The sequence below is a fragment of the Agromyces sp. GXS1127 genome, from assembly GCF_050565425.1.
In the GTDB taxonomy this organism is placed as follows: domain Bacteria; phylum Actinomycetota; class Actinomycetes; order Actinomycetales; family Microbacteriaceae; genus Agromyces.
Window position 1 is genome coordinate 181,063 of the sequence record NZ_JBOCIG010000003.1, and the last position, 229,046, is coordinate 410,108.

A 229,046-nucleotide genomic window follows, 5' to 3' on the forward strand; every position below is an offset into this window, starting at 1 on the left:
GCGCTCGGGACTCCTCGGATCGTGACGGACTTCGCGACGGCGGAACTCGTGAAGACCGCGGCGAACGCGTTCCTTGCCACGAAGATCAGCTTCATCAACGCGATGGCCGAGATCGCCGAGGTCACCGGTGCCGATGTCACGACGCTCGCCGACGCCATCGGACACGACGCACGCATCGGCCGGCGGTTCCTCAACGCCGGGATCGGCTTCGGCGGGGGATGCCTCCCCAAGGACATCCGAGCGTTCACCGCGCGGGCCGAGGAGCTCGGTCGAGCGGAGTCCGTGGCGTTCCTCCGACAGGTCGACGCCATCAACCTGCGTCGGCGGGAGCGGGTGGTCGAACTGGCGGCCGACGTCCTCGGCGGCTCCGTGTTCGATCGGCGCGTCGCCGTGCTCGGGCTGACCTTCAAGCCCGACTCCGACGATATCCGCGATTCGCCCGCGCTCGACGTCGCGGCGCGACTCCACGGGCTGGGCGCCCGCGTGGTGGCGACGGATCCGCACGGCATCGAGAACGCTCGAGTCCGTCATCCGCAGCTCGACTACGTCGCCACAGCCGATGAGGCGCTTTCGGGCGCCGACCTCGCGGTGCTCGTGACGGAGTGGGGCGAGTACCGGGAACTGGACCCCGCGGCGTCGGCCGAGCGCATGCTCACGCCCCGGATCATCGACGGGCGCAACGTGCTCGACCCCGAAGCCTGGCGCAGCGCCGGATTCGACTTCCGCGGACTCGGTCGCTGAGCCCGCGACGTCCCCGGCCGGTGGTCGATCGGGGACTCCGGCTCAGCCCAGGCCGGCTGCGGCGCCGATCCGCGCGGTCAGGTACGGTGCCATCGACTTCATGAAGGTGCCCGTGATGTGGCCCGCTGCGTCGCGGTACACGATCACGTTGCCGATCACCGCCGGGCACCGCTCGCCCGCGCAGTAGAAGTCCGTCATGTCGACGACCGGGTAATCCGCGGCGATCGCCGCCTCCGTCATGCGATCGGGGACGGCGAAGGCCTCCGACGACGGGGTCGCGCAGTCCGCGAGATCCTGCCCGACGCGGTTCAGGCACTCCAGCGTCGACTCGGGCATGTCCGGTGCCGCAGCGACCACGACGACGTCGCTGCCCGCCGCTCGCACCTGGTCCCAGAGCCCGGTGAAGGAGGACTCCGACGCCTCGGAGGTGGCCCATCGCGCCGCGGTGGTCACCACGACGTCGTAGTCGCCGTCAACGAGTCGGTGCTGGTACTCCGCCATGGCGTCCGCGCAGTCGGAATCCGCAGGCTGCTCACGCCACTGGCATCCGAAGCCGACGAAGGTGTCGACGCTCCAGGCGAGCCGGTCCGCCTGCGCGAGGAATGCCGGGAGCAGTGCTGCGGCGTGGCTGTCGCCGACCAGCGCCACCCGGTACGCGGGTTCGGCGGCGCCGAACGTGCAGGTGCGGGCCTCCTGCCCCTGGCCGCGCCAACACGAGTACCCTCCCGCTGTGTCCTGAGGGAGGACGTCGAGCGACGGGCTGACCTCGGCCGCGGAGACGTCGTCGGCCGTCGAGCATTCGCCGTCCGCACCGGCAGCTGCCTCCGCCCCGAAGCAGTCGGCGGTGGCCGGCGTCGTCGGCTCAGCAGTCGGAGCAAGGACCCGAGCGCCGGCGGCCACTCCGCCGGCGAGGACGAGCGCGATGATGCCTGAGGCGACGGCGACGGTTCGCCACCGCGGCGCCCGTCGCGGGTCCGGCTCCTTCGGAAGGAGCCAGCGCGATCGTCGTACCGGCTGTTCCACCAGGCGGTATGAAGCGATCGAGAGCGCGGCCGTCAAGACGAGCGCGAGAGCGAAGTACCGCCCGGAACCCTGCGCGACGAGCGCAGGGAGGAGCACGATCACGGGGAAGTGCCAGAGGTACACCGAGTACGAGATCGCGCCGAGGTACCCGGCCGCCCGATTCGTGAGCGGCAGCATGGCGCGTTCGTAGCCGGGATCGGTCTCCCCGATCCCGGCCGCGATCACTGCGACCGCCGAGAGGACCGGCAGGAGGGCGGTCGGCGCGGGGAACGGCGAAGACGGGTCGATGATGAAGATGCTCACGACCAGCCCGGCGAGCCCGAGCCATCCGAGTGCACGCCGCAGGAGCGGGGGAAGTCGCCATGCGGTGGTGGAGACGGCGGCGAGCAGCGCTCCTGCGCCGAGTTCCCAGGCCCGCGAGAACGTCGAGAAGTACGCCACGGTCGGCGCGTCCGCGGTCTCGAACCACGCCCACGCGAACGAGGCGGCGACGACCGCGGCGAACACGACGATCACGGCCGGGCGGGTCGCACGCCGACCCCACCGAGCGAGGGCGACGGCGAACACCGCCATGGCCAGCAGCGGCCAGACGAAGTAGAACTGCTCCTCGACCGACAGCGACCAGTAGTGCAGGAGCGGAGACGGGAGCTGGCCGAGCTGGAAGTAGTCGGTTCCCACGAGCATCGAACGGAGGTTCGCGCCGAAGAACGTGGCCCAGACGCCGTCGACGGCGATCGACAGCGCTCGCCACCTCGGCAGCAGCAGTGCTGCGGCGATCACGGTCGCCGTGATGACGAGAACCGCGGCGGGAAGGATGCGGCGCGCCCGGCGGCGATAGAAGCCGGAAAGGGAGACCCGTCCGGTGCGGTCGAGCTCGCGCAGGATATGCGCCGTGATGAGGTACCCCGAGATCACGAAGAACACGTCGACCCCGACGAAGCCGCCGCTCGGCCAGTGGAAGAGGTGGTCGAGCACCACCACGCCGACGGCGAAGGCGCGCAGGCCCTGGATGTCGGCGCGAAGGTCGCCGCTCCGACGCGCGGGGCGCTGCGGAGTGCGCCGCGAGATCGGCGACGGGGCGTCGGGCGACGAGGACGGGGGCGTTGCGATCGGCGGGACCGCGCTCGCCTGGCTGAAGGTCACGGGTGGGCATCGTATCAAGCGAAGGCCGCGAAGCCGGCCCGGTGCGCGGCCGCATCGCGCCGACCGCCGATGCTCACGGTACGATCGGATCCCGTGCAGCGCACTCGAACCATCATGTTCTATCCCGACTGGTCGGCGGACAACCCCTACCTCAACCTGATGACCCTCGAGGTCCGTGCGCGTGGGCATCGCGTCGTCGGACTCGGGACGGGACAGGGCTCGTTCCGGCGCACGGACGAGCTCAGCCGGGGCGACGTGTTCCACCTGCACTGGACGTCGCCGATCATCCAGCGCTCCCCGGGCGAGGACGCGGCCCGACTGGCGTTCCAGGAGTTCCGCGCGCTGCTCGACGGGTTCGTCCGGCGTGGGGTCCGAATCGTCTGGACCATCCACAACCAGCTCCCGCACGAGCTCGTCTACCGCGCTCTCGAGATCGACGTGTACCGGCTCCTCGCCGAGCATGCCGATCTCATCCACGTCATGGCGCCGCAGACGGCGGACATGCTCCGCGGCATCGCCGAGCTTCCCGCGGATCGTGTCCGCATGATCCCCCATCCGAGCTTCGCCGGCGTGTACGGCGGACCGTGGCCGGCCGCGGAGGCTCGGTCCCGACTGGGGATCGGACCGGACGAGCGGACGGTGCTCTTCCTCGGCCAGATGCGGCCGTACAAGGGTCTGAACACCCTGCTCGACGCGATGGGCCGGCTCGCCTCCGGGCCCGGCGAGGCGCCGACGCTCCTGCTCGCCGGCTCCGCGGACGAGGACACCAGGACCGAGCTCGCTGCCCGGATGCCGCGCGGCCTGCGCGTGGTCTCGGATCTGAACTGGGTGGCCGACGCGGACGTGCCGATGTGGTTCGGTGCGGCCGACGTCGCGGTGTTCCCGTACCGCGCGATCCTGAACTCCGGCAGCCTCCACCTCGCGGCCGGATTCCGAGTTCCGGCGATCGTCCCCGCCGAGCCGCACCTGCTCGAGACATATGGCGGCGAGCGCTGGGTCCGCTTCATGGATCTCGACGATCCGGTCGGATCCCTGGCCGTCGAGATCTCGGCGGCCCTCGACGAACCGCGGCCTCCGCGCGAGGCCTTCGATGCCTTCAACGAGTCGCGTACGCCCTGGTCGATCGCTGCCGCCTACGCGGATGCGATCGAGGAGGTCATGTCCGACGCCTGACGAGCCTGATCGCCGCCCGCGTCGCCTGTCTCGCGGCTCGAACGAGCGCCTGGTCGCGGCGAACGATCTCGAGTGTCGACCTCGTCGGGAACGCGAGCACCGGATCGACGCGACCATAGGGCGGATGCGGCGCGCGCAAGCGCACGGTGACGACGTCGCCATCGGCGGTCGCCGCGGCGATCGCGAACCGACGATGGCGCGGCATGCGGGCGGTCGCCAGGGTCCACGCTGCGGTCGCGCGCCGGCGGGTGAACACGCCGCGCAGGGCGGCGCCGGTCACGGCATCCACCAGGACGGGCTCGAGGGGTGCGGATCCGATGACGTCGACCTCGACCGCCGGGCCGGAACGGAAGGCCACGATGGCGGCGTCGGTCGCCCGGGACTGCTCGAGCCTCGCTGTGAGTTCGGCAGCGCTCGGCTCGCTGCCGTGGAACTCCGGCACCGCGCGCAGCGGCAGCTCGGGGTTCGAGCGCACGAGCGCCTGTTGCTCGATGAGCGCCTCGGCGATCGCACTGGTCGGAGCGCCGTCGAGGACGGCGGTCGCGACCGCATCGCGGATACGGTCGCGGAGCCAGTCCTCCGTTGCGACGAGACGCTGCATGCCGGGCTCGCGAAGCAGTCCGATGACGCAGTCCAGCTGCTCTGCCGGCGTGGGCGCCGGGCCGCTCATCAGCCGAGCGATGGCCGAGGCCGCCGTCGCCCGTCCGTCCATGAAGAGATCGAACACGACCGACTTGTGACGCTCTGCCGGCCGGAAGCCGGCGTCACGCACCAGGTCGAGGAGGGTCGCCCACGCGGCCCGCACCGCATCGTCGTCCTCCGGCGGGCGGTCTGCGCGCCTGAGGTACTTCGCAAGGTGCACCCATCCGTCCCGCTCGAGGATGAGCGAGGCGTACCGCCAGGTCAGGGCGTGCACGCCGCGAGCGATGACCGCCCGGCCGCACTCCGTCTCCTGCGAGAGGTAGCTCAGCATCGAGGCGGCCGATTCGGCATTGGCGGTCATCGACGAATTGCCGGGACGTTCCCGGTAGAGGTACACGTTCTCGGTGACGACGTCGACACGATCTGCGGCGAGGTAGGCGGTCGTCATCGGGACGATGTCGTTGGAGCGGGGAACGTCGGGAAACCGGATCGCCGCGGTGTTCCAGAAGCTCATGCGGAACGCCTTGTTCCAGCACGCGCGGCCGAGGATGAGCGATGCGTGATCGTCCAGGCGGAGGCGGCTCGCCTCCTTCTGGTAGTCCGGCCAGTTCGCAGTCGGCTTCCACGTCGAGGTGGGGGAGAACTTGAGGAAGTTGCCGAACGCGATGTCGGAACCGGACGCCTCGAGCGACTCCACGAGCGCACGATACGAGCCCGTCGGCACGAGATCGTCTCCGTCGCAGAAGATGAGGTAGCGACCACGGCTGGCCTCGATCCCGGCGTTCCGCGCGCTGCCGCCGCCCCGCGCACGTGCGCGGACCAGGCGGACGCGCGGGTCCCGTTCGGCGAGTCGCTCGACGTAGAGATCGGTCCCGTCGCTCGAGTGGTCGTCCACCACCACGACCTCGAGCGGGACGTCCTGCGCGAGGACGGACTCGAGCGTCTCCGCGATCCAATCCCGCACGTCGTGAGTGGGCATGACGACCGACACGAGCGGCGTTGCGTCGACGTGGGCTCTGGTTGCGTCGCCGGAGGGATCGGGGACCGGTGGGTGCTCGCTGGTCACTCCGACGAGTCTACGATGTTGGGCGGCATGGTCATGACGAGAGGTACCAGGTGAGGCACGGGTTGCGGCGGCTGTCGGGCTACGCGCGCGAGGCGGCTTCCACCGTCCTCCGGCCCGCGCGCGAGATATCGGGCCGTCGGCGTGCCCGGCGCGGTGGCCTCGGGGATCGGGGCCTGGTCAGCCTCGTCATGCCGGCGCACGACGTCGAGGGCTACGTCGGACCGGCCCTCCGTTCCATCCTCGCGCAGGGATACTGGCGCGTCGAGGTGATCGTGATCGACGACGCATCCTCCGACCGGACGGGTGCCATCGTCGCGCGGATCGCTGCTCGGGACCCGCGCGTGCGACTGATCCGCGTCGGCTTCGGCGATCCGAATCGAGCCCGTAACCACGGGATCGAGCGTGCGCGCGGCGAGTTCCTCGGCTTCCTCGACGGCGATGACATCCTCCGGGCGGGCGCGCTCCGCGACCTCGTCGCCGCACTCGAGGCCTCCGGCTCGGACTTCGCCGTCGGATCGTACGATCGGCTGATCGGCCGCAGGCGCACGCCGCCTGCGTTCTGGATCTCTGAGGCGCACGCGGAAGACCGGCGGGGTGTGGACGTCGAGTCGGCGCCCGAGGTCATGGTCAACGCGGTCCAGTGGACGAAGCTCTATCGGCGGGACTTCTGGAACGCGGCCGGACTGTCCTTCCCGGAGACGGGCGGCCACTTCCAGGACCAGCTCGTGAGCGCCAGGGCATACGCGACCGCCCGCCGATTCGACGTGCTGCGGCGGGAGGTGGTCTCATGGCGCGTGCGATCGGACGGCAGCTCCATGACCCAGCAGACGGTCCGCCCTCGTCAGATCGCCGACCGCTTCTCGACCGCCGCGGGCGCGCTGGAGCTCCTCGCTCGCCGCTCACCGGAGGTAGCGCGGCAGCGGCTCGTGCAGTACCTCTCCAACGATGCGGCGATCGCCTCCGGTGACATCCCCCGAATGTCGGCTGACGCATGGGCGGCACTGCGTGACGGTCTGGGCTCGATCGCGCCGCCCTTCGGTGTGCACGAGGTCTGGAACGAGGTTCCGGCGGAGTTCAAGGTCCTCTACCACTTCGTCCTCGCCGACGACCGTGCGGCCGCGCAGCGCTACATCGATCAGGGTGGATTCCGGGTGCTCGACCACGCGCTCATCCGGGTCGGCGGCGTCCCGCACATCAAGCTGCCGTACTGGGCAGACGACGCCGCTGCAGTGCCGGTCCATCTCTTCCGGGCCGCACCGAGAGAACTGCGTGCCTTCGCCGCGAGGGAGCGCGATCAGTCCGCTTCGAACCCGGGAAGTACCAGTCCAGGCCACCGTTCGTAGGAGCCGTCCAGCAGTTCCGCGTCGGTCCGTTGCCAGGTGTGGCCACCCGCGCTGCGGACGTAGACGTACCCCAGGTCGTGGGTCCGGTAGACCGTCCCGCCGGCCTCCGCCACCGCGTCGAGGACCGTGCGGTCGGTCAGCGCAGGCGTCGGTCGCCATCCACCGAGCTCGTCCAGCGCGCCGCGTGCGAGGAGCATCGTCCCGCCGGCGACCTGGTCGTGGTAGAGCTCCGAGCCGAAGCGACGGTGCGCTGTGATGTCCGAGCCCTCCAGGTGCACGAACGCCGCCGGCTTGCCGACCAGCTCCGCCCTCGAGTAGAGCCAGGCGAGTACGAGGTCCCGGACGTGTTCGCCCCCGTAGTGGTCGTCGTCGTCGGCTTTCGTGACGAGGTCTCCACTGGATCGTCGAACGCCCTCGGCGAGGGCTTCGCCGAACGTGGCGTGCGGTGGCGCATCGACGATCAGGTAGTCCAGTCCGCCGATCTCATCTCGAACGTCGTCGAGATCCGGCCGCTGGACGCCGTGCATCACCACCACCACCTCGAGCCGCTCGTACGTCTGAGCGGCGAGGTGTCGAAGGATGCGCGGGACCAGGTGCGGACGACGACTCGACACGATCACGCTCACGGCCGGCAGGATGGGGTGCCCGAGGCCTTCCGCGGCCCGGGCGAGTCGGAACGCCCCTGCATGAGCGAGCAGCGCCGTCCTCCGCTGTGACACCGAGCGGACCTCCCGCTCCAGGCCGAGGGTCGGGGCGTACGGAAGCCGCATCATCGATACCAGGTCGGGATCGAGCATGTCCTCGAAGGACGCCGTCGCCGGCAGGTCGTAGAGGATGACGCCGCATGCGGCCAGCTCAGCGAGCCGAGCCGCCATCATCCGATCCGGCGCTCGATCGATCGCCGCGACGGAGAGGGATTCTGAGCTCCGCAGGGCCGAGACCTGGTCCCTCGTGATCGGGCGATCGAGCGGAAGGACGGCGTCCACGACGGTGCGGTCGCCCTCGAGTCGCTCGATCGCGATCCGGCCGTCGACTCGGGCGAGCCGTCGGCCGGGGGTGCCCTCGCTGAACGAGGCCATGCGCCCGATCGGGTTGTGCGTCATCAGGTCGATGACCACGCGGTGACCGGCGACCACGGCGCGGGTCTCCGTCGGTGCCGTTCCGGAGACCCAGGGTGGCGCAGAGAGGGTGCCGTGCGCGCCGAGCACGAGTTCTGCGGAGCGCGCCAGACCCTCGTCTCCCGCAGCGGTCGTGCTCGGGGGCGCGGCGAGGCTCGGCAGCAGGGCGAGCGCGGTCTCGTCGGCATCGTCGCGGAGCGCGATCCGCGGGGCGCCCGAACCCGTTCGGCGCCGGTCGGGGACGAGCGCAGGGAGGACGGCTCGGGCGATGTCCGAGAGGCGGGTGTCGGTTCCGAGTCGGACCTCGATCTCCGCCCGTCGTGCCTCGATGTCGAACGCGAGGGACAGCGAGACCAGGTCTCGGAGCGGACGGACCGCACCGCGCCAGCCTCGAGCCGGCGGCTCCCAACCGTCGACCCTGATCCGGATGCGACGGACCAGGATGCCGTCCGAGCCGGGCAAGGTCAGTCGCCGCAGCCCGTCGACGCCGGCGAGCGAGAGCGGTTCCCCCCGGTCGGGCGCTTCGTCCGAGGCGGACGTCGGATCCGCCGGTCGGGCGTCGGCCGCTCGGGTCGCGTCCGTTCGACCCGCCGGTCGGGTGAGTATGCGTCGCAGTCGCTGCACGGGTGTCCTTTCCGCAATGCCGAGATACCGACGGGGCGTTCGGCCCGAGTGGACTCCGTGGCCGGACGGTCCTACGACTGTATAATCCAGCGGTGGCGACGAGCTCGTGGAGACCGACGGTGGTCAAGAACAGGTGGCGCGAGCGATTCGACGGGTCGCTGCCCCCCGACTGGACGCCGACCCGTTCGGTGTCGATCGTGATCCCGGTGCACGACACGCCGACGTTGCCGCTCACCCTCGCCTCGATCGCCGCTCAGGACTACCCGGAGCAGTTGATCGAGGTCATCGTGGTCGACGACGGCAGCCGTGAACCGCTCGACCTGGGACCCGTCGTGCCCCCGAACCTCCGGGTGGTGCGGGTCGAGGGTGCCGAGTGGGGACGCTCGCACGCCGCGCATGTCGGCGCGCTCGCCGCGACGGGGGACATCCTCTACTGGGTGGACGCGGACATGGTGCTGTTCCGCGACAACGTACGCGAGCACGCCAAGTGGTCCCATTTCATCCCTGAAGCCGCCACGATCGGAAGCAAGGGATTCGTGGCGGATTGGTCCTACACCCCGGAGGATGTGCACCGGCGGGTGCGTGACGGCTCGATCTCCGACGCGCATCGCGACGCGGGTGAGCACTGGATCGAGGAGGTATTCCGCCGGACCGACGACCTCAACGCCTCCGACGGGCGCAATTACTCCACCTTCACCGGGGCATCGGCGTCGGTTCCACGCGACCTGTACGAGCGAGCCGGAGGACTGGACCCCGCGCTCAAGCTCGGCGAGGACACGGAACTCGCGTACCGCCTGTGGCAGGCGGGCGCCGTGTTCATCCCCGCGCGGGACGCGCGATCCTGGCATCTCGGCGCGTCCACGATGCAGAAGGCCGGCGAGCTCGTCAAGCACGTCAACGACGTCTCCTTCGCGCAGCGCATGCCCATTCCGCGTTACCGGCGACGCGGAGCCGATCACGTGTGGCAGGTCCCGTTCCTCCACGTCGTCATCGAAGCCGACGAGGCGAACGCCGATTACGCCCGGACCTGCGCGGATCGCGTCCTCGCCTCGACGCTTCGCGACGTGCACATCTCCATGGTCGGTCCGTGGGCGTCCCTGGGTGATGGGCGTCGCCGGATCCTCGAGGACCCGCAGCTCGAACTGCGGCTCACCGAGGAGTGGTTCCGATCCGACCCGCGTGTCCGGTTGGTCGAGGAGGTTCCGCCTTCGGTCTTTCCCGCCCCCTACCGCCTCGACCTTCCGGCCAGGATGGGTCTCGCCGTCGATTCACTGGATCGCCTGCTTCGACGCATCGACGAGTCGCGGGTCGCATCGATCGAGGTGCACGCGCCGAGCGGAGGACATCGGGCCGTTCTGCGCGACTCCGCTGCGGTCGCGCGCGCTCGCGGTGCGGAGGCGTCCTGGCTCGAGTGGCTCGCCGAGCACTGGGGTGCGGAGATCGTGACCGCCGACGATGTCGGCGTCGACCTGCTCACCGCGGACGACTTGGACGCCAGTATCGACCGGACGTCGCCCCGACTGGCCGAACTCCAGGCGAAGGTCGGTTGGCTGCGCGATCGCGCCGAGCGCGCCGAAGCAGCGCTCGCCGCGGTCGGCGCGGCTCGACCGCGCAGCCTCCGAGAGCGGGTCGCTGGGCGACTCAGACGAATGCGGCCTGTCCGGTGACGGCGCGGCCGACGATGAGCGTATTCATCTCCCGCGTGCCCTCGTAGGAGTAGAGCGCCTCGGCGTCGGCGAAGAAGCGTGCGACGTCGTAGTCGAGCACGATGCCGTTGCCGCCGCACACCTCGCGCGCCCAGGCGACGGTCTCGCGCATCGCGGTGGTCGCGAACGCCTTGGCGAGCGCGGAGTGCTCGTCGCGCTGCTCGCCGGCGTCGAGCATCTGCGAGACCCGCACGACCATTCCCAGCGAGGCGGTGATGTTGCCGAGGCACTTCACGAGGAGGTCCTGGATCAGCTGGTGGGCCGCGATCGGCCTGCCGAACTGCTCGCGTTCGGTGGCGTACCGGACCGCGGCCTCGTAGGCGCCGATCGCGGTGCCGACCGCCGCCCACGCGACCTCGGCACGGGTCTGGCGGAGCACCGCGGCGGCGGCGCGGAACGAGTCGGCCCGCTGCAGGCGCAGTGACTCGGGCACGCGGACGTCGGTGAGCGTGATGTCGGCGTTCTGCACCATCCGCAGGCTCACCTTGCCCTCGATCTTGGTCGCCGCGTAGCCGGACGTCGAGGTCGGCACGATGAAGCCCTTGACCTGGCCGTCGGCCTCGTCCTTCGCCCAGATGATCGTGATGTCCGAGAAGGTGGCGTTGCCGATCCACCGCTTCTCGCCGTTCAGCACCCATTCGTCGCCCTCACGGCGGGCGGTGGTGCGAAGGCCGCGTGCCGAGTCCGAGCCGGAGAGCGGCTCGGTGAGGCCGAACGCTCCGATGACCTCGCCCGAGGCGAGGCGCGGGATCCACTCGCGGCGCTGCTCATCGGAGCCGGCGATGGCGATCGAGCCGGTTGCGAGGCCGTTCTGCACACCCACGAACGTGCCGACCGACGCGTCGACCCGGGCGAGCTCGAGCGCGACGAAGCCGCGGAACACCGCCGAGTTCTCGAACGGGGCGGTCTCATCCCAGGCGAACGAGAACACGTCGAGGTCGGCGAGCGGCATGACCACCTCCATGGGGAATTCTGCGCGCTCCCAGTGCCCGTTCACGATCGGGCGGACGTCCCGCTCGAGCCGAGAGCGGAGGGCCGCCAACGACTCGCGCTCTCGATGGGTCAGCAGGGACGCGTACGAGTAGAAGTCGCTCGCGAGCGGTTCGAAGGACATGATTGCTCCAGGAAGGTCGGATGGCTGCCGCACGAGCCTAGGCGGGGACCGTCCGCTCCCTGACCCGTTGGTGCTCTGCCGCCAAACCGCGAATGCGTATCGCGCGGCAGGTTTGTCGACGTCGGCAATACTCCGGCGACGCTGCGTGGGGACCCACGGTCTCCACCGGTCGACGCGCTCCACTCCGACGCGTGGAGTACCCTATCTGCGGCGCGAGGATCACCCCGTCAGCCATTCGAGCATGAGGAGCATCCGCACCGTGAAGGTCTTCGTCCAGATCCCCTGCCTCAATGAGGAGGAGACCCTTCCCGCCGTCCTCGCCGGCATCCCCGAGCGGATCGACGGTGCAGACGAAGTGCACATCCTCGTGATCGACGACGGGTCGTCCGACCGGACGGTGGAGGTCGCACGAGAGCTCGGGGTGGTCCACTTCGTCCGCCACACCCGGAACATGGGCCTCGCCCGTGCCTTCGCCGATGGCGTGGACTACGCGCTCGCGCACGGAGCGGACGTCGTGGTGAACACCGACGGCGACAACCAGTACCCGTCCGAGCGCATCGGCGACCTCGTGGCACCGGTCATCGACGGACGGGCCGACATCGTCATCGGCGATCGTCAGACCTCGACGATCGAGCATTTCTCCCCACTCAAGCGCATGCTCCAGCGGCTGGGCAGCTGGACCGTCAACAAGGCGGCGGGAACCGACATCCCCGACGCCGCGAGCGGTTTCCGCGCCTACTCGCGCGAGGCGCTGATGCGGCTGAACGTCGTGACCAGCTTCAGCTACTGCATGGAGACGATCATCCAGGCTGGGCACAAGCGCATGCGTCTCGCCAGCATCCCCATCACCACGAATGCGAAGACGCGGGAATCGCGTCTGTTCCGGTCGATGTGGCAGCACGTCGCCGAATCCTCGCGAGCCATCATCCGGAGCTACCTCATGTTCCGTCCGCTCGCATTCCTGCTCCCGCTCGGGATCCTGCTCACCGTGCTCTCGCTGATCCCGTTCGTGCGCTACCTCGTGCTCTGGCTCTCCGGGACCTCCGGTGACCACATCCAGTCGCTGATCCTGGGCGCGGCGCTGCTCGTGGGCGGGCTGCTCAGCTTCGCACTCGGGCTTCTGGCCGACCTCATGCGCATCAATCGGATCCTGCTCGAGGATTCGCTCGAGCGCACGCGCAGGCTCCAGTACCCGGGTGCCGTCGACGCCGCGGTGCACCGGTTGGACGCCGGGTCGACCAACGTCGGCTGAGCTTCGCACGCAGCGCAGGCGTCCGGGCTTGGTGTCGTCGCCGGACTGGAGCGCCGGTGCCCTTCGGCCGGGGGATGCCGCTCGCTCAGCCTTGCGAGCGAACGAGGTCCGCGATGAGATCGGCCTGCGCGAGCGAGACACGCTTGACGTCGGGCAGATGCTGCTCGAGGCGCGTTCGGACGTCATCCTCCGCGGACACGAGATCGGTGAATCGCTCCCAGACGTAGTCGTCGGTCGCCTTCTCGCGGCCGAACGCCCACTCCTGGAGTTCGAACATGGCGAGCACTTCCTCGTACTTGTGGCTCCATCCGATCACGAGGGTGGGGACGCCCATCGACAGGCTCGAGATCATGGCATGGAAACGGCTGGTCACGAAGAACGCGCACCGGCCGATCAGGTAGCGCAGTTCCTGGGAGCTGAGCTCCATGTCCGGAAAGTGCACGCGCCCATCGCCGAGCTGCCCGGCGATCCGACGGCAGAGCGGAAGATCGTTGTTGTGCGTCTTCTCGGTCCCGGCTCGTGCGCTGTGCGGCAGGAGCAGCACGTCGTAGCCGGCCTCGAGGAGGCGGCGGGCGAAAGCGACCATCAGTTCCACGTAGTCCCCACCGGCGGCGGCGAACTTCTTCTCCATCACGACGCTCGGCGAAATGCCGACGAGCCGACGCTCGGACTCGAGCGCATCGAGTCCCATGCGGCCGGCCAGTCGTTCGCGTTCGTCGCCCGCGAGTTCGAGCGAGAACGCGTAGTCGGCACCGGCGAACGTGTTCGCCAGACCGAGGTCATCGGCGTACCGCTGCGTGATCGCGCCGCGCGTCACGATGGTGCGGACTTTGGGGAGAAAGGTGCGAGCCGCCCATCTGTTGATCGGATTGCGGAACGGGCCGATCGCCTGCGCGCACTTGAACACCGGAGTCTTGAGATTCAACGCCGGGAGGATCGACGCGACGTTGTAGAGCAGGAACTTCTCACGTCCGTCGGTGAACGTGATGCCGCCCTGGTCGAGCAGCACGTCGGCTTCGGCGATCGCGGCGACCGCGCGGGATCGTCGCCGGATGGTCCGGCGCAGGGGCGGTACCAGCCGATGGAGCAACGCCAGCGAGTTGATTCCGACGCCCAGTCTGACCGGGTCGGCGGCCACGATCTCGAGGTTCGGATACGTGTTCAGCGCGGCGTCGCGCTCGGGATACATGCTGAGCAGGGTGAACTGCACGTCAGGGAGGCGCTCGTCGAGCGTCTCGATGGCGCTCTCCAGCATGGCGCTGGCTCCCTTGTTTCCCGAGATGGCGGAACCGATGATTGCGATCGACGTCATCAGGAGGCCGAACCTTTCGTGCGTTCGATGAGGCGGATGAGGGCGTAGATGCCCGCCACGAGGAGATCCGCGGCGGTGGCGAAGAGGCGACTGAGCAGGGCGAGAACGACGGCCTCGGCCGTGCTCATGTACTGGGCGGCGATGAGGACGATGACGGCCTCCCGTACTCCGAGTCCGGATGGGACGAACACCGCGAGGATGCCGATCGCCCCGGCGAGCACATACGCGGCGGCGAGCGGCAGCCAAGCCGACGGATCGAGGGTCATGACCGAGAATGCCGTGAAGAGGAAGCCGATGCCGTTCAGCACGCGCGGCAGCACGAACTCCACCTGGAGCAGGATTCCCTGACGCGAGCTCAGGAAGTACTCGGGCGGCACCTCGCGCTTGAGTGCCCGTCGTCCGAGCTGGGAGGCGAGCCAGTGGAACCATCGAGGGTTGGCGATCACCGCGAGCGGGAGCAGCGCCAGAACCGGCAGCAGCAGTGACGCCGCATTGTCGAGGAACACCTCGGGTCGGAGCGACGCGAGCAGGATGGCGGTCGCGGGCACGATCGACGCGACGAGCAGGAAGGCATTCTCGTAGACGAAGGTGATCGCCACGAGCGACTTCTCGACTCCGCGCCGGTTCGCCCACAGCAACTTGTTGGCGACCGAGCCGACCTGCCCGGGTACGTACTTCAGCACCCACGACAAGCACTGCACGGCGATGGCATCCAGCAGGTCGACGCGGGTGGGCGTGAGCATGCGGAGCATCTGCCACCACAGGACGCCGGTCACCGGGACCGCGACGGCGAAGATGCCGACCGCGGCGAAGCTCCATCCGTTCAACGAGATCTGCAGGTCGACGACCTGCTCCCAGTTCGCGGCGAGCGTCCTGGCGAAGAGGACGCCCACCACGCCGATGACCCCGGCCGACGCGATCCAGCCGAGCACCTTCCGGGTCCGAGGCGACCACCTCCGCATCACGAGGCGGCGTTGTACGAGCGGAAGGTGTCGAGTTCCTTCTTCTGCGAGTAAGCCACCACGCCGTCAGGGTCGGCGTAGCCCACCGCGATGAGCATGACGACGCGGTCGGGCAGGCCGAGCCCGAGCGCCTTCTGCATCTTCGCCTCGAGCGGCTCGAAGTCGGGCCAGTTGATGACGCTCGAGCTGAGCCCGAGCGTCTCGAGGGCGAACATGAACGACATGGCCGAGAGCGACGCGTCGACGTAGATCGCGTGCCGGTCTCGCGGGCTGAAGTACGCCTCGAGCTTGCCGACGACCACGATGATCATGGGGATGTTCTCGTGGTATCCGGCGGCACCGAACGGGATCGCGGCGATGCGGCGGACCATCTCGGGGTCGTCGAAGATCCGGTACTCGTAGGGCATCCGGTTGCACGCGGTCGGCGCCTGCCGTGCGACCATGAGCGCCTGGTCCACGAGTCCCCGGGGCACCTCGCGTTGCTCGAACCAGCGCACGGACCGGCGGCGGTGGGCGAGGGTGAGCAGCTGGTCGTATGAGATGTCGGTCTCGGGACTCTCACGACGGACGAACGGCCGCCGATCGCCGGTCCCCGCCACGGCGAGCGACCCGAACGACGTGCGGGCGGCATCGACGGCCGGGTGCGGCTCCTGGATGGCGGAGAAGTACGCCGAGAGTACGTCGCGGGCCCAGGCGATCTCACCCGGGTCCATGCTCTCGGGGTCGACGAGGCACTGCGCATGCGCCCGCTGGTAGAACTCGATCGTCTCGCCGATGTAATCCGTGGCGAATACCGCCCGGCGTGGGCGCATGAGCAGCGCCTTCTCGAGCCGGTGCACATTCCGCCGGAGCTCGACGCGGGTCATCCGCTCGCCGCGGCGCTTGTTGCGGTAGTAGTCCCGCCTGCCCCGAAGCACCGCCGCCTGTTCGCGGTTGAACGTGAGGAACGCGAGGAAGTAGAGGACGTGCGTGAGGATGCGACTCGAGCCGAACGTCTCGAGCACGGCCGTGTTCGCCGCTTCGTAGGTGCGGCGGATCCACGGCACTGCGAGCAGGGCGTAGACGATTCGCTTGATGCGGTTCAGCATGCGGTGCTTTCGAGCTGAGGGGGTGGTGGCAGGACGTCGTACAGCCTAACGTCCGGTCGCGAGGCTCCGTCGCTGTCTCATTCCGCGAGGGTGATGACGTCGAAATACTCATGACGTTCGACGTCGAACCGCTCGTCTCCGTCGAGCGTGTCGGAAATACGCTCGCCCCGGTCTCGGAGTCCGTCGCTCGGGGGCCACGACTTGGCACTGTTCCGGAGGTCGAAGTCCAGGACGACCACCTTCGTCACGGTCCCGTCCTCGAGCACGCTCGCGGTCAGGTCTCGAAGCTCCGAGCCTTCCGGCTGCCGGGCGATGAGGCGGTCGATCCGCGTCGGCCATGCTGCACGCGCATGCCGCAGGGCCTTGTCGTTGCCGATGTTCCAGGAGCGAACGTCGAGTATCGGGGCGAGGTAGACGGAGAGGTAGTCGTTCGCTCGCTCCGTTCCGCTGACGAACACGATGCGGTCGTCGGGTGAGAACGCCTGGGACATCGGTGTCACTACGTCGGCGTTGAACGCCCGAACCTCAGCGGCGCGGTCGAGATTCGTCTGCAGCGTGCTCACCGGGTTGAAGGACACTTCTACGATGGCCGCGACGGCCAGCCCAATCGCGAGCCAACGCCGACGACGACGGACCAGGGCTTCGACGCCGATCGCCGCCAGCACGATGACGGCCAGGCGGAAGAGCAGGATCCATCGATAGGTCGCCCGCATGTACTCGATGCCCGGGACATTCCCGTACACCCACTCGAGCGGCAGTTCGAGGAGTGCGATCCCCGGTGGCATGCTGGTTCGGGACTCGCTGAGTGACGGGTCGTACACCTCGGCGATCTTGAGGTCTGGTCCCAGCGAGAGAACGAGGCCGGCAATGCCGATCAGTGCGAACGCGACGACGATCCGACGGCGGCCCCGAGGGTGTGCAACCAGCCCGATCCCGGCGAGGATGAGCATGAGCACGCCGATGTAGTTGTAGGCGTTATTGGATCCGTCGCCCCACAACGTGCCGGGGTCGACGCCGACGCCGAGCAGATCCGCCCACCACACCTCATCGGTCGGTACCACGAGGGTGCTCAGGTCCAGCCCGAATGCCCGGAACTTGTCGATTCCGTCCGAACCCCACGCCCCGGCGTTCGGTACGACCAGCCGGTACAGCGCGTACGCGAGCCCGGTCATGATGGCGAGGGCGGCTGCACCGACCCACGTCTCGGCTTGCCGCCATCGGCCCCACATCCAGGTCGCCACCAGCGCCCCCGACATCGCGCTGCCCAGGACGAAGGTATAGCCGTCGGAGAACAGCATGGCCACGGTGAGGGCGGCCCATCCGGTTCCCCAGAGCAGCGCAGGGCGCGTTCGCCGGCGTCGAAGCGCGCGAAGCGTGGACAGGCAGAGGAACGCCAGCGTCGGCAGCAGCACTGCTCCGAAGAGCATGCCGCCGAACCCGAGGATGCCGATCACGCTCAGCGACCCGGTCCATGCGATGGCACCCCATTGTGCGACCCAGAACCTCAGCGCGCACAGTCGGAGCAGCCGATAGGTCCCGAAGACGCCGGCGAAGAGGACCAGCCACGAGATGACGGCGTAGCTCCACTCCGGCGGCATGCCGGTCGAGCGCGACAACAGGGTCGACGACTGGATGACGGGCAGATTGGTGGCGAACAGTCCTCCGAGCGGACCGCCCACCAAGTCGCAGGTCGAACGGATCGCCTGGCTGAGGGAGTCCGTGCCGCAGTCGATGCGACCCACGGCGATGTAGAAGATGACGGACGCCCGGACAGCGAACGGGGTGAGCCCGTAGAGGATCCACAAGGCGGTGGCGACCAGGCCGGCGATACCGAGGCTCAGCGCACGTCGATGACGGCCACGGCGTGCGGGGGGCGAGGTGGTCGTCGCCTGGGGCGCAAGGGACTGCGTCACGTCGATCTCTCCAGGGCCAGTGCGGTTCCGAACGGGTGAAGCGGCGACCGCGCACGTCGATGGGTCGACCCGCGGAGCCCAGTCGGCCGGCGCGGCGAGGTCAATTCTCGAGCCGGCGGATCACGCGCGCGGGTACGCCGCCGACCAGCGTATCGGCCGGCACATCCGCGGTGACGACCGCACCTGCGGCGACCACGGCGCCCGGGCCGATGGTCACGCCGCCCACGACGATGGCCCCGGCCCCGATCCAGGCACCGTCACCGATCCTTATCGGGTCCTTTCGCCCTGCACCGGCGCGACGGCTGCGGGGTCCGATGTCGTGCGTATCGGTGATCAGCCTGACGTACGGACCGAGGTTGACCCGGTCGCCGATCGTCGTGTGGGGACGGATGTACGAACCAGTGTTGATGAACACGTCGGATCCGATCTCCACCGGACCGAGGATCTCGCCATGGCGATAGATCTTCGTACCGGGACCGACGATGACATCCGATCCGATGATCCGCACACTCGGATCGATCTGCGTGGGTCGGGGTTCTGTGGCCATCCCCCAATACTCGCAGAACCCGGCCGGGGTCGATCACGGGGTTCGCGCTCAGCAGCTATCCTTTCCTCCGGAGATCGTCCTCCGCTCACCCTCGAATCCTCGGTCGCCCTTGTAGCGACGGGAGCCTGCCCGAACCTGTGGAGTGCCATGCCAGTCGCCGCCCGTGCGGAAACGAATGCCGTCACGTCGACCTCGGCGACGGCGGCCGCGCGAGGAGTCGCTTCCGGGTTCCGGCGGGACATCGAGGGGCTCCGCGCCGTCACCGCGCTCCTCGTCGCGGGGTTCCACATCTGGGGGAACAAAGTCTCCGGCGGTGTCGACGTGTTCTTCGTGATCTCCGGTTATTTCATCACCCTCACCTTGCTCGGGCACCTGGGTCGGTACGGCCGGATCCGACCGGGACGCTATCTTGCACGACTGGGACAGCGGCTTGCGCCCATGGCCTTGCTGGTCGCGAGTGCGACCATCGCCCTGGTGTGGGTCGTCCTGCCGAGCGGACGGCGAGACGGCGAGCTCCAGCAGGTGATCGCCTCGCTGACCTCGACCGAGAACCTCTACCTCGCGTTCCAGTCCGTGGACTACCTCGCCCAGGATCAACCGAGATCCGCAGCCCAGCAGTTCTGGGCCATGTCGGTGCAGGGGCAGTTCTACGTCACCTGGATGCTGCTTGCGCTCCTCGCGGCATGGGTCGCGGGACGCACCGGCCGCTCGGCCGCGCGTTGGCTCGGCATCACGATCGTCGCCGTGATCGGCGTCTCGTTCGCGTGGTCCGTCCACCAGACGTCGACGGATCAGACGTTCGCGTACTTCAGCCCGCTCACCCGGGTCTGGGAGTTCGGAATCGGGGCGATCATCGCTCTCTCGATCGGCCGAATGCGGATCCCGTCGGCGGTCCGTGTCGCGATGGTGTGGGTGGGACTGGCCGGCATCCTCGCGTGCGCCGCCTTCCTGCCGGTGGAGTCGGCGTTCCCGGGTGCAGCAGCACTGTGGCCCACGCTTGCCGCCGCGCTCGTGCTGGTCTCGGGGCAGAAGGGCGACGGGCTCGCCCGGAACGCGTTGCTCACCCATCCCCTGCTCGTGAGGATGGGCGGGTTCGCCTTCGCCATCTACCTCTGGCACTGGCCATTGCTCATCGCGGCCCGGTCCCTCCTCGGCACCGAGCAGGTCGGGTGGCGTGCGGGGATGCTCGTCCTCGTTGCGGCGGTGGCGCTCGCGTGGGCCTCATCTCGCTGGATCGAGCGGCCGACGATCGATGCTGCCCGCAGCACGGATCCCACCCGACGTCGGCGGACCAATGTGCTCCTGGTCGTCTCATGGGTCGCAGTGACGTCGACGGCGGCGACACTGCTCCTGTCCGTCCGCGTGGCCGACGCTGAGGACCGCTCGGCGACGGTGGCCCTGTTGGCCGGCGAACCGGGTTCGTGCGTCGGCGCCATGGCGGTCCTCGCAGGCGAACCGGATTGCGTCCACCCGGAATTGGAGGGGCGTGTCTTCCCGGCGGGCACGGTGGGCAAGGACCTGTCCCGTCCCGACGTCGAATGTGCTGTGAAGAAGTGGCATGCCGAAGCGCGGATGTGCGAGTACGGCGAGGTCGGATCGGAGCGTCGCATCGCCCTGATCGGGAACTCGCATGCGATGGCCTGGTTCCCTGCACTCGAACAGATCGCGACGGACGCCGGCTGGGAGCTGCGTGTCTGGTACAAGACGGGCTGCTCGTTCGCGATGCCCCAGCGCGACGGAACGAATGAGAGGCTCGCCGAGGAGTGCGACGAGTGGGTCTCGAACGTCCAGGCGGACATCGTCGACGGTCCGCCGATCGCTTGGGCCGTGACGTCCACTCACCGGTCGAGTCGTTGGGACGAGCCCGATGCCGCGTTCTCGGCGGCATGGCAGCCCCTGATCGAGCGTGGCACCGACATCGTCGTGCTCCGCGACTATCCGGCATCGTCCGACGCCAGTCTTGCGTGCGTGGATCGCGCTGGGGCCGGGGGCGTCGATGAATGCTCGAAGCCGCGGTCCGAGGTGGCAGACGGCAGGGACGAGATGTGGCGCGCGGCGAGCGGCCGCATTCCCGGAGCGCATGCCCTCGACCTGACCGACGCGTTCTGCGACGCCGAAAGGTGCTTCACGGTCGCTGGCCACGTCAAGGTCTATCGCGACCATTCGCATCTCTCGAGCACGTACGCGACGACGCTCGCGGCACCACTCGAACGCATGCTGGACGAAGCGCGCCTGGTCGCCGACGTCGTCGCGGCGGACTGACGGGCGAGGGAACGGGGCTGATCCGGCGCCGGGGCGGGTTCGCCAACTCGACGCCACCGCCGCGACGGCCCGAGCGCCAGTCGGCCGGCCGTCGGTGCAGGAGAGGCCGGACGGAACCGGTCGGCTGCGCGTGACCTGCCTCAGCGGCGCGATGGCAGGGTGCGGCGGATCGCCTCCGCAGCCCGACTGACGAGGTTTCGCGACTGCCGGCGCTCGAGGAGGGCCTCAACGCCCGCCAGACGCGCTTCTGCGGCTCGCGCACGATCGCGCTGCACCACGAGCTTGGCAGCGAGCTCGTCGATCCGCGGGTCGTGCGCCTCGACTTTCGCTTCGAGATCCGTGCCTCGCAGATCGACAAGACGGGCGTCGTCCGCCTCGGCTAGTTCGGTCCCCCATGCGTCCTCGAGGCACTGATCGAAAGCGTATCCATCGCTCGCATATCGCCTTGCCCGGGACACGGCGGCATTGTTCCACAGGACCAGTTCGGCACCTTCGCCGACACCGGGAACTCGATATCGGACTGAACCGAGTCGATTCGCGTCGATGTGGCGATACATCCGCTGGAGGCTGTCGGGTGAGAGCCCGACGGTCACCGGCACGTCGAGCCGGAACGGGCTAGGGAACACGGTGTCAGGCGCCTCTTCGCGGAACCGCACTCGGGAATCTGCACGGAACCACTCGCGGACCAGCCGAAGCTCGACCAGCGGATCTGCGAGGACTCTGCGGCGTCCTTCGTCCAGCATCGACCAAGGGCCGACGAGGTCGACCTGGATGTCCGGGAGCGTTTGGTTCAGCAATCGATCGACGCACTGCCGCGCGAACGTAGCCGACTCCGGGCGGACTTCGACCACCGCGCGGACCAGAGGCACCTCCCAGATCCGATTCATGGAACGGCGCGGATAACGGGGGATCGGCATCCGTTCGGCGAAGTGGACGTTGTTGACCCGAGCGACACTCGCTGCGTGATCCTGGATGGTCGCTCGGCCGAGGTGCCAACTCCTCGCCTCGTGCACCGGGATGAACACCGCACCGGCCTGCCAGAGCTGGTACGCGATCTCCGTATCCTCGCCGAGTCTCAGGCGGGTGTCCTGGCCGTTGGTCGCGTCATAGACCGCGCGTGTGGCCGTTGCGCAGGCGCCCATGTGCGTGGAGTAGTTCCGGCCGTCAGAGTCGTTGAGGTCATCGGTTTCCCGGAAGACCCGCAACGACCAGTGTTCATGCAGGGCGGCAGGATCGTAGCGATGCTCGATGCGGCCATCCGCGACCTCCTCGTACACCTCCTCGGGCGAGAAGGTCCATGCCTCGACGAATCCCTTGTGGCCGATCGTTGCTGCCTCGGGGATGAAATGCGCCCACTTGGCGTGCTGTCGGACGTTGTCTCGGAACAGCACCATGTCCGAGTCGACCCAGTAGATGATGTCCCCGGTCGAAGCGCCGATGCCGATGGCCATGGCGTTCGATCGGCCCCAGCCGCCTTCCGGCGGTACTCGGATGAGGCGGACATGCTCGGGCACGACTGCGCCGAGCTGGACGGGAGGGTCGCTCCCGTCGTCGACGACGATGACCTCGAGGAGGTGCGATGGGTAGTCCTGCGCGGCGAGTGAAGCGAGCGTCAAGGGCAGCGTCGAGCTGTTGTAGGCAGCGATGACGACCGAGACGGAGAGCGTCGGCTCCCAGCCGTCCGGGACGGTGCCGTCGAACACGTCCCGCCATCGATTCCGCTTGACGAGACGACTCCGATCGAACGTCGGATTGCGGCTGGCTGGCTGTGGCACGCGATCGATCCTATTGGCCGCGCAAACGGCCGTGGCGACGCTCCCGTCCGCATCAACGCGGCGCCGGGGTCGGCTCGGTGTGCGGAAACAGCTGGGCCATGCGCCCGGTGCACGGCCGTTGCGCAGGCGCGTCGACCGACGAGGACGTTCGCGCCGCCCGGTGATCGTGCTCGAGCAGCGGCCGGAACCCGCGCGCAGCGCTTGGTAGTTTGGGGCCACACCGTGAAAGGACCCTGCTCCCCATGTTTGTCGCGATCCGCAACACCCCCCGAGACTATGCGTGGGGTTCCCACACGGCGATCGCGGAGTTCCTCGGAGCCGAGCCGAGTGGAGGCCCGGAAGCCGAGCTCTGGCTGGGCGCGCACGCCGGGTCGCCCTCCGAGATGGTGGAGCCGGAGGCCGCGGGTGCGGCCGACCTCGCCGAGCTCGTCGGCGCCAACCCGACCCTCGCCCTCGGCCACGAGCACGCGCGGGCCGGCGCCCGGCTGCCGTTCCTGCTCAAGGTGCTCGCCGCGGCGCGCCCGCTGTCGCTCCAGGCGCACCCGACGCCCGACCAGGCACGGACGGGCTTCGGCCGCGAGGAGGCGGAGGGCGTGCCGATCGACGCGTTCGACCGCAACTACAAGGACCCGTACGCCAAGCCCGAGCTCATCGTCGCGGTGAGTGAGACGTTCGACGCGCTCTCGGGATTCCGGCCGGACGACGAGGTGCGCGGAATCCTCGAGGTGCTGCGCGAAGCGGATGCCGCCTCCGCCGACCCCCAGCCCGGCGCCCTCGACCTACTGGCCACCCGTCTCGAGGGGCCGGACGCGCTCCGCGAGACCGTGGCCTGGCTGCTGGTCGACGGCCGAGGCGGCGACAGCGGCGAGGCGGCCTGGGTCGTCGAGCGCGTGGTCGCGCTCGCCGCGGGCGATGCGGCACTCGTCTCGCCCTACGAGGCGTCCTTCCGGACCGTGCTCGACCTCGCCGAGGAGTACCCCGGCGATCCGGGCATCGTGATCTCGCTGCTGCTCAATCGGGTGACCCTCCGTCGCGGCGAGGCGCTCTTCCTCGACGCCGGCAACATCCACGCCTACCTGTCGGGCCTCGGCATCGAGCTCATGGCGGCGAGCGACAACGTGCTCCGCGGCGGGCTCACGCCGAAGCACATCGACGTCCCCGAGCTGCTCGAAGTGCTCGACTTCAGCCCGATCGAGCCGCCACTGCTCGCGCCGATCGAGGCGGGTCCCGGCATCCTCGAGTACCGGCCGAGCGTTCCCGACTTCACGCTCTTCCGCGTCGAGGGGGCGGATGCCGCGGCGCGCGTCGCCCTCGGGGGCCCCGCGATCGTGCTCGCCGAGGGCGACGCCGTCGAGCTCTCCGGCGCGCACGGATCGATCTCGATCGCCCGCGGCGCGGCCGCGTTCGTCACGCCGGACGAGGGAGCGCTCGGCTTCGGCGGTGCGGGCGTCGCCTGGGTGGCGACGACGCCCGCGGCCGCCGCCTGAGTCGAGATCGCCCCGCCGACGAGCGGATGCCGCGGCATCCGCTCGTCGTCAGCCCACCTGTCGCGGCCCGAACACCCGGCGGTACTGCGTGGGCGTCGTCTGCAGCACCTTGACGAAGTGGTGGCGCATGACCGCCGCCGCGCCGAAGCCCGTCTCGCGCGCGATCTCCTCGAGCGTGAGGTCGGTCTCCTCGAGCAGCTGCTGCGCGCGGAGTAGGCGCTGGCGGTTGAGCCAGGCGTTCGGGGTCGTGCCGGTCTCGGCGCGGAACTTCCGGGCGAAGGTGCGCGGCGACATGAGCGCCTTCCGGGCGAGCCGGTCGACGGTGAGGTCCTCGTCGAGGTGCTCGAGCATCCACTCGGTGACGAGCGCGAACGAGTCGGTCCTCGCCTCGACCACGGGCGTCTGGATGAACTGCGACTGGCCGCCGTCGCGCTGCGGGGGGACGACCATGCGGCGGGCGACGATGTTCGCGGCGCTCGCGCCGAGCTCGGTGCGGACGATGTGCAGCGCGGCGTCGATGCCGGCGGCGGTGCCGGCGCCCGTGACGACCTTGCCGTCCTGCACGAAGAGCACGTCGGGGTCGACCTCGGTCTCGGGGAACATCTCGGCCATGCGGTCGGTGTACATCCAGTGCGTCGTCGCCCGACGACCGTCGAGCACGCCGGCACGGCCGAGCGTGAACGCGCCCGAGCAGACGCTCAGCACCCACGCGCCGCGATCGACGGCCTCGCGGATGACGCGGAGCACCTCGGGGTGCGCGGGCTCGTCGATGAGCGAGGCGGGGACCGCGACGAGGTCGGCGGTCTCGGCCGCGGCGAGCCCCTCGTGCACGACGACGTCGAAGCCGAGCTTCGTGGAGATCGGCCCGGGTTCGGCCGCCACGACGTGGAAATCGAACGTCGGGCCGCCCTGCTCGGACCGGTCGATGCCGAACACCTCGCAGATCACGCCGAACTCGAACGGCGCCATCTGCGGGACGGCGATGCAGGCGATGGAGCGGAGCACGGATCCTCCTCGGGGCGGCCGGCCCGACGCGCGACACGGCGGCAGGCTGGCAGGAATGTGTCGATCACTGGCGAGTCTGCCACTGTCGGCAGGATCTTGCAAGGCGCAGAATTCCTGCCATGGACATCATCGTGCTGCTGATCTTCGCCGGCCTCGCCGTGTGGGGCGTCGTGGCGACGCTGCTCCGCCTCGACTCGGACGGCTACGGTCGCCCCGAGATCCGCGACCGCGTGCGCCACGTCGACCGGGCTCCGCTCCGTCGCGCCTGACCGGCCCGCTAGCATCGTCACGACGCCGGAGGCTCCGGCGGCGGAAGGCGGGACATGAGCTGGCTGGTCACCGGGGGAGCGGGCTACATCGGGGCGCACGTGGTGCGGGCCTTCCTGGCCCAGGGCATCGACACGGTCGTCGTGGACGACCTCTCGTCCGGGCGGCGCACGTTCGTCCCCCAGGGCTCGCACTTCGTGCAGGGCTCGATCCTCGACGGCGCGCTCCTGGAGGACACGATGCAGGCGCACGACGTGCGCGGCGTCGTCCACCTCGCCGGGTTCAAGTACGCCGGCGTCTCGGTCCAGCGTCCGCTGCACACGTACGAGCAGAACGTGACCGGCACCGCACGGCTCCTGGGGGCCATGCAGGCGAGCGGCGTCGACCGCATCGTCTTCTCGTCGAGCGCGGCGGTCTACGGCACGCCCGACGTCGACCTCGTCACCGAGGGCACCGGCAAGCACCCCGAGTCGCCCTACGGCGAGTCGAAGCTCATCGGCGAATGGCTGCTCGCCGACCAGGCCCGCGCGAACGGCCTGCGGCACACCTCGCTCCGCTACTTCAACGTCGTCGGCTCCGGCACCGACGAGGTGTTCGACCCGAGCCCCCACAACCTCTTCCCGCTCGTGTTCGACGCGCTCCTCGACGGCCGCACGCCGCGCATCAACGGCGACGACTACGCGACGCCCGACGGAACCTGCGTGCGCGACTACATCCACGTCGCCGACCTCGCGGACGCGCACGTGGCCGCCGCGCGCCGACTCGACGCCGGCGACCCGATCGAGCCCGTCTACAACCTCGGCTCGGGCGACGGCGTGTCGGTCGGCGAGATCATGCGCGAGGTCGCCCGCGTGACCGGCATCGACTTCGCGCCCGAGATCGCGCCGCGCCGCCCCGGCGATCCCGCGCGCATCGTCGCGTCGGGCGAGCTCGCCGCCCGGGACCTCGACTGGCGCATGCGCCACAGCCTCGGCGACATGGTCGCCAGCGCGTGGTCCGCGCGCCGCGCGGCATCCGTCTCCTGACCGCGATCACGACTCGGACACGCACCCAGCGTGTCGAGGGCGCCGCGAAGCCTCGAGGAGGTATTGAGGGTTCTCCGCTCGCGACTTGACTCCACCGAATTACACCGATGTAATTGGTGAGACACACCCCTCGGGGATGTCGGTACAACTGGGTGGGAGACGATATGGGCAAGCCTGAATATCGTTCTGGGGTACCTGAGGATTGGTTCGTCGACCCTGTGCGGCTCGGCGTTCCGGGGGTTCGCGGGGTCGCAGACGACGACAACCAACTGGCGTGGCAGACCGATGCGCTCTGCGCGCAGACCGATCCGGAGGCGTTCTTCCCGGAGAAGGGCGGTTCCACGCGCGACGCGAAGCGCATCTGCACGGGCTGCGAGGTCCGGTCGGAGTGCCTGGAGTACGCGCTGTCGAACGACGAGCGGTTCGGCATCTGGGGCGGGCTGTCCGAGCGCGAGCGGCGCAAGCTCCGTCGCCAGGCCGGCTGATCCGTCGCTCGAGGCCGCCGCGGGCGCGCTCGCTCACGGCACGCCCGTTGCGATGACGGATGCCGCAGGGGCGGCCGCCTAGGCTGTCCCCGATGTTCCCCAGAGTCACCGCCGTCCTCGTCGTGCAGCACGGCGGCGACCGGCTCCGCACCACACTCGACGCGCTGCGCTCGCAGACGCGTCGGCCCGACGACCTCGCGGTCGTGCTCATGGAGTCCGACGACGACGCCCGACGCCAGGTCGAGGCGCTGCACCCGGCGCACGTCGTCGCGCTCGCCGCGCCGCTGCCCTTCGGCGAGGCGATCGCCACCGTGGAACGGACGCTCCCCGAACCGGCGGACGAGCGCGACTCCCTCTGGCTCCTGAGCGAGGACGCCGCGCCGGAACCGACCGCGCTGGAGTCGCTCGTCGCCGCCCTCGAGAACGCGCGCACCGCGGCGATCGCCGCCCCGAAGCTCGTCGAATGGGACGACCCCCGGCGGATCGTGCGGTTCGGCCGCTCGGTGACGCGAGGCGGGCGCAGCCTCCCGATCGTGGACGGCGAACTCGACCAGGGCCAGCACGACGACCTCTCCGACGTGCTCGGCGCGGATCCAGCCGGCATGCTCGTGCGCCACGCCGTCTGGCGCCGGCTCGGCGGGTTCGACCCGGCACTGCCGGTCGTCGACGACGGACTCGACCTCGGCATGCGCGCGCGGCTCGCCGGCCATCGCGTGATCGCGGTGCCCGCGGCGGTGGTGCGGTTCGCCGACGTGGGCGTCGCCGGGCCCGGGTCGGAGCCGGGCGGTCGCGCCGCGCGCCGTCGCGCCCGGTATGCGCGGAGCGCGTGGCTGCACCGACGGCTCGTCGACGCGCCGGCGGCGGTCGTGCCGCTGCACTGGCTTGCGCTGCTGCCCCTCGCGGTGCTGCGATCGTTCCGGCACCTCCTGGTGAAGACGCCGGGCGCCATCCCCGGCGAGTTCGCGGCCGCGATCGAGGTCATGGCCACGCCGCAGCGCGTCATCCGATCGCGACGGGCGATCGCCCGCGTGAAGACCGCGAAGTGGTCCGCGCTGGCCCCGCTGCGGATCCGGCCCGACGAGGTGCGCGTGCGACGGCAGCAGGCGGCCGAGGCGCGGCGACAGCGCGCGCGCGGTCGCGCCGACGACCTGCAGTTCCTGCAGACCGGCGGCGGGTGGGTGCTGCTCGCGACCTCCGCGCTCGCGGTCGTCGTGTTCGCGCCGCTGATCGCGTCGGGTGGCATCTCCGGTGGCGGCCTCCTCCCGCTCTCGGCGGACGTCGCGACGCTCTGGCGCAACGCGGCCGTCGGGTGGCGCGAGGTCGGCGGCGGGTTCCTGGGCGCGGCCGACCCGTTCGCGGGCGTCCTGGCCGTGCTCGGCAGCGCGGCGTTCTGGAACCCCTCCGCCGCGATCCTCGGGCTCTGGCTCCTCGCCATCCCGGCGTCCGGACTCGGCGGCTGGTTCGCGGCATCCCGGCTCACCGACCGCGCCTCCCTCCGCGTCCTGGGCGGGCTCGCCTGGGCGGTCGCACCGCCGCTCCTCGACGCGCTGGCCGCCGGCCGGCCGGCCGCCGTCCTCGTGCACGTGTTGCTGCCTTGGCTCGCCGTCCTCATGTTCGCGGCGGGGACCTCGTGGGCGGCCGCGGCGGCCGCATCGCTCGTGTTCGCCGCGATCGTCGCGTGCGCGCCCGTGCTCGCTCCCGCGCTCGTGCTGGCGTGGCTGGTCGCGCTGCCGCTCAGCGGGCGCGCCGCGGTGCGCCTGGCCGGCATCCCGCTGCCCGCACTGGCCCTCGCGCTCCCGCTCATCGTGCAGCAGGTGGACCGGGGAGCGCCGCTCTCGCTCCTCGCCGATCCGGGCGTACCCCGACCGGGCGCGGAGCCCCTCGCGCTGCAGGTCGCCCTCGGACAGGCGTCGGGGACGTGGGGTCGCTGGGAGGAGGCGCTCGGCGGGCTCGTCGCGGAGTTCGTCCCGCCGCCCGTCGTGCTCGCGGTGCTGCTCGCGCCGCTCGCGCTCGCGGCGATCGCGGTCGTCGCGTCGCGCCGTCTCCGCGGGGGACTGCTCGCGCTCGCCCTCGCCGCCGTCGGATTCGCGACCGCCGTCGGGGCGACGCTCGTCCACGTGGCCTTCGTCGGCGAGCGCACGGTGCCGGTATGGGCGGGTGCGGGCATCAGCCTCATGTGGCTCGGGCTCCTCGCCGCCGCGGTCCTCGCCCTCAGCACCGTGCGGCGCGGCGCCGCGGCCGCCGCCGCGGTCGTGTCGATCTTCGCGCTGGCCGCGGTGGGGCCCACCGTGGTCGCGCTCGCGCTCGGCCGGACCGCCGTCGGGCCGGCACCCGAGCGCACCCTCCCGGCGTTCGTCGAGGCCGAGGCTGCGGCCGACCCGCGCGTCGGCACGCTCCGGATGCGGCCGACCTCCGACGGCGGCCTCCGCGCCACCGTCGAGCGCGGGACGGGCGCCACGCTCGACGAGCAGTCGACCCTCGCGTCGACCCAGCGCGAGCTCACCGGGACGACCGAGTCGATCGCCACGCTCGCCGGCAACCTCGCGGCGCGGAGCGGCTACGACGCGACCGCGTCGATCGAGGAGTTCGGGCTCTCGTTCGTGCTGCTCGGCCCGGCCGACCCCGCCGACACCGCCGCCGTCGCGGTCGAGCAGCGCGCCCGCGCCGCGCTCGACGGGAACCCGCAGGTGGCGCCGATCGGCGAGACGGACTTCGGCGCGCTCTGGCGCTTCATCGACGCCGACGCGGATGTCGCCGGGGCCGGGGTCCCCGACTTGGGCCCGGCCGCCGGATGGATCGTGGCCGGGCAGCTCACGGTGATCGGCGCGGCCCTCCTCCTCTCGATCCCGACGGGCGGCGGGCGGGAGCCCGACCGCAGGCCGCCCTCGGTGCGCCGTCGGCGGCGGTTCGCGCGCGGGCGCGGGCGGCGCGGGGGAGCCGGGACGGAGGACCGCGACCCGACGACGGCACCCGCCTCGCCCGAGCACGCGGAGACCGCGACGCCGTCGCCCGCCGCGCCGTCGGACGACCGTCGCCCGACCGAGGCCCCGGCGAGCGACGTGCATCACCATGACGAACCGGCGCCCGCACGGGTCGCGGCGCCCGGTCAGCCCGACGACGAGGACGGAGGCGACCGACGTGCCGAGGACGCGTGAGGTGATCCGGGCGGCCGCCCGTGGAGCGGCCGTCCTGGCGGTGGGCGGCCTCGCCGTCGGCGCAGTGCTCGCGGCATCCGCCCTGCCGCTGCCCGACCTCGCCGCCGAACCGCCCTCGACGGTCGTGCAGCCGGCCGAGAGCCGTCAGCTCCAGGTGTGCCCCGGCCCCCTGCTGTCGCTCGCCGACGATTCGGCGTCGGCGAACGTCGCGCGCTCCGTCGGCCCGGTGGACCTCGCGATCACCTCGGATCCCGCGGACGCCGCGATCGAGCGGGTGGCGCTCGAGGCGGTCGACGACGGTGCGGCCGGCACGAACGGCGGCCCGACGGCGATCTCGGCGGAGCCGGGCACCGTGCTCGCCGGCATGCTGGCCGGCGCGCAGGCGCAGGAGGTCGGCGCCGAGTCGCTCCGCGGGCTGGCCGCGGCGGCGTGCGTGGAGCCGTCGGCCGATTCGTGGCTGGTCGCCGGCGCGACCGACGTCGGTCGTTCGGGCCTCGTCCTGCTCTCGAACCCCGGCGAGGTCGCCTCCACGGTCGACGTGCGCGTGGCCGGCGAGACCGGCGCGGTCGAGGCGCCGTCAGGCCTGGGCATCGTGGTGCCACCGGGAAGCCAGCGGATCGTCTCGCTCGCCGGACTCGCCCCGAACGTGCGGACGCCCGTCGTGCACGTCACGAGCACGGGCGCCCCGGTCGCCGCCGCCCTGCAGCACTCGGTCGTGCTCGGGCTCGACCCGGCGGGCGTCGAGCTGTCGACCCCCACCGCGCCGCCCGCGACCCGGCAGGTCGTTCCGGGCGTGGTCGTCTCGGGCGACCGCGGCGTCGCCCCAGACGACGACCACGCCGAGGGCGACGACTTCCCGGCCCTGCGCCTCTACGCACCGGATGCCGCGGAGGCGACCGCCGTCGTCGAGATCCGCGACGACGGCGGTGCGCTCGTCTCGGACGTGGAGGTCGCCCTGGCTCCCGGACAGGTCACCGACCTCCCGCTCGGCACACTCGACCCCGGGGTGTACACGCTCGTGATCGACGCGGACGCGGCGATCGTCGCGTCGGCCCGGTCGACGGTGCTCGCCGACGGCGACGACCCGATCCTCGCCGACCTGGCCTGGGCCGTCGCGACCGGGGCCCTGCTGGAGCGTGCCGCCGTCGCGATCCCGGACGGCCCGGGCGCGACCCTGCGACTGGCCAATCCCGACGAGGAGGACGTGGCCGCGACCGTGACGGTCGACGGGTCGGAGCGCTCCGTCACCGTGCCCTCGGGCGGAACGGCATCCGTGGCGGTGCAGGCCGGCGATCGCGTGGTCCTCGACGGCGTCGAGGGACTGCACGGCGCCGTGACCTTCGGCGACGACGAGCAGCTCGCGGCGATGCCGGTCGCGCCGCCGGGGCCGCTGGCGAGCCCGGTCCGGGTCTTCCCGCAGTAGGCGGCCGCACCGGTGCGCGGCGTGCCGTCGGGATCAGAGGTGGCGGTAGCGCCCCGGTGCGAGCTCCCACGGGTCGCGGCCGAGGAAGTCGGCCACGGCGCGAAACACGCAGCTCTCGACGAGCAGCTTCTCGTCCTTCTCCTCGCCCTCCTGCGTGCGCAGGAACCGCACGATCGGCAGGCGGAAGAACACGATCCGGCGCTCGTCGTGGTACACGCGCCACCGGTCGACGTGGTCGTCGTGGATCGCCTCGGCCGGCGCATCGGCCACCTGGAACGAGACCCCCTCGAGCTCCGGCCAGAGGCCGCGCAGGTAGGCCGCCGTCGAGGCGAGCGTCACGTCGAACTCGTCGATCCGGGTGCGCAGCGGCGGCAGGTGCGGGCCGGTGACGGCGGAGCGCATGCCGCGGCCGTGACGGTCGCGCGGGAGGCGCCTCGGCGAAGCCGGCGTCGCGGCGACACGACGGGAACGTGGCATGACCTCCATCGTAGCGGCCGCCCGGATCGCTACGCTGGGGTCGCCATGAGACGTTGTTCGCGCACCGCATGCACCGCAGAGGCGGTCGCGACCCTGACGTACGACTACGCCGACTCGCTGGCGGTGCTCGGGCCGCTCTCGTTCACGCGCGAGCCGCACTCGTACGACCTCTGCGCTCGGCATGCCGACCGCACCTCCGCTCCGCGCGGGTGGCAGATCATCCGGCACGTCACCCTCGGTGAGGTAGGGTTCACGGCATGAATCCCCCCGCGAACACGGGCGCTCGCGCGCGCCTCGAAACCATCGTGAAGGCCTACGACGTCCGCGGCATCGTGGGCGACGTGCTGACCGACGAGGTGGTCGAGGCGCTCGGCGCCGCGTTCGTCGACGAAGTCGGGGCGGCGGGCGGTCGCGTCGTCGTCGGCCACGACATGCGCGACTCGTCGCCGGGCTTCGCCGAGGCGTTCGCCGGCGGCGCCGCAGCCCGCGGCGCCGACGTCGTCGCCATCGGGCTCTGCTCCACCGACGAGAGCTACTTCGCGTCGGGGTCGCTCGACGCGCCCGCGGCGATGTTCACCGCGAGCCACAACCCGGCCGCGTACAACGGCATCAAGTTCTCCCGCGCCGGGGCGCAGGGCATCTCGCTCGACACCGGCCTCGCCGCCATCCGCGACCGCGCCGCGACGTACCTCGAGACCGGCGTCGCGGCGGTGCCGCAGCCCGGCCGGATCGAGCACGCCGACGTCCTCACCGACTACGCGCGGCACCTCCGCACGCTCGTCGACCTCGGCGGCATCCGTCCCCTGAAGGTCGTCGTCGACGCCGGCAACGGCATGGGCGGGCTCACCGTCCCCGCCGTCCTCGGCGACGCGGCCGGCCTGCCCGCGCTGCCGCTCGAGATCGTGCCGCTCTACTTCGAGCTCGACGGCACGTTCCCGAACCACGAGGCGAACCCGCTCGACCCGGCGAACCTCGTCGACCTGCAGGCGGCCGTCCGCGAGCACGGCGCCGACCTCGGCCTGGCCTTCGACGGCGACGCCGACCGCTGCTTCGTCGTCGACGAGCGCGGCGAGGCCGTCGACCCGTCCGCGGTCGCGGCGATCGTCGCGCTGCGCGAGATCACGCGGGTGCGCGCGCTCGGCGAGGCCGAGCCCACGGTGATCCACAACCTCATCACCTCGCGGTTCGTGCCCGAGACGATCGAGGCCGTCGGCGCCGTGCCGGTGCGCACCCGCGTCGGCCACTCGCTCATCAAGGACCGCATGAAGGAGACCGGGGCGGTCTTCGGCGGCGAGCACTCCGCGCACTACTACTTCCGCGACTTCTGGGGCGCCGACAACGGCATGCTCGCGGCCATGCACCTTCTGGCCGAGTTCGGTTCGCAGTCGGCGCCGCTCTCGGAGCTCTCGGCGCGCTTCACGCCCTACGCGCTGTCGGGCGAGATCAACTCGACCGTCGCCGACGTGCCGGCGGCGTACACGCGCATCGTCGAGGCGTTCACCGGCCGGGTCGAGTTCGACGAACTCGACGGGCTGACCGCGACCGGGATCACGTCGGAGGACGAATCGTTCTGGTGGTTCAACGTGCGTCCCTCGAACACCGAGCCCCTGCTGCGGCTCAACGTCGAGGGCGAGGACGTCGCGACGATGACCGCCATCCGCGACGAGGTGCTCGCGCTCATCCGCGCCTGAGCCGGGCGCCCGTCTGCGGGAAGCGGGCGAGCGGATGCCTCGGGCCCACGCGGCTGCGAGAATGGACGCCATGACCCTCGTCACGCCCACCGCGACATCCGCCCTGCCCTTCAAGGTCGCCGACCTCTCGCTCGCCGAGGCGGGCCGGCACCAGCTCCGCCTCGCGGAGAACGAGATGCCGGGCCTCATGGCGCTCCGCGCGGAGTACGGCGAATCGAAGCCGCTGGCGGGGGCCCGGATCGCCGGCAGCCTGCACATGACCGTGCAGACCGCGGTGCTCATCGAGACGCTCACGGCGCTCGGCGCAGAGGTGCGCTGGGCGAGCTGCAACATCTTCTCCACGCAGGACGAGGCGGCGGCCGCGGTCGTGGTCGGCCCCGACGGCACGGTCGACGAGCCGGCGGGCGTGCCGGTCTTCGCTTGGAAGGGCGAGACGCTCGAGGAGTACTGGTGGTGCACCGACCGCATCTTCGACTGGTCGGCGGAGGCCGAGGCCGCCGGCGCCGACTGGATCGGCCCGAACATGATCCTCGACGACGGCGGCGACGCCACGCTCCTCGTGCACCGCGGGCGCGAGTTCGAGGCGGCGGGGTCGGTGCCGGCGACGGCCGATGACGCGAGCGCCGAGTACCGCGTCGTGCTCGACACGCTCCGCCGCTCCATCCAGGCGAGCCCCGACCGCTGGACCCGCATCGCCGCCGAGCTGCAGGGCGTGACCGAGGAGACCACCACGGGCGTGCACCGCCTCTACGAGCTGCACGCCGCGGGCGAGCTGCTCTTCCCGGCGATCAACGTCAACGACTCGGTCACGAAGTCGAAGTTCGACAACAAGTACGGCATCCGCCACTCGCTGCCCGACGGCCTGAACCGCGCCACCGACGTGCTGATGGGCGGCAAGGTCGCGTTCGTCGCGGGCTACGGCGACGTCGGCAAGGGCGCGGCCGAGGCGCTGCGCGGCCAGGGCGCGCGCGTGATCGTCTCCGAGATCGACCCCATCAACGCGCTGCAGGCCGCCATGGACGGCTACCAGGTCGCCCGGCTCGAATCGGTCGCCGACCGGGTCGACATCCTCGTCACGGGCACCGGCAACAAGGACGTGGTGCGTCTCGAGCACCTGCTCGCCCTGAAGCACCTCGCGGTCGTCGCGAACGTCGGCCACTTCGACAACGAGATCGACATGGCCGCGCTCGAGTCGCTCGAGGGCGCCGAGAAGGTCGAGATCAAGCCGCAGGTGCACGAGTGGCGCCTGCCGACCGGACGCAGCATCCTCGTGCTCTCCGAGGGTCGCCTGATGAACCTCGGCAACGCGACCGGACACCCGTCGTTCGTCATGTCGAACTCGTTCGCCAACCAGGTGCTCGCGCAGATCGAGCTCTGGACGCGGCCCGACGCGTACCCGGTGGGCGTGTACGTGCTGCCGAAGCACCTCGACGAGAAGGTCGCGCGGCTCCACCTCGACGCGCTCGGGGTCGAGCTCACCGTGCTCACGCCCGAGCAGGCGGCCTACATCGGCGTGCCCGTCGAGGGGCCGTACAAGGTCGACCACTACCGGTACTGAGCTCGCTGCAGCGGATGCCGCGGGCGCACGTCGCGCCCGCGGCATCCGTCGCCGGTGGATGAGGCCGGCGGCGCCGCCTCAGCGCTCGGGGAAGCCGTTCGGCCGCGACTCGAGCACGGGCTCGAGCGCGTGCATGCGCTCGTCGACGAGGGCCAGGGCGGCGAGGTCGCGCTCGCGCCGCAGCGCCGCGACCGCCGCGAGGAACAGCTCGGCGTCGACCGCGGGCACCGGCGAGACGTACGGCGCCACCTCGCCGGCGAGCGACGCGCCGACGCGCGCTCGGCTCTGCGGCGCGAGCTGCGGAGCGTTCCGGAGGAAGGCCGCCACCCGCCTCGCGAGCGGGTCGGGCAGACGGCCGACGTCGGCGACGGCGGCCCACGCCGTCAGCGGCTCGGGCACGCCGAAGGCCGAGGGCACGTAGGCGCGCACGCGCTCGACCTGGCCGTGCGTCCCGGCGAGGAGGTCGCCGAGGCGCTTCGAGTCGGGATTCAGGAAGCCGACGAGCACCGCGAGGCCGCCGAAGGTCAGCCAGATCTCGAGCACGCCCGTGAGCGCGCGGATGAGCGCGTGCCGGAAGCCGATCGACCCGCCGTCGTCCCGCACGACGCGGATGCCCATCACGAGCTTGCCGAGCGAGCGCCCGCGCGACGCCGTCTCGACCGTCGTCGGAAGCACCACGAGCAGCGACACGAGCAGCGCGATGCCGACCGCCCGGAACGCCGCCTCGTCGAGCTCGAGGCCCGAGACCGCGAGGAGGACGAGGAGGCCGACCACGATCGTCAGGATCACGTCGATCGCGGCGCCGCCGGCGCGCATGACGGCGCTCGCCGGGCGGAGGTCGAGGGCCACGGCCTCGCCGGTGAGCACGGCCTCGTCGTCGACGGTCGTCGCGGTCCGCGCGGGGGCGGCTTCGGCGGGCATGGCTAGTATTCAAGCAGATGGACCTCGACGCCCTCGCGACCGCCCGCCACGACGACTGGGAGCGACTCGACGCGCTCTCGCGCAGGTCGCGACCGACCGGAGCCGAGGCCGACGAGCTCATCGAGCGGTACCAGTCGGCCGCCGCCGACCTCTCGCTCGTGCAGGCCACCGCCGGTTCCACCGCGTTGGGGGAGCGGCTCTCGCTGACGCTCGCCCGCGCGCGGCTGCGGTTCACGGGCGTCGCCGAGAACCCCCTGCGGCAGTTCTCGCGCTTCGCGCTCGTCGGGCTGCCCGCGGCGCTGTACCGCGTGCGCTGGCTGACGCTCGCCGTGGCGATCGCGACGTTCGTCGTCGCGGCGCTGTACGCGACGTGGGTCCTCGCCGACCCGCGGGTGCTGGCGAACCTCGGCACCGAGGAGGAACTGCAGCAGATCGCCGAGGAGGGCTTCGTCGCCTACTACTCCGAGAACCCGGCGGCGTCGTTCGCAGGGTCCGTCTGGACGAACAACGCCTGGATCGCCGCGCAGTGCGTCGCCTTCGGCATCACGGGCGTCTGGGTGCCGTGGGTCATCCTGCAGAACGCGCAGAACCTCGGCCTGACCGCGGCGATCATGTTCGCGTACGACGAAGCCGACACGTTCTTCCTCTACATCGCCCCGCACGGCCTGCTCGAGCTCACGTGCGTGTTCGTCGCGGCCGCCGCCGGTCTCCGGATCTTCTGGGCATGGGTGGCGCCCGGCGCCCGCACGCGGGGCGCGGCCGTGGCGGAGGACGCGCGGGCGCTCTTCTCCGTGGCGATCGGGCTCGTGTTCTTCCTCTTCGTCGCCGGGGTCATCGAGGGGTTCGTCACGCCCGCGCCCTGGCCGTGGCCGGTGAAGATCGGCATCGGCGCGCTCGCCCTCGCACTCCTGCTCTTCGCGATGCTCGTGCTCGGCCGGCGCGCCGCGCGTGCGGGCGAGTCCGGCGACCTCGCCGAGTTCGACGCCGGGGCGAGGCGGGCGACGGCCGGCTGAGGTCTCGGGCGACCCGTCGCCGCCGCGGCATCCGCTCAGAGCTGCCCGGCCGCCTTGAGCTCGAGGTATCGATCCGCGAGGGCGGGCGGCAGTTCGGCGGGGCCCGCGGTCACCGTGGTCGCGCCCAGGCGGCGCACGGCGGCCGCGATGCGATCGGCGTCGAGTCGGGTGCGTTCCGCGGCCGCGGCTGCGTACACGTCGGCGAGCTCGTCGCGTCGCGACGCGGCGGCCTCGAGCGTCGGGTCGGTGACGGAGGCCACGACGACCCGGTGCCGCGCGGTCAGTTGTGGGAGCACCGAGAGCAGTCCGCGGGCGCTGCCCGGGGAGTCCGCCGCGGTGAGCAGCACGACGAGGGCGCGGCGGCTCGTGACGCCGCGCACCTGCGCCGGCACACCCGCCCAGTCCGCCTCGATGAGCTCGGCGTCGACGTTCGCCATCGTGTCCACCATCCGGGCGAGCAGGTCGGCGCCGCTCGCACCGTGCACGCGGCCCCGCAGTCGGCGGTCCCACAGCAGCAGGTCGACGCGGTCGCCCGCCTGCGACGCGAGCGCGGCGAGGAGCAGCGCGGCCTCGTAGGCGGTGTCGAGGCGGGGTTCGTCGCCGATGCGGGCGGCCGCCGTGCGCGACGTGTCGACGACGACGACGATGCGCCGGTCTCGCTCGGGACGCCAGGTCCGGACCATGAGCTTGGCCGCGCCGGGCGACTCGGGGTCGGAGCGGCGCGCGGTGGCGCGCCAGTCGATGGAGCGCACGTCGTCGCCGCGCACGTACTCGCGGAGCGAGTCGAACTCCGTGCCCTGACCGCGGACGAGGATCGGCGTCCGCCCGTCGAGTTCCCGTAGTCGGGTGAGGCGGGACGGCAGGTGCGCCCGTGAGCGGAACGGCGGCAGGACGCGCAGCCGGCCGGGCGCGGCCAGCGTCGCCTGGCGCGCCCAGAGGCCGAGGGGTCCGTGCGAGCGGACGGTGACCGCCGCCGTCACCCGGTCGCCGCGTCGGGTGGGCGTGAGCGCCTGGGACACCCGTCGGCCCTCGCCGGCGGGCACCCGGATGCGGGATCGGTTCCGCCCGTGGACCCCGGCCGACGGCGGCCATCCGTCGCGGACTTCCGCACGCAGCATCCGTCGCCCCAGGTTGCGCAGCACCAGCTCGGATCGCGCGGTCTCGCCGAGGCGCAGGCGCGGCGGCAGCTCGCGCTCCACGGCGACCTGCCGCGGCGACGCCGCGAACGCGAGGTCGACCGAGCCCAGCGCGATCGCGACGAGGAGCCAGCCGAGGAGGACCGCCCACGCCGCGCTCGCGTCGGCGCCGAGCAGCACCAGGGGCACGACGCCGACGGCGAGGAGCAGGCTGAATCGTCCGGTGGGGGCCATCGTCAGAGCGGCACCTGGACCTGCTGCACGATCGACCGCAGCACCTGGTCGACCGAGACGCCCTCGAGCTCGGCCTCGGGCCGGAGCTGCACGCGATGCCGCCAGGCGGGCAGGAGCATGGCCTGGACGTGATCGGGGGTGACCTTCTCCACGCCGGTCAGCCAGGCCCACGCCTTGGCGGCGGCGAGGAGGCCGGCGACGGCGCGGGGGCTCACGCCGAGCCGCATGGACGGGCTGCGGCGCGTCGCCCGGGCGAGGTCGACGACGTACGCGAGCACGTCGTCCTCGACGCCCACGCGGCGGACGGCGGCGCGGGCCGCGACGAGGTCGGCCGCGCCGAGCACCGGCTCGACGCCGGCGGCGGCGAGGTCGTGCGGATCGAAGCCGTCGGCGTGACGCCGGAGCATCGCGACCTCGGCGTCCCGCTCGGGCACGTCGAGCACGAGCTTCAGCAGGAACCGGTCGAGCTGCGCCTCGGGCAGCGCGTACGTGCCCTCGTACTCGATCGGGTTCTGCGTCGCGGCGACGAGGAACGGCACGGGCAGCGGGCGGGTGACGCCGTCGGCCGAGACCTGGCGCTCCTCCATGGCCTCGAGCAGCGCCGACTGCGTCTTCGGCGGCGTCCGGTTGATCTCGTCGGCGAGCAGCAGGTTCGTGAACACCGGCCCCTCCCGGAAGGCGAACTCGCCCGACCGCGGGTCGTAGGCGAGCGAGCCCGTCACGTCGCCCGGCATGAGGTCGGGGGTGAACTGCACGCGCCGCGTCTCGAGCCGCAGCGTGCGGCTGAGGGTGCGCACGAGCAGGGTCTTGGCGACGCCGGGAACGCCCTCGAGGAGGACGTGCCCGTCGGCGAGCAGCGCGATGATCAGGCCGGTCACGGCGCCGTCCTGGCCGACGACGGCCTTGCCGACCTCGGTGCGGACGCGGTCGAGCGCGCCGCGCAGCTGTGCGTCGTCGGGGATCGGATCGGTCATGGTCGCCTTCCTGTCGGGTCGGTTCCGGCCGGGCCGGGTGCGTTCGTCCCGGACCCGGGGCCGTTCGTCACGGCTCCGGTCGGGTCGGGTGCGTCGGATGCCGCGGCGGGCCGGATCGCGGCGTGCACGGCGTGCTCGAGCTCGGCGAGGTCCCGCGCGAGGGCGACGAGCTCGCGGTCGCCTCGAGGCTCGTCGTCGACGAGCAGCGCGCGAACGGATGCGGCGGAGCGCCCCGTGACGCCGGCGACCGCCGCGACGACCGCGTCGACCTCGCTCGACCGCGGCAGGCGCAGCAGCGCCGCGAGCCGTCGGACGGCGCCGATGCGCAGTTGGTCGACGGAGTGCACGCGCGCGGAGCCGCGCGCGTACAGCCGGGCGCGGCCCTCGCCCGTCTCGGCCGCCCGCACGTGGACGGGGAGGTCCTCGACGACGAGCGGGCCGAATCGCCTGCCCCGGTGCAGGCCGGCGGCGATCGTGACCACGACCAGGAGCACGAGCACCGGGCTCACCCAGCCCGGGGTGAGTTCGGCGAGGGTCGGCGCGTCGGCGGCATCCGCGTCGGCGGGGCCCGGCAGGTACCAGGCGACCTCGTCGCGGGCGCCCAGCAGCCCGACCGCGAGCGCCGCGTTGCCGGCCTCGTCGATCGTCTCGTTGGCGAACGGCGTGGCCGCGCCCACGAGCACGAACTCGGCGCCGTCGGGGGAGACGCCCGACACCACGGCGAATCCGTCGCCGGAGGGGAAGCAGCCCGTGACGCCGGATCGGGCGGCCTCGTCGTCGATCGTCAGCAGCGCCTGGCCCTCGGAGAGCCGGCCGGCGCGCTCCGCCGCACCCAGCCCGCAGGACGCCGGCCCCGGGGCGCCGTCGGCGGCGCCGGCGAACCGCACGCCCGGCGCGAGGACCTCGAGGGTCCCGAAGTCGGGGCGGGCGACGACGAGGTGCTCGGCGGTGGCCGCGAGTTCCGTGAGGCGCTCGCGATCGAGCACGCCGAGCTCGTCGTGCAGGAACACCGTCGCTCCGCCGCGGGCGGCGTGCAGGGCGGCGTCGAGGCTCCGCACCTGCTGCACCTCGACGCCGCGGTCGGCGAGCACCCGGGCCAGCGCCTGTGCGCCGACCGGCGCGGGGTTGTCGGCCGCCAGCGGCGAACCCGGCGCCCGGACGGCGCCCTGCAGCACGATGAGGACGAGCGCGCCGGCGAGGAGCGCGACGGCGATCACGATCCAGGTCCGGCCTCGGCGGAGCGCACCTCGGACGCCGGGCGTGATCGCGCGGGCGGCCGTGCCGGCGGGGACGACGGGCGACGCCTCGGACGTCGGCCTCGGCGTCCGCGTCGACGGCGCGGCGTCGGGCGCGGCGCTCATGCGCCCGTCCGCGCGGCGGCCGCCGCGTCGGCGGGAGGCCGCGCCGCCTCGAGTTCGGCGTCCAGGGCGGCGACCGCGGCATACGTGCCCGCATCGCCGGTGCGCCCGAGGTAGCGGACGCCGTCGAAGGCGTCGGCCGCGTGCTCGAGTGCGACGGCGGACGCGGGGAAGGCGTCGGATGCCGCGCGCGCCATGCCGTGGGCGGTCGTCCCGGGGTGCACCCGCACGAGCTCGCGCTCGACGAGCGCCCGCACGAGCGCGCGGAACCGCTCCTCCACCGCGAGCGTCCAGTCGCCGGATGCCGCCGCACGCTCCGCGGCCCGGCGGAGGGTGGCGGCGTCACGGAGGTCGCCGTCGTCGAACAGCGGGACCGCCGCGGGAGCTCGGCGCCGGAGACGCGGGAGGCCGAACACCAGGAGGCCGAGGGCGACCAGTCCCGCCACGACGAGCACGGCGATGAGGGCGAGGGTCGGCATCGGCAGCCCGCTCGCGCCGCTGAAGAGGCTCGCGATCCAGTCGCGCACGGCCTGCGCCGCGAGGTCGAAGAGCGTGGGCTCGGCCGCGCGGTACTCCGGTTTCGCGAGCTCGTCGACGACCCACCGGCGCGCCTCGGGCGCGTCGGGATCGAGCGGCGGCGCGAACCGCGCCAGCGCCGTCGCCGTCACGTCAGGACCACGTCGGGGCCGCGCCGCCCGTCGGGGCCGCGGGACCGGCCGGCGCCGGCCCGAACGGATCGGTCACCGGCACGCCGGCCTCCCGTGCCTCGACGTGCCGCTCGAGCTCGAGGTCGAGTCCCTCCGAACGCATGCGCAGGTCGATGTAGATGACCGCGATGAGCGCGGCCTGCACGACGGCCACGATCGCCCCGATGAGGATGGACAGCACCGTGCCGACGACCGTCGTGCCGATGGTGACGGCCTCGTAGGTCGCCCCCGCGGTCGGGTCGAGGATGAACGCCAGGATCGTGCCGCCGAGCATGGGCACCTGCACGACCGTCTGCGCGATCGTCGAGACGATGAGCCCGACGAGCAGGATGAGCCCGAACGTGCGCCAGAAGTACCCGGTCGTCAACTGCCAGGACCGGCGGACCGACCCGGCGATGCCGGCGCGTTCGAGCACGATGACGCTCGGCACGAGCGCCAGCTTCGTGCCGAGCCAGGCCCCGAGCACCGCGATCCCGGCCAGCAGCAGGAGCACGACGATCACGACGCCGAGCACGGCGAACGCGTCGGGCGAGATGAGCGCGGTGACCACGACGATGCCGACGATGAGCGCGACGACGCCGAGCACCACGACGCCGACGAGCAGGGTCCAGCCGATGAGCGGGCCGATCCGCCCGGCCGCGCGGCGCCAGAGCGCCCCGAACCCGAGTTTCTCGCCGAGCGTGCCGCTCGCGACCTCGACGACCATGACGCCCTGCAGGAAGGCCCCGGCGACCACGCCGACGGCGATGGGCACGAGGGTCAGGAGGATGAGCCATCCGATCGTGCCGGACATGACCGCGTCGAGGTCCTCGGCGCTCGCGGACTCGATCCGCCCGATCGCGAGGACGAGGAAGGGCACGAACACCGCGGCGGTCGCGACGGCGGAGGCCAGCTGCACGACGAGGCCCGTGCCGAAGACCGGCGCGGGGTTGCGGCGGAGGGTGCGGAAGGGCGCCCAGAGCAGGGTGCCGAAGCCCATCGGCCGGAGCGGCAGCAGTCCCGGCTTCGGCGGCGGCGTCCAGCCCCCGGGCCCGGGGGCGCCGTACCCCGCTCCGGGCGGCGGAGCCGGCGGCACCGGCGGCGGGGGCGGCACCGCGGCTCCCGGGGGGAGCGGAGGCGGGCCGTATCCGGCGCTCGCCGGCGGTGCGGGGGGATGCCACTGCTGGTCCGACACGTGCGTCGTGCTCCTTCCGCGGGGATGCCCCCATGCTGCCACAGGCCGCCCACGGCCGACTCGCGCCGGTGAACGGCTACGCTGGTGCCACTGGACTGCCGCCCGGTGCGCCCGCCGGAACCCACGGAGAACGAACGCATGACGCCTCGCGTACTCGTCGTCGACGACGACACCGCCCTCGCCGAGATGATCGGGATCGTGCTGCGCACCGAGGGGTTCGACCCGGTGTTCTGCGCGGACGGCGGCGGCGCGCTGGCGGCGTTCCGCGACGCCCGGCCCGACCTCGTCCTCCTCGACCTCATGCTTCCCGGCATGGACGGCATCGAGGTCTGCGGCCGCATCCGCGCCGAGAGCGGCACCCCGATCATCATGCTGACCGCGAAGAGCGACACCGCCGACGTCGTGAAGGGCCTCGAGTCGGGCGCCGACGACTACATGGTGAAGCCCTTCAACCCGAAGGAACTCGTCGCCCGCATCCGGACCCGGCTCCGCCCGGCGCCCGAGTCGGCGGTCGACACCATCTCGGTCGGCGACCTCGAGATCGATGCGGCCGGGCACGAGGTCCGCCGGGGCGACCAGCGCATCAACCTGACCCCGCTCGAGTTCGACCTCCTCCTGACGCTCGCCTCCAAGCCGCAGCAGGTCTTCACGCGCGAGATGCTGCTCGAACAGGTGTGGGGCTATCACTACAAGGCCGACACCCGGCTCGTGAACGTCCACGTGCAGCGCCTCCGCGCGAAGGTCGAGCACGACCCCGACAACCCGCGGATCGTGATGACCGTCCGCGGCGTCGGCTACCGCGCCGGCGCCACGACCTAGGGCGGGCCGCGCCATGTCCACCGCGGGGGGTCCGGCGCAGCGAGCCGCCGGCTGGTTCCGCGGTCGGGCGCGGCGCTTCGGCACGCTGTGGCGACGGTCGCTCCAGTTCCGCACCGTGCTCATCACGGTCGGACTGTCGAGCGTCGCCATCCTCGTCATCGGGTTCACGATCTCGTTCACAGTCGCCTCGAACCTCTTCCAGGCCCAGGTCGAGCGCGTCCTCGGCTCGTCGTCGACGGCCGCCGCGGCCGCGCAGGGCATCCTCGACGCCTCGGACGCCGTCGACCGTGCCACCGTGCAGGCCGTCACGTACTCGGCGATCGAGACGGTGATCGGCGTCTCCGGCAGCGACGACATCGCCCTCTTCCGGGCGCCCGGGACGACACCCGTGGCGATCGCACCGTCCGACTTCCTCAGCCCGGACCTGGGCGGGAAGATCTCGCCCGAGCTGCGTGAACTCGTGCAGGAGAACCCGGAGACGCAGTACTGGCAGTCGGTCGAGCTCGCCGACCGGGACGGCGAGCCCGTCCCGGGCATCGTGGTGGGCACCGACCTCCTGATGCCGGGGGGAGCCGGACGGTACGAGCTCTACGTCGGCTACGAGCTCGCCGACGCGGCGCAGACCCTCGCCTTCGTGCAGCTCACGGGCGCGATCGGCGCGGTCGCGCTGATCGCCCTGCTCAGCGCGATCACGCTCGTCGTGGTGCGCTGGGTGATCGAACCCATCCAGGCGGCCTCCGCGACGAGCCGCAGGCTCGCGGCGGGCGACCTCGGGGTACGACTGCCCGCGAAGGGCGAGGACGAACTCGCGGCGCTCGCCGAGTCCTTCAACGGCATGGCCGACACGCTCCAGGCCCGGATCCGGGAGCTGGCAGAACTCTCCGTGATGCAGCAGCGGTTCGTCAGCGACGTCTCGCACGAGCTGCGCACGCCGCTCACGACCATCCGGCTCGCGGGCGAGGTGCTCTACGCGCAACGCGACGAGTTCCCGCCCGCGACCGCGCGGACCGCCGAGCTGCTGAAGACCCAGACGGAGCGATTCGAGACGCTGCTCGCGGACCTCCTCGAGATCAGCCGGTACGACGCCGGGTCGGTCGAGCTCGAGACCGAGCCGACGAACCTCGTGAACCTCGCCGGGGAGTCCATCGAGTCGATGCACTCCCTCGCGCTCGAGCGCGGCAGCGAGCTCCGGCTCGAGGCGCCGGGAGGCCACCTCGACGCGGAGGTGGACCCCCGTCGCATCCGTCGCATCGTGCGCAACCTCATCGGGAACGCGATCGAGCACGGCGAAGGGCGGCCCATCGTCGTCTCGGTCGACTCGAACGCCACCGCGGTCGCGCTCTCGGTCCGCGACTACGGTCTCGGGATGCCGGACGAGGCGGCCCAGCGCGTGTTCGACCGGTTCTGGCGCGCCGACCCCAGCCGTCGCCGGACGATCGGCGGCACGGGCCTCGGCCTCGCGATCTCCCTCGAGGACGCGGTGGCGCACGGCGGCACGCTCGACGTGTGGTCGCGCGAGGGCCGCGGCACGGTGTTCCGGCTCGTGCTGCCCCGCGTCCGCAGCGGATCGGTCGAGGTCGTCCCGCCGCTGCCGCTCGAACCGGCCGATCCCGATGCGACCGGACCGGACCCGACCGGTCCCGACCTCGCGATCGCCGCGCAGGCGGGCACGGACCCCGCTCGCCCCGACTCCGCCGCCCCGCGCTCCGGCGCGGGATCCCTCATCCAGGAGGCCAGCGATGCCACGCCGTAGCGCCCGCACTCGCCTCGCGCGACTCGCGCTCGCCGCCGCGACGATCGCGGCCGCGCTCGCCGGGTGCGCGTCCATCCCGACGAGCGGGGCCGTGAACCAGGGCGACCCGGAGGCGACCGAGCAGGCGGTCGACGTCGACATCCTCCCTCGCGGTCCGCGCGAGGACGCCACGCAGCAGCAGATCCTCGAGGGCTTCATCGACGCCGCCGCGAGCCCGAGCGGCAACTACGAGATCGCCCGCCAGTTCCTGACGCCGACGTTCGCCGACGAGTGGGAATCGGACTCCGCGGTGTCGATCGACGTCCTCGCTGACCGGTCGTTCACGCAGCTCGGCGACGACCTGATCCGCATGCGCGTCGTGCCGCAGGCGAGCCTCGCCGAGAACGGCCACCTCATCGCCGCCGGATCCACCGAGCCCGTGCAGCTCGAGTACCGCTTCGAGCAGATCGGCGGCCAGTGGCGCATCGCGCTCGCCCCGCCCGGCGTGCTCATCGACGAGACCAGTTTCGGCCTGGTCTACCGCGACTACACCCTCGCCTTCTTCGATCCCCGGCTCCGATACGTCGTGCCCGACGTGCGCTGGTTCGCGGGGCGCGATTCGCTCCAGACCAGCATCGTGCGCGCCCTGCTCGCCGGCCCGGTCGAGTGGCTCGGTCCCGGCGTGACCTCGGCGTTCCCGGAGGACGTCGAGCTCGCGCAGTCCACGGTGCCCGTGACGGGCGGGACGGCGACCGTGGACCTCGCGGGTGCGGCGTTCGAGAACGTGCGGACCATCCAGCTGATGCAGTACCAGCTCGAGCAGAGCCTGGCCGGCGTCCGGAACGTCGACGACGTCTCGCTCACGCTGAACGGCGTCCCGCTCAGCGCACCGGAGACCACCGACCTGCCCGAGCGCACGCTCCGGGTCGACCCGCGCCCCGTCGTCTACGACGGGGAGGGCTTCGGCTACCTCTCCTCCACGGGGGAGCAGGTGACGCCCATCGACGGCGTCTCCGAGCAGGTCGTCGCCCTCGGGCCGCTCGGCGCCGCGCTCGGGTCGGGAGCGACCTCGGCCGCCGTGCTGGCCGAGGACGGCGTGCACCTCGTGCAGGAGGGCGCCGACCCCGTGCTGCTCGACCCGCGCGACGGGCTCATCACGCCCGCGCTCGACATCGACGGCGTGGTCTGGACCGTGCCGGCGGATGCGCCGGACGAACTCGCCTGGTCGACGGCGGACGTCAGCGGGCAGATCCCGGTGCCGTGGAATGCGGACCGGATCGTCTCGCTCCAGCTCAGCCGCGACGGCACGCGCATGGCGGCCCTGCTCGTCGACGGCACGCGGACGCGCCTCGTGGCGGCGTCGGTCGTCCGCGCCGACGACGGCACGCCGATCGAGCTCGGACCGGTGACCCTCGAGCTCGCCGCATCCGGCGGCACGCCGCTGGACGTCGCGTGGCTCGATTCCCGCACGGTCGGCACGCTGACGCAGACCGCGCCGGGGGAGACGAGGCTCACCGTGCAGGAGCTCGGCACGCCCGCCGAGTCCCGCGACGGACCCGAGGCGGGCATCCAGGTCGACGGCGCGAACAGCCTGCGCGACCTCCGCATCCTCACGTCGGAGGGCGACCTCGCCACGGGTGCGGGCGTCGGATGGCAGGTGCAGGCGCGCGACCTCCGCTTCCTCGCCACGCAGCAGACGGACTGACGTCGCCTCGTCCCGTCCTCCACGGACGGGCGTCGGCCGGTCGCCGCCGCATCGCCGGGCAGGCGACGGGAGGGCCGGGTCGTCCGGCGGCATCCTGCGGTGGTGACGTACCCGGCATCACCGTCCGGCGGGGTCCGCGCGGCCGTGCTCGACGCCCTCGCGCTGCTGCTCCCGGTCGACTGCGCCGGCTGCGGTCGGCCCGACCGGGGACTCTGCGACGGATGCCGCGCCGAGCTCGAGGTGCGTCCGGTCCGGGTCGATCGACCCGGGGCCGGCATCGCCGCGTGGGCGGCGCTGGAGTACGCGGGAACGGCGGCCCGCGTCATCCGGGCCTTCAAGGACGAGGGGCGCACGGATGTCGCACGCGTCCTCGGGCCGGCCCTGCGGCTCGCCCTCGCTCGCGCCGCGGCGGGCCTCGTCGGGCCGGAACCGCGCGAGGTGGCCGTCGTGCCGTCGACCGCGGCGGCGCACCGGGCGCGTGGATACCGACCGGTCGGCCTGCTCGTGCGGCGGGCCGGATTCGCGACCGCCGAGGTGCTCCGCGCGCATGCCCGCACCGACCAGGCCGCCCTCGGGCGCGAAGCGCGCCGCGTCAACTCCAGGGGGTCGTTCTCGGCTCGGGATCGCCTCGACGGCCGCCGCTTCGTGCTCGTCGACGACGTCGTGACGACGGGGTCGACGCTCGCCGACGCGGTCCGCGCCATCCGCGATGCCGGGGGCTCGGTGGATGCGATCGCGGTGCTCGCCCACACCCGCCTGCGAATCGGCCGAGCAGATCCGGACGCATGACGATCGACCCGTGACATCCGTCACCTCGGGGGCTACGGTGTCAGGACAGGCGTGGTCGAACCACCCCTTCAGAACCGGGTGACACGCCGGTGGATGGAGGTTGACATGGAACTGAACATCGTCGGACGAAACCTGGAAGTGACCGATCGATTCCGCGCCTACGTGGCCGAGAAGGCCGAGAAGGTCGCGAACCTGTCCGACCGAGCCATTTCGCTCGACATCAAGGTCAGCCGTCACAACGAGAAGAACGGGAACAACTCCGGCCTCGACCGGGTCGAGCTCACCCTCGTCGGCAAGGGCCCGGTGGTCCGCGCCGAGGCCGACGGGGCCGACAAGTACGCGGCGTTCGACGTCGCGCTCGGGCGGCTCCTCGAGCGCATCCGCCGCGCCAAGGACCGACGCAAGGTGCACCGGGGCAGTCGCCGACCCACCTCGCTCCGCGAGGCGACCGACGTGGGCTTCGCCGGCACGGGCGTGCAGGCCGCTGACGTCGAGATCCTCGAGAAGGTCCGCACCGGCAACATCCCGATCGTGGGCGAGGAGCCCGCGGCCGAGGAGGACGAGGACTACTCGCCCGTGGTGATCCGCCGCAAGGTCTTCGCGGCGACGCCCATGACCGTCGACGACGCGCTGTACCACATGGAGCTCGTCGGCCACGACTTCTACCTCTTCATCGACTCCGAGACGCACCGGCCGAGCGTCGTCTACTGCCGCAAGGGCTGGGACTACGGCGTGATCTCGCTCGACGAGCACGCGCAGGCCGACCAGGCCGAGGCCGCGGAGGCGCTCGGACTGGCGCGCACCAGCGCCTGAGCGCCATCCGCTCCTGCTCCGACGGCCCCGGCCGGCGCACGCCGCGTCCGGCCGGGGCGGTCGCCCAGTCCGCTGCCCAGTAGCATGGCTATGATGACCGTCTGCAAGGCGGATCCTCCGGCGTGCGCGGGTGCCCCACCCCGACGTCGCACGCCTGAACGACAACACTGGAGAGCAGTTCGTGGCTTCGATTCTGGAAAAGGTCCTCCGCGTCGGCGAGGGTCGCACGCTCAAGCGGCTCGAGAACTACGCCGCCGCGATCAACGCCCTCGAAGACGACTTCCGGGCCCTCAGCGACGAGGAGCTCAAGCACGAGACCGTGGAGCTGCGCGAGCGCTACGGCAACGGCGAGTCGCTCGACGACCTGCTGCCCGAGGCGTTCGCCGCGGTCCGCGAGGCGAGCCGTCGCACCCTCGGCCTGCGGCACTTCGACGTGCAGCTCATGGGCGGCGCCGCCCTGCACCTCGGCAACATCGCCGAGATGAAGACCGGTGAGGGCAAGACGCTCGTCGCCACGACGGCCGCCTACCTCAACGCCCTCACGAGCCGCGGCGTCCACATCGTCACGGTCAACGACTTCCTCGCGAGCTACCAGTCCGAGCTGATGGGTCGCGTCTTCCGCGCCCTCGGCATGACGACCGGATGCATCGTGGCCGGCCAGACGCCGGCCGTGCGGCGCGAGCAGTACGCGGCCGACATCACCTACGGCACGAACAACGAGTTCGGCTTCGACTACCTGCGCGACAACATGGCGTGGCAGGCGGCCGACATGGTCCAGCGCGGCCACTACTTCGCGATCGTCGACGAGGTCGACTCGATCCTCATCGACGAGGCGCGCACCCCGCTCATCATCTCCGGCCCCTCGTCGGGCGAGGCGAACCGCTGGTTCACCGAGTTCGCGAACCTCGCCAAGCGACTCGTCCCCGGCGACGACTACGAGGTCGACGAGAAGAAGCGCACGGTCGGCGTGCTCGAGCCGGGCATCGAGAAGGTCGAGGACTACCTCGGCATCGACAACCTCTACGAGTCGGCGAACACGCCGCTCATCTCCTTCCTGAACAACTCGATCAAGGCGAAGGCGCTGTTCAAGAAGGACAAGGACTACGTCGTGATGAACGGCGAGGTGCTCATCGTCGACGAGCACACCGGCCGCATCCTGGTCGGCCGCCGCTACAACGAGGGCATCCACCAGGCGATCGAGGCGAAGGAGGGCGTGCAGGTCAAGGCCGAGAACCAGACCCTCGCGACCGTCACGCTGCAGAACTACTTCCGCCTCTACGACAAGCTGTCGGGCATGACCGGTACCGCCGAGACCGAGGCGGCCGAGTTCATGTCGACCTACAAGCTCGGGGTCGTTCCCATCCCGACGAACAAGCCGATGGTCCGCATCGACCAGCCCGACCTCGTCTACAAGAACGAGGAGTCGAAGTTCGCCCAGGTCGTGGAGGACATCGTCGAGCGGCACAAGAAGGGCCAGCCGGTCCTCGTCGGCACGACGAGCGTCGAGAAGAGCGAGTACCTGTCGCGGCTGCTCGCCAAGAAGGGCGTGCGGCACGAGGTCCTGAACGCGAAGAACCACGCCCGCGAGGCCGCGATCGTGGCCCAGGCCGGGCGGTACGGCGCCGTGACCGTCGCGACCAACATGGCCGGCCGCGGAACCGACATCATGCTGGGCGGCAACGCCGAGTTCCTCGCCGTACAGCGGATGCACGAGCGGGGTCTCAGCCCCGTCGACACCCCCGACGAGTACGAGGCGGCGTGGGACGCCGTCTTCGACCAGACCAAGGCCGAGACCGCCAAGGAAGGCGAGAAGGTGCTCGCCGCGGGCGGCCTCTACGTGCTCGGCACCGAGCGGCACGAGTCGCGGCGCATCGACAACCAGCTGCGCGGGCGCTCCGGCCGTCAGGGCGATCCCGGCGAGAGCCGCTTCTACCTCTCGCTCACCGACGACCTCATGCGCCTCTTCAACGCCGGCGCGGCCGAGAGCCTGATGTCGCGCGGCGTGCCCGACGACGTCGCGATCGAGTCGAAGGTCGTCACGCGTGCCATCCGCTCGGCGCAGTCGCAGGTCGAGGCCCGGAACGCCGAGATCCGCAAGAACGTCCTGAAGTACGACGACGTCCTGAACCGTCAGCGTGAGGCGATCTACTCCGACCGCCGGCACATCCTCGAGGGCGACGACCTCCACGATCGCGTGCAGGTGTTCCTCGAGCAGGTGATCGACGAGGTGCTCGACGAGCACACGGCGGCGGGCAGCCCGGACGAGTGGGACTTCGACGCCCTCTGGACCGAGCTCAAGACGCTCTACCCGATCGGGATCACGATCGACGAGGTCGTCGCCGAGGCCGGCGAGAAGGGCCGCGTGAACCGCGACTTCGTCCGGCGCGAGATCCTCTCCGACGCCAAGCTCGCCTACGAGCGACGCGAGCAGCAGCTCGGCAGCCCCGCGATGCGCGAACTCGAGCGGCGCGTGGTGCTCTCGGTCATCGACCGCCGCTGGCGCGACCACCTGTACGAGATGGACTACCTGAAGGACGGCATCGGCCTGCGGGCGATGGCGCAGCGCGACCCGCTGGTCGAGTACCAGCGCGAGGGCTACGCGATGTTCCAGCAGATGATGGGCTCCATCCGCGAGGAGACCGTGGGCTTCCTGTTCAACCTCGAGGTCGAGGTCGCCCCGCAGGAGGGCGTCGCCGGTCCGCGCATCGAGGCCAAGGGGCTCCAGCGGCCGACCGCGCCCGCCGAGAAGCTCAGCTACACCGCGCCGAGCGACTCGGGCGGCGTCGAGGTCCGCAACCAGCGCGGGCAGCTGCAGCAGGCGGCGACCCAGCGGGCACGGCGGGCGGTGGCCCAGCAGCAGTCGGGCGGGCAGCAGCCGCAGGCGCCGGCCGCACGCGGTGCGTTCGGCCAGCGGCAGGAGGGCGACGCCGGCCCCATGAACCGACAGGAGCGTCGCGCCCAGGAGCGCCGCGGGCGCTGACGCCCCACGATGCACGAACGGCCCGGGACCTCCCGGGCCGTTCGCCGTTCCGCTCAGGCGTTCGCGAGCCGCGCCTCGAGGAAGGACGTGTGCACCCCACCGAGCCCCTTGAGCTCCACGATGCCGCGCTCGGTGACCGCGAACGCATCGCCGAGACCGGCCACGACCCGATCGGTGACCTGCACGGCGCCGACCGGTGCGCTGGACTGCATGCGGCTCGCCGTGTTGACGGTGGCCCCGTAGACGTCCCACAGGAACCGCGAGTCGCCGATCACCCCGGCGACCACCGGTCCGACGTCGATGCCGATGCGCAGGCGGATGCCGCTCCGCCCGCCGATCGCGTGCGCCGCCGCGATCCCGCGAAGCCCCAGGGCGAGGTCGGCGAGGGCCGCCAGGTCGACCGCGCCGGAGGGACCGCCGCTGATCGCGAGGTAGGCGTCGCCGATCGTCTTGACCTTGGTCACGCCGAGCCGGGCGGCGAGCGCATCGAACTCGCGCAGCAGCCCGTTGAGGTCGTGGACGAGGTCGTCGGCCGTCACCGACTCGGACAGGCTCGTGAACTCCACGATGTCGGCGAACAGGACGCCGACGCGGTCGTACCGGTCGGCGATGGGGCGCTCGCCGGCGGCGAGCCGGTCGGCGATGGCGTCGGGCAGCACGTTGCGGAGGAGCCGATCGCTCCGGTCGCGCTCCTCGGCCAGTGCCGCGGCGAGACGGTCCCGCGAGCGCACGTAGGAGGCCATGGCGACGTACATGATGGTCGAGATCGAGGCGATGTTCACGGCGAAGAAGACCGTGACGACGGCGGGATCGAGCGCGGGGACCGCCGCCTGCAGGATCGGTTCGAGCGGGACCATGGCGGCGACCGCGACCGTGAACACGGCGAAGACGACCCACGGCCGGCCGACCCGCGTGAAGGAGAGGGCTCCGACGGGCGCGGCGAGCGAGAACAGGATGACGGCGCTGGACTGCACGAACCCGCCGAGCGCGATGTGCGCGAGCGGCGGCAGCACGAGGAACATCGTCAGCTGCGAGCTCCGCAGCCACCGGTCGGACCGAGTCCGCCGAAGGATCAGCAGCCCGATCACGGTGAACGCCACGTAGACGGTCGGGATCGCCGCCGCGACCGGACGCCCGAGGGCGTAGTAGAACACCGCCCACGGGGTGACGACCATCGCGGTGAACAGGGCGGTGAAGGTCAGGACGGACTTCTCCATGCGACGGTCGTCGTCGTCCTCGATGGCGAAGCCGACGGACGCCACCGCGGCGAGGAGCCGCGATGCGGTTTCGGCGCCGGGCGGGGTGCGCTCCATCGCACGAGCCTATTGGATGGCCCGGCCGAGCCGGGAGGGCGACCGCGATCCGGAGGGCGTGTCCACCCTGCGGGATCAGGGGAGCGGGGAGACGCGTGCCCGAGCAGGCCCGCCGGGCTCACAGCACGCTGATCACGCTCGCCCGCCAGCGCTGGTCGAGTCCCTCGAGGCGGATGGCGACCGCGCGCGACCGTGCGCGCTGGTGCACCATGACGACGGCCTCGACGATGCCGTCGGCGGGCTCGCTGAGGTGGACGCGGCCGACGGAGAACGCGGGCCGTTGCGGGACGAGGCCCTTCACCCGTCGGGCCCGGGCGGCGAGCACGACGCGCTTGGACAGGTTCCGGTACACGTCGTCGGTGACCCACCGGGCGAGCTGCTCGAGGTCGCGCGCGCCGGCGAGGACCTCGATCACGCAGTGCGTGAGGTGGCGCAGCACGGGCTCGGGATCCGGGAGCTCGTCCCGGCCGGCCCGCTGCCGGGCGAAGTACTCGTCGAGGTCGAGTCGGCGGGCACTCGTCCCGTGGATCGCGGCGCTGCGAGGCGCGCCGGTCTGGCGTGCGGTCATGACGGCTCCAGTAGGGCGGGGCGATCGGCGGGGGTCCGACGCGACGTGCCCCCTCTTCGGGGGTGCTCGGGTGGTCTAGATCGAACGCTAGGGGCGCGGCGTCGCGGGTGTCAAGGAAAATCGCGACCTGTGGAGAACCCGGTCGCCGCGTGCCCGTCGAGGCTAACGTCGCCGCATGCGGTGGGAGCGACTCTTCGACGACCTCGAGACGCAGCTCGACCACGACCGTCGCGAGGAGGAGCGGGCGATCGCGGTCGAGTCGGAGCGCGCGCGCGTCGGTCGGCTGCAGCTGCGCGACCGGATCGCCGCGATGGCGGCGGCCGAGGGCGGAACCGTGCGCGTGGAGCTCGTCGACGGCTCGTCACTGCAGCTGCGTCCGACGGCGTTCGGGCGCGATTGGATCGGAGGCGTCCCGTCGACGCCGTCCAACGCCCAGTGCGTCGTCCCGATCGCGGCGATCGCCGCGGTCGCCGCGAGTCGTGGGCAACTCGAGGCGAGCCTCGCTCCGCGGCCCGCGCCGGCCGGTCTCGTCGAGCGGATCGGCCTCGCCTTCGCCCTGCGCGACCTCGGCCGCCGGCGGACGGCCGTCGAGCTGCGAACGCTCGACGGTCGGTGCCACGGCACCATCGACCGGGTCGCCGCGGATCACCTCGACCTCGCCCTGCACGAGTCGGGCGCGCCGCGCCGCGAACGCGAGGTGCGAGGCTACCGCCTGGTGCCGCTCGACCGCATCGTGCTCGTCACCACGGCCTGATCGGCTCAGTCGACGGGGCGCAGCCCGCCGGCGCGTGCGCCGGAGAACTCGATGACGTTGGCGAACTCGCCCTCGTTGAAGGCCACCTCGCGCCGCGTCGACTCGTAGCGCACGTCGATGAACACCTCGAGCTGGGCGCGTTCGACCCGCCACGGGCCGCGGTCGCCGACCCGGATCGCCGGCAGCTCGCCGGACATCACCAGCTCGTGCACGGTCTCGACGTCGACCGCGAGCACCTCCGCCGCATCGGCGATGGTGAGGAAGCGGCCGAGCGGTTCTCCGGCAGCGTGGTGGACCATGCCTCAAGTATCGGCGCGCGGCGCACGGACCGGGTCCCGTGTGGATAACTTCACGGCGTCCTCTCGGACTCGGGCGACGATGGATGCCGGTCGCCCGCCCGGTGCGGCCGGGAAGGATGACCGATGCCGGAACGTCCGACGCGACCCGGCCGCGAGCGGCGGCGGATGGACCCCCGACTGCTGCTGGGGCTCGTCCTCGTCGGCGCCTCGACGATCGGGGTCTGGGCCGTCGTGGAGGCGCTCGACGACACCACCGAGGTCCTCGTCGCACCGGCGACCGTCACGGTCGGCTCCCGACTGACGCTCGCCGACCTCAGGGTCGAGTCGGTGCGACTCGGGGCGCTCGCCGACGGCTACCTCGCGCCCGGCGACGTGCCCGAGGGCGGCGTGGTCGTCACGCGGACGGTCCGTGGCGGCGAGCTCGTTCCCGCGGCCTCCGTGGGCGACGCCGGCGCTGCCGAGGTCGCCACCGTGGTCGTCCCCAGCCGCGGCCCGCTCGCACGGGGCATCGCACCCGGAGCGATCGTGGACGTCTGGGCCGCGGGCGAACTCGAGCGAGGCCGGTACGAGCCGCCGGCGGTGCTCGTGTCCGGCGCCGAGGTCGCGGCGGTCCTGGAGTCCGAGGGCATGGTCGCCGACGGCCCCAGCGTCGAACTGCTCGTCCCTCGCGCGAAGACCGCCGCCGTGCTCGAGGCGCTCGCCTCGGGCGATGCGATCGACCTCGTCCCCGCCTCCGGCGCGGGCGCCGGCTGATGGCGCGCCTCGCCCTCGCGCTGGAGCCGTCCGTCGAGGACCGCATCCTCGCGGACCTCGTGGAGGCGGGCCACGTCATCGTCGCCCGGGTGGTCGGGCGGCGCGACGTCATCGACTGCCTCGACGTGCTCGGCCCCGAGGTCGTCGTGGTCGGCGCCGGCCCGGCCACGTTCGACGCCGAACTGCTCGCCGCCTGCGACCGGCGTGGCATCCGGATCATCGCATTGGCCGCCTCGGACCGCGAGCGGGCCGAGGCCAACCGCATCGGCCTGCACGAGGTCCTCGACGCCGAGGCCGATCCGGCCGAGCTCGAGGCCCTCCTCGTCGGCGGGCCGGCCGTGCCGTCCCGCCTCGGCGACGAGGGCGAGGCGGCCGCCGCGCCGCGCCGGGGCCAGCCGGGTCCGGGGCTGGTGACGGTGTGGGGCCCGGCCGGCGCGCCCGGCCGGACGACGACGGCCGTCGGCCTGGCCGCCGAGCTCGCCGCGGCCGGCCACCTGGTCGCGCTCGTCGACGCCGACCCCTACGGCGGGGCGATCGCCCCCGCGCTCGGGCTGCTCGACGAGGCTCCCGGGTTCGCGTCGGCCTGCCGGCTCGCCGGGTCGGGGGCGCTCGACCGGGTCGAGCTCGAGCGCATCGCGCAGCGGTACTCGTCGCCCAGGGCGTCCTTCGACGTCTTCACCGGCCTCGTGGGGCCGAGCCGCTGGCCCGAGCTCTCGCACGAGCGCGTCGCCGAGGCCCTGCGCGTCATGCGCGCGCGGTACGAGTTCGTCGTCGTCGACGCCGGCTTCAGCCTCGAACGCGACGACGAGCTCACGAGCGATCCCTTCGCGCCGCGACGCAACGCGGCGACGTTCACGGCGCTCGCGGCCGCGGACCGGGTCGTCGCGGTCGGCCTCGCCGATCCCGTCGGACTGTCCCGGCTGCTGCGGGGCCACGCCGAGCTCGTCGAGCACGTCGACCCCGATCGCATCGACGTCGTCGTGAACCGCGTCCGCACGAGCGCGTTGGGCATCGACGCCCACGCGCAGGTGCGGCAGACGCTGCGCCGATTCGCCGGTCTCGCCGACGCGGTGCTGCTCCCGCACGACGGCCGGTCGACGGATGCCGCGATCCTCACGGCCCGCACGCTGCGCGACGCCGCACCGCGCTCGCCTCTCCGGGCGGCGCTGCGCTCGTACGTCGACGACCGATTGATCCCGCCGGCGACCGAGTCGCGTCGCCGGCGCGGCGCGTTCGCGGCGCTCCGCCGCAGCTCGGCCGCGGCCTGAGCGGTCCGTCCGGGTGGGTACGCTTGACCCGTGTCGACCCTCAGTGACCTCGTCCTCGCCCAGGGGCGCAGCAGCCAGGCCGACGTCGACTGGCTGCACATGCTCGTCGGCGACCTGCAACTGCTCGCCGACCTCGCCTTCGCCGACATCGTGCTGTGGGTGCCCTCGGGCGACGACGGGTTCGTCGCGGTCGCCCACTCGCGACCGTCGAGTGCGGCGACCCTGTTCTACCGCGACTTCGTCGGGCAGGGCATCCGGACCGAGTGGCGCGACCTCGTCTCGCAGGCGTACGGGTCGCGCGAGATCCAGGAGTCCTCGGCGCCCGACTGGTACGAGGAGATGCCGACGCGCGTGCGCGCCGTCCCGGTCATGCGCCGCCTCTCGGTGACCGGCACCGCGCTCGCGCCCGAGCCCGTCGCCGTGATCACCCGGCACACCAACCTGGGCTCGACACGCACCCCGAGTCGCCAGGAGCTCACCTTCAACGACTGCGCCGGCGAGCTGTTCCAGATGATCGCATCCGGCGACTTCCCCGACCTCGGCGCGCCGACCGGCCCGCGCCGCGGGGCGCCGCGCGCCTCCGACGGGCTGATCCGCCTCGACGTCGACGGGGTGACGACGTTCGCGAGCCCCAACGCGCTCTCGGCATTCAACCGCATGGGCTTCGACGACGAGCTCGAGGGGCAGTCGCTCGCCGACGTCGCGACGAGGCTCCTCAGCGGCAAGCTCGACGTCGACGAGTCGCTCCCGCTCGTGGTGACCGGCCGTGCGCCCTGGCGCACCGACGTGGAGTCGCGCGGCGTGACGGTGTCGCTCCGCGCCATCCCGATCCGGCGTCGCGGCGAGCGCACCGGCGCGATCGTCCTGACCCGCGACGTGACCGAGCTGCGCCACCAGGAGCAGGAGCTCATCACCAAGGACGCGACGATCCGCGAGATCCACCACCGGGTGAAGAACAACCTGCAGACCGTGGCCTCGCTGCTGCGCATCCAGGCGCGCCGCACCCACTCCGACGAAGCCCGCGACGCCCTCACCCAGGCGATGCGTCGCGTCGGCGCGATCGCCGTGGTGCACGACACCCTCTCCGAGGGGCTCACGCAGAACGTGGACTTCGACGAGGTCTTCGACCGGGCGCTGCTGCTCGTCGCCGAGGTGGCCGCGGCCCACAACACGACCGCGCATCCGAAGAAGTCGGGCACGTTCGGCGTGCTGCCCAGCGAGTACGCGACACCGCTCGCGCTCGCCCTCACCGAGCTCGTCACCAACGCCGTCGAGCACGGTCTCGCCGGTCAGGAGGGCGACGTCGAGGTCATCGCGGACCGGTCCGAGACGATGCTCACGGTCCAGGTGCGCGACAGCGGCTCGGGCCTGCCCGAGGGCAAGGTCGGTGAGGGCCTCGGCACGCAGATCGTCCGCACCCTGATCCAGGGCGAGCTCGGCGGCACCATCGACTGGCACACGGTCGTCGGCAGCGGCACCGAGGTGACGATCGAGGTTCCGCTGCGCTGGATCACGAAGGCCTGACGCCGAAACGACGACCTGACGCCGGCACAAGGCCCGACGCCGTCACGACGGCCGGCCGCCGGCGGACATGCGGACGGCACCCGCTCGATCGCGGGTGCCGTCCGGTCCGGGTGCTGCGGGGAGGTCGCGCGCCCGTGCGGGGCTCGGTTCCGTCCGATGGAACGGGGGGCGACGGAACCGGGGACGCGCGGATCGCGCGCCGGTCAGCCGGCGCGACGTGCGCGAGCGGCGCGGCGCTTCAGGGCGCGGCGCTCATCTTCGCTGAGACCGCCCCACACGCCCGAGTCCTGACCGGTCTCGAGGGCGTACTGGAGGCAGATCTCGGTGACGGTGCATCGGGCGCAGACCGCCTTGGCCTTCTCGATCTGGTCGACGGCCGGACCGGTGTTGCCGACGGGGAAGAAGAGTTCCGGGTCAGCGGTGAGGCAGGCGGCTTTGTCGCGCCAATCCATGGAGATGCTCCTTGTTTCATCGGTTCGCAGCGGACGCACGCGTGCGCAGCCGGAAACCGGCGGTGCTGCAGGGGGAAAGCCGAATCTCGGGAAGTAGGATCGTGGGAAGCGATCGGCTCACGTCCCTGTGAGCATCAATTCGGCCTTGTAAATGGTCGCATAGCGAGAGAAGCGAATCAAGAGTGGTCTTCGGGAGATGCCTGTGAATCCGGGCGGCGTTCGGGCCGCGTTCGTGACCGTCGTCGCCCTGCTGTTCGCGGAGGCCGGAGCGCTCGTCGCGGTGCTCGTGTGGCTCGTCGTCGACCTGCTCGTACTGCAGCCGTCGTCGTTCGCGACGGCCGTGGCGCTCGTCGTCGTGGTGGCGATCGCGGCCGCCTGGATCACGGCGTCGGCGGTGGCATCCGCGCGTCGTGCCCCCTGGTCGCGTGCGGCCGCCATCGTCTGGCAGGTGCTGCAGGTCTCGATCGCCGTCGGGGCGTTCCAGGGCCTGTTCGCGCGACCCGACGTCGGCTGGCTGCTCCTCGTCCCGGCGATCACGGTGATCGGCCTGCTGCTGTGGCCGCCGGTCCGGGAGCTCTACGCACGGCCGGAGGACGCGCCGGCCGGCTGATCGACGGAGACGGCGACGGGCGGCCGCCGCATGACGACGACCGCCCGACCCGAGCGGATGACGGGACGGCTCAGCCGTCGATCCCGAGTTCCCGGCGGATCCGGGCGACGTGCCCGGTCGCCTTGACGTTGTACATGGGCTTCTCGATGCGACCCTCCTCGTCGATGACGAAGGTCGAGCGGATGGAGCCCGTCACGGTCTTGCCGTAGAGCTGCTTCTCGCCCCAGGCGCCGTAGGCCTGCTGCACCGCGAGGTCGGTGTCGGAGAGCAGCGGGAAGTTCAGGCCGTCGCGATCGGCGAACTCCTTGAGCTTTGACACCTCGTCCTTCGAGACCCCTACGACGCGCACGCCGGCGCCCGCGAACGAGTTCAGGTGGTCGCGGAAGTCGCACGCCTCGGTCGTGCAGCCGGGCGTCATCGCGGCGGGGTAGAAGTAGAGCACGACCTTCCGCCCGCGCAACGAGGAGAGCGTGACGGGCGAGCCGTCCTGGTCGGGGAGCGTGAAGTCGGGCGCGAGGTCGCCGGCGGCGAGTCGAACGTCGGTCATGCCTCAATCGTAGGCAGGGCGACGGATGCCGCGTGCGCGTCGTCGTCGTCGCTAGGCGAACGTCGCGAGGAGCCGCTGGAGCGAGTCCAGCCGAGTGCGCCCGGATTCGCCGAGCTCGCCCGCCTCGACGGCCTCGATGATCGCGCAGTCGGGGGAGTCGGGCAGGTGCGTGCACCCGCGCGGGCAGTCCTCCGCGATGCGGGCGAGGTCGGCGAACGCGCCGAGGATGTTCGCGGGGTCGACGTGGCCCAGCCCGAACGAGCGCACGCCGGGGGTGTCGATGACCCAGCCCGTGCGTCCGTCGTGCTCGAGGCGCAGCGAGACCGTCGAGGACGACGTATGGCGCCCGCGCCCGGTGACCACGTTGACGTGCCCGGTCGCGCGGTTGGCGTCGGGGACCAGGGCGTTCACGAGCGTGGACTTGCCGACGCCGGAGTGGCCGACGAACACCGTACGGTGCGCGACGAGCTGCTCGGAGATCTCGTCGAGCGGCATGGCGTCGGTCCGGCTGAGGAAGACCGGCAGGTCGAGGCCGGCGAAGTTGGCCAGGAACGGCGCGGGGTCCGCGAGGTCGGTCTTCGTGACGCAGACGAGCGGGGCGATGCCCGCGTCGTATGCGGCGACGAGGTACCGGTCGACGAGCCGGACGCGCGGCTCGGGGTTGGCGGCGGCGATGACGATGAGCATCTGGTCGGCGTTGGCGACGATCACGCGCTCGACGGCGTCGGTGTCGTCCGCGCTCCGCCGGAGGAGGGTCGAACGCTCGCGGATGCGCACGATGCGCGCGAGCGTGCCCTCGTCGCCCGACGTGTCGCCCACGAGGTCGACGCGGTCGCCCGTCACGACCGACTTGCGGCGCAGCTCGCTCGCCCGCGCCGCCGTGATCTCGCGCTCGTCCTCGGCGCCCTCGTCGACGAGGACCGCGTACCGGCCGCGGTCGACGCCCAGCACGAACCCCGTGTCGGCGTCGGCGTGCTCGGGCCGCACCTTGGTGCGCGGCCGGCTGCCCTTGCGGTTCGGGCGGACCCGGACGTCGGCCTCGTCGTACTCCCCGTACTCCTCGTCCTCGTCGTCCGTGTCCCACCAGCTCATCCGAGCATCCGCTCCCAGAGCTCGGTGAACTGCGGCAGCGTCTTCGAGGTCGACCCGATGTCGTCGACGACGACGCCGTCGACCGCGAGCCCGACGATCGCGCCCGTCGTCGCCATGCGGTGGTCCTCGTACGCCCTCCACTCGCCGCCGTGGAGCGGCGCCGGCTCGATGCGCAGTCCGTCGTCGAGCTCGGTGACTCGACCGCCGAGGCCGTTCAGCTCGGCCGCGAGCGCCGCGAGGCGGTCGGTCTCGTGGTGGCGGATGTGCCCGATGCCCGTGATCGTGCTCGGCTCGTCGGCGAACGCCGCGAGTGCGACGAGGTTCGGGACGAGCTCGCCGGCCTCCGACAGGTCGAGATCGACCCCGCGGATGCCGCGGCTCCCGTCACGCGCCGGCGTCGGCGCGTGCACGGTGAGCCGGTCGCCCTCGCGCTCGACCCGCGCCCCGAACCGGGGGAGCAGGTGATCGAGCTGCGCGCCGACCTGCGTGGTCTCGTCGGGCCATCCGGAGATCGTGACCGACCCGCCCGCGACGAGCGCGGCGACGAGGAACGGCGCGGCGTTCGACAGGTCGGGCTCGATGTCGACGTCGCGCGCGGCGATCGGGCCGGGCGCGACGCGCCAGCGACCGACCGAGGGCTGCTCGACCTCGACGCCGCGACGCGCGAGGGTGTCGATCGTCATCTCGATGTGCGGCAGGCTCGGGAGCCGCTCGCCCGCGTGCGTCAGGTCGAGCCCGCGCTCGAACCGCGGCGCCGACAGCAGGAGCCCGGAGACGAACTGGCTCGACGCCGAGGCGTCGATCGTGAGCTCGCCGCCCTCGACGCGCCCGGTGCCGTGCACCGTGAACGGCAGCGCCCAACGGCCGTCGTCGTCGAGGTCGACGCCGATGCCGCGCAGGCCCTCGATGACCCCGCGCATCGGTCGGCGGTACGCGGAGGCGTCGCCGTCGAACGTCGTCGGCCCGAGCGCGAGCGCCGCGACGGCCGGAAGGAACCGCATGACCGTGCCCGCGAGCCCGCAGTCGATCGTCGTCGACCCGAACAGCTCGTCGGCGGGCGTCACGCGGAGGTCGTCGCCGAACCCGCCGGTTCCCGGCATCCGCTCGAACCCGACCCCGAGCGCGCGGAGCCCCTCGACCATGAGCTCGCTGTCGCGCGACCAGAGCGGCGCGCGCAGCGTCGACGGTCCGTCGGCGAGGGCGGCCAGGATCAGTTCGCGATTCGTGAGCGACTTCGAGCCCGGCAGCGACAGCGAGGCCGAGAGCGGGGCGGATGCCACGGGCGCGCGCCATCCGTCATCCGTCTCGGTCTGGCGGTTGTCGCCGTACGGATCGAACTCCGGCGCGGAATACCTCGAGATCTGCATCGGTTACCAACAGTAGCGTCCGGTGAGCAGGAAGGAGTCGGTGCGTGTCACTCGCGGTACTCGATCGCCCGGTCCGCTCGGAGGCCGACGATCTAGGATGGCCCCTGATGAGCGACGACTCCGCCACCCCGGCCGGCGAGACCCGGCCCGACGAGGCGACCCCCGACGACGACCAGCGCGACCTCGGCGCCCTGTTCGAGGAACAGGCGCTGCCGTTCATCGACCAGCTCTACGCGGCCGCGCTGCGCATGACGAAGAACCCCGCCGATGCGCAGGACCTCGTGCAGGAGACCTTCGTGAAGGCCTACGCGGCGTTCGCGTCGTTCAAGCAGGGCACGAACCTCAAGGCATGGCTGTACCGGATCCTCACCAACACCTTCATCAACAGCTACCGCAAGAAGCAGCGCGAGCCCTACCAGGGCACGATCGACGAGCTCGAGGACTGGCAGCTCGGCGGCGCCGAGTCGACCACGGCGTCCTCGAGCCGGTCGGCCGAGGCCGAGGCGATCGACCACCTGCCCGACTCGGCCGTGAAGGACGCGCTGCAGGCGCTGCCCGAGGACTTCCGGCTCGCCGTCTACTTCGCCGACGTCGAGGGATTCTCCTACCAGGAGATCGCCGACATGATGAACACCCCGATCGGGACCGTGATGAGTCGCCTGCACCGCGGCAGGCGGATGCTCCGCGAGTCCCTCGCCGACTACGCCAGCGAGCGCGGATTCGCCGCGACGCAGCCGGCGGCCCGATCCTCCAGGAGCACGAGATGACCGACTGCGGCTGCGACAAGGCGAAGGCCGAACTCGAGGAGTACCTGCACAACGAACTGCGCAGCGAGGATGCCGCGGACATCCGCGAGCACGTCGCGAACTGCGCCGACTGCCGGAACGAACTGCGCGTGGGCGTCGCGATCACCGAGGTGGTCCAGCGGGCGTGCCGCGAGAGCGCGCCCGAGGAGCTCCGCGCGGTCGTGCTGACCCGCATCCGGGCGGTCCAGTCCGGGCACGACGTCCTCGCCGACTGACCTCCTCCGCGTGAGCGGATCCGCCCGCCGGGTTCCGAACTTTCGATGGACGCGCGCCGACGTGCCCGGCACGTAGCGTCGAGCACGATGAACGAGCATGTGTCCGCGAAACGCCCCCGGGGTCGCGTCCCCGCCTGGCTGCGCATCCTGATCCCGACCGTCCTGATCCTCGTCTGGTTCGCGCTGTTCGGCGCCGGGGGTGCCGCATTCGGCGGGCTCTCCGACGTGCAGCAGAACGATCAGGCGTCCTTCCTGCCCGCCTCGGCGGAGGCGACGGAGGTGAACGAGCTCCAGGACGGCTTCCGCGACTCCGAGAACGTGCCGGCGATCGTGATCGTCGCCTCCGACGACGGTTCGGACCTGACCGATGCGCAGCTCGCCGACCTCGACGACCTCCGCGAGGACGTGCTCGACCTCGACGGCGTGGTGGCGGACGAGACCTCGCCCGTGATCCCGTCGGAGGACGGCGAGGCGGCCCAGTTCGTGGCCTCGATCGCGCCGGGCGAAGGCGAGGAGGGCTCCGGAGCGACCGTCGAGGCACTCCGCGGACTGCTCGAGGAGACGCCCGTCGAGGGCACGACCGCCGCCGTCACCGGTCCCGCGGGCTTCACCGCGGACCTCTCGGCGGCGTTCTCGGGCATCGACGGACTGCTCCTCGCCGTCGCGCTCCTCGCGGTGCTGGTGATCCTCGTGATCGTCTACCGATCGCCGCTCCTGCCGCTCATCGTGCTGTTCACGAGCGTGACCGCGCTCACCGCCTCCGTGTTCACGGTCGTGCAGCTCGCGAAGGCCGACCTGCTGCTGCTCTCCGGCCAGACCCAGGGGATCCTGTTCATCCTCGTCATCGGCGCCGCCACCGACTACGCCCTGCTCTACATCGCCCGCTACCGCGAGGCGCTGTCGCAGCACGAGACGAAGTGGGATGCCACGTGGGCGGCGCTCAAGGGCTCGTGGGAGCCGATCGCCGCCTCGGCGGGCACCGTCATCGTGGGCCTCCTGATCCTGCTCGCATCCGAGCTGAACTCCAACAAGATCCTCGGTCCCGTCGCGGCGATCGGCATCGTCTTCGCCCTGTTCGCGGCGCTGACCCTGCTGCCGGCACTGCTGCTCTGGGCGGGGCGGGTGGCGTTCTGGCCGCGCCGCATCATCCGCGTCGAGGAGTCCGCCGCAGATGGCGACCGCGGCCGCCATGCGGCGCCGGGCGAGGGCGACGACGCCGCACCCCGTGGGCTGTGGGCGGGGGTCGGGCGGCTCGTCTCGGGTCGCCCCCGGACGGTGTGGATCCTCTCGACGCTGCTCCTCGGCGTGATGGCGCTGGGGCTCGTCCGGCTCGACGCCGACGGCGTGCCGTCGAGCGAGTTCGTGCTCGGCGAGTCGCAGGCGCGCGACGGCCAGGAACTCGTCAGCGAGCACTTCCCGGGCGGCTCCGGCACCCCGGCCGTGATCATCGGACCGGAGGACGAGCTGCAGGAGATCGCCGACCTCGCGCTCGGCACGCCCGGCGTGGCATCCGTCGCCGTGCTCTCGGCCGACTCGCCGGCCGGATCGGCGCCCGTGACGGAGGACGGCGTCGAGGCGTTCGGCCCGCCCGGTACGCCGGCGCCGGAGCCGACCGTCGTCGACGGCGACGTGCTCCTGCAGGCCACGCTCGAGGACCCCGCCGACTCGGCCGAGGCCGAGGCGACCGTGGTCGACCTCCGCGAACGGCTCGACGAGGTCGGGGAGGGCGTGCTCGTCGGCGGCCCGACCGCGGTCGCGCTCGACACCAACGAGGCGGCGATCGCCGACCAGCGGCTCATCATCCCGCTCGTGCTGCTCGCGATCCTCGTGATCCTGATGCTGCTGCTCCGCGCCGTCGTCGCCCCGCTCATCCTGATCGCGAGCGTCGTGCTCTCGTTCGCGGCGGCGCTCGGGGTCTCGGCGTTGGTGTTCGAGTTCGTGTTCGGGTTTCCGGGCGCCGATCCGTCGGTGCCGCTGTTCGGGTTCGTGTTCCTCGTGGCGCTCGGCGTCGACTACAACATCTTCCTCATGACGCGCGTGCGCGAGGAGGCCTCGCGGCACGGCACGCGCGAGGGCATCCTCCGCGGGCTCCGGCTCACGGGAGGGGTGATCACGTCGGCCGGGCTCGTGCTCGCCGCGACCTTCGCGGCCCTCGGCGTGCTGCCCATCCTCTTCCTGGCGCAGATCTCGTTCATCGTCGCGTTCGGCGTGCTGCTCGACACGTTCCTCGTGCGGACACTCCTCGTGCCCGCGGTCTCGTACGACATCGGTCGGGCCATCTGGTGGCCGAGCCGCCTGTCGCGGGAGGAGCGCCGGCACGGCGTCCACGCGGCGCCGGCGGATTCCGCGGGGCCCGCGCCCCGGTCCGAGGGGCCGGGCGCAGCGGACCCGGGCGGGGCGGCGTCCGACCGCGTCGCCGTCGAGACGCGCTGACGCGCTGACGCGCTGACCCCACGGTCGGCCGACCGTCGGGTCGCGCCGAGACGACACGAGCGGATGCCTCCGGGAGGAGGCATCCGCTCGAGTGTCGTGCGGGCGCTGCGGTCGCCTAGTAGAGCGCGCGCTTGATGAGGTCGGCCTGCTCGGCGGCGTGCCGCTTCGCGGAGCCGGTCGCGGGCGAGGCCGCTGCGGAGCGGGCGACGAGGCGCACCTCGCGCGGGCCGAGCTTGTTCGTCTCGATGATGAAGAACGGCCAGGCACCCTGGTTCTCGGGCTCGTCCTGCGCCCAGACGAGCTCGGCGTTCGGGTACGAGTCCGTGATCTGCTTCAGCGCGGCGCCGGGCAGCGGGTAGTACTGCTCGAGACGCACGAGCGCGACCTCGGGGTTCGGGTTCTTCTCGAGCTCGGCGAGCAGGTCGTAGTACAGCTTGCCGGCCATGATGACGACGCGCTTGACCGCGTCGCGGTCGGTGATGCGCGCGTCGTCGAGCACGGGCTCGAAGCGGCCCTGCGTGAAGTCCTCGACCTCGCTCGTCGCTCCGCGCAGGCGCAGCATCGCCTTCGGCGTGAACACCACGAGCGGACGGCGCGGGCGCTGGTACGCCTGGCGACGGAGCAGGTGGAAGTACGAGGCGGGCGTCGACGGGCGTGCGACCGTCATGTTGTCTTCCGCGCACATCTGCAGGTACCGCTCGATGCGGGCGCTCGAGTGATCGGGTCCCTGGCCCTCGTAGCCATGGGGGAGCAGCAGCACGACGCTCGAGCGCTGGCCCCACTTCTGCTCGGCCGACGAGATGAACTCGTCGATGATCGTCTGGGCGCCGTTGGCGAAGTCGCCGAACTGGGCCTCCCACATGACCAGCGCGTCGGCGCGCTCGACGGAGTAGCCGTACTCGAAGCCCATCGCCGCGTACTCGCTCAGCAGCGAGTCGTAGATCCAGAACCGGGCCTGCTGGTCGCCGAGGTACTGCAGCGGCAGCCACTCCTGGCCGTTCACGCGGTCGTGCAGCACCGCGTGGCGCTGCACGAAGGTGCCGCGTCGCGCATCCTGGCCGACGAGGCGCACCGGGGTGCCCTCGAGCAGCAGCGAGCCGAGTGCGAGCAGCTCGCCGAAGCCCCAGTCGACCTTGCCGTTGCGGCTCATGTCGTGGCGCTTGGCGAGGAGCTGCTGGATCTTCGGGTGGACCGTGAAGCCCTCGGGCTTGTTGTTGAAGGCGTCGCCGATGGCGTGCACGACCTCGGTCGAGACGCCGGTCGTCTCGAGCTCGCCGGAGACGGGCTCGGCGCCGCGGGCGTCGCCGCCGACGATCGGGATCGATCCGGTCTGCGCGGCGTGGGTCTCGGCGAAGGCGCGTTCGAGGCGGTCCTGGAAGTCGCGGTGCGCGTTCTCGTACTCCTCCTCGGTGATGTCGCCGCGGCCGACGAGCGCCTCGGTGTAGAGCTTGCGGACCGAGCGCTTGGCCTCGATGAGGTTGTACATGAGCGGCTGGGTCATCGAGGGGTCGTCGCCCTCGTTGTGGCCGCGGCGCCGGTAGCAGACGAGGTCGATGACGACGTCGCGCTTGAACTCCTGGCGGTAGCGGAACGCGAGCTCCGCGACGCGCACCACGGCCTCGGGGTCGTCGCCGTTCACGTGGAAGACGGGCGCCTGCACCGCCTTGGCGACATCCGTCGAGTAGATCGACGAGCGGGCGTCGCCCGGGACGGTGGTGAAGCCGACCTGGTTGTTCACCACGAGGTGGATGGTGCCGCCCGTGCGGTAGGCCCGGAGCTGCGACATCTGCATGGTCTCGACCACGACACCCTGGCCGGCCATCGCGGCGTCGCCGTGGACGAGGATCGGGAGCACCGAGTACGTGCCGACCGGCTTGCGGTCCTGCTTGGCGCGGACGATGCCCTCGAGCACGCCGTCGACCGCCTCGAGGTGCGACGGATTCGCGGCGAGCGAGACCGGGACCTGCTGCCCGTCGTCGGCCGTGAACGTGCCCTCGGTGCCGAGGTGGTACTTCACGTCGCCCGAGCCGGAGAACGACTTCGGGTCCTGCGTGCCCTCGAACTCGCGGAACACCTGGCCGTACGTCTTGCCGGCGATGTTCGTGAGCACGTTCAGGCGGCCGCGGTGCGCCATGCCGATGGCGACCTCGTCGAGGCCCTCCTTCGCGGCGCCCTGCAGCACCTCGTCGAGGAGCGCGATCATCGACTCGCCGCCCTCGAGGCTGAAGCGCTTCTGGCCGACGTACTTCGTCTGCAGGAAGGTCTCGAACGCCTCGGCCTCGTTGAGCTTGCCGAGGATGCGCATCTGCTCGTCGTGCGTCGGCTTCTCGTACTTGCGCTCGACCTGCTGCTGGATCCACTTGCGCTGCACCGGGTCCTGGATGTGCATGTACTCGATGCCGATGGTGCGGCAGTACGAGTCGCGGAGGACGCCGAGGATGTCGCGGAGGAGCGCGGTGCGCTTGTCGCCGAACCCGCCGGTGACGAACTCGCGGTCGAGGTCCCAGAAGGTCAGGCCGTGGCTCTCGATGTCGAGGTCGGGGTGCGAGCGCTGGACGTACTCGAGCGGGTCGATGTCAGCCATCATGTGGCCGCGCACGCGGAAGGAGTTGATGAGCTCCTGCACGCGGGCGGTCTTGTCGATCGCGCTCGCGATGTCGACCGAGATGTCGGCGTTCCACTTGATGGGCTCGTACGGCAGGCGGAGCGCCGCGAAGATGTCCTGGTAGAAGTTGCGCTCGCCGATGAGCAGCTCGTGCACCTTCTTCAGGAACTCGCCCGACCCGGCGCCCTGGATGACGCGGTGGTCGTAGGTCGAGGTGAGCGTGATCGTCTTGCCGATCGCGAGGTTGGCGAGCGTCTTCTCGCTCGCGCCCTGGAACTCGGCCGGGTACTCGAGGGCGCCGGCGCCGATGATGCAGCCCTGGCCCTTCATGAGCCGCGGCACGGAATGGACGGTGCCGATGCCGCCGGGGTTCGTCAGCGAGATCGTCGCACCCTTGAAGTCGTCGGCCGTGAGCTTGTTCTTGCGCGCGCGCGACACCAGGTCCTCGTAGGCGGCGAGGTACTCGTTGAAGGTCATCGTCTCGGCGCGCTTGATCGCGGGCACGAGGAGGGCGCGGGTGCCGTCGGGCTTCGGGATGTCGATCGCGATGCCGAGGCCGATGTGCGCGGGCTTCACGAGCGCCGGCTTCCCGTCGGCCTCGGAGTAGTAGACGTTCTGGCTCGGGAACTCCTTCAGCGCCTGGATGAGCGCCCAGCCGATGAGGTGGGTGAACGACACCTTGCCGCCGCGGGTGCGTCGGAGGTGGTTGTTGATCACGATGCGGTTGTCGATCATGAGCTTCGCCGGGACGGTGCGAACGCTCGTGGCGGTCGGGACCGCGAGCGAGGCGTCCATGTTGGCCGCGAGGGTCTTCGGCAGGCCCTTCAGCGGGACGACCTCGTCCTGGCGCTCGCCGGCCTCGACCTGCTGCTGCGGGCTCGTCACGGGCACGTCGGCCGGGACCGGCGTCGTGCGGGGCGCGACCGACGTGGTCCGGGCGGCGGGCGCCTGGCCGATGACGGCGTTCGGCGCGGTCGCCGGGGCGTGGGCGGATGCCACCGGCTGGTCTGCGGGCGCGGCCTGCGTCTGCGTCGGGGCGGCATCGGTGGGCGCGGCGGCCTCGGACCGCGGCTCGTCGGCCGCCGGTGCCTCGGCGGCTGCCGGTGCCCCGGCCGCTGCCTCGGCGGCAGGGGCCGACGGCGTCGAGGACGCGGCCTCCGCCTGCTCGCTCGCCGCGGAGTGCAGCGCGGCCTCGTCGGGCATCGTGCCCGTGGCCGCGGGCGTCGCGGCGGTCTCGCCGGTGCGCACCTGGCGGTAGTGCTCGAGCACCTCGCGCCACGTCTCGTCGACCGAATCGGGGTCGGCGAGGAACCGCTCGTACATCTCGTCCACGAGCCACTCGTTGGCTCCGAACATCGCCGACGTCGTCTCGTCGGATCCCGACCCGGTCAATTGGCTCGACACAGCCTTTCGCCCACTCTCTCCATTGATGGATGCTCACCTGCGGCGCGTCGCGCGCAGCACGACGCGGAACGCCCAGACAAGCCTAAACCCCTTCCGGCGGCGCTCGGCACCGGGTTGCGGCGGCCGTGCGAGCGTGCAGGAAGCTCCCAGCGGGACGGGCCGGACGACCCGCATCCGAGCCGCGCCGACGGCCGTCGCGGCATAGCCTGAGGGCATGGAGTTCTATCGCACGACGCCCCGGCACGACCTGACCTACTCCGACGTCTTCCTGGTGCCGAGCCGGTCGGGCGTGACGAGCCGGCTCGACGTCTCGCTCGCACCCGACGACGGGTCGGGTGCGAGCATCCCGATCGTCTCGGCGAACATGAACTCCGTGACCGGCCCCCGCCTCGCGGCCACGCTCGCGCGCCGGGGCGGCATCGGCGTGCTGCCGCAGGACCTGCCGCTCCAGGAGCTCGACGAGGCGATCCGGTGGGTGAAGTCCCGACCGGCGCGCTTCGACGTGCCGCACGCGTTCCCGGCCGACCGGACCGTCGCCGACGCCCTCGAGGTGCTGCCGGCCGTCGAGGGGCACGGCATCGTGCTGCACGACGACGACGGCGCGTACGCCGGCACGATCCCCGCGATGCGCCTCGCGACGGCCCTCCCGGACGCGCGGCTCGGCGACCTCGTCCACGGCGCGATCCCGTCGCTCGACGCCGACGACGTCGACACCCCGCGGCGCGCGTTCGACCTCATGGTCGACGCCGGCATCGACTTCGCGCCCATCCTCGAGCACGGCCGGGTCGTCGGCACCCTGAGCCGGCGCAGCGCCCTGCGCGGCACCGTCTCCGAGCCCAACACGGATGCCTCCGGCCGCCTCCGGGTCGCGGCGGCGATCGGGATCAACGGCGACGTGGAGGCCAAGGCGCGCGCGCTCGCCGCGGCGGGCGTCGACATGCTCGTCGTCGACACCGCGCACGGGCACCAGGAGGGCATGATCCGAGCGGTGCGCGCCGTGAAGGCCGCGGGGCTCGGCATCCCGATCGTGGCCGGCAACATCGTCACCGCGGACGCGGTCGCCGACCTCGTCGAGGCGGGCGCCGACGTGCTGAAGGTCGGCGTCGGGCCGGGCGCCATGTGCACGACGCGCATGATGACCGCCGTCGGCCGTCCGCAGTTCTCCGCCGTGCTCGAGACCTCCGAGGCCGCCAGGGAGCACGGCGCGGCCGTGTGGGCCGACGGCGGCGTGCGGTACCCGCGCGACGTCGCCCTCGCGCTCGCCGCGGGCGCGGCATCCGTCATGATCGGCTCGTGGTTCGCCGGCACCATCGAGGCGCCGGGGACGCTGCGCCGCGACGCGGACGGGCGCGTGTACAAGGAGAGCTGGGGCATGGCGTCCACCAAGGCCGTCAAGGAGCGCTTCGGCCGGCTGTCGGCGTACGAGCTCGCCCGCAAGGAGCTCTTCGCCGAGGGCATCTCGTCGTCGGCGATCTACCTCGACCCGCTCCGCCCGTCGCTCGAGGACCTGCTCGACATGATCACCTCGGGCGTGCGCAGCTCGTTCACCTACGCCGGCGCGCGCAGCGTGCCGGAGTTCCGCGAGCGCGCGCTCGTCGGCATCCAGTCGGCCGCCGGGTACGAGGAGGGCAAGGCGCTGCCGGTCAGCTGGTAGGGGAGCGGGCAGCGATGGCGGCGTCACGGCTCGGGGGCCTCGCGGCATCCGTCGATATACTGGGTCGACCATGGACGACCCTCCCTCTGCGACCTCGCCCTGCCATAGACCCTCGCCCGTGACCGCGCGGGGAGGTGCGGATGTCTGAGTGGGTCCTCCTCGGCATCGGATTCCTCCTCACGATCGGCACGGGCCTCTTCGTTGCGAGCGAGTTCGCGCTCGTGAACCTCGATCGCGCCGACCTCGAGGCCCGGCGCGCCCGGGCCGAGTCCCGGCTCGGGCTCACCATCGAGGGCCTCAAGATCACCTCGACGCACCTCTCGAGCGCGCAGCTCGGCATCACGCTGACGACGCTCCTCACGGGCTACACGATGGAGCCCGCGATCTCGTCGCTGCTCGCGGGGCCGCTGGCCTCGGTCGGCCTGCCCCAGGCGCTCGTGCGCCCGGTCGGGGCCGTGACGGCGGTCGTCGTCGCGACGCTGCTGTCGATGATCATCGGCGAGCTGGTGCCGAAGAACTTCGCGCTCGCGCTGCCGAGGCAGACGGCCAAGGTCGTCATGCCGTTCCAGACGGCCTTCACCTGGGTCTTCCGGCCGGCGATCGCGCTGCTGAACGGCAGCGCGAACCGACTGCTGCGCCTCGTCGGCATCGAGCCGAAGGAGGAGCTCTCGGGCGCCCGCTCGGCCGAGGAGCTGTCCAGCCTCGTGCGGCGGTCGGCCAGCGCGGGCCTCCTCGAGGAGGACACCGCGACCCTCCTCGGGCGAACCCTGCGCTTCTCCGAGCACGACGCGTCCGACGTGATGACCCCGCGGCCGCGCGTCGCGGCGGTGCAGCGCACGGAGCCGACCGAGGCCGTGCTCGAGCTCGCACGCCAGACCGGCTTCAGCCGGTTCCCCGTGTACGACGAGGACCTCGACGACATCGTCGGCATCGTGCACGTCAAGCAGGCCGTGGCCGTGCCGCGCGAGAAGCGCGACGTCGTGCCGGCGTCGGCGCTCCAGTCCGACGCGCTCAGGGTCCCGGAGACGATCAAGCTCGATGCGCTGCTCGGCGAGCTCCGCGGGCGCGGCTACCAGATGGCCGTGGTCGTCGACGAGTACGGCGGCACGGCGGGCGTCGCGACGCTGGAGGACCTGGTCGAGGAGCTCGTCGGCGAGGTGTCCGACGAGCACGACCGCACCCGTGCGGGCGTGGTCCGGCGTGGGGAGTTCGTGAGCTTCCCCGGCATCCTGCGGCCCGACGAGCTGCTCGACCGGACCGGCATCCGGGTGCCGGAGGACGGCGCGTACGAGACCGTCGCGGGCTACGTCATGGCGAGCCTCGGTCGGCTGCCGGCGGTCGGCGACGAGGTCGAGGTGGAGGGCGGCACGTTCCGCGTGCAGCGCCTCGACGGACGGCGCATCGATCGCGTGCAGTTCTCGCCCGCGACCGTGCCGACGCAGGCGGACGCCGTCGATGCCGACGCCCCGATGGCCGCAGCACGGAAGGAGCTCGACCGATGAGCGACTGGGCCGGACTCGCCTGGCTGTTCGTGCTGCTGCTCGGCAACGCGTTCTTCGTGGGCGCCGAGTTCGCGGTCATCTCCGCGCGACGCTCGCAGATCGAGCCGCTCGCCGAGCAGGGCAGCCGCAGCGCGAAGACCGCCCTCTGGGCGATGGAGCACGCGACGCTCATGCTCGCCATGAGCCAGCTCGGCATCACGATCTGCTCGCTGCTGATCCTGACGGTCTCGGAGCCCGCCATCCACCACCTGCTCGAGGTCCCGCTCGAGCTGACGGGCTGGTCGCCCGAGGTCGTGTCGACCGTCGCGTTCGTGATCGCGCTGCTCGTGGTGTCGTACCTGCACGTGGTGCTCGGCGAGATGGTGCCGAAGAACCTGTCCTTCTCGCTGCCCGATCGGGCGGTGCTGCTGCTGGCTCCCCCGCTCGTCTTCACGGCGCGGATCTTCCGGCCGGTGATCGTCGCGCTCAACGCGACCGCGAACGGGGTGCTGCGGCTCTTCGGCGTGGAGCCGAAGAACGAGGCGACCTCGACCTTCACGCTTGAGGAGGTGCAGACGATCGTCGTCCAGTCGCGGCGCGAGGGCGTGCTCGAGGACGCGAGCGGAACGCTCACCGCCGCGTTCGAGTTCACGACGAAGAAGGTGCGCGACGTCGCCGTGCCGATGGCAGAGCTCGTCTGCCTGCCGGCGGATGCCACGCCGGGCGACGTCGAGCGCGCGGTCGCGCGGCGCGGCTTCTCGCGCTACGTGCTCGCGGGCGGCGACGGCGAGCCGGTCGGGTACGTGCACCTGAAGGACGTCATCGACCTCGACGACGACGAGTTCGACGATCCGATCCCCGCCAAGCGCGTCCGCAGGGTCGTGTCGATCTTCGACGGCACCGACCTCGAGGACGCGCTCGCGACCATGCGGCGACTCGGCACGCACCTCGCCAGGGCGTTCGACGAGCAGGGCCGCACGACGGGCGTCGTGTTCCTCGAGGACATCATCGAGGAGCTCGTCGGCGAGGTGCAGGATGCCACCCGGAGGGGGTGAGGCGGCCGCATCGGGGTCGGCGTAGACTTCCCGCGTCTCCGAGAGATGAGGTGGTCTCATGTTCGAGAACTCGATGGCGACGGCCGTGCTCGCCGCATCCGACCTGGACCGCGCGCAGCGCTTCTGGCACGACACCTTCGGCCTGGATCCGGTCTCGACCGAGATGGGCGGTGCGACGTACGTCGTCGGCGGCGTCATCGTGCTCGTCTACGAGTCCCAGTTCGCCGGCACCAACCGGGCCACGGCGTTCGGCATCATGACCGACGACCTCGACCGCGACATGGCCGAGCTGCGGTCGAAGGGCGTCGTGTTCCACGACTACGACCTGCCCGAGCTCACGACCGAGGACGGCGTGGTCGACATGGACGGCGAGCGCGGGGCGTGGTTCGACGACAGCGAGGGCAACATCATCGCGCTCTCGCAGCCGAAGTCGGTCACGCTGGACCAGGCGCGCGAGATGCTCGCGGCCGCCTCCCGCTGATCCGGGCGGGCCGGCCGCGGCGCGTCCGCCCTGCCTCGGGGCCGGGCGGACGCGCGAGCCTCAGAACTCGCCGTCGTTGGCCTCCGGCCGCGCCCGCAGGTACTGCGGCGGCCAGGGTGCCGCGTCGGCGTGCAGGGCGTTCGCCGCGCGGAGCGCGAGGTGCGGGTCGCGCATCATGGCCTTGCCGAACATGACCGCGTCGGCCGCGCCGGACGCCACGAGTCGCTCGGCCTGCTCGGGCGTCGTGATCCGCCCCACGGCGGACACCGAGACGCCCGCGCGGCCGCGCACGAACTCCGCGTGCGCGGCCTGGTAGGCCGGCCCCACGGGGATGCGCACGTCGCGGACGAGTCCGCCCGTGGAGATGTCGAAGAAGTCGGCGCCGGCTTCGGCGGCCCAGCCCGCCACCGTCGAGGTCTGCTCCTCGTCCCAGCCGCCGGGCGCCCAGTCCGTCGCCGAGAACCGCACGAACAGCGGCATCCGCTCGCCGATCTCGGCGCGCACCGCGCGCACGACCTCGAGCAGGAGGCGAGCCCGCCCCTCGAGGTCGCCGCCCCACCGGTCGTCCCGCAGGTTCGACAGCGGCGACAGGAACTGGTGCACGAGGTAGCCGTGCGCGGCGTGCACCTCGACGACGTCGAAGCCCGCGTCGACCGCCCTCCGCGCGGCGGCGCGGAAGTCCTCGATCACCGCCAGGATCCCGGACTCGTCGAGCGCCACCGGCGCCCGCAGCCCGTCGAACGCGATCGCCGACGGCGCGACCGTGGACCAGCCGCCCTCCTCGAGCGGCTGCGAGCCGCGCCGGTCGACGGTCTCGGGCCACACCGAGGCCTTCCGCCCGGCGTGCGCGAGCTGGATGCCCGAGGCCGCGCCCTGCGAGCGGATGAACCGCGTGATGCGCGCCCAGGCCTCGGCCTGCTCGTCGTTCCAGATCCCGGTGTCGTAGTCGGAGATGCGCCCCTCGGGGTTCACGGCGGTCGCCTCGGCGATGACGAGACCCGCGCCGCCGGCCGCCATCGACCCGAGGTGCACCAGGTGCCAGTCGTGCGGGACGCCGTCGCGCTCGGTGACCGAGTACTGGCAGAGCGGCGGCACCCAGACGCGATTGCGGATCTCGAGGTCGCGGATCCGGATGGATCGGAAGAGCGCCGGACCGCCTGCGGTCGCGTCCGCGGCGGGCGACGCGGTCGGCTCGGCCACGCGCAGGTCGTCGGGGGTCATGCGGCCATCTCCCGCAGCCACGACTCGAGCCCCGCGGCATCCGTGAACACGTGCCCGGCGCCGCCCACGGCGACGGCGCCATCGACGTTGACCGACGTGTTGTCGACGAAGAGGAGCTGCTCGGGCGTGATCCCGAGCTCGCGCATCACGTGCGCGAAGATCTCGGCCTCGGGCTTGACCATCTCGAGCTCGCCGCTGACGAACACGGCCTCGAAGAGCGGGGCGAACGAGCCGTGGCGGAGCCATCCGGCGAAGTCGGGGCCGGCGTTGGAGAGCAGGGCGAGCCGGGTCTCGCCCGCGCGCAGGGCGTGCAGGACGGCGAGCGTGGCGGGGTCGACGCTGAGCCAGCTGCGGTGGTCGATGGCCCAGAGCTCGTGGACGTCGACCTCGGACCAGGCGAGCCCGAGGTCCTCGGCCACGCGCGACCAGTAGTCGGCGATCGGCAGCGTGCCGCGGTCGAGTTCGTCGCGGTGCGCCCAGTAGGCGCTCCAGAAGGCCTCGGCCCCGTCGGGCGAGATGCCCGCACGCTCGAGGAGTGCGGCGCGGTCGTCGTCGGACGGCGAGCGCGAGATGACCTCGCCGTAGTCGAACACCACCACCCGTGGCGACAGGGCGATCGGCGCGTGGTTGGTCGCAGGCATGCCCATCAACCTATCGTTGGTTCCATGGGAACCGGGACGTGGCGCGAATGGACCGCCGACGACGCATCCGAGTGGCTGAGCGCGCCGGGCGCGGGAGACGACAAGTACCGCCGCGGGGTGCTCGGGGTGATCACCGGCTCGTCCGACTACCCGGGCGCCGCGGTCCTCGGCGTCGAGGCCGCCCACCGCACGGGCGTCGGGATGGTGCGGTTCACGGGGCCCCGAGCCGTCCGGCAGGCGGTGCTCGCCGCCCGGCCCGAGACCGTCGCGGTCGCCGGTCGCGTCCAGGCGTGGCTGCTCGGATCGGGCATGGACTCGGCGAACCGGTCCTTCATGCTCGCGGGCGAGCTGCAGCACGCCCTCGCCTCCGGCGTCCCGGCCGTGCTCGACGCGGGCGGACTCGACCTCGTCGGCACGCACGTGGGGCCCACCGTCATCACGCCGCACGCCCGCGAGCTCGCGAAGCTGCTGCACGACCGCGACACGGCGTGCACGGTCGAGGAGATCGACGCCGACCCGGGCGGGTGGGCCGAACGGACCGCGCACCAGCTCCAGGTCGCCGTGCTGCTGAAGGGCGCGGTCACGCACGTGTGCGACCCCGAGGGCACGCTGCTCACCGTGACCGCCTCGACCCACTGGCTCGCCAGCGCGGGGACGGGCGACGTCCTCGGCGGGATCGTCGCCGCGCTCGCCGCCACGCACCACGAGCGGCTGGCGGAGGATGCCGCGGCGATCACGCACCTCGCCGCGACGGCCGCGTTCATCCACTCCGAGGCCGCGCGGCGCGCGAGCGACGCCTGGGACGGCGGCCCGGTGACGGCGCTCGACGTCGCCCGCGCAGTGCCGGCCGTCGTCGGCGGGCTCCTGCGGCGCTGAACCCGGACCGGACCCCGCGGTCGGGCGCGAAGGCATGGCGGAGTCCCGCACGGCGGTCGGGGAGTCTCGCGACGCCCCCCGTCCGCGGCGCCCGCGCCTCGGCGGGCGGGCCGCCGCGTGGGTCGCGTTCGTGCTCGTGCACCTGGCCCTCGTGCTGCTCAACCTCTTCGCACCGGGTTGGCCGCTCGGCGACGTGACCGCCGTGTACCGCGTCTGGGCGGAGACGGCGCAGCTCGGGGTCGTCCGGATGGGCATCGACACGCCGTGGGTCTACCCGATCCTCGCGTTCGCGCCGATGACCGCCGCCCTCGCGTTCGGGTCTGCCTGGTACGGGCAGGCCTGGCTGGTGATGGTCTCGCTGCTCGACGCCGTCGCGTTCTCGCTGCTGCTCGGCCGCGGCACCCTCTCCCGGCGGCGCCGCGCGGCCGCCTGGTGGTGGCTCGCGTTCCTCGCCCTCCTCGGCCCGATCGCGCTCGGACGCATCGACGCGGTCACCGTTCCCATCGCGATGGCCGGGCTGCTCTGGGCGGCCGGGCGACCTCGCGTGGCGGCCGTGCTCCTCACGGTCGCGACGTGGGTCAAGGTGTGGCCGGCCGCGCTCGTGGCCGCCCTGCTGGTCGCGTCGCGTCGCCGCTTCGAGGTGGTGACCGTCGCCGCGTCGCTGTCGCTCGCCATCGTCGGCGTGAGCCTCCTCGCGGGCTCGGGGCTCAACGCGTTCGGCTTCGTGGCCGAGCAGGCCGGGCGCGGGCTCCAGGTCGAGGCCCCGCTCGCCGTGCCCTGGCTGTGGTGGATCGTCGCGGGCACCGACGAGGCCACGATCGCCTACGACCGCGGCATCCTCACGTTCCAGGTCGAGGGCCCGGGGGCGGATGTCGCGGCCGCGCTCACCACGCCGCTCATGCTGCTGGGCGTCGCGGCGGTGTTCCTCGTCGGCGTGCGCGCCGCACGACGCGGCGCTGCGGTCGTCGCGCTCCTGCCGCCGCTCGCGCTCGCCTTCACGACCGTGCTCATGCTCGCCAACAAGGTGGGCTCGCCGCAGTTCGTCACCTGGCTCGCGGCTCCCGTCGTGCTCGGCATCGTGCTGGGGGGCTCGCGCTTCCTCACGCCGGCGGCGCTCGCCGCGGCGATCGCGGTCATCACGCACGTCATCTACCCGTACTGGTACGCCTGGCTGCTCATCGCGGATCCGGGGTTCGTGCTGCTGCTCACCCTGAAGGTGGTGCTGCTGGGTGTCCTGCTCGCCTGGTCGCTCCGCGCGGTGTGGCAGGCTGGGAGCGACCGGCGCCGCCGAACGGCGTCGTGAGTTCCGGCGCGTCGCGCGCCGACGACCCCGGGGAGGGACTCGCATGCTGGTGGCGTTCTCGGTCGCACCGAGCGGAACGGGACGGAGCGACGGGTCGGTGCACGACGCGGTCGCCGCGGCGGTGCGCATCGTCCGCGAATCGGGACTGCCGAACCGGACGACCTCGATGTTCACCGAGCTCGAGGGGGAGTGGGACGAGGTCATGGCCGTCGTGAAGGATGCATGCGATGCGGTGGCCGACTACGGCTCCCGCGTCTCGCTCGTCCTGAAGGCCGACATCCGGCCCGGCTGGACCGGTGAGCTCGACGCGAAGGTCGACCGACTCGAGGCGGCCATCGAGAACGACGGCTGAGGGCCGCGCGGCGCGCCGCCGACCGGTGCCGGTGCCGCCCGACGTCGGCGTGCGTCGGAGAACGCCGTCGGACGTCGACGAGCATCGTCGCCGGGTTGTCGAATCGATTCGATCCGTGCGATGATCGATCGGTGACCCCCGAGAACCACGGGCCGACGACGCTGTCGCCGGCCCGCATCCGTTTCGCCCTCCTCGCGCTCGCGATGGGGGGCTTCGGCATCGGCGCGACCGAGTTCGTCGCGATGGGGCTCCTGCCCGACATGGCGGCCGACCTGCTGCCGGGGCTCTCGGCCGAGTCGACGGACGCCGCGAACGCCGCAGCGGGCTGGATCATCTCCGCCTACGCCCTCGGCGTCGTGGTCGGCGCCCCGACGATCGCCGCGGCCGCCGCCCGCTGGCCGCGCAAACGGCTGCTCCTCGCGCTGCTCGCCGCGTTCAGCCTCGGCACGATCGCCTCGGCGCTGCTGCCCACGTTCGAGCTCGTCGTGGCCGCGCGCTTCCTCGCCGCCCTGCCGCACGGCGCGTACTTCGGCATCGCGTCCCTCGTCGCGGCGAGCCTCATGGGGCCGGGCAAGCGCGCCCGCGGCGTCGCGCTCGTGCTCTCCGGGCTCACCATCGCCAACGTCGTCGGCGTGCCGCTCATCACCTGGCTCGGGCAGCAGGCCGGATGGCGGATCGCGTACCTCGCCGTCGCCGGCATCTTCGTCGCCACCTTCCTCGCCGTCGCGATCGCCGTTCCCTGGCAGCCCGGCGACGCCGGTGCGACCATGACGCGCGAGCTGCGGATCTTCACGCGCACGCAGGCGTGGTTCGCGCTGGCCATCGGTGCCATCGGGTTCGGCGGCCTCTTCGCCGTCTACAGCTACGTCGCGCCGCTCGCGACCGAGGTCACCGGCCTGCCCGCGGGCGCCGTGCCGATCGTGCTCGTGGTCTTCGGGCTCGGCATGACCGCCGGCAACCTCGTGGGCGGACGACTCGCGGACTGGAGCGTCCGGCGGTCGATGTACCTGTTCTTCGGCGTCCTCGCCGGCGGGCTCGTCCTGCTCGGTCTCACGGCGCAGCATCCGCCGGGTCTCGGGGTCGGCGTCTTCCTCGTCGGTGCCGCCGCCGCCGCGCTCTCGCCGACGATCCAGGCCCGCCTCATGGACGTCGCGCGCGACAGCCAGTCGATCGCCGCCGCCCTGAACCACTCGGCGTTGAACATCGGCAACAGCCTCGGCGCGATCCTCGGCGGGATCGTCATCGCCGAGGGCCTCGGCTACGTCGCGCCCGTGTGGGTGGGCCTGCTCCTCACCATCGCGGGGATCGTGCTCGCCGCGTGCACGTTCGCGCTCGACCGGTCGCGGCAGCGCCGCGGCATCCCGCTGCCCTCGGTGACCGGCGCGTTCCGCGCGGTCGGGGAGTGATGCCGCCGGGCTACTCGGACTGCAGGAGGATGCCGTCGGCGATCGCGCGCTTGCGGAGCGCCACCTTCGTCCCGACGTCGTAGCCCGCCAACCGGTACTTCTCGCGGATGCGCTTCAGGTAGCTCTTGGCCGTCTCCTCGGAGATGCCGAGCTGGAAGGCGACCGCCTTGACCGGCTGGCCGGCGCCGTAGAGCGCCATCACGCGTCGCTCCTGGGCGCTGAGGCGCGGCGCGGCGCCGTCGGCCTCCAGGGCGTCCTCGAGCTCCTGCGAGAGGTACTGCTCGCCGTTGCGTGCAGCCCGGATCGCCTCGACGATCGTCTCGACCGGCTCGGACTTCACGAGGTAGCCGAGGGCGCCGGCGCCGAGCGCCTCGCGCACGACGGCCGGCTCGGAGTACGTGCTCATCAGCATCGTGCGCACGCCCGCCGACTTCAGCGTCGAGAGCTTGATCGAGATCGGGATGTTGTCGCGCAGGTCGAGGTCGAGGAGGACCACGTCGACCGGGAACTCGGGGTGCGCGAGCAGCTCCGACCAGGACGGCACGGCGGCGAGGAGGTCGACGTCGTCGGTGGCGCCGCGGAGCCACTCGGTCAGGGCGCCGAGCAGCATCCGGTGGTCGTCGACGACGGCCAGCCGGATGGGCGGCATCGTGGTTTCGGGCACGTCAGGCTCCCCTCGGGTTGACGGCGCTGGGCGGCGCCGGATTCCGGACCGTGGGGTCGATCCGGCAGTCGATCCGCACGCGGAACCCCTCGGGGCCCGGTGCGATCTCGTGTACACCGACATTATCGAGTGCATCCCACGTCGCCGCATCGGCACGGCGCGCCGTGAGACCCGAGACGTCGAGATCGATCGCGACGGCCATCCCCTCGGCGGAGCGGAACCGGTCGTCGGCCGGGTCGCCCGCCGGGTCGCGCGCCTCGCATTCCCGGCAGTGCACGCGGACCTCGAGCGGCGGTTCGCTCGGCTTGCGGCGCCGCTGGCCGGCGATGAGCCAGAGCGCGAGCAGCAGCCCCTCGCGCTGCGACGGCGAGAGCAGGCCTGCGAGGCCCTGCGGATCGTCGATGCTCACCCGGCGGCTGAGGTACGCGGACTCGGTGACCGCGTGTCGCAGCCACGTGTCGGTCCGGCCCTCGATGAGCCGGATGCGGAGGCGCGCGGCCAGTCGGCCCGCCTGTTCGGCGGCCTCCGGTGGCAGCGGGATGGCGACGCGGCCGGACCCCACGTCCTCGAGCAGCGCCTCGGCGTCGTAGTCGAGCTCCGCGAGCTCCTCCGATGCGCGCATCCCGACGGCGGAGCGCGGGGTCGCGACCGTGGACTGCACGAGCGAGAGGTCGAGCTCGCGGCCGACCAGTCGGCGGAAGCCGCGCACGCCGACCGCGACGAGCGCGACCGGCACGACGGCGGTCGCCGCGACCGCGAGCCCGGCGACCGTCCACGACTCGGCCGTCGCGGCCTGGAGGAGGGCGGCGACGGCGAGCACGCCGGCGATGACGGCGGATGCCGCGACCGGCGTGCGGGTCTCGCGCAGGGCCGCCACGGGGAGCAGGAGCGCCGCGGCGGCCGGAGCGGCCGTCGGCGTCACGCCGAGGTGGAGGAGGTTCGCCGTCGCGGCGAGGTCCAGCACGATCGGCACGGACAGTGCGACGAGGATCAGCACGTTGGTCCAGTCGGCCACGCGCGTGAGGCCGCGCGTGGCGACGACCGTGGCCGCCGCCACCACGGCGAACGCGATCCACGCGGGCGCCGAACCGCCGCCGGGCGGGAAGACGCCGATGAGCCCCACGGCATGCGCGAGATGGCCGAGGACGATGACGCCCGCCGCGGTCGTCACGCCGACGGCGAGCCGACGCCCACCGTGGGCGCTGCGGATGTCCTCGGCGGCGCGGGCCGAACGGGTGGGGCGATCGAACTGGATCTCGTGCGTCGTGTCGGGTGACGCCTCGTCGGAGGCACGGCGGAACGGGCTCACGGCTTGGGCACCTCCAGCATCACCGTCGTCCCGGATCCGGGCGAACTGAAGACGCGCGCGCGCCCGCCGACCGCGTGCAACCGGCCGACGACCGACTCGGCGAACCCGAGGCGCGCCGGGTCCACGGCCGCGGGCTCGAACCCCGCGCCCTGGTCGGTGACCATCGCCCGCACGGTGCGCTCGTCGTCCGTGACGGTGACGTCGGCGACGGCCACGCCGGCATGCCTGCGGACGTTCTCGAGGCACTCGCCGAGCGCGCCGAGCAGCGCGTCGAGCGCGTCGCGCGGAAGCACGAGGTGGTTCGCGCCGTGCCAGTTCACCTCGAGCCCCATGCGGGCGAAGCGCTGGCGCACGGACTCGAACGTCGCGCCGAGCCCGTCGTCGGACGACTCCGGGGAGAAGATGGCGCTCGACCCGTTGTCGAGCGGCGCGCCGAGGCGCAGCTGCTTGAGCAACCGGGCGTCGTCGCCGGCCTGCTGCCGGAGCGAGCCCGCGCCGACGCCGACGCCGGAGTGGGCGAGCAGGCTGAGGGTGGCGAGCACCGTGTCGTGCAGCACGCGGGCGTCCTGGCGGTGCTGCGCCTCGGATTCGCTCGCGAGGCGCTCCGCCTCGTGCGCGCGGCCCACCTCGTCGATCCGCTCGGCCGCCCGCGCGATGGCGCGAGCGAGCCAGGTCCCGACGATCACGCACGCCGCCCACCCGGCGATCGTGGCCACGAGGACCAGCCGCATGTCGGCACCGGATGCCGCGGAGGCGCCGAGCGCGATGAGGATCGCCGCCGCTGAGCCGAGGATCAACGCCGGCCCGGAGGGGCGCACCACGAGGGGGATGGCGAGCGCGGCCGTGGTCAGGGCGCCGGTCGCGGCCATCGCGGTCGCTCCGGCGGGATCGATCCGCGCGTCGAGCCCGATCACGAGCAGCAGCACCGTCGCCGCGGCCATCGCGCCGAGCGTCGCGGACAGCGCACCGCGGGTGGTCGCCAGCCCGACGAGGACGGCGATGCCCACGACGAGCGCCGCGGCGAGGGCGAACCGGGCCGGGGGCAGGGCGCCGGGGACCACGATGCACACCAGCGAGACGGCGGCGCCAGTGAGGCCGCCTCCGCGAGCGAGTCGGCGCAGGAGCCGGTCGCGTTCCTTGTCGATGCGCCGCATGCCACCCCCTGCCTCGCTGCGTCCGGGCGCGCCTCGTGGCCGCGCTCCCTTGAAGATACCTCGGAACGTCCCCCGGATGCGGGACAGCGTGCCCGAACCGGGGCGTGCCGTCCGGTGAGTGCGACGCGGCGCGCGCCCCGGGCCACGCGCCGCGAGGCCCGCGCCCCGCGTCAGGCGGCGAGCAGCCTCGCGAGTTCGGCGCCCACCGCGTCGTCCTCGATCAGGAACGCGTCATGTCCGTACTCGGAGGCGAGGACGACGGGCTCGTCGCCGTGGATCGTCGTCCGCACGCCGGCGGCGATCTCGCGCTGGCCGTCGAGCGGGAAGTACCGGTCGCTGTCGATGCCCACGACCAGCGTCGTCGACTCGATGCGGTCGAGCGCCGCCGCGACGCCGCCGCGGCCCCGGCCGACGTCGTGCGAGTTCATCGCCTCGGTGAGGACGAGGTAGCTGTTCGCGTCGAAGCGGCGCGTGAACTTGTTCCCGTGGAAGTCGAGGTAGGACTCGACGGCGAACCGGCCGCCGCCGCCGAGCGGGTCGAGGCCGGACTGCCAGCTGCGCTCGAACCGCTGGTTGAGTTCGACGGGCGTGCGGTAGTTCAGCATCGCCATGCGGCGCGCGAGCGCGAGCCCCCGGGTCGGGCCCTCGCCGTCGGGCGCGTCGTAGTAGGCGCCGCCGCGGAACGCCGGGTCGCTGCGCACGGCCTCGAGCTGGACGGAGTTGAGCGCGATCTGGTCGGCGGTCGTCGCGGCGGGCGCGGCGAGCACGGCGATCCGCTCGACCGCGTCGGGCGCCATGAGCGCCCACTCGAGCACGTGCATGGCCCCCATCGAGCCGCCGAGGACCGCGGCGAAGCGCTCGATGCCCAGCTCGCGGGCGAACGCCACCTGCGCGGCGACCTGGTCGCGGACCGTCACGAACGGGAACCTCGCACCCCACTCGATGCCGTCGGGCGCGACCGAGGCGGGACCGGTCGAGCCCTGGCATCCGCCGAGCACGTTCGGGGCGACCACGAACCACCGGTCGGTGTCGATCGCACGACGCGGCCCGACGACCCCCGGCCACCAGCCGGCGCTCGCGTGCGCCGGGCCGGCGGCGCCGAGCACGTGGCTGTCGCCCGTGAGCGCGTGCAGCACGAGGATCGCGTTGTCGCGTGCCGGGGAGAGCGTGCCCCAGGACTCGTAGGCGATGCGGACGTCGGGCAGCACCTGCCCGGACTCGAGCCCGAGCGCGCCGATCCTGGCGAAGCGCCGCTCGCCGACCGGGTCGCCCTCGCGCCAGGCGCCGGTCGCGGGCGCACGCCCGGCGAGCTGGTGGGCGGCGCGCGCCTCGGGCACGACGCTCGCGGGCACCGTCTCCGAGGTGGTCTGCCAGTCCATGCTCCGATTCTCCCCGACCTGGTCGCGCGCCGCGGCACTGTTACGACGGCCGGGGAACGACGGATGCCGCGTCCCGTGCGGGACGCGGCATCCGTGTCGTGCGCTGCCGGAGGTGCTAGACCCGGGCGGCCTCGGTCGCGCGGCGCGCCGCCGCGAGACCGGCCTCGAGGTCGGCCTTGAGGTCGTCGATGTTCTCGATGCCCACCGACAGGCGGACGAGGCCCGGCGTCACGCCGCTCGTGAGCTGCTGCTCGGGCGTCAGCTGCGAGTGCGTGGTCGAGGCCGGGTGGATGACGAGCGAGCGCACGTCGCCGATGTTCGCGAGGTGGCTGAACAGCGTCAGGTTGTCGACGAGGGCGCGGCCGGCGTCGACGCCGCCCTTGAGCTCGAACGAGAGCACCGCGCCGACGCCCTTCGGCGCGTACCGGTTGGCCGCGGCGTACCACGGGCTCGAGGGCAGGCCCGAGTAGTTCACGTGCGCCACGTCCGGGTGGGAGTCCAGCCACTCGGCGATCTCCTGCGCGTTCTGCACGTGGCGCTCGACGCGCAGCGAGAGCGTCTCGATGCCCTGGATGAGCTGCCACGCGCTCGCCGGCGCGATCGAGGAGCCGAGGTCGCGCAGCAGCTGCACGCGCGCCTTGATGACGTACGCGAGTGCGTCGCCGACCGCGGCCGTGTAGCTCGCGCCGTGGTACGACGGGTCGGGCTCGGTGAGCCCGGGGAACTTCTCCACGTGCTTCGACCACTCGAACCGGCCGCCGTCGACGATGACGCCGCCGATGACCGTGCCGTGCCCGCCGAGGAACTTCGTCGCCGAGTGGATGACGATGTCGGCGCCGTGCTCGAACGGTCGGATCAGGTAGGGGGTCGCGATCGTGTTGTCGACGATGAGCGGGATGCCGGCGTCATGGGCGATGCCCGAGACGAGTCCGATGTCGAGCACGTTGATCTTCGGGTTGCCGATCGTCTCGGCGAAGAACAGCTTCGTGTTCGGGCGGACCGCGCGGCGCCACTCGTCGGCGTCGTCCTGGTTCTCCACGAACGTCGTCTCGATCCCGAGCTTGGCGAGCGTGTACTTGAACAGGTTGTAGGTGCCGCCGTAGATCGACGACGACGAGACGATGTGGTCGCCGGCCTGGGCGATGTTCAGCACCGCGAAGGTCTCGGCCGCCTGGCCCGAGGCGACGAGGAGCGCGCCGGAGCCGCCCTCGAGCGCCGCGAGGCGCTCCTCGACGACCGCCTGGGTCGGGTTCATGATGCGCGTGTAGATGTTGCCGAACTCGGCGAGCGCGAAGAGGTTCTGGGCGTGCTCCGCCGAGTCGAAGACGTAGGACGTGGTCTGGTAGATCGGCGTCGCGCGGGCCTTCGTCACCGGGTCGGGTGCGGCGCCCGAGTGCACCTGCTTGGTCTCGAAACGCCAGTCGGCGGTGTGGTCGGCCATGGGGACTCCTTCGGGGTGTCGGCGCGGCCCCCGGCCGCGCCCGTCGCCCACGGTACGTGCGGCCCGTCAGCTCCTCAACGGATGCCGCAACACGGCGTCATCCGCGGGCGTCGGGCGTCGCGTCCGATGGACCGCCGGCGTCGCGGCCGCGCCCGGCGTCCGGCTCCGCGTCCGGCTCGGCGTCCGGCCGCGGCGCGTCGATGCGCGCCGAACCGGGCGGGTCGGACGGCAGCGGCGGCAGCGCCTCGGCCGGGAGCACGAGCGTGCCCGTGGCCGTCGTCGGCTCCGGGCGGAACAGCCAGCGCGCCCGCGGCTCGACGAGCGGCCGGAAGATCCGCCGCACGGGCTTCAGCGAGAGCACCACCGAGACCCCGACGCAGAACACGATCATCGCCGGCAGCACCCACCACGGCTGCCGGCCCTCCAGGATCGGCGTCTCGCGCAGGGGGAACAGCACGAACGAGTGCAGCAGGTAGATGTACATGGTGGCGCTCCCGAACGCCGTGAACGGGGTCGTCCGACGCGGCATCAGGATGAGGAACGCGACGGCGAGCAGCATCGCGAGCAGCAGCAGGAAGAGGCGGATGGCGCCCGACCACGGCTCGTCGTAGCCGATGGCCTCGTACGACTCGTCGTAGAGCATGAACCGCCGGAGGCGGAGGTCGCGCCACGTCTCGATCGCCGCCGGCAGCGCGACGAGCAGCACCGCGAACAGGGCGAACGCCCCGGCGCGCCAGCGCCAGGTCGCCGCCGTCGAGAGGTCGAGCCACCGGTCGGTGATCCGCCACTGCCGCAGCTTCCAGCCGAACACGAAGAACGGGAACATGCCGAAGGTGCGGGTGAGCGCGAGCGTCGAGTCGATCTCGACGGCGTAGCCCGCGCCGATCGAGACGGCGATCGCGATGAGCAGGGGGTAACGCAGGAGCACGAGGTACGGCAGCGCGATGCGCCAGATCGCGAGCGCGATGAGGAACCACAGGGTCCACGACGCGGTCGTGTAGTCGAGGACGAAATCGCCGCCGAGGGCGAACCGGACGACGGTCCAGATCGTCTCGAAGATGAAGTACGGGAAGACGATGTCGGTGAGCACCTGTCGCATCGCCCGTGCGTTCGGCGGCCCGGACTTCGCGAAGTACCCGGACACGGTGACGAACACGGCGACGTGGAACGAGTAGATGAACAGGTACACGCTGTAGGCCGCGTCGTCCTCGGCGATGAGCGGCAGGATGCCGTGGCCGATGACGACGAGGGTGATCGCGATCCATCTCGCGTTGTCCCACAGCGGCACGCGGCGCTTCCGGTGCGTCCGATGGCCATGGGGCTGCGTGGTCGGCTCCATCCGCCCATTCTTCCCCACGGAGCGACGGCCGCGCCGCGACGGCCCGCTCGGGCAGAATGTCGGCATGGACCAGTTGCGCGCAGTCGTCACGGGAGCGAGTTCGGGGATCGGGGCCGCCACGGTGCGCGCCCTCGTCGCCGCCGGATGGGACGTCGTCGCGGTCGCCCGCCGAGCCGACCGGCTCGCGGCGCTCGCCGAGGAGACCGGCGCCGAGCCGTTCACCGCCGACGTGACGAGCGATGCCGAGGTCGCGGCGCTCGCCGCCCACCTCGCCGCCACGGGCGGCGTCCACGCGCTCGTGAACAACGCCGGCGGCGCGAAGGGGCTCGCCTCGGTCGAGGAGTCCGACCTCGACGACTGGTCGTGGATGTTCGAGGTGAACGTGCTCGGCCTGAAGCGCGTCACGAGCGCGCTCCTGCCGCTGCTGCGGCGCGGGGCGACCGAGCGGGGCGTGGCCGACATCGTCAACGTCACGTCGATCGCCGGGCACGTCGCCTACGTCGGCGGCGGCGGGTACAACGCCGCCAAGTTCGCGGCGCACGCGATCACCGAGGTGCTGCGCCTGGAGCTGAACGGCGAGCCGATCCGGGTGGTGGAGGTCGCGCCGGGCATGGTGCGCACCGACGAGTTCGCGCTCGTCCGGTTCGGCGGCGATCGGGCCAGGGCCGATGCCGTCTACGACGACGTGCCCGAACCGCTCGTCGCCGAGGACGTCGCCGGCGTGATCGTCGACGCGATGACGAAGCCGCGCCACGTCGACCTCGACCTCATCGTGGTCAAGCCCGTCGCGCAGGCGGCGCCGCACCGGCTCGCCAAGGGCGAGCTCGCGGTCAAGGGGGAGCCGGGCGCATGAGCATCGGCCGCGTCGAGCGTCGCCACCGCTGGGTGGATCACACCGCGGCCGCCCTCGCGATCCTCGGGTTCCTCTTCGTCGCGGCGTACACGGTCTCGGTCCTCTGGCCGGAGTTCGCACGCGACTGGCGGCCCCTGTTCAACGGGATCTTCATCGTCACCTGGGTCGCCTTCCTCGCCGACTTCGTCGTCCGGCTCGTGCTCACGCCCGCAGGCGAGCGGTGGCGCTACACGTGGCAGCACCCGATCGAGTTCCTCTCGGTGCTGATCCCCGTGTTCCGGGCGCTCCGGGCCGTGACGCTGCTGCGCAACATCCCGGCCCTGCAGCGCCGGACCCCCGACACGGTGCGCGCGAACTTCGTCATCTCGGCGGTGCTCTACGCCGCGATGTACGTCTTCTTCATCGCGCTCGCCACGCTGCAGGCCGAGCGGGAGGCACCCGGCGCGACCATCACGAACTTCGGCGATGCCCTCTGGTGGGCCGTCGTGACGCTCACGACCGTCGGCTACGGCGACACGTACCCCGTGACGACCCTCGGCCGCATCTGGGCCGTGTTCCTGATGATCGGCGGCATCGCGATCGTCGGCGTCGCGTCGGCCACGATCATCTCCGTGCTGAACGAGCGCCTCAATGCGCTGCGCCACGGCCACGGACCCGACGGGTCGGCGCTCGCCGAGCGCGAGGGACTGATGGCGGACGACCTCGACGTGCCCGAGCGGGGGCCGGCCCCCGGCGGGGGACCGGCCGACCGGTAGCCTGACGGGATGACGTTCGACGCGAATGACGCCGCCGCCGATGCCGACGGCATCCGCCGCGAGATCCTCAGCTGGGACGACTTCGCGGAGGCGGCGAGGACGCTCGCGTCCGACGTCCTCGGCTCGGGGTTCCGCCCCGACGTGGTGATCGCCATCGCGCGCGGCGGGCTGCTGCTCGCGGGCGCGATCGCCTATGCGCTCGGCACGAAGTCGTGCGGTTCGATCAACGTGGAGTTCTACACGGGCGTCGACGAGCGCCTGCCCGAGCCCGTGCTGCACCCGCCCATGCTCGACGCACCCGCCCTCGCAGGCCGTCGCGTGCTGCTCGTCGACGACGTCTCCGACTCGGGCCGCACGCTCCGCAAGGTCGTGGACCTGCTCTCCGAGGCGGGTGCCGAGGTGCGGAGCGCGACGCTGTACACCAAGTCGCACACCGTGCTCGCACCGGACTACGACTACCGGCGCACCGACGACTGGATCGTCTTCCCGTGGTCGGCGCTGCCGCCCGTCACCGTCGAGGAGGGCGTCGCGTGAGCATCCACCTGATCGGGGGCGGCGCGACGGACCGCTCGGATGCCGCGCTGTACGCGCCGTTCGTCGACGAGGCCGCGCGGCGCGCGCGGGCCGCGGGTCGCGACCGGCCCCGCATCGCCGTGATCTCGCTCCACCCGGAGGCCGCGGAGAAGGCGGCGGCGCTCGGCGACCTGCTCGTCGCGGCCGCCGACGGCGCGGGGATCGACGTGCACGCGACCGCCGGGCGTCCCGCCGAGCCGGTCGCACTCACCGCGATCGCCGACGTCGATGGCATCGCGGTGGGCGGGGGCGTCGTGGAGGACGTGCGCGCCGGACTCGAGCCGGTGTTCGGCGAGCTGCGCCGACAGGTCGCGGCCGGCGTGCCGTACCTCGGCGTCTCGGCGGGGGCGATGATCGCGGCCGAGGGTTCGCTCGGGGGCGGGTCGCGCATCGGCGGCGTGCGCGTCGCCCCGGAGGATCCGGACGAGCCGGGCGTCGAGCTGGAGATCGAGGCCGGCATCGGACTCGTCGACGTGGCCATCGAGGTGCACGTCGCCGAGCGCGGCATGCTCTCCCGGCTGGTCGCCGCGGTCGAGTCCGGGCTCGTCGCCGGCGGGCTCGGCATCGACGAGCGCACGGCGCTGATCGTCGGCGACGGCGGCCTCCGCGTGGAGGGGGCGGGCAGCGTCTGGCGCGTCCTGCCCGCCGAGCAGGGCGTGCTCGTCTCCACGATCGGATCCTGACGTGGCGATGTCGCTCGACGGGCTGGCCGCGGCCGGGCTCATCGACCCGGGCTGGGCCGCCGCGCTCGAACCGGTCGGCCCGAGGATCGCCGAGCTCGGCGACTTCCTCCGCGCCGAGTCGGCGGCGGGGCGCGGCTACCTCCCGGCCGGCGATCGCGTGCTCCGCGCGTTCGGTGCGCCGATGGAGGACGTGCGCGTGCTCATCGTCGGGCAGGACCCCTACCCGACCCCGGGGCATCCGATCGGCCTCTCGTTCGCGGTCGACCCGGACGTGCGCCCGGTGCCGCGGAGCCTCGCGAACATCTACCGCGAGCTGCGCGACGACCTCGGCATCCCGACGCCGGACCACGGCGACCTCACCTCGTGGAGCACCAGCGGCGTGATGCTGCTCAACCGCGTGCTCACGGTGCGCCCGGGCGCGCCCGCCTCGCACCGCGGCAAGGGATGGGAGGAGGTGACCGACCACGCCATCCGTACGCTCGTCGCGCGCGGCACGCCGCTCGTCGCCATCCTGTGGGGACGCGATGCGCAGAACCTCAAGCCCCTGCTCGGTGCGACGCCCGTCGTCGAGTCCCCGCACCCCAGCCCGCTCTCGGCGAGCCGCGGATTCTTCGGGTCGCGGCCGTTCAGCCGGGCCGACGCGCTGCTCGAGGCGCAGGGCGGCCGGCCCGTCGACTGGCGGCTGCCGGCGACGCCCGCGCCGCGTCATCCGGTCGTCATCTCCGCGGAGTAGTCTGGCGCGATGCTGGAGGAGGAGTACCAGGCCCGCCGGACGCTGCCGCGCCACCTGCGCAGGCCCGAGGCGCCCGAGGCGCCGTTCGCCTTCGAGATCCGTCCCGCGCGCCAGGCCGACCTCCCCGCGGTGCGCGAGATCTACAACTACTACGTCGCCAACTCCACGGTGACCTTCGACGAGGACGCCATGAGCCTCCGCGAGTGGAAGCAGAAGTTCTCCTACCTGAGCCGCCTCGGCATGCCCTTCCTCGTCGCCGAGTCGCCGAGCGGCCAGCTGCTCGGCTACGCGCTCGCGTCGCCGTGGAAGCAGAAGCGCGCGTATCGGTACACGGTCGAGAACTCGATCTACCTCGGCCCCGCGGCATCCGGCAAAGGGCTCGGCACCGCACTGCTCGGCGCGCTCATCGACGCCGCGAAGGAGGCGGGCCTGAAGGAGATGATCGCGGTCATCGCCGACCAGGGCGCGGAGGCGTCGATCCGGCTGCACGAGCGGTTCGGCTTCCACGAGATCGGCCGCATGGGCCGCGTCGGCTTCAAGTTCGACCGCTGGCTCGGCACGGTGCTGCTGCAGAAGACCCTGAAGTGAGCGGATGCCGCGGGCTCGCGTCGGCGGCGCCTGCGTAGGCTCGTGGGGTGGCCGACCTGCATGATGCCCTGCACGAGTTCACCGCGCTGGAGCTGCACCAGCTGCTCCAGCGCGGCGAGGTGAGCCCGGTCGAGGCGGCCGAGCACTTCCTCGGCCGGATCGAGCGTCTCGATCCGGAGGTCGGGGCCTTCGCGCACGTGACGCCCGAGGCGGCGCTCGAACGGGCGCGGGCCGTGGAACGCGACGTCCCGCACGCGGCGCCGCTCTGGGGCATGCCGCTCGCGGACAAGGACCTGCACCCGCGCGCGGGCGTCGCGACGGGGTTCGGGTCGCGCGTGTTCGCGGACCACGTCGCGGAGGAGTCGGACGACACGGTCGAGGCCGTGGATGCCGCGGGGGCGGTCAGCCTCGGCAAGACGGCGACGCCCGAGTTCGGGCTGCCGTCGTACACCGAGCCCCTCGCCGGGCGGCCGGCCCGCAACCCGTGGGACCTCGCGCTCGGCGCCGGCGGCTCGAGCGGGGGAGCGGCCGCGGCGGTCGCCTCCGGGATGCTGCCGTTCGCGCCCGGCAGCGACGGCGGCGGGTCGATCCGGATCCCGGCGGCCTCGTGCGGGCTCGTCGGCGTCAAGCCGTCGCGGGGTCGCGTGCCCTCGGGGTCGGGGATCGACCGGCTCGGCGGGCTCGGCGTGGTCGGCCCGATCGCGCGGACGGTCGCCGACGCGGCGCTGCTGCTCGACGGCCTGATCGCGCCGCGCGGCTATCCGGCGCGACATCCGTTCGCCCTGCGCGCGCCGGGGGAGGACGGCCCGTACCTCGGCGCCGCGATCCGCGGCGAGGGGCGCTTCCAGGTGGGCGTGATGCTCGACACGCCGTGGGACGACTTCGCCGACATCCGCCTCGACCCGGCCGCCCGCGACGCGCTGGACCGGGCGATCGCCCTGCTCGACCGGATGGGCCACGGCGTCGCGGAACTGCCCGCCTCGCCCGAGCCCGGCTACCCGGCGGCGTTCCGCACGATCTGGCAGGCCGGCGCCGCGGGCATCGCCGTCGACGAGGGGGCCGGCGATCGCCTGGAGCCGCTGACGCGCTGGCTCGTCGCTCGCGGCCGGGAACGCACGGCCGGCGAGCTCGCCGAGGCGCTGGGCTGGCTGACGGGCTTCGAGCGCCGCACGATCCAGCGGTTCTCGGCCGTCGACGTGGTCCTCACCCCGGCGCTCGCGCTGACGCCCCGGCCCGTCGGCTGGTACGACGCGGAGGACGCGGAGGAGAACTTCGCCCAGCAGGTGCGCTTCACGCCGTACACGTCGTTCGTCAACGTCGCCGGGCTGCCGGCCGTGACGCTGCCCGTGCACGACACCGAGGGCGGACTGCCGATGGGCGTCCAGCTCATCGGCCGGCCCGGCGGCGAGGCGACGCTGTTCTCGCTCGCGGCGCAGCTCGAGCGGACCGCGCGGCGCGGCCGCCGGCGGCCGCCCGTGTGGTGACGGATGCCGCGGCGGCACCCGTCGCGGGTCGCCGGCCCATCGCGTCGGCCCGGGGTGTCATCCGCCCCGCACCGTGTGCAAGACTTAGGTAATGCTTACCTCACTCGCCGAAGTCGCCGCGCCCGCTCGTCCGCGTCCCGCGTATCGCGGCTTCCGCGCGAGCGTGTCGCGCGTGCATCGCCTGACCCCCCACTTCACCCGGGTCACCTTCTCCGGCGACGAGCTCGCCGAGTTCGGCACCGCCGGCCTCGACCAGCGCGTGAAGGTCGTCCTCCCGCTCGAGGGCTCGGGCTTCGCGCACTTCCCGGACGGCGAGGACTGGTACTCGGCCTGGCGCGAGCTGCCCGCCGAGCACCGCAACCCCTTCCGCACGTACACGATCCGGGCGGTGCGCCCGGAGCTCCGCGAGGTCGACGTCGACTTCGTGGCGCACGGCGACACCGGTCCCGGTTCCGCGTGGGCGACGCGGGCGGCCGTCGGCGACGACATCGTGCTCGTCGGCCCCGACGAGCTGAGCGAGGGCCGCACGATCGGCATCGACTGGCGGCCCGGCACGGTCGACACGGTGCTGCTCGCCGGCGACGAGACCGCCGCCCCCGCGATCTGCGCGATCCTCGGATCGCTGCCCGCCGACGCCGAGGGCGCCGCGATCATCGAGGTCCCGAGCGCCGACGACGTGCTCGAAGTCGCCGCACCCGCGGGCGTCGAGGTGCGCTGGCTGCCGCGCACCGAGGCGCAGTCGCACGGTGAGCGCCTCGTTCCCGCCGTCCGCGATTGGGTGGCCCGCACCTGCTGGCTCCGCGACTGCGCCGACCCCGCGTCGGCCGCAGCCGAGTCGGCCCGGCGCACGCTGGTCGAGCTCGAGGCCGCGGCCGACGCCGACGGCATCCTGTGGGACGTCCCGGAGGGCACGAGCCTCGACGGCGACTGCTACGCCTGGCTCGCCGGCGAGGCATCCGTCATCACCGCACTCCGCCGCTTCCTCGTGCGCGAGGCCGGTCTCGACCGCCGCCAGGTCGCCTTCATGGGCTACTGGCGCCGGGGCCGCGCCGAACTGGCGTGAGCGGGGCGCCGCAGCTCGTGCCGACCTCGGCGGCGACCGCGGCGGACCGAGCGGATGCCGCGCCCGGCGGGCATCGGGGACCCCGCGCCGGCCGCCGGGTGCTCGTGGTCGGCGGCGCCCTCGCCGCGCTCCTCGTCGTCGTCGCCGCGAGCCTCGCGCTCGGCGTCAGGACGATCGATCCCGCCGAGGTCTGGCAGGCGCTCGTCGCCCCCGACCTCGCGGACGCCGACCAGGCGGTCGTCGTCCAACTGCGAATCCCGCGCACGGTGATCGGCCTGGCGGCCGGCCTCGCGCTGGGGCTCGCCGGCACGCTCATCCAGGGCGTGACGCGCAACCCGATCGCCGACCCCGGCCTCCTCGGCATCAACTCGGGCGCGTCGCTCGCGGTCGTGCTCTGCATCTCGCTGCTCGGCATCACCGAACCGCTCGGCTTCATCTGGTTCGCGTTCGCCGGCGCGACGATCGCGGCCGCCGTCGTGTTCGCGATCGGCGGGGCGCAGCCGGTCCGGCTCGCGCTCGTCGGCGCCGCGCTCACCGCGCTGCTCACCCCGCTCATCGCCCTCGTCCTCATCCGCGACACCGAGGCGTTCAACCAGTACCGGTTCTGGGCGGTCGGCTCGCTCACCGGGCGCGACCTCGCCACGGTCGGCTCGCTCTGGCCGTTCCTCGTCGTCGGCGTCGTGCTCGCCGCAGCGCTCGCGCACCGGCTCAACCTCCTCGCGCTCGGCGACGACGTGGCCTCCGCGCTCGGGCAGCGCGTCGGCGTCACGCGTGCGGTGTCCGGTCTCGCGCTGGTGCTGCTCTGCGGCACCGCGGTCGCGCTGGCGGGGCCGATCGCGCTGGTCGGGCTCGTCGTCCCGCACGCCGCGCGCCGACTCGTCGGCAGCGACTACCGCTGGATCACCGCGCTCGCGATGCTGCTCGGCCCGATCATGCTGCTCTCCGCCGACGTCATCGGCCGGCTCGTCGTGCCGAACGCCGAACTCGAGGCGGGGGTGGTGGCCGCGTTCCTCGGCGCACCCGTGCTCGTCGCGATCGCCCGCAGTCGACGGGTGGCGGGGCTCTGATGCGCGCCGCAGCGATCGTCGACGCACGCACCCCGGTCGACCCGGGTTCGGCTGCGGTGCCCGACGCGACCGGGATCGGGTCGGTCCGCCGCGCCCACCGGCGCCGCAACGCGGCCGTCGTGGCGACGGCGGTCGTCGTGGTCGCCGCGATCGCGCTCGCGGCGCTGTCGTTCGGTGCGGCCGGCGTCACCCCCGACCGCGTGCTCGCGGTGCTCCTGGGCGGCGGCGAGCGCATCGAGCGGTTCGTCGTGTTCGACCTGCGGCTGCCGCGGATCCTCGCCGCGCTGCTCGTGGGAGCCGCCTTCGCCCTGGCGGGCGCGGTCTTCCAGTCGACGCTGCGCAATCCGCTCGCGAGCCCCGACATCCTCGGGATCTCCGCGGGAGCGAGCCTCGGCGCCGTGTGGGCGATCCTGGGCCTCGGCGCGAGCGGCGTCCTGGTCGCGGGCTTCGCGTTCGGCGGCGGCCTCGCCGTCGCCCTCGTCATCTGGCTCGCCGCGTGGCGGCAGGGGCTGCACGGCGTGCGGTTCGTCCTGGTCGGGGTCGGCATGGCCTACCTCTGCGGTTCGACGGTCACCTGGCTGCTCGCGCGAGCGGAGGTGCGTCAGGCCCAGACCGCGCTGCACTGGACGGTCGGCAGCGTCGCCGACGTGCGCGGCGAGCCCCTCGTGGCGCTCGCGGGCGGGCTCGCGGCGTGCGCGCTCGCCCTGGCCGTGCTGACCCGCGCGCTGCGTCCGCTCGCCCTCGGCGACGACCACGCACGTGCGCTCGGGGTGCGGGCGGACGCGGCGCGCATGGGCCTCCTCGTCATCGCCGTCGCGCTCGTGGCCCTCGCCACCTCGGTGGCCGGCCCCATCGCGTTCGTCGCGCTGATCGCCCCGGCGGTCGCCCGCCGGCTCGTCGGCGGGGGAGTGGCGGCCGTGACCGCCGCCGCCGTGCTGGGCGCCGCCCTCACCCTGGGCGCCGACGTCATCGGCCAGTTCGCGTTCCCCGGTTTCACGGCGCCGCTCGGCATCGTCACCGGGATCATCGGCGCGCCGTACCTGCTGTGGCTGCTCGCCCGCACCGAGAGGACCCGCGCATGAGCTCGCTTCCCGTCTCCGCCGCCGAGGCGGCCCCCGCGGCCGGCGCCGGACTCGTCGCCGAGGGTGTGAGCCTCGGCTACGACGGCCGTCGCGTCATCGACGGCCTCGACCTCGCGATCCCGCCCGGGCGGATCACCGCCGTCGTCGGTCCGAACGCGTGCGGCAAGTCGACGCTCCTTCGCGGCCTCGCGCGCCTGCAGCCGCTCGAGGCGGGCCGGCTGCTCCTGGACGGGCGAGACGCATCGCGGATGCCGCGGCGCGACCTCGCGCGTCGCGTGGGCGTCCTCCCGCAGTCCTCGATCGCTCCCGACGGCGTGCGCGTCGCCGACCTCGTGGCACGGGGCCGCTTCCCGCACCAGGGCTGGTTCGGACGCCACTCGAGCGACGACGACCGCGTCGTCGCGGAGGCGCTCGCCGCGACCGGCGTGGCCGACCTCGCCGACCGCCCCGTGGAGGAGCTCTCCGGCGGACAGCGCCAACGCGTCTGGATCGCGATGGTGCTCGCGCAGCAGACCGACATCGTGCTGCTCGACGAGCCGACGACCTTCCTCGACGTGACCCACCAGCTCGAGCTGCTCGACCTCCTGACCACGTTCAACCGCGAACGCGGCACCACCGTCGTCATGGTGCTCCACGAGCTCAACCTGGCGGCGCGCTACGCCGACCATCTCGTCGTGATGTCCGCGGGTCGCATCGTCGCCGAGGGCGAGCCGGGGGCGGTGCTCACCGCGGACTCGGTCCGCGATGCGTTCGGCCTCGAGGCGAGCGTGATCCCGGATCCCGTCTCGGGCACGCCGCTCGTCGTGCCGATCGGCCGATACCACGCCCGGGGCGCCGAGGCGCCCGGCGGATCGCTCGCCGTGTGACCGCGGATGACAGGAGGGTGCGCCATCTGCGGAGTTAGGTTAGGCTAGCCTTATCAACCTCCCCTTCATCCAAGGAGCATCCGTGCGTCTTCGACGTTCCCTGATCGCCGCGGCCGGCGCCGCCGTCACCGCGCTCGCCCTGTCCGCCTGCTCGGGCACCCCCGCCGAGTCCACCGAGGAGGGTTCGGCACCCGCGGCGGAGGGCTTCCCCATCGCGCTCGAGCACGCGTTCGGCGAGACCGTCGTCGAGGAGGCGCCCGAGCGCGTGGCCACCTGGGGCTGGGGCTCGACGGAGGCCGCGATCTCCGTCGGCGTCTACCCGGTCGCGATCGCCGAGCAGGCGTGGACCGTCGGCGAGGGCAACTACCTCCCGTGGGTCGAGGCCGCGTACGAGGAGGCCGGCGAGGAGCTGCCCGCCCTCATCCCCGACCCCGAGGGCGGCGCCACCATCCCCTACGAGGAGTTCATCGAGGCCGAGCCCGACCTGATCCTGGCGCCGTACTCGGGCATCACGCAGGAGCAGTACGACACGCTCTCCGAGATCGCCCCGGTCGTCGCCTATCCCGAGGCCCCCTGGACCACGCCGTGGGACCAGACCATCGAGATCACGGCCGAGGCCCTCGGCCGTGCCGACCAGGGCGACGCGGTCCTCGCGGACATCGCGGACGGCCTCGCCGAGCAGGCCGCCGAGCACCCCGACTTCGCCGGCACGACCTTCGCGGGCGTGTGGGACGGCGACGGCTTCGTGTACGTCTACACCGCGGCCGACTCGCGCATCGAGGTGCTCACCGAGCTCGGTCTCGAGGTCGCCCCGAGCGTCTCGGAGCTCGACACGAGCGACGGCGGCTTCTTCTACGAGCTGAGCTACGAGCAGCTCGACCAGCTCGAGGCCGACGTCATCGTCAGCTACCACAACACGAAGGAGGAGGCCGACGCCTTCCTCGTCAAGCCCGAGCTCCAGGCCATCCCCGCGGTCGCCGCGGGCCAGGTCGCACAGGTCTACGACCCGGTGACGGTGTCGTCGGTCTCGCCGCCCACCGCCCTGAGCTTCGACTGGGAGGCCGGCCTGCCCGCTCTCGTCGAGGCGATCGCGGGCGTCGTCGAGCAGTGACGAACGGCTGAAGCCGCACCGGCGGGCCGGGCTCCCCACGGGGCCCGGCCCGCCGTCGACTCAGCCCGCGGCGTCTCCGCCTGCGCCGGTGCCGCCTGCGCCGCGTCCGCCTGCGCCGGTGCGCCGACCGCGCCGGGCCGGCAGGTAGCCGCCCGCCTCCAGCCCGGCCTCGATCTCGAAGCGGTTCCGGAGCGGGTCGCGGCCCGACAGCCAGTACAGGATCGGGAAGAGCAGTCCGTACGTCCGCCACTGCTCGCGGTGGACGACCTCATGGCCCAGCACGGTGTCGGAGTCGTTCCGGTCGGTCAGGTAGCAGCCCCCGACGCACGAGCCGCCGCGACCGAAGGTCCACCGCGGCATGCCGCGGAAGACGACGAGCCCCTGCCGCACCTCGACCCGCCCTCGACTCCAGAGGAACCCCCAGGCGAAGCCGACCGCCGTCGCCCACCAGTACCCCGCCGCGCTGATCGGCGAGTCGGTGAGGCGCACCCGCAGCGTCCGGCTCATGCGCCGGCCTCCGGCCGGCCGTCGGCCTCGAGCAGTCGCAGCCACACCTCGCTCATGGTCGGGAACGCCGGCACCGCATGCCAGAGCCGGGCGACCGGCACCTCGCCCACGATCGCGATGGTGGCCTGGTGGATCAGCTCGGCGACGTCCTGGCCCACGAAGGTCGCGCCGACCACGACGTCGCGAGCGTCGTCGATGACCAGCCGGGCGCGTCCCTCGTATCCCTCCGCGACGATGCCCGCCCCGGTCACGCTCGAGAACGCGACCTCGGGGGTGCGCACCGCGAGACCGCGGTCGGCGGCCTTCCGCGTCGTGAGCCCGACCGCGGCGACCTCGGGATCGGAGAACACCACGCTCGGCACGGCGACCCCGTCGGCGGTCGCCGCATGCACGCCGAACCGTCCGGCGTCGACGCGGCGGCCGAGCGCGCGTGCGGCGATGACGTCGCCCGCCGCGCGCGCCTGGTACTTGCCCTGGTGCGTGAACAGGGCGCGCCCGGTCACGTCGCCGACCGCGTAGAGCCAGGGGGCGTCGCCCCCGGATGCCGCGCCGGCGCCGGTCGCGACGAGCGTGTCGTCGACCTCGATCGACGCGCCCGGCTCCAGGCCCACCGTCTCGACCCCGATGCCGGTCGTGCGCGGTCGGCGGCCGGTCGCGACGAGGACCTCGTCGGCCGTGACCGTCGAGCCGTCGTCGAGCTCGATGACGACGGCATCCGCCTCGTCCCGGACGACCCGCACCGGGCTCACGCCCGTGCGCAGGTCGACGCCCAGCGCCCGCAGGCCGGTCGCGACCGCGTCGCCGGCGAACGGCTCCATGCCGCCGAGCAGCCCGTGGCGCACGAGCATCGTGGTCTCGGTGCCGAAGCCCGCGTAGATCGTCGCCATCTCGGTCGCCACGACCCCGCCGCCGATGATCGCGAGCCGGCCGGGAACGGTGTGGGCGCCCGTGGCGTCGCGGCTGATCCACGGCCGGGCGTCGGCGAGCCCCGGCACGCCCGGGACGACCGGCTCGGATCCGGTGCACACCGCGACGGCGTGCCGTGCCACGAGCACCTCCTCGTCGCCCCCGCCCGGCGGGGAGACGACGACGCGACGCTCGCCGTCGAGCCGGCCGTGACCGCGCACGAGCACGGCGCCAACGCCCTCGAGCCAGCCCACGGCGCCGTGGTCGTCCCAGTCCGACACCCAGTAGTCGCGGCGGGCGAGCGTCGCCGCGACGTCGACGTCGCCGGTCACCGCGTCGGCCGCACCGGGAACGCGTCGCGCGGCGCGCAGCACCGACCCGCTGCGCAGCAGCGTCTTGGAGGGCACGCACGCCCAGTACGAGCACTCGCCGCCGACGAGTTCGTGCTCGACGACGGCGACCTCGAGGCCCGCGGCGCGGGCGCGATCCACGACGTTCTCGCCGACCGGTCCGGCCCCCAGGACGATGACGTCGAACTCCCTGGCCATGCGCGCTCCCTCCTCGGCCGGGGGACGCGCCGACCGGCCACCGCCAGCCTAGGCAGCAGGCGGCCTCGCTGGCCACGGTTGCGCGAGCGTGGCGGACTCGGTGGTCCGGTCTCCGGCCGTCCGCCGCCGTCTCGGCGGACGCCTCAGGACGCGCCGGAGGCGAGCGCGCCGATGAGCCGCAGGATCGTGGGCAGGTCGTCGAGGGCGGCGTCGGGGGAGGCGGGCGCGAAGCCCGCGATCGACGCGCCGGCGAGCGGCAGGCGACCGACCACGGCGCGCACCAGCGCGACGACGTCATCCGGATCGGCGCCGAAGGGGAGCGGGTACGAGAGGCCGGCGATCGCGGACGGGTCGAGCACGTCGAGGTCGATGTGCACGTACACACGGGTCGCGCCGGTCGCGACGACGGCGTCGACGACGGCCTGCGCGTCGCCGAACCGGTCGACGCCGACCATGGCGACGCCGTGCTCGTCGATGAACGACTGCTCGCCGTCGTCGACGGCACGAACGCCGCCGAGCACGAGGCGGGACGGGGCGATGCGCTCGCCGTCGGCGAGGGCGAGCCCGTCGGCCCCCTCGCCGAGGATGGACCGGAGCACCATGCCGTTGAACGCGCCCGACGGGCTCGACTCGGGCGTGTTGAGGTCGGGGTGGGCGTCGAGCCAGAGCACGGCCAGCGAGTCGGCGTCGCCCGCCGCGGCGTTCGCCACCGAGGCCGACGCGATGCCGCAGTCCCCGCCGACCGCGATCGGCGTCCGCCCGAGACCCCGCATCGCCTCGCGCATGCGCTCGTTCACGCGGCGCAGCGCGCTGTACCGCTGGACCCCGGTGCCCAGCGCGTCGCCGGCCTCGACGGGCACGTCGACGACGACGGTGGCGGCGGAGGGGAGGTCACCGCTGATGGCGTGCGCGCCGTCCGCGTGGCTCATGGCGCGGGCGGAGACGGAGCCCTGCCACTCGGGGACGACGACGAAGGCGGCCGGCATGGTTCCCAGTATGTTCCTCGCGGCATCCGCGCGCGACCGGCGCGGGCGTCAGGGCTGGTCGGGGAAGTGCACGAGCCCGGCCTGGACGGCGAGACCGACCGACGCGATCGCCGTCAGCCCGAGGCCGACGAGCGATGCGACGGTCGTCGAGACGATCACCGCGATGCCGCTGAGCCCGAGGAGCACGAGGGTCGCCCACCAGGCCCAGCGACGGCGGGTGAGCCCGGTCGCCAGGGCCGCGGCGACGAGGAGCGCGAGACGCCCCCAGAGATCGAACGCGCTGAAGACGGGCTCGGTGGAGGTCGACAGCAGCGCGCCGAGGAGCAGCAGGGCGGTCCAGGTCGCGATGAGCCTCGGGCTGCGCCGCGGCGCGGTCCTGGCGCGCACCGGTCCGCCCGTCGCGTGCTCGACCACGATCGGCCCGTCGGCCCAGCCGCCCCGCGCCGCCGCCCGACCGTCGGAGAGGAGGTGGTAGGCGCGGGTGACCTCGATGAAGCGTGCGCTCGCGGCGCGCACGTCGGCCTCGGGCATCCCGGCGAAGCGGTCCGGGTGGAGCTCCCTCGCCAGCCGCCGGTAGGCGCGATCCAGGACGGACTGCTCGGCATCGAGGTCGACGCCGAGCAGGTGCGCGGCCTCGTCGGGAGTCATGCGCGACACCTCGTTCGCCATCGGCCGGTCGGCGTGCCGGCGGGACGGGGCGGATGCCGCGGGGCGAGCCCGCGGCATCCGCCCGGTTCAGGACCCGGCGATCTGCCCCTGGGCGCCACCGGACTTCAGCGCGGCGAGCCGCGCTTCGACCTCGGTGAGCTCGCCGAGGTCGTCGAGCTCGTTGAACTGCGCGTCGATGCTCGAGGCGGCGAGCTCGGCCTGGCCGCGCGCCTTGGCCTCCTCGCGGCGGACCTTGTCCTCGAACCGGCCGAGCTCGCTCGTCGGGTCGAGGATGTCGATCGACTTGACCGCCTCGTGCACCTGCTGCTGCGCGGCGGCGGTCTTCGAGCGCGCGATGAGCTCGCTGCGCTTGTTCTTCAGCTCGACGAGCTTCTGCTTCATGCCGTTGAGGCCCGACTTCAGCTTCTCCACGACCTCGGTCTGCGCCTCGATCTGGGGCTCCGCTGCACGAGCCTCGTTCTCGGAGGAGATCTGGCGGCTCAGCGCGACCTTGGCGAGGTTGTCGAACTTGTCGGCGCCCGCGGTGTCGCCCGTGGTGCGCAGCTCGTCGGCCTTGCGGCTCGCGGCGAGGGCCTTGTCGCCCCACTCGCGCGCGGCGTTCACGTCCTCGCGGTGGTCGTCCTCGAGCAGGCGCAGGTTGCCGATGGTCTCGGCGATGGCCGCCTCGGCGTCGGCGATGGAGTTCGTGAAGTCGCGCACCATCTGGTCGAGCATGACCTCCGGGTCCTCGGCCTGGTCGATGAGCGCGTTGACGTTGGCTCGCAGGAGCTGCGAGATGCGTCCGAAGATGGACTGCTTGGTCATCGTGGATTCCTTCCGGTGTGGGTGATCGAACGTGGTCGTGCGAGTCGATGGGGTGGGGCCGGGCCCGGCGGTGGTCCGGTGGGTCAGAAGCGGCCCCCGCTTCCGCGCCTCGAGCGCGTGGCCGACCCGCCGAAGCTGCCGGGGGCGCGGCGGCCGCCTCCGCCGAAGCCGCCGCCGAAGCCGCCCGAGGACCGGCCGCCGCCGAACCCGCCGCCGGTCGTGCCGCCGCCTCGCCCGCCGCCGAGCATCGAGTCGATGAGGATGCCGCCGAGCACGGCGCCGAACAGGTCGCCCCCGCTCGACCCCCGGCCCGAGGGAACGCCGAAGCCGCCGGGCGCCGCCCCGCCGCCGAAGCCGTCGCCGAATCCGCCGACATCCTGACGGGCGAGCGACATCGCCTGCTCGGCGAGTCCGTCGGCGCGCTGCGCGGCCGCGAGGGCGCGCGCGGGATCGGCCGCGGCGAGCGACTGCGCCTCGACGACGAGGCGGCCGGCCTCGGCGAGCCGGGTCCGCGCCTCGGCGCCGATCGCGCCCCGGCGTGCGACCATGTAGTCCTCCGCGGCCTGCACGCGCGAGCGCGCGGCGAGCAGCGTGCGGTCGAGGTCGGCGCGCGTGCGCTGCGCCTGCACGGCGGCGTCCCGCGCGCCCTGGATCGCGGCGTCGATCTCGCGGTTGACGCCGTCGAGCCGGGCCGAGAGGGCGAGCGGCGAGCGCCCCGTGGCGGCGAGGTCGGCCCGGAGGGCGGCGGCTTCGGCCTCGACGCGGTCGGCGAGCTGCCCGAGGCCGGCGTCGGACATCGTCCGGGCGGTCCGCACGTCGGTCTCGAGGTCGTCGACCCCGGCGGCGACGGCACGATCGGCCGCCGCGAGGTCGGCGGCGAGGCGCTCGACCGCGTCGGCGAGCAGTCGCGCCTGGTCGGCGGCCTCCTCGGCGGCGCGGATGTCGACCGCGGCCGCACTCGTCTCGCCCCGCGCGATCGCGGCGGACGCCTCGGCCGCCGAGTCGCGGCCGAAGGCGACGCGCGCCCGGGCCTGCTCGGTGTTGTCGGCGACGGATGCCAGCGCCTCCGGCGCGTAGTGCGATGACAGGGCGTTCAGGCGCGCGGCGGCCGGCCCGATCGCCGCCTCCGCCGCGCGGATCGCCTCCTCGACCCGGGCGAGCGCCTGCGGCGCGTTCTGCTCGAGTGCGCGCAGGGCGTCGAACCGCTCTGCGTGGGCGTCGAGCAGATCCTCGGCCTCGCCGGTGACGCGCAGGATCTCCGCGTACCACTCGCGCTGCTGCGCCTCGGTGTCGGGCTCGTGGTCGTCGAGCCGCTGCTGCAGGCCGAAGGCCTCGCGCACCTGCTCCTTCGCGGTGCCGAGCGCGGCGCGGAAGCCGGCGGTCGCCTCCTCGCCGTAGGACGCGACCGCGAAGCCCAGTTCCTCTTCACTGGTCTTCAGCGCGTCGTCGGCGGCGATCAGCGCGCCGCCGACCCGGCGTCGGAGCTCTTCGAGCGGCACCGCGGGCGGCCCGGCGGGCTCCTCGACGGCGGCGCGGTCGCGGGAGCGCCGCCGCGCGAGCACGATCGCCACCACGATGGCGACGGCCACGCCGACCAGCAGGAGGAGCCAGAGCCATCCGAGCCCTCCGCCGGACGAGCCGCCGCCGATGGCCTCCGCGCCCGCGATCGCGGCCGCGGCCCAGTCGCCGTCCCTGAGGTGGGGCTCGATCTCGCGGACCGCGATCCGATCGACGTCGGCGGCGGACAGCGATGCGTCCTCCGCGGCGGAGAGGTGGTAGGCGCGACCGTCGATCGCGACCGCGAGCAGGTAGTCCTCGCTGCCCATGTTGTTGTCGTTGGCGGTCTGCGTCGCCCAGGTCCCGGCATCGGCCGGGTCCTCGAACTCGCTCACGAAGGCGACGAACAACTGGCGGCCGCTGCGGCCCGCGGCCTCGTCGATCGCCGCCTCGACCTCGGCCGTCTCGGCGGCGGTGAGCGCCCCGACGGTGTCGACGATCGGGCCCGCGCCGAACTCGACGGGCTCCTCGGCGGAGGCTCCGACGGGCGACAGGGCCAGCCCGAGTCCCACGAGCACCGCGAACGCGATCGAACCTCCGCGAACCGACCGCATGCGCCAGTGCCCTTCCCCTCGGAGTCCGATGAGTGGAGTCTATTGGCGCCCTCCGACGGGCGTCCACGACTTCCAAGGCGACGCTCAGGGGGCGGCCCCCCCGCCGCGACGAGGCCGCCGACGCGACCGCCGCCCGCCCGGATACGGAACGAGCCCGGACCCTCAGCTGGCTGAGTGGACCGGGCTCTTCACGACGTGCCCCCGGAGGGATTCGAACCCCCGACCTACGGTACCGGAAACCGGCGCTCTATCCCCTGAGCTACGGAGGCGCACAGCAGGAAACACTACCACCTGCACCGGTTCCCGGCGGACGCCCGCTCGCGCCGGCATCCGGTCGCCGGGGCTCAGCCGGCGACGTTCGCGATGACGTCGGCGACGAGCGACTGGGCGTCGCCGGGCTCGAAGAGCGCCGGCGACTCGATCACGATCCAGTACCCGTCCGTGAACACCTGCGCCTGGCCGCTCCCGCCGGACTGGCGGAAGAAGCCCTCGACCTCCGGCGGGGTGCCGTACGTCGGCACGGCGTTCGACCGCATAGCCGCGTCGCCCACCTGGAGCTCGTACGCGTGCTCGGGGAGCGTGGCGACGCCCACCTCGAGGAGGTCGCCGCTCGTCTGGTTGGTCCATCCGCATGCGGTGCCCGCGGCGTCGACCACGTCGGCGATCGTGGCGGCGGAGGGCGAGTAGTCGGGGCCCGTGCCGAAGTTCGGGTTGTACGCGTACACCTGGTCGGCGGTGAGGACCTCGTCGCACGCGAGCTCGAACGGGATGGGCTCCTCGGTGGGCTCGGGCTCGGCCGACGGATCGGCGGGGGCCGTGGCCGGTGCGGAGCCGGTCGCCCCGGGCGGCGCGGTCGTCTCGGACGGCCCGGCCGACGGGTCGGTGCATCCGGCGAGGAGGAGCGCCGCGGCGGCCGCACCCGCGAGCGCGAGCGCGGCCGGGCGGAGGCGGGGGAGCGGGGCGTTCGGGCGGGGCATGCGGGAAACGATAGCAACGCCGACGGGTAGGATCTTCGAGTGACTCCCGCCGACCTCTCGCGTGCCCTGTACGACCTCGTCATCGCCTCGGTCGATCGACGACGCGAGGCGGGGTCCGAGGTCGAGCTGGAGCTCGCTCCCGACGCCGTGACGCTCGAGCGCCCCAAGCTCCGCGAGCACGGAGACTGGGCCTCCAGCATCGCGCTGCGCATCGCGAAGCCCCTCGGCGCGAACCCGCGCGAGATCGCGGCCGAGCTCGCCTCCGGGCTCGCCGGGGTCGACGGCGTCGCGAGCGCCGAGGTCGCCGGTCCCGGCTTCATCAACATCCGGCTGGAGGCGGCCGCCGCGGGCGCGCTCGCCAAGACGATCGTCGAGGCCGGAGCGGCCTACGGTCGGGGCGACTCGCTCGCGGGCCGGGTGATCAACCTCGAGTTCGTGTCCGCGAACCCGACCGGTCCCCTGCACATCGGCCACACCCGCTGGGCGGCGCTCGGCGACTCGATCGGCCGCGTGCTGCGCGCGGCCGGGGCGAGCGTCGCGAACGAGTACTACATCAACGACGCCGGCAACCAGATGGACAACTTCGGCGCTTCGGTCATCGCGGCCGCCAAGGGCGAGCCGACGCCCGAGAACGGCTACCCCGGGCAGTACATCGCCGACCTCGCGGCGCGCGTGCTCGAGCGCGAGCCGCACCTGCTCGAGCTCGACGACGACGTCGCGCTGCACACCGCGCGCGAGATCGCCTACGAGCTCCAGCTGGCCGAGATCCGGGCGTCGCTCGAGCGCTTCAACGTGCACTTCGACGTGTGGACGAGCGAGCGCGCGCTGCACGCGAAGGACGACGACGGCGTGTCCGCCATCGACGCCGCGGTCGAGCGCCTGCGCGCCCAGGGCCACGTCTTCGACGAGGGCGGCGCAGTGTGGGTGCGCACGACCGACTTCGGCGACGACAAGGACCGCGTGATCCGGCGCGCGAACGGGGTCTACACCTACTTCGCCGCAGATGCCGCGTACTACCTCGACAAGGGCGACCGCGGGTTCGAGCACAAGGTCTACCTCCTCGGCGCCGACCACCACGGCTACGTGCACCGCCTCAAGGCGCTCGCAGGAGCGGCGGGCGACGACCCCGAGCGGGACATCGAGGTGCTCATCGGCCAGCTCGTGTCGATCAACGGCGCGAAGCTCTCCAAGCGCGCGGGCAACATCATCGAGCTCGACGACCTGCAGGCCTGGCTCGGCACCGACGCGCTGCGCTACACGCTCGCGCGCTATCCCGCCGACTCGCCGCTCGCGATCGATCCCGAGGTGCTCCAGCGTCGCGGCAACGACAACCCCGTCTTCTACGTCCAGTACGTGCACGCGCGCACGACGCAGCTCGCGCGCAACGTCGCCGAGGCGGGCGTCGACCGCTCGGCGTTCGCGCCGGAGCTGCTCGAGCACGAGACCGAGTCGGCGCTGCTCGGCGCGCTGCAGGAGTTCCCGCGGATCGTCGCCCAGGCCGCCGAGCTCCGCGAGCCGCACCGCGTCGCCCGCTACCTCGAGGAGCTCGCCGGCCTCTTCCACCGCTGGTACGACAACTGCCGCGTGCTGCCCCTCGGCGACGAGCCGGTCACCGATCTGCACCGCACGCGGCTCTGGTTGAACGACGCGACCGGCCAGGTGATCCGCAACGGGCTCGACCTCCTCGGCGTCTCGGCGCCCGAGCGCATGTAGCGTTCCTGCATGACCCCACGCGCTGCCGAGACCGTGCCCGTCGACCCGGTGGGGCGGTCGGATGGCGCGCGGCGGCGCCGCGAGGACGGGAACGCCGCGGTCGTGGTGCTCGTCATCCTCGTGGTGTTCGCCGCGCTGCTCGTGCTCGTCGAGACCGTGGGCCGCGGCATCGCGGAGCGCAACGTCGCCGACTCGATCGAGCAGTCGCTGCCGGAGGGCGTCGAGGGCGACGTCGATGTCGAGATCCGCGGCGTCTCCGCGCTCTGGCAGGCGTTGACCGGCAGCATGGACGAGATGGTCGCGACGGCGCCCGACCTCGACGTGCAGGGCGTCCCGGTCGACGTGGTCATCACGGCCTACGACGTGCCGCTCGCGGAGGGCGGGACGCTCGGCCGCGGCGTGGCCGAGGCATCCGTCGACGGCGCCGCGGTCGACGAGATCGCGGCCGCGCAGGGCCTCGAGGGCGGACTCGAGCTCGGGGACGGCACCGTCGCGTACGCGGACGAGATCACGTTCCTCGGCATCCCCATCGGGTTCTCCGTGACCGCCGAGCCCGAGGCCGCGGGCGATCGGGTGCTCCTGCGCCCCGTGGCCGCCGAGATCGACGCCGTCGGCGGCAGCCTCGACGCGTCGGGTCTCGTCGACCGCATCCTCGGCGGCGACCCGTTCCCGATCTGCGTCGCCGACCGGCTGCCCGAGGGCGTCGAGGTGTCGGGCATCGACGTCGAGCCCGACCTGGTGACCGTCCGGCTCGAGGCGAGCGGGCTCCCGCTGGCCGAGGAGACCCTGGCGACGACGGGCGCCTGCGACTGAGCCGGCGGGCCCGCACCCGCCTCGGCGGTCCGGGTCGCCCGGTGTCGTCGCCGATTCGGCCACCGCGCCGGGCGTCGGTAGACTCGCCGGTACGCCGCCCCACAAGGGCGGTCCGCACCGAGGCTTCAGGAACCGATCCGGGTTCGCTCGCCGTCCGAGCGATCCGTCGTTCCATCGTCCGTGAGGGTTCCCCGTGTCTTCCAGCGCATCCGTCCCCGCGCTGCGCAGCGCGCCCGCGGACCCGAACGCGCTCGATCCGAAGGTCTGGCCCGAGGGCGCGCATCGCGACGACGCCGGGCGGATCGTCGTCGGCGGCCTCGACGTCGACGCGCTGGCCGCACGCTTCGGCACCCCGCTCTACGTCGTCGACGAGCAGGTGGCGCGCTCCCGCGCCGCGCGCACGCGCGCCGCGTTCGAACGGGCCGCGGCATCCGTCGGCACCTCGGCCACCGTCTACTACGCGGGCAAGGCGTTCCTCTCGGGGGCGGTCGTCCGCTGGATGACCGACGAGGGGCTCGCGATCGACGTCGCGACCGGCGGCGAGCTCGCCGTCGCCCTCGCGGCCGGCGCCGACCCGGGCCGCATCGGCTTCCACGGCAACAACAAGTCGGTGCGCGAGATCGAGCGCGCCGTGGCCGCCGGCGTCGGCACGATCATCATCGACAGCGAGGTCGAGGTGCGTCGGGTGGCGGATGCCGCGGCTCGCGCCGGGCGCGTGCAGCGGGTCCGGCTTCGCGTGAACTCCGGCGTCCACGCGTCGACGCACGAGTTCCTGGCGACGGCGCACGAGGACCAGAAGTTCGGCATCGCGTTGGGCGACGCGGTACGCGTGGTCGGGGACATCCGCTCGCACGACTCGCTCGACTTCGTCGGCCTGCACTGCCACATCGGGTCGCAGATCTTCGACGCCGCCGGCTTCGCCGAGTCCGCCGAACGCCTGCTCGCGGTCCACGCCGAGCTGTCGGCGGTCGCAGCCGTTCCCGAGCTGAACCTCGGCGGCGGGTTCGGCATCGCCTACACGGAGGCCGACGAGCCCGCCCCGATCGAGGAGATCGCCGACGGCATCGCGCGCGCGGTCGCCGAGGCGTGCGCGCGGCTCGACGTGCCCGTGCCGCGCCTCGCGTTCGAACCCGGCCGGTCGATCATCGGCCCGGCGGGCGTCACGCTCTACACGGTCGGCACCGTCAAGCCCGTGCCGACCGACGAGGGCTGGCGGCACTACGTCTCGGTCGACGGCGGCATGAGCGACAACATCCGCACCGCCATGTACGGCGCCTCGTACACGGCCCGCCTCGCATCGCGGACCTCCGTCGAGCCGGCCGCGCTCGTCCGAGTGGTCGGCAAGCACTGCGAGTCGGGCGACATCGTCGTCGACCACGACTGGGTGCCGCACGACGTCGCCCCGGGCGACCTCCTCGCGGTCGCCGCGACAGGCGCCTACTGCTGGTCGCTGGCATCGAACTACAACCACGTGCCCCGACCGCCGGTCGTGGCCGTCTCCGGCGGCGCCGCGCGCGTGATCGTGCACGGCGAGACCGAGGAGGACCTCCTCGCTCGCGACGCCGGCCTCTCCGACCACGACGATGACGCACACGGAGTCACCGCATGATCGAATACCGTTCCATCCGCGTGGCGCTGCTCGGCGCCGGCTCGGTCGGCTCCCAGGTCGCCCGGCTGCTGCTCGAGCAGGGCGACGAGCTCGCCAACCGCATCGGCGCGAGGATCGAGCTCGTGGGCATCGCCGTCCGCGACGTCGAGGCCCCGCGCGACGCGGCGCTGCCGCGCGAGCTCCTCACGACCGACGCCGAGTCGCTGATCCTCGGCGCCGACATCGTGATCGAGCTCATGGGCGGCCTCGAGCCGGCCCGCACGCTGATCCTCAAGGCGATCTCGTCCGGTGCCGACGTCGTCTCGGGCAACAAGGCGCTGCTCGCGACGCACGGACCCGAGCTCTTCGCAGCGGCCCAGCAGGTCGGCGCGCAGCTGTCCTACGAGGCCGCCGTCGGCGGCGCCATCCCGATCATCCGACCGCTGCGCGACAGCCTCGCCGGCGACCGCATCGACCGGATCCTCGGGATCGTGAACGGCACGACGAACTTCATCCTCGACCGCATGGACACGACGGGCGCCTCGCTCGAGGACGCGCTCGCGACCGCGACCGAGCTCGGCTACGCCGAGGCCGACCCGACGGCCGACATCGGCGGCTACGACGCCGCGCAGAAGGCCGCGATCCTCGCGAGCCTCGCGTTCCACACGAGCGTGCCCGTCGACCTGGTGCATCGCGAGGGCATCACGGGCGTCACCGCCGCGCAGGTCGAGTCGGCCAAGCGCGCCGGCTACGTCGTGAAGCTCCTCGCGATCTGCGAGCGCCTCGCCGACCCCGAGACGGGGGAGGAGGGCGTGTCCGCCCGGGTCTACCCGGCCATGGTGCACCGGAGCCATCCGCTCGCCGCCGTGCACGGCGCCAACAACGCGGTCTTCGTCGAGGCCGCCGCAGCCGGCCCGCTCATGTTCTACGGTGCGGGCGCCGGCGGCGTGCAGACCGCCTCGGCCGTGCTCGGCGACCTCGTCGCGATCGCACGGCGTCACGTGCTCGGCGGCCCGGGCACGGCGGAGTCGACGCACGCCGAGCTGCCCGTGCTCGAGATCGGGCGCATCACGACCCGCTACGCCATCACGCTCGAGGCCGCCGACCAGCCGGGCGTGCTCGCGACGATCGCCCACGTGTTCGCCGACCACGGCGTCTCGGTCGGCGAGCTCGAGCAGACCATCAACGACGAGAACGGCCGGGCTACGCTGGTCATCGGCACCCACGAGGCGCGTGAGTCCGCGCTCGCAGAGACGGTGCGCGCGCTCGCCGACAGCCCCGTCGTGACCTCGGTCGCATCCGTCATCCGAGTCGAAGGAGCAGAGTGAACCACCAGGCAACGAAGGCGCCGTCGCGCCAGTGGCGCGGCGTCATCCGGGAGTACGCCGACCGCCTCGACGTGACCGACGCCACCCCGATCGTGACCCTCGGCGAGGGCGGCACGCCGCTCCTGCCGGCGCCCGCGCTCTCGCGCCGCACCGGCGCCGACGTATGGGTCAAGTTCGAGGGCATGAACCCGACCGGATCGTTCAAGGACCGCGGCATGACGATGGCCGTGACGAAGGCCGTCGAGCGCGGTGCCGAGGTCGTGATCTGCGCCTCGACCGGCAACACGTCGGCATCGGCCGCGGCCTACGCGACGCACGCGGGCATCAAGGCCGCGGTGCTCGTGCCCGAGGGCAAGATCGCGATGGGAAAGCTCAGCCAGGCGATCGCGCACGACGCGCAGCTCATCCAGATCCAGGGCAACTTCGACGACTGCCTCGACATCGCGCGCGACCTCGCCGAGAACTACCCGGTCCACCTCGTCAACTCGGTCAACAACGACCGCATCGAGGGCCAGAAGACGGCCGCGTTCGAGGTCGTCGAGGTACTCGGCGATGCGCCCGACCTGCACTTCATCCCGGTCGGCAACGCGGGCAACTACACCGCGTACACGCGCGGCTACCGCGAGGACATCGAGGCGGGCAACGCCACGAAGCTGCCGCGGATGCTCGGGTTCCAGGCGGCCGGGTCGGCGCCGCTCGTGCTCGGCGAGCCGGTGCGCAACCCCGAGACCATCGCGAGTGCGATCCGCATCGGCAACCCCGCGTCGTGGCACCTCGCGCTCGAGGCGCGCGACCTGACCGACGGCTACTTCGGCGCGATCGAGGACGACAAGATCCTCGAGGCCCAGCGCATCCTCTCCGCCGAGGTCGGCGTCTTCGTCGAGCCGGCCTCCGCGATCAGCGTCGCGGGCCTGCTCGAGCGGGCCGAGGCGGGCCAGGTCCCGGCCGGGGCGAAGGTCGTCCTGACCGTCACCGGCCACGGGCTCAAGGACCCGCAGTGGGCGCTCCGCCGTCCGGACGGTTCCGAGGTCGCGCCGACCGTCGTGCCGGCCGACGTGGCGCACGTCGCAGAGGTGCTGGGGCTCGGCGCATGAGCGCGCCCGCCGCGGCGGAGGCGACGCCCGCGACGGCGGGCGCCGGTGCGCTCCTCGGCCGCAGGGTCACGGTCAAGGTCCCCGCGACCTCGGCGAACCTCGGGCCCGGGTTCGACACGCTCGGACTCGCGCTGGCGCAGTACGACGAGCTCGAGATCGAGGTCGTCGCGGCCGGGCTCGACATCGAGGTGCACGGCGTGGGCGAGGGCGAGGTGCCCCTCGATGCGTCGCACCTCGTCGTCCGGGCGATGGCGCACGCGTTCGCCCGGTTCGGTCGCGACCTGCCGCCGCTGCGGCTCGTCGCGCACAACTCGATCCCGCACGGACGCGGCCTCGGCTCCTCCGGCGCGGCCATCGTGGCCGGCGTGATGGCTGCGAAGGGGCTGCTCGCCCCGGAGGTCGAGATCTCGCCCGACGAACTGCTCGAACTCGCCACCGAGCTCGAGGGGCACCCCGACAACGTCGCCCCGGCGCTCTTCGGCGGCCTCACGATCGCGTGGGTCACACCCGAGGGCCCGCGGCACAAGAAGCTCATGGTGCACCGCGGCGTCTCGCCCCTCGTCCTCGTCCCCGAGCAGGAGATGTCGACCGCCCTCGCCCGGAGCCTCCAGCCGCAGTCGGTGCCGCACGAGGACGCCGTCTTCAACGTCTCGCGCTCGGCGCTGCTCGTCGCCGCGCTCATCCAGAGCCCCGAGCTGCTGCTCGCGGCGACGGAGGACAAGCTGCACCAGAACTACCGCGCCGAGGCGATGCCGGAGACCGACCGGTTGATCCGCCGACTGCGCGAGGCGGGCCACCCCGCCGTCGTGTCGGGCGCGGGGCCCTCGATCCTGGTCCTCGCGAGCGACCCGGCCGAACGTGCGGACGCCGCGCGGCTGGTCGAGGACACGGCGGACACCGTCTGGCAGGCCCTGCCGCTCGCGGTCGACTTCCTCGGCGCGACCGTGGCGCCCGTCGTCGACTGACGACGCCGCTCCGAAGGCCGGGAACCCGACGGTCGGGACGAGCCGCCGACGGCGTGGCGCGTGGTCCGACGGCGCACCGCCGAGTGCTAGACTGGAGCCCGCACCCGGTAGTCGCTGCACCACTCGCGACCTCGCCGTTCGGTGCGATTCCCGGCATCTCATGCTTTCGCCATCGCGCAGATCTGCGCCTCGTGCGCACGTCTGCGACGTGCCGCGATCAGCTCTCCTCGGCCAACCCCCAACGCCTGGCCAGGGGAAAGGAAAATCCCAGTGACCAACGGAACCGACCACGCAGAGCGCGTGGACGCCGCCCGCCTGTCGACCATGAAGGTCGCCGAGCTCCAGGAGCTGGCCTCCTCGCTCGGCATCGCGGGCGCGTCCAAGCGCCGAAAAGGAGAACTCGTGGAGTTGATCTCCGCCCACACCGACGGCGCCGCGACCGCCGAGGCCGACGACGTCGTCGCCCCGGCCGCCCCGCAGGCCGCCGAGTCCGAGGAGGCGGCGGCTTCCGCCGCCGAGCCGGCCGAGGCATCCGCTCCGGTCGTCGACGAGACGACGGTCGAGGCGCCGATCGCCGAGACGACCCCGCCCCAGGCGACCGCGGCCGAGCCGACCGCGACCGAGGCGCCGGCGGCCGAGCCCGTCCGTCGTGGCCGCCAGCCGCGTCGCGCGACGAGCGCCACCGCGGCCGCCGCCCACGCGAACGCCGGAGCTTCCGGCGTCGAGCTCGTGCCCGCCGACGCGAAGGCGGGAACGGCGACGACCGCCGAAGGCCCGTCCGCCGGCTCGTCGGACGACGAGGCCCGCGAGGCCGCGCGTGCCGCCGTCCGCGAGCAGCTCGCAGCCGCGACCGCGGGCGGCCGCCAGGCCGAGTCGGCCGAGGGCGGCCAGGCGGAGCCCGAGGGCAAGGCGGAGCAGCCCGCCCAGGAGCAGCGCCAGGGTCGCAGCCGGAACCGCGGTCGACGCGGCGGTGCCGAGCGGGGCGACGCGCAGAAGTCCGAGCAGCAGGGCGGCCGCAAGGCCGACGAGCAGCCAGAGGGCGACTCCGGTCGCCAGGCGGAGTCCGACAAGGGCCGCCAGGGCGCCGACGCCGACAAGGGCAAGGACCAGCAGGGCGGCCGCGGCCAGCAGGGTCGCGGCGAGCAGCGCGGCGACCAGCAGCAGGCCGACGGCGAGGGCGGCGGCCGCCGCAACCGCTACCGCGACCGCAAGCGCCGCGGCCAGAGCCAGGGCGACGAGGTCGAGCCCGAGATCCTCGACGACGACGTGCTCATCCCGATCGCGGGCATCCTCGACGTCCTCGACAACTACGCCTTCGTGCGCACGACCGGCTACCTCCCCGGCCCGAGCGACGTCTACGTCTCGCTCGGCCAGGTGAAGAAGTACCACCTGCGCAAGGGCGACGCCGTCGTCGGCTCGATCAAGCAGCCGCGCGAGGGCGAGGGCAGCAGCCGCCAGAAGTACAACGCGCTCGTCAAGATCGACTCGATCAACGGCCAGACCGCCGACGAGGCTGCCGCGCGCGTGGACTTCCAGAAGCTCACGCCGCTCTACCCGCAGGACCGCCTGCGGCTCGAGACCGAGCCGACCAAGCTCACGCAGCGCATCATCGACCTCGTCGCGCCGATCGGCAAGGGCCAGCGCGGCCTCATCGTCGCGCCGCCGAAGGCCGGCAAGACGATCGTGCTGCAGCAGATCGCGAACGCGATCGCGATCAACAACCCCGAGGTGCACCTCATGGTCGTGCTCGTCGACGAGCGCCCCGAAGAGGTCACCGACATGCAGCGCACGGTCAAGGGCGAGGTCATCGCCTCGACCTTCGACCGTCCGGCGGAGGACCACACCACGGTCGCCGAGCTCGCGATCGAGCGTGCCAAGCGACTCGTCGAGCTCGGTCACGACGTCGTCGTGCTGCTCGACTCGATCACCCGCCTCGGCCGCGCCTACAACCTCGCGGCGCCGGCCTCCGGCCGCGTGCTCTCGGGCGGTGTCGACGCGTCGGCGCTGTACCCGCCGAAGCGCTTCTTCGGCGCGGCGCGCAACATCGAGAACGGCGGCTCGCTGACGATCCTCGCCACGGCGCTCGTCGAGACCGGTTCGAAGATGGACGAGGTGATCTTCGAGGAGTTCAAGGGCACCGGCAACAGCGAGCTGCGCCTCAGCCGCCAGCTCGCCGACAAGCGCATCTTCCCCGCCGTCGACGTCAACGCCTCCTCGACGCGTCGCGAGGAGATGCTGCTCTCGGCCGACGAGGTCAAGATCACGTGGAAGCTCCGCCGCGCCCTCGCCGGCCTCGAGCCCCAGCAGGCCCTCGAGGCCGTGCTCGGGCGCCTGCGCGAGACGCAGTCGAACACCGAGTTCCTGCTCCTCATGCAGAAGTCGGCACCGGTGGGCGGCAACGGGAACGGACACGGGCACGGCCACGAGTCCGACCACCGCTGATCGATGTTCGAGTCGGTCCAGGCACTGATCGCCGAGCACGCCTCGCTCCAGGAGGAGCTGGCCGACCCGGCGCTCCACGCCGACGCCGCGCGCGCGAAGAAGGTCAACCGGCGCTACGCCGAGCTCAGCCGGATCGTCGCCGCGAACGACGCCTGGCGGCAGGCGCAGGAGGACCTCGAGGCGGCGCGTGAGCTCGCCAAGGAGGATGCCGCGTTCGCCGAGGAGGTCCCCGGCCTGGAGGAGCACCTCGCCGAGTCGCAGGAGCGGCTGCGGCGGCTCCTCATCCCGCGCGACCCCGACGACGGCCGTGACGTGATCATGGAGATCAAGGGCGGCGAAGGAGGCGCGGAGAGCGCCCTCTTCGCGGCCGACCTGCTGCGCATGTACATCCAGTACGCCCAGTCGAAGGGGTGGAAGACCGAGCTCCTCGAGCGGGACGAATCCGACCTGGGCGGCTACAAGAACGTCCAGGTCGCGATCAAGTCGAACGCGACCGACCCCTCGCAGGGCGTCTGGGCGCACCTGAAGTACGAGGGCGGCGTGCATCGCGTGCAGCGCGTGCCCGTCACCGAGACGCAGGGTCGCATCCACACGTCGACGACCGGCGTGCTCGTCTTCCCCGAGGTCGACGAGCCCGAAGAGGTCGAGATCAACCAGAACGACCTCAAGATCGACGTGTACCGCTCGAGCGGCCCCGGCGGCCAGTCGGTCAACACGACCGACTCGGCGGTGCGCATCACGCACGTGCCGACCGGCATCGTGGTGGCGATGCAGAACGAGAAGTCGCAGCTGCAGAACCGCGAGGCCGCGATGCGAGTCCTGCGTGCGCGGCTCCTCGCGCGCCAGCAGGAGGAGCTCGCCGCCGCGGCATCCGATGCCCGGAAGTCGCAGATCCGATCGATGGACCGCTCGGAGCGCATCCGCACGTACAACTTCCCCGAGAACCGCATCGCGGACCACCGCACGGGCTACAAGGCGTACAACCTCGACCAGGTCATGAACGGCGCGCTCGACCCCATCATCGAGTCGGCGATCCACGCCGACGAGGAGGCCCGGCTCGAGGGCCTCGGCGACCAGTAGCCGAACCGAGGGGGGGCGGATGCCGCGGCATCCGTCGCACGCGACCGGCACCGAGTGCGCCTCGGCCGACGGTTAGATGTGGAAGTCGATGTGCCAGTCGTGCATGCCGCGCGCCGCATCCGCCGTCGCGGGCGAGAGCGGCTTCGCGACCGCGGGGATGCCGACGAGCAGCGAGTGCGGGGGAGCGCCCCTGGTGACCACGGCGTTCGCGCCGATCGCGCTGCCCGCCCCGATCTCGATGTCGCCGAGCACCTTCGCTCCCGCGCCGACGGTGACGCCGTCGCCGAGGGTGGGATGGCGCTTCGCGCCGCGTGGCGCGCCGCGCGGCGCCTTCCCGCCGAGGGTGACGCCGTGGTACAGCATCACGTCGTCGCCGACCACCGCGGTCTCGCCGATCACGACGCCCATGCCGTGGTCGATGAAGAACCGGCGGCCGATCGTCGCGCCCGGGTGGATCTCGATGCCCGTGAGGAACCGCGTGAGCTGGGACACGACGCGCGCCGGCAGCCGCAGTGCGCGCACCCGCCACATGCGGTGCGCGATCCGGTACGACCAGATGGCGTGCAGCCCGGAGTAGGCGAGGACGATCTCGAGGCGGTTGCGCGCCGCGGGGTCGTGGGAACGGGCGGTCGCGACGTCTTCCCTGAGCCTGCCGAGGATTCCCACCGACCCAGTCAACCAGATGGCGTCGGCGCTCAGTCGAGCAGGCCCTCGTAGAGCACGGTCGAGAGGTACCGCTCGCCGTAGCTGGCGAGGATCACGACGATGGTCTTGCCGGCGTTCTCGGGCCGCTGGGCGAGCTGGGTGGCGGCGTACACGGTCGCGCCCGACGAGATGCCGCCGAGGATGCCCTCCTCGACGCCGAGGCGGCGAGCGACCGCGACGGCCTGGTCGATGTTCACGTCGATGATCTCGTCGTAGACGTCGCGGTCGAGGATCGCGGGCACGAAGTTGGCGCCGATGCCCTGGATCTTGTGCGGGCCGGGCTGGCCGCCATTGAGGATCGGCGACTCGAGCGGCTCGACGCCGACGACCTGCACCTCGGGCTTGCGCTCCTTGAGCACCTGCCCGACGCCCGAGAGGGTGCCGCCCGTGCCGATGCCGGAGACGAAGATGTCGACGCCGCCGTCGGTGTCGTCCCAGACCTCCTCGGCGGTGGTGCGTCGGTGGATGTCGACGTTCGCCTGGTTCTCGAACTGCCGCGCCAGCACCGCGCCCGGGGCCTCGGCGGCGATCTGCTCGGCACGCGCGACGGCGCCCTTCATGCCCTCGGAACCCGGCGTGAGCACGAGCTCGGCTCCGTACGCGCGCAGCAGCGCGCGACGCTCCTTCGACATGGTCTCGGGCATCGCGATGACGACCCGGTAGCCCCGTGCGGCACCGATCATCGCGAGCGCGATCCCGGTGTTGCCGCTCGTGCCCTCGACGATCGTTCCGCCGGGCTTCAGCGAGCCGTCCGCCTCGGCGGCGTCGACGATGCCGATGCCGAGCCGGTCCTTGACGCTGGCCGAGGGGTTGTAGAACTCGAGCTTGGCCAGCACGGTCGCGCCCGCGCCATCCGTCACGCGGTTGAGCTTGACGAGCGGGGTGCGCCCGAAGACGTCGGTGATGTTCTCGTAGACCTTGGCCATGATCTTCCCTCTCGTGACGGCGGCGTCGTGCCGCGCACCAGCATACGGAGCGCGGATGGGCGCCGGGAGTGGGTTACATTCCATTGCGTGAATGCGATCCCCGACGAGCCCGCCGAACGCCCGCTGCGCGAGGTGCGCGACGAGACCGTCCGCACGCTGCTGGCGGCGGGCATCGGCGACGCCGAGGTCGACGCCGACCTCCTGCTCGGCCACGTCCTCGGGCTCTCCCGGGGCGGCGTGCACGCGCGCCTCGTGATCGGCGATCGGCTGTCGGCGACGGATGCCGCGGAGCTCGACCGGCTGGTCGCGCGACGGGCTCGCCGGGAGCCGCTGCAGCACCTGACGGGGCGCGCCGCGTTCCGCTCGCTCGAGCTCGCGGTCGGGCCCGGCGTGTTCGTGCCCCGACCGGAGACCGAACTGATCGCGCAACTCGCGATCGACGCCCTGCGCGCCGCCGCCGAGCCCGAGCCGATCGGCCTCGACCTCGGCTCGGGCAGCGGCGCGATCGCGCTCTCGATGGCGACCGAGGTGCCGCATGCGCGTGTCTGGGCGGTCGAGAACTCGCCCGAGGCGTTCCCCTGGACGCGGCGCAACGTCGACGAGGTCGCAGCGCCCAACCTCGAGCTCGTCTTCGGCGACCTCGCGGAAACGCTGCCCGAACTCGAGGGCCGCGTCGCGGTCGTGGCCTCCAACCCGCCCTACATCCCGGACGACGCCATCCCGCGCGACCCCGAGGTGCGCCTGCACGACCCTGAGCGCGCGCTCTACGGCGGACCCGACGGGCTCGACGTCGTGCGCGTGCTCTCGCGGCGCGCCCTCGCGCTGCTGCACGCGGGCGGCGCCCTCCTGATCGAGCACGGCGAGACGCAGTCGGCCGAGATCGCGGCGATACTGGAGGGCGACGGATGGCACGCCGTCGCGCACCACCGCGACCTCACCGGCCGCGACCGCGTGACGACCGCGCGGCGCTGACGCCGCGGCATCCGCCCTCGCGACCTGGCGGGGCCCTGGTGCCCGGGGATCCGGTCCGTCAGTTCGTGGCGTGCCGGGCGCGCGCCTCGCGGAGGGCCTGACGCTCGAGCTTGCGCGCGTCGCGGAGGCGCTTCTCGGCCTCGCGCACCGCCCGGCGAGCCTCCCGGACGCGCTTGTCGGCGGCGACCTCCGGCGTCTCGCGCGAGGGGGACGGGGGAGCGGGCCGGTCGCCGTTCGCGCGTCGCGCGATGTGATCGGCGATGCCGTCGAGCACGCGCTCGAGGCCGAAGCCGAACGGATCGTCGTCGACGCTCGCGAACACGCCCGCATCCACGGCCCGGCGCAGCGCCGGGAATTCCTCCGCGGTGACGAACGCGTCGAGGATCGCCGAACGGGTGTCGTCGATCGCCTGCGGCTCGACCCCGGCCTCGCGTGAGGCGACGTCGTAGGAGTGCTCGATGGTGCTCTGCCAGCGGACCTGGCCGGTCACGAGCAGGATGGCGGCGACCCGCTCGTGCTCGTCGAGCGGCGTGGCGGCGAGGGCGTCGAGCATCGCGTCCATCCAGGCGAGGTTGTTCGGGGTCACGGGCGTGCCCTGGATCGCCACGTCGAGCAGCCACGGATGGCGCCGGTGCACCTCGACCTCGGCGAGCGCGATCGCCCGGAGGCGTCCGCGCCAGTCGGAGTGGTCGAGGTCGCGATCGGGCTCGGGCGGCAGGCCCGTGCCCTGCTCCTGCATGAGCACGAGCAGGTCGTCCTTCGCCGTGACGTACCGGTAGAGCGACATGGTCGTGTAGCCGAGGGCCTGGGCGACGCGACTCATCGACACCGCCGCGAGCCCGTCGGCATCGGCGATCTCGACCGCCGCGTCGACGATGCGCTCGATGCTCATCTCGCGCTTCGGTCCGCGCTGCGGGTTGGCGGCGACGCCCCAGGCGAGGGCGACGCCGCGCGGCAGTTCCGGCTCGGCGGCGTTCTCGGGAGCCATCCGTCTCCAATCGACGCGAGGTGCTTGCGACCAGCATAGAACTGTGTATTACTTAAACGAATGTCGATGATGTACACAGTTTACTTCGTACACAGGAAGGCGCAGCCATGACCATCGCGATCGAGACGCACGGGATCGCCAAGCGGTTCCGCGGCGTGGAGGTCCTGCAGGGGCTCGACCTCGCGGTCGACGCGGGCAGCGTGTTCGGCCTCCTCGGGCCGAACGGCGCCGGCAAGACCACCACGATCGACATCCTCACGACGCTCGTCCGACCAGACGCCGGCACGGCGGTCGTCGCCGGCGCCGACGTGCGGCTCGACCCCGACGGTGTCCGCTCGCGGATCAGCCTCACCGGCCAGTCCTCCGCCGTCGACGACGTCCTCACCGGGCGCGAGAACCTCGTCATGCTCGCGCGGCTCTCCGGGCTCGGGCGTCGCGCGGCCCGCGCGCGGGCCGAGGAGCTCCTCGAGCGGTTCGACCTGGCCGACGCGGCGGCACGGCGGGTCGCCGCCTACTCCGGCGGGATGCGGCGCCGGCTCGACCTCGCGCTGAGTCTCGTCGTCCCGGCGCACGTCATCTTCCTCGACGAGCCGACGACCGGGCTCGACACCCGGAGCCGCCAGCAGCTCTGGCACGTCATCCGCGAGGTCGCCGACGCCGGGGCGACCGTCTTCCTCACGACGCAGTACCTCGAGGAGGCCGACCGGCTCGCCGACCGCATCGCCGTGCTCGACCGCGGCCGGATCGCCGCCGAGGGCACCGCATCGGAGCTCAAGGCGCGCGTCGGCGGCGAGGTCGTCGAGCTCCTCGGGGCCGACGACGAGGTGCTCGCCGAGCTCCCGACCGACGGCACCGTCCACGGGCTGCGCGCCGCGGTGGACGAGCTCGACCGGATCGCGGCCTCCTCCGCGGAGGGCGCGCGCGTCGCCATCCGCCGGCCCAGCCTCGACGACGTCTTCCTCGCCATCACCTCCCGCCCGGGCGCGCCCGCGCACCGGGCGGACCTCATCGGAACCAAGGGCTGAACATGACCGCGCTCATCGACACCGCGTCTGGCGCGGCCGAAGCGCCCGTGCCGCCGGCCCTGCGGACCCGACCCCGCGGCCTCACCGCCGAGGCGGTCTTCATCGGCCGCAGCGTCACGCACTCCCTCCGCGACGCGGAGGCGCTGCTCATGGCCGTGCTGCTGCCGACCCTGCTCATGGTGCTGTTCACCTTCGTGTTCGGCGGTGCGCTCGACCCCTCCGGCGGCTACGTCGACTACGTCGTCCCCGGCATCATCCTGCTCTGCGCGGGGTTCGGCGCGAGCTCGACCGCGCTCTATGTCGCCCGCGACATGAACACGGGGATCATCGACCGCTTCCGCACCATGCCGCTGCGCGCGAGTGCGGTGCTGACGGGCCACGTCGTCGCGAGCGTGCTGCGGAACCTCGTCGCCACGGGCGTCGTGGTCGCCGTCGCGCTCCTCGTGGGATTCCGCCCGACCGCGACGCCGGCCGGATGGCTCGCCGCGGTCGCGCTCATCGCGCTCTACATCCTCGCGATCACCTCGCTGTTCGCGGCGATCGGCCTCGCCGCATCGAGTCCCGACGCGGCCAACGCCTACGGCTTCATCCTGCTGTTCCTGCCGTACCTCTCGAGCGCGTTCGTGCCGGTCGACACGCTGCCGGACTGGCTCGCGTGGTTCGCCGAGCACCAGCCCATCACGCCGATCATCGAGGCGATCCGGAGCCTGCTCACGGGCACGCCGATGGGCGACGCGGCCTGGTGGGCGATCGGCTGGTGCGTCCTGTTCATCGTCGTCGCGGCCATGTGGGGCGCCTGGCTGTTCCGACGACGGGCGGGCCGGCGCTGAGGGCCGGTCGGTCATGAGCGGATGCCGCGGGCCCGGCCCGGCGCGCGGCATCCGGCTCGCCCAGACTCGAGGGGCTCGTCACGTCTAGAATCGAGCGGTCATGACACTCATCCACGACTGCTCGATCGAGTCCGAGCTCCTCGCCGGCATGCGCCTGGCCCGTCGCGCCATCGGCAGCGGCGAGCTCGTCGTCATCCCCACCGACACCGTCTACGGCGTCGCAGCCGATGCGTTCAGCGCGGCCGCCGTCCAGCGCCTGCTCGATGCGAAGGGCCGCGAGCGCACCTCGCCGCCGCCCGTGCTCGTCCCGGGCATCCCGACGCTCGACGCCCTCGCGGCCGAGGTGCCCGACGCCGTTCGCGCGCTCGTCACCGAGTTCTGGCCGGGCGGCCTCACGGTCATCCTGCGCGCGCAGCCCTCGCTGCAGTGGGACCTGGGGGAGACCCGGGGCACCGTGGCGCTCCGCATGCCCGACCACCGCATCGCCCTGGAGCTGCTCTCCGAGACCGGGCCCCTCGCGGTGTCGTCCGCGAACCTCTCGGGCATGCCGTCGGCGACGACCGCCGCGGAGGCGGCCGACATGCTGGGCGACCGCGTCGCGGTCTACCTCGACGGCGGTGCAGCGGGCGTCGCCTACGACGCGATCGGCGAGCGTCCCGGCGACACCTCGTCGACGATCGTGGACGCCACCGGCCTCGCCGCCGACGGCACGGGCGTGCTCCGGATCGTGCGCGCCGGCGTGATCTCGCGCGAGCGGATCGCCGAGGTCGTGGGGGAGGAACTGCTCGCCGGGTCCGACGGTGCCGCCGCGGCCGCGCCCGCGCCCGCCGACGCCGCGCCCGCCGCGGCCGCGCCCGCCGACGCCGCGCGCGCCGACGACGTCGAGCCCGCCGCCGACGAGCCCGCCGCCGACGACGGCGCCGCGCCCGCGACATCCGTCGCCTCGTCGACCGACGCCCCGGACGAGCGGGCGGACCCCGCCGCGTCATGACCCTGTTCGTCCTGCTCGCGCTCGTCACGGCGATCGTCACGTTCGCCGGATCGGTCGTGGTCTGGAAGCTCAGCCTGCGGTACCGGCTCTACCCGAAGATCCGCGAGCGGGACGTGCACACCCGCCCGACGCCCCGGCTCGGCGGCGTCGCGATGTTCCTCGGGATCCTCGTCGGCTTCGCGGTGGCGGCCTGGATCTCCTCGCTCGGCATCGCGCGCTTCGCGAACCTGCAGATCGTCTTCCAGGACCCGTTCCAGGTCCTCGCGATCCTCCTCGCGGCCGGGCTCATCGTGGCGATCGGCGTGGCCGACGACATCTGGGACCTCGACTGGCTCACCAAGCTCGCCGGCCAGTTCATCGCGGCCGGGGTGATCGCCTGGCAGGGCGTGTCGATCGTCTCGCTGCCCATCGGCGCGCCCGACGGCGGCATCACGGTGGGCTCGTCGTGGATGAGCGCGACCGTGACGGTCTTCACGATCGTGCTCGTCATGAACGCGATCAACTTCATCGACGGGCTCGACGGGCTCGTGGCGGGCGTCGCGCTCATCTCGAGCGGCGTCTTCTTCCTGTACTCCTACCTCCTCGTGCAGCAGACCTCGCCCACGAACTACTTCAACCTCGCGTCGCTCCTCGCCGTCGTGGTGGTGGGCGCCTGCGCGGGCTTCCTGCCGCTCAACTGGCACCGCGCGAAGCTCTTCATGGGCGACGCCGGAGCACTCCTCGTCGGGCTCCTCATGGCGACCTCGGCGATCGCGGTGACCGGCCAGGTCGACCCGTCGCAGCTCGGCACCGACGAACTGTTCCCGGCGTTCATCCCGATCATCATCCCGTTCGCGGTGCTGCTGATCCCGCTGCTCGACTTCGGACTCGCGGTCGTGCGCCGCCTGCGCGCGGGCAAGTCGCCGTTCGCGGCCGACCGCAAGCACCTGCACCACCGCCTGCTCGACATGGGCCACTCGCACCTGCACGCGGTCCTGATCTTCTACGGCTGGACCGCCGTGGCCTCGTTCGGGTGCCTGCTGGCCTTCGTCCTGCCCGTCTACTTCGGCCTCGACTCCGGGTGGGCGTTCCTCTTCATCGGGGTCGGGTTCGTCATCCTCGCGGGGCTCACCCTCGCGCCCCTCGGCCGGCGCAAGCGCCAGACCGTGGCGGCCGAGGCGGATGCCGCGGGCGCGCCGGCCACGGCCGGCCTCGACGAGCTCGCAGCCCCGGCACCCGCCGTCCCCACCACCGTCCCCGACCGCCCGCAACCGGGCGAGCACCACTCAGGAGCCCGATGAGCACCGCACCTCGCGACCCAGCCGACCGCACGCCGACCTCGAACCCGGTGCTCCGGCGCGCGCTCCTCTGGGGTGCCGCCATCGCCGGCGGGATCGCCGTCGTGGGCGGCATCCTCGGGTTCGTCTTCGCGGGCACCGAGGGCCTCGTGAGCGCGCTGCTCGGCACGCTCCTCGCCGTCGTGTTCATGGGGATCACCGGCGCGAGCATCCTGCTCGCCAACCGATTCGCCGGCTCCGACCTCTTCGTCGGCGCGTTCTTCGGCATCGTGCTCGGCGGATGGCTGCTGAAGTTCATCGTCTTCATCGTGCTCGTCGTGCTGCTGCGCGGCGTCGAGTGGCTCGATCCGGTCGTGCTCTTCCTCTCGATCGTGGCCGGCGTGATCGGCTCCCTCGTCGTCGACGTCCTCGTCGTGGCCCGGTCCAGGCTCCCGTACGCGAGCGACGCGCAGCTGCCGCCGCCGCCCTCCGACGACTGACCCGACGCCGCCCTGCAGGGCGGCGTCGGCGCCTCCGGGGACATGGCATGCGCCGATCGGCATGCTCCCCGGTCGGCGGCGACTTCTACGACGTGTGGCGATTCGGCGGAGCGCCGAAGTCTTGCTACAGTAGGGGCGATCCCCCACGGTTCCGCCCTGCTCCGGCATGGGCACGGACCGTTTCCATGTTCGTCGACGCGAGAGCCCCGCTCCACGCCCCGAAACAGGAGATAGCGCTGCTAGCTAACGCTGTGAACCTGCTGGTTCCGACTGCAACCGATGATGGTGAGTTCCACGGGCCGTCGATCGAGGAGTTCTTCCCCGGCGCCCTCCTGTTCGAGGGCACGCCGTTCGAGATCAACCGCATCATGCTGGTGCGCTTCGTGGCGGTCGCCGCGCTGCTGCTGGTGTTCTGGCTCGGCACGCGCAGCATGCGCATCGTCCCGGGCCGGTTCCAGAGCATCGTGGAGATGGGCCTCGACTTCATCCGCGTGAACGTCGCCGACGACCTGCTCGGCAAGAAGGACGGCAAGCGGTTCCTGCCGATCCTCACGTCGATCTTCTTCATGGTGCTGTTCATGAACATCACCGGCATCATCCCGGGCCTGAACATCGCCGGAACGTCGGTGATCGGCGTCCCGCTCGTGCTCGCGATCGTGTCGTACGTCACGTTCATCTACGCCGGCATCAAGCAGAGCCCCAAGAACTTCTTCAAGAACTCGCTCTTCCCCTCGGGCGTGCCGTGGCCGGTGTACATCATCGTCACGCCGATCGAGCTCATCTCGACCTTCGTCATCCGCCCCGTCACGCTGACGCTGCGACTCATGATGAACATGATCGTCGGCCACCTGCTGCTCGTGCTCTTCTTCGCGGCGACGCAGTTCTTCATCTTCAACCTCGGCGGCTGGTACACCCTGCTCGGCGTCGGAACGCTGGCCTTCGGCTTCGTGTTCACGCTGTTCGAGATCCTCGTCGCCGTCCTGCAGGCCTACGTCTTCACGCTCCTCACCGCGGTCTACATCCAGCTCGCGGTGGCGGAGGAGCACTGAGCCAGGGCGCCCGCCCGAAGAAACCCCAAGAAAGGAAACCCCAACGTGGATGCAACCACCGTTCTCGCTGAGATCAACGGCAACATCGCAACGGTCGGCTACGGCCTCGCCGCCATCGGCCCGGCCATCGGCGTGGGCATCGTCGTCGGCAAGACGATCGAGGGCGTGGCTCGCCAGCCCGAGCTCGCCGGCCGCCTCCAGGTCCTGATGTGGATCGGCATCGCCTTCACCGAGGCGCTCGCCTTCATCGGTATCGCGACCTACTTCATCTTCGTCTGATCGTCCCGTCCCAACTGAGGAGGCCAACGTGCTTCACGCAGTGCTGAGAGCTGCAACCGAGGGCGAGACGCACAACCCGGTCCTTCCGGCGACGTACGACATCGTCTGGTCGGCGGTCTGCTTCGCCGTCATCCTCGTCTTCTTCTGGCTGTACGCGCTGCCGCGCATGCAGAAGCTGCTCGACGAGCGTGCCGAGGCGATCGAGGGCAACATCGCGAAGGCCGACGAGGCCCAGCGCAAGGCCGAGGCCGCCCTCGAGGAGTACACCGCCCAGCTCGCCGACGCGCGCGCCGAGGCGGGTCGGATCCGCGAGACCGCTCGCGAGGACGGCAAGAAGATCGTCGCCGAGGCGAAGGACCAGGCGTCGACCGAGGCCGCCCGCATCAACGCGAGCGCCCAGGCGCAGATCGAGGCGGAGCGCCAGTCGGCGCTCGTGTCGCTCCGGTCGGAGGTCGGCACCATCGCCATCGACCTCGCCTCGGGTGTCGTCGGCGAGACCCTCTCCGACGACGCCAGGGCCAAGGCCGTGGTCGACCGCTTCCTCGCCGACCTCGAGGCGTCCGAGCAGGCCGCCGCAGGGGGGAAGAAGTAACCCATGGGCAGCGCTACGAGAGAGGCCCTGGCCGGCACGCGAGCCGAGTTCGCGGCGCTCGGCCGGGCCGAGCTCCCGGTGGCCGGCGACCTCCTCGCCGCGACCCGGGTGATCGCCGTCACGCCCCAGCTGCGGACCGCCCTCACCGACAACGAGGCCGACCGCGCCCAGAAGGCCGAGCTCGTCGAGCGGGTCTTCGGCGGCAAGGTGAACCCGACGGCGGCATCACTCCTCGTGAGCGCCGCCGCACAGCGGTGGTCCTCGGCGCCCGACTTCCTCGACGGGCTCGAGGAGCTCGGCCTCCGGGTGGCGGCTGATGCCGCGGGCGACGGCGAGGTCGACGGCGAGCTGTACGCGTTCCAGCGCACCGTCGCCTCCGACGCCGAGCTCGAGCTGGCCCTCGGGTCCAAGCTCGGCTCGACCGAGGCCAAGGTCGCGCTGGTCGAGCGCCTGCTGGGCGCGAAGGCCGCCCCCGCGACGACGCTCATCGTGCGGCACCTCGTGCAGTCGCCTCGTGGTCGCCGCATCGGCGAGATGCTGCGCGACGCGGCATCCGTCGTCGCCGACCAGCGCGGGTTCGACGTCGCCACGGTGACGTCGGCCGTTCCCCTGACCGACGAGCAGGTCGCCCGCCTCGAGCGCACGCTCGGAGCCCAGGCCGGCCGCCGTATCCGCTTCGACGCCGTCGTGGACCCCGCGGTCCTCGGCGGACTGCGGGTGCAGATCGGCGACGACGTCATCGACGGCAGCGTCGCCAGCCGCCTCAGCGACCTGAGGCTGAAGCTTGCCGGCTGACGCCGGACGACACCGACCGGCGTCCCGCGCCGCGACACACCAGTAACTGCACCAGGAGTGCAGAACAGGGCCCGGCCCTTCAGAAAAGGAAATGGCAATGGCAGAACTCTCCATCAGCCCCGACGAGATCCGTTCGGCTCTCTCGGAGTTCGCCCGCGACTACGAGCCGGGCGCGGCGCAGAAGACCGAGGTCGGCTACGTGACCGACGCGGCCGACGGCATCGCCCACGTCGAGGGCCTGCCCTCGGTCATGGCGAACGAGCTCGTCAAGTTCGCGGACGGCACGCTCGGCCTCGCCCTCAACCTCGACGAGGACGAGATCGGTGTCGTCGTGCTCGGCGAGTTCACCGGCATCGAGGAGGGCATGGAGGTGACCCGCACGGGCGAGGTCCTCTCCGTCCCCGTCGGTGAGGGCTACCTCGGCCGTGTCGTCGACCCGCTCGGCGCCCCGATCGACGGGCTGGGCGAGATCGCGACCGAGGGTCGTCGCGCACTCGAGCTCCAGGCCCCCGGCGTCATGCAGCGCAAGTCGGTCCACGAGCCGCTCCAGACCGGCATCAAGGCGATCGACGCCATGATCCCCGTCGGCCGCGGCCAGCGTCAGCTCATCATCGGCGACCGCCAGACGGGCAAGACCGCGATCGCGATCGACACGATCATCAACCAGAAGGCGAACTGGGAGTCGGGCGACCCGACCAAGCAGGTCCGCTGCATCTACGTCGCGATCGGCCAGAAGGGCTCGACCATCGCGTCCGTCAAGGGCGCGCTGGAGGACGCGGGTGCGATGGAGTACACCACCATCGTCGCGGCCCCGGCCTCCGACCCGGCGGGCTTCAAGTACCTCGCGCCCTACACCGGCTCGGCCATCGGCCAGCACTGGATGTACGACGGCAAGCACGTCCTGATCATCTTCGACGACCTGTCGAAGCAGGCCGAGGCCTACCGCGCCGTGTCGCTGCTCCTCCGCCGCCCGCCGGGCCGCGAGGCGTACCCCGGTGACGTCTTCTACCTGCACTCGCGCCTCCTCGAGCGTTGCGCGAAGCTGTCCGACGAGCTCGGCGCCGGTTCGATGACGGGCCTGCCCATCATCGAGACCAAGGCGAACGACGTCTCGGCGTACATCCCGACGAACGTGATCTCGATCACCGACGGCCAGATCTTCCTCCAGTCCGACCTGTTCAACTCGAACCAGCGTCCGGCGGTCGACGTCGGCATCTCGGTCTCGCGAGTCGGCGGCGACGCGCAGGTCAAGTCGATCAAGAAGGTCTCGGGCACGCTGAAGCTGGAGCTCGCGCAGTACCGTTCGCTCGAGGCGTTCGCGATGTTCGCCTCCGACCTCGACGCGGCCAGCCGTCGTCAGCTCGAGCGCGGCGCGCGCCTGACCGAGCTGCTCAAGCAGCCGCAGTACTCGCCGTACCCCGTGGAGGAGCAGGTCGTCTCGATCTGGGCCGGCACCAACGGCAAGCTCGACGAGGTCCCCGTCGAGGACATCCTGCGCTTCGAGCGCGAGTTCCTCGACTACCTCGGACGGAACACCTCGGTGCTCTCGGACCTCCGTGAGACCAACGTGCTCTCGGACGAGACCCTCGCCACCCTCGAGTCCGAGGTCGACACGTTCAAGCTCGAGTTCCAGACCGGCGAGGGCAAGCCGCTCGCCTCGGTCGGCAGCGAGAAGTTCGAGGCGATCGACGAGGAAGAGGTCGGCCAGGAGAAGATCGTCAAGGGTCGTCGCTAGTCGATTCCACCGTCCCTGAGGCTCTCGGGGGCGTGGCCGCACCGGCCGAACCGAGAGCCTCAGGAACAGGAAGCCAGGACACAGGAGAAACATGGGAGCGCAGCTTCGGGTCTACCGCCAGAAGATCAAGTCGGCGCAGACGACCAAGAAGATCACGCGAGCGATGGAGCTCATCTCCGCCTCGCGGATCCAGAAGGCGCAGGCGCGCGTCGCCGCGTCGACGCCGTACTCCGACGCGATCACGCGCGCGGTCTCGGCGGTGGCGAGCTACTCGAACGTCTCGCACGTGCTCACGACCGAGCCGGAGCGGGTCGACCGTGCGGCCATCGTGATCTTCACGTCCGACCGCGGCCTCGCGGGCGCGTTCAACTCGCAGGTCCTGCGTGAGTCGGAGGAGCTCGCCGAGCTGCTTCGCAGCCAGGGCAAGGAGGTCGTGTACTTCCTGATCGGCCGCAAGTCGGTCGGGTACTTCTCGTTCCGACGCCGCGACTACGAGCGCAGCTGGATCGGCGGCACCGACAACCCCGAGTTCGACACCGCCAAGGAGATCGCGGACGCCGTCCTCGAGGCGTTCCTCCGGGACAGCGCCGACGGCGGGGTCGACGAGATCCACATCGTCTACAACCGGTTCGTCAGCCGCATAACGCAGGTGCCGGTCGTCACGCGATTGCTGCCGCTCGAGGTCGTCGACGCCGAGGAGGAGGAGGCCGCGCCGTCGGGCAGGGCCGAGGTCTTCCCGCTCTACGAGTTCGAGCCCGACGCCGAGACGGTCCTCGACGGACTGCTCCCGGTGTACATCGAGAGCCGCATCTTCAACGCCATGCTGCAGTCGGCCGCCGCGAAGCACGCGGCCACGCAGAAGGCGATGAAGTCGGCCACCGACAATGCCGACAAGCTGATCACGGACTACACGCGACTGGCCAACGAGGCGCGGCAGTCCGAGATCACGCAGCAGATCGCAGAAATCGTGGGTGGAGCGGACGCGCTCTCCTCCTCCAAGTAGCCAAGATTCATCCAGAAGGAAGAGAACATGACTGACACCGCAACCGCGCCAGTCCAGGACACCACGGGTGCCGTCGGCCGCATCGCGCGCGTCACCGGCCCCGTCGTCGACATCGAGTTCCCGCACGACTCGATCCCCGAGATCTACAACGCGCTGAAGACCACGATCACCATCGGCGAGGACACGTCGGAGCTGACGCTCGAGGTCGCCCAGCACCTCGGTGATGACCTCGTCCGGGCGATCGCGCTCAAGCCGACCGACGGACTCGTCCGCGGCCAGGAGGTCTCCGACACCGGCGCACCGATCTCGGTGCCGGTCGGCGACGTCACCAAGGGCAAGGTCTTCAACGTCATCGGCGAGGTGCTGAACGGCGAGCCCGGCGAGACGATCGAGATCACCGAGCGCTGGCCGATCCACCGCAAGCCGCCGAGCTTCGACCAGCTCGAGTCCAAGACCCAGCTGTTCGAGACCGGCATCAAGGTCATCGACCTGCTCACGCCGTACGTGCAGGGCGGCAAGATCGGCCTCTTCGGCGGTGCGGGCGTCGGCAAGACCGTCCTCATCCAGGAGATGATCCAGCGCGTGGCGCAGGACCACGGTGGTGTGTCCGTGTTCGCCGGTGTCGGCGAGCGCACGCGTGAGGGCAACGACCTGATCCACGAGATGGAGGAGGCGGGCGTCTTCGACAAGACCGCCCTCGTCTTCGGCCAGATGGACGAGCCCCCGGGGACGCGTCTTCGCGTCGCGCTCTCGGCGCTCACCATGGCGGAGTACTTCCGCGACGTGCAGAAGCAGGACGTGCTGCTCTTCATCGACAACATCTTCCGCTTCACCCAGGCGGGCTCCGAGGTCTCGACGCTGCTCGGCCGCATGCCCTCCGCGGTGGGGTACCAGCCCAACCTCGCCGACGAGATGGGAATCCTGCAGGAGCGCATCACCTCGACGCGCGGTCACTCGATCACCTCGCTGCAGGCGATCTACGTCCCCGCCGACGACTACACCGACCCGGCGCCGGCGACGACGTTCGCGCACCTCGATGCCACGACGGAGCTCTCGCGTGAGATCGCCTCGAAGGGCCTCTACCCGGCCGTCGACCCGCTGACCTCGACGTCGCGCATCCTCGACCCCCGGTACCTGGGCGAGGACCACTACCGCGTCGCGACCACGGTCAAGCAGATCCTCCAGAAGAACAAGGAGCTGCAGGAGATCATCGCGATCCTCGGTGTCGACGAGCTCTCCGAGGAGGACAAGATCACGGTGTCGCGTGCGCGCCGGATCCAGCAGTTCCTCTCGCAGAACACCTACATGGCGAAGAAGTTCACGGGCGTCGAGGGCTCGACGGTCCCGCTGAAGGACACCATCGAGTCGTTCGACGCGATCGCCCGCGGTGACTTCGACCACGTCGCCGAGCAGGCCTTCTTCAACGTCGGCCCGATCTCCGACGTCGAGGAGAAGTGGGCGCAGATCCAGAAGGAGAACGGCTGAGCATGGCCGCCCTCAACGTGAGCGTCGTCTCGGCCGACCAGGAAGTCTGGTCGGGCGAGGCGGCCATGGTGGTGGCGCGCACCGTCGAAGGCGAGATCGGCATCCTGCCGGGTCATGAGCCGATGCTCGCGATCCTCGCCGGCGGCGAGGTTCGCGTCACCCTGCCCGGTGGTGAGAAGATCACCGCGAACGCGGAGGACGGGTTCCTCTCGGTGCAGTCCGACGCGGTGCAGGTCGTCGCGTCGCGCGCCGCGCTCTCCTGAGGACGCGGATGCAGGGGGAGCAGCCGTTCGACCGTCAGTTCGGTGACCTGAGCGTCACCCAGCTCATCGTCATGGCCGGGTTGCCGGGCGCGGGCAAGTCGACGATCGGTGAGATCGTCGGAGCCCGTCTCGGCGCCACGGTCGTGTCGGTCGATCCCATCGAGTCCGCCATCCTGCGGGCCGGGATCGACGCCGACCAGCCGACGGGTCTGGCCGCCTACCTCGTGGCCGAGCAGATCGCCGAGAAGGAGCTCGCCTCCGGTCGCACCGTGATCGTCGATGCCGTGAACGCGGCGGAGTCGGCCCGGCTGCAGTGGCGCGACCTCGCGGACCGCACCGATGTGCGCCTCCGGGTCATCGAGGTCGTGTGCTCGGACGCGTCGCTCCACAAGGAGCGGCTGGAGAAGCGCGAGCGCAACCTCCCGCACCTCGACGAGACCACGTGGCGAGCGGTGGAGCAGAGCCTCGACGGCTACGCGCCGTGGACCGGTCCCTCCTCCGCCCTGCCGCGCGTGACGATCGACAGCGTCGAACCGCTCGGCGTGAACGTCGAGGCCGCCCTGGCCTTCATCGCCGCGTAGTGCTCGTCCTGCTCCCGCCCTCCGAGACCAAGCGCGACGGAGGAGGGCCGACGCCGTTCGCGCACGATGCGCTCTCGTTCCCGTCCCTGCGCGACACCCGCACCGAGGCGATTCGCGCGACGATCGACCTGGCCGCCGACGCCGACGCGATGATGCGCGCGTTGAAGCTCGGCCCGCGGCAGGCGGCGGAGATCGAGCGCAATCGGAACCTCGCCACCTCGCCGACCATGGCCGCCATCGACCGATATACGGGCGTCCTGTACGACGCGCTCGATGCGCCGTCGCTGGATGCGGCCGCCCGACGCTACGCCGCCGAGCACGTCGCCGTGCACTCGGCGCTCCTCGGCCTCGTCGGTGCGGGCGACCCGATTCCCGCGTATCGCCTCTCGCATGATTCCCGTCTGCCCGGACTGCGCCTGAAGGCGCACTGGCGTGATGCGGTCGCAGCCGTCCTGGCGAGTCGCGACGGGGTGATCATCGACCTCCGCTCGGAGGGGTACGTCGGACTCGGTCCCGCTCCCGCGCGCGCGGATTCGGTCTTCCTCCGCGTGGTCTCCGTCGACGCGGACGGTCGCCGTCGCGCACTCAACCACTTCAACAAGCGCGCGAAGGGGCTCTTCACCCGTGCGCTGCTCGAGTCGCGCCCCGTGCTCGAGGGGCGCGACGACCTGATCGCCTGGGCCGAGGGGGCGGGATTCCGCCTCGACCTCGGGGTCGAGCGGGCGACCCTCCCGGCCGAACTCGAACTCGTCGCCTGATCCTCGCGCGCCTCGGGACGCGGGCACCGGGCTCGAGGCTCCTCGCTCGGAGCCACGCGTCGTCGTGAGCGCGGCTGCCCACCGATGAACGCGGCGTACGTGCGGTGCGGTCGAATCAGGCACGCGCCTCGACGGGAGCGGACGCGACCGCCCCGGAACGCGGGACGTCGGCCGAGCGGGCGCGGTGGCAACCCGCCAGGTGATCGTCGACCATGCCCATGGCCTGCATGAGCGCGTACATCGTCGTCGGACCCACGAAGCGGAACCCGAGGGCCCGGAGGCGCCGGCTGAGGGCGGAGGACTCGGCGGTCGTGGCCGGGACCTCGGTGAAGCTCACGAGCGGGGCGGGGCGTGGCGCGGGCGCGAAGCTCCAGAGCAGCTCGTCGAGGGACTCGTCGAGCGCCAGGACGGCTCGGGCGTTGGAGATCGTGGCCTCGATCTTGCCGCGGTGGCGGATGATGCGCGCATCGCCGAGGAGCCGCTCGACGTCGGCCTCGGTCATCTCGGCCACGCGGACCGGGTCGAACGAGTGGAACACGTCACGGAACGCCGGCCGCCGACGCAGGATGGTGATCCACGAGAGTCCGGCCTGGAACCCCTCGAGGCAGAGCTTCTCGAACAGGATGCGCGAGTCGTGCTGCGGCGTGCCCCACTCCTCGTCGTGGTACCGACGGTACTCGGGGTCGGCGGCGCCCCAGGCGCAGCGTGCCAGGCCGTCGTCGCCGACGACCACGTCGGGACGGGTCGGCGCGGTCACGCCGCGAACCCGATCTGCTCGTGCCCGAGGAGCCAGAGCTTGGTCGAGACGCCCTGCCCGCCGGAGTATCCCGTGATCCGGCCGTCGGAGGCCAGTACGCGGTGGCACCCGACGATGATCGGCATCGGGTTCGCCCCGACGGCGCCGCCGATGGCGCGTGCCGAACCGGGACGGCCGACGGCCGCCGCGAGCGCGCCGTACGAGGTGGCCTCGCCCCAGCCCAGCCGCTGCAGCTCGGCCCACACCGCTTGCTGGAACGGCGTGCCGTGGAGCCGGACGGGCAGGTCGAAATCGGTGCGACGGCCGGCGAAGTACTCCTCGAGCTGCGCACGTGCGGCGGCGAGCAGGGGCGAGGGGTGCTCGGGCAGGTCGTCGTGCGGAAGTGCGCCGTCGCGCTCGATCGTGAGGGTCGTGAGGGCCGTGTCGTCGGCCTGCAGTTCGATCCGCCCGATCGGGCTCGTGAAGCGGATGAGGTACGGGGAGGTCATGGTTCGAGAATAGGCGCGGCATCCGTCATCGACTCGCGGGAATCGGACACCGCAGGGGCGCGGGAGCCGCTCGCCCGATGTGGAGGACGAGTCGGTCCGCGCGCCGCACCCCTCCTCCACATGGCGGGGACTCCGGCGACGAGTCGCCGGTGCGGACGGTGGACGTCCTCGGCGGCCGGGACACGGCACGCTGCCCGCATGACCACCATCATCCGCGCCGGTGCCGCGCACGACTTCCTGGCCCTCGTCCCCGTCCTCGCCGGCTACGCCCCGGTGCGATCGCTCGTGTGCGTCGCCTTCGAGGACAACCGCACCGCGGCCGTGCTCCGCATCGACCTTCCGGATGCCGCCCACGAGGATGCCGCGGCGACGGCGCTGCTCGGGACGCTCTGCAGGATCCCGAGGGTCGACGCGGTCGTCCCGATCGCGTACGGCGATCGGCCGTTCCGCGACGGAGCGGTGCCGCACCGCGGCGTGCTCGACGCGGTCGTGCGCCGGGCGGAGGATGCGGGCTTCCGCATCCGCGACGCGCTCGCAGTGGGGTCGAACGGCTGGGGCTCGCTGTTCGACGAGGACCTGCCGGCCGAGGGGCGATCGCTCCGGCTCATCGAGCGGAGCGCGGCGCTCCGGACCGCTCCGGCGGAGGTCGCCGCGCGCGCCGCGGAGCTCCCGGACTCCGCCGCCCACCTCGTGCGCATCCCGGAACCCGCAGAGGAGCTCGCCGGCCGCATCCGCGAACTCCGCGCCGAGCTCGACGGCGAGTCGTGCGCCTCGGACGAGCCGGTCGGCGCGTCGCGCGAGATCGCGCTCGACCGGCTCGAGCACGCGCTCGGCGATGCGGTCGATCCGCTGATGCTCGTCGAGCGGCTCGCGGCGGGTCGCGGCGACGGCAGCGCGGAGCAACTGGCCTGGCTGCTCGAACTCGCGGAGCAGCCGTCGATCCGCGACGCGATGATGCTCCAGGCCGCCTTCGGTCCGCTGGTGGGCGAGCTCGCGCTCGACGCGGCGGAGGACGCGCTCGCCCGGCGTCGCGCGCATCCCGCGGACGCGCCGTCGGGCGACGGGTCGACCGTGCGGCTGCCGGGACCGGATGAGGAGGAGACCGTCGACGCCTTCCTCTCACGTCTCATCCTCGGCCGGTCGACGATCCGACCGGACGTCGATCGGGTGCAGGCGGTGCTCGCCGCGATCGCCCCGGCGATCGGCAACGCCGCCATCGGGTCGCGCACCGGTTCGCTCTGCATCGCGGCGTGGCTCGCGTGGGCGCTCGGCAGTGCGTCCGCCGCCGGCGCGCTCATCGATCTCGCCCGATCCGAGACGCCCGAGCACACGATGGCCGGCCTGCTCCACCGCTTCTTGGGGCTCGGCGAGCTCCCCGAGTGGGCGTTCTCGGCACCTCCGGGCACGGGCCGGGCGATCCCGGGGGACGACGCCGCCTGATGCGGCTGAGCGACGACCGGGCGCCCGGGTCGCGCGGACCCGGGCGCCATGCCGGCCGGAGCCGGGCGAGGCCGCCTAGAGCCGGTTCGCCGCCTCGGTGAGAACGCCGCGGAGGATCTGCTCGATCTCGCGGAACTCGGCCGGTCCGATCGTCAGCGGCGGCGCGAGCTGGATGACGGGGTCGCCGCGGTCGTCGGCGCGGCAGTAGAGGCCCGCATCGAACAGCGCCTTCGAGAGGAACCCGCGGAGCAGGCGCTCCGACTCGTCGTCGTCGAAGGTCTCGCGCGTGGCCTTGTCCTTGACGAGCTCGATGCCGAAGAAGTAGCCGTCGCCGCGGACGTCGCCGACGATCGGGATGTCGAGCAGCTTCTCGAGCTCCGCCCGGAACAGCGGCGAGTTCTCTCGCACGCGCTCGTTCAGGCGCTCCTCCTCGAAGATGTCGAGGTTCTCCAGCGCCACAGCGGCCGACACCGGGTGACCGCCGAACGTGTACCCGTGGTAGAAGCTCGTCGTGCCGGTCTTGAACGGCTCGTAGATCTTCTCCGACACGATCGTCGCGCCGATGGGGGAGTAGCCCGAGGTCATCGCCTTGGCGCACGTGATCATGTCGGGGACATAGCCGTACGCGTCGCACGCGAACATGTGGCCGATGCGCCCGAACGCCGCGATGACCTCGTCGGAGACCATGAGCACGTCGTACTTGTCGCAGATCTCGCGCACGCGCTGGAAGTAGCCGGGGGGCGGCGGGAAGCAGCCGCCCGAGTTCTGGATCGGCTCGAGGAACACCGCGGCGACGGTCTCCGGCCCCTCGAAGAGGATCATCTCCTCGATGCGGTCGGCCGCCCACAGTCCGAAGGCCTCGATGTCGTCGGTCGGGCCGCCCATCTCGGCGGCGCGGTAGAAGTTGGTGTTCGGCACGCGGAACCCGCCCGGGGTGATCGGCTCGAACATCTGCTTCATCGCGGGGATGCCGGTGATCGCGAGCGCACCCTGCGGCGTGCCGTGGTACGCCACCGACCGCGAGATGACCTTGTGCTTGGTCGGGATGCCGCGAAGCTTCCAGTAGTACTTGGCGAGCTTGAAGGCCGTCTCGACGGCCTCGCCGCCGCCCGTGGAGAAGAAGACCCGGTTGAGGTCGCCGGGTGCGTAGTCGGCGAGCCGGTCGGCGAGCTCGATCGCCGCAGGGTGCGCGTAGCTCCAGATCGGGAAGAAGGCGAGCTCTTCCGCCTGCTTCGCCGCGACCTCGGCGAGGCGACGGCGACCGTGCCCGGCGTTCACGACGAAGAGGCCCGAGAGCCCGTCGAAGTACTTGCGCCCCTGTGCGTCGAAGACGTGGTGCCCCTCGCCGCGCGTGATGATCGGGACGCCGTGCTCCTCCATCGTCGACTGCCGCGCGAAGTGCATCCAGAGGTGGTCCTTCGCCTTCTGCTGCAGCGCCGCGTCGTCGAAACCGGCGGTGCCGAGGCGCGCAGCCGCGTCGAGGGTGGTCATCGGGAACTCCTTCCGGGCGGGCCCGCGATCAGCGGGTGCCCCAGTTGTAGAACTGCTTCTGCAGCTTGAGGTAGACGAACGTCTCCGTGGCCTGGACCCCGTCGAGGTTGCGGATCCGCGAGTTCAGCAGCGTGATGAGCTGATCGTCGTCCTCGCAGACCACCTCGGCCATCAGGTCGAAGCTGCCCGCCGTGAGGACCACGTAGTCGATCTCCGCGATCGCGGCGAGCTCCTCCGCGAGCCGCCGCGTGTCGCCGGTGGCGCGGATGCCGATCATCGCCTGGCGGGTGAAGCCGAGCTGCATCGGATCGGTCACCGCGACGATCTGCATCACGCCGGCCTCGGTGAGCCGCTGGACGCGCTGCCGGACGGCGGCCTCGCTGAGGCCGACCGCCTTGCCGATGTCCGCATAGGAACGCCGGCCGTCGGCCTGGAGCTGCTCGATGATCGCCTTCGAGACGTCGTCGAGCTGCACCGGCCGCTGGCTGGTCGGACGGTTCCCGTTCGTCATGCGTCCGATCATGACAGTGCCGGTGCCGAATCACAAGCGATTCCGTCGATTCTGAACGCGTTCACTTCGGATTCCATCGTCGCCGGCCTTCCGTTCGATGCGATCGTGTGCCAGCATGGTCGGCACCCGCGCTCCGGTCTGCCGCGCCCGCGCTCGCGAGCCCGATCGAGCGACCAGACCCCGACGACGGAGGAACCGTGTCCGAACTCCTGCGCAACTTCATCGGCGGCGCATACGTCGACGCCCGCGGCGAGGAGGCACTCGACCTCGTCGACCCCGCGACCGAGGAGGTCTACGCACAGGCCCCGATCTCATCCGGCGCGGACATCGACGCCGCGTACTCCGCCGCAGCGGAGGCGTTCGAGTCATGGAGCGAGACGACGCCGGCCGAGCGCCAGCTGGCGCTCTTCCGGATCGCGGACGCCATGGAGCAGCGCGCCGAGGAGTTCGCCGACCTGGAATCGCAGGACACGGGGAAGCCCCGTGCGAGCCTCGTCGCCGACGAGATCCTCCAGTCGGTGGACCAGTTCCGGTTCTTCGCCGGCGCGGCCCGCAACCTCGAAGGCCGTGCGGCCGGCGAGTACCTCGCCGACCACACCTCCTTCGTGCGCCGCGAGCCGATCGGCGTCATCGGCCAGGTCGCCCCGTGGAACTACCCGCTCAACATGGCCGTCTGGAAGGTGGCGCCGGCGATCGCCGCGGGCAACACCGTCGTCCTGAAGCCCTCCGACACGACCCCGCTCGCGACGCTGAAGCTCGCCGAGGTCGCCGCCGAGTTCCTTCCCGACGGCGTGCTCAACGTCCTCACGGGCGACCGCGGCACCGGCGCCGCCCTCCTGCAGCACCCCACTCCCGAGATGGTGGCCATCACCGGCTCGGTGCGCGCGGGCATGGAGGTCGCGCGAGCCGCGGCATCCGACCTCAAGCGGGTCCACCTCGAGCTCGGCGGCAAGGCGCCCGCGATCGTCTTCGACGACGTCGACCTCGAGGCCGCGGCCGACGGCATCGTCTCGGCCGCGTACTTCAACGCCGGACAGGACTGCACCGCGGCGACGCGCGTGCTCGTGCACGAATCGGTGCACGACGAGCTCGTCGCCATCCTGGTGGATCGGGCGCGCACGAACGCGCGCACCGGCGGACCGCGCGAGGACGGCGTCTTCTACGGCCCGCTGAACAACCCGACGCAGCTCGCCAACGTCTCCGGGTTCATCGACCGGCTCCCCGATCACGCCGAGCTCGCCACCGGCGGCCGCCGTCAGGGCGACCGCGGCTACTTCTGGGAGGCGACCGTCGTCACCGGCCTCCGCCAGGACGACGAGGCCGTGCAGCGCGAGATCTTCGGCCCGGTGCTCACGGTGCAGTCCTTCCGCGAGGAGCGCGAGGCGCTCGCCATGGCGAACGGCGTGGACTACGCGCTCGCCGCCTCGGTCTGGACCAGGGACCACGGCCGCGCGATGCGCTTCGCCAAGCACCTCGACTTCGGCTGCGTCTGGATCAACACCCACATCCCGTTCGTCTCGGACATGCCGCACGGCGGATTCAAGCACTCCGGCTACGGCAAGGACCTCTCGCAGTACGGCTTCGAGGACTACACGCGCCTGAAGCACGTGATGAGCCACCTCGGCTGATCACGGCGGGCAGTGCCAGACTGGACCGCATGGTCGATGGTGCGGTGCGTCGCAGGGACGAGCCCGGCGTCCCCGAGTGGGACGTCGTGGTGGGCGCCCGCTTCATCGCGGCGGTCCTCGCACCCGCTCCCGACCGGGTGCTGACCGAGCTCGCCGAGTCAGCGGGACGGGCCGACCTCGAGCTCGAGCGCCTCGTGGCGGGGATCCCGATGGGGCCCGGCGGCGTCGAGCACTTCGCGCTCGTGTGGTGGCCGCCGTCCGGCGACCCGATCACCGCCGTGGTCCGGGGCGACGCCGTGATCGACCTCGCCTCGCCGGGCGGCGCCCGGCGGTTGGACTCCCGCGGCATCACGCCCTGGCACCTCGCGGAGTTCACGGCCGTGACGCGGCTGCGCATCGCCGGAGCGGCCTCGGGACTCGACGAGGTGCGCCAGGCCGGCCTCCGCGGAGCGCCCGTCGACGCGGGGCGGGCCGCCTTCCGCGCCGCCGCCGTCGAGTGGTCGTGGCGCGACCTGCCGGTGCAGCCGGATTCGAGGGCCGGTGACCCCGACCTGGACACGAGGCTCGCCCGCCCGTCGCGCGCGGCCCGCGACCGGCGATCGCCGACCTCGGGGCTGCCGACGGCGCCGATGGCGGTCGTCGACGACCGCACCATCCGCTATGCGCGGGGGGACGCGGCCGATGCCGACACCGTGCTGACGAGCGCGGCACGGGCGCAGGTCGCCGCCGCCCGCGAGCCCGACGAGCGACCGGATGCCGCGGCATCCGTCTCGACCGACGGAGCGGGTCACGGCGCGTCGGGCGCGCCGCGCGCATCGGCGTCGACCCCGCGCTACCGCATCGTCGGCGGCGAGGCCGGCGACGTGTCGGTCCCGGTGCTGATCGGGCGGAGCCCCAGCCCGCCGCGCGTGGCGTCCGGCCGCGTCGCGCTCGTCCGCGTGCACTCGCCCGCCGGGGTCGTCTCCGCCACGCACCTCGAGCTGCGCATGGAGGGCGGGCGCCTCATCGCGGCCGACCTCCGATCGACGAACGGCACCGTCGTCCGGACCGCCGCGGGCCGGCGCCGGCTCCGCTCCGGCGAGTCGCTCGTCGTGACGCCCGGCACCAGCCTCCAGCTCGGAGGGGATACCATCGTCGAGATCCTCCCCGCACTCGGGAGCGTCGACGCATGACCTCGATCGGACTGTGGGGGACCGGGTGACGCAGATCGGCAACGGCAACAGCCGCCATACGGTCGGGCTGCCCGACGGCACCGAGGTCACCCTCGCCTGGGCGGCCGCGACCGACACCGGCCTGCGGCGCGCCGTGAACGAGGACAGCTTCGTGGCGCAGGCGCCGCTCTTCGCCGTCGCCGACGGGATGGGCGGCCACGCGGCGGGCGACTTCGCCAGCGCCGCGGTCGTGACGCGGCTCGCCGAGCACGGCGGCAGGCCCGCGGTCGGCACCGCCGACATCGACGGCGCGCTGAAGCTCGCCGTGCGCGACATGGGTCGCGGGGCGGGCGTCACGGACGAGGGCAGCGGCACGACCGTGACGGGCGTGGCGCTCGGCGTGATCGGGGACGAGCCCGCATGGATCGTCTTCAACATCGGCGACTCGCGCGTCTACCGGCTCGTCGGCGGGGTGCTCGAGCAGCTCACGGTGGACCACTCCATCGTGCAGGAGCTCGTCGACGCCGGGCAGATCACGCGCGATGAGGCGGACACGCACCCGCACTCGAACGTGATCACGCGAGCCGTCGGGTTCCACGAGGCCCCGATCCCGGACTACCGGGCGATCCCGCTCGAGGAGGGGATGCGGATCCTCGTCTGCTCCGACGGCCTGACGAAGGAGCTCACGTCCTACGGCATCCGGCACTTCCTCATCTCCGGCCGGTCGCCGGAGCAGGCGGTCCGGCAACTCGTCGAGGCGGCGGTGGGCAACGGCGGCCGCGACAACGTCACGGTCGTCGTCGTGGACGTGCTGCGCGTCGTGCGGCCGTCCACATCCGCCGACGAGGGCTGATCGCGGCTCCGGCGTCGACCCTAGAATCGGGGTGATGGCCTGGCGCCGCCGGCGGACGGGCTCCATCGCACCCGGAACGCTGGGAGGATCGTGTCGAGGCGACTGCCGTCAACTCCGCCCACGCTGCCCGGGTTCTCGTTCATCCGCGTGCTCGGCTCGGGCGGCTTCGCCGACGTGTTCCTGTACGAGCAGAACATGCCGCGGCGGCTCGTCGCCGTGAAGGTCCTCCTCGCCGAGGTCGTCAACGACGAGGTGCGGCAGATGTTCCAGGCCGAGGCGAACCTGATGGCGCAGCTGTCGAGCCATCCGTCGATCCTCACCGTGTACCAGGCGAGCGTCGCCGCCGACGGCCGGCCCTACCTGGTGATGGAGTACTGCTCGGCCACGCTCGGCCAGCGCTACCGGGCCGTGCAGCTGCCGCTGGCCGAGGTGCTCTCGATCGGGGTGCGCATCGCCAGCGCCGTCGAGACCGCGCACCGCCAGGGCGTGCTCCACCGCGACATCAAGCCGTCGAACATCCTGACCACCGCCTACGGGCACCCAGTGCTCGCCGACTTCGGCATCGCGGCGACGCTCGGCCAGGCCGAGGCGAGCGACGCGGTGGGGTTGTCGGTGCCCTGGTCGGCCCCCGAGGTGCTGCTCGAGGAGGTCGCCGGCAGCGTGGCGAGCGAGGTCTGGTCGCTCGGCGCGACCGTCTACTCCCTGCTCGCGGGTCGCAGCCCGTTCGAGGTCCCCGGCGGCGACAACGGCACCGTGGCGCTCGTCGGTCGCATCGAGCGGGCCAAGGTCCCGCCCACGGGCCGTCCCGACGTGCCGCGAAGCCTCGAGGCGGTCCTCGCCCGGGCGATGTCCAAGCGGCCGACCGATCGGCAGGCGAGCGCGCTGGAGTTCATCCGCGACCTGCAGGCCGTCGAGGAGGAGCTCGCCCTCCCGCAGACCCCGCTCGAGGTCGCCATGGACGACTGGGCGCTCGCGACGGCGGTCGACCTCGACGAGCGGACCCGCATCGGCGCCGGCACGAGCGTCGGCGCGGCGTCGGGTCGTTCGCGTCGGCGCCGTGCCGCGGCATCCGTCGGGCCGGCGTCGCGGACCGTGGACTCGCGCTCGCAGGGGTCGCTGTCGGGGCGCACGCGCACCGCCCCGCCGCCCACCGGCCGGCTCATCCTCGGCGTGGCGATCGCGGCCGCCGTCTTCATCGGCCTCGTCGTGGCCGGCCTGCTGACCGTCGCGGGCACGGCCGCGGGGATCCCGGTCGTCGCCGATGTCCGGGCGCGGACCGACGGCGGCGCCGTCGAGTTCTCCTGGGACGACCCGGGCCTTCGCCAGGGCGACGCCTACATCGTCACGGTCGGCGGCGAGACGTCGGCGCCGCAGCGTGCGGCGCAGTACTCGCTGAGCGTGGACGAACCGGGCACGGTCTGCGCGAGCGTGTCCGTCTGGCGCGACGGGCAGGTCGGCGAACCGAGCGCCGAGCGATGCGCCGAGATCGACGAGGTGCCGCGGTGAACCTGCGGGACGTGTGGACGCGGCGCCGCTCGGCGCTGGTGACCGGCGCGTCCGTCGTGGCGGTCGCCGCCCTGGTGGCCGGCGTCGCCGTGGCATCCGGGGGCTACACCGCCCAGCGGGTCGACCTCGGCGACGCGTCGGTGTGGGTCGCCAACGACGAGCTCCAGACCGTCGGCCGCGCGAACACCGCGGTCCACGAGCTGAACGCGATGGTCGACACCGGAGGGACCAGATCGGAGGTCGTGCAGCGAGGCGCCACGGTCCTCGTGCTCGACCGCGATCGCGCCAGCGTCGCGTTCGTCGACCCGACCACCTCCTCGGTGACCGACACCGTCGCGGTGCCGGGGGACGCGTCGCTCGCGCTCGCGGGCGACCTCGTGGTGGTCTCCGCGAACGGCGACCTGTGGGTGACGCCCCTGGAGCAGTTCGGCTCGTTCGTCGCGGACGCCGACCCGGCGCTGTCCTTCGGTGCGGGCGCGGCGATCTCGGTCGACGAGGCCGGCCGGATCCTCGCGTTCACGCCGAGCACCGGGGTGGTGTCGCGGGTGTCCGCCGAGGACCCGGATCGGACCGAGGCGACCTGGCAGCTGGAGCCGCTCGAGGAGGGTGCCGCCGCGCAGGTCACGTCGGTCGGCGGGCGATGGGCCGTCCTCGACGAGTCGGGCGGCGTCGTGCGCCTCGAGGGCGGCGAGACCGCGGCCGTCGCCGGAGTCGACGCCGGCGACGACCCGGTGCTGCAGCGTCCGGCGCTCGACGGCGACGCCGTGCTCGTCGCGAGCCGGTCGGGACTCTCCGAGGTGCCGTTCGACGGCTCGGGAGCCCGGCGTCTCGTGGCGGACGCGGGCGGGCGGCCGGCGGCTCCCGTGGTCCACGACGGATGCCGTCACGCCGCCTGGGGCGACGGCACCGCGTGGCGGGCGTGCGGCGCCGGTCCGGGCTCGGAGCGCAGGTTCGCCGACGCGACCGGCGCGCTCGCGCTGGACTTCCGGGACAACGGCCACGCCCTCGTCCTGAACGACCGGCGCAGCGGTGCGAGCTGGGCGGCGTCCGGCGACTACGGCCTGATCGACAACTGGGACGACCTCCTCGCCGTCGAACGCGACGACGAGACGGTCGAGCAGAACGACCCCGACGCGCACCCGACCATCGAGAAGGTGCAGGTCCCGCCGGTCGCCGGCGACGACGAGTTCGGGGCGCGGCCCGGGCGGGCGACGCTCCTGCCCGTCCTGCTCGACGACTACGACGCGAACGGCGACGTGCTGGTCGTCTCCTCCGTCGACGGGGAACTCCCGGAGGGCGCCCGCCTCGACCTCGTCGCGAACCGGCAGCAGGTGCAGCTGACCCTCGACGAGGCCGCGGCCGGCTCGTTCGAGTTCGGCTACACGATCGACGACGGGCGCGGCGGCAGCGCCCGCGCGATCGTGACGATCACGGTCCGGCCGCCGGAGGAGAACGAGGCGCCGCGCCAGGTCCGCGAGACGAGCGCCGTCGTCGAGGAGGGCGGGCGCGTCACCACCGCCGTGCTCGGCGAGTGGGTCGATCCCGACGGCGACCCGGTGTTCCTCCGCCGCGCCGACGTGGCGGAGCCCGACGACGTGTCGTCCACGGCGGACGGGGTGGTGGTGTTCGACGAGCGCGCGGAGGGCCCGACGCGCGCCGTGTCGCTCGTGGTCTCCGACGGCCGCGACGAGGGGATCGGGTCGATGCGTGTCGAAGTGCGGCCGCCGGGCGACGCCGAGCTCGTCGCCGAGTCCTTCGTCGCCCTCGCCACCGCGGGCGAGGAGATCGAGCTCGAACCGCTGAGGAACGTGCGCGGCGGCACGGGGACGCCCCGGCTGACCGCCGTGCCCTCCAAGCCGGCGGCGGTGATCACGCCCGACTTCGACGCCGGGACCTTCCGCTTCCGGTCCGACGACGTGCGCACCCACTACCTCGAGTACACGGTGACCGACGAGGGGCAGACCGCCACGGGGCTCGTCCGCGTCGAGGTCTCGGCGCCGCCGGAGCGCGACACGACGCCGGTCACCGTGCCCCACACAGCCTTCCTCCGGCTCGACCAGCCGATGGAGGTGGACGTCCTCGCGACCGACATCGATCCCACGGGCGGCATCCTCATCATCACCGGACTCGGCGAGGAGCCCGCGGACGGCGGCGTTCGCATCGAGGTGATCGAGCATCGGGTCCTGCGCGTCACGCTCACGCAGCCGCTCGCGACCGGATCGACCACCTTCGGCTACCGCGTGAGCAACGGCCTGGCCGACGCGGAGGGAACCGTCACGCTCGTCGAGGTCCCGGCCCCCGATCGCTTCCAGCCGCCGGTGGCGGTGGCCGACACGGCGTCGGCCCGCACGGGCGACGTCATCGACATCCCCGTGCTCGACAACGACGAGCACCCGGACGGCGATCGCCTCACCCTCGCCGCGGACCTCGTGGAGCGGCCCGAGGAGGGCCTGCTCTTCACGTCCGGCCAGCGCCTGCGGTACTACGCGCCGGATCGCTCGGGCGAGTACGAGGCCGTCTACCGCGTCGAGGGACCGGACGGCCAGTTCGGCACCGCGTCGGTGCGCATCACGGTCCGCGAGGCCGATCCGGAGAGCAACACGGCCCCCGTGCCGCGCACCGCCACCGCGCGCGTGCTCGCGGGCGGGACCGTCCGCATCCCGATCCCGCTCGGCGGCATCGACCCCGACGGCGACTCGGTGCAGCTCATCGGGCAGGAGTCCAATCCCGAGCTGGGGACCGTCGTCGACCAGGGCGCGGACTGGCTGGAGTATCGCGCGGGGGAGTACTCGGCGGGCACCGACACGTTCGCCTACACCGTCGTCGACGCTCTCGGCGCGCGCGCTTCGGGAAGCGTCCGCGTCGGCATCGCACCGGGACTCGAGGGGGCGCGGCATCCGGTCGCCGTCGAGGACGAGATCACCGTCCGGCCCGGCCGGACGGTGGCGGTCCGCGTCCTCGAGAACGACACCGACCCCGACGGCTCCGCACTGCGCCTCACCGGCGCCGAGCCGAACACCGAGGGCATCGCGGTCGAGTTCGCCGACGACGTCGTCATGGTCGACGTGCCGGACGGGCGCGGCGAGTACGGCGTGATCTACACGATCGAGAACGAACGCCAGGCGACCTCGTCGAGCTACCTCCGGATCACGGCCGACCCGGAGGCGCCGCTCAGCCGCCCCGAGGCGGCCGACGTGGTCCTGAGCCTCACGGACGTCCTGGAGCGCGAGGAGGTCGAGGTCGACGTGCTCGAGGACGTCTTCATCGCCGACGCCGATGCCGCCGAGGCGGGCGTCGCCCTCGAGCCCGGGTACGACGACGGCGCGCGCGTCACGGGAGGCACGGTCCGCATCGAGGTGCAGGACCAGCGTCGCATCGTGCCCTACTCGGTCGCGCACCCCGACGACCCCGACCTACGCGCCTACGCCTTCATCTGGGTGCCGGGGCGCGACGACGCCCTCCCGCAGCTCCGGCGCGACGCCCCGCCGGTCGTCGTGACGACGGGCGAGGAGGTCGTGCTGGACCTCGAGGACTACGTCGTGGCCGCGTCCGGACGCCCGGTCCGGCTCACCGACGAAGCCACCGTGCGCGCGTCGCATGCCGACGACGGCGACCTCGTGGTCGACGCGGACACCCTGCGGTACCGGAGCGAGGAGGGCTACTTCGGGCCGGCGTCGATCTCGTTCACGGTGACCGACGGCGAGTCCGCCGACGACCCGGACGGTCGCACCGGCACGATCGTGATCCCGATCGAGGTGCGACCCGAAGAGGGGCAGCCGCCCACCTTCACCGGCGGCGTGATCGACTTCGAGCCCGGCGAGGAGCAGCCGATCGACCTCGTGCGGCTGACGAGCTCGCCCGACGGCGAGGAGGACCTCGAGTACCGCGTCATCGGCGACCCGCCCGACGGCTTCGCCGTGGTGCTCGACGGGACCGAGCTGCGTGTCCGGGCCGGGGAATCGACCGTGCAGGGCACGCGCTCGTGGGTCACCGTCGGCGTCGCGGCGGACGGCGTCGAGGGCACGCCCGGCCGGATCGAACTCCAGGTCGTGCCCTCGACGCGGCCGATCGCCCGTCCGGCGCCGGACGTCGCCGTCGCGCCCCGCGGCGTCACGACCTCCGTCGACGTGCTCGACAACGACGCCGCGGGCAACCCGTTCCCCGGCACGCCGCTCCGGGTCCTGCGCGTGCGCGGCCTCGGCTCCGACAACCTGCCCGCGGGCGTCACCGTCGTTCCGGACGCGGACCGATCCCGCCTGTCGGTGACGGTCGCCGACGGGGCCGAGCCGATCAACACGACGCTGCAGTACCAGGTCGCCGACGCGACGAACGACTCCAGCCGCTACGCCTGGGGCACCGTCACGATCTCCGTCCAGGACCGCCCGGACCCGGTCACCGACGCCCGGCTCACGGCGTTCCGCGACGGCGAACTGGATGTCGCGTTCGGCGCGGGCGCGGCGAACAACTCGCCCATCGAGGGGTACCGGATCAGCCTGCTCGATCCGGACGGCGGCGGCGAGCTCGCGGCATCCGAGTGCGAGGCCACCACCTGCACCGTCCCCACGCTCGGCAACGGTCCGGGCTCGGCGGTCGTCGTCCGCATCCAGGCTCGAAACGGCATCGGCCTCGGCGAACCGGTCGAGCTGGCGGAGCCGGTGTGGTCCGACGTGATCCCGCCGCCGCCGGCGGGGTTGCGCGCGGCGCCGCTCGACGGCCGACTCCGCATCGAGTGGCAGCCCGTCCCGACCGGGTCCGGCAGCCCGGTCTCCACCTACGTGGTGTGGGTCGCCGGGTCCCCGACGGAGGTGGACGCGGACCGCGTCTGCACGGCATCGCTCTGCACGCTGCAGTCGCAGGAACTCGCGAACGGCAGCGCGGTCACGGCGACCGTCAGCGCGCGGAACGGCGCGCTCCCCGCACTCGCCGCGTGGACCGAGGCGAGCACGACCGGCACGCCGTTCGGCGCACCGGTCGCGGGGTCGATCTCCGTCGACGCGGATGCCGCGGCCGGCACGGTCGTCGTCTCCTGGTCGCCGTTCGGCGGCAACGGCGACGCGATCGGCGGGTACTTCGTCCAGCGACTCGTGGAGGGCGAGACGGCCGTCCCGGGCGGCGCGCAGGCCTGCTCGGTGACGACCCCGGCGCCGGGGAACGTCGTGGCGCCCGTCGTCGGGGGCAGCGTCGCCGAGATGGTGCGCGTCGGCCCCGGCGCCGCGAGCGTGGAGTTCGCCGGCACGAACGTCGAGGCCGCGCGGTACGGCTTCGTCGTGTGGGGGTGGAACCGCGCCGGATGCGTCGCGACGGAGGTGGCGTCGACCGTCGTCCGCCCGGCGCCGGGCGCGGTGACCGGGGTGGCGAGCGAGATGGGCTGGCTGAACGCCGAGACGTGGGACCGCTACATCGACGACGTCGACGGCAGCCCGCGGCGCTTCCAGATCGTCGCCGTCGACGGGAACGGCGCGCGCGTCGGTTCGCCGAAGGACTTCTCGGGCTCGGGGTGGCTGCGTCAGCTGCTGAGCCGGCCGTTCGGCGAGACCGCCCGATTCCAGGTCCGATCGTGCTCGGTGTGGGGCACGTGCGGGCCATGGTCGGAGACGTTCCCGGGCGAGGAGTCGCCCACGCTGACGTTCGCCCTGCCGGGCCGGGCCTACGACGAGGCCACCGGAACCTGGAGCTGGACGGCCGCGCCCGCGAACGCCGGACTTCCGGCCGCGTACCGCTGCGGCGCGGACGGCGACCGCGTGGGCCGGCAGGCCCAGTCGGCGACCTCCTGCCAGGTCAACGGCGTGAAGCCCGGCGACCGGGTCTGGTTGGATGTTGAGGTCGCGGGCGTCACCGCGAGGTTCGAGTCCCGATGAAGTCCACCGAGGAGCACCGATGACCATGACTCCCGAGGACGCGAACCGGTTCGCGTCGAACCTCGACCGGCTGGTCGGAGCGGTCGAGGAGATCCTGCTCGGCAAGAACCGGGTGATCCGGCTGGCCTTCACCGCGCTGCTCAGCGAGGGCCACCTGCTCCTCGAGGACGTGCCCGGCACGGGCAAGACCTCGCTCGCGCGCGCCATGGCGCAGTCGGTCGCGGGCACCAGCAACCGCGTCCAGTTCACGCCCGACCTGCTGCCCGGCGACATCACGGGCGTCTCCGTCTACGACCAGCGCTCCGGGGTGTTCGAGTTCCACCCGGGGCCGGTCTTCGCCAACATCGTCCTCGCCGACGAGATCAACCGGGCGAGCCCGAAGACGCAGTCCGCTCTCCTCGAGGTGATGGAGGAGGGGCAGGTGACCGTCGACGGGCAGACGCATCGCGTCGACCAGCCCTTCATGGTGATCGCCACCCAGAACCCGGTCGAGCAGGCCGGGACGTACCGGCTCCCCGAGGCGCAGCTCGACCGGTTCCTCATGCGCACCTCCATCGGCTACCCCGATCACGCGTCGACGATCCGGATCCTCGAGGGGACCGACCAGCGTGCGCACGATCACCGCGTCGAAGCGCGTCTGGACGCCTCCGAGATCGTCGAGATGGCTGCGACCGCCCGCACCGTCTACGTCGATCCCACGATCAACGACTACGTGTCGCGGCTCGTCGACGCGACCCGCAGCGCGACCGAGGTGCGCCTCGGCGTGAGCGTGCGCGGCGCCCTCGCCCTCGTCCGCGCCGCGAAGACCCACGCCGCCGGACGCGGCAGGCACTACGTGGTGCCCGACGACGTCAAGGCGCTCGCCGAACCGGTGCTCGCCCACCGCCTGATCCTCGACCCCGAGGCCGAGTTCGACGGCGTGACCGCGTCGAACCTGATCGCGCAGGTGCTCATCGAGACGCCGCCGCCGTCAGCGAGGCAGGTCGGGTGACCTTCGAGACCCGGTCGAGGATCCCCGAGGAGGCCGCCCGCCAGGGCCTGCTCGCGGTGGCGATCGCGCGCGTCGTCGTGGCCGTCCGCACCGCGGCATCCGTGGTCGAACGCTGGACCCGCGCGGCACGCAGCGTCGTGACGCCGCTCGGCTGGGGGGTGCTCGCGGCGGCGGTCGCGGCACTGGTCGTCGCCTACGTCTACGGATGGCTCGAACTCGCCGTCGTCGGCTGGGGGCTGCTGTTCCTCCTGCTCGTCGCCTCCGCCTGGCTGGCCGGCCGCGGCGCGGGCCAGATCGAGCTCGCGCTGCCGGTTCCGCGCGTCGCGGTGGGCGAGTCGGCCGAGGCCCGCCTCGTGGCCCGCAATCCGGGGCGTCGGCGGTTCGCCGGTGCGCGGCTGGAGCTGCCCGTCGGCCACCGCGTGATCTCCCGGATGGTGCCCCCGCTCGCCCGCGGCGGCACGTTCGACGAGCGCGTCGCCATCCCCACCGAGCGCCGCGGGATCGTCCCGGTGGGCCCGGCGCGCACCGTGCGCGCCGACCCGGTCGGGCTCATGCGCCGCGAGATCGTGTGGTCCGATGTGCGGATGCTGCACGTGCACCCGCGGACCATCGCGGTCTCGGCGCTCAGCACCGGATACCTGCGCGACCTCGAGGGATCGCCCACGCGCGACCTGACGTCGAGCGACATCGCCTTCCACGCGCTCCGCGAGTACCAGGCGGGCGACGACCGCAGGTACATCCACTGGCGAAGCTCGGCCAAGACCGGGACCTTCATGGTCCGCCAGTTCGAGGAGACCCGTCGCAGCCGGCTGATGGTCATGCTCGACCTCGCCGCCGACGCCTACGAGGACGACGACGACTTCGAGCTCGCCGTCAGCGTCGCCGCGTCGATCGGCGCGCGGGCCATCCGCGACGCGCGGAGCCTCGCGTTCGTGGTCTCCGGTCACGACCGGCAGCGGCCGTCGTCGGCGTCCCGGCGCGGCCTCCCCGCGCTGCGCGAACTGCCGACGGCGTCGCGGGACCGACTCCTCGACGCCCTCTGCGTGGTCGAGGTCGACGACCGCGCGGCGACGCTCGCCGACACGGCGCGGGCGGCGGCCGAGTCGATCGCCGGCGTCTCCCTCGCCTTCGTCGTCACGGGCGGCCGACGCGGCATCGCCGACCTCCGGCAGGGCGTCTCGCGACTCCCGGTCGGCATCGAGGCGGTGGCCGTCCGGTGCGCGACCGAGGGCGAGGCCGACGCGCGCGCGGTCGGCGGGCTCTCGGTGTACGGCATCGGCTACCTCGACGACCTGACCGCCCTGCTCGCGAGGACGGCGTCGGTCGCATGAGCGTGTCGTCGACGCAGCGCCGCGCCGGACGCCCGGCCTGGCATCGCCCGACGCGGCGGCTCGCCGGGTCGGCCCTCGTCTCGGCCGTCATCAGCACGGTGCTGCTCATGATCGTCTCGGCCACGGCGATGATCCCGTGGTGGCCGGTCTACGAGAGCGGAGCGTTCCTCGTCGCCGCCGCCGTGTCGATCCTCGCCGGAGCGTCGATCGGACTGGCCGGCGCGATCCTCGGCTGGCCGTCGTGGGCGGTGGTCTCCGCCGTCGCCGTCGCCTACCTGGTGCTCGGCGTGCCGGTCGCGGTGCCGACCGCGGCGTACCAGACCGTGCTGCCGACGGCGGAGGGCGTCCTCGAGCTCGTCGCGGGGACGGCGCTGTCGTGGAAGCAGCTCGTGACGATCTCCGTCCCGGTGGGGTCGTACCAGGCGCTCCTCGTCCCGCCGTTCCTGCTGGGCCTCCTCGCGACCGCGGCGTCGGTGACCATCGCCCTCCGCACCCGCCTGCCGTCGGCGGCACTGCTGCCCCCCGCCGTGCTGCTCGTCGCGGGGATCGTGTTCGGCGTGGTCCACGACGACGTGGCGTTCGAAGCCGGCGTGGCCTTCCTCATCGCCGCGGTGGCGTGGCTCGTGCGGGTCGCCGTCGCCGGGCGCCGTCGCACGGTGCTCGAGCGCCCCGTGGAGTCGGCGCTCGGGGACGTCCGCCGCATCGTCGGCGCGACCCTCGTCGTGGCCGTGGCGCTCGTCGGCGCCACGGCGGCGACGCTCGCCGTCCCGCCGGCCACGCGCGACGTGCTGCGAGCGGAGCTGCGCCCTCCGTTCGAGCCCAGCGACCACGACAGCCCGCTGGCCGGCTTCCGTGCCGCGTTCGCCGCGGACACGAGGGATCGGGAGATGCTCACCGTCACGGGCCTGCCCGCCGGCAGCGGGCTGCGGGTGGCGGTGCTCGACACCTACGACGGGGTCGTCTACTCCGTCGGGGGAGGCGATCGCTCCGCGGCATCCGGTCAGTTCACGCGGCTGCCCTACCGGCTCGACCAGTCCGGCACGCCCGGTGAACCGGTGGGCCTCTCCGTGCAGGTGTCGGGGTACGACGACGTCTGGGTGCCGGGCATCGGACGGCTCGAACGCATCGAGTTCGGCGGGCCGAGGAAGGGGCTGCTCGACGACGGCTTCTCCTACAACGACGTGACCGGGACCGCGGGAGTGCGATCCGGCCTGCGCGAGGGCGACGCCTACCGGGCGGACTCCGTCGCGTGGATCGAGCCGGTCGACCTCGCGGCGCTCCGGCCCGGCGGCGCCATCCTGCCGGATTCGCCCGACCCGCCGGACGCGCTGCTGCGCCTGCTGGACCAGTGGACGCGCGCCTCGGACGATCCCGGGGTCCGGCTGGCGGGCGTGATCCAGGGGTTCCAGCGCGAGGGGTACGTCAGCCACGGCATCGAGGAGGACGAGGGGCCGAGCCGCTCCGGTCACTCCCTCGACCGGCTGTCCGAGCTCGCGACCGCGAAGCCGATGGTGGGCGACGGCGAGCAGTACGCCGTGGCGGCGGCGCTCCTCGCACGCCAGATCGGCTTCCCCGCGCGGGTCGTCGTCGGCTACCTGCCCTCGGGCGAGGACGCCGACGTCGCCGCGTCGGAGCCGCGGGTCCTGCGCGGCGCGGACCTGCAGGCGTGGATCGAGGTGCAGGCCGACGACGGGGCCTGGATCCAGGTCGACCCGAACCCGGAGGTCCGGCCGATCCCCGAGCGGCAACCGGACGAGCCGACGGTCGTCTCGCGGCCGCAGTCGGCGCTGCCGCCGCCGGAGGATCCGACCCCGGTCGACGACCTCGCCTCCGAGCCGGACGCCGGCTCCGAGGACCCGCAGGAGGGCAGCGCCTGGCTCGACGCGCTGCTCGGCGTGCTCCGCATCGTCGGCATCGTGCTCGCCGCACTCGCGCTCCTCGCGAGCCCCTTCCTCGCCGTCCTCGCGGCGAAGGCGCGCCGGCGGAGGCTGCGCCGCCGTGCGGGGACCCCCGTCGAGCGGATCGAGGGCGGCTGGGCCGAGTTCGCCGACCGGGCCGCCGACTACCGCTATCCGATGACGCCCACCGCGACCCGGGCGGAGCAGGCCGCGGTGGTGGGCGGGCTCGGACCGGCGGTGCTCGCCTCGGTCGTGGATCGCGTCGTGTTCGGCCCCGACGGGCCCGGCGAGGGCGACGACGACCGCGTCTGGTCGGCGGTCGAGGAGCTCCAACGGCGGATGGACGAGCCGAGGACGTGGCGGGAGCGCATGCGAGCGCGGATCTCGCTCGGCTCGCTCGGCGGGTACGCTGGCACCCGGAAGGGAGCCGGGACGTGAACTGCCGGATCTGCGGTGCGACGTTGCCCGAGGGGGCGATGTTCTGCGGCGAGTGCGGAAGCTCGACGTCGGCGACGCCCGAGTCCCGCCGCCCGCTCGATCCGCGGCCGGGCGACACCTACGTCATCCACCGCTCCGACTCCGGGGTGCTCAGCGTGCCGATCACCGATGCGGCACCGGTCGTCCCGCCCGGGTCCGAGCCGGACGAGCCGGCCGAGCCGGCGTCGGCGCCGGGGTCGACCTCGGCTCCGGCGGCCGGGGAGCCGGCGCCCTCCGCGCGTTTCGTCCTGACCTTCACGACCGGCGAGGTCGTCAGCGTGCAGGGCACGGGGCTCGTCGGCCGGCGCCCGCTCGCGGAACCCGGCGAGTCGTTCGACCACCTCGTGCAGATCGTCGACCGCGGGCTCTCGGTTTCCAAGACGCACCTCGAGTTCGGCGAGCACGAGGGCGACCTCTGGGTCGCCGATCGCTTCTCCGCGAACGGCACCGTCGTGCGCCGCCCCGGCGAGCACGGGGTGCGGTGCGAGCCCGGACGACGGATCCTCGTGCCGCGGGGGAGCCGTGTCGAGATCGGGGAGCAGGCCTTCACGGTCGCCTGAGGGGCAGTCGCCAGCGGGTCGCGCGACCCGTCCTGCACGCCCCCGGCGCGGACCGACGCGCGCACAGTCCGGACCCGGCGTGCGCGCGGTGCCCGGCGCCGATGCTGGGCTTCGGGTATGACGGATGCCTCGGCGACGAGCCTGCAGGGACTGCCCCGCCTCCACCTGCCCCCGTCGCCCCCGGAGCCGCCGCGGCCGGCATTCCCGTGGATCGCCTCGGCGGCCCCGGTCGCCGGGGCCGTCGCGATCTGGGCGTTCACCGGCTCGGTCCTCTCGCTCGCGTTCGCCGCGCTCGGACCGCTCGTCGCCGTCGCGGCGGTGCTCGATGCGCGACGCACGGCCCGCCGGGCCCGCCGCGACGGGCGACGCGACCGGGAGCAGCAGCTCGCCCGGCTCCGCGCCGAGGTCGACCGCAGGCACGCGATCGAGCGGGCCGCGGCCTGGCGCGCGAGCCCGTCGGCGGCGGTCGTCGTGTGCGGGCCGGTCCCGGCGTGGCTGCCCGTTCCGCCCGAATCCGTCGTCGTCGGCACCGGCACCGTGCCGAGCCGCGTGGCGGTCGAGGGCGACCCCGGCGACGACGCCGAGGCCGAGGGGGTCCGCACGGCCGCCGCGCGGCTCGAGGGGGCGCCGGTCCGCGTCGCGGTCGGCGATGGGCTCGGGTTCGTCGGCCCGCCGGCGCTCGCACGCGGGGCGGCCCGCACCGCGATCGTGCAGTACGCCGACGCGTCGGACCCGACGTGCTCGCGCATCGACGGGCCGCGCGACGACGAGTGGGAGTGGCTCGACGCGCTCCCGCATCGGGCGAGCGGGCCGGGGACCGGTGTCCTCCGGGTCGTCGACGCGACCGGTACGGGCGGACCCGCCCGTCGTGCACCGCAGCCGGACCGAGGTCGCGCCGGCGTCGGCGACGCCGAGGTCCTCTTCGCCGTCGCGGAGACCCGCATCGGACTGCCGCCCGGGATCCGGACGGTCGTCGAGGTCGCCACGCCGCGCGTCGCGGCCGTGCGGGGCCAGGTCGGCGAGGCGGCCGCCGTTCGGCCCGAGCTGGTCTCGGCGGCGGAGGCCCGGGTCGCGGCGGAGCGCCTCGCCCGCATCGCCAGGAGCCTCGGGCTCGGCGCCGACGCGCGGCCGCCGGACTCGATCGCGCTGTCCGACCTGCTCGACGAGCCGCTCGGACCGCTCGATCCGTCCGACCGCTCGACCCTCGCCGTCGCGGTCGGCTCGGATGGCAGGGGTCCGGTCGAGATCGACCTGGTGGCCGGTCCCCACGCGCTCGTCGCGGGGACGAGCGGCAGCGGCAAGAGCGAGCTGCTCGTGGCGTGGATCGCCGCGCTCGCGGCCCGTCGTCCGCCGGACCGCGTGGCGTTCCTCCTGGTGGACTTCAAGGGCGGGGCGGCGTTCGAGCCCGTGCGACGCCTCCCGCACGTCGCCGGGCTCGTGACCGACCTCGACGAGGCCGAGGCCGAGCGTGCGGTGGCGAGCATCCGAGCGGAGCTCCGCCACCGTGAACGCGTGCTGGCCGGCGTCGGGGTGCGCGGCATCGGCGAGCTCCCGGACGACGTCGTGCTCCCGCGGCTCGTCGTCGTCGTCGACGAGTACCAGGCCATGATCGAGCGCTTCGCCGAGCTCGGCGCGGTCATCGCGGACGTGGCCGCGCGTGGCCGTTCGCTGGGCGTCCACCTCGTGCTCGCCGCGCAGCGGCCCAACGGGGTGGTCCGCGAGCAGGTGAGCGCGAACTGCGGCATCCGGCTGTCCCTCCGGGTGCTCGACCGCTCCGACAGCGTGGCCGTGATCGGCTCGGAGCTGGCGGCGGGCCTCGATCCCGACCGACCGGGGCGCGCCGTCGTCGACCGCGGCGACGGATGCCTCGTGGAGTTCCAGTCCGCGCTCGCGAGTCGGACGACCATCGACGCGGTCGCCCTGCGCCATGCGGGCGCCCCACCGCCTCGCCGGACGTGGCTCGACCCGCTGCCCGCTCGGATCGGCCTCGAGGACCTGCGTGCGGTGCTCGCCACGCCGACCTCCGCTGCGGGGCGGGCGTCGATGCCGGACGTCGACACGTCGCACGAGGGGAGGACCGGGCGCGGCGCGGAGATCGTACTCGGCGCGGTCGATGAGCCCGAGCACCAGCGTCGCAGCGCGGTGCGGTGGGACCCGGCGGTCGACGGCCCGCTGCTCGTGCTCGGCGCGCCGGGGTCCGGTCGGTCGGCGCTGCTCGAGGCGGTCGCCGCGCAGGTGGGCCGACGGGACGGGGCGCGGGCCGTGCTGCGCCTCGACGGCCCGCGCAGCCGCATGTGGGACGTGCTGGCCGAGCTGCGGGCCGGCGTCGTCCCATCCCTCGCGCTGCTCGTCGTCGACGACCTCGACACCCGCCTGGCCGGCTGGCCCGACGAGCACCGGCTGGCGGCGTTCGCCGCACTGGAGGAGGTGATGCGCCGGCAACGCGGCGGCGGTCCGGCGGTCGTGGTCTCCGCCGCCCGCACCTCGGCCGTCCCGCCGGGTCTCCGCGACGCCGCCACGACCGTCGTGCTGCTGCGCCATCCGAGCCGCGCCGACCTCGTCCACGCCGGCGGCGAGGGCAGCCTCCACCGCCCCGACGCCCCGCCGGGAGCCGGGCAGTGGCGCGGACGCCGCGCCCAGTTCCTCCACGCCGATCCGGTCGCCGACGACCGCGCGCGTCGCGAGGCGCCCCAGCTCGTCGTCGGGTCTCGCGGGGTGGTCGCCGTGTGCTCCGCGTCGCCCGCCGTCGATGCCGACTCGATCGCGCGCCTCGCTCCGCGCGCCGCCGTCATCCGGCTGGCCGATGGGCCGGATGCCTGGCGGGACGCGCAGTCGGCGCTCGACGCCGGGGCGGACGCCGCCCCGACGGTGGTGATCGGCGACGCCGACGCGTGGGCGGCGAACTGGAGCCTGGCCGCCGCGGCGCGCTCCCGCGCGGAGCTCGTCGTCCACGGCGGGACGGGGGAGTACCGCGCCCTGGCTCGCGGTGCCGGACTCCCGCCGCTGCTCGACGACGATCGCGACCAGTGCTGGCGGATTCCCGCCGGCGGGGTGGCGGAGCGAGCTCGATGGGAGCGATGAGACGACGGATTCCGAGTGTCCGCGGGCCGGAACGGCACTGAATCCGTGCGTGATGTTCGCAGAAATTAACGATTCGGTCATCATCTGCTGAATTCCGCCACGCAGTGTGTCAGTATCTTCGCACCCCTGCACGCGCATGCACGTCGATTGGAGACCCTCGTGAGCAGCCGTCCCCTTCCCCAGGACCCCATCGTTCGCGCCCTCGTGGCGCAGGCCCGACAGGCTCAGTTGACCCGCCGCGGCCTGCTCGCCGGAGCCGGAGCGGGCGCCTCGGCGTTCGCGCTCGCCGCCTGTTCGACCGGTGGCGGGCAGGCGAAGCCCACCGCGGCCGCCGACACCTCCGACACCGACAAGAGCCTCAACTGGGCGAACTGGGCGGCCTACATCGACGAGGACGACGCCGGCAACTACCCCACGCTCGTCCGGTTCACCGAGGAGACGGGGATCGAGGTCAACTACGAGGTCGCCGTCGACGACAACAACACGTACTACGGCAAGGTCAAGGACCAGCTCGCGCTCGGGCAGGACATCGGCGCCGACACGGTCTGCCTCACCGACTGGATGGTCTCGCGCTGGATCCGTCTCGGGTACACGCAGGAACTCGACCACGGGAACATCCCCAACATCGCCAACCTCGCCCCCGCGCTCGCGAACCCGAGCTTCGACGAGGGTCGCAAGCACTCGCTGCCGTGGCAGGGCGGGTTCGCCGGGATCTGCTGGAACACCGAGAAGGTGCCCGGCGGGCTCGAGACGGTGGAGGACCTCTGGAACTCGGAGCTGAAGGGCCGCGTGGGCGTCCTCTCCGAGATGCGCGACACGATGGGCCTCATCATGCTCCAGAACGGCGTCGACATCGCGAGCCCCGACTGGGGCGACGCCGAGTTCGATGCGGCCATCGAGATCCTCGACGAGCAGGTCGCGAACGGCCAGATCCGCAACATCAAGGGCAACTCGTACCTTGAGGACCTGAAGAGCGAGGACACGCTGGCCGCCATCTGCTGGTCGGGCGACATCACGGTCCTGAACGCGGAGGCCGGCGACAAGTGGCAGTTCGCGATCCCCACCGCGGGCGGCACGCTGTGGAACGACAACTTCCTCATCCCGATCGGCTCGCCGCGCAAGGCGAACGCCGAGACGCTCATCAACTACTACTACGAGCCCGAGGTCGCCGCCGAGGTCGCCGCGTGGGTGAACTACATCACGCCCGTGGTCGGCGCGCAGGAGGCCGCGATGGCGATCGACCCCGAGCTCGCGGAGAACCAGCTCATCTTCCCCGACGAGGAGACCCTCTCGAACGCGTACATCTTCCGCGCGCTCTCCGGTGCCGAGGAGCAGAAGTACCAGACGCAGTTCCAGCAGATCCTCCTGGGTTCGTGATGGCGATCCGCGAATTCGCCGAGAGCGGCGCCGACCTCGAACTGGTCGGCATCCAGAAGCGATTCCCCGGCTTCACCGCGATCGAGGAGCTCGACCTCACCATCCCGGCCGGCTCGTTCTTCGCCTTGCTCGGTCCGTCGGGCTGCGGCAAGACGACGACCCTGCGACTGGTCGCCGGCCTCGAGGAGCCGACCGCCGGTCGCATCCTCATCGGCGGCACGGACGTCACCGACACCAAGGCGCACCAGCGCCCGGTCAACACGGTGTTCCAGAGCTACGCGCTGTTCCCGCACATGTCGATCATCGACAACGTCTCCTTCGGCCTGAAGCGCCGTCGGATCGCCGACGCGGAGACCCGTGCCCACGAGGCGCTGCGGCTCGTCGAGCTCGACCACCTCGCGCAGCGTCGTCCGGCGCAGCTCTCCGGCGGCCAGCAGCAGCGGGTCGCGCTCGCGCGTGCGATCGTGAACCGGCCCGCGCTGCTCCTGCTCGACGAGCCGCTCGGCGCCCTCGACCTGAAGCTGCGTCGCCAGATGCAGCTCGAGCTGAAGACGATCCAGGAGGAGGTCGGCCTGACCTTCCTCCACGTCACGCACGACCAGGAGGAGGCCATGACCATGGCCGACACGGTCGCCGTGATGAACAAGGGCGCGATCGAGCAGATGGGTGCGCCGGAGGAGCTCTACGAGCTGCCCCGCACGGCGTTCGTCGCCAACTTCCTCGGCAAGTCGAACCTCTTCACGGGCGATGTCGTCGGAACCACGGCAACGGCGATCACCGTCGACGCGGGCGGTCACCGCATCACGGTCCCCGCGGCGCGCGCGCAGCGGCACCAGGGCCTCGTCACGGTCGGCGTGCGACCGGAGAAGGTCACGCTCCACCCGGAGCAGCCGGAGGAGGTCGCGGGTCGCACGCTGCTCGGACCCGGCCGCGTCATCGACGTGTCCTTCGCCGGCGTGAGCACCGAGTACATCGTCGCGGTGCCCGGCGTCGGCACGGTCTCGGTGTTCGCCCAGAACATGACGTTCGGCCCCGTCGCGCACGAGGGTTCGGAGGTGTGGCTCAGCTGGGACGTCGAGCACGGCTTCGGCCTGTCCGACGAGCCCGACGAATCCTCGCGGTTCCCGGCCGACGCGGACACGCAGTCCATCGCGGTGCAGCGCCGGGAGGCGCTCATCACGGAGCTCGAGGGCAGCTGAGCCATGGCCTTCGCAGCATTCGCGACGGCGGAGGCGCAGCCCCAGGCGACGCGGAGGAAGAGCCCCATCGCGCTCTTCCTCCTCCTGCCGGGCATCCTCTACCTCGTCCTGTTCTTCCTGACGCCCCTCATCTCGCTGATCCTCACGTCCCTGCAGGCGCCGAGCGAGTTCGGCGACATCGGCGTGTACGACTACGCGTTCAACTGGCAGAACTACGTCACCGTCATCCAGGACTACTGGCCGCACATCCTGCGCTCGTTCGGCTACGCCCTGCTCGCGACGGTGTTCGCGCTCCTGTTCAGCTACCCGATCGCGTACTTCATCGGCGTCAAGGCGCGGCGCCGGCCGCTCCTGCAGAGCCTGCTGCTGGTGCTCGTGATCGCCCCGTTCTTCATCAGCTTCCTGCTGCGCACCCTCGCGTGGAAGCAGATCCTGTCGGACGAGTCGCTCATCATCACCTCGCTCAAGGCGATCGGCCTGCTCGGGCCCGACGCCTACTTCGCGGGCACCCCGTTCGCGGTGGTCTTCGGCCTGACGTACAACTTCATCCCGTTCATGACGCTGCCGCTCTACACGACGCTCGAGCGCCTGGACACCCGGTACCTCGAGGCGGGCAGCGACCTGTACGCGAACCCGTTCACGGTCTTCCGGAAGGTGACCGTCCCGCTGTCGATGCCCGGCATCGTCGCGGGCACCCTGCTCACGTTCATCCCGGCAGCGGGTGACTACGTGAACGCCAGCCGCGACTTCCTCGGCGGGCCGGACACCCAGATGATGGGCAACGTGATCGAGGCGAACTTCCTCGTGCTCCTGAACTACCCGGCGGCCGCGGCGCTCTCGATCATCCTGATGGCGGCGATCCTGGTGCTCGTCGGCGTGTACGTGAAGCGATCCGGAACGGAGGACCTGCTGTGAGCGGGGAAGTCCAGGCCGCAGCCGTCCTCGGCGGCCTCGCCGAGAGCGAGGAGCTCGAGGACCGGCGCGCACCGCAGCGACCGCGTGGACGTCGGATCGGGCTCGGCGACTGGCTGCTGCCCGTCTACGTCACGCTGGCGTTCATCTTCCTGCTGATCCCGATCGCCTACACGTTCGTGTTCTCCTTCAACGACTCGCTGAAGTCGAACATCGCCTGGCGCGGGTTCACCTTCGACAAGTGGCTGAACGTGTGCAACGTCGAGGGCGGAGCGGTCTGCGAGGCGTTCGCGAACAGCATCGTCATCGGCCTCGTGTCGACGGTGATCGCGACCACGCTCGGCACCATGATCGCCATCGCGCTCGTCCGCTACCGCTTCCGGGCGCGTTCGGCGATCAGCCTGCTGCTGTTCCTGCCGATGGCGACGCCCGAGGTGGTGCTCGGTGCGGGCCTCGCGGCCCAGTTCCTGGCCGTCGGCGTGCCGAAGGACATGCTGACGATCATCCTGGCGCACACGATGTTCTGCATCAGCTTCGTCGTGGTCACCGTCAAGGCCCGCGTGTCGAGTCTCGACCCGGCCCTGGAGGAGGCGGGCCGCGATCTCTACGGGTCGCCGCGCGAGGTGTTCTGGCGCATCACGTTCCCGTTGCTGACCCCCGGCATCATGGCGGCCGCGCTGCTCTCGTTCGCGCTGAGCTTCGACGACTTCATCATCACGAACTTCAACTCCGGTTCGGTGACGACGTTCCCGAAGTACATCTACATCTCGGCGTCGCGCGGCATCCCGGCCGAGGCCAACGTGATCGCGTCGGCGGTGTTCATCGTGGCCCTCGCGATCGTGGTGATCGCGCAGGTCTCGCGCGCCGCCCGAGCGAAACGGCTCGCGGCGCAGGCGGGCTGACCCGAGGCGCGCGCCGGGAGGCCGCGATCCGTCGGGGTCGCGGCCTCCCGCAGTCGGCGCCGTACCGTCCCGGAGCTAGACCGTGGCGCGGATGCGTCCGACGACGCGCCCGCCACCGAGCACCTCGAGACCGAGTTCGGGCTCGAGGGCGTCCACCGCGCCGGCGTCGAGGGCACCCGCGCCGACGAGCAGCCTCGCCGCCACGATCGCCGACGCGCGCGGCGAGCCGTCGAGCATCTTCAGCGCGACCGTGGTGCCGTCGGGCGAGGTCATCACCTGCACGCCCTCGGCACCGAACTTCGAGAACACGCCGAGCCGATCGATGGCGACCGAGTCCGGTCGACCGGGACCGGCGATCGCCCAGCCGTTGGTGCGGACCCCGTCGGTCAGCGCCGCCGCCTCGCGGAAGAGCGCGAAGGGCGAGGAGGCCGACGACGAGGCGATCTTCTGGATGCCGCGGGCGAGGGCGGTCAGGCCGACGGCGTGCACGGGCGCGCCGCAGCCGTCGATGACGCTCGCCACGGGCCGCTCGCCCGTCAGCCGCTCCAGCACGTCGAGGATGCGCTTCTGCAGGGGGTGCTCCGGATCGAGGTAGTCCTCGAGCGACCATCCGTTCGCGTGGCAGGCGAGCAGCATCGCCGCGTGCTTGCCCGAGCAGTTCATCGTGATCGGCTCGGGGCGCGCCCCGGTGCGGACGAGCTCGTCGCGCGAGGCACGGTCGGTCGGGAACTCCGCCGGGCACCGGAGCGCCGACGCGGGCAGGCCGGCCCGGGCGAGGAGCCCGCGCACGAGCGCCACGTGCTGCGGCGTGCCGCTGTGGCTCGCCGTGGCGATCGCGGCATCCTCGCCTCGGAGCGTCACGCCCGAGGTCATGACGGCGAGCGCCTGGAACGGCTTCATGCTCGAGCGGGGGAGCACGGGGGCGGTCGTGTCGCCGATCCGGCGCACCACCTCGCCGTCCGGCCCGAGCACGACGGCCGAGCCGACGTGCCGGGACTCCACGAATCCGCCGCGCTCGACGACGGCGAGCTGGGCGGCGGCGGACGCCGCGAAGGTCTCACCCATGCGTCAGGCGAGGGTCGCGAACGCGTCGTCGAGCACGCCGAGCGCGTCGGCGATCAGCTCGTCGGTCATCCGGAGGCTCGGCAGGAAGCGGAGCACGTTGCCCCACGTCCCGGCGCTGAGGAACAGGACGCCCTGCTGGGCGGCGTACGAGACGATGGCGGAGACCGCCGCCGCGTTCGGTGCCTTCGTCGTGCCGGCGGTGCCGGGTTCGACGAGCTCGATCGCGATCATCGCGCCGCGCCCGCGGATGTCGCCGATGACGTCGTATTTCTCGCGGAGGCGCTCGAGCCCCGCGGTCAACGTCGTCTCGATTCGGCGGGCCTCGGCGAGCAGTCCCTCCTCCTCGACGGACTCGAAGACGGCGATCGCCGCCGCGCACGCGACGGGGTTGCCGCCGAACGTGCCGCCGAGCCCGCCGGGCTGTGCGGCGTCCATGATCTCGGCACGCCCGGTGACGGCGGCGAGCGGGAAGCCGGCCGCGATGCCCTTGGCCGTCAGGACGAGGTCGGGCGTCCACCCGAAGTGCTCGGAGGCGTACCAGGCGCCGGTGCGCGCCATCCCGGACTGGATCTCGTCGGCGATCATGACGACGCCGTTGGCGGTGCACCACTCCTGCAGTGCGGGGAGGTAGCCGTCGGCATAGACCATGAAGCCGCCCTCGCCCTGGATCGGCTCGACCACGAGGCACGCGAGGTCGGAGGCGCCGACGACCTTGTCGAGGTAGCCGATCGTGCGGGCCGCCGCCTCGGCGCCGGTGAGGCCGTCGCGGAAGGGATAGGAGCTCGGCGCGTGGTAGACGTCGCCCGCGAGCGGGCCGAAGCCCGACGCGTACGGCATCGCCTTGAAGTTCATCGCCATGGTGAGGTTCGTGCGCCCGTGGTAGGCGTGGTCGAGCACCGCGACCGCACGGCGCCCCGTGTGCTTGCGGGCGATCTTCACGCCGTTCTCGACCGCCTCGGCGCCGGAGTTGACCAGCACGGTCTTCTTCGGGAAGTCGCCGGGGCTGTACTCGGCGAGGAGCTCGGCGACCCGCACGTACTCCTCGTACGGCGTGATCGTGAAGAGCGTGTGCAGCACGTCGCGCGACTGCGCGACGGCGGCGTCGACGACGCGCGCGGGGGTGTGGCCGGCCGTCGTCACGCCGATGCCGGCACCGAAGTCGAGGAACCGGTTGCCGTCGACGTCCTCGAGGACGGCGCCGTGCGCGCGCTCGATGTAGACGGGCAGGACGCTCGAGACGCCCGCCGACACGACGGCGGTCCGTCGCGCCTGGAGCGCCTGCGAACGGGGACCGGGGATGGCGGTGACGATCCGTCGCTCCTGCGGCACGACGGCCTGCTCGGCCGCCTCGGCGGGCACGGATTCGACGGGGATCCAGGTGTCAGTCATGATCGGACCAGCTTATCCCCGGGCCCGCGTCGGGCGTCGGCGGGTGGGTGCAGGATCGACGAAGCGGTACCGCGCGCATCCGGCGCGATGAGCCGGCGCGGCAACGCGGCACCGGCGCCGCCCGTCACGGGAAGGGGAGACCACATGCTCGGCGAGCACCACTACGCGATCGAGCTCGAGTGGCAGGGCGACCGCGGCGAGGGCACGACCTCGTACCGTTCGTACGGACGGCAGCACGCGGTCCGCGCGGCCGGCAAGCTGCACGAGATCGCCGGCTCGAGCGATCGCACCTTCCACGGCGATCGCGAGCGATGGAACCCCGAGGAGCTCGTGCTGGCGGCCCTCAGCGAATGCCACATGCTCTCCTACCTCCACGTGGCCGTGAACCACGGCGTGGTCGTGGTCGGCTACGAGGATGCCGCGACCGCGACCATGCGCGAGGACGGCCGCGGCGGCGGACGGCTCGTCGAGGCCGTGCTGCGGCCGCGCGTCACGGTGGCCGAGCCGTCGATGCGCGAGCTCGCCGCATCGCTGCACCACGAGGCATCCGAGAAGTGCTTCATCGCGGCGTCGGTCGCGTTCCCGGTCCGGCACGAACCGGCCACGATCGTCCGGGGCGCGTGACCCCACCCGTCGAGCGGAGGACCGGACGCCCGGCGACCCCGCCCGGGCACGCCGGGTCGTCAGCCGGTCAGGGCAGCCCCTGCGCCGGGGCGAGCGCCGATCCGGGCGGCGCCGGCGCCGGGCAGGGGTAGCCCCCGACCAGTCGCGAGCACGGCGGGAAGTACGCGGGCAGGCGCTCCTCCTGCGGATCGCCGAACCAGCGATGCCAGATGCGCCAGAAGTTGAGGTTGCCGTAGGCGGAGCAGTCATCACCGCCCGAGGGGTCGGCGAGCACGCTCTCGTTGGGTTGGTACGGCGTGTAGTTGTAGAGGTTCGCGGTCGCCTGGTTCCGGATGCGGACCGTCGACGCGCCACAGGCGGCATCCGGGTGGAAGCCGACCTCGACCGTCCCGACCATGAACGTCCGCTCGGGCTCGGCCGTGTACTGCCGGAACTGCCACGCCGCGCGGTACACCTGGTTGACGAAGCCGAAGTAGCGCGCGTCGCAGTCGGCGGTGTCGGGGCAGCCGTACCCGGTGGCGCGCTCGTAGCCGCGCGCGGTCGGACGCGTGAGGAGCGACTGCTCCTTCTGCAGGAGCACCAGGAGCGCCCTCGGGCTCACGCCGCAGGCCGCGGCCACGTCGCTGATGATCCGGCTGGCGGCGAGGGACTCGCCGCCGCGCAGGGCCGTGCAGTGCCGCGGGCCGGCGGCGGGCACCGGCTCGACGTCCTCGGTGTAGTCGGCCAGGCACGGCACGCCGTCGGCCGGGCGGCACTCGCGTGCCTCGAGGAAGATCTGGATGTCGCGCACGGTCATCGCGGCGGAGTCGTAGAACGCCTCGTCGCTCACGATGAAGCCGGGATCGAAGCGCTCCGTCGAGGGGATCCGCCGGTCGGCGGAGGTGGGGTCGCGCTCGATGCCGGGGGTCGGCACGCAGCCGGCCAGCAGCAGCGCCGCGGATGCCGCCAGTGCGGCGATCCACGCCGGGGAGGTCGTCCTCATCGACCCGACGATACCGGGGCCCGCCGACGCACGGCTGGGAACGACGTGGACCCGGCGCGCCGTTCCGTGACGTGCCGTGCCGCCGCCGGAGCGTCGCGTCAGACCCGTTCGCGCGGCGCGACGCGATCGGCGATCTTCGCGAGGGTGCCCTGCGGGGGTGCTTCGTTGTACTCGTTCGCGAGCTCCTGCCCCGTGAGTGCGTGGATCGCCGCCATGATCTCGTCGGTCGCGGCCCGCCGGGCGCGGCCGGAGGTCGCCGCTCCGTGGCGGCTCAGGTCGAGCGCTTCGCCGAAGCGCACGGTGACCGGGCGGATCCGGGGGACCGAGGACCCGACCGGCTGGATCTCCTGGGTGCCGACGAGGCCGACCGGGACGACGACCGCGCCCGTCGTCAGGGCGAGCCAGGCGATGCCGGTACGGCCCCGGTAGAGCCGGCCGTCGAGCGAACGGGTGCCCTCCGGGTACAGCGCGAAGGCGCTGCCCGACTCGAGGATCCGGCGGCCCTGGTCGAGGGCGGCCTGCGCCTGCGCGCCCGCACCCCGCTCGACGCTCACGGCCCCGATGGCGGTGAAGAACGTGCGGGAGAGCCATCCCTTCACGCCCGTCCCGGTGAAGTAGTGCGACTTCGCGAGGAACTGCACCGGCCGCGGGGCGGCGAGCGGGATGACGATGCTGTCGACGAACGAGAGGTGGTTCGAGGCGAGGATGACCGGTCCGGTCCGCGGCACGTGCTCGGCGCCCGTGATGGTCGGCCGGTAGATCAGGCGGACGAGCGGTCGCAGGACGCCCCGGACGAGTCCGTACACGGGTCCGGGCTTCGACCGCGGGGCGGGGACGGCGTCGGCCTCGATCTCACTCACTCTCCGACGCTACGTCAGCCCGTATGCGAGCCCCGGAATATTGCGGCGGCTCGGGTCGGGGGCCGCGAGTGCGCCATCATGGGCGCATGGACATCGCATCCGCCGACGTCGTCGAGTTCGACGGGACCGGGGTGCGCGTCATGGTCGCCCCCGGAGTCCGGCGCGGCGCGGGGGTCGACACGGTGCTGCGGGCCCACCTCGCGGCGTCGGCCGGCGTGCCGGCCGACGACGTCGAGCTCGACCACGCGTGCCCGGTCTGCGGCGTGCGCCACGGCAGCCCGGTCGTTCGGTACCCCACCAGCCCGTCCGGCGCGCCCTGGTACGCCGACGCCGCGACCGACGCCGGCGTGGTCGTCGCCGCGGTCGGCGTCAGGCATCCACTCGGCGTCGGCGTCGAGGCCGCCACGGCGGAGCCCGCGCCGACGCTGGACGCCGCGGCCCTGCACCCCGAGGAACGCGAACGGCTCGACGAACTCGATCCGTCCGCGCGCGCACTCGTGCGTGCACAACTCTGGGCGCGCAAGGCCGCGCTGCTGCGCGCCCTCGGACACCTCGAGGTGCTCGAGCCCTCGCGGATCGCCGTCAGCATGCCCGGCGACGACCACGGCGAGGCGCGGGTCACGCGCAGCATCCCCGAGCTCGGGTCGCGGTGGGAGGCCGTGCGGATCAGGGATGTCGCCGTGCCCGGCCGCGTCGCGGCATCCGTGGCACTGCTGCCGCGGCGCTGAGCGCGCGGCCTAGAGTGGCCGTGTGCGCAGCGTCATCATCCTCGGGTCCACCGGTTCCATCGGCACGCAGGCGCTCGACGTCATCCGGGCCAACCCGCGCCGGTTCGACGTCGTGGGCCTCGCGGTCGGATCGAACCGTGCGGAGCTCGAGCGGCAGGCCGAGGAGTTCGGGGTCGAGTCCACGGCGGTCGGCATCGACGAGGCCGTGCAGCTCGTCCGGAGCGTCGGCGCCGACGTGGTGCTGAACGGCATCACCGGTTCGGTCGGGCTCGGCCCGACGATCGCGACGCTCGAGCGCGGCATGACGCTCGCTCTGGCCAACAAGGAGTCGCTCATCGTGGGCGGCGACCTCGTCACCCGGCTCGCTTCGCCCGGGCAGATCGTGCCGGTCGACTCCGAGCACTCGGCGATCGCGCAGGCGATGCGGTCCGGCACGCACGACGAGGTGCGCCGCCTGGTGCTCACCGCATCGGGCGGTCCGTTCCGGGGTCGACGACGCGAGGAACTCGCCGACGTCACGCCGGCGGACGCGCTTGCACACCCCACGTGGGACATGGGACTCGTCGTCACGACGAACTCGGCGACCCTCGTGAACAAGGGGCTCGAGGTGATCGAGGCGCACCTGCTCTTCGACGTCGACTACGACCGGATCGACGTCGTCGTGCACCCGCAGTCGATCGTGCACTCGATGGTCGAGTTCGTCGACGGTTCGACGATCGCGCAGGCGTCGCCGCCCGACATGCGCCTGCCGATCTCGCTCGGCCTCGACTGGCCGAATCGCGTCGCCGCGGCCGGGAAGCCCCTCGACTGGACGAGCGCGCAGCAGTGGACCTTCGAACCGCTCGACGAGGCGGCGTTCCCCGCGGTCAAGCTCGCCAAGCAGGTCGGCCGCGCCGGCGGCGAGTACCCCGCGGTGTTCAACGCCGCGAACGAGCAGGCGGTCGCGGCGTTCCACGCCGGCCGCATCGGGTTCACCGAGATCGTCGACACCGTGCGTGCGGTCGTCGACGCGCACGAGGCGCCCTCGGGCGCGCTCACGGTGGAGTCGCTCGCGGAGGCCGAGCGGGTCGCACGGCGCGCGGCCGACCTGCGCATCGCGCGGGCGTGAGACGGGCGCCGTAGGACGGGCGCCGTCGGACGGACGCAGCCCCGCGGCATCCGCTCACAGTCGGCGGACAGCGCGCACCAAGGCATCGCCCCTACGATGACGGGGTGGAATCCGTGCTCCTGTTCGTGATCGGCGTCGCCATCATCGTCGTCGGCCTCGCCGTCTCGATCGGCCTGCACGAGATCGGGCACCTCGTGCCCGCGAAGCTGTTCGGCGTCAAGGTCACGCAGTACATGATCGGCTTCGGGCCCACGGTCTGGTCGAAGCGGAAGGGCGAGACCGAGTACGGCGTCAAGGCGATCCCGCTCGGCGGCTACATCGCGATGATCGGCATGTTCCCGCCAGGCAGGGACGGCCACGCCAAGGAGGACAGCACGGGCTTCTTCCGCTCGCTCGTGCAGGACGCGCGCGACTCGAGCGCCGAGTCCATCACGCCCGGCGACGAGCACCGCGCCTTCTACCGCCTTCCCGTGTGGAAGCGGATCATCGTCATGTTCGGCGGGCCGTTCATGAACCTCGTGCTCGCGATCGTGCTGTTCGGTGTGCTGCTGATGGGCTTCGGCGTCTCCCAGCCGTCGACCACGATCGGATCCGTCTCGGAGTGCGCGCTGCCCGCGACGAGCGAGCGCCAGACCTGCGAGGCCGGCGACCCCGCCGCGCCCGGAGCGGAGGCGGGCGTCCAGCCGGGCGACACGATCGTGGCGATCGAGGGCGAGCCCATCGAGACCTGGAACGAGTCCACCGCGATCATCCGCGAGCACCCCGGCGACGAGATCGCGGTCGTCGTGCTTCGCGACGGCGAGGAGGTCACGCTCGCCGTGACGCCGCTGCTCACCGAGCGCTACGTGGTCGATGAGCAGGGGCAGGTGGTGACGGATGCCGCGGGCGAACCCCTCACCGACGAGGTCGGCTTCGTCGGCATCGGGCCGGCGACCGAGACCGTGCGCCAGCCCGTCACGGCCGTGCTGCCGATGGTCGGCGAGAACGTGCAGGCGGTCGCCGGCATCATCGTGAACCTTCCGCAGCGCCTGGTGGATGTCGCGAACGCGGCGTTCGGCCCCGAGGAGCGCGACCCCAATGGGCCGATCTCGGTCGTCGGCGTCGGCCGCATCGCGGGCGAGATCACCAGCCTCGACGAGGTGCCCGTCGCCTCGCGTGCCGCGGGCCTGGTCGGCATCCTCGCCTCGCTCAACGTGGCGCTCTTCGTCTTCAACCTGATCCCGCTGCTGCCGCTCGACGGCGGGCACATCGCGGGTGCGCTGTGGGAGGCGATCCGACGCGGCTGGGCGAAGCTGCGGAACCGGCCCGACCCCGGTCCCGTCGACCTCGCCAAGCTCATGCCGCTCACGTTCGCGATGGTGATCGTCCTCGGCGGCATGAGCGCACTGCTGATCTACGCCGACATCGTCAAGCCCATCAGCGTGCTCTGAGGCGCGCCGAACGGCGGATCCCCCCGCGCGGAACTCAGGCGAGCGCCCGGGACAGCGCCGCGGCCTGGTGCCGGTGGCCGATCGTCTCGTAGCCGACGACGACCACGATCGGCGAGAGCGAGGTGATCACGATGCCCGTGCCGATGCTCGCCCCGGCGGCGACCGCCATGACCGCACCGACGAGAGGGATCAGGCTGCCGACGAAGAGCAGGATGTGGAACGGGTCGAACTCCTGGAGCAGCGCGGTGTAGATCGTGAACAGCGCCGTCGAGAACACCGCGACGGGGATCACGACCGTGAGCAACGCGATCGTGTCGTCGATGTGCGCCTCGCCCTCGATGACGTAGGCCGCGACGTGCAGGCCCGCCCCGGTCGCGGCGAGGGAGCCGAAGATCACGAGGTGGCCGTAACCCCATCGGAACCCGCGCTCGCGGTGCCGCGCGAGCACCGCCCCCGACGGCATGATGAAGTAGACCCACCAGAGGCCGAACGCGAGCATCGTGCCGCCGACGGTGACGAGCACGGCCTCGACGTCCCAGCCCTGCTCCTCGACGACGGCGCTGATCGCGAGGATGGTGCCGAGCACGATCTCGCCGAGCGTGATGATGACGAGCAGGCCGTACCGCTCGGCGACGTGGTGCGGATGCCACGGGGTGGGGTTTCCGACGCGTTCGGCGATCATCGGGCCCGCCATCTCGAACGCGACGAGCGCGCCCCAGGCCACGAAGGTCGTCGCGAGCGGCGGGTTGGCGAGCAGCAGCAGGATCCAGCCCACCTGGGCGGTCGAGACGAGCACCGCGTAGGTCAGCGCGGTGCGCCGTCGCGGCGGATCGTGCCGGGCGGCGCGCAGCCAGAGCGCCACGACCGCGACGCGCATGATCACGTAGCCGGTCACGACCACGCCGTTCTCGAGCTCGCCGCCCTCGTCGATGGAGTGGAACGCCTGCGGCAGGCCGAGCGCGAGGACGATGACGCCGATCATCACGACCATGGTCGCGATGCGGAAGAAGACGTCGTCGTTGTCGTACGCCGAGGCGAGCCAGGTGAAGTTGATCCACGCCCACGCGATCGCGAAGATCGCGAACACGAAGCCCGCGGTGGCCGCGGCGAAGTGGCCGAGCTCGAGCAGGTGCGCGGTCTGGCTCCCGGCCGCGCTGAACGCGGCGACGAAGACGAGGTCGAAGAACAGCTCCAGCGGCGTGGCGCTGCGGTGGGGCTCGTCGGGGTCGCGGCCCGTCATCCGGCGCAGCCGGTGGTCGAGGCGTGCCGGTGCGTGCGCGGGGCCGCCCGCGGCATCCGTCGTCGTCTCGCTCATCGGCGCCTCCTCACCCGGCGCCCCGAAGACGGACGAGGCCCGTGCCGTGGGGCCATTCCACCACAGCACGGGCCCGTCGACGCCGGTCGCGTCTCAGCGCGAGAGCAGCAGCGCCTCGCCCTGGCCGCCGCCGCCGCAGAGGGCGACCGCGGCCCTGCCGCCGCCGCGCTGCGCGAGCTCGCGCGCGGCGTGCAGCGCGAGGCGGGCGCCGGAGGCGCCGATCGGGTGGCCGAGCGCGATCGCGCCGCCGTGGATGTTGACCTTCTCGGCGTCGAGCGAGAGGTCCTTCATGGACTGCAGGGACACCGCCGCGAACGCCTCGTTGATCTCGACGACGTCGAGGTCGCCCGCCTGCCAGCCGGCGCGATCGAGCGCCGCGGCGATGGCGTTGGAGGGCTGCGAGTGCAGCGAGTTGTCGGGCCCCGCGACCTGACCGGATGCCCCGACGAGCGCGAGCCACGGCAGGCCGCGCTCCTCGGCCCATCCCCGGCTCGCGACGACGACCGCCGCGGCGCCGTCGGAGATGGGCGAGGAGTTGCCCGCGGTGATGGCGCCGCCCTCGACGAACGCGGGGCGGAGCCGGCCGAGCGTCTCGGGTGTGGAGTCGGGACGGACGCCCTCGTCGGTCGAGACGACGACGGGGTCGCCCTTGCGCTGGGGGATCTCGACCGGCACGATCTCGTCGTCGAAGAGCCCCTCGGCCTGCGCCCGGCCGGCGCGGACGTGCGACGCCGCGGCGATCTCGTCCTGCTCGGCGCGGCCGAGGCCGTACCGCTCGTTGAAGCGCTCGGTCGAGGCGCCCATCGACTCGTGGTCGAACGCGTCGGTGAGCCCGTCGTGCGCGGTGACGTCGAGCAGCTCGATGCTGCCGTAGAGGTGCCCCGTCCGGCTTCCGGGCAGCACGTGCGGCGCGTTGGTCATCGACTCCTGGCCGCCGGCGACGACGACCTCGGCCTCGCCGAGCCGGATCAGCCGCGCGGCATCCGTCACGGCGACGAGACCCGAGAGGCACACCTTGTTGAGCGTGATCGCGGGCACGCGCCAGGGGATGCCCGCGGCGACGGCGGACTGCTTGGCGGGGTTCTGACCGGCCCCGGCCTGCAGGACCTGGCCCATGATCACGGCGTCGACGTCGTCGGGGGAGACCCCCGCCTTCTCGAGGGCGCCGCGGATGGCGACGGTGCCGAGCTCGACGGCGGTCCGGCTGCCGAGGTTGCCGGCGATGCGGCCGAACGGCGTGCGTGCGCCGGCGACGATGACGACGTCGGGGAAGCTCATGACGGTGGGACTCCTTCGTCTCTGGTCGGTGCACGGGGTGGGGCACCGTTTCGGGTTGCGCATCGTGCGCGATCGACTCTAGTGTACGTTCCTGAGACCTGAACCACCTGTCAGGTTCGCCCCCGACACCGTCGTCACTCAGAGAGGCTCACAGCATGCGAGTTACACCGAAGTACCTCGCGCCGGCGCTCGTCGCCGCCGCGGCGATCACCCTGTCCGGCTGCGCACCGACCACCTCCGGGGGAGGCGACGCGGACGGCGCGGACGCCGCTCCCGTCGCGGTCGGCATGATCACGTCCCAGACCGGGCCGCTCGCCGCTTACGGCGAGGCCTACACCGCCGGCTTCGAGGCCGGCCTCGACTACGCGACCGACGGCACCGGCGAGGTCGACGGCCGCGAGCTCGAGATCACCTGGGAGGACGACCAGGGCAACCCCGACACGGCGGTGGCCAAGGCCAAGGACCTCATCGGCCAGGGCACGAAGGTGCTCGCGGGCACCGTCGTCTCGGGCATCGCGACCTCGCTCGCCGAGCAGGCCGAGCAGAACGAGATCCTCTACATCTCCGGTCCCGCCGCGGCCGACGCGATCACCGGCGTCAACGACTACACCTTCCGCTCGGGCCGCCAGACCTACCAGGACGTCGCGACCGCCGGAACCTTCATCGGCGACCCCGACGGCAAGAAGGTCGTCGTCTTCGCCCAGGACACCGCGTTCGGCCAGGGCAACCTCGCCGGCGTCGAGGCCGTGCTCGGCGGCCAGGGCGCCGAGGTGCAGGGCGTGCTCGTCGCCGAGGACGCGACCGAGTTCACCCCGTTCGCGCAGCAGCTGCTCGACGCGCAGCCCGACCTGATCTTCGTCGCCTGGGCGGGCGCTTCCTCGGGTGCGATGTGGACCGCGCTGCAGCAGCAGGGTGTCTTCGACGCCGCCCCCGTGGTCACCGGCCTCGGCGATGTCGCCACCTACCAGGCCTACGGCGACGCCTCGGCCGACATCTCATTCCTCAACCACTACTTCGGCGGCGCCGCGGGCACCGAGATCGAGGACGAGATGATCTCCGCACTCGACGAGGCCGGCGCCGTGCCCGACCTGTTCTCGGTCGACGGCTTCGTGGCCGCGCAGATGATCGTGCAGGCGGTCCGCGAGGGCGGCGACGACGTCGACGCCATGATCGACGCGCTCGAGGGCTGGACCTTCGAGTCGGTGAAGGGCGAGGTCACCGTCCGCGAGGAGGACCACGCGCTCATCCAGCCGATGTACCAGGTCAAGCTCGTCGAGGGCGCCGACGGCTGGGCTCCCGAGCTCATCGAGACCGTCGACGCGGAGACCGTCGCCCCGCCGGTCGCCGGCTGAGCGCCGCCGTCCGACCCGAACCGACCAGCAACGGAAAGCACGCGACCATGACCGACCACGCGGCGCTCGAACTCGAGCACGTCACCCTGCGCATCGGCGGCGCGCACCTCCTGAAGGACGTGTCGCTCGCGGTGCCCGAGGGCGAGATGCTCGGCGTCATCGGCCCGAACGGCGCCGGCAAGACGACGCTCTTCAACGTCGTCTCCGGCGTCCTCCGCCCGACCGATGGCGTCGTCCGCCTCGCGGGCGCCGACGTGACGGCACAGCCCGTGCACCGTCGCGCTGCGGCCGGCCTCGGTCGCACGTTCCAGACGTCGAGCCTCTTCCCGGCGCTCGACGTCCTCGAGAACGTGCGGCTGGCCGCCCAGGCCCGCGAGGGCCGCGCGGCATCCGTGTTCCGAACCCCCAGGCGCACGGATGCCGCGACCCGGCGCTCCCTCGCGGCCCTCGAGGAGGTCGGCATGGCCCATCGGGCGGACGCCGGCGCCTCGGGGCTCTCGCACGGCGAGAAGCGCAAGGTCGAGATCGCGATGCTCATCGCGATGGAGCCCCGCGTGATCCTCCTGGACGAGCCCATGGCGGGCGTCGGCTCGGCCGACGTCCCGGCGCTCACCGAGGTGATCCGCGGGCTCCATCGCGGCGGGCGGACCGTGCTCATGGTCGAGCACCACATGGACGTCGTCCTCGGCCTCGCCGACCGGGTCGCCGTCATGCACCACGGCGAGCTCCTCGCCGCAGATTCCCCGGAGGCCGTCATGGCGAACCCCACCGTCCAGTCCGCCTACCTCGGGACCGCCGCATGAGCGCGCCCGTCGCCGGCGAGCCCATCCTGAGCGTCCGCAACGTGACCGGCCGCATCGGCGGCCAGCAGGTCGTCGAGGACGTCTCGTTCGACGTCCCGGCGACCGGCGTGACCGCGCTCCTCGGCCGGAACGGCGTCGGCAAGACGTCGACCATCAAGTCGGTCCTCGGGCTCATCGACCGCACGGGCGAGATCCGCCTGGCGGGCGAGCGCATCGACCGGATGCCGACGCACCGGATCGTGCAGCGCGGGGTCGCGTACGTCCCCGAGGACCGCGAGGTCTTCGGGTCGCTCACCGTGGCCGAGAACCTGCGGCTCGCGGAGCGCGACCGGGCGCCCAGGCGCGAGCTCGTGGCATCCCTCTTCCCCGACCTCGAGGCCCGGCGCGAGCAGCGCGCGGGCACCCTCTCGGGCGGCCAGCAGCAGATGGTCTCGCTCGCGCGGGCCCTCGTGAACGAGAACCGGCTGCTGCTCGTCGACGAGCCGACCAAGGGGCTCGCGCCCCGGATCGTCGACGAGGTCGCCGACGCGCTCGCCGAGGCCGCCCGCACCGCGCCGATCCTCCTCGTCGAGCAGAACCTGCTCGTCGTCCGCCGGCTCGCCGAGCGCGTCGTCGTGCTGAGCAGCGGCCGCGTCGTTTTCACCGGCTCGGCCGAGGAGCTCCTCGACGACCACGACCGCGTGCAGCGCTTCCTCGGCGTGCACGACGAGCGGGAGGCCGCCTGATGGACACCCTGATCCTGCTGGTCGTCACCGGCCTCGGCCTCGGCGCCCTCTACTTCCTCGTCGCGAGCGGACTCTCGCTCATCTACGGCCTGATGGGCGTGCTCAACTTCGCGCACGGCGCGTTCCTCACGATCGCCGCGTTCCTCGGCTGGGAGGCCGGGCGCCGGATCTCCGACGGCACCTGGACGGGCCTCGCGATCTCCGCGCTCGTCGGGATCCTCGTCGGCGCGACCGTCGCGGTCCTCACGGAGGTGCTCATCATCCGCCGGCTCTACGAACGCCACATCGAGCAGGCGCTCGTCACGGTCGGCATCTCGCTCGCCGCGGTCGCGCTGTTCGAGGGCATCTGGGGCACCGACCCCATCTACACCGACCGGCCCGCGTGGCTCACGCAGACCACCGAGATCCTCGGCGCGCGGATCCCGAACGACCGGTTCGTGCTCATCGCGTGCGCGGCGCTCGTGCTCGGCGGGATCGTGCTCTTCCTGCGGAAGACCCGGTACGGCCTCATCATCCGCGCCGGCGTCGAGAACCGCCACATGGTGACCGCGCTCGGCATCGACGTGCGCCGCTCGTTCACGCTCGTCTTCGCGATCGGCGGCGCCGCCGCCGGGCTCGGCGGGGTCCTCGCCTCCGTCTACTACGGGTACGTCTCGGCGCACCTCGGCTCGGTGCTGCTCATCTTCGCGTTCATCGTGACGGTCATCGGCGGGCTCGGCTCGCTCACGGGCGCCGCGATCGCCTCGGTGCTCGTCGCCGTGCTGCAGCAGTTCGCCAACTTCTACCTCGGCGGCACCGGCGACCTCGTGGTCGTCGTGCTCCTCGCCGCCGTGCTGCTCATCCGCCCGCGTGGACTCATGGGGAAGGCCGCATGACCGCCAAGTCGCTCCGCCTGCTGATCGGCGGCATCCTGCTCGTCGTCGCCCTCGCCGTCCTGCCGCTCCTCGCGATCGACATCCCGGGCGTGCTCCCCGGCCCGACCTACACGCCCGGCACGCTGCAGCTGCTCGCCTTCGCGCTGCTCATCGCCGCGCTCGCCCTCACCTACCGGATGATGTTCGGCCTCGCCGGCCTGCTCTCGTTCGGCCACGCGCTGTTCTTCGCCGCCGGTGCGTACGGGCTCGCCATGACCCTCGAGGCCTTCGGGCCGGCCGAGTGGCCGAGCGCGCTCGTCTTCACGGTCGCGATCGCCGTCACGCTCGTGCTCGGCTTCGTGCTCGCCGCGACCGTGGGGGCGCTCGCGCTCCGGGTGACCGGCATCTCGTTCGCGATGGTGACGCTCGCCTTCGCCCAGGCCGGGTCGGTGCTGATCCGCCGCAACCCGGGCAGCGCGACGGGCGGCGACGAGGGACTCGCGCTCGACACCGCGCACGTGCCGCCCGAGCTCGTCGGCGTGGTCGACACGCGCAACCTCTACTGGGTCGCGCTCGGCATCCTCGTGCTCGTCTACCTGATCGTGCTGTGGGTCGAGCGGAGCCGAGCGGGGCACGTCGCGGAGGCGATCCGCGAGAACGAGCTCCGCGTGCGCGTCATCGGCATCCGGCCGTACGACGTCAAGCTCCTCGTCTTCATCGCCGCCTCGGTGCTGGCCTCCGTGGCGGGCATGGGGTACCTCCTCCTGCAGTCGGGGGCCGCGCCGCGCATCGCGACGGCCGACTTCACGCTGACGCTGCTCGTGATCGTCGTGCTCGGCGGTGCGGGCGCGCGCTGGGGCGCGATCGTGGGCGGTATCGTCTACACACTGCTCGACCAGCGCCTGACGGCGCTCGCCGGGTCGGACGCGATCGCCGCCCTGCCCGACGTCCTCCGGATTCCGCTGTCCGAGCCGCTGTTCATCCTGGGCACCCTGTTCGTGCTCGTGGTGCTGTTCCTCCCGGGGGGCATCGCCGGACTGCCGGCGCGCATCGCCACGGGTCGCCGGCAGGACCGGTCCATCGAACCGGAGGAGGCCGTCGATGCCTGACGGGCCCTGCACGCTGGGGCGCTGGACCTCGGACCGCGCACGCACCGGCCCCGACGCCGTCGCGGTCGACGACCGCGGGGTGGCGCTGACCTACCGCGAGCTCGACGAGCGCGCCGAGCGGCTCGCCGCCGCGTTCCGGGCGGTGGGCTATGCGATCGGCGACCGGATCGCGACGATCACCGGCAACAGCGCCGACCACGTCGTGCTGTTCTTCGCGTGCGCCAAGGCGGGCCTGGTGCTCGTTCCGTTGTCGTGGCGGCTGTCGCCCCGCGAGCTCTCCGAGCAGCTCGAGATCGCCGATCCGGTGCTCCTCCTCGTGGAGGACGAGTTCCAGACGCTGTCCCGCGCCACGCTCGGCCGGCTCGCCCGCCGCATCCCGGTCGCCGCGCTGGGCGCGCACGGGGTCGAGCAGCGCGTGCCGCACCCGGGGGCGCGCAGCGAGGCCCCCGAGACGCGCACCGAGGTCCGCGACGACGACGTGCTCCTCATCGTGTTCACGTCGGGCACGACCTCGCGGCCCAAGGGCGCGATGCTCACCCACGCCAACTGCTTCTGGACGAACCTGTCGCTGTCGAAGACCATCGCGATCGCCGAGCACGACGTGGTGCTCGCCGTGATGCCGCAGTTCCACGTCGGCGGGTGGAACATCCAGCCGCTGCTCGCGTGGTGGTCCGGTGCCACGGTGGTCCTCGAGCGCACGTTCGACCCGGGCCGCGTGCTGCGGCTCGTCGCCGAGCGCGGCATCACGACCATGATGGGCGTCCCGGCGAACTACCTGTTCCTCGCCCAGCACCCCGACTTCGCGCACACCGACCTCTCGAGCCTGGGCCACGCGGTCGTGGGCGGCGCCCCCATGCCGCCGGCGCTGCTGCGAACCTGGCACGCGCGCGGCGTGGCGCTCACGCAGGGCTACGGGCTCACCGAGGCATCGCCGAACGTGCTCTGCCTGCCGGACCGCGAGGCGCGCGAGCGCGTCGGCTCGGCCGGCCTGCCGTACGCCCACGTCGACGTCGCCGTCGCCGATCCGGCGACGGGCGAACTGCTCGAGGGCGCCGCGGAGGGCGAGCTGCTGGTCTCCGGGCCGGGCGTCTTCGCGGGCTACTTCCGGGACCCGGATGCCACCGCGACCGCGCTCCGCGACGGGCGCCTGCACACGGGCGACCTCGTGCGCCGCGACGCCGACGGCTACTTCACGATCGTCGACCGCCTGACCGACGTCTACATCTCGGGCGGCGAAGGCGTCTCGCCCGCCGAGGTCGAGTCGGTGCTCATCGCGCATCCCGCGGTCGCCGACGTCGCGGTGGTAGGCGTGCCCGACGACCGGTGGGGCGAGGCCGGCTCGGCCTGGGTGGTCCTCCGGCCGGGTGCGATCACGGATGCCGCCGAGCTCGCGGAGTTCGCACGATCCTCGCTCGCGGGCTACAAGGTCCCGCGCGACATCCGCTTCATCGACGAGATCCCGCGCTCCACGGCGGCGAAGACGCTCCGGCGCGTGCTCGCGGAACGGGCCGCGCGGCTGCGCGAGGCGGAGGCCGGCGCCCGCGCCGAGTCGGACGGGGCCCGCGCATGAGCGCCGCCCCCCGCACCGCCCGCGGCGAGCAGACCCGCAGGAAGCTCCTCGAGGCCGCCGAGCACGTCTTCGCCGATCACGGCTACACCGAGGCATCCGTTTCGCGCATCACCGAGCGGGCCGGAGTCGGCCAGGGCACGTTCTACCTGTACTTCGACTCCAAGCTCGACGTCTTCGACGAGCTCGTCGAGGACCTCAACCACCGCGTGCGCCAGGCGATGAGCGAGGGCGCCGCCGGGGCGCGGACTCGCCTCGAGGCCGAACGCGAGGGCTTCGCCGCGTTCTTCCGCTTCACGGCCGAGCACCCGGCGCTCTACCGGGTCATCCGCGAGGCCGAGTTCGTCTCGCCGGGCGCACTGCGCCTGCACTACACGCGCATCGTCGAGGGCTACATCGACGGCCTGAAGCAGGCGCAGGAGGACGGCGAGATCTCGGACATCGACCCGACCGTCGCCGCGTGGGCGCTGATGGGCATCGGCGAGATGATCGGCATGCGCTGGGTGCTCTGGGGCGACGGCGAGGGAGGAGCCGGCGACGATGCGGATCCGACCGCGTCGGGGACCGCCGCGGTGCCCGAGCACGTGCTCGACGAGATGATGCGATTCATCGGCGGCGCCCTCGGACGGGGCGACGGCCGGAGCGAAGGGGAGGACTCATGACGGCATCGGCCGGATCGACGGCATCGGCCGGATCGACGGCATCCGCCGGATCGACGGCATCCGCCGGACCGACGGCACTGGCCGGACGGCGCGCCATCGTCACCGGGGGAGCGAGCGGCATCGGCCTCGCGTGCGCGGAGGCGTTCGCGGCGGCGGGCGCGCACGTGACGATCGCCGACCTCAACGGCGAGGCGGCGACCGCGGCGGCCGAGCGCATCGGCGGCGAGGCCTGGCAGGTCGACCTCGGCGACACGGCCGCGCTCGCCGACCTCACGCTCGAGGCCGACATCCTGGTCAACAACGCCGGCATCCAGCACGTGCGACCGATCGAGCAGTTCGAGCCCGAGCGCTTCTCGCTGATCCTGCGGATCATGCTCGAGGCGCCGTTCCTGCTCATCCGCGCCGCCCTGCCGGGTATGTACGAGCGCGGCTGGGGCCGGGTGATCAACCTGTCGAGCGTGCACGGGCTCCGCGCCTCGCCGTTCAAGTCGGCGTACGTCGCGGCCAAGCACGGCCTCGAGGGGCTCTCGAAGGTCACCGCGCTCGAGGGCGGCCCGCACGGCGTCACGTCGAACTGCGTGAACCCGGGCTACGTGCGCACGCCGCTCGTGGAGAAGCAGATCGCCGACCAGGCGACCGTGCACGGCATCCCCGAGTCCGACGTCGTCGAGAAGGTCATGCTCACCGAGTCCGCGATCAAGCGGCTCGTCGAGCCCGCCGAGGTCGCGAGCCTCGTGCGCTGGCTGGCGAGCGACGACGCCCGCATGGTGACCGGCGCGAGCTACACCATGGACGGCGGATGGAGCGCCCGATGACCGGCGCGCGCTTCACGACCCCGGTGCCGTGCTCGGCTCCGGTCCGCGGCGGCGACCTCGCCGGCGGCCAGTGGCGAGCGGATGCCCCGGGCACGCCGGTCCTCGCCGTCCACGGCATCACCGCGAGCCACCGGGCCTGGCACCACGTCGCCGACGCGCTGCCGGGACGCCGGATCGTGGCGCCCGACCTTCGGGGTCGCGGCCGCTCGGCCGACCTCCCGGGCCCGTGGTCGCTCCGCGACCACGCCGACGACCAGGTGCGCCTCCTCGACGCGCTCGGCATCGACCGCGCGTTCGTCGTGGGCCATTCGATGGGCGCGTTCGTGACGGTGCGCCTCGCGGCGGCGCATCCCGACCGCGTCGCGGGCGTCGTGCTCGTCGACGGCGGGATGCCGATCCCGCACCCGGAGGGCCTGGCGCCAGACGAGGTGGCCGCGGCCGTGCTCGGTCCCGCGATCGCGCGGCTCGAGATGCGCTTCGCCGACGGCGACGCGTACGCCGACTTCTGGAAGGCGCACCCCGCGATCGGCCCCTCCTGGGACGAGCGGGTCGCCGACTACGTCGCCTACGACCTCGTCGGCACCGAGCCCGAGCTGCGCTCGTCGTCGGTCGCCGAGGCGGTCGGCCAGAACGTACTCGAGCTCGACGGCAGCGACGGCTACGTCGAGGACCTCCTCGCGCTTCCCGCACCGGTCGACTTCCTCCGCGCCGAGCGCGGACTCCTCGACCAGCCCGAAGCCCTGTACCCTCGCGAGCGGGTGGCGGCGTTCGCAGAACGGATGCCGGCGCTCCGCGTCACCGAGGTCGCGGGGCTCAACCACTACACGATCGTCATGACGGATGCGGGGGCCGCGCAGGTCGCCGCGGTGCTCGCGCCGCGGCTCGCCGAGGCGGACGCCGCGGCATCCGTCGGGCATCGCTGACGCGAACCGTCGCTGACAAGGAGGTCACACGATGACATTGGACAAGACCGTCGGATCGGCCGCCGAGGCCGTCGCCGACATCCCTGACGGCGCGTCGCTCGCCGTCGGCGGCTTCGGGCTCTGCGGCATCCCCATGGTGCTCATCGACGCCCTCCTGGAGCGCCGCGTCGGCGATCTCTCGGTCGTCTCGAACAACTGCGGCGTCGACGACTGGGGCCTGGGCGTGCTGCTCGGGGCGGGCCTCATCCGGAAGATGACCTCGTCGTACGTGGGCGAGAACAAGGAGTTCGAGCGGCAGTACCTCTCGGGCGAGCTCGAGCTCGAGCTGACCCCCCAGGGCACGCTCGCCGAGAAGCTCCGCGCCGGCGGCGCGGGCATCGCCGGCTTCTTCACGCAGACCGGCGTCGGGACGCAGGTCGCCGAGGGCGGTCTGCCCCAGAAGTACGCCGCCGACGGGTCGATCGCGGTCGCGTCGAAGCCGAAGCCGGTGCAGACCTTCACGGTGCGCGGCGAGGAGCACGAGTTCGTGCTCGAGGAGGCCATCACGACCGACTTCGCGCTCGTGCACGCGCTGCGGGGCGACCGGCACGGCAACCTCGTGTTCGACAAGTCGGCGCGCAACTTCTCGCCGCTCGCCGCGATGGCCGGACGCATCTGCATCGCCGAGGTCGAGGAACTCGTCGAACCCGGCGAGATCGACCCGGACGCCGTGCACCTGCCCGGCATCTTCGTCGACCGCGTCGTCGAGGTCGGGCGCGACGTGGAGAAGCGGATCGAACGACGCACCGTCCGCCAGGCCGGCGAGACGACGGAGGGGAACTGACCATGGCGCTCACCAGACTCGAGATGGCCGAACGCGCGGCGAAGGAACTCGCCGACGGCTCCTACGTGAACCTCGGCATCGGCCTGCCGACGCTCGTGCCGAACTACGTGCCCGACGGGGTCACCGTCGTGCTGCAGTCGGAGAACGGCATCCTCGGCGTCGGTCCGTACCCGACCGAGGACCAGGTCGATCCCGACCTCATCAACGCCGGCAAGGAGACGGTGACGGTGCTGCCGGGCGCGGCGTACTTCGACTCGGCGACGAGCTTCGGCATGATCCGCGGCGGCAAGGTCGACGCGGCGATCCTCGGCGCCATGCAGGTGTCGAAGGACGGCGACCTGGCCAACTGGATGATCCCCGGCAAGATGGTCAAGGGCCCCGGCGGTGCGATGGACCTCGTGCACGGCGCTCGGAAGCGCATCGTGCTCATGGAGCACGTCGCGAAGGACGGCTCGCCGAAGATCGTCGACTCGTGCTCGCTGCCGCTCACGGGCAGGGGCGTCGTCGACCGGATCATCACCGACCTCGCGGTCATCGACGTCACGCCCGACGGGCTGAAGCTCGTCGAGGTCGCGCCCGGCGTCACCGTCGACGAGGTCGTGGCGAAGACCGAGCCCGCCCTCGACACGAGCTCGGTGCAGGTGCTCGCATGACCGAGACGATCCTCCCCGGCATCACCGCGCACTCGGTGACCACGCCGCGGTACACCGCTCAGGTGCTCGAACGCCCCGCGGATCCCGCGACGGGCGTCGCGCACACCGTGCTCTTCGTGCACGGCAACGTCTCGTCGTCGCTGTTCTGGCAGCCGACGATGCTCGCCCTGCCCGCCGACGTGCGCGCGCTCGCCCTCGACCTCCGGGGCTTCGGCGGCAGCGAGACCCTGCCCGTCGACGCGACGCGCGGCCTCGGCGACTTCGCCGAGGACCTCGCCTCCGTGATCGCCGGACTCGGCCTCGCCGACGTGCACCTCGTCGGCTGGAGCATGGGCGGCGGGGTCGTGCTCCAGGCGCTCATCGAGCACGAGCCGTCCGTGGCATCCGTCACGCTCGTGAACCCCGTCTCGCCCTACGGCTTCGGGGCGACGGATGCCTCGGGCGCGCTGCTCACGACGGATGCCGCGGGCTCGGGCGGCGGGGGAGCGAACCCCGACTTCGTCGCCCGCCTGCAGGACGGCGATCGGACCGCCGACGCGCCGGCGTCGCCGCGCTCGGTCTACCTCGGCACGTACGTCAACCCGGGCTTCACCTCGGAGCACGACGACCGCTGGGTCGAGTCGATGCTGACCACCGCGATCGGCGAGGGCAACTACCCGGGCGACTCGCGGCCGTCGGAGAACTGGCCCGGCTTCGCGCCGGGCGACCGCGGCGTGCTCAACACCATGGCGCCCGTCCACTTCGACGTGAGCGGCATCGTCGACCTCCCGTCCAAGCCGCCGATCCTGTGGATCCGAGGCGCGAACGACGTGATCGTGTCCGACACGTCGTTGTTCGACCTCAACCAGCTCGGCGCGCTCGGCGTGATCCCGGGCTGGCCGGGCGCCGAGGTCGCGCCGCCGCAGCCGATGATCGCGCAGACGCGCGCGGTCCTCGATCGCTACGCCGAGCGCGGCGGAAGGTACCGCGAGGCGGTGTTCGAGGCATCCGGCCACTCGCCGCTGCTCGAGGAGCCGGACCGGTTCCTCGCGGAGCTCGTCGGGCACGTGACCGCGCAGGGGCGCGCCGCGGCCTGATCAGGGCCGCAGCATAGGTTCCCCGGGCGGCCGGCGCCAGTCCCTCCCGCTCGTGGCCGGTCGTCGCTCAGGATGGAGCGGCGACCGGTCCGGGCCGGCGCGGAGGGGGGGACCATGACCGAACGCGCCGTCCACGACGACCGCATCGCTCCGGATCCGGAGGATGCGCGCAAGCCCGACTCGCCGCCGGAGGTGTCGAAGCGGTCGTGGAAGTACGTGCTGCGCAAGACGCTGCGCGAGTTCGTCGACGACGAGTGCCAGGACAGCGCCGCCGCACTCACCTACTACGGCGTGCTCGCGATCTTCCCCGGGCTGCTCGCGCTCACCTCCCTCCTCGCCCTCGTGGGGCAGGGCGGGGAGGCGATCGGGGCCCTGCTCGACGTGCTCGAGCAGGTCGCTCCGCCGGAGGTCCTGCAGGTGCTCAGCGAGCCGCTGCGGAACTTCGCGGACTCGCCCGCGGCGGGTCTCGGCTTCGTCACGGGACTCGTGATCGCGTTGTGGTCGGCGTCGGGCTACGTCGGGGCGTTCGCCCGAGCGATGAACCGGATCTACGAGATCGAGGAGGGGCGCCCGTTCTGGAAGCTGCGGCCGATCCAGCTCGGCGTGACGATCGCCGCGGTGATCCTCGTCGCGCTCGTCGCGGTCATCCTCGTCGTCTCCGGTCCGGTGACCGAGGCCATCGGCTCGGCGCTCGGGCTCGGTGAAGCGGTGCGCGTGGTGTGGGCCGTGGCCAAGTGGCCGCTGCTCGCCGTCATCGTGATCCTCATCGTCGCCCTGCTCTACCACGCCACCCCGAACGCGAAGCAGCCGAAGTTCCGCTGGATCAGCCTCGGCGCCCTCGTCGCCATCCTGCTGCTCGTCATCGCGTCGGCGGGCTTCGCCCTCTACGTCGCGAACTTCTCGAACTACGACCGGACGTACGGCTCGCTCGCGGGCATCATCGTCTTCCTGCTGTGGCTCTGGATCGCCAACAACGCCCTGCTCCTCGGCGCCGAGTTCGACGCCGAGCTCGAGCGCGGCCGGGAGCTGCAGGCCGGCATCCCCGCGGAGGAGCGGATCCAGCTTCCGCCCCGCGACACCCGGAAGATCGACAAGGCCGAGGCGACGGAACGCGAGGACATCGAGCTCGGACGCCGGATCCGGGAGTCGCACGGGAAGGACGCCGACCGGGACTGAGCATCGACTGCGCCGCCCCGCCACCCCCTCGCGTCGAACCACCGGGCCGGGAAGGATGGACCACTCGTCCACGCCGCCGAGGAGGTGCCATGGAGCCCGTCGACCCACGTGACCCGCGCAAGCCCGACACGCTCACCGAGATCACGCCGCGCGCCTGGAAGTACGTCGCGAGGCGGACGGTCCGCGAGTTCATGGACGACGAGTGTGTGGACACCGCATCGGCCCTGACGTACTGGGGCATGCTCGCGCTGTTCCCCGGGCTGCTCGCCGTCACCTCGCTGCTCGCGCTCGTCGGCCAGGACGGCCGGGCCATCGGCGAGCTGCTCGACCTCGCCGAGGAGGTCGCACCGGGCCCCGCGCTCGACGTGGTCGCGGAGCCGCTCAGGAACTTCGCCGGGTCGCGGGCCGCCGGGTTGGGATTCGCCACGGGCCTCCTGATCGCGCTCTGGTCCGCGTCCGGCTACGTCGCGGCGTTCACCCGGGCGATGAACCGCATCTACGAGGTCGAGGAGGGACGGCCGTTCTGGAAGCTCCGCCCCTACCAGCTGCTCATCACGGTGGCCGCGATCGTGCTCGTCGCGATCGTCGCCGTGATCCTCGTGGTGTCGAGTCCGGTGACCGACGCGCTCGGGTCGCTGCTCGGCGTCGGGGAGACCCTCCGCGCCGTGTGGGAGATCGCGAAGTGGCCGCTGCTCGCGCTGGTGGTCGTGCTCGTCGTCGCGCTCCTGTACCAGGCCACGCCGAACGTGCGGCAGCCGAGGTTCCGCTGGATCAGCCTCGGCGCGCTGCTCGCCATCGCCCTGCTCGTCATCGCCTCGGGCGGCTTCGCCCTCTACGTCGCGAACTTCTCGAACTACGACCGGACGTACGGCTCGCTCGCCGGCATCATCGTCTTCCTGCTCTGGCTGTGGATCTCGAACTCCGCGCTGCTGCTCGGCGCCGAGTTCAACGCCGAGCTCGAACGGGCACGTCAGCTCCAGGCGGGCATCGCCGCCGAGCAGCGCCTGAACCTGCCGCGGCGCGGCACCAGCCGGCTCGACAGCGCGGAGGAACGGGAGTGGCGGGACCGCCGGGCCGGCCGCGCCATCCGGCGCCACGCCGATGCGGCGCGCGGGGACGACCTCCCGCGGGCGTGAGCTCGAGGGCCGCACCATCCTTCGATGGAGGCGCCGCACAGCGGGCCGGAACTAGACTCGGGACCGTGCCTGCAGTGAATCTCGGAATGCCCAAGGTCCCCGAAGTCCTGGCCCCGCGACGCAAGTCCCGCCAGATCAAGGTGGGCAAGGTGCTCGTGGGCGGCGACGCCCCCGTGAGCGTGCAGTCGATGACCACGACGCCGACGCCGAACATCAACGCGACCCTGCAGCAGATCGCCGAGCTCACCGCCTCGGGGTGCGACATCGTCCGCGTCGCGGTGCCGAGCCGCGACGACGCCGAGGCGCTGCCGATCATCGCCAAGAAGAGCCAGATCCCGGTCATCGCCGACATCCACTTCCAGCCGAACTACGTGTACGCGGCGATCGACGCGGGCTGCGCGGCGGTCCGGGTGAACCCGGGCAACATCCGCAAGTTCGACGACCAGGTCGCCGAGATCGCCCGTCGCGCGAAGGCGGCGGATGTCTCGATCCGCATCGGCGTGAACGCGGGTTCGCTCGATCCGCGCCTGCTGCAGAAGTACGGCAAGGCCACGCCCGAGGCGCTCGTGGAGTCGGCCGTCTGGGAGGCGAGCCTCTTCGAGGAGCACGACTTCCACGACTTCAAGATCTCGGTCAAGCACAACGACCCCATCGTCATGGTGAAGGCGTACCGCCTCCTCGCCGAGCGCGGCGACTGGCCGCTCCACCTCGGCGTGACCGAGGCGGGCCCGGCGTTCCAGGGCACGATCAAGTCGGCGACCGCGTTCGGCATCCTCCTGTCGGAGGGCATCGGCGACACCATCCGCGTCTCGCTGTCGGCTCCGCCCGTGGAAGAGGTGAAGGTCGGCCTGCAGATCCTGCAGTCGCTGAACCTGCGCGAACGCAAGCTCGAGATCGTGTCGTGCCCGTCGTGCGGTCGCGCGCAGGTCGACGTGTACAAGCTCGCGAACGACGTCACCGACGGGCTCGAGGGCATGAGCGTGCCGCTGCGCGTCGCCGTCATGGGCTGCGTCGTGAACGGCCCCGGCGAGGCGCGCGAGGCCGACCTCGGCGTGGCATCCGGCAACGGCAAGGGCCAGATCTTCGTCAAGGGCGAGGTCATCAAGACCGTGCCCGAGGCCGAGATCGTCGAGACCCTGATCGCCGAGGCGAATCGCATCGCCGACGAGATGGGCGTCGACGCGCCCGTCGGCGCACCCACGGTCGTCACCTCCTAGACGGCGGATGCCTCGCGGCGGGCGCCGCAACCCCTGTCGGCGCCCCGCCGGCGCGCGTAGTGTGTCCGCCACGGGCGCCGGGCGGCGCCCCCGAGGAGGAGCCACGGTGAGCGACGAGAAGTACGAGTACCCCGACGATGCCGGCTACCCCGACGGCACCGGCACGCTCGACGAGGGTCTCGGGCACGACGCCGTCGCCGAGCGCGGCGGCGATGCGGCGGATGCGGCGGAGACCGAGCTGAACGAGTTCGCGATGGAGGACGAGGAGGACCTGGACGGCAACGTCTGACCCGTCACGGGATCCGTTCGACCGGCGCGCGGAGGCGGCATCCGCTCGTCAGTAGAATCTTCGGGTGCCCACACGCCTGACGAACTTCTTCCTCCGCACGCTCCGCGAAGACCCGGCCGACGCCGAGGTCGCGAGTCACAAGCTGCTGGTGCGCGCCGGCTACATCCGGCGTCAGGCGCCGGGCGTGTTCGCATGGCTCCCGCTCGGCCTCCGGGTGAAGGCGAAGATCGAGCGCGTCGTCCGCGAGGAGATGGAGCGGGCGGGCGCCCACGAGGTGCACTTCCCGGCGCTGCTGCCGCGTGAGCCCTACGAGCAGACGGGCCGCTGGACCGAGTACGGCGACGCGCTCTTCCGACTGAAGGACCGCAAGGACGCGGACTACCTGCTCGCGCCCACGCACGAGGAGGTCTTCACGCTGCTCGTGAAGGACCTCTACTCCTCGTACAAGGAGCTGCCGCTCACGATCTACCAGATCCAGGACAAGTACCGGGACGAGGCGCGACCCCGCGCCGGCCTCCTGCGCGGCCGCGAGTTCACCATGAAGGACGCCTACTCGTTCGACGTCTCCAACGCGGGACTCGATGCGAGCTACCAGGCGCAGCGCGACGCCTACGAGCGCATCTTCACCCGACTCGGCCTCGACTACGTCATCGTGCAGGCGGATGCCGGCGCCATGGGCGGCTCCAAGAGCGAGGAGTTCCTGCACCCCACGCCGGTCGGCGAGGACACGTTCGTCCGGTCGGCCGGCGGCTACGCGGCGAACGTCGAGGCGTTCACGACGGTCGCACCCGAGCCGATCCCGTTCGACGGGCTGCCGGCCGCCGAGATCCTCGACTCGCCGAACACCCCGACGATCGCGACCCTCGTCGACCTCGCGAACCTCGAGTACCCGCGCCCCGACGGCCGCGACTGGACCGCGGCCGACACGCTGAAGAACGTCGTGCTCGCACTCACGCACCCCGACCACTCCCGCGAGATCGTCGTCGTCGGCATCCCCGGCGACCGCGAGGTCGACGCGAAGCGCGTCGAGGTGGCCTTCGCACCCGCCGAGGTCGAGGCCGCGACCGAGGCGGACTTCGCGAAGCATCCCGGTCTCGTGAAGGGCTACATCGGACCGTGGTCGCCCGACGGCGCCGTGCTCGGCGCGGAATCGTCGACCGGGATCCGCTTCCTCGTCGACCCGCGCGTCGTCGACGGCACCGAGTGGATCACGGGCGCGAACCTCGACGAGAAGCACGTGTTCGGCCTCGTCGCCGGTCGCGACTTCGTGGCCGACGGCATCATCGAGGCGGCGAACGTGCGCGAGGGCGACCCGGCGCCGGATGGCTCGGGGCCGGTCGAGCTTGCTCGCGGCATGGAGATCGGCCACGTGTTCCAACTCGGCCGCAAGTACGCCGAGGCGCTCGGGCTCAAGGTGCTCGACGAGAACGGCAAGCTCGCAACCGTGACCATGGGCTCGTACGGCATCGGCGTGACGCGCATCCTCGCGATCATCGCGGAGCTGCACAATGACGACAAGGGCCTGGTCTGGCCCGAGTCCGTCGCGCCGTTCGACGTGCACGTGCTGGCGACGGGCAAGGACGCGGAGGCGTTCGAGGTCGCCGAGCGCATCGTCGCCGACCTCGAGGCCGCCCGGTTCGAGGTGCTCTTCGACGATCGGCCCAAGCTGTCGCCCGGCGTGAAGTTCGCCGACGCCGAGCTCATCGGCGTGCCGAAGATCGTGATCGCCGGCCGCGGTGTCGCCGACGGCGTCGTCGAGGTCTGGGACCGCGCGACGGGCGAGCGGACGAGCGTGCCGATCGACGGCGTTCGTGACGCGCTCGCGCGCTGACCGTTCCCGACACGGCGAGGGCCGGTGCGGATGTCCGCACCGGCCCTCGGCCGTCTCGCAGGATCGCGTCAGAGACGCGCGTACTTGGCTCGGGCGAAGCAGTACACGCCGTAGACGATGAGCCCGGCGCCGACGAGCCAGAGCAGGACCGTGCCGAACGGCAGGTCGGCGAGGCTCTTCAGCGCCGCGTCGAGCCCGCCCGCCTTCTCGGGGTCGTGGGTGAGGGAGGCGACGATCCAGAGCACGCCGACGACGCCGACCGCGATGCCCTTGGCGACGTAGCCGACGGTGCCGAGCGTGAGGACGCCCTTGCGCACCGGGTCGCCGGGGAGGGCGAGGTGCTTGGCGAAGCGCTGCGTCGCGCCGCGGTAGACGAACGCGATGCCGACGCCGAGGATGACGAGTCCGACGAGGACGAGGAGGAAGACCCCGCCGGGGGCCGCGAGGATCTGCGCGCTCAGGCTCTGCGAGGACTGGTCGGAGTTGGAGCGGCCGCCCAGCGCGTAGACGAGCGCCGTGATGCCGATCGAGATGTACGCGATCGCCGTCCCGACGTACTTGACGCGGTGGCCCCACTTCTTCTTCGTGTCGGGATCGCGCTCGAGGAAGGCCTCCGTGACCTGCCAGATCGCCAGCGCGAACAGGCCGATCGCGATGACCCAGAGCAGCAGGACGCCGAACGGCAGGCTCGCGAGCTGCTGCATGGCACCGCCCTGGTCCGCCTCGCCGCCCGCGCCCTGGGCGACGCCGATCGCGATACCGCCGATCACGATGTGGACGATGCCGAGCACGACGTATCCGATGCGTGCGGCGGCGCGGAATGCCTTCGAGTTCTGTGCCGCGTCGGCCGCGGCTCTGCCGGTATCGGTCATCATGCTCGCAGCGTAGCGATGCCGCGGCCTCGCGGGCGAGGCCCCCGTTCGCGCTTGCGCACGGCCGTCCCACGGTGGTATTCGCCTGCGCGGGCGGGCATGCCGGTTCGCGGATCGGTCGTCGCTCGTTCACCCGGCGGATGCCGGGTCGTCGGGCACGGGTCATCCCGCCCCGAGAGGCTCGGCGCGACCCTCCGGCCCGACGTGTGGGCCGCCGCGCATTGAACGAGGAGCATCCATGACCATCCCCGAACTCCGCCTGACCCCGGTGTCGCACGCGATCGGCAAGCGTTCGCCGGTGACCTGCCGGCTGAAGTGCGCCGACGCCTGCCTCGGCCCGGAGTGCAACACGTCCTCGAACGAGCACTTCCGCGACATCGCGTCGCAGGCGGTCTCGCGTCGCACGGCCCTCGGCCTCGGCGTGGCCGGCGCGCTCGGGCTCGTGTTCGGCGGCGCCGCCGGCGGCGGTTCCGTCAGCCCGGCGTTCGCGGCGAAGCCCGGCACCGCCGGACTCGAGTTCGACCCGATCGCCCCGGTCGGCCGCTTCGTGGACGACTTCACGGTGCCGGCCGGCTACCGGTGGCAGCCGATCATCCGCTGGGGCGACCCGCTGTTCTCGTCGGTGCCCTCGTTCGACTTCGAGCACCAGACCGCTGCCGCGCAGGCCGGCCGGTTCGGCTACAACAACGACTACCTCGACATCATCGCCGACCCGAGCGGCAAGACCGGCGTGCTCGTCACGAACCACGAGTACGTGAACCCCGAGCTGATGTTCGCGCCGACCACCGACCCCGACGAGCTTCGCGAGCGCAGTGAGATCTTCAAGGCCGCGATGGGCATGGCCGTCGTGGAGCTGGAGCGCGACCGCGTGGGCGCGCCGTGGCGCTACGTCGTCGACGGGAAGCGCAACCGCCGCGTGACGGTCGAGACCACGTTCGAGCTGACGGGCCCTGCGGCCGGCTCCGACCTCGTGAAGACCGCCGCCGACCCCGAGGGGCGATGGGTGAAGGGCACCCTCGGCAACTGCGCCGGCGGCACCACGCCGTGGGGCACGGTGCTCTCCGGCGAGGAGAACTTCAACGGCTACTTCGCCTGGGCGGCCGACACCGCCGAGCAGCGGCGCTACAGCAGTCGCTCCACGACCTCGACCGAGACGGGCTGGGAGCGCTACGACGCGCGCTTCGACGCGCACGACCCCGCCTTCGCCAACGAGCCGAACCGGTTCGGCTACATCGTCGAGATCGACCCGAGCGACCCGACGTCGACCCCGCTCAAGCACACCGCGATGGGCCGCTTCAAGCACGAGGGCGCCAACGTCACCATCGCCGATGACGGCCGCGTCGTGGCCTACATGGGCGATGACGAGCGCAACGACTACCTCTACAAGTTCGTCTCGAAGGGGCGGTACACCGCCGCCACGTCGACGAGTGCCCGCAAGCGGAACATGCGCCTGCTCAGCGAGGGTGACCTGTTCGTCGCAAGGTTCTCGGGCAACTCGCCCGCCGCCGAGATCACGGGCGCCGGCGACCTCCCGAGTGACGGCGCGTTCGACGGCACGGGCCAGTGGATCGCCCTCACCCGGAACGGCGAGAGCGTCGTGCCGGGCATGTCGACGGAGCAGGTCCTCGTCTACACCCGGCTCGCGGCCGACCTGATGGGCGCCACGAAGATGGACCGCCCCGAGGACGTCGAGCCGAGCCCTCTCACCGGCAAGGTCTACCTCGCACTCACGAACAACTCCAACCGCGGCATCACGGTGCCGGTGGACGAGACCAACCCGGTCACCGGCAACCGCTACGGCCACGTCGTCGAGCTCACGGAGACCTCCGGCCAGGCAGGGGAGACCTTCGGCTGGAGCATCCTGCTCCTGTGCGGCGACCCGGCGGTGACCGACCACACCTACTTCGCCGGCTTCCCGAGGGAGCTCGTCTCGCCGATCTCGTGCCCCGACAACGTCGCGTTCGACTCCGAGGGCAACCTCTGGATCTCGACCGACGGCCAGCCGAGCACGATCGGGTACAACGACGGCCTGTTCCGCGTCCCGCTCGAGGGTGACCAGCGCGGCAACGTCCAGCAGTTCCTCGCGGTCCCGCGCGAGGCCGAGACCTGCGGCCCGGTCATCCACGACCGCGAGGGCCTCGTGTTCGTCGCGGTCCAGCACCCCGGTGAGAACGGCGCCGTGGGCGCGCAGACCTCGCTGTTCCCCGACTACGTGCAGGAGCACGGCGGCGACACGGTCGCCGCGCCGCGGCCGTCGGTCGTGCAGGTCTGGCAGGGCTGAGCAGCCGAGAAGGGGCGGTGACGGGTGCCGCGGCATCCGTCACCGCCCTTCGTCATGCCGGGCGACGGCGGGGACGGGGAGCGCTGACGAGCGCGACCCCCACGGCGGCGATCACGGCGAACGCGGCGTCGGGCACCCAGGTGCCGAGCGCGGCGACGTGCCAGACGAAGAAGAGCGGGAACGCCCACAGGCCGGCGCGGACGACGCGGGAGTCGAGTCCGCCGATCGCCGCCGTGATTCCCAGGACGGACGCGAGAGCGCCGAAGGAGGCGATCAGCACGGTCGCCGCAGGCGCGAACGGATCGTCGGCGAAGAGCGTGGACAGCGCGATGACGCCGGAGAGCGCGAACAGGGCGATGAGGACGCCCTGTCCGATGCGGACCCGGAGGCCGTGCCGGGTGCGGCCGTCCGGGGCGGATGCCGCGGGCGCGGCCGGCTCGGCGACGGCGGTGCCGTCGAGGTCGATCGGGCGTCGGGACATGAGCGTGCTCCTCTCGGGTTGCCGCGTTCGCGCGGCGTGGCGGATGGTCGACCGGGCTCGCCCGGCATCGCCAGTACACCTCCGCGGGGCTCGCCGCGCACTGCGGCGGACCGTACGATCACCTGCGGTCGGCCGCAGGTCGGCCCATCGCCGCGCCGATGGTCCCGAATCCGGGGGCGCGCACGAGCCCGTCCGAACGACGCCGATCGGTGGCATACTGCGGGCATGCTGCGGATGACCTCGGGGGTGCGGGCGGTCGCGTCGAGCGCGATCGCCGCGGCCGCGGCGGCCATCGTGGTGATCGCGGCTCCGCTGCCGATCTCGGCGACCGGACCGACGCTCCTGGTGCCGGTCATGTTCGTGCTCGCGGGCCTGCTCGGACCGATCTGGCGCGGCAGCGCGTTCACGTGCGCGGCCGTCGCCGGTATCGGAGTGCTGCACCTCGTGGCGCTCGCCGCCTCGGCGCTCGCCCTCGGCGGCTTCGGCGTCGAGGGCGGCACGGGCCCGAGCGTCGCCTGGCACGTCGCTTCGCAGGTGCTGTTCGTCGCGGGGTTCGGCCTGCTCGTGCCGCTCGCCGCCGGCTACCCGGACGGTCCGGCGCCGCCCTGGTCGCTCGGCGTGCTCGGCGTCGGCGCACTGGTGCCGCTGCTGGCCTCCGTCGCAGGGCCGACGCCCGCGGTCCTCGACGGAGCGACACCGCTCGGACCGTTCGCTGGGCTCCTGCCCGAGTGGTTCGCGACGGCGAGCGCCGCTGTGTTCCTGCTGCCCGCTGCATCCGTCGTCGTCGGCCTCGTCCGGCTCGTGCGCGGCGACCGGGTCCTGCGACGCCGGCTGGCCTGGCCGCTCGTGTCGCTCGCCGCGATGGCCGGGGTCGTCGCGCTCGGGGCCGTGCTGCAGGACACCGCCGAGGGGCTCACGACCGCCCTGTTCCTCGTCTCGTCGCCGCTCGTGCCCGTCGGCCTCATCGCCGGGTCCCGGGTGGACCGCGGTGCCGACGCCGATGCGGACGCGCGTCGGCTGCGCCGCGAACTTCAGGCGATCGCCGCCCGCTTGGATGCCGCGTCGCGTGGCCTGCCGGGAGGCCCGCAGGGCGCCGGATCGTCGTCGCCCGAACCGGCAGCGCCGCTCGGCACGTCGGCGGCCGCCGACGATCGATCGGATGTCGCCCGGTCCGCGTCATCCGCCTCGGACCCGCGCCTCGACCGCCTCACCGACCGCGAGACCGCGGTGCTCGCGCTCATCGCGGCCGGTCGCAGCAACCCTGCGATCGCGGGCGAGCTGCACGTGTCGCTCTCCGCCGTCGAGAAGCACGTCAACGCGATCTTCCAGAAGCTCGACCTGCTGCCGGGTCCCGACACGCACCGCCGCGTCGCGGCGAGCCTGGCGTACCTGCGCGAACGGCGCTGACCGCGCGCCGTCCCGCAGGCGGCGAGCCGGCCGGCGGGCGGCCGCGGTCGTGACCGACGGTGCGGATGCCCGGTCACCGGCCCGCGTCGGGCGAGCGCCGGGCATCCGCATCGCACCGGATCACGCGAGCGCGACCGCCTTCGCCGCCCGCTCGCCCGACTCGACCGCGCCGTTGAGGAACCCGTAGTAGTACACGCTCGTGTGCTCGCCCGCGAAGTGGACGTTGCCCTCGGGCACTGCCGCCACGCCGAAGAGCTCGGTGTACTGCCCCGGGCGCTGGCACGTGTAGGCGCCCTTCGACCACGGGTTCGCCCACCAGAAGTCGCGGTAGGAGCGCCCGGTGTAGGCGGCGGTGACGCCGGGGAAGATCGGCTCCAGCTGCGCGAGGTAGGCGCTCACCTGCTCGGCCGGGGCGACGCCGAAGGGGTCGCCCTTCCACGCCGTGACCTGGTCGCCCGACGGGAAGAAGTTGAACACGCCGGCGGGCAGCGGCTGGTCGGCCGTGTCGTCCCAGCCGCACTGGAAGCCGTCCTTGTTGGTGTACGTCGCGCCGCCGTAGCCCTGCTCGACCCACGGCCGACGCGAGAGCTCGACGTGGATCTTCGAGTTCGCACCGAGTCCGACCTCTGCGATCGCGCGGCGCTTGAGCGCCGAGAAGCCCGACTGCGACAGGTCGCAGTCCTTCAGCGTCGTGAAGGGCAGCGCGAGGATCGCGCGGTCGGCGAGGACGTCGACCGTCGAGCGGCCCGAGCGGAAGCTCAGGCGGACCGTGCCGTCCGGACGCTGCGCGACGGCGACGAGCTCCCGGCCGTACTGCACGGTGCCGGCCGGGAGCTCCTCGATCATGCGCGAGACCAGCAGGTCGTTGCCGCCGCGGACCGAGTACTTCTCGTCGGCGCCGTTCACCGGCGACAGGCTGTTCTGCGCGTTCCAGCCGAGGAGGTAGACGAGGTTCAGCGCGGACTGCTCGTGCGGCTCGAGGCCGTACTCGGCCATGACGTTCGACTGCATGAGCTTCGCGAACGGGCTCGCGAGCCCGCCGGGGACCTTCTGCTCCAGCCATTCGTCGACGGTCATGCGGTCGAGCGCGATGCCCGCTGGGGTGTTCGAGTCGTAGGTCTGGCAGTACGGCGCGGACGCGAGGTCGGACTTGAAGGCCTGGTACACGGCGCCCCAGTCCTCGTTGGCGTCGTCGTAGGGGTAGTCGACGCCGTCGATCCAGTACTTGTCCTCCCACCCTCGGTAGCTGCCGCCGGCGACCACGTCGAGGCGCAGCCCGAGGTTCGATGCGAGGTTGCGGGTCGCGTTGTGGTCGGTGTTGATGAGGGCCCCGCCGTGCTCGACGACGAAGCCGTTCGAGAAGTGGTCGCGCAGCGACCAGCAGCGACCGCCGGCCCGCGTGTCCGCCTCGTACACCGTCGACGGGATGCCCTTGACGCGCCACAGCCAGTGCGCGGCCCGGACGCCGGCGAGACCGGCTCCGACGATCGCGATCCGGGGTGCCGCGGGCTTGGCCGCGCTCGTCGCCGCGTGGGCGGGGCCGGCCATCGCGAGCGCGGCGCCGGCGCCCAGCACGGCGCCCGAGCGCAGTAGGCCGCGGCGCGAGATGCCGGGTCCCTCGGGCGGACCATCGGCCGCTCGCCCGATCACGTCCCCGACGGGTACGCCCGTCCGGTCGGATTCGGCGTGGGCGCGGAGGATGCATCCGATCCGCGCCGAGGTGGGGGTGGTGCCCATTCGTCCTGCCATGATGAGAGCCTCGCGATCCGGTGAAGTGTGGGAGGAGTGCTGCTTAACATGTTGCGTAGTGCTATTGAGCACCAATCCATGCTCGGCGTCAACACCCGACCGGGCCGCAGGGGGTGATCGACCGTGGTCGATGAGGGCGTGGGCGAGCAGGTGCGCCGGTATCGCACGGCCAGGCGGATGTCGCAGCGCGCGCTCGGCGCGCAGGCCGGGGTGACGTCGGGGTTCCTGAGCCAGCTCGAGACCGGCCGCGCGAACGCGAGCGTCGCCACCCTGCGGCGCCTCGCGGACGCGCTCGGGGTGTCGCTCGGCGACCTCGTGGCGCCCGGCCCCGTGCCGGCGGGCCGCGTGGTCCGGGCGGGGAGCCGTCGCCGGCTCTCGGCGAGCGACGGCATGGTGAAGTGGTTCCTCACGGAGCCGCCGCACGGGCACGTCGAGATGTACGCCGTCACGATCGAGCCGGGCGGCTCGACCGGCCCGCGGCAATACCGGCACGGCGACGCCGAGGAGGTGATCCTCGTCACCGTCGGGAGCGTGACCGTCGAGCTCGACGACGAGGTCTACCGGCTCGCTGAGGGCGACAGCGTGGTGTTCCGCAGCAGCACGCCGCACCGGGTGTCGAACGCCGCGGGCGTCGTCGCCGAGCTCGTCTGGGTGAACTCGCCGCCGACGCCCGAGTGACCGGCGCGCGCTGGGCGCCTGCCCGCGCTATTCCTCGTGGTGCAGGTGGTCCCGGTGCTTGTCCGCCTGATGCCGCGCGACGCCCACGTCGATCGGGCCCGTGACCGAGCGCTCGTCGACCCAGCACTCGATGCCCGAGACATCCGGGAGCAGGTCGCGCGTGAACACCGGGTCGCGGCCCTGTCGGCGCTGGTGCGTGTAGTCGCGCAGCAGCCGGAACGCGATGCCCGAGAGCAGCGCGATCGCGATGAGGTTCACGAGCGCCATCAGGCCCATCACCCCGTCGGCGGTGTTCCAGACGAGGTCGGATGCCGCGACCGACCCGACGAAGATCGCCACGACGACGAGCGAACGGTACGTGGTCAGGAGCCACGGCTTGGGGGAGATGAACTCGATGTTGGACTCGCCGTAGTAGTAGTTGCCGAGGATCGAGCTGAACGCGAGCAGGAACACGACGATCGTGAGCAGGATGCTCGCCCACGGTCCGAGGTTCGCGACCATCGCATCCTGCGTGAGGCCGATGCCGCGCTCGGCGCCCGCGAGGTCGGGATTCGAGACCAGGATGATGAACGCCGTGATCGAGCAGACGAGGAAGGTGTCGAAGTAGACGCCGAGCGTCTGCACGAGTCCCTGCTTGACGGGGTGCGTGACCGCCGCGCTCGCGCCGGCGTTCGGCGCCGAGCCGAGGCCCGCCTCGTTGGAGAACATTCCGCGCTTGACGCCCGTGAGGATGATCGTGCCGAGCGTCGCGCCGACCACCTCGTTGAACCCGAAGGCCTCCGTGAAGATCGAGGCGAACACCTCGGGCAGCCGCGTGATGTTGAGCGCGACGATGATGAGGCCGACGAGCAGGTACAGCAGCGCCATGAGCGGCACGACCGCCTGCGTGACGTGCGCGATGCGGCGCACGCCGCCGAAGACGACGAGGCCGGTGAGCACGGCGAGCACGGCCCCGGCGACCCACGCGATCCACTCGCCGCCGCCGTCGGGCGCGACCGCCCCCGTCAGGGAGGCGCTGATCGTGTTCGCCTGGAGCGACGAGAAGGCGAACGGGAAGCACACGATGAGGATGACGGCGAACAGGATGCCGGCCCAGCGCGCCTTCAGGCCCCGCTCGATGTAGTACGCCGGTCCGCCGCGGAAGCCGTCCTTGTCGCGCACCTTGAAGAGCTGGCCGAGGCTCGACTCCACGAACGCCGAGGCGCCGCCGATGAAGGCCATGAGCCACATCCAGAAGATCGCGCCCGGCCCGCCGATGGCGATCGCCGTGCCGACGCCCGCGATGTTGCCCACGCCGACGCGCGAGGCCGCCGAGATCGTGAACGCCTGGAACGCCGAGACGGACTGCGGCTCGCCCGATTCGTCGCGCGGCGTCTTGTCGGTGAGGGTGCGGAACATCTCGGGGATGAGGCGGAACTGCACGACGCCGGAGCGCACCGTGAAGTAGAGGCCGAGCAGCACCACAACGGGCAGCACGATCCAGGTCCAGAGCGTGTCGCCCGCGGCGAGCACGAGGTCGTTGAGCCAGTCCATCCGACCAGCATGGCAGCCGAGGCGAGCGAACCTCGGGAAATCGGCGTGTCGGCGTGGTCGCCGCGCGGCCGCGGGCGCGGAGGGCTCAGGCGGCCGAGCGGTCGGCCCGGCGAGCGGTCACGAGGTGCTCGAGCGCCTCGGCGGCGGATGCCGCGGCATCCGTGGCCCGCAACCGCGCGCCGACCGCTCCGGCGCGCCGTCGGACCTCGTCGTCGGCGAGGAGGCCGGTGACGGCCGCCGCGATGCGCTCGGCGCGCGCGAAGCGGGGCAGCACCCGGCCGGCACCCGCGCGCTCGATGCTCTGCCCGATCGCGGGCTGGTCGAGCAGCGGATGCATCGGCAGCACCAGGACCGGGACGCCGTGCGCCAGAGCGCGGAACGTCGTCGAGTGCCCGCCGTGGCCGACCAGGAGGGAGGCGCGGCCGAAGAGCTCCCCGTGGTCGGCGCGGTCGCGCACCTCGACGTTCGACGGCACGCGCAGCGCGCGGTCGGGTGCGCGGCCGCCGAGGGTCACGACGGCGCGCACGGGCAGCGCGCCGAGCGCATCGGCGATCCGCTGGTACGCGTCGGTCTGGGCGGGGAACCACGTCGTCGACAGGCTCACCACGACGAGGGGCGGGCCCGGGTCCGGCCGCGCCGGCCTCCCGGACTCGATCGGTCCGACCCACGTCGCCTCCCCGGAGGCGGCCCCGCCCGACGAGGCGGGGTCGAGGCCGCCGTCCGAGACGACGAGCCGGAGGTCGGCTCGCCGCCACTCGGCGAGCGGGTCCGTTCCGCGCACGCGGGCAAGGGATCCGGCGGGTCCGCGGCGGTAGGCGCGCTCCCAGAAGGACAGGTAGGTGTGGAAGAGCGCCACGCTCGGCACGCCCGTCATGCGGGCGGCGCGCAGCGCCGTCGGCATGAGGCAGTCGACCACGGCGAGGTCCTGATCCGCGAGCAGGAGCGCGGCCTCGCGTTCGAGCGCGGCGTCGGACGCGAGCCGGCCGGCCTCGTGTGCTGCGCGCGTCATGCTGCGCGAACCGCTCGAGTCCCAGAACCCGATCGACTCGAGGGGACGGAACCGGTGGCCCGCCGTCCTCACGCGATCGTCCTGCCGCCGATGGCCGAGCACGGTCACGGCGTGGCCGCGGCGGGCGAGCTCGTCGGCGAGCCGCAGTGCGGGCGGCACGTTCCCGCCCGCGTCCACGGTGACGATCGAGATGTCGGACATGCGCGTCCCTTCCGAGGCCGGCGAGTCCGGCCATGACACCGGAATGCGCGAGGGCTGTCAACGGGTGGCCGGGCGGGGTCGGGTGCGAATGACGGCGGGTCGCGCCATCCGCTACGCTTGAGTGTTCCGCCCGGGAGGGGAGGCGGACTGAGAGCTGAATAGAGGAGGCCGGAATGGACATCGACCTCAGCGTGCTCCGCATGATGGAGCGCGAGAAGGAGATCCCGTTCGACGAACTGGTGCAGATCATCGAGCAGGCGATCCTGATGGCCTACCTCAAGCACACCAACCCCGCCCAGCACGGGCACGCGAACCCGAAGGGCGCCCGCGCGCACCTCGACCGCAAGACCGGGCACGTGTCGATCTACGTGCCCGAGCACGACGAGGAGGGGAACGTCATCGGCGAGGCCGAGGACTCCCCGAGCGACTTCGGCCGGATCGCGGCGTTCGCCGCGAAGCAGGTCATCAACCAGCGACTGCGCGACATCGCGGACGACGCGGTGCTCGGCGAGTTCCGCGGTCGCGAGGGCGACATCGTGGCGGGCGTCATCCAGCAGGGCCCGAACCCCCGGATGGTGCACATCGACCTCGGCACGGTCGAGGCGATCCTTCCGCCCGAGGAGCAGGTCCCGGGCGAGGAGTACCCGCACGGCCAGCGCATCCGCGTCTACGTCACGAGCGTGGCGAAGGGGCCGAAGGGGCCGTCGATCACGGTATCGCGCACGCACCCCGCGCTCGTCCGGAAGCTGTTCGCGCTCGAGGTCCCCGAGATCGCCTCGGGCGTCGTCGAGATCGTCTCGCTCGCCCGCGAGGCCGGTCACCGCACGAAGATCGCGGTCCGCGCCAACCAGCCGGGCGTCAACGCGAAGGGCGCCTGCATCGGCGAGCTCGGCCAGCGCGTGCGCGCCGTGACCGCCGAGCTGGGCAGCGAGAAGATCGACATCGTCGACTGGAACGAGGACCTCTCGACGTTCGTCGCGTCGGCGCTGTCGCCGGCCAAGGTCACCAGCGCCTACGTGATCGACGAGGGCACCCGCGCCGTGCGCGCGCTCGTCCCCGACTACCAGCTGTCGCTCGCGATCGGCAAGGAGGGCCAGAACGCCCGGCTCGCCGCCAAGCTGACGGGTGCGAAGATCGACATCCAGCCGGACTCGATCCTCGACCAGGCGTGACGCGCTCCGACCGGGGCCGGAGCGGCGGTCGGAGGACGTCCAGCTCGGAGGTGTAGGATGGAACCCGTCAGAACGTGCATCGGATGCCGTTCGCGCGCCCCGCGGTCCTCGCTTCTGAGAGTCGTCGCCCAACACACCAGCGTCGTCGCCGACACGTCGGCGGTGCTTCCCGGGCGTGGCGCGTGGCTCCATCCGACGCTCGAGTGCTTCCGACTCGCCCAGCGACGGCGCGCCTTCGGGCGCGCACTTCGCGTGAGCGGCGAGCTGGACACATCCGATGTAGAGAACAGGCTGAACGGCTAATGGACAACTCATGAGCGGCTCGAAATGAGACCCGTCCGCCATTGATGGTCCGCCCCTGTCCCGGGGTCGGACCCGGAACAGGAGAGAAGTGGCTGCCAAACCACGCGTACACGAGATCGCCAGCGAGCTCGGCGTCGACAGCAAGGTCGCGCTCGAGAAGCTGAAGGAGATGGGCGAATACGTCAAGGGCCCGTCGTCCTCGATCGAACCCCCCGTCGCACGTCGACTCCGCGCCGCCCTCGAGGGCGCCGCGGCGAGCAAGCCCGCGGCGGCGCCGAAGCCCGCTGCGGCGAAGCCCGGCCCCAAGCCCGCGCCGAAGCCCGCGGCCGCGCCGCAGGCCGACGCTCCGATGAGCGTCGCCGAGCGCCAGGCCGAGGCCGAGAAGAAGGCCGCGGCGGCCGCCGCCGAGAAGGCCGCGTCCGCGCCGGCCGCGCCGGCCGCGCCCGCGGAGGCTCCCGCCTCGTCCGCGCCGCGTCCCGGCGGCGGGCCCAAGCCCGGCGCCCCGAAGCCCGCGGCCGACGTCGCGCGCCCCGGCGCGCCGAAGCCGGGCCAGAGCGCCCCGCGCCCGGGCGGTCCCCGACCCGGCGCACCCCGCCCCGGCAACAACCCCTACTCGAGCTCGCAGGGCATGGGCCAGCGTCCGAGCCAGCCGCGTCCGGGCAACAACCCGTTCTCGAGCTCGCAGGGCATGGGCCAGCGCCCGACCCCCGGCAACATCCCGCGGCCCCAGCCCCCGCGCCCCGGTTCGCCGCGCCCCGGCGCGCCGCGTCCCGGCGGTGCCGGCGGCGGTCGCCCCGGCGGCTTCCAGCGCCCCGGCGGCGGCGGCCAGCGTCCCGGCGGCGGCGCCGGCGGCGGCTTCCGTCCTGGCGGCGCGCCCGGCGGCGGCTTCGGCGGCCCGCGTCCCGCGGGCGGCGGCGGTCGCGGTCGCGGCCCCGGCGGCGGCACGGCGGGTGCGTTCGGTCGCGGCGGCGGCAAGAGCAAGGCGCGCAAGTCGAAGCGGACGAAGCGGCAGGAATTCGAGATGCGGGAGGCCCCGTCGCTCGGCGGCGTGAGCGTCCCGCGCGGCGACGGCAACACCGTCATCCGACTGCGCCGCGGCGCCTCGATCTCCGACTTCGCCGACAAGATCGACGCGAACCCCGGTTCGCTCGTCACGGTGCTGTTCCACCTCGGTGAGATGGCGACCGCGACGGAGTCGCTCGACGAGGCCACCTTCGAGGTGCTCGGCGCTGAGCTCGGCTACAAGATCCAGGTCGTGTCCCCGGAGGACGAGGACAAGGAGCTCCTCGAGGGCTTCGACATCGACCTCGACGCCGAAGAGGCCGAGGAGTCCGACGAGGACCTGCAGGCGCGTCCGCCGGTCGTGACCGTCATGGGTCACGTCGACCACGGCAAGACGCGACTGCTCGACGCCATCCGCAACGCGAACGTCGTCGCGGGCGAGGCCGGCGGCATCACCCAGCACATCGGTGCGTACCAGGTGCACACCGAGCACGAGGGGCTGGACCGCGCGATCACCTTCATCGACACCCCGGGTCACGAGGCGTTCACCGCCATGCGTGCCCGTGGTGCCCAGGTGACCGACATCGCGATCCTCGTGGTCGCGGCCGACGACGGCATCATGCCGCAGACGGTCGAGGCGCTGAACCACGCGCAGTCGGCGAACGTGCCGATCGTGGTCGCGGTGAACAAGATCGACAAGCCCGACGCCAACCCGGCGAAGGTCCGCCAGCAGCTCACCGAGTTCGGTCTCGTGGCCGAGGAGTACGGCGGCGACGTCATGTTCGTCGACGTGTCGGCTCGCGAGAACATCGGCATCCAGGAGCTGCTCGACGCGGTGCTCCTCACCGCCGACGCCGGACTCGACCTGCGTGCCAACCCCGACAAGGACGCGCGCGGCGTGGCCATCGAGGCCAAGCTCGACAAGGGTCGCGGCGCCGTGGCGACCGTGCTCATCCAGTCGGGCACGCTGAAGGTCGGCGACGCGATCGTCGCGGGCACGGCCTACGGCCGCGTCCGCGCGATGAGCGACGAGAACGGCGAGCCCGTGACCGCCGCGACGCCGTCGCGACCGGTCCAGGTGCAGGGCCTCTCGAGCGTCCCGCGCGCCGGCGACACCTTCCTCGTCACCGAGGAGGACCGCACGGCCCGTCAGATCGCAGAGAAGCGCGAGGCCGCCGAGCGGAACGCCCAGCTGGCCAAGGCCCGCAAGCGCATCTCGCTCGAGGACTTCACGCGGGCCCTCGAGGAGGGCAAGGTCGAGGCGCTCAACCTCATCATCAAGGGCGACGTGTCGGGTGCCGTCGAGGCGCTCGAGGAGTCCCTGATGAAGATCGAGGTCGACGACTCGGTCCAGCTGCGCATCCTCCACCGCGGCGTGGGTGCCGTCACCGAGAGCGACATCGACCTGGCGACGATCGACAACGCGATCGTGATCGGGTTCAACGTCCGCCCCGACGTGAAGGCGCGCGAGCGCGCCGCCCGCGAGGGCGTCGACGTGCGCTTCTACAACGTCATCTACAACGCGATCGACGACATCGAGAACTCGCTCAAGGGCATGCTCAAGCCCGAGTTCGAAGAGGTGCAGTCGGGTGTGGCCGAGATCCGCGAGGTGTTCCGCTCCTCGAAGTTCGGCAACATCGCCGGTGTCATCGTGCGGTCGGGAACGATCACGCGCAACGCCAAGGCGCGCGTCATCCGCGACGGCGTCGTGGTCGGCGACAACCTGGCCATCGAGTCGCTCCGTCGGTTCAAGGACGACGTCACCGAGGTCCGCACGGACTTCGAGGCGGGCATCGGCCTCGGCAAGTACAACGACATCCAGGTCGGCGACGAGATCGAGACCATCGAGATGCGCGAGAAGCCGCGGGCCTAGGCCCCCGGTGCGGGGCCCCGTTCGTCGGACGAGCGGGGCCCCGACCCATCCACCAGAACGGAACACCGCCCCGCGGGGGCCGCAGTCGCGGCATCCGCGGCGGAACGGAAAGGCAGGGCCATCATGGCCGATCCGCAGCGGGCCAGGAAGCTGGCCGACCGCATCAAGGAGATCGTCGCGCGTCGCCTCGACAAGGGCCTGCGCGACCCCCGCCTCGGGTTCGTCACCATCACCGACGTGCGCGTGACGGGCGACCTGCAGCACGCGAGCATCTTCTACACGGTGTACGGCACCGACGAGGAGCGCCGCGACTCGGCGCTCGCCCTGAAGGCCGCCACCGGGATGCTGCGGAGCGAGGTCGGGCGCAACATCACCGCCCGGCTGACGCCGACCCTCGAGTTCATCGCCGACGCGATCCCCGAGAACGCGCAGCACATCGAGGACCTCCTCCGCGAGGCACGCGAGCGCGACGCCGAGACCACGGCCGTCGCGGCGTCCGCCCAGTACGCCGGTGACGCCGACCCGTACGTCAAGCCGCGCGAGCTCGATGAGGACGAGGAGTCCGAGTCGGCCTGATCCGGGTCCCGGCTCGAGCGTGTCGGCTGAGGTGCTCCGGCCCGGCCGGCCGGAACGGCAGCGGATGCCCCGGGGCATCCGCTCGCCCGAACCGCGCGCGACCGGCCCGTCGGCCCTGTCCGGCCGGAGGAGCGGGCGGTACACTGCGGGCGTCGGCGTTGCCCGGTCGATGACCCGGTGGGGTGACCGCCGCGCGCCGACGGGAGGAGAGCGCATGTCGACGCCACGGCCGGTCATCCTCGTGGTCGCGCGCGAACCCGGCGCGCGAACCTCCGTCGTCACGGAGCTCGAGCGCCGTTACCGCGTCGACTACGAGGTCGTCGCCGCGCACGACGAGCAGGAGGCCGCCGAGCGCATCGAGGCACTCGCCGACGAGGGCGGCCAGCTCGCGCTGATCCTCGCGGACCGAGCGGGCGACCTCGACGGGCGGACCGTGTTCTCGCGCGCTCGGCGCCGGTTCCCCGACGTGCGGCGCGGACGCCTCATCGAGTGGGGCCAATGGGGCGACGCAGCCGTCCGCGAGGAGATCCTGTCGCTCATGGCCGCCGCCGAGCTCGAGTACTACGTCATCCGGCCGTGGCACTCGCCCGACGAGTACTTCCACCGCACGATCACCGAGTTCCTGCTCGAGTGGGAGCGCTCGATCGGCCTGCGACCACGGGAGGTCGCGGTGATCGGACGGGCGGGGATGCCGCGCACGCACGAGCTCCGGAGCCTGCTCGCGCGGGGCGGCATCCCGCACGAGTGGCTCGAGCCCGGGTCGGACGCCGCGCGCGAGCGACTGTTCGCGGTCGGCGTGGAGGAGGAGTTGCCGGACGTCCCGGTCGTGCTGCTCCTCGACGGCCGGGTGCTCCTCGACCCGGGCAACGCGGAGCTGGCGGCCGCGTACGGCCTCACGACGACCCTCGACGGCGAGGCCGACGTGGTGGTGGTCGGCGCCGGACCGGGCGGCCTTGCCGCGGCGGTGTACGCGGCATCCGAAGGGCTCGACGTCCTCGTCGTCGAGCGGGAGTCGATCGGCGGGCAGGCGGGCTCGAGCTCCCTGATCCGCAACTACCTCGGCTTCTCGCGCGGCATCTCCGGCTCCGAGCTCGCGCAGCGGGCCTACCAGCAGGCGTGGGTGTTCGGCGCGCGCTTCGCGCACGCGCGCGAGGCCGTCGGCATCGAACGCGACGGCGACGGCTTCCGCGTGCGCGTGGCGCCGGAGGACTGCATCCGATGCTCGTCCATCGTCCTGGCCACGGGCGTGTCGTACCGTCGCCTCGAGGTGGAGGAGCTGAAGCCGTTCGAGGGCGCCGGTGTCTACTACGGCGCGTCGGCGATCGAGGCGCAGGGCATGGCCGGGCGCCATGTGACGATCATCGGCGGCGGCAACTCCGCCGGCCAGGCCGCCCTGCACCTGGCACGGTACGCGGCATCCGTCACCGTGCTCGTGCGCGGCTCGGGCCTCGCCGCCAGCATGTCGCAGTACCTGATCGACCAGCTCGACGCGCAGGGGGTCGCGGTGCGGACACGCGCCGAGGTCGTCGGCGGCGGCGGCAACGGCGTGCTCGAGCGCATCCGCGTGCGCGATCGCGACACCGGGGAGGAGCGGGACGTGGAGTGCGGCGGGCTCTTCGTCCTGATCGGCGCGGCGCCGCGCACCGAGTGGCTGCCGCCCGAGATCCTGCGCGACCGCTGGGGGTACGTGCTCACCGGGCCCGAGGTCGTCGCCGAGGGCGAGCGGGCGAACTGGCCGCTCGAGCGCGAGCCGTTCCCGCACGAGACGAGCGTGCCCGGCGTGTTCGCCGTGGGCGACGCGCGCCGCGGCTCGATCAAGCGCGTGGCGTCGGCGGTCGGCGAGGGGTCGGTCGTGGTGTCCTCCGTGCACCGGCGGCTCGCGGAGGTCGAGACGGGAACGGAGGAGCCGGCGTCGGCGGCGACGCTCGGGGTCGGGCCGACGTCGGACGCTCGGGCGGAGGCCGGCGCCGCGTCGGCGACCGTTCCCCGGGGCGCGGAGGCGCCGACGTCGTGACCGGGCTCGCGTCCGGCACCGGTCCGGCGGCACCGCCGCCGACCCGCGGGCGCATCGCGTGGTCGATCATCCTGCTCGCGATCCCGCTCGCCGGGCTCGCCCTGCTCATCGCGCGACCCGCGCTCGACCTGGAGTGGGAACACCAGCCGACGCACTTCTGGCTGGTGCTCGCGGCCGGTGCCATCAACGCCGCGCTGGCGTGGGCGGTGGCCGCCGCCGCACGGTTGCGGCGCGACGCCCGCCTCGTGCTCGTGTCGCTGTCGTTCCTCGCCGCCGCCGGCTTCCTCGCACTGCACGCGCTCGCGACGCCCGGCGTGCTGCTCTCGGGCAGCAACACCGGCTTCCAGCTGGCCACGCCCGTCGGCCTCACGGTCGCGGCGGTGTTCGCCGCGTGGTCCAGCGCCGACCTCGACGGGGACCACGGCGCCCGGGTACTGCGACTCGCACCCTGGCTCGTGGCCGGCCTCGTGGCGGCGATGGTGCTGTGGGGCGCGGTGTCGCTGCTCGAGGTCGGGCCGCTCGCGGCGGCGCCGCCCGAGCGGATGACGATCCCGTTCGTGCTCCTCGCGATCGTGGGCCTCGGCTGCTATGCCGTCGCGGTCGTCAGGTACCTGCGGATGCCGCGGCACGCCGCCTCGCCGCTGCCGCTCGCATTCGCGTCGGCGTTCACGCTCCTCGCCGAGGCCGAGATCGCCGTGGTCTTCGGCCGCAACTGGCACCTCTCGTGGTGGGAGTGGCACGTGCTCATGCTCGCGGCGTTCGTCGTGATCGTCGTCGCGGCGCAGCGGTCCTGGCGGGAGGAGCGCTGGGCGGGGCTCTACACGCGCGACACCGCGGCGGGCGAGCGCGAGGTGTCGGTGCTCTTCGCCGACCTCGCGGGCTTCACGCACTTCTCGGAGGGCCACGATCCCGCCGAGGTCACGGCGACCCTCAACGCCTACTTCACCGACGTGATCCCGCCGCTCGTGGAGCGCTTCTCGGGTCGCGTCGACCGGTTGATCGGCGACGCCGTCATGGTCGTGTTCGAGGATGCCGCGAGCGAGGCGCCGCACGCCCGGCGCGCGGCGGGCGCCGCGCTCGCGCTGCAGCAGGCGGCGGCGTCGGTGCAGGCCGAGCACCCCGACTGGCCACGCTTCCGCGTCGGCGTGAACTCGGGCGTGGCGAACGTCGGGATCCTCGGCACGGGCGGCGGCCGCACCTACACGGTCATCGGCGACACCGTGAACGTCGCGTCGCGGCTCGAGGGGTCGGCGCCGGTCGGCGGGGTCGCGATCGGCGCCGGCACGGCGCAGCGGCTCGGCGGGTCGGCGACCCTGCGGCCGCTCGGCGCCCTGCAGGTGAAGGGGCGGCAGGCGCCCGTCGAGGCGTACGAGCTCGTCGGCCTCGACGAGGCGTAGGCCCGAGGCATCAGCGGTCCGGCAGGGCGAACCCGTCGTCGACGCGCAGCGCGAGCCCGTCGGCGACCAGCCCGTCGATCGCGCGGGCGAGGCGCTCGGGATCCTCGACCACGCCGGCGAGCTCGTCGTGCGCGACCGGCCGGTGGGCGCCGCGGAGCTCGCGCATCACGAGTCCGCGGGCCTGCCGGTCGCTGCCCTCGAAGCGGGCCTGGCCGGCACGGCGCGGTCCCTCGTAGTCCGGATGCCCCGCAGCGCGCCAGACGCAGAGCGTCGCGATCGGGCACGCGTCGCACCGCGGCGCGCGCGCCGTGCAGACGACGGCGCCGAGCTCCATCGCGCCCGCATTGAACGCCCGGGCCGCCACGGGGTCGTCGGGGAGGAGCGCCGCCATCGCGGCGAGATCGCGTGCGGTCGCCGGTGGCCCGGCCTCCGCGACCCCGACGACCGCGCGGGCGATCACGCGCCGGGTGTTGGTGTCGACGACCGGGTGGCGCTCGCCGAACGCGAACGCGGCGACCGCGCGGGCGGTGTACGGGCCGATTCCCCGGAGCGCGAGGAGGGCGTCGAGGTCTCGCGGCACCTCGCCGCCGTGGCGCTCGACGATCTCGGTGGCCGCTCGGTGCAGCCACAGTGCGCGGCGCGGGTAGCCGAGCCGGTCCCACATGCGCACCGCCTCCGACGGCGGGGCGGTCGCGAGGTCCGCGGGGGTCCGCCAGCGTCGCATCCACGCCTCCCACCGCGGCTGCACGCGGGCGACCTGGGTCTGCTGCAGCATGAACTCGCTGACGAGCACTGCCCAGGGCGAGACGTCCGCCGCCCGCCAGGGGAGCGGTCGCGCGGCGTGCGCGAACCACCGGATGACGGCGTCGGCGATCCCGCCGTCGGGCGCGGGCGGCGCGTGCGTCGCGGGGTTCGGCATCCCTCCAGCGTACGTCGGCGCGGTGACGCGCCGCTCGACGCGCCGGAGCCCGTCGACGTACGCTCGGAGCATGCGCCTGGTCACCACGCCCCGGGTGGCGTTCCTCCGCGAGGTCGCCGACGAGTTCCTCGCCCGCACCGGCCGCGGGCGGGTGATCGTCGCGATCGACGGCCCGCTGCGGAGCGGCAAGACCGCGCTCGGCGACGACCTCGCCGACGTGCTGCGCGAGCGCGATCTCGCGGTGTTCCGGGCGAGCGTCGAGGACTTCCACCGGTCGCGCGAGGCGCAGGCGGAGTACGGCGCCGACACGCCCGAACGCTACTGGCGATACGGCATCGACGAGTCGCTGCTCGAGCGCACGCTCGTCGAGCCGTTCCTGATGGCAGGATCGACGGCCTTCGTCACGCGCGGGTTCGACCTCGCGCGCGACGCGTGAGTGGAGCCGAAGTGGCGCACCGGTCCCGCCGACGCGATCCTCGTGCTCGACGGCCGCTTCCTGCTGCGCCGGCGGCTGCGCGACCGCTGGGACGTCGCCCTCGCGGTCGACGGCGAGCCGACGGACGCCGCGGATCGCCTCGCGTACGCCGCGAGCGACCCGCGCGCGGTCGCGTCGATCGTCGTCGACCTGGCCGACCCCGTCCACCCGCGGCGCGGCACGGCGGGCGGTGCCGGCATCGAGGAGGGCCCGGCCGACGAGGCGTGGGCCGAGGCGGCCGGCACCCGACGCGACGGCGACTGAGCGCGAGCCGACCGCGCTCCGCGTCGCGCGGCGTTCAGTCCGTGGGCGTCGGGTCGGTGACGGATGTCGCAGGCGCGCCGTCAGCCGTCGCCTCGGCGGACGCCGCGCCCGACGACGGACCGGTCGCACGGCCCCGCCGCACGAGCGCCCGGGCGACGATCCCGATCACGGCGACCACGACCGCGACGACGAGGGGCGGCACCACGACCTCCGGCATCGTCACCGCGGACCGGAACACCTCCGCCGCGGCGTCGAGGAGCTCGTCCGGACGGCGCAGCAGCACCCGGCTCCCGGCCGCGTACGACACGGCGGTGATGAGCGCCGGCCCGACCCACAGGATCAGGAGGGCGACGACGGACGCGACCGCGCGACCGGCGGTGCCGACCCCGGCCCAGCCGATGGCCGCGCCCACGAGCACCGCGGGAAGCCATCGCAGCACGAACAGCGCCGGTTCGGCGGCCGGCCCGGCGAACGCCGGCTCGGGGATGAGCAGCAGCCCGAGCCACGCCGAGGAGAGCACGGCGGCGATCGCGAGCCCGATGACGGCGCCGCCGCGCGGCGCCGCCGCGACGAGGAGCATCACCAGCACCCCGATGAGGTTCGCGAGCACCGCGATCCCGACGAGCGCCGCGAGGTAGAGGTCCGACTCGACGCGGTCCTGCAGTCCGTCCCGGACGACGAGCGTCGTCTGCACGATCGCGGCGACGTGCACGATGAGCAGCCCGACGAGCATCCACGCGACGCCGAAGCGGCGTTGCCGGGCTCGCGTGGCCCGCCCGGCGATGCCCGCGAACGCGGCCCCGACGATGAGCAGCGCGGCGATGGTCGACAGGAAGTACTGGCTGAACGGCAGCAGCACGAGCGGGTACGCATCCGGCAGGTCCGCCGTCGCCCAGAGGTTCTGCAACGGCAGCCGCATGCCGGTGACCAGCCACGGCAGCAGGCCGAGGCCCGCTGCGGCCGCGCCGATGAGCAGGCACAGCCACCAGCGGATCGGTCGCGAGCGCGTCGGCTCCCGCGCGGGATCGGCGGAGTCCGCATCGCGCTCGCGCGCGTCGATCTCGGGGACGTTCTCGGAGGGTTCCACGTCGGCTCGCTTCGCTCGGTCGTTCCGGTCGGTGCTTCCGCACCCTAGCGGCGCGGACCCGGCGCCGCGCCGCTACGCGCCGGACGTGGACAGGACCGCGACGACCCGCTCGGAGGGCAGCGGAGCCCCGGCGGCCTCGACCTCGTGCACGAGCGCGACGAGCGCGCGGTTGACGGGCGCGTCGAGCCCCGCGGCATCCGCCTCGCGCACGACCGCGCCGTTCAGGAAGTCGACCTCGGTCGGCTGCCCGCGGCGCAGGCTCTGCTGCGTCGAGCCGAGGTTCGGCACCGAGCCCATGCGCACGCGCATCGACCACGGCAGCACCTGCCCGGCCCGGAGGGGCAGTCGGGCGAACGCCCGGAGGCGTCGGTCGCCGAGCCCCTGCAGCGATCCGAAGCGGATGCCGCGGGCGACGCCCACGCGCACGCACTCGCGCATCGACGCCGCGACGACGCGCCGCAGGGCGGGGTCGTCGACGACGTCCTGCACGCTCCGCCCCACGATCGCGGGCACGGCGTTCAGCATGTTGACGACGAGCTTGGTCCACTGCGCGCCCCGGAAGTTCGGAACCGCCACCACCGGCACCGCCTCGGAGAGGAGCGCGGCGATTCGCCGCACCTCGTCGTCGGGCGGGCCGTCGCCGCGGCCGAGGTAGCTCGCCGTGGTCGTCGTCACCCGGACGGAGCCCGGCTCGGTGTAGTTCGCGGCGATGATCGAGAGCATGCCCATGCACGACGAGCGGGGGAGCAGGCGCTCGGCCGTCGCGACGCCGTCCAGGCCGTTCTGCACGACCACGACCGGGACCCCGTCGATCGCGGCGCCGTTCGCGACGATCGCCGCCGCGGCATCCTGGGCCTTGGTGCACACGAGCACGAGGTCGGGGCGGCGGGTCAGGCGCTCGGCCGCAGCGGGCCGCACGTGCGCCTCCCCGTACCCGCCCGACAGCCGGATGCCGCCCTCGCGGATCGCCTCGAGGCCCGCGCCGCGGGCCGTCACCTCCACGTCGTGCCCCGCACGGGCGAGCAGCGCGGCGAACGTGCCGCCGAGCGCGCCCGCGCCGATGATGCCGATCCTCACCAGGCCAGCGTAGGGCGAGCGACCGGCCGGGTCGGTGCGCGCTGTTAGCCTGTACGGCGTGAACAGCGGCATCCTCCTCGTCGACAAGCCGCAGGGGATGACCAGCCACGACGTCGTCGCCCGCGTGCGGCGCCTCGCCGGGACCCGCAAGGTCGGGCACGCCGGCACGCTCGACCCGATGGCGACGGGCCTGCTGCTGCTCGGCGTCGAGTCGTCCACCAGGCTGCTGCACCACCTCGTCGGGCTCGACAAGGAGTACCTCGCGACCGTGCGCCTCGGCTGGGGCACGACGACCGACGACGCCGAGGGCGAGGCGCTGCCCGCGGCATCCGCCGACGCCGTCGCCGCCGTCACCCGCGTCGCCGTCGAGGCGGGGATGGTCGCGCTCACGGGCACGATCGACCAGGTCCCGAGCGCCGTCAGCGCGGTGAAGGTCGACGGCAAGCGCGCCTACCAGCGCGTGCGCGACGGCGAGGAGGTCGAGCTCGCGGCGCGCACCGTGACCGTCTCGGCGTTCGACCTGCTCGAGTCGCGTGAGGGCGACGGATGGCTCGACCTCGACGTGCGCGTCGACTGCTCGTCCGGCACCTACGTGCGGGCGCTCGCGCGCGACCTCGGTGCGGCGCTCGGCGTGGGCGGGCACCTCACGGCGCTCCGGCGCACCCGTATCGGGCGGTTCGACGTCGCCGAGGCGGGCGCACTCGAGGGACTCGACGTCGCCGCGGCGCGGCTGTCGCCGGCCGACGCCGCGCGCCGTGCGCTGCCGGCCGTCGAGGTCGACGCCGACGCGGTGCGCGACCTGCGGCACGGCAAGCGGATCGAAGCGCCCGGCGCGACGACCGAGCTTCCCGGCGGCACCCCGTTCGCGGCCGTCGGTCCGGGCGACGTGCTCGTCGCGATCGTCGAACGTCGCGGCCCGCAGCTCAAGGTCGTCACGGGATTCCCCGCCGAGGAGGGCGCATGATCGAGTGGTTCGCCTACGTGCAGGTCGCGGTCGCGGTCCTCGCCGGACTCCTGTGCGTCGTGCTCGGCCTCGCCGGCCGGGTGCCGAACGACCTCGTCCTCGGCTCGCTCGCGCTCGTGGAGCTGCTGCTCATCGGCCAGGTCGTCGTCGCGCTCGTCGCACCGGCGGTGGGCAACCCGCCCACCGGCAGCCTGCTCGAGTTCTGGGTGTACCTCGTCAGCGCCGTGCTGCTGCCGCCCGCTGCGGCGTTCTGGGCGCTCGTCGACCGTGGCCGCTGGGCGACCGTCGTGTGCGGCGTCGCGGCGCTCGCGGTCGCCGTCATGGTCTACCGGATGCTGCAGATCTGGACCATGCAGCAGGGGTGAGCTCCGTCTGGGAGAATCGAACGACATGAACGAGACATCCACCGCCGCTGCCGACACGCGTCGCCGCGGGCGACTCAGCGGCATCGGCCGGGTGCTCGTCGCCGTGTACGGCGTGCTCGCCCTCGCGGCGACCGGGCGCTCGCTCGTGCAGATCGTCGAGAAGTTCGACGAAGCCCCGCTGGCGTACGCGCTCTCCGCGCTCGCCGCGGTCGTCTACATCCTCGCGACCGTCGCGCTCGTGCGCCCGGGACGCACCTGGTACCGCGTCGCCTGGGCGACGATCGTGTTCGAGTTCACGGGCGTGATCGTGGTCGGCCTGCTGAGCGTCCTCCGACCCGACCTCTTCCCCCACGACACCGTGTGGTCGTGGTTCGGCCGGGGGTACCTCTTCATCCCGCTCGTCCTGCCGCCGCTCGGCATGTGGTGGCTCGCACGCCATCCGGTGCAGGATGCCGCGGCGGCCGACGCGGAGGGCCGGGCGTGAGGACGTTCGCGGGGATCGAGGCGGTCCCCGCCCACTACGGTCCCTCCGCCGTCACGATCGGCAAGTTCGACGGCGTCCATCAGGGGCACCGGGCGGTCATCGCGAAGCTGCGCGAGATCGCCGAGGCGAGGCACCTGGCGGCCGTCGCGATCACGTTCGACCGGCACCCCGCCGCATTCCACGCGCCCGATCGCTGCCCGCCGCAGCTGGTGAGCACCCGCCAGAAGCTCGAGCTGCTCGCCACGACCGGCCTCGACGCGACGGTCCTCCTGCACTACGACGGCGCGCTCGCGGCGCACACCGCCGACGCCTTCGTGCGGCGATTCCTCGTCGAGGCCCTCGACGCCCGGGTCCTGCTCGTCGGCCACGACTTCCGCTACGGCGCGGGCAACGAGGGCGACGTCGACCTGCTCCGCCGCCAGGGCGAGGAGCACGGGTTCGAGGTCGTCGTCGTCGAGGACGTCGTCCCCGAGGGCGGCCGCCGCGTGTCCTCGACCTGGATCAGGCAGCTGCTCGAGGCCGGCGAGGTCGAGCACGCCGCCGAGCTGCTCGGCCACACGCCGACCGTCAGCGGGCTCGTCGTGCACGGCTTCAAGCGCGGGCGCGAGCTCGGCTACCCCACGGCGAATCTCGCGCTCGACTCCGAGGGCTTCATCCCCGGCGACGGCGTCTACGCGGGGTGGCTCGTCGACGGGGGCACGCGGTACCCGGCCGCGATCTCGGTCGGCGACAACCCGACCTTCGAGGGCGTGCCGAAGAAGCAGGTCGAGGCGTACGTGCTCGACCGCGACCTCGACCTGTACGACCACCTCGTCGGCGTCGAGTTCGCGCACCGCATCCGGGGCATGGAGAAGTTCGACGGCATCGACGCGCTCATCGTGCAGATGGGCCGCGACGTCGACCGCGCCCGCGCGCTCGTCGGCTGAGCGCGACCCACGCGGCGGGAGCCGGCGTCAGGCGTCCGGCTTCGGGCGCTCGGCATCGGTCGGCGGATGCGGCGCGACCGTTCCGATGCCGGTGAGGAAGCGCAGCATGCCGTCCGCGGTGTCGACCAGGGGGCTGCCGTGCCCGAACTCCCAGCCCGCGTCCGTCGCGCGCAGCGTGCGCCCGGCGATGACGGCCCGGATCTCGGTCGGCGCCGCCGCGGCGCGCCGGAGCGCCACGGCCCCGGAGGCCCGGGGCGACAGCGGGACCGAGGTGCCGGCGGCCCCGCCCACGAGGAGCGCCGCCACGACGGCGTCGTCGAGCTCGACGATGCCGGTCGGCCGTTCACGGGCGAGGAGCTCGTCGGCGCGTGCGTCGAACGCGGCGGCGGCCGCGTCGGGCGAGGGGAGCGGCTCGAGCTCGTCGAGCCGGCGGGCCTCGCCGCCGCGGACGAACCGCTCGGCCGCGTCGATCGCGCGACGCGTGCGCGAGCGGTCGAAGCCGCGCGCGAGCTCGGCCGCGACCTCCGCCACGCGCCATCCGGCCCGCTCGGTCGGCCTCGTCCACGTCGCAGCGCCGCCCGCGCGCAGGACGACCGCGAGCGCCCGGAGCACCTCGGCGGTCTCGACGCGCCGGTCGGCCGTCACGCCCGACTCGTCGACGTCGGGGCGTCGGCTGAGCGGGAGATAGCGCGAGAGGTCGGCCACGCGACCAGCCTAGACTCGGCTGGTGAGCGACGAGACGCCGAGAACCCTGTGGCACGGTCGCACGTTGGCCCTCCTCGGGATCCTGCTCGTCGCGTTCAACCTGCGGACGGCGGTCGCCGCGCTCTCGCCGATCCTCGACCTGGTCGAGCAGGACTTCGCCGTGTCGACCGCGATGGTCGGGCTGCTCGGCATGCTGCCGCCGCTCTGCTACGCGCTCTTCGGCATCGCGACGCCGGTGCTCACCCGCCGTGCGGGGCTCGAGCCCGTGCTCGTGGTCGCGCTCGTCGCGCTCGTCGTCGGCAGTGCGGCTCGCGGGCTCGCCGGCTCGGCGTGGTGGCTCTTCGCCGCGAGCGCGGTGACGTTCGCCGCGATGGGCGTGGGCAACGTGCTGCTCCCGCCGCTCGTGAAGCGCTACTTCCCGGACCGCATCGGCCTCGTGACCGCGCTGTACGTGACGGCGATGTCGGTGAGCACCTTCGTGCCGCCGCTCGTGGCCGTCCCGGTGTCCGAGGCCAGCGGATGGCGCACCTCGCTCGAGGTGTGGGCCGCAGTGGCGCTCGTCTCACTCGTGCCCTGGATCGCGCTGCTCGTGCACCCGCGGCGCGCGAGCCGGGGCGAGCTCCCCGAGGAGGCCGAGCCCGATCGGCTCCGACTCGCGTTCCGCTCGCCCACGGCCTGGGCGCTCGCCACGATGTTCGGCATGGCCGGCTTCAACGCCTACGCGGTGTTCGCCTGGCTGCCGTCGATGCTGGCCGACATCGCGGGCACGAGCGCCGCCGCCTCGGGCGTCCTCGTGGCGCTGTACGCGGCGATGGGGCTGCCCGCCTCGCTCGTCGTGCCCGCGCTCGCCACGAGGCCGGCCCGGGTGCGCGCGATGGTCGCGGTCGCCGCGGTGACGATCGCGACGGGATGGGCCGGGCTCCTCGTGGCGCCCGGCGTCCTCACCGGGCTCTGGGTGGCCCTCGCCGGGCTCGGGCCGCTGCTCTTCCCGCTCTCGCTCGTGCTCGTGAACCTGCGGACGCGCACGCACGCCGGCTCGGTGGCGCTCAGCGGGTTCTCGCAGTCCGTCGGGTACGTCATCGTCGCGCTCGGTCCGCTCGCGGTCGGCGCACTGCACGAGGCGACGGGGGAGTGGACGGCGCCGATCGTGCTGCTCCTCGCGACCTCGGTCCCCGCGCTGCTCGCCGGACTCGTGGTCGCCCGCGCCGGGAACCTCGAGGACGAGCGCGCGCGCTGAGCCGACCCGGGGCGGGCGCGCGGAGCCGATCGCGCGAACGCGGCCCCCGGTCGGCTCGCCGGTCGCGCGACGGCGCGACGGCACGTGTCGGGGCGCGCCATCCGCTCGTCTGCTGCTCATGTGAGCAGAACCGCACGCGAGTGTTGCCGATCCCCACGGGCGTGCCTACGCTGGATGAGGCGGAAGGAGACGAATGGACGAGACCGACGAACTCCTCTCGATCCGCGCGGCGGAGCTCTACTACGAAGAGAACAAGACGCAGGACGAGATCGGCCAGGCGCTGCGGCTCACGCGCTGGAAGGTCGGGCGTCTGCTCGCCCAGGCGAAGCAGCGCGGCTTCATCCGCATCGAGATCCTGCACCCCCGCGCCAGGCGCCTGCCGATCGAGCGGCGCCTGCGCGAGGAGCGTGGGCTGGAGGACGCGATCGTCGTCTCCTCCGCCGGCGTCGCCTCGCCCGACGAGCTGCAGTCCCGCACCGCGCAGGCCGCGGCCGACTACCTGACCGCGCTCCGTCCCGTGCCCCGCACGCTCGGCGTGAGCTGGGGCCGCACGCTCTTCGAGATCTCGCAGCACCTCCGCAACGGCTGGGCCACGGGCGTGAACGTGGTCCAGATCAACGGCGGCGTGAGCCTCAACCGCCGGGCCGGCACCGCCGCGGCCACCGCGGTCGCGATCGCCCAGAAGGGCGGCGGCAGCGCCACGCTGCTGCCGAGCCCCGCCATCCTCGAGCACCTCGCGACGAAGGAGGCGATCGAGTCCGACCGCGTCGTCGCGGGCGTGATCGAGCTCGCCCGGTCCGCCGACGCCTACCTCTTCAGCGCCGGGCCCGCCGACCACACGTCGGTCCACATCGAGAGCGGCTACCTCACCGAGGCCGACGTCGACCTGCTCGTGCAGAAGGGCGCCGTCGGCGACGTCGTCGGCCGCTACATCGACTCCGAGGGCAACATCGTCGACCCCGCGCTCGACGCGCGCACGGTCGGCCTGACGCTCGACCAGCTCCGCGACGGCCGACTCCGCGTCGCCGTCATCGCGGGCCGCAGCAAGCACGCCGTCGCCGACGCGGTCGTGCGCTCCGGCCTCTGCTCCGTCCTCGTCACCGACGAGGCCACCGCACTCCACCTCCTCGACGGCTGATCCGGCCGCACCACGAAAGACAGGTCACCCACCATGTCCGGCACCTCCCTCGTCACCGCGCGCGAGCGCGCGCTCGCCGTCCTCGGCGGCGAGCCGGACGACGCCACGCTCCGCAGGTACCTCCACGGCATCGCGGGCGTCGACGCCGTCGGGCTCGAGCAGCGCGCCGCAGGCCTCGGCACGCGCTCCATCAAGACGACCTCCAAGCAGTGGGCGCTCGACCGCATCATCTCGCTCATCGACCTCACGACGCTCGAGGGGGCCGACACGCCCGGCAAGGTGCGCTCGCTCGTCGCCAAGGCGATGAACCCCGACCCGGCGGATGCCTCGACCCCGCGCGTCGCGGCCGTCTGCGTCTACGGCGACATGGTCCCGTACGCGGTCGACGCCCTGGGTTCGGTCCACGGCGATCCCGACGACGGGCTCATCTCGGTCGCGGCGGTCGCGACCGCATTCCCGTCGGGCCGCTCCTCGCTCGAGATCAAGCTCGCCGACACCGCCGAGGCGGTCGCGAACGGCGCCGACGAGATCGACATGGTCATCGACCGCGGCGCGTTCCTCGCCGGCCGCTACGGCCAGGTCTTCGACCAGATCGCCGCCGTGAAGGAGGCGTGCCGCCGACCCGACGGCACGAGCGCCTCGCTCAAGGTGATCCTCGAGACCGGCGAGCTCGTCACGTACGACAACGTCCGACGTGCCTCGTGGCTCTCCATCCTCGCCGGCGGCGACTTCATCAAGACCTCGACCGGCAAGGTGCAGCCCGCGGCCACGCTGCCCGTCACGCTCCTCATGCTCGAGGTCGTGCGCGACTGGCACCTCATGACCGGCCAGCGCATCGGCGTGAAGCCCGCGGGCGGCATCCGCGCCTCGAAGGACGCCATCAAGTACCTCGTCACCGTGGCCGAGACGGTCGGCGAGGAATGGCTCCAGCCGCACCTGTTCCGGTTCGGCGCCTCCAGCCTGCTGAACGACGTGCTCCTGCAGCGCCAGAAGATGGCGACCGGGCACTACTCCGGCGCCGACTACGTGACGATCGACTAGACGAGAGCACCACACCTCATGAGCTTCCTCGAATACGCACCCGCCCCCGAGTCGCGGGCGATCCTCTCGCTCCGCGACAGCTACGGCCTCTTCATCGACGGCGAGTTCGTCGACGGTCGCGGCACGCCGTTCCAGACCGTCTCGCCCGCGAGCGAGGAGACGATCGCGACGATCGCCAACGCGAACGCCGCCGACGTCGACGACGCCGTCGCCGCCGCGCGCCGCGCGCACGACCGCGTCTGGTCGCGCATGACCGGCCGCGACCGGGGCAAGTACCTCTTCCGCATCGCGCGCCTCATCCAGGAGCGCGCCCGCGAACTGGCCGTCGCCGAGTCGCTCGACAACGGCAAGCCGATCAAGGAGTCGCGCGACGTCGACGTGCCGCTCGTCGCGGCCTGGTTCTTCTACTACGCCGGCTGGGCCGACAAGCTCGACTACGCCGGTCTGGGCGCGAACCCGCGAGCCCTCGGCGTCGCCGCCCAGGTCATCCCGTGGAACTTCCCGCTGCTCATGCTCGCGTGGAAGATCGCGCCCGCGCTCGCGGCGGGCAACACCGTCGTGCTGAAGCCGGCGGAGACCACGCCGCTCACGGCGCTCATCTTCGCCGAGATCGTGCAGCAGGCCGACCTGCCCCCGGGCGTGGTGAACATCATCACCGGGGCGGGCGACACCGGCGCCGCGCTCGTCGGCCATGACGACGTCGACAAGGTCGCCTTCACCGGTTCGACCGCCGTCGGCCGCGCGATCGCGAAGCAGGTGGCCGGAACGCACAAGAAGGTCACGCTCGAGCTCGGCGGCAAGGCCGCCAACATCGTGTTCGACGACGCGCCGATCGACCAGGCCGTCGAGGGCATCGTGAACGGCATCTTCTTCAACCAGGGCCACGTGTGCTGCGCCGGCAGCCGCCTGCTCGTGCAGGAGTCGATCCACGACGAGGTCGTCGAGCGGCTGAAGACCCGCCTGTCGACCCTCCGCCTCGGCGACCCGCTCGACAAGAACACCGACATCGGCGCGATCAACTCGCGCGAGCAGCTCGAGCGCATCCGCGAGCTCTCCGACGCGGGCGTCGCCGAGGGCGCCGACCGCTGGAGCGCGCCGTGCGAGATCCCCGAGAACGGCTTCTGGTACGCGCCGACGATCTTCACGAACGTGCAGACCTCGAACCGCATCGCCCGTGAGGAGATCTTCGGGCCGGTGCTCTCCGTGCTCACCTTCCGCACGCCGCAGGAGGCGATCGCGAAGGCCAACAACACGCCGTACGGCCTCTCGGCGGGCATCTGGACCGACAAGGGCAGCCGCATCCTCGCCGTCGCCGACCAGCTGCGCGCGGGCGTGATCTGGGCGAACACGTTCAACCGGTTCGACCCGTCGAGCCCGTTCGGCGGCTACAAGGAGTCCGGCTACGGCCGGGAGGGCGGCCGGCACGGGCTGGGCGCCTACCTCGCGCCCGCGTCGATCGGCTCGTCCGGCCGAACCGCGCCCCGCGCCGTCGAGGCCGCTGCCGCGGCATCCGTCGCATCCGCCGCCGAGAAGCCGGCCCGCCGCGCCCGCCGAACGACCAAGCCCGCGAAGAAGGGAGCCGCGAAGTGAGCCGCCTCGCCGTGCCCAAGACCTACAAGCTGTTCATCGGCGGCGCGTTCCCGCGCAGCGAGTCCGGCCGCACCTACGAGGTGCGCGCCGCCGACGGCGGGTTCCTCGCCAACGCGGCGAAGGCCTCGCGCAAGGACGCGCGCGACGCGATCGTCGCCGCGCGCGGCGCCGTCGCCGGCTGGGCGGGTGCCACCGCCTACAACCGCGGCCAGGTGCTGTACCGCATCGCCGAGCTCCTCGAGGGACGTCGCGCGCAGTTCGCCGCCGAGATCGAGGAGGCCGAGGGCCTCAGCCGCGCCCAGGCCGCCGCGCAGGTCGACGAGGCGATCGACCGCTGGGTCTGGTACGCCGGCTGGGCCGACAAGTTCGCGCAGGTGGCCGGCAACGCCAACCCGGTCGCGGGCCCCTACTTCAACATCTCGGTGCCCGAGCCGACGGGCGTCGTCGCGATCGTCGCGCCGCAGGACTCCTCGCTCGTGGGGCTCGTCTCTGCGATCGCGCCCGCGCTCGTCGCCGGCAACGCGGTCGTCGCGGTCGCGAGCGAACGGTTCCCGCTGTCGGCGATCAGCCTCGCCGAGGTGCTCGCCACGAGCGACGTGCCGAAGGGCGTCGTCAACGTGCTGACGGGTTCGCCCGCCGAGATCGCGCCGTGGCTCGCGAGCCACGCCGACGTCAACGCGCTCGACCTCGTGGGCGCGGGCGACCTCGACTGGGTCGACCTCGAGATCGCGGCGGCCGATACGCTGAAGCGAGTCCTCCGACCCGAGTCGGGGCCGGATGCCGCGGCGCCGACGCTCGACCGGATCGCCGCGTTCACCGAGACCAAGACGGTCTGGCACACGAAGAGCCTGCGGTAGGCGTCCGCGCATGTCCGGACGCGATGGGGCTTCCGACGAGCGCGGGCGACTCGTCGCCGACCCGTTCGACTACCGGGTCACGGGGCACGGCGCGGTGATCGTGCTGCGCGGCGGCCGCCTCGTCATGACCGTGGGCGGACGCTCGGCGGCGAAGCTCGTCGCGGCGCTGCAACGTGCGGACGATTCACAGGTGCAGCACCTCCTCGCTGGCGCGAGCGGCAACTATCGTCGGGGGAACGAGCACGGCTGACGCCGTGCGGCGCCCGAGGCGCGGGCCCGGACCGGCGGCGCGCGACGAGCGGCGTCCGATGAGGGGAGGGCCGTCCGTGCGTGTCCTGGTGACCGGCGCGACCGGCTACATCGGCGGGCGGCTCGTGCCGCGCCTGGTCGACGCCGGCCACGACGTCCGGGTCGTCGTGCGGCGGCCCGAGCGGCTCCGCGACGTCCCCTGGGCGGCCGGGGTCGAGGTGGTCGAGGGCGACCTGACGGATGCCGCGGCGGTCGACCGGTCGACCCGCGACGTCGACGTCGTGTACTACCTCGTGCACTCGATGGGCGGCCGTGGGGACTTCGAGCAGACCGAGCTCGCGATCGCACGGACGATGGCGCGCGCGGCCGGCCGCAACGGCGTGCGTCGCATCGTGTACCTCGGCGGGCTGCATCCGGCGAGCGGCCGGCTCTCCCGGCATCTCCGGTCGCGCGTGCAGGTCGGGGAGATCCTGCTCGCCTCCGGAGTGCCGACGATCGTGCTGCAGGCGGGCGTCGTCATCGGGTCCGGGTCGACGTCGTTCGAGATGATCCGGCACCTGACCGAGGTGCTGCCCTACATGCCGGCGCCCCGCTGGGTCCGCAACTTCATCCAGCCGATCGCCGTGCGCGACGTGCTGCACTACCTGATCGAGGCGGCCGAGGTGCCGCCCGAGGTGAACCGGTCGTTCGACATCGGCGGCCCCGACGTGTTCCGGTACGGCCAGCTCATGAACGGCTACGCGGTCGAGGCCGGACTCCGGCAGCGGCCGATCGCCGCGCTGCCCGTGCTCACGCCGTGGCTCGCCGGCCAGTGGGTGAACCTCGTCACGCCGATTCCGCGACGCATCGCGGTGCCGATCATCGAATCGCTCCAGTTCGACTGCGTCATGCGCGAGCACGACATCGACGACGTCATCCCGCCGCCCGCGGAGGGCCTCACGCCCTACCGCCGCGCCGTGCGCCTCGCGCTCGAGCGCGAGCGCGCCGGCGAGGTCGAGACGAGTTGGCGCAACGCCGAGGTCGCGGGTGCTCCGAGCGATCCGCTGCCGAGCGATCCCGACTGGGCGGGCCACACGGTCTACACCGATCACCGCGAGCGGGCCTCGACCGCCCCGCCGGAGGCGCTCTGGGCGGTGATCGAGGGCGTCGGGGGCGAGAACGGGTGGTACTCCTTCCCGCTCGCCTGGGCGGTGCGGGGCTGGATCGACAAGCTCTTCGGCGGGGTCGGCCTGCGCCGCGGCCGCCGCGATCCCGACACGCTGCACCCGGGGGACGCGGTCGACTTCTGGCGCGTCGAGCGCATCGACCGTCCGCGGTTCCTCCGGCTCCGGGCCGAGATGCGCGTGCCGGGGCGGGCGTGGCTCGAGATGTCGGCCGAACCGGATGGCACGGGCTCGCGCTACCGCCAGCGCGCGGTGTACTTCCCGAAGGGCCTCGCAGGCCGCCTGTACTGGTGGGCCGTCTTCCCGTTCCACGGGATCGTGTTCGCCGGGATGGCCAACCGCATCACCGCCGAGGCCGAGGCCGCCTCCGCGCCCGGGGCGCCGCGAGCCGACCCGGAAGAAAGGTAACGAAAAGGTAACGGGGTTTGCTAGGGTGACCTGCACGGTCCCGCGCAAGGAGGCGCGGGTCGTGGAAAGGCCCCCTTCGTGCGTCACCCCCGAGACGCGGTCGACCCGGCGACCGCGGCCCCTGCTCGTCCCCGCCCGCGCCTGCTCGGCCGACCGCCGAGGCCCCTCGTGCGGATCCCGCTCGCCGTCACGGGCATGGTCGCGATCGCCGCCACGCTCTGGGGCGTCTCGACCCCGAACGACGTCTACGCGATCGACGTCTTCGGCGCGCTCCGCCAGCCCGGCGAGGCGGCGGCCATCATCGGGCATCGCGGCGATCGCTCCCAGGCGCCCGAGAACACGATGCCCTCGCTCGAACTGGCGATGGACGAGCTCGCGTACGTCGAGACCGACGTGCGACTCACGCGCGACGGCGTCCCCGTGCTCTTCCACGACACCGACCTCGAGCGGATCGCGGGCCGCGACCTGCGCGTCGAGGAGGTCGACCACGAACGCCTGCGACGCGTCGACGCGGGCGCCTGGTACTCCGAGGCGTGGGCGGGGGAGCGCATCCCCACGCTCGACGCGTTCCTCGCCGCGCTCGCCGAGCGCGAGGAGGCACGGGCGCTCGTCGAGCTCAAGGCCGACTGGACGGCCGACGAGGTGCGGATCGTGCTCGACCTCGTCGAGCGCCACGGGCTCCGCGGCCGGGTCGTCCTCCAGAGCTTCAGCATCGAGACCCTCCAGTCGATCCAGCGCGTCTCGCCCACCACGCCGCGCATCATGCTCATCCGCGAGCTGCCGGCCGATCCGGTGCCGCTCGCCGAGCAGCTCGGGCTCATCGGGTTCGGCACGACCGCGGCATCCGTCACCGCGGCGCCCGAGGCGATCGACGCCGCCCACGCCGCCGGCATCGCGGTGCTCTGCTACACGCTGAACAGCCAGGACCGCTGGCAGGAGGTCAGCGCGCTCGGGGTCGACGGCATCATCACCGACCAGCCGAGCAACCTCGACGCCTGGATCGCGTCGACCGCACCCGGCACCTGAGGTTCAGCCGCGCACGACCACGTCGGCGCCGAGTCGTGCGGCGGCCTCCGCGAAGGTCGCGTGCATGCGCTCGGAGAAGAGCACGAAGCGCACGAGCGCGGGCGAGGCCGGCGCGGCGACGGCCGTCGCGACGGCGACCTCGGCGGCATCGCCGGCCGGCCAGCCGTAGACCCCGGCCGAGACGGCGGGCAGGGCGATCGAGGTCGCGCCGAGCCCGGCCGCGAGTGCGAGCGAGTTGCGGTAGGCGTTCTCGAGGAGCGTCCGTCGGCGCACCGCCTCCCGGCCCTCGCCCGGCCACACCGGGCCGACCGTGTGCACGACCCAGCGTGCGGCCAGCCGGCCGCCGGTCGTCGCGACCGCCTCGCCCGTCGGCAGTCCGTCGGGCAGCGTCGTCGCCCGGAGCCGGCGGCACTCGGCGAGGATGTCCGGCCCGCCCGCGCGGTGGATCGCCCCGTCGACGCCGCCGCCGCCGAGGAGCGACGAGTTCGCCGCGTTCACGATCGCATCGACGCGCTCGAGCGTGAGGTCGCCCGTGACGAGCTCGACCCGCGGCATCCGCTGCTCAGCCCCGGTTGTTGGAGAGCTCGAAGATGCGGACCAACTCGGCCACGGCCTCCTCGCGCCGGTCGCCGCCCTCCTCGTACATGTGCGACACGTGCGTGCGGAGGTGGTTCTCGACGAGCAGCTTGTTCAGCGACCCGAGGGATTTCTGGACCGCGAGCGAGAGCGTGATGATGTCCACGCAGTAGTCCTCGTTCTCGATCATCTTCTCGATGCCCCGCAGCTGGCCCTCGATGATCTTCGTCCGGTGCAGCGCCCGCTTCTTGATGTCCTCGATCACCCCGTCAGGATACGCCCGGGCGCGATACCCGGGGCCGTATCCGTCGGGACATCCGACCGGAACGACGACGGATGACTCGGGGGCGCCGGTTCGCTACCGTGATCGCATGTCGTCCCCGCGTCCGGCCTCGCGCCGCCCGGTGCTCGTCGCCCTCGTCGTGCTCCTCGCCATGGGCGCCGCGAGCGGGCCGGCCGCGGCCGCGACCGCGGCGCCGCTCGAGCGTCGGACCCCCGTCGCGACCGCTGCGGCTGCGGTGGCCCCCGCGGCCGCGCTCGCCGGCCCGGTCCGGGCCGTGCCGGCCGACGTCGACGACTTCTCGTTCGCGAGCTTCGAGGCCGTGTACGAGCTCGGCCGCGACGACGGGGGTCGCTCCACGCTCCGGACCACCGAGACGCTCGTCGCGGTCTTCCCCGAGTTCGACCAGAACCGGGGCATCCGCCGGGCGATCCCGCGCTTCTACGATGGGCACCCGACCGACATCCGGGTCCGTTCGGTCGTCGACGAGGACGGCGCGTCGCGCTCGTTCGAGACCGAGCGGAGCGAGGACGGCGAGTTCGAGCTCGTGACGATCGCCGCCGACGACTTCGTGCACGGCGAGCAGACCTACGTCATCACGTACGACCAGCGCAACGTCACCTTCGACCCGGACGACCTGGACCTCCAGGAGTTCTACTGGGACGTCAACGGCACCGGATGGCGCCAGCCGTTCGGCGTCGTCCGGGCCGAGGTGCGGCTCGCCCCCGGCCTCGCCGACGCGTTCACGGGCGACGCCGCCTGCTACCGGGGCTACGAGGGGTCGTCGACGCCGTGCGAGAGCCTGTCGGCGGATGCCGCGGGGCAGCCGGTCGTCGTCGCCGAGGCGGTCGCACTCGGGCCATACGAGAACCTGACCGTCGCGCTGGGGTTCGCGCCGGGGACCTTCGAACCGCGCGACGAGCGGTTCACGTCGTCGCCCGCCGCGATGACCTCGGCGTTCGGCGCCCTCGTCGCGCTCGGCGTGGCCATCGCCGCGATCGCGGTCCGGGCCACCCGCTGGCGCGACCACCCCGGCCGAGGCATCGTCGTCGCCGAGTACGAGCCGCCCGACGGGATCACGCTCATGGAGGCCGCCGACCTCGTGCGCGCACCGTCGAAGGGCATCACCGCGACGCTGCTCGCCGAGGCGGTCGCACGGCGCGTCCGGATCGTCGAGACGAAGCCCAGGCGGTACGCGGTCGAACTCGCGGCACCGGCGACCGGCGCGGACCGCGACGCGACGCGCGTGCTGGCCGCGCTCTTCGGTCCCGTCGCCGCCGTCGGCAGCCGTCGCGACCTCCGCTCGCGCGACTCGACGCTCGGTCCGCGCCTCGCGAAGCTCCGCGCGTCGGTGCACTCCAGGGTCGAACGCGAGGGCTATCGTCGCCGGCCCGCCCCGGGCCTGCGGGTCCTGCTCGCCGCACTGGCGATCGGCGGCGCGGGCCTCGCGGGCGTCTTCGGCATCATCGCCATCGACGACCGGATGGGCGGCGGATGGCCGTGGCTCGCGATCCTCCTCGGCATCCTCGGCGCCCTGGCGACCCTCGGCGTCGTGAGCGTCGTCCGTCCGCTCTCGGAGCGCGGTCGTGCCGCGCGCGACCACCTCGAGGGGCTCCGGGAGTACATCCGGCTCGCCGAGGCCGACCGCCTGCGCATGCTGCAGTCGCCGACGGGCGCCGAGCGCTCGCCGCTGCGGGTGTCGGCGCAGCTGCCGCCGCCGTCGCCCTCGGCCGTGCCGTTCGACCGCCCCGCGCCGGTCGCCGGCGCGGTCGACGCCGAGCAGGTGCTGCGCCTGCACGAGCAGCTCCTGCCGTACTCGGTGCTCTTCGGCCTCGAGCGCGAATGGAGCGACGAGCTCGCCGAGCTCTACGCCGCCGCGGGGCGCGAGCCGGAGTGGTACGCCGGCCGGAGCGGCTTCAACGCGGCGTACTTCGCCGCCGGCGTGAGCTCGTTCAGCAGCGCGTCGAGCACGAGCTGGTCCGGATCGTCGTCCAGCTCCTCGTCGGGCGGCTCCGGCGGCGGCGGGTCGTCGGGCGGCGGCGGCGGAGGCGGGGGCGGCGGCGGGGTCTGACCCGCTCGCTCACTCCTCGTCGGCCGAGGGCGCCCGCTCGTCCGGTAGGACGACGCGGCGCTCCGCATCGATGCCCACCACCTCGTCGTCGGCATCCTCGCCGACCGGACGCTCGTCCTCGTCCTCGTCGGGCTCCGGCTCGGGCGGGAGCTCGCCGTCCTGGGCGACCTGGAACTCGTGATCGTCGGCGATGCCTCCGCCGACCCCCGTCGACTCGTCCATGCCACGAGCGTAGCCCCGCTGCCCGCCCCGCGACAGGCCGCGACGCCCGCATTCGCGCCGGAACCGCCACGGCGCGTAGAATGGCCCAGGCGCTCGACGGATCCATCCACGGACCGACGGCTGGGGGAACTCGCTCCGCCATGCTCGGCCACTTCGGATCCGGCGCACCGCGACGGCCTCGACGTCCGATCCCGTCACCCGGTGCCGACCACCTGCCCGTGGTCACGAACGCCGGATCGCATCGGGCCCAGACAGGGGAGGACCATTGGCCCAGACGAGGCAGCGACAGCGCACGCGCTCGCGTGACGACGACGCGCCCATCATCCCGATCCTCGCGCGCAAGGTCCGCGAGGTCGAGCAGAAGGCCCAGAAGAACAAGCTGGGCCCCACGAACCGCACGAAGTTCCAGGTCATCGCGCTGCTGATGCGCGAGGAGCGCGCCCGCGTCAAGGCCGACGGCGAGCTGGCCGACGGCGCGCGCGCCGAGCTGCTGAAGCGCCTCGACGGCATCGCCCAGATCCTCGCGAAGACCGCGGCACGCGACACCAGCCTCATCACGCTGCTCGAGCCGGATGCCTCGATCTCGACGGTCGCGCAGCGCTTCCGCCGCGACTGGCTGCTCGAGTCCGGCGCCGAGCTCAGCGAGGACGAACTGCTCATCGTCCGCGAGCCGGCCCCGGTCCCGGAGCTCGCCGTCAACCAGGTGATCCCGCCGTCGGTGAAGTCGCGGCAGCTCGCCAACCCGTTCCTCGCGCCCGACTTCAGCCGCGCCGACCACCACGTCGTCCCCGCCCGGCGCCTGGCCAACTGGGAGCTGCTCGGTCCGCTGTTCAAGTCGTTCGAATCGGGCTCGGGCGGCCAGGCGGCATCCATGGACCTGCCCGAGGCTCCGAAGGTCGACCGGCTCGCGCCGCGCGGCCTGGAGCTGATGCCCCACCAGGCGCGCTTCATCGAGTCGGCGCGCGAGGGCCACCGCACGTTCCTCCTCGCGGACGAGCCCGGCCTCGGCAAGACCGCGCAGTCGGTGCTCGCGGCATCCGTCGCCGACGCCTACCCGCTGCTCGCGGTCGTGCCGAACGTCGTGAAGATGAACTGGGCGCGCGAGGTCGAACGGTGGACCCCGCACCGGCGCGCCACGGTGATCCACGGCGACGGCGACACGGTCGACGCGTTCGCCGACGTCGTCGTCGTCAACTACGACATCCTCGACCGGCACATGGCGTGGCTGTCGACCATGGGCTTCAAGGGCATGGTCGTCGACGAGGCGCACTTCATCAAGAACCTGCAGTCGCAGCGCTCCCGCAACGTCCTCGCGCTCGCCGAGCGCATCCGCTCGAACACGCCGGGCGGCGACCCGCTGCTGCTCGCGCTCACCGGTACGCCGCTCATCAACGACGTCGACGACTTCCGCGCGATCTGGCAGTTCCTCGGCTGGATCATCGGCGACAGGCCGTCGCCCGAACTCCTCGGCAAGCTCGAGGAGACGGGCCTCACGCCGGCCGAGCCCGGCTTCTACGCCGAGGCGCGCCGCACCGTGATCGACCTCGGCATCG

Annotated in this window: 201 protein-coding genes and 1 tRNA gene (1 of these 202 running past the window's edge); 135 read left to right on the plus strand and 67 right to left on the minus strand. The window is 72.6% G+C overall.

Annotated elements, in window-relative coordinates:
• The coding region (locus ACQ393_RS06340) for a nucleotide sugar dehydrogenase (protein ID WP_430645982.1) at positions 1-741 on the plus strand (741 nt) is incomplete at its 5' end.
• A 42-nt stretch (positions 742-783) separates the two neighbouring features.
• Here ACQ393_RS06340 and ACQ393_RS06345 read toward each other — a convergent pair.
• Positions 784-2,907, minus strand: a complete 2,124-nt coding sequence (locus ACQ393_RS06345; protein WP_430645983.1) for an acyltransferase family protein — start codon at positions 2,905-2,907, stop codon at positions 784-786.
• 93 nt (positions 2,908-3,000) lie between these two features.
• Here ACQ393_RS06345 and ACQ393_RS06350 point away from each other — a divergent pair, with 93 nt between their 5' ends.
• On the plus strand, positions 3,001-4,080 hold the full coding sequence (locus tag ACQ393_RS06350) for a glycosyltransferase (RefSeq protein ID WP_430645984.1): 1,080 nt from the start codon (positions 3,001-3,003) through the stop codon (positions 4,078-4,080).
• Here ACQ393_RS06350 and ACQ393_RS06355 read toward each other — a convergent pair.
• Positions 4,064-5,788 carry a glycosyltransferase family 2 protein gene (locus ACQ393_RS06355; RefSeq protein ID WP_430645985.1) on the minus strand — a complete coding sequence of 575 codons (1,725 nt, stop codon included), beginning with the start codon at positions 5,786-5,788 and terminating at the stop codon, positions 4,064-4,066. The two genes, ACQ393_RS06350 and ACQ393_RS06355, sit on opposite strands and share 17 nt — an antisense overlap.
• A 188-nt stretch (positions 5,789-5,976) precedes the next feature.
• Here ACQ393_RS06355 and ACQ393_RS06360 point away from each other — a divergent pair, with 188 nt between their 5' ends.
• Positions 5,977-7,131: a glycosyltransferase family 2 protein gene (locus tag ACQ393_RS06360; RefSeq protein WP_430645986.1), complete on the plus strand. Its 1,155-nt coding sequence runs from the start codon at positions 5,977-5,979 to the stop codon at positions 7,129-7,131.
• Here ACQ393_RS06360 and ACQ393_RS06365 read toward each other — a convergent pair.
• Positions 7,083-8,711, minus strand: a complete 1,629-nt coding sequence (locus ACQ393_RS06365; RefSeq protein ID WP_430645987.1) for a glycosyltransferase — start codon at positions 8,709-8,711, stop codon at positions 7,083-7,085. The two genes, ACQ393_RS06360 and ACQ393_RS06365, sit on opposite strands and share 49 nt — an antisense overlap.
• Before the next feature lie 254 nt (positions 8,712-8,965).
• Between ACQ393_RS06365 and ACQ393_RS06370 the strand changes: the two genes are divergently transcribed.
• Positions 8,966-10,540, plus strand: a complete 1,575-nt coding sequence (locus ACQ393_RS06370; RefSeq protein ID WP_430645988.1) for a glycosyltransferase — start codon at positions 8,966-8,968, stop codon at positions 10,538-10,540.
• Here the strand turns inward: ACQ393_RS06370 and ACQ393_RS06375 are convergent.
• On the minus strand, positions 10,515-11,693 hold the full coding sequence (locus ACQ393_RS06375) for an acyl-CoA dehydrogenase family protein (protein WP_430645989.1): 1,179 nt from the start codon (positions 11,691-11,693) through the stop codon (positions 10,515-10,517). The genes ACQ393_RS06370 and ACQ393_RS06375 overlap by 26 nt on opposite strands.
• Positions 11,694-11,934: 241 nt before the next feature.
• On the opposite strand from ACQ393_RS06375, the gene ACQ393_RS06380 reads away from it, so the two are divergent.
• A complete protein-coding gene (locus ACQ393_RS06380) occupies positions 11,935-12,945 on the plus strand; it encodes a glycosyltransferase family 2 protein (RefSeq protein ID WP_430645990.1) in 1,011 nt (336 codons plus the stop codon).
• A gap of 85 nt (positions 12,946-13,030) precedes the next feature.
• Here ACQ393_RS06380 and ACQ393_RS06385 read toward each other — a convergent pair whose 3' ends face one another.
• From ACQ393_RS06385 to ACQ393_RS06405, 5 genes are all read right to left on the minus strand, one after another.
• Positions 13,031-14,257 carry a polysaccharide pyruvyl transferase family protein gene (locus tag ACQ393_RS06385; protein WP_430645991.1) on the minus strand — a complete coding sequence of 409 codons (1,227 nt, stop codon included), beginning with the start codon at positions 14,255-14,257 and terminating at the stop codon, positions 13,031-13,033.
• On the minus strand, positions 14,257-15,189 hold the full coding sequence (locus ACQ393_RS06390) for a lysylphosphatidylglycerol synthase domain-containing protein (protein WP_430645992.1): 933 nt from the start codon (positions 15,187-15,189) through the stop codon (positions 14,257-14,259). The genes ACQ393_RS06385 and ACQ393_RS06390 overlap by 1 nt, the downstream gene beginning before the upstream one ends.
• Positions 15,190-15,218: 29 nt before the next feature.
• Positions 15,219-16,307, minus strand: a complete 1,089-nt coding sequence (locus ACQ393_RS06395) for a nitroreductase family protein (RefSeq protein WP_430645993.1) — start codon at positions 16,305-16,307, stop codon at positions 15,219-15,221.
• A 77-nt stretch (positions 16,308-16,384) separates the two neighbouring features.
• Positions 16,385-18,220: a hypothetical protein gene (locus tag ACQ393_RS06400; RefSeq protein WP_430645994.1), complete on the minus strand. Its 1,836-nt coding sequence runs from the start codon at positions 18,218-18,220 to the stop codon at positions 16,385-16,387.
• Between the two features lie 100 nt (positions 18,221-18,320).
• Positions 18,321-18,653, minus strand: coding sequence for an acyltransferase (locus tag ACQ393_RS06405; RefSeq protein ID WP_430645995.1), 333 nt, complete (start codon positions 18,651-18,653; stop codon positions 18,321-18,323).
• Positions 18,654-18,671: 18 nt separating this feature from the next.
• Here ACQ393_RS06405 and ACQ393_RS06410 point away from each other — a divergent pair, with 18 nt between their 5' ends.
• The gene (locus tag ACQ393_RS06410; protein WP_430645996.1) at positions 18,672-21,029 is read left to right on the plus strand and encodes an acyltransferase family protein; all 2,358 of its coding nucleotides are present in this window, start codon (positions 18,672-18,674) and stop codon (positions 21,027-21,029) included.
• Between the two features lie 140 nt (positions 21,030-21,169).
• On the opposite strand, the gene ACQ393_RS06415 is transcribed toward ACQ393_RS06410, so the two are convergent.
• Positions 21,170-22,804 carry a glycosyltransferase family 2 protein gene (locus tag ACQ393_RS06415; protein ID WP_430645997.1) on the minus strand — a complete coding sequence of 545 codons (1,635 nt, stop codon included), beginning with the start codon at positions 22,802-22,804 and terminating at the stop codon, positions 21,170-21,172.
• A 242-nt stretch (positions 22,805-23,046) separates the two neighbouring features.
• Between ACQ393_RS06415 and manA the strand changes: the two genes are divergently transcribed.
• Complete coding sequence (manA, locus tag ACQ393_RS06420; RefSeq protein ID WP_430645998.1) at positions 23,047-24,291, plus strand: mannose-6-phosphate isomerase, class I; 1,245 nt, start codon at positions 23,047-23,049, stop codon at positions 24,289-24,291.
• A gap of 48 nt (positions 24,292-24,339) precedes the next feature.
• Here the strand turns inward: manA and ACQ393_RS06425 are convergent, their stop codons facing one another.
• Entirely contained in the window at positions 24,340-25,296 is a 957-nt protein-coding gene (locus ACQ393_RS06425) for a GlxA family transcriptional regulator (protein WP_430645999.1), read from the minus strand.
• A gap of 119 nt (positions 25,297-25,415) precedes the next feature.
• Between ACQ393_RS06425 and ACQ393_RS06430 the strand changes: the two genes are divergently transcribed.
• From ACQ393_RS06430 to ACQ393_RS06450, 5 genes are all read left to right on the plus strand, one after another.
• Entirely contained in the window at positions 25,416-25,565 is a 150-nt protein-coding gene (locus ACQ393_RS06430) for a hypothetical protein (RefSeq protein ID WP_155051933.1), read from the plus strand.
• 54 nt (positions 25,566-25,619) lie between these two features.
• Positions 25,620-26,588, plus strand: coding sequence for a UDP-glucose 4-epimerase GalE (gene galE / locus ACQ393_RS06435; RefSeq protein WP_430646000.1), 969 nt, complete (start codon positions 25,620-25,622; stop codon positions 26,586-26,588).
• A 164-nt stretch (positions 26,589-26,752) separates the two neighbouring features.
• The gene (locus ACQ393_RS06440) at positions 26,753-27,073 is read left to right on the plus strand and encodes a WhiB family transcriptional regulator (protein WP_430646001.1); all 321 of its coding nucleotides are present in this window, start codon (positions 26,753-26,755) and stop codon (positions 27,071-27,073) included.
• 92 nt (positions 27,074-27,165) lie between these two features.
• A complete protein-coding gene (locus tag ACQ393_RS06445) occupies positions 27,166-30,228 on the plus strand; it encodes a glycosyltransferase (protein ID WP_430646002.1) in 3,063 nt (1,020 codons plus the stop codon).
• On the plus strand, positions 30,212-31,651 hold the full coding sequence (locus tag ACQ393_RS06450; RefSeq protein ID WP_430646003.1) for a DUF5719 family protein: 1,440 nt from the start codon (positions 30,212-30,214) through the stop codon (positions 31,649-31,651). The genes ACQ393_RS06445 and ACQ393_RS06450 overlap by 17 nt, the downstream gene beginning before the upstream one ends.
• Positions 31,652-31,684: 33 nt before the next feature.
• Here ACQ393_RS06450 and ACQ393_RS06455 read toward each other — a convergent pair whose 3' ends face one another.
• Positions 31,685-32,128 (minus strand): hypothetical protein, encoded by a 444-nt coding sequence (locus ACQ393_RS06455; protein WP_430646004.1) that lies wholly within the window; start codon positions 32,126-32,128, stop codon positions 31,685-31,687.
• A gap of 45 nt (positions 32,129-32,173) precedes the next feature.
• Between ACQ393_RS06455 and ACQ393_RS06460 the strand changes: the two genes are divergently transcribed.
• The 3 genes from ACQ393_RS06460 (at position 32,174) to ahcY (ending at position 35,377) form a co-directional block, all read left to right on the plus strand.
• The gene (locus ACQ393_RS06460) at positions 32,174-32,389 is read left to right on the plus strand and encodes a DUF3499 family protein (protein WP_154345184.1); all 216 of its coding nucleotides are present in this window, start codon (positions 32,174-32,176) and stop codon (positions 32,387-32,389) included.
• The gene (locus ACQ393_RS06465) at positions 32,386-33,819 is read left to right on the plus strand and encodes a phosphomannomutase/phosphoglucomutase (RefSeq protein ID WP_430646005.1); all 1,434 of its coding nucleotides are present in this window, start codon (positions 32,386-32,388) and stop codon (positions 33,817-33,819) included. The genes ACQ393_RS06460 and ACQ393_RS06465 overlap by 4 nt, the downstream gene beginning before the upstream one ends.
• 70 nt (positions 33,820-33,889) lie before the next feature.
• The gene (gene ahcY, locus ACQ393_RS06470) at positions 33,890-35,377 is read left to right on the plus strand and encodes an adenosylhomocysteinase (protein WP_430646006.1); all 1,488 of its coding nucleotides are present in this window, start codon (positions 33,890-33,892) and stop codon (positions 35,375-35,377) included.
• A 78-nt stretch (positions 35,378-35,455) separates the two neighbouring features.
• Here ahcY and ACQ393_RS06475 read toward each other — a convergent pair whose 3' ends face one another.
• Positions 35,456-36,298 carry an RDD family protein gene (locus ACQ393_RS06475; protein ID WP_430646007.1) on the minus strand — a complete coding sequence of 281 codons (843 nt, stop codon included), beginning with the start codon at positions 36,296-36,298 and terminating at the stop codon, positions 35,456-35,458.
• A gap of 17 nt (positions 36,299-36,315) precedes the next feature.
• Here ACQ393_RS06475 and ACQ393_RS06480 point away from each other — a divergent pair, with 17 nt between their 5' ends.
• Positions 36,316-37,311 (plus strand): stage II sporulation protein M, encoded by a 996-nt coding sequence (locus tag ACQ393_RS06480; protein ID WP_430646008.1) that lies wholly within the window; start codon positions 36,316-36,318, stop codon positions 37,309-37,311.
• Between the two features lie 35 nt (positions 37,312-37,346).
• On the opposite strand, the gene ACQ393_RS06485 is transcribed toward ACQ393_RS06480, so the two are convergent.
• The 5 genes from ACQ393_RS06485 to ACQ393_RS06505 are packed head-to-tail and all read right to left on the minus strand — an operon-like array spanning position 37,347 to position 42,699.
• Positions 37,347-38,681 carry a DUF58 domain-containing protein gene (locus tag ACQ393_RS06485; protein WP_430646009.1) on the minus strand — a complete coding sequence of 445 codons (1,335 nt, stop codon included), beginning with the start codon at positions 38,679-38,681 and terminating at the stop codon, positions 37,347-37,349.
• 2 nt (positions 38,682-38,683) lie between these two features.
• Positions 38,684-39,655, minus strand: a complete 972-nt coding sequence (locus ACQ393_RS06490; RefSeq protein ID WP_430646010.1) for an AAA family ATPase — start codon at positions 39,653-39,655, stop codon at positions 38,684-38,686.
• The gene (locus tag ACQ393_RS06495; RefSeq protein ID WP_430646011.1) at positions 39,652-41,016 is read right to left on the minus strand and encodes a DUF4350 domain-containing protein; all 1,365 of its coding nucleotides are present in this window, start codon (positions 41,014-41,016) and stop codon (positions 39,652-39,654) included. Before ACQ393_RS06495 ends, ACQ393_RS06490 begins: the two co-directional genes overlap by 4 nt.
• Positions 41,013-41,681: a DUF4129 domain-containing protein gene (locus tag ACQ393_RS06500; RefSeq protein ID WP_430646012.1), complete on the minus strand. Its 669-nt coding sequence runs from the start codon at positions 41,679-41,681 to the stop codon at positions 41,013-41,015. Before ACQ393_RS06500 ends, ACQ393_RS06495 begins: the two co-directional genes overlap by 4 nt.
• 1 nt (position 41,682) lies before the next feature.
• Positions 41,683-42,699, minus strand: coding sequence for a hypothetical protein (locus tag ACQ393_RS06505; RefSeq protein WP_430646013.1), 1,017 nt, complete (start codon positions 42,697-42,699; stop codon positions 41,683-41,685).
• A 333-nt stretch (positions 42,700-43,032) separates the two neighbouring features.
• Between ACQ393_RS06505 and mtrA the strand changes: the two genes are divergently transcribed.
• The 6 genes from mtrA to secA all read left to right on the plus strand — a co-directional run bounded on the left by mtrA (position 43,033) and on the right by secA (position 51,732).
• Positions 43,033-43,713, plus strand: a complete 681-nt coding sequence (gene mtrA / locus ACQ393_RS06510) for an MtrAB system response regulator MtrA (RefSeq protein WP_430646014.1) — start codon at positions 43,033-43,035, stop codon at positions 43,711-43,713.
• A 13-nt stretch (positions 43,714-43,726) separates the two neighbouring features.
• The gene (gene mtrB, locus ACQ393_RS06515; protein ID WP_430646015.1) at positions 43,727-45,466 is read left to right on the plus strand and encodes an MtrAB system histidine kinase MtrB; all 1,740 of its coding nucleotides are present in this window, start codon (positions 43,727-43,729) and stop codon (positions 45,464-45,466) included.
• Entirely contained in the window at positions 45,453-47,150 is a 1,698-nt protein-coding gene (locus ACQ393_RS06520; RefSeq protein ID WP_430646016.1) for an LpqB family beta-propeller domain-containing protein, read from the plus strand. The genes mtrB and ACQ393_RS06520 overlap by 14 nt, the downstream gene beginning before the upstream one ends.
• A gap of 102 nt (positions 47,151-47,252) precedes the next feature.
• A complete protein-coding gene (locus ACQ393_RS06525) occupies positions 47,253-47,939 on the plus strand; it encodes a ComF family protein (protein ID WP_430646017.1) in 687 nt (228 codons plus the stop codon).
• 105 nt (positions 47,940-48,044) lie between these two features.
• Positions 48,045-48,752 (plus strand): ribosome hibernation-promoting factor, HPF/YfiA family, encoded by a 708-nt coding sequence (gene hpf / locus ACQ393_RS06530; protein WP_430646018.1) that lies wholly within the window; start codon positions 48,045-48,047, stop codon positions 48,750-48,752.
• A 181-nt stretch (positions 48,753-48,933) separates the two neighbouring features.
• On the plus strand, positions 48,934-51,732 hold the full coding sequence (gene secA / locus ACQ393_RS06535; protein ID WP_430646019.1) for a preprotein translocase subunit SecA: 2,799 nt from the start codon (positions 48,934-48,936) through the stop codon (positions 51,730-51,732).
• Between the two features lie 53 nt (positions 51,733-51,785).
• Here the strand turns inward: secA and ACQ393_RS06540 are convergent, their stop codons facing one another.
• Together ACQ393_RS06540 and ACQ393_RS06545 are read right to left on the minus strand one after the other, a co-directional pair.
• Complete coding sequence (locus ACQ393_RS06540) at positions 51,786-53,045, minus strand: adenylate/guanylate cyclase domain-containing protein (protein ID WP_430646020.1); 1,260 nt, start codon at positions 53,043-53,045, stop codon at positions 51,786-51,788.
• A 118-nt stretch (positions 53,046-53,163) separates the two neighbouring features.
• Positions 53,164-53,613, minus strand: a complete 450-nt coding sequence (locus ACQ393_RS06545) for an Rv3235 family protein (RefSeq protein ID WP_430646021.1) — start codon at positions 53,611-53,613, stop codon at positions 53,164-53,166.
• 175 nt (positions 53,614-53,788) lie between these two features.
• Here ACQ393_RS06545 and ACQ393_RS06550 point away from each other — a divergent pair, with 175 nt between their 5' ends.
• Positions 53,789-54,367, plus strand: coding sequence for a hypothetical protein (locus tag ACQ393_RS06550; protein ID WP_430646022.1), 579 nt, complete (start codon positions 53,789-53,791; stop codon positions 54,365-54,367).
• Positions 54,368-54,372: 5 nt separating this feature from the next.
• Here ACQ393_RS06550 and ACQ393_RS06555 read toward each other — a convergent pair whose 3' ends face one another.
• Positions 54,373-54,666: a helix-turn-helix domain-containing protein gene (locus ACQ393_RS06555; protein WP_430646023.1), complete on the minus strand. Its 294-nt coding sequence runs from the start codon at positions 54,664-54,666 to the stop codon at positions 54,373-54,375.
• Positions 54,667-54,789: 123 nt separating this feature from the next.
• On the opposite strand from ACQ393_RS06555, the gene ACQ393_RS06560 reads away from it, so the two are divergent.
• The 3 genes from ACQ393_RS06560 to ACQ393_RS06570 are packed head-to-tail and all read left to right on the plus strand — an operon-like array spanning position 54,790 to position 58,211.
• The gene (locus tag ACQ393_RS06560) at positions 54,790-55,419 is read left to right on the plus strand and encodes a hypothetical protein (protein ID WP_430646024.1); all 630 of its coding nucleotides are present in this window, start codon (positions 54,790-54,792) and stop codon (positions 55,417-55,419) included.
• Positions 55,419-56,687: an AAA family ATPase gene (locus tag ACQ393_RS06565; RefSeq protein WP_430646025.1), complete on the plus strand. Its 1,269-nt coding sequence runs from the start codon at positions 55,419-55,421 to the stop codon at positions 56,685-56,687. The genes ACQ393_RS06560 and ACQ393_RS06565 overlap by 1 nt, the downstream gene beginning before the upstream one ends.
• A 30-nt stretch (positions 56,688-56,717) precedes the next feature.
• A complete protein-coding gene (locus ACQ393_RS06570; RefSeq protein ID WP_430646026.1) occupies positions 56,718-58,211 on the plus strand; it encodes a sensor histidine kinase in 1,494 nt (497 codons plus the stop codon).
• A 203-nt stretch (positions 58,212-58,414) separates the two neighbouring features.
• On the opposite strand, the gene ACQ393_RS06575 is transcribed toward ACQ393_RS06570, so the two are convergent.
• On the minus strand, positions 58,415-58,663 hold the full coding sequence (locus tag ACQ393_RS06575; protein ID WP_055859573.1) for a WhiB family transcriptional regulator: 249 nt from the start codon (positions 58,661-58,663) through the stop codon (positions 58,415-58,417).
• Positions 58,664-58,859: 196 nt separating this feature from the next.
• On the opposite strand from ACQ393_RS06575, the gene ACQ393_RS06580 reads away from it, so the two are divergent.
• A complete protein-coding gene (locus tag ACQ393_RS06580) occupies positions 58,860-59,273 on the plus strand; it encodes a hypothetical protein (RefSeq protein ID WP_430646027.1) in 414 nt (137 codons plus the stop codon).
• A 70-nt stretch (positions 59,274-59,343) separates the two neighbouring features.
• Here ACQ393_RS06580 and bcp read toward each other — a convergent pair whose 3' ends face one another.
• Genes bcp through aroA form a run of 3 tightly spaced genes read right to left on the minus strand, consistent with a single transcriptional unit; the run spans position 59,344 to position 62,279 of the window.
• A complete protein-coding gene (gene bcp / locus ACQ393_RS06585; protein ID WP_430646028.1) occupies positions 59,344-59,820 on the minus strand; it encodes a thioredoxin-dependent thiol peroxidase in 477 nt (158 codons plus the stop codon).
• A gap of 51 nt (positions 59,821-59,871) precedes the next feature.
• The gene (rsgA, locus tag ACQ393_RS06590) at positions 59,872-60,912 is read right to left on the minus strand and encodes a ribosome small subunit-dependent GTPase A (protein ID WP_430646029.1); all 1,041 of its coding nucleotides are present in this window, start codon (positions 60,910-60,912) and stop codon (positions 59,872-59,874) included.
• Complete coding sequence (aroA, locus tag ACQ393_RS06595) at positions 60,909-62,279, minus strand: 3-phosphoshikimate 1-carboxyvinyltransferase (protein ID WP_430646030.1); 1,371 nt, start codon at positions 62,277-62,279, stop codon at positions 60,909-60,911. Before aroA ends, rsgA begins: the two co-directional genes overlap by 4 nt.
• A gap of 107 nt (positions 62,280-62,386) precedes the next feature.
• Here aroA and ACQ393_RS06600 point away from each other — a divergent pair, with 107 nt between their 5' ends.
• From ACQ393_RS06600 to ACQ393_RS06610, 3 genes are all read left to right on the plus strand, one after another.
• Positions 62,387-63,046 carry a sigma-70 family RNA polymerase sigma factor gene (locus ACQ393_RS06600; RefSeq protein WP_430646031.1) on the plus strand — a complete coding sequence of 220 codons (660 nt, stop codon included), beginning with the start codon at positions 62,387-62,389 and terminating at the stop codon, positions 63,044-63,046.
• Positions 63,043-63,300, plus strand: coding sequence for a mycothiol system anti-sigma-R factor (gene rsrA / locus ACQ393_RS06605; RefSeq protein WP_430646032.1), 258 nt, complete (start codon positions 63,043-63,045; stop codon positions 63,298-63,300). The genes ACQ393_RS06600 and rsrA overlap by 4 nt, the downstream gene beginning before the upstream one ends.
• An 87-nt stretch (positions 63,301-63,387) precedes the next feature.
• Positions 63,388-65,733 carry an MMPL family transporter gene (locus ACQ393_RS06610; RefSeq protein WP_430646033.1) on the plus strand — a complete coding sequence of 782 codons (2,346 nt, stop codon included), beginning with the start codon at positions 63,388-63,390 and terminating at the stop codon, positions 65,731-65,733.
• Positions 65,734-65,848: 115 nt separating this feature from the next.
• Here the strand turns inward: ACQ393_RS06610 and ACQ393_RS06615 are convergent, their stop codons facing one another.
• A complete protein-coding gene (locus ACQ393_RS06615) occupies positions 65,849-69,694 on the minus strand; it encodes a multifunctional oxoglutarate decarboxylase/oxoglutarate dehydrogenase thiamine pyrophosphate-binding subunit/dihydrolipoyllysine-residue succinyltransferase subunit (protein WP_430646034.1) in 3,846 nt (1,281 codons plus the stop codon).
• Between the two features lie 262 nt (positions 69,695-69,956).
• On the opposite strand from ACQ393_RS06615, the gene ACQ393_RS06620 reads away from it, so the two are divergent.
• From ACQ393_RS06620 to ACQ393_RS06635, 4 genes are all read left to right on the plus strand, one after another.
• Positions 69,957-71,396 carry a GuaB1 family IMP dehydrogenase-related protein gene (locus ACQ393_RS06620; protein WP_430646035.1) on the plus strand — a complete coding sequence of 480 codons (1,440 nt, stop codon included), beginning with the start codon at positions 69,957-69,959 and terminating at the stop codon, positions 71,394-71,396.
• Between the two features lie 140 nt (positions 71,397-71,536).
• Positions 71,537-72,898, plus strand: coding sequence for a hemolysin family protein (locus ACQ393_RS06625; protein ID WP_430646036.1), 1,362 nt, complete (start codon positions 71,537-71,539; stop codon positions 72,896-72,898).
• Complete coding sequence (locus tag ACQ393_RS06630) at positions 72,895-73,932, plus strand: hemolysin family protein (protein ID WP_430646037.1); 1,038 nt, start codon at positions 72,895-72,897, stop codon at positions 73,930-73,932. Before ACQ393_RS06625 ends, ACQ393_RS06630 begins: the two co-directional genes overlap by 4 nt.
• A 58-nt stretch (positions 73,933-73,990) precedes the next feature.
• Complete coding sequence (locus ACQ393_RS06635) at positions 73,991-74,413, plus strand: VOC family protein (protein ID WP_430646038.1); 423 nt, start codon at positions 73,991-73,993, stop codon at positions 74,411-74,413.
• Between the two features lie 60 nt (positions 74,414-74,473).
• On the opposite strand, the gene ACQ393_RS06640 is transcribed toward ACQ393_RS06635, so the two are convergent.
• Both ACQ393_RS06640 and ACQ393_RS06645 read right to left on the minus strand, forming a co-directional pair.
• The gene (locus ACQ393_RS06640; RefSeq protein WP_430646039.1) at positions 74,474-75,634 is read right to left on the minus strand and encodes an NADH:flavin oxidoreductase/NADH oxidase; all 1,161 of its coding nucleotides are present in this window, start codon (positions 75,632-75,634) and stop codon (positions 74,474-74,476) included.
• Positions 75,631-76,275 carry an HAD family hydrolase gene (locus ACQ393_RS06645; RefSeq protein WP_430646040.1) on the minus strand — a complete coding sequence of 215 codons (645 nt, stop codon included), beginning with the start codon at positions 76,273-76,275 and terminating at the stop codon, positions 75,631-75,633. Before ACQ393_RS06645 ends, ACQ393_RS06640 begins: the two co-directional genes overlap by 4 nt.
• A gap of 24 nt (positions 76,276-76,299) precedes the next feature.
• Between ACQ393_RS06645 and ACQ393_RS06650 the strand changes: the two genes are divergently transcribed.
• The 4 genes from ACQ393_RS06650 (at position 76,300) to ACQ393_RS06665 (ending at position 80,212) form a co-directional block, all read left to right on the plus strand.
• Complete coding sequence (locus ACQ393_RS06650; protein WP_430646041.1) at positions 76,300-77,151, plus strand: ADP-dependent NAD(P)H-hydrate dehydratase; 852 nt, start codon at positions 76,300-76,302, stop codon at positions 77,149-77,151.
• A 34-nt stretch (positions 77,152-77,185) separates the two neighbouring features.
• A complete protein-coding gene (locus ACQ393_RS06655; protein WP_430646042.1) occupies positions 77,186-78,454 on the plus strand; it encodes a glycosyltransferase 87 family protein in 1,269 nt (422 codons plus the stop codon).
• A gap of 43 nt (positions 78,455-78,497) precedes the next feature.
• Positions 78,498-78,806, plus strand: a complete 309-nt coding sequence (locus ACQ393_RS06660) for a thiamine-binding protein (RefSeq protein ID WP_430646043.1) — start codon at positions 78,498-78,500, stop codon at positions 78,804-78,806.
• Positions 78,807-78,937: 131 nt separating this feature from the next.
• A complete protein-coding gene (locus ACQ393_RS06665; protein ID WP_430646044.1) occupies positions 78,938-80,212 on the plus strand; it encodes an MFS transporter in 1,275 nt (424 codons plus the stop codon).
• A 10-nt stretch (positions 80,213-80,222) separates the two neighbouring features.
• Here ACQ393_RS06665 and ACQ393_RS06670 read toward each other — a convergent pair whose 3' ends face one another.
• The 6 genes from ACQ393_RS06670 to ACQ393_RS06695 all read right to left on the minus strand — a co-directional run bounded on the left by ACQ393_RS06670 (position 80,223) and on the right by ACQ393_RS06695 (position 87,498).
• Positions 80,223-80,861: a response regulator gene (locus tag ACQ393_RS06670; protein ID WP_430646300.1), complete on the minus strand. Its 639-nt coding sequence runs from the start codon at positions 80,859-80,861 to the stop codon at positions 80,223-80,225.
• A 16-nt stretch (positions 80,862-80,877) separates the two neighbouring features.
• A complete protein-coding gene (locus tag ACQ393_RS06675; protein WP_430646045.1) occupies positions 80,878-82,185 on the minus strand; it encodes a hypothetical protein in 1,308 nt (435 codons plus the stop codon).
• Positions 82,182-83,339 carry a sensor histidine kinase gene (locus ACQ393_RS06680; protein ID WP_430646046.1) on the minus strand — a complete coding sequence of 386 codons (1,158 nt, stop codon included), beginning with the start codon at positions 83,337-83,339 and terminating at the stop codon, positions 82,182-82,184. The genes ACQ393_RS06675 and ACQ393_RS06680 overlap by 4 nt, the downstream gene beginning before the upstream one ends.
• 170 nt (positions 83,340-83,509) lie before the next feature.
• Positions 83,510-84,718, minus strand: coding sequence for a homoserine O-acetyltransferase MetX (gene metX, locus ACQ393_RS06685; RefSeq protein ID WP_430646047.1), 1,209 nt, complete (start codon positions 84,716-84,718; stop codon positions 83,510-83,512).
• Positions 84,719-84,833: 115 nt separating this feature from the next.
• Positions 84,834-86,159 carry a bifunctional o-acetylhomoserine/o-acetylserine sulfhydrylase gene (locus ACQ393_RS06690; RefSeq protein ID WP_430646048.1) on the minus strand — a complete coding sequence of 442 codons (1,326 nt, stop codon included), beginning with the start codon at positions 86,157-86,159 and terminating at the stop codon, positions 84,834-84,836.
• A gap of 97 nt (positions 86,160-86,256) precedes the next feature.
• The gene (locus tag ACQ393_RS06695; protein ID WP_430646049.1) at positions 86,257-87,498 is read right to left on the minus strand and encodes an acyltransferase family protein; all 1,242 of its coding nucleotides are present in this window, start codon (positions 87,496-87,498) and stop codon (positions 86,257-86,259) included.
• 64 nt (positions 87,499-87,562) lie between these two features.
• Here ACQ393_RS06695 and ACQ393_RS06700 point away from each other — a divergent pair, with 64 nt between their 5' ends.
• From ACQ393_RS06700 to ACQ393_RS06755, 12 genes are all read left to right on the plus strand, one after another.
• Positions 87,563-88,351 carry an SDR family NAD(P)-dependent oxidoreductase gene (locus tag ACQ393_RS06700; RefSeq protein ID WP_430646050.1) on the plus strand — a complete coding sequence of 263 codons (789 nt, stop codon included), beginning with the start codon at positions 87,563-87,565 and terminating at the stop codon, positions 88,349-88,351.
• The gene (locus ACQ393_RS06705) at positions 88,348-89,106 is read left to right on the plus strand and encodes a potassium channel family protein (RefSeq protein ID WP_430646051.1); all 759 of its coding nucleotides are present in this window, start codon (positions 88,348-88,350) and stop codon (positions 89,104-89,106) included. The genes ACQ393_RS06700 and ACQ393_RS06705 overlap by 4 nt, the downstream gene beginning before the upstream one ends.
• A 9-nt stretch (positions 89,107-89,115) precedes the next feature.
• A complete protein-coding gene (locus ACQ393_RS06710) occupies positions 89,116-89,640 on the plus strand; it encodes a phosphoribosyltransferase (protein ID WP_430646052.1) in 525 nt (174 codons plus the stop codon).
• The gene (locus ACQ393_RS06715; protein WP_430646053.1) at positions 89,637-90,362 is read left to right on the plus strand and encodes a Type 1 glutamine amidotransferase-like domain-containing protein; all 726 of its coding nucleotides are present in this window, start codon (positions 89,637-89,639) and stop codon (positions 90,360-90,362) included. The genes ACQ393_RS06710 and ACQ393_RS06715 overlap by 4 nt, the downstream gene beginning before the upstream one ends.
• 7 nt (positions 90,363-90,369) lie before the next feature.
• Complete coding sequence (locus ACQ393_RS06720; RefSeq protein WP_430646301.1) at positions 90,370-91,095, plus strand: uracil-DNA glycosylase; 726 nt, start codon at positions 90,370-90,372, stop codon at positions 91,093-91,095.
• 9 nt (positions 91,096-91,104) lie between these two features.
• Positions 91,105-91,683: an N-acetyltransferase family protein gene (locus ACQ393_RS06725; RefSeq protein WP_430646054.1), complete on the plus strand. Its 579-nt coding sequence runs from the start codon at positions 91,105-91,107 to the stop codon at positions 91,681-91,683.
• A 47-nt stretch (positions 91,684-91,730) separates the two neighbouring features.
• Positions 91,731-93,167 (plus strand): amidase, encoded by a 1,437-nt coding sequence (locus ACQ393_RS06730; RefSeq protein WP_430646055.1) that lies wholly within the window; start codon positions 91,731-91,733, stop codon positions 93,165-93,167.
• A 91-nt stretch (positions 93,168-93,258) separates the two neighbouring features.
• A complete protein-coding gene (locus ACQ393_RS06735) occupies positions 93,259-94,230 on the plus strand; it encodes a siderophore-interacting protein (protein WP_430646056.1) in 972 nt (323 codons plus the stop codon).
• Entirely contained in the window at positions 94,227-95,297 is a 1,071-nt protein-coding gene (locus ACQ393_RS06740; RefSeq protein ID WP_430646057.1) for a FecCD family ABC transporter permease, read from the plus strand. Before ACQ393_RS06735 ends, ACQ393_RS06740 begins: the two co-directional genes overlap by 4 nt.
• Complete coding sequence (locus tag ACQ393_RS06745) at positions 95,297-96,379, plus strand: FecCD family ABC transporter permease (RefSeq protein ID WP_430646058.1); 1,083 nt, start codon at positions 95,297-95,299, stop codon at positions 96,377-96,379. The genes ACQ393_RS06740 and ACQ393_RS06745 overlap by 1 nt, the downstream gene beginning before the upstream one ends.
• Positions 96,376-97,245 (plus strand): ABC transporter ATP-binding protein, encoded by an 870-nt coding sequence (locus ACQ393_RS06750; RefSeq protein ID WP_430646059.1) that lies wholly within the window; start codon positions 96,376-96,378, stop codon positions 97,243-97,245. Before ACQ393_RS06745 ends, ACQ393_RS06750 begins: the two co-directional genes overlap by 4 nt.
• Before the next feature lie 82 nt (positions 97,246-97,327).
• On the plus strand, positions 97,328-98,356 hold the full coding sequence (locus tag ACQ393_RS06755) for an iron-siderophore ABC transporter substrate-binding protein (protein ID WP_430646060.1): 1,029 nt from the start codon (positions 97,328-97,330) through the stop codon (positions 98,354-98,356).
• A gap of 60 nt (positions 98,357-98,416) precedes the next feature.
• On the opposite strand, the gene ACQ393_RS06760 is transcribed toward ACQ393_RS06755, so the two are convergent.
• The 8 genes from ACQ393_RS06760 to ACQ393_RS06795 all read right to left on the minus strand — a co-directional run bounded on the left by ACQ393_RS06760 (position 98,417) and on the right by ACQ393_RS06795 (position 105,864).
• On the minus strand, positions 98,417-98,863 hold the full coding sequence (locus ACQ393_RS06760; protein ID WP_430646061.1) for a Fe-S oxidoreductase: 447 nt from the start codon (positions 98,861-98,863) through the stop codon (positions 98,417-98,419).
• Positions 98,860-100,317: a dihydrolipoyl dehydrogenase family protein gene (locus ACQ393_RS06765; protein ID WP_430646062.1), complete on the minus strand. Its 1,458-nt coding sequence runs from the start codon at positions 100,315-100,317 to the stop codon at positions 98,860-98,862. The genes ACQ393_RS06760 and ACQ393_RS06765 overlap by 4 nt, the downstream gene beginning before the upstream one ends.
• 143 nt (positions 100,318-100,460) lie before the next feature.
• A complete protein-coding gene (locus ACQ393_RS06770; protein WP_430646063.1) occupies positions 100,461-101,303 on the minus strand; it encodes an arginase family protein in 843 nt (280 codons plus the stop codon).
• A 48-nt stretch (positions 101,304-101,351) separates the two neighbouring features.
• Entirely contained in the window at positions 101,352-101,951 is a 600-nt protein-coding gene (locus tag ACQ393_RS06775) for a J domain-containing protein (RefSeq protein ID WP_430646064.1), read from the minus strand.
• An 87-nt stretch (positions 101,952-102,038) separates the two neighbouring features.
• The gene (locus ACQ393_RS06780; RefSeq protein WP_430646065.1) at positions 102,039-102,776 is read right to left on the minus strand and encodes a PspA/IM30 family protein; all 738 of its coding nucleotides are present in this window, start codon (positions 102,774-102,776) and stop codon (positions 102,039-102,041) included.
• A gap of 83 nt (positions 102,777-102,859) precedes the next feature.
• Entirely contained in the window at positions 102,860-104,887 is a 2,028-nt protein-coding gene (locus ACQ393_RS06785; protein ID WP_430646066.1) for a TPM domain-containing protein, read from the minus strand.
• Positions 104,888-105,083: 196 nt separating this feature from the next.
• A tRNA-Arg gene (locus tag ACQ393_RS06790) sits at positions 105,084-105,156 on the minus strand.
• Between the two features lie 75 nt (positions 105,157-105,231).
• A complete protein-coding gene (locus ACQ393_RS06795) occupies positions 105,232-105,864 on the minus strand; it encodes an iron ABC transporter ATP-binding protein (RefSeq protein WP_430646067.1) in 633 nt (210 codons plus the stop codon).
• A 39-nt stretch (positions 105,865-105,903) separates the two neighbouring features.
• On the opposite strand from ACQ393_RS06795, the gene ACQ393_RS06800 reads away from it, so the two are divergent.
• The 8 genes from ACQ393_RS06800 (at position 105,904) to prfA (ending at position 116,887) form a co-directional block, all read left to right on the plus strand.
• Positions 105,904-107,577 carry an arginine--tRNA ligase gene (locus ACQ393_RS06800; protein WP_430646068.1) on the plus strand — a complete coding sequence of 558 codons (1,674 nt, stop codon included), beginning with the start codon at positions 105,904-105,906 and terminating at the stop codon, positions 107,575-107,577.
• A gap of 9 nt (positions 107,578-107,586) precedes the next feature.
• The gene (locus ACQ393_RS06805; protein ID WP_430646069.1) at positions 107,587-108,390 is read left to right on the plus strand and encodes an LmeA family phospholipid-binding protein; all 804 of its coding nucleotides are present in this window, start codon (positions 107,587-107,589) and stop codon (positions 108,388-108,390) included.
• A gap of 193 nt (positions 108,391-108,583) precedes the next feature.
• The gene (gene lysA, locus ACQ393_RS06810; RefSeq protein WP_430646070.1) at positions 108,584-109,999 is read left to right on the plus strand and encodes a diaminopimelate decarboxylase; all 1,416 of its coding nucleotides are present in this window, start codon (positions 108,584-108,586) and stop codon (positions 109,997-109,999) included.
• A complete protein-coding gene (locus ACQ393_RS06815; RefSeq protein ID WP_430646071.1) occupies positions 109,996-111,306 on the plus strand; it encodes a homoserine dehydrogenase in 1,311 nt (436 codons plus the stop codon). The genes lysA and ACQ393_RS06815 overlap by 4 nt, the downstream gene beginning before the upstream one ends.
• On the plus strand, positions 111,303-112,400 hold the full coding sequence (gene thrC / locus ACQ393_RS06820; RefSeq protein WP_430646072.1) for a threonine synthase: 1,098 nt from the start codon (positions 111,303-111,305) through the stop codon (positions 112,398-112,400). Before ACQ393_RS06815 ends, thrC begins: the two co-directional genes overlap by 4 nt.
• Positions 112,397-113,365: a homoserine kinase gene (gene thrB, locus ACQ393_RS06825; protein WP_430646073.1), complete on the plus strand. Its 969-nt coding sequence runs from the start codon at positions 112,397-112,399 to the stop codon at positions 113,363-113,365. The genes thrC and thrB overlap by 4 nt, the downstream gene beginning before the upstream one ends.
• 270 nt (positions 113,366-113,635) lie before the next feature.
• A complete protein-coding gene (gene rho, locus ACQ393_RS06830; protein WP_430646074.1) occupies positions 113,636-115,807 on the plus strand; it encodes a transcription termination factor Rho in 2,172 nt (723 codons plus the stop codon).
• 3 nt (positions 115,808-115,810) lie between these two features.
• Positions 115,811-116,887, plus strand: coding sequence for a peptide chain release factor 1 (prfA, locus tag ACQ393_RS06835; RefSeq protein WP_430646075.1), 1,077 nt, complete (start codon positions 115,811-115,813; stop codon positions 116,885-116,887).
• 72 nt (positions 116,888-116,959) lie between these two features.
• Here the strand turns inward: prfA and epsC are convergent, their stop codons facing one another.
• A complete protein-coding gene (epsC, locus tag ACQ393_RS06840; protein ID WP_430646076.1) occupies positions 116,960-117,553 on the minus strand; it encodes a serine O-acetyltransferase EpsC in 594 nt (197 codons plus the stop codon).
• A 29-nt stretch (positions 117,554-117,582) separates the two neighbouring features.
• Positions 117,583-118,518 carry a cysteine synthase A gene (gene cysK, locus ACQ393_RS06845; RefSeq protein WP_430646077.1) on the minus strand — a complete coding sequence of 312 codons (936 nt, stop codon included), beginning with the start codon at positions 118,516-118,518 and terminating at the stop codon, positions 117,583-117,585.
• Positions 118,519-118,614: 96 nt separating this feature from the next.
• Here cysK and prmC point away from each other — a divergent pair, with 96 nt between their 5' ends.
• Positions 118,615-119,490 carry a peptide chain release factor N(5)-glutamine methyltransferase gene (gene prmC, locus ACQ393_RS06850; protein ID WP_430646302.1) on the plus strand — a complete coding sequence of 292 codons (876 nt, stop codon included), beginning with the start codon at positions 118,615-118,617 and terminating at the stop codon, positions 119,488-119,490.
• 58 nt (positions 119,491-119,548) lie between these two features.
• Here the strand turns inward: prmC and ACQ393_RS06855 are convergent, their stop codons facing one another.
• On the minus strand, positions 119,549-120,478 hold the full coding sequence (locus ACQ393_RS06855; RefSeq protein WP_430646078.1) for a TetR/AcrR family transcriptional regulator: 930 nt from the start codon (positions 120,476-120,478) through the stop codon (positions 119,549-119,551).
• Positions 120,479-120,585: 107 nt separating this feature from the next.
• On the opposite strand from ACQ393_RS06855, the gene ACQ393_RS06860 reads away from it, so the two are divergent.
• The 15 genes from ACQ393_RS06860 to ACQ393_RS06930 all read left to right on the plus strand — a co-directional run bounded on the left by ACQ393_RS06860 (position 120,586) and on the right by ACQ393_RS06930 (position 133,620).
• Positions 120,586-121,503: an ATP-binding cassette domain-containing protein gene (locus ACQ393_RS06860; RefSeq protein ID WP_430646079.1), complete on the plus strand. Its 918-nt coding sequence runs from the start codon at positions 120,586-120,588 to the stop codon at positions 121,501-121,503.
• A gap of 2 nt (positions 121,504-121,505) precedes the next feature.
• A complete protein-coding gene (locus ACQ393_RS06865) occupies positions 121,506-122,333 on the plus strand; it encodes an ABC transporter permease (protein WP_430646080.1) in 828 nt (275 codons plus the stop codon).
• Between the two features lie 100 nt (positions 122,334-122,433).
• The gene (locus ACQ393_RS06870) at positions 122,434-123,324 is read left to right on the plus strand and encodes an L-threonylcarbamoyladenylate synthase (protein WP_430646081.1); all 891 of its coding nucleotides are present in this window, start codon (positions 122,434-122,436) and stop codon (positions 123,322-123,324) included.
• Positions 123,321-124,604: an MraY family glycosyltransferase gene (locus tag ACQ393_RS06875; protein WP_430646082.1), complete on the plus strand. Its 1,284-nt coding sequence runs from the start codon at positions 123,321-123,323 to the stop codon at positions 124,602-124,604. The genes ACQ393_RS06870 and ACQ393_RS06875 overlap by 4 nt, the downstream gene beginning before the upstream one ends.
• Positions 124,601-125,080 carry a hypothetical protein gene (locus tag ACQ393_RS06880; protein WP_430646083.1) on the plus strand — a complete coding sequence of 160 codons (480 nt, stop codon included), beginning with the start codon at positions 124,601-124,603 and terminating at the stop codon, positions 125,078-125,080. The genes ACQ393_RS06875 and ACQ393_RS06880 overlap by 4 nt, the downstream gene beginning before the upstream one ends.
• Positions 125,081-125,331: 251 nt before the next feature.
• Positions 125,332-126,129, plus strand: a complete 798-nt coding sequence (gene atpB / locus ACQ393_RS06885; RefSeq protein WP_430646084.1) for a F0F1 ATP synthase subunit A — start codon at positions 125,332-125,334, stop codon at positions 126,127-126,129.
• Positions 126,130-126,174: 45 nt separating this feature from the next.
• The gene (gene atpE / locus ACQ393_RS06890; protein WP_022888426.1) at positions 126,175-126,408 is read left to right on the plus strand and encodes an ATP synthase F0 subunit C; all 234 of its coding nucleotides are present in this window, start codon (positions 126,175-126,177) and stop codon (positions 126,406-126,408) included.
• A gap of 28 nt (positions 126,409-126,436) precedes the next feature.
• A complete protein-coding gene (locus ACQ393_RS06895) occupies positions 126,437-127,000 on the plus strand; it encodes a F0F1 ATP synthase subunit B (protein WP_430646085.1) in 564 nt (187 codons plus the stop codon).
• 3 nt (positions 127,001-127,003) lie between these two features.
• Entirely contained in the window at positions 127,004-127,795 is a 792-nt protein-coding gene (locus ACQ393_RS06900) for a F0F1 ATP synthase subunit delta (protein WP_430646086.1), read from the plus strand.
• Positions 127,796-127,892: 97 nt separating this feature from the next.
• Positions 127,893-129,530: a F0F1 ATP synthase subunit alpha gene (atpA, locus tag ACQ393_RS06905; protein WP_430646087.1), complete on the plus strand. Its 1,638-nt coding sequence runs from the start codon at positions 127,893-127,895 to the stop codon at positions 129,528-129,530.
• 91 nt (positions 129,531-129,621) lie between these two features.
• Entirely contained in the window at positions 129,622-130,533 is a 912-nt protein-coding gene (locus tag ACQ393_RS06910) for a F0F1 ATP synthase subunit gamma (protein ID WP_430646088.1), read from the plus strand.
• Positions 130,534-130,560: 27 nt separating this feature from the next.
• A complete protein-coding gene (gene atpD / locus ACQ393_RS06915) occupies positions 130,561-132,018 on the plus strand; it encodes a F0F1 ATP synthase subunit beta (protein ID WP_430646089.1) in 1,458 nt (485 codons plus the stop codon).
• 2 nt (positions 132,019-132,020) lie between these two features.
• Positions 132,021-132,281, plus strand: a complete 261-nt coding sequence (locus tag ACQ393_RS06920; protein WP_430646090.1) for a F0F1 ATP synthase subunit epsilon — start codon at positions 132,021-132,023, stop codon at positions 132,279-132,281.
• Positions 132,282-132,289: 8 nt separating this feature from the next.
• Complete coding sequence (locus tag ACQ393_RS06925) at positions 132,290-132,862, plus strand: AAA family ATPase (protein ID WP_430646091.1); 573 nt, start codon at positions 132,290-132,292, stop codon at positions 132,860-132,862.
• On the plus strand, positions 132,862-133,620 hold the full coding sequence (locus tag ACQ393_RS06930) for a YaaA family protein (protein WP_430646092.1): 759 nt from the start codon (positions 132,862-132,864) through the stop codon (positions 133,618-133,620). The genes ACQ393_RS06925 and ACQ393_RS06930 overlap by 1 nt, the downstream gene beginning before the upstream one ends.
• 115 nt (positions 133,621-133,735) lie before the next feature.
• Here ACQ393_RS06930 and ACQ393_RS06935 read toward each other — a convergent pair whose 3' ends face one another.
• Both ACQ393_RS06935 and ACQ393_RS06940 read right to left on the minus strand, forming a co-directional pair.
• Complete coding sequence (locus tag ACQ393_RS06935) at positions 133,736-134,377, minus strand: DNA-3-methyladenine glycosylase I (RefSeq protein WP_430646093.1); 642 nt, start codon at positions 134,375-134,377, stop codon at positions 133,736-133,738.
• Positions 134,374-134,865, minus strand: coding sequence for a methylated-DNA--[protein]-cysteine S-methyltransferase (locus ACQ393_RS06940; protein ID WP_430646094.1), 492 nt, complete (start codon positions 134,863-134,865; stop codon positions 134,374-134,376). Before ACQ393_RS06940 ends, ACQ393_RS06935 begins: the two co-directional genes overlap by 4 nt.
• 198 nt (positions 134,866-135,063) lie before the next feature.
• Here ACQ393_RS06940 and ACQ393_RS06945 point away from each other — a divergent pair, with 198 nt between their 5' ends.
• Entirely contained in the window at positions 135,064-136,305 is a 1,242-nt protein-coding gene (locus tag ACQ393_RS06945; protein WP_430646095.1) for a DUF4192 family protein, read from the plus strand.
• Positions 136,306-136,380: 75 nt separating this feature from the next.
• Here ACQ393_RS06945 and ACQ393_RS06950 read toward each other — a convergent pair whose 3' ends face one another.
• A complete protein-coding gene (locus tag ACQ393_RS06950; RefSeq protein ID WP_430646096.1) occupies positions 136,381-137,796 on the minus strand; it encodes an aspartate aminotransferase family protein in 1,416 nt (471 codons plus the stop codon).
• 28 nt (positions 137,797-137,824) lie between these two features.
• The gene (locus ACQ393_RS06955; RefSeq protein WP_430646097.1) at positions 137,825-138,307 is read right to left on the minus strand and encodes an Lrp/AsnC family transcriptional regulator; all 483 of its coding nucleotides are present in this window, start codon (positions 138,305-138,307) and stop codon (positions 137,825-137,827) included.
• A gap of 197 nt (positions 138,308-138,504) precedes the next feature.
• Between ACQ393_RS06955 and ACQ393_RS06960 the strand changes: the two genes are divergently transcribed.
• From ACQ393_RS06960 to ACQ393_RS07025, 14 genes are all read left to right on the plus strand, one after another.
• Entirely contained in the window at positions 138,505-139,935 is a 1,431-nt protein-coding gene (locus ACQ393_RS06960) for a gamma-aminobutyraldehyde dehydrogenase (RefSeq protein ID WP_430646098.1), read from the plus strand.
• Between the two features lie 29 nt (positions 139,936-139,964).
• Positions 139,965-141,107, plus strand: a complete 1,143-nt coding sequence (locus ACQ393_RS06965) for an FHA domain-containing protein (RefSeq protein WP_430646099.1) — start codon at positions 139,965-139,967, stop codon at positions 141,105-141,107.
• 25 nt (positions 141,108-141,132) lie between these two features.
• A complete protein-coding gene (locus ACQ393_RS06970) occupies positions 141,133-141,939 on the plus strand; it encodes a PP2C family protein-serine/threonine phosphatase (protein WP_430646100.1) in 807 nt (268 codons plus the stop codon).
• 90 nt (positions 141,940-142,029) lie between these two features.
• Positions 142,030-143,445 (plus strand): serine/threonine-protein kinase, encoded by a 1,416-nt coding sequence (locus ACQ393_RS06975; protein ID WP_430646101.1) that lies wholly within the window; start codon positions 142,030-142,032, stop codon positions 143,443-143,445.
• Entirely contained in the window at positions 143,442-149,303 is a 5,862-nt protein-coding gene (locus ACQ393_RS06980) for an Ig-like domain-containing protein (protein WP_430646102.1), read from the plus strand. The genes ACQ393_RS06975 and ACQ393_RS06980 overlap by 4 nt, the downstream gene beginning before the upstream one ends.
• A 19-nt stretch (positions 149,304-149,322) precedes the next feature.
• Entirely contained in the window at positions 149,323-150,294 is a 972-nt protein-coding gene (locus ACQ393_RS06985) for an AAA family ATPase (RefSeq protein ID WP_430646103.1), read from the plus strand.
• A complete protein-coding gene (locus tag ACQ393_RS06990; protein WP_430646104.1) occupies positions 150,291-151,625 on the plus strand; it encodes a DUF58 domain-containing protein in 1,335 nt (444 codons plus the stop codon). Before ACQ393_RS06985 ends, ACQ393_RS06990 begins: the two co-directional genes overlap by 4 nt.
• Complete coding sequence (locus tag ACQ393_RS06995; protein ID WP_430646105.1) at positions 151,622-153,961, plus strand: transglutaminaseTgpA domain-containing protein; 2,340 nt, start codon at positions 151,622-151,624, stop codon at positions 153,959-153,961. The genes ACQ393_RS06990 and ACQ393_RS06995 overlap by 4 nt, the downstream gene beginning before the upstream one ends.
• Positions 153,958-154,560, plus strand: a complete 603-nt coding sequence (locus ACQ393_RS07000) for an FHA domain-containing protein (protein WP_430646106.1) — start codon at positions 153,958-153,960, stop codon at positions 154,558-154,560. Before ACQ393_RS06995 ends, ACQ393_RS07000 begins: the two co-directional genes overlap by 4 nt.
• A gap of 117 nt (positions 154,561-154,677) precedes the next feature.
• On the plus strand, positions 154,678-157,641 hold the full coding sequence (locus ACQ393_RS07005; RefSeq protein ID WP_430646107.1) for an FtsK/SpoIIIE domain-containing protein: 2,964 nt from the start codon (positions 154,678-154,680) through the stop codon (positions 157,639-157,641).
• Positions 157,642-157,800: 159 nt separating this feature from the next.
• Positions 157,801-159,018, plus strand: coding sequence for an ABC transporter substrate-binding protein (locus ACQ393_RS07010; RefSeq protein WP_430646108.1), 1,218 nt, complete (start codon positions 157,801-157,803; stop codon positions 159,016-159,018).
• Entirely contained in the window at positions 159,018-160,217 is a 1,200-nt protein-coding gene (locus tag ACQ393_RS07015) for an ABC transporter ATP-binding protein (RefSeq protein ID WP_430646109.1), read from the plus strand. The genes ACQ393_RS07010 and ACQ393_RS07015 overlap by 1 nt, the downstream gene beginning before the upstream one ends.
• 3 nt (positions 160,218-160,220) lie before the next feature.
• A complete protein-coding gene (locus ACQ393_RS07020; protein WP_430646110.1) occupies positions 160,221-161,132 on the plus strand; it encodes an ABC transporter permease in 912 nt (303 codons plus the stop codon).
• A 95-nt stretch (positions 161,133-161,227) separates the two neighbouring features.
• On the plus strand, positions 161,228-162,031 hold the full coding sequence (locus tag ACQ393_RS07025) for an ABC transporter permease (RefSeq protein WP_430646303.1): 804 nt from the start codon (positions 161,228-161,230) through the stop codon (positions 162,029-162,031).
• Positions 162,032-162,106: 75 nt separating this feature from the next.
• Here ACQ393_RS07025 and ACQ393_RS07030 read toward each other — a convergent pair whose 3' ends face one another.
• Together ACQ393_RS07030 and gabT are read right to left on the minus strand one after the other, a co-directional pair.
• The gene (locus ACQ393_RS07030) at positions 162,107-163,096 is read right to left on the minus strand and encodes an asparaginase (protein WP_430646111.1); all 990 of its coding nucleotides are present in this window, start codon (positions 163,094-163,096) and stop codon (positions 162,107-162,109) included.
• A 3-nt stretch (positions 163,097-163,099) separates the two neighbouring features.
• Entirely contained in the window at positions 163,100-164,485 is a 1,386-nt protein-coding gene (gene gabT / locus ACQ393_RS07035; RefSeq protein ID WP_430646112.1) for a 4-aminobutyrate--2-oxoglutarate transaminase, read from the minus strand.
• Positions 164,486-164,629: 144 nt separating this feature from the next.
• On the opposite strand from gabT, the gene ACQ393_RS07040 reads away from it, so the two are divergent.
• Positions 164,630-165,109: an OsmC family protein gene (locus tag ACQ393_RS07040; RefSeq protein WP_430646113.1), complete on the plus strand. Its 480-nt coding sequence runs from the start codon at positions 164,630-164,632 to the stop codon at positions 165,107-165,109.
• Between the two features lie 67 nt (positions 165,110-165,176).
• Here the strand turns inward: ACQ393_RS07040 and ACQ393_RS07045 are convergent, their stop codons facing one another.
• The gene (locus ACQ393_RS07045; RefSeq protein ID WP_430646114.1) at positions 165,177-166,091 is read right to left on the minus strand and encodes a hypothetical protein; all 915 of its coding nucleotides are present in this window, start codon (positions 166,089-166,091) and stop codon (positions 165,177-165,179) included.
• A gap of 98 nt (positions 166,092-166,189) precedes the next feature.
• The gene (locus ACQ393_RS07050) at positions 166,190-166,951 is read right to left on the minus strand and encodes a lysophospholipid acyltransferase family protein (RefSeq protein WP_430646115.1); all 762 of its coding nucleotides are present in this window, start codon (positions 166,949-166,951) and stop codon (positions 166,190-166,192) included.
• An 86-nt stretch (positions 166,952-167,037) separates the two neighbouring features.
• Here ACQ393_RS07050 and ACQ393_RS07055 point away from each other — a divergent pair, with 86 nt between their 5' ends.
• The 3 genes from ACQ393_RS07055 to ACQ393_RS07065 all read left to right on the plus strand — a co-directional run bounded on the left by ACQ393_RS07055 (position 167,038) and on the right by ACQ393_RS07065 (position 170,217).
• A complete protein-coding gene (locus ACQ393_RS07055; RefSeq protein WP_430646116.1) occupies positions 167,038-167,679 on the plus strand; it encodes a hypothetical protein in 642 nt (213 codons plus the stop codon).
• 22 nt (positions 167,680-167,701) lie between these two features.
• Positions 167,702-168,787 (plus strand): 1-deoxy-D-xylulose-5-phosphate reductoisomerase, encoded by a 1,086-nt coding sequence (dxr, locus tag ACQ393_RS07060; protein ID WP_430646117.1) that lies wholly within the window; start codon positions 167,702-167,704, stop codon positions 168,785-168,787.
• A gap of 104 nt (positions 168,788-168,891) precedes the next feature.
• On the plus strand, positions 168,892-170,217 hold the full coding sequence (locus ACQ393_RS07065; RefSeq protein ID WP_430646118.1) for a M50 family metallopeptidase: 1,326 nt from the start codon (positions 168,892-168,894) through the stop codon (positions 170,215-170,217).
• A gap of 34 nt (positions 170,218-170,251) precedes the next feature.
• On the opposite strand, the gene ACQ393_RS07070 is transcribed toward ACQ393_RS07065, so the two are convergent.
• On the minus strand, positions 170,252-171,532 hold the full coding sequence (locus ACQ393_RS07070) for a low temperature requirement protein A (protein ID WP_430646119.1): 1,281 nt from the start codon (positions 171,530-171,532) through the stop codon (positions 170,252-170,254).
• 93 nt (positions 171,533-171,625) lie between these two features.
• Positions 171,626-172,810 carry an acetyl-CoA C-acetyltransferase gene (locus tag ACQ393_RS07075; protein ID WP_430646120.1) on the minus strand — a complete coding sequence of 395 codons (1,185 nt, stop codon included), beginning with the start codon at positions 172,808-172,810 and terminating at the stop codon, positions 171,626-171,628.
• 155 nt (positions 172,811-172,965) lie between these two features.
• On the opposite strand from ACQ393_RS07075, the gene ACQ393_RS07080 reads away from it, so the two are divergent.
• The 17 genes from ACQ393_RS07080 (at position 172,966) to ACQ393_RS07160 (ending at position 189,821) form a co-directional block, all read left to right on the plus strand.
• The gene (locus ACQ393_RS07080) at positions 172,966-174,162 is read left to right on the plus strand and encodes a substrate-binding domain-containing protein (protein ID WP_430646121.1); all 1,197 of its coding nucleotides are present in this window, start codon (positions 172,966-172,968) and stop codon (positions 174,160-174,162) included.
• Between the two features lie 47 nt (positions 174,163-174,209).
• Complete coding sequence (locus ACQ393_RS07085) at positions 174,210-174,965, plus strand: ABC transporter ATP-binding protein (RefSeq protein ID WP_430646122.1); 756 nt, start codon at positions 174,210-174,212, stop codon at positions 174,963-174,965.
• Positions 174,962-175,690 carry an ABC transporter ATP-binding protein gene (locus tag ACQ393_RS07090; RefSeq protein WP_430646123.1) on the plus strand — a complete coding sequence of 243 codons (729 nt, stop codon included), beginning with the start codon at positions 174,962-174,964 and terminating at the stop codon, positions 175,688-175,690. The genes ACQ393_RS07085 and ACQ393_RS07090 overlap by 4 nt, the downstream gene beginning before the upstream one ends.
• The gene (locus tag ACQ393_RS07095; protein ID WP_430646124.1) at positions 175,690-176,565 is read left to right on the plus strand and encodes a branched-chain amino acid ABC transporter permease; all 876 of its coding nucleotides are present in this window, start codon (positions 175,690-175,692) and stop codon (positions 176,563-176,565) included. The genes ACQ393_RS07090 and ACQ393_RS07095 overlap by 1 nt, the downstream gene beginning before the upstream one ends.
• Positions 176,562-177,653 (plus strand): branched-chain amino acid ABC transporter permease, encoded by a 1,092-nt coding sequence (locus ACQ393_RS07100; RefSeq protein ID WP_430646125.1) that lies wholly within the window; start codon positions 176,562-176,564, stop codon positions 177,651-177,653. The genes ACQ393_RS07095 and ACQ393_RS07100 overlap by 4 nt, the downstream gene beginning before the upstream one ends.
• On the plus strand, positions 177,646-179,223 hold the full coding sequence (locus ACQ393_RS07105) for a class I adenylate-forming enzyme family protein (RefSeq protein ID WP_430646126.1): 1,578 nt from the start codon (positions 177,646-177,648) through the stop codon (positions 179,221-179,223). The genes ACQ393_RS07100 and ACQ393_RS07105 overlap by 8 nt, the downstream gene beginning before the upstream one ends.
• Positions 179,220-179,882 (plus strand): TetR/AcrR family transcriptional regulator, encoded by a 663-nt coding sequence (locus tag ACQ393_RS07110; RefSeq protein WP_430646127.1) that lies wholly within the window; start codon positions 179,220-179,222, stop codon positions 179,880-179,882. Before ACQ393_RS07105 ends, ACQ393_RS07110 begins: the two co-directional genes overlap by 4 nt.
• Positions 179,879-180,697 (plus strand): 3-hydroxybutyrate dehydrogenase, encoded by an 819-nt coding sequence (locus tag ACQ393_RS07115; RefSeq protein WP_430646128.1) that lies wholly within the window; start codon positions 179,879-179,881, stop codon positions 180,695-180,697. The genes ACQ393_RS07110 and ACQ393_RS07115 overlap by 4 nt, the downstream gene beginning before the upstream one ends.
• Positions 180,694-181,620 carry an alpha/beta hydrolase gene (locus tag ACQ393_RS07120; protein ID WP_430646129.1) on the plus strand — a complete coding sequence of 309 codons (927 nt, stop codon included), beginning with the start codon at positions 180,694-180,696 and terminating at the stop codon, positions 181,618-181,620. Before ACQ393_RS07115 ends, ACQ393_RS07120 begins: the two co-directional genes overlap by 4 nt.
• A 31-nt stretch (positions 181,621-181,651) precedes the next feature.
• Positions 181,652-182,443, plus strand: coding sequence for a CoA transferase subunit A (locus ACQ393_RS07125; protein ID WP_430646130.1), 792 nt, complete (start codon positions 181,652-181,654; stop codon positions 182,441-182,443).
• A 2-nt stretch (positions 182,444-182,445) separates the two neighbouring features.
• Positions 182,446-183,096, plus strand: a complete 651-nt coding sequence (locus ACQ393_RS07130; protein ID WP_430646131.1) for a CoA transferase subunit B — start codon at positions 182,446-182,448, stop codon at positions 183,094-183,096.
• On the plus strand, positions 183,093-184,172 hold the full coding sequence (locus ACQ393_RS07135; RefSeq protein WP_430646132.1) for an alpha/beta hydrolase: 1,080 nt from the start codon (positions 183,093-183,095) through the stop codon (positions 184,170-184,172). The genes ACQ393_RS07130 and ACQ393_RS07135 overlap by 4 nt, the downstream gene beginning before the upstream one ends.
• Before the next feature lie 114 nt (positions 184,173-184,286).
• The gene (locus ACQ393_RS07140; protein ID WP_430646133.1) at positions 184,287-185,348 is read left to right on the plus strand and encodes a YihY/virulence factor BrkB family protein; all 1,062 of its coding nucleotides are present in this window, start codon (positions 184,287-184,289) and stop codon (positions 185,346-185,348) included.
• Between the two features lie 89 nt (positions 185,349-185,437).
• Entirely contained in the window at positions 185,438-186,484 is a 1,047-nt protein-coding gene (locus ACQ393_RS07145) for a YihY/virulence factor BrkB family protein (protein WP_430646134.1), read from the plus strand.
• A gap of 86 nt (positions 186,485-186,570) precedes the next feature.
• Positions 186,571-187,701 carry a flavodoxin-dependent (E)-4-hydroxy-3-methylbut-2-enyl-diphosphate synthase gene (gene ispG, locus ACQ393_RS07150; protein WP_430646304.1) on the plus strand — a complete coding sequence of 377 codons (1,131 nt, stop codon included), beginning with the start codon at positions 186,571-186,573 and terminating at the stop codon, positions 187,699-187,701.
• 106 nt (positions 187,702-187,807) lie between these two features.
• Positions 187,808-187,990: a hypothetical protein gene (locus ACQ393_RS07155; protein WP_430646135.1), complete on the plus strand. Its 183-nt coding sequence runs from the start codon at positions 187,808-187,810 to the stop codon at positions 187,988-187,990.
• Between the two features lie 64 nt (positions 187,991-188,054).
• Positions 188,055-189,821 (plus strand): proline--tRNA ligase, encoded by a 1,767-nt coding sequence (locus tag ACQ393_RS07160; protein ID WP_430646136.1) that lies wholly within the window; start codon positions 188,055-188,057, stop codon positions 189,819-189,821.
• A 68-nt stretch (positions 189,822-189,889) separates the two neighbouring features.
• On the opposite strand, the gene ACQ393_RS07165 is transcribed toward ACQ393_RS07160, so the two are convergent.
• Positions 189,890-190,696 carry a DUF1206 domain-containing protein gene (locus ACQ393_RS07165; protein WP_430646137.1) on the minus strand — a complete coding sequence of 269 codons (807 nt, stop codon included), beginning with the start codon at positions 190,694-190,696 and terminating at the stop codon, positions 189,890-189,892.
• 235 nt (positions 190,697-190,931) lie between these two features.
• Here ACQ393_RS07165 and ACQ393_RS07170 point away from each other — a divergent pair, with 235 nt between their 5' ends.
• On the plus strand, positions 190,932-192,974 hold the full coding sequence (locus ACQ393_RS07170) for a PhoX family protein (RefSeq protein ID WP_430646138.1): 2,043 nt from the start codon (positions 190,932-190,934) through the stop codon (positions 192,972-192,974).
• Between the two features lie 52 nt (positions 192,975-193,026).
• Here ACQ393_RS07170 and ACQ393_RS07175 read toward each other — a convergent pair whose 3' ends face one another.
• A complete protein-coding gene (locus ACQ393_RS07175; protein WP_430646139.1) occupies positions 193,027-193,455 on the minus strand; it encodes a hypothetical protein in 429 nt (142 codons plus the stop codon).
• Positions 193,456-193,680: 225 nt separating this feature from the next.
• Between ACQ393_RS07175 and ACQ393_RS07180 the strand changes: the two genes are divergently transcribed.
• Positions 193,681-194,862, plus strand: coding sequence for a response regulator transcription factor (locus ACQ393_RS07180; RefSeq protein WP_430646140.1), 1,182 nt, complete (start codon positions 193,681-193,683; stop codon positions 194,860-194,862).
• Positions 194,863-194,982: 120 nt separating this feature from the next.
• On the opposite strand, the gene ACQ393_RS07185 is transcribed toward ACQ393_RS07180, so the two are convergent.
• Entirely contained in the window at positions 194,983-196,611 is a 1,629-nt protein-coding gene (locus ACQ393_RS07185; RefSeq protein ID WP_430646141.1) for a flavin monoamine oxidase family protein, read from the minus strand.
• A 123-nt stretch (positions 196,612-196,734) separates the two neighbouring features.
• Between ACQ393_RS07185 and ACQ393_RS07190 the strand changes: the two genes are divergently transcribed.
• Entirely contained in the window at positions 196,735-197,289 is a 555-nt protein-coding gene (locus tag ACQ393_RS07190; protein WP_430646142.1) for a helix-turn-helix domain-containing protein, read from the plus strand.
• A 27-nt stretch (positions 197,290-197,316) separates the two neighbouring features.
• Here the strand turns inward: ACQ393_RS07190 and ACQ393_RS07195 are convergent, their stop codons facing one another.
• Complete coding sequence (locus tag ACQ393_RS07195; RefSeq protein WP_430646143.1) at positions 197,317-198,822, minus strand: alanine/glycine:cation symporter family protein; 1,506 nt, start codon at positions 198,820-198,822, stop codon at positions 197,317-197,319.
• Between the two features lie 85 nt (positions 198,823-198,907).
• Entirely contained in the window at positions 198,908-200,032 is a 1,125-nt protein-coding gene (locus tag ACQ393_RS07200) for a glycosyltransferase (RefSeq protein WP_430646144.1), read from the minus strand.
• 173 nt (positions 200,033-200,205) lie between these two features.
• Here ACQ393_RS07200 and nusA point away from each other — a divergent pair, with 173 nt between their 5' ends.
• The 6 genes from nusA to ACQ393_RS07230 all read left to right on the plus strand — a co-directional run bounded on the left by nusA (position 200,206) and on the right by ACQ393_RS07230 (position 208,369).
• A complete protein-coding gene (gene nusA / locus ACQ393_RS07205; protein WP_430646145.1) occupies positions 200,206-201,204 on the plus strand; it encodes a transcription termination factor NusA in 999 nt (332 codons plus the stop codon).
• A gap of 57 nt (positions 201,205-201,261) precedes the next feature.
• Positions 201,262-201,507, plus strand: a complete 246-nt coding sequence (locus ACQ393_RS07210) for a YlxR family protein (protein WP_430646146.1) — start codon at positions 201,262-201,264, stop codon at positions 201,505-201,507.
• Positions 201,508-201,595: 88 nt separating this feature from the next.
• On the plus strand, positions 201,596-204,382 hold the full coding sequence (gene infB, locus ACQ393_RS07215) for a translation initiation factor IF-2 (RefSeq protein ID WP_430646147.1): 2,787 nt from the start codon (positions 201,596-201,598) through the stop codon (positions 204,380-204,382).
• A 123-nt stretch (positions 204,383-204,505) separates the two neighbouring features.
• Positions 204,506-204,958, plus strand: coding sequence for a 30S ribosome-binding factor RbfA (gene rbfA / locus ACQ393_RS07220; protein ID WP_430646148.1), 453 nt, complete (start codon positions 204,506-204,508; stop codon positions 204,956-204,958).
• Positions 204,959-205,172: 214 nt separating this feature from the next.
• A complete protein-coding gene (locus ACQ393_RS07225) occupies positions 205,173-206,972 on the plus strand; it encodes an FAD-dependent oxidoreductase (protein WP_430646149.1) in 1,800 nt (599 codons plus the stop codon).
• Positions 206,969-208,369 (plus strand): adenylate/guanylate cyclase domain-containing protein, encoded by a 1,401-nt coding sequence (locus tag ACQ393_RS07230; protein WP_430646150.1) that lies wholly within the window; start codon positions 206,969-206,971, stop codon positions 208,367-208,369. Before ACQ393_RS07225 ends, ACQ393_RS07230 begins: the two co-directional genes overlap by 4 nt.
• 10 nt (positions 208,370-208,379) lie before the next feature.
• On the opposite strand, the gene ACQ393_RS07235 is transcribed toward ACQ393_RS07230, so the two are convergent.
• Positions 208,380-209,288 (minus strand): A/G-specific adenine glycosylase, encoded by a 909-nt coding sequence (locus tag ACQ393_RS07235; protein WP_430646151.1) that lies wholly within the window; start codon positions 209,286-209,288, stop codon positions 208,380-208,382.
• Positions 209,289-209,358: 70 nt separating this feature from the next.
• On the opposite strand from ACQ393_RS07235, the gene ACQ393_RS07240 reads away from it, so the two are divergent.
• Together ACQ393_RS07240 and ACQ393_RS07245 are read left to right on the plus strand one after the other, a co-directional pair.
• Positions 209,359-209,724: a hypothetical protein gene (locus tag ACQ393_RS07240; RefSeq protein WP_430646152.1), complete on the plus strand. Its 366-nt coding sequence runs from the start codon at positions 209,359-209,361 to the stop codon at positions 209,722-209,724.
• Positions 209,725-210,027: a hypothetical protein gene (locus ACQ393_RS07245; protein ID WP_430646153.1), complete on the plus strand. Its 303-nt coding sequence runs from the start codon at positions 209,725-209,727 to the stop codon at positions 210,025-210,027.
• A gap of 34 nt (positions 210,028-210,061) precedes the next feature.
• Here ACQ393_RS07245 and ACQ393_RS07250 read toward each other — a convergent pair whose 3' ends face one another.
• A complete protein-coding gene (locus ACQ393_RS07250; RefSeq protein ID WP_430646154.1) occupies positions 210,062-211,114 on the minus strand; it encodes a hypothetical protein in 1,053 nt (350 codons plus the stop codon).
• Between the two features lie 72 nt (positions 211,115-211,186).
• Positions 211,187-212,191, minus strand: a complete 1,005-nt coding sequence (locus tag ACQ393_RS07255) for a ketopantoate reductase family protein (protein ID WP_430646155.1) — start codon at positions 212,189-212,191, stop codon at positions 211,187-211,189.
• Positions 212,192-212,249: 58 nt separating this feature from the next.
• Here ACQ393_RS07255 and truB point away from each other — a divergent pair, with 58 nt between their 5' ends.
• From truB to ACQ393_RS07275, 4 genes are read left to right on the plus strand one after another with little or no spacing between them, the layout of a single operon-like run.
• Complete coding sequence (gene truB, locus ACQ393_RS07260) at positions 212,250-213,155, plus strand: tRNA pseudouridine(55) synthase TruB (protein ID WP_430646156.1); 906 nt, start codon at positions 212,250-212,252, stop codon at positions 213,153-213,155.
• Positions 213,152-213,520, plus strand: a complete 369-nt coding sequence (locus ACQ393_RS07265; protein ID WP_430646157.1) for a hypothetical protein — start codon at positions 213,152-213,154, stop codon at positions 213,518-213,520. The genes truB and ACQ393_RS07265 overlap by 4 nt, the downstream gene beginning before the upstream one ends.
• A gap of 25 nt (positions 213,521-213,545) precedes the next feature.
• Positions 213,546-214,004: a hypothetical protein gene (locus tag ACQ393_RS07270; protein ID WP_430646158.1), complete on the plus strand. Its 459-nt coding sequence runs from the start codon at positions 213,546-213,548 to the stop codon at positions 214,002-214,004.
• Positions 214,001-214,930: a bifunctional riboflavin kinase/FAD synthetase gene (locus ACQ393_RS07275; protein WP_430646159.1), complete on the plus strand. Its 930-nt coding sequence runs from the start codon at positions 214,001-214,003 to the stop codon at positions 214,928-214,930. Before ACQ393_RS07270 ends, ACQ393_RS07275 begins: the two co-directional genes overlap by 4 nt.
• A gap of 27 nt (positions 214,931-214,957) precedes the next feature.
• Here the strand turns inward: ACQ393_RS07275 and ACQ393_RS07280 are convergent, their stop codons facing one another.
• Positions 214,958-215,635 (minus strand): hypothetical protein, encoded by a 678-nt coding sequence (locus tag ACQ393_RS07280; RefSeq protein ID WP_430646160.1) that lies wholly within the window; start codon positions 215,633-215,635, stop codon positions 214,958-214,960.
• A 22-nt stretch (positions 215,636-215,657) separates the two neighbouring features.
• On the opposite strand from ACQ393_RS07280, the gene ACQ393_RS07285 reads away from it, so the two are divergent.
• The 8 genes from ACQ393_RS07285 (at position 215,658) to ACQ393_RS07320 (ending at position 224,344) form a co-directional block, all read left to right on the plus strand.
• On the plus strand, positions 215,658-216,872 hold the full coding sequence (locus ACQ393_RS07285) for a CynX/NimT family MFS transporter (protein WP_430646161.1): 1,215 nt from the start codon (positions 215,658-215,660) through the stop codon (positions 216,870-216,872).
• A gap of 193 nt (positions 216,873-217,065) precedes the next feature.
• On the plus strand, positions 217,066-218,010 hold the full coding sequence (locus ACQ393_RS07290) for a sugar-binding transcriptional regulator (protein ID WP_430646162.1): 945 nt from the start codon (positions 217,066-217,068) through the stop codon (positions 218,008-218,010).
• Between the two features lie 33 nt (positions 218,011-218,043).
• Positions 218,044-219,051: a deoxyribose-phosphate aldolase gene (gene deoC, locus ACQ393_RS07295; protein WP_430646163.1), complete on the plus strand. Its 1,008-nt coding sequence runs from the start codon at positions 218,044-218,046 to the stop codon at positions 219,049-219,051.
• 18 nt (positions 219,052-219,069) lie between these two features.
• Positions 219,070-220,641, plus strand: a complete 1,572-nt coding sequence (locus ACQ393_RS07300) for an aldehyde dehydrogenase family protein (protein ID WP_430646164.1) — start codon at positions 219,070-219,072, stop codon at positions 220,639-220,641.
• Positions 220,638-221,498, plus strand: a complete 861-nt coding sequence (locus ACQ393_RS07305) for an aldehyde dehydrogenase family protein (RefSeq protein ID WP_430646165.1) — start codon at positions 220,638-220,640, stop codon at positions 221,496-221,498. The genes ACQ393_RS07300 and ACQ393_RS07305 overlap by 4 nt, the downstream gene beginning before the upstream one ends.
• 10 nt (positions 221,499-221,508) lie before the next feature.
• The gene (locus ACQ393_RS07310) at positions 221,509-221,748 is read left to right on the plus strand and encodes a hypothetical protein (RefSeq protein WP_430646166.1); all 240 of its coding nucleotides are present in this window, start codon (positions 221,509-221,511) and stop codon (positions 221,746-221,748) included.
• Positions 221,749-221,806: 58 nt separating this feature from the next.
• Positions 221,807-223,318 carry an SDR family oxidoreductase gene (locus tag ACQ393_RS07315; protein WP_430646167.1) on the plus strand — a complete coding sequence of 504 codons (1,512 nt, stop codon included), beginning with the start codon at positions 221,807-221,809 and terminating at the stop codon, positions 223,316-223,318.
• A 78-nt stretch (positions 223,319-223,396) separates the two neighbouring features.
• The gene (locus ACQ393_RS07320) at positions 223,397-224,344 is read left to right on the plus strand and encodes a glycerophosphodiester phosphodiesterase (protein ID WP_430646168.1); all 948 of its coding nucleotides are present in this window, start codon (positions 223,397-223,399) and stop codon (positions 224,342-224,344) included.
• A gap of 3 nt (positions 224,345-224,347) precedes the next feature.
• Here ACQ393_RS07320 and ACQ393_RS07325 read toward each other — a convergent pair whose 3' ends face one another.
• Together ACQ393_RS07325 and ACQ393_RS07330 are read right to left on the minus strand one after the other, a co-directional pair.
• Entirely contained in the window at positions 224,348-224,899 is a 552-nt protein-coding gene (locus ACQ393_RS07325) for an O-acetyl-ADP-ribose deacetylase (protein WP_430646169.1), read from the minus strand.
• A gap of 7 nt (positions 224,900-224,906) precedes the next feature.
• A complete protein-coding gene (locus ACQ393_RS07330) occupies positions 224,907-225,185 on the minus strand; it encodes a metal-sensitive transcriptional regulator (protein ID WP_430646170.1) in 279 nt (92 codons plus the stop codon).
• 106 nt (positions 225,186-225,291) lie between these two features.
• On the opposite strand from ACQ393_RS07330, the gene ACQ393_RS07335 reads away from it, so the two are divergent.
• Entirely contained in the window at positions 225,292-227,271 is a 1,980-nt protein-coding gene (locus ACQ393_RS07335) for a DUF2207 family protein (RefSeq protein WP_430646171.1), read from the plus strand.
• Between the two features lie 9 nt (positions 227,272-227,280).
• Here the strand turns inward: ACQ393_RS07335 and ACQ393_RS07340 are convergent, their stop codons facing one another.
• The gene (locus tag ACQ393_RS07340; RefSeq protein WP_430646172.1) at positions 227,281-227,493 is read right to left on the minus strand and encodes a hypothetical protein; all 213 of its coding nucleotides are present in this window, start codon (positions 227,491-227,493) and stop codon (positions 227,281-227,283) included.
• A 265-nt stretch (positions 227,494-227,758) separates the two neighbouring features.
• Here ACQ393_RS07340 and ACQ393_RS07345 point away from each other — a divergent pair, with 265 nt between their 5' ends.
• A protein-coding gene (locus ACQ393_RS07345) for a DEAD/DEAH box helicase (RefSeq protein ID WP_430646173.1) crosses the window boundary here: on the plus strand, positions 227,759-229,046 show its 5' portion. It continues 836 nt past the right edge of the window; 1,288 of the gene's 2,124 nt are visible here — the first part of the coding sequence; its start codon is at positions 227,759-227,761; the stop codon falls past the right edge of the window.

What these genes read in the sequence shown, in the direction of transcription:
- ACQ393_RS07315 (WP_430646167.1), top strand. Translation starts at nt 221,807, where the DNA reads ATGAGGGGAGGGCCGTCCGTGCGTGTCCTGGTGACCGGCGCGACCGGC.
- ACQ393_RS06870 (WP_430646081.1), top strand. Translation starts at nt 122,434, where the DNA reads ATGACACTCATCCACGACTGCTCGATCGAGTCCGAGCTCCTCGCCGGC.
- ACQ393_RS07070 (WP_430646119.1), bottom strand. Translation starts at nt 171,532, where the DNA reads ATGAGCGAGACGACGACGGATGCCGCGGGCGGCCCCGCGCACGCACCG.
- ACQ393_RS07040 (WP_430646113.1), top strand. Translation starts at nt 164,630, where the DNA reads ATGCTCGGCGAGCACCACTACGCGATCGAGCTCGAGTGGCAGGGCGAC.
- ACQ393_RS06560 (WP_430646024.1), top strand. Translation starts at nt 54,790, where the DNA reads ATGCCGGAACGTCCGACGCGACCCGGCCGCGAGCGGCGGCGGATGGAC.
- ACQ393_RS06680 (WP_430646046.1), bottom strand. Translation starts at nt 83,339, where the DNA reads ATGCGGCGCATCGACAAGGAACGCGACCGGCTCCTGCGCCGACTCGCT.
- ACQ393_RS06705 (WP_430646051.1), top strand. Translation starts at nt 88,348, where the DNA reads ATGAGCATCGGCCGCGTCGAGCGTCGCCACCGCTGGGTGGATCACACC.
- ACQ393_RS07020 (WP_430646110.1), top strand. Translation starts at nt 160,221, where the DNA reads ATGGCCTTCGCAGCATTCGCGACGGCGGAGGCGCAGCCCCAGGCGACG.
- ahcY (WP_430646006.1), top strand. Translation starts at nt 33,890, where the DNA reads ATGACCCTCGTCACGCCCACCGCGACATCCGCCCTGCCCTTCAAGGTC.
- ACQ393_RS06745 (WP_430646058.1), top strand. Translation starts at nt 95,297, where the DNA reads ATGCGCGCCGCAGCGATCGTCGACGCACGCACCCCGGTCGACCCGGGT.
- ACQ393_RS06445 (WP_430646002.1), top strand. Translation starts at nt 27,166, where the DNA reads ATGTTCCCCAGAGTCACCGCCGTCCTCGTCGTGCAGCACGGCGGCGAC.
- ACQ393_RS06815 (WP_430646071.1), top strand. Translation starts at nt 109,996, where the DNA reads ATGATCGAATACCGTTCCATCCGCGTGGCGCTGCTCGGCGCCGGCTCG.
- ACQ393_RS07055 (WP_430646116.1), top strand. Translation starts at nt 167,038, where the DNA reads ATGGACATCGCATCCGCCGACGTCGTCGAGTTCGACGGGACCGGGGTG.
- hpf (WP_430646018.1), top strand. Translation starts at nt 48,045, where the DNA reads ATGGAACTGAACATCGTCGGACGAAACCTGGAAGTGACCGATCGATTC.
- ACQ393_RS07340 (WP_430646172.1), bottom strand. Translation starts at nt 227,493, where the DNA reads ATGGACGAGTCGACGGGGGTCGGCGGAGGCATCGCCGACGATCACGAG.
- ACQ393_RS06860 (WP_430646079.1), top strand. Translation starts at nt 120,586, where the DNA reads ATGACCATCGCGATCGAGACGCACGGGATCGCCAAGCGGTTCCGCGGC.
- ACQ393_RS06965 (WP_430646099.1), top strand. Translation starts at nt 139,965, where the DNA reads ATGGTCGATGGTGCGGTGCGTCGCAGGGACGAGCCCGGCGTCCCCGAG.
- ACQ393_RS06900 (WP_430646086.1), top strand. Translation starts at nt 127,004, where the DNA reads ATGGGCAGCGCTACGAGAGAGGCCCTGGCCGGCACGCGAGCCGAGTTC.
- atpA (WP_430646087.1), top strand. Translation starts at nt 127,893, where the DNA reads ATGGCAGAACTCTCCATCAGCCCCGACGAGATCCGTTCGGCTCTCTCG.
- ACQ393_RS07210 (WP_430646146.1), top strand. Translation starts at nt 201,262, where the DNA reads ATGGAACCCGTCAGAACGTGCATCGGATGCCGTTCGCGCGCCCCGCGG.
- ACQ393_RS06710 (WP_430646052.1), top strand. Translation starts at nt 89,116, where the DNA reads ATGACGTTCGACGCGAATGACGCCGCCGCCGATGCCGACGGCATCCGC.
- ACQ393_RS06785 (WP_430646066.1), bottom strand. Translation starts at nt 104,887, where the DNA reads ATGCGGTCGGTTCGCGGAGGTTCGATCGCGTTCGCGGTGCTCGTGGGA.
- bcp (WP_430646028.1), bottom strand. Translation starts at nt 59,820, where the DNA reads ATGACCGACGTTCGACTCGCCGCCGGCGACCTCGCGCCCGACTTCACG.
- ACQ393_RS06950 (WP_430646096.1), bottom strand. Translation starts at nt 137,796, where the DNA reads ATGACCACCCTCGACGCGGCTGCGCGCCTCGGCACCGCCGGTTTCGAC.
- ACQ393_RS06575 (WP_055859573.1), bottom strand. Translation starts at nt 58,663, where the DNA reads ATGGATTGGCGCGACAAAGCCGCCTGCCTCACCGCTGACCCGGAACTC.
- ACQ393_RS07185 (WP_430646141.1), bottom strand. Translation starts at nt 196,611, where the DNA reads ATGGCAGGACGAATGGGCACCACCCCCACCTCGGCGCGGATCGGATGC.
- ACQ393_RS07135 (WP_430646132.1), top strand. Translation starts at nt 183,093, where the DNA reads ATGACCGAGACGATCCTCCCCGGCATCACCGCGCACTCGGTGACCACG.
- ACQ393_RS06695 (WP_430646049.1), bottom strand. Translation starts at nt 87,498, where the DNA reads ATGGAGCCGACCACGCAGCCCCATGGCCATCGGACGCACCGGAAGCGC.
- ACQ393_RS06475 (WP_430646007.1), bottom strand. Translation starts at nt 36,298, where the DNA reads ATGCCCGCCGAAGCCGCCCCCGCGCGGACCGCGACGACCGTCGACGAC.
- ACQ393_RS07090 (WP_430646123.1), top strand. Translation starts at nt 174,962, where the DNA reads ATGAGCGCGCCCGTCGCCGGCGAGCCCATCCTGAGCGTCCGCAACGTG.
- ACQ393_RS06655 (WP_430646042.1), top strand. Translation starts at nt 77,186, where the DNA reads ATGGCGGAGTCCCGCACGGCGGTCGGGGAGTCTCGCGACGCCCCCCGT.
- ACQ393_RS06645 (WP_430646040.1), bottom strand. Translation starts at nt 76,275, where the DNA reads ATGCCTGCGACCAACCACGCGCCGATCGCCCTGTCGCCACGGGTGGTG.
- ACQ393_RS06910 (WP_430646088.1), top strand. Translation starts at nt 129,622, where the DNA reads ATGGGAGCGCAGCTTCGGGTCTACCGCCAGAAGATCAAGTCGGCGCAG.
- ACQ393_RS06620 (WP_430646035.1), top strand. Translation starts at nt 69,957, where the DNA reads ATGGAGTTCTATCGCACGACGCCCCGGCACGACCTGACCTACTCCGAC.
- ACQ393_RS06775 (WP_430646064.1), bottom strand. Translation starts at nt 101,951, where the DNA reads ATGACTCCCGACGAGGCCGCGCACCTGCTCGGCGTCGACCTCGATGCC.
- ACQ393_RS07165 (WP_430646137.1), bottom strand. Translation starts at nt 190,696, where the DNA reads ATGATGACCGATACCGGCAGAGCCGCGGCCGACGCGGCACAGAACTCG.
- ACQ393_RS07030 (WP_430646111.1), bottom strand. Translation starts at nt 163,096, where the DNA reads ATGGGTGAGACCTTCGCGGCGTCCGCCGCCGCCCAGCTCGCCGTCGTC.
- ACQ393_RS06670 (WP_430646300.1), bottom strand. Translation starts at nt 80,861, where the DNA reads ATGCCGCCCATCCGGCTGGCCGTCGTCGACGACCACCGGATGCTGCTC.
- deoC (WP_430646163.1), top strand. Translation starts at nt 218,044, where the DNA reads ATGTCCGGCACCTCCCTCGTCACCGCGCGCGAGCGCGCGCTCGCCGTC.
- ACQ393_RS06465 (WP_430646005.1), top strand. Translation starts at nt 32,386, where the DNA reads ATGAATCCCCCCGCGAACACGGGCGCTCGCGCGCGCCTCGAAACCATC.
- ACQ393_RS07290 (WP_430646162.1), top strand. Translation starts at nt 217,066, where the DNA reads ATGGACGAGACCGACGAACTCCTCTCGATCCGCGCGGCGGAGCTCTAC.
- mtrA (WP_430646014.1), top strand. Translation starts at nt 43,033, where the DNA reads ATGACGCCTCGCGTACTCGTCGTCGACGACGACACCGCCCTCGCCGAG.
- ACQ393_RS06615 (WP_430646034.1), bottom strand. Translation starts at nt 69,694, where the DNA reads ATGTTCGGAGCCAACGAGTGGCTCGTGGACGAGATGTACGAGCGGTTC.
- ACQ393_RS06580 (WP_430646027.1), top strand. Translation starts at nt 58,860, where the DNA reads ATGCCTGTGAATCCGGGCGGCGTTCGGGCCGCGTTCGTGACCGTCGTC.
- ACQ393_RS06920 (WP_430646090.1), top strand. Translation starts at nt 132,021, where the DNA reads ATGGCCGCCCTCAACGTGAGCGTCGTCTCGGCCGACCAGGAAGTCTGG.
- ACQ393_RS06855 (WP_430646078.1), bottom strand. Translation starts at nt 120,478, where the DNA reads ATGGCTCCCGAGAACGCCGCCGAGCCGGAACTGCCGCGCGGCGTCGCC.
- ACQ393_RS06455 (WP_430646004.1), bottom strand. Translation starts at nt 32,128, where the DNA reads ATGCCACGTTCCCGTCGTGTCGCCGCGACGCCGGCTTCGCCGAGGCGC.
- galE (WP_430646000.1), top strand. Translation starts at nt 25,620, where the DNA reads ATGAGCTGGCTGGTCACCGGGGGAGCGGGCTACATCGGGGCGCACGTG.
- ACQ393_RS07105 (WP_430646126.1), top strand. Translation starts at nt 177,646, where the DNA reads ATGCCTGACGGGCCCTGCACGCTGGGGCGCTGGACCTCGGACCGCGCA.
- ACQ393_RS07080 (WP_430646121.1), top strand. Translation starts at nt 172,966, where the DNA reads ATGCGAGTTACACCGAAGTACCTCGCGCCGGCGCTCGTCGCCGCCGCG.
- ACQ393_RS07110 (WP_430646127.1), top strand. Translation starts at nt 179,220, where the DNA reads ATGAGCGCCGCCCCCCGCACCGCCCGCGGCGAGCAGACCCGCAGGAAG.
- ACQ393_RS06430 (WP_155051933.1), top strand. Translation starts at nt 25,416, where the DNA reads ATGGACATCATCGTGCTGCTGATCTTCGCCGGCCTCGCCGTGTGGGGC.
- ACQ393_RS06565 (WP_430646025.1), top strand. Translation starts at nt 55,419, where the DNA reads ATGGCGCGCCTCGCCCTCGCGCTGGAGCCGTCCGTCGAGGACCGCATC.
- ACQ393_RS07140 (WP_430646133.1), top strand. Translation starts at nt 184,287, where the DNA reads ATGACCGAACGCGCCGTCCACGACGACCGCATCGCTCCGGATCCGGAG.
- ACQ393_RS07225 (WP_430646149.1), top strand. Translation starts at nt 205,173, where the DNA reads ATGTCGACGCCACGGCCGGTCATCCTCGTGGTCGCGCGCGAACCCGGC.
- ACQ393_RS07120 (WP_430646129.1), top strand. Translation starts at nt 180,694, where the DNA reads ATGACCGGCGCGCGCTTCACGACCCCGGTGCCGTGCTCGGCTCCGGTC.
- ACQ393_RS06660 (WP_430646043.1), top strand. Translation starts at nt 78,498, where the DNA reads ATGCTGGTGGCGTTCTCGGTCGCACCGAGCGGAACGGGACGGAGCGAC.
- ACQ393_RS06780 (WP_430646065.1), bottom strand. Translation starts at nt 102,776, where the DNA reads ATGACCAAGCAGTCCATCTTCGGACGCATCTCGCAGCTCCTGCGAGCC.
- nusA (WP_430646145.1), top strand. Translation starts at nt 200,206, where the DNA reads ATGGACATCGACCTCAGCGTGCTCCGCATGATGGAGCGCGAGAAGGAG.
- ACQ393_RS06375 (WP_430645989.1), bottom strand. Translation starts at nt 11,693, where the DNA reads ATGTCCTTCGAACCGCTCGCGAGCGACTTCTACTCGTACGCGTCCCTG.
- ACQ393_RS07115 (WP_430646128.1), top strand. Translation starts at nt 179,879, where the DNA reads ATGACGGCATCGGCCGGATCGACGGCATCGGCCGGATCGACGGCATCC.
- ACQ393_RS06640 (WP_430646039.1), bottom strand. Translation starts at nt 75,634, where the DNA reads ATGACCCCCGACGACCTGCGCGTGGCCGAGCCGACCGCGTCGCCCGCC.
- ACQ393_RS06925 (WP_430646091.1), top strand. Translation starts at nt 132,290, where the DNA reads ATGCAGGGGGAGCAGCCGTTCGACCGTCAGTTCGGTGACCTGAGCGTC.
- manA (WP_430645998.1), top strand. Translation starts at nt 23,047, where the DNA reads ATGTTTGTCGCGATCCGCAACACCCCCCGAGACTATGCGTGGGGTTCC.
- ACQ393_RS06485 (WP_430646009.1), bottom strand. Translation starts at nt 38,681, where the DNA reads ATGGCCCCCACCGGACGATTCAGCCTGCTCCTCGCCGTCGGCGTCGTG.
- ACQ393_RS06520 (WP_430646016.1), top strand. Translation starts at nt 45,453, where the DNA reads ATGCCACGCCGTAGCGCCCGCACTCGCCTCGCGCGACTCGCGCTCGCC.
- ACQ393_RS06770 (WP_430646063.1), bottom strand. Translation starts at nt 101,303, where the DNA reads ATGCCGGCCGCCTTCGTCGTCGTCCCCGAGTGGCAGGGCTCCGTCTCC.
- ACQ393_RS06410 (WP_430645996.1), top strand. Translation starts at nt 18,672, where the DNA reads ATGGCGATAGATCTTCGTACCGGGACCGACGATGACATCCGATCCGAT.
- ACQ393_RS06875 (WP_430646082.1), top strand. Translation starts at nt 123,321, where the DNA reads ATGACCCTGTTCGTCCTGCTCGCGCTCGTCACGGCGATCGTCACGTTC.
- gabT (WP_430646112.1), bottom strand. Translation starts at nt 164,485, where the DNA reads ATGACTGACACCTGGATCCCCGTCGAATCCGTGCCCGCCGAGGCGGCC.
- ACQ393_RS07195 (WP_430646143.1), bottom strand. Translation starts at nt 198,822, where the DNA reads ATGGACTGGCTCAACGACCTCGTGCTCGCCGCGGGCGACACGCTCTGG.
- ACQ393_RS06635 (WP_430646038.1), top strand. Translation starts at nt 73,991, where the DNA reads ATGTTCGAGAACTCGATGGCGACGGCCGTGCTCGCCGCATCCGACCTG.
- ACQ393_RS06460 (WP_154345184.1), top strand. Translation starts at nt 32,174, where the DNA reads ATGAGACGTTGTTCGCGCACCGCATGCACCGCAGAGGCGGTCGCGACC.
- ACQ393_RS06725 (WP_430646054.1), top strand. Translation starts at nt 91,105, where the DNA reads ATGCTGGAGGAGGAGTACCAGGCCCGCCGGACGCTGCCGCGCCACCTG.
- ACQ393_RS06630 (WP_430646037.1), top strand. Translation starts at nt 72,895, where the DNA reads ATGAGCGACTGGGCCGGACTCGCCTGGCTGTTCGTGCTGCTGCTCGGC.
- ACQ393_RS06940 (WP_430646094.1), bottom strand. Translation starts at nt 134,865, where the DNA reads ATGACCTCCCCGTACCTCATCCGCTTCACGAGCCCGATCGGGCGGATC.
- ACQ393_RS06955 (WP_430646097.1), bottom strand. Translation starts at nt 138,307, where the DNA reads ATGACGAACGGGAACCGTCCGACCAGCCAGCGGCCGGTGCAGCTCGAC.
- ACQ393_RS07170 (WP_430646138.1), top strand. Translation starts at nt 190,932, where the DNA reads ATGACCATCCCCGAACTCCGCCTGACCCCGGTGTCGCACGCGATCGGC.
- ACQ393_RS06480 (WP_430646008.1), top strand. Translation starts at nt 36,316, where the DNA reads ATGGACCTCGACGCCCTCGCGACCGCCCGCCACGACGACTGGGAGCGA.
- ACQ393_RS07005 (WP_430646107.1), top strand. Translation starts at nt 154,678, where the DNA reads ATGACGGATGCCTCGGCGACGAGCCTGCAGGGACTGCCCCGCCTCCAC.
- ACQ393_RS07235 (WP_430646151.1), bottom strand. Translation starts at nt 209,288, where the DNA reads ATGCCGAACCCCGCGACGCACGCGCCGCCCGCGCCCGACGGCGGGATC.
- ACQ393_RS06380 (WP_430645990.1), top strand. Translation starts at nt 11,935, where the DNA reads ATGAGGAGCATCCGCACCGTGAAGGTCTTCGTCCAGATCCCCTGCCTC.
- ACQ393_RS07095 (WP_430646124.1), top strand. Translation starts at nt 175,690, where the DNA reads ATGGACACCCTGATCCTGCTGGTCGTCACCGGCCTCGGCCTCGGCGCC.
- ACQ393_RS06440 (WP_430646001.1), top strand. Translation starts at nt 26,753, where the DNA reads ATGGGCAAGCCTGAATATCGTTCTGGGGTACCTGAGGATTGGTTCGTC.
- ACQ393_RS07085 (WP_430646122.1), top strand. Translation starts at nt 174,210, where the DNA reads ATGACCGACCACGCGGCGCTCGAACTCGAGCACGTCACCCTGCGCATC.
- ACQ393_RS06945 (WP_430646095.1), top strand. Translation starts at nt 135,064, where the DNA reads ATGACCACCATCATCCGCGCCGGTGCCGCGCACGACTTCCTGGCCCTC.
- ACQ393_RS07335 (WP_430646171.1), top strand. Translation starts at nt 225,292, where the DNA reads ATGTCGTCCCCGCGTCCGGCCTCGCGCCGCCCGGTGCTCGTCGCCCTC.
- ACQ393_RS06880 (WP_430646083.1), top strand. Translation starts at nt 124,601, where the DNA reads ATGAGCACCGCACCTCGCGACCCAGCCGACCGCACGCCGACCTCGAAC.
- ACQ393_RS07015 (WP_430646109.1), top strand. Translation starts at nt 159,018, where the DNA reads ATGGCGATCCGCGAATTCGCCGAGAGCGGCGCCGACCTCGAACTGGTC.
- aroA (WP_430646030.1), bottom strand. Translation starts at nt 62,279, where the DNA reads ATGCAGATCTCGAGGTATTCCGCGCCGGAGTTCGATCCGTACGGCGAC.
- ACQ393_RS06985 (WP_430646103.1), top strand. Translation starts at nt 149,323, where the DNA reads ATGACCATGACTCCCGAGGACGCGAACCGGTTCGCGTCGAACCTCGAC.
- ACQ393_RS06550 (WP_430646022.1), top strand. Translation starts at nt 53,789, where the DNA reads ATGCGGTGGGAGCGACTCTTCGACGACCTCGAGACGCAGCTCGACCAC.
- rsrA (WP_430646032.1), top strand. Translation starts at nt 63,043, where the DNA reads ATGACCGACTGCGGCTGCGACAAGGCGAAGGCCGAACTCGAGGAGTAC.
- ACQ393_RS07325 (WP_430646169.1), bottom strand. Translation starts at nt 224,899, where the DNA reads ATGCCGCGGGTCGAGCTCGTCACGGGCGACCTCACGCTCGAGCGCGTC.
- ACQ393_RS06490 (WP_430646010.1), bottom strand. Translation starts at nt 39,655, where the DNA reads ATGACCGATCCGATCCCCGACGACGCACAGCTGCGCGGCGCGCTCGAC.
- atpD (WP_430646089.1), top strand. Translation starts at nt 130,561, where the DNA reads ATGACTGACACCGCAACCGCGCCAGTCCAGGACACCACGGGTGCCGTC.
- prfA (WP_430646075.1), top strand. Translation starts at nt 115,811, where the DNA reads ATGTTCGAGTCGGTCCAGGCACTGATCGCCGAGCACGCCTCGCTCCAG.
- ACQ393_RS07075 (WP_430646120.1), bottom strand. Translation starts at nt 172,810, where the DNA reads ATGAGCTTCCCCGACGTCGTCATCGTCGCCGGCGCACGCACGCCGTTC.
- ACQ393_RS07310 (WP_430646166.1), top strand. Translation starts at nt 221,509, where the DNA reads ATGTCCGGACGCGATGGGGCTTCCGACGAGCGCGGGCGACTCGTCGCC.
- ACQ393_RS06795 (WP_430646067.1), bottom strand. Translation starts at nt 105,864, where the DNA reads ATGCCCCGCCCGAACGCCCCGCTCCCCCGCCTCCGCCCGGCCGCGCTC.
- ACQ393_RS06720 (WP_430646301.1), top strand. Translation starts at nt 90,370, where the DNA reads ATGTCGCTCGACGGGCTGGCCGCGGCCGGGCTCATCGACCCGGGCTGG.
- ACQ393_RS07145 (WP_430646134.1), top strand. Translation starts at nt 185,438, where the DNA reads ATGGAGCCCGTCGACCCACGTGACCCGCGCAAGCCCGACACGCTCACC.
- ACQ393_RS06540 (WP_430646020.1), bottom strand. Translation starts at nt 53,045, where the DNA reads ATGGAGCGCACCCCGCCCGGCGCCGAAACCGCATCGCGGCTCCTCGCC.
- ACQ393_RS06360 (WP_430645986.1), top strand. Translation starts at nt 5,977, where the DNA reads ATGCCGGCGCACGACGTCGAGGGCTACGTCGGACCGGCCCTCCGTTCC.
- ACQ393_RS07125 (WP_430646130.1), top strand. Translation starts at nt 181,652, where the DNA reads ATGACATTGGACAAGACCGTCGGATCGGCCGCCGAGGCCGTCGCCGAC.
- rbfA (WP_430646148.1), top strand. Translation starts at nt 204,506, where the DNA reads ATGGCCGATCCGCAGCGGGCCAGGAAGCTGGCCGACCGCATCAAGGAG.
- ACQ393_RS07100 (WP_430646125.1), top strand. Translation starts at nt 176,562, where the DNA reads ATGACCGCCAAGTCGCTCCGCCTGCTGATCGGCGGCATCCTGCTCGTC.
- ACQ393_RS07270 (WP_430646158.1), top strand. Translation starts at nt 213,546, where the DNA reads ATGAACGAGACATCCACCGCCGCTGCCGACACGCGTCGCCGCGGGCGA.
- rsgA (WP_430646029.1), bottom strand. Translation starts at nt 60,912, where the DNA reads ATGAGCTGGTGGGACACGGACGACGAGGACGAGGAGTACGGGGAGTAC.
- ACQ393_RS06600 (WP_430646031.1), top strand. Translation starts at nt 62,387, where the DNA reads ATGAGCGACGACTCCGCCACCCCGGCCGGCGAGACCCGGCCCGACGAG.
- ACQ393_RS06395 (WP_430645993.1), bottom strand. Translation starts at nt 16,307, where the DNA reads ATGCTGAACCGCATCAAGCGAATCGTCTACGCCCTGCTCGCAGTGCCG.
- ACQ393_RS06555 (WP_430646023.1), bottom strand. Translation starts at nt 54,666, where the DNA reads ATGGTCCACCACGCTGCCGGAGAACCGCTCGGCCGCTTCCTCACCATC.
- ACQ393_RS07200 (WP_430646144.1), bottom strand. Translation starts at nt 200,032, where the DNA reads ATGTCCGACATCTCGATCGTCACCGTGGACGCGGGCGGGAACGTGCCG.
- ACQ393_RS07045 (WP_430646114.1), bottom strand. Translation starts at nt 166,091, where the DNA reads ATGAGGACGACCTCCCCGGCGTGGATCGCCGCACTGGCGGCATCCGCG.
- ACQ393_RS06505 (WP_430646013.1), bottom strand. Translation starts at nt 42,699, where the DNA reads ATGGGCTTCGGCACCCTGCTCTGGGCGCCCTTCCGCACCCTCCGCCGC.
- cysK (WP_430646077.1), bottom strand. Translation starts at nt 118,518, where the DNA reads ATGGCCAAGGTCTACGAGAACATCACCGACGTCTTCGGGCGCACCCCG.
- ACQ393_RS06735 (WP_430646056.1), top strand. Translation starts at nt 93,259, where the DNA reads ATGCTTACCTCACTCGCCGAAGTCGCCGCGCCCGCTCGTCCGCGTCCC.
- thrB (WP_430646073.1), top strand. Translation starts at nt 112,397, where the DNA reads ATGAGCGCGCCCGCCGCGGCGGAGGCGACGCCCGCGACGGCGGGCGCC.
- ACQ393_RS06865 (WP_430646080.1), top strand. Translation starts at nt 121,506, where the DNA reads ATGACCGCGCTCATCGACACCGCGTCTGGCGCGGCCGAAGCGCCCGTG.
- ACQ393_RS06545 (WP_430646021.1), bottom strand. Translation starts at nt 53,613, where the DNA reads ATGACCGCACGCCAGACCGGCGCGCCTCGCAGCGCCGCGATCCACGGG.
- ACQ393_RS07175 (WP_430646139.1), bottom strand. Translation starts at nt 193,455, where the DNA reads ATGTCCCGACGCCCGATCGACCTCGACGGCACCGCCGTCGCCGAGCCG.
- ACQ393_RS06610 (WP_430646033.1), top strand. Translation starts at nt 63,388, where the DNA reads ATGAACGAGCATGTGTCCGCGAAACGCCCCCGGGGTCGCGTCCCCGCC.
- metX (WP_430646047.1), bottom strand. Translation starts at nt 84,718, where the DNA reads ATGGACTGGCAGACCACCTCGGAGACGGTGCCCGCGAGCGTCGTGCCC.
- ACQ393_RS06765 (WP_430646062.1), bottom strand. Translation starts at nt 100,317, where the DNA reads ATGGCCAGGGAGTTCGACGTCATCGTCCTGGGGGCCGGACCGGTCGGC.
- ispG (WP_430646304.1), top strand. Translation starts at nt 186,571, where the DNA reads ATGCCCAAGGTCCCCGAAGTCCTGGCCCCGCGACGCAAGTCCCGCCAG.
- ACQ393_RS07130 (WP_430646131.1), top strand. Translation starts at nt 182,446, where the DNA reads ATGGCGCTCACCAGACTCGAGATGGCCGAACGCGCGGCGAAGGAACTC.
- ACQ393_RS06995 (WP_430646105.1), top strand. Translation starts at nt 151,622, where the DNA reads ATGAGCGTGTCGTCGACGCAGCGCCGCGCCGGACGCCCGGCCTGGCAT.
- ACQ393_RS06700 (WP_430646050.1), top strand. Translation starts at nt 87,563, where the DNA reads ATGGACCAGTTGCGCGCAGTCGTCACGGGAGCGAGTTCGGGGATCGGG.
- ACQ393_RS06750 (WP_430646059.1), top strand. Translation starts at nt 96,376, where the DNA reads ATGAGCTCGCTTCCCGTCTCCGCCGCCGAGGCGGCCCCCGCGGCCGGC.
- ACQ393_RS07180 (WP_430646140.1), top strand. Translation starts at nt 193,681, where the DNA reads ATGCTGCGGATGACCTCGGGGGTGCGGGCGGTCGCGTCGAGCGCGATC.
- ACQ393_RS07265 (WP_430646157.1), top strand. Translation starts at nt 213,152, where the DNA reads ATGATCGAGTGGTTCGCCTACGTGCAGGTCGCGGTCGCGGTCCTCGCC.
- mtrB (WP_430646015.1), top strand. Translation starts at nt 43,727, where the DNA reads ATGTCCACCGCGGGGGGTCCGGCGCAGCGAGCCGCCGGCTGGTTCCGC.
- ACQ393_RS06805 (WP_430646069.1), top strand. Translation starts at nt 107,587, where the DNA reads ATGACCCCACGCGCTGCCGAGACCGTGCCCGTCGACCCGGTGGGGCGG.
- ACQ393_RS06385 (WP_430645991.1), bottom strand. Translation starts at nt 14,257, where the DNA reads ATGACGTCGATCGCAATCATCGGTTCCGCCATCTCGGGAAACAAGGGA.
- ACQ393_RS06495 (WP_430646011.1), bottom strand. Translation starts at nt 41,016, where the DNA reads ATGAGCGCCGCGCCCGACGCCGCGCCGTCGACGCGGACGCCGAGGCCG.
- ACQ393_RS07240 (WP_430646152.1), top strand. Translation starts at nt 209,359, where the DNA reads ATGCGCCTGGTCACCACGCCCCGGGTGGCGTTCCTCCGCGAGGTCGCC.
- ACQ393_RS06760 (WP_430646061.1), bottom strand. Translation starts at nt 98,863, where the DNA reads ATGAGCCGGACGCTGCGGGTGCGCCTCACCGACTCGCCGATCAGCGCG.
- ACQ393_RS06650 (WP_430646041.1), top strand. Translation starts at nt 76,300, where the DNA reads ATGGGAACCGGGACGTGGCGCGAATGGACCGCCGACGACGCATCCGAG.
- ACQ393_RS07300 (WP_430646164.1), top strand. Translation starts at nt 219,070, where the DNA reads ATGAGCTTCCTCGAATACGCACCCGCCCCCGAGTCGCGGGCGATCCTC.
- ACQ393_RS06690 (WP_430646048.1), bottom strand. Translation starts at nt 86,159, where the DNA reads ATGGCCGACCACACCGCCGACTGGCGTTTCGAGACCAAGCAGGTGCAC.
- ACQ393_RS06625 (WP_430646036.1), top strand. Translation starts at nt 71,537, where the DNA reads ATGTCTGAGTGGGTCCTCCTCGGCATCGGATTCCTCCTCACGATCGGC.